The 227,701-nt window shown below is 40.9% G+C and carries 259 protein-coding genes, 1 tRNA gene, 4 pseudogenes and 3 riboswitches (1 of these 267 cut by a window edge); of the genes and pseudogenes, 62 read left to right on the top strand and 202 right to left on the bottom strand.

Annotation, left to right across the window (positions count from 1 at the left end; genetic code table 11):
• The first annotated feature begins 111 nt into the window (after positions 1 to 111).
• Positions 112 to 1,530, top strand: coding sequence for an NAD-dependent succinate-semialdehyde dehydrogenase (locus tag B5X77_RS14995; protein WP_079508777.1), 1,419 nt, complete (start codon positions 112 to 114; stop codon positions 1,528 to 1,530).
• Positions 1,531 to 1,651: 121 nt separating this feature from the next.
• Here the strand turns inward: B5X77_RS14995 and B5X77_RS14990 are convergent, their stop codons facing one another.
• The 13 genes from B5X77_RS14990 to B5X77_RS14930 all read right to left on the bottom strand — a co-directional run bounded on the left by B5X77_RS14990 (position 1,652) and on the right by B5X77_RS14930 (position 11,791).
• On the bottom strand, positions 1,652 to 2,386 hold the full coding sequence (locus B5X77_RS14990) for a phosphatase PAP2 family protein (RefSeq protein ID WP_079508776.1): 735 nt from the start codon (positions 2,384 to 2,386) through the stop codon (positions 1,652 to 1,654).
• A gap of 131 nt (positions 2,387 to 2,517) precedes the next feature.
• Positions 2,518 to 3,018 (bottom strand): hypothetical protein, encoded by a 501-nt coding sequence (locus tag B5X77_RS14985; RefSeq protein ID WP_079508775.1) that lies wholly within the window; start codon positions 3,016 to 3,018, stop codon positions 2,518 to 2,520.
• A 309-nt stretch (positions 3,019 to 3,327) separates the two neighbouring features.
• Positions 3,328 to 4,155 carry an STAS domain-containing protein gene (locus B5X77_RS14980; RefSeq protein ID WP_079508774.1) on the bottom strand — a complete coding sequence of 276 codons (828 nt, stop codon included), beginning with the start codon at positions 4,153 to 4,155 and terminating at the stop codon, positions 3,328 to 3,330.
• 176 nt (positions 4,156 to 4,331) lie between these two features.
• Positions 4,332 to 4,820, bottom strand: a complete 489-nt coding sequence (locus B5X77_RS14975) for a DMT family transporter (protein WP_079508773.1) — start codon at positions 4,818 to 4,820, stop codon at positions 4,332 to 4,334.
• 17 nt (positions 4,821 to 4,837) lie between these two features.
• Positions 4,838 to 5,527 (bottom strand): Crp/Fnr family transcriptional regulator, encoded by a 690-nt coding sequence (locus B5X77_RS14970; protein WP_079508772.1) that lies wholly within the window; start codon positions 5,525 to 5,527, stop codon positions 4,838 to 4,840.
• A gap of 27 nt (positions 5,528 to 5,554) precedes the next feature.
• A complete protein-coding gene (locus B5X77_RS14965; protein ID WP_079508771.1) occupies positions 5,555 to 5,980 on the bottom strand; it encodes a DMT family transporter in 426 nt (141 codons plus the stop codon).
• Between the two features lie 155 nt (positions 5,981 to 6,135).
• Positions 6,136 to 7,155 (bottom strand): STAS domain-containing protein, encoded by a 1,020-nt coding sequence (locus B5X77_RS14960; protein ID WP_079508770.1) that lies wholly within the window; start codon positions 7,153 to 7,155, stop codon positions 6,136 to 6,138.
• 153 nt (positions 7,156 to 7,308) lie between these two features.
• Complete coding sequence (locus B5X77_RS14955; protein ID WP_079508769.1) at positions 7,309 to 7,524, bottom strand: hypothetical protein; 216 nt, start codon at positions 7,522 to 7,524, stop codon at positions 7,309 to 7,311.
• Between the two features lie 92 nt (positions 7,525 to 7,616).
• Positions 7,617 to 7,823: a hypothetical protein gene (locus B5X77_RS14950; protein ID WP_079508768.1), complete on the bottom strand. Its 207-nt coding sequence runs from the start codon at positions 7,821 to 7,823 to the stop codon at positions 7,617 to 7,619.
• A 178-nt stretch (positions 7,824 to 8,001) separates the two neighbouring features.
• Complete coding sequence (locus tag B5X77_RS14945; RefSeq protein WP_079508767.1) at positions 8,002 to 9,009, bottom strand: FecCD family ABC transporter permease; 1,008 nt, start codon at positions 9,007 to 9,009, stop codon at positions 8,002 to 8,004.
• Positions 9,006 to 10,013 carry a FecCD family ABC transporter permease gene (locus tag B5X77_RS14940; RefSeq protein WP_079508766.1) on the bottom strand — a complete coding sequence of 336 codons (1,008 nt, stop codon included), beginning with the start codon at positions 10,011 to 10,013 and terminating at the stop codon, positions 9,006 to 9,008. Before B5X77_RS14940 ends, B5X77_RS14945 begins: the two co-directional genes overlap by 4 nt.
• A gap of 61 nt (positions 10,014 to 10,074) precedes the next feature.
• Complete coding sequence (locus tag B5X77_RS14935; RefSeq protein WP_079508765.1) at positions 10,075 to 10,995, bottom strand: iron-hydroxamate ABC transporter substrate-binding protein; 921 nt, start codon at positions 10,993 to 10,995, stop codon at positions 10,075 to 10,077.
• Positions 10,946 to 11,791, bottom strand: coding sequence for an ABC transporter ATP-binding protein (locus B5X77_RS14930; protein ID WP_079508764.1), 846 nt, complete (start codon positions 11,789 to 11,791; stop codon positions 10,946 to 10,948). Before B5X77_RS14930 ends, B5X77_RS14935 begins: the two co-directional genes overlap by 50 nt.
• 172 nt (positions 11,792 to 11,963) lie before the next feature.
• Here B5X77_RS14930 and B5X77_RS14925 point away from each other — a divergent pair, with 172 nt between their 5' ends.
• The 4 genes from B5X77_RS14925 to B5X77_RS14910 all read left to right on the top strand — a co-directional run bounded on the left by B5X77_RS14925 (position 11,964) and on the right by B5X77_RS14910 (position 17,120).
• Entirely contained in the window at positions 11,964 to 13,010 is a 1,047-nt protein-coding gene (locus tag B5X77_RS14925) for an NAD(P)/FAD-dependent oxidoreductase (protein ID WP_079508763.1), read from the top strand.
• Between the two features lie 115 nt (positions 13,011 to 13,125).
• Positions 13,126 to 14,061 (top strand): endonuclease I family protein, encoded by a 936-nt coding sequence (locus B5X77_RS14920; protein ID WP_079508762.1) that lies wholly within the window; start codon positions 13,126 to 13,128, stop codon positions 14,059 to 14,061.
• 1,375 nt (positions 14,062 to 15,436) lie between these two features.
• A complete protein-coding gene (locus B5X77_RS14915) occupies positions 15,437 to 16,015 on the top strand; it encodes an RNA polymerase sigma factor (protein WP_176167332.1) in 579 nt (192 codons plus the stop codon).
• Positions 16,005 to 17,120, top strand: coding sequence for a DUF4179 domain-containing protein (locus tag B5X77_RS14910; protein WP_079508760.1), 1,116 nt, complete (start codon positions 16,005 to 16,007; stop codon positions 17,118 to 17,120). The genes B5X77_RS14915 and B5X77_RS14910 overlap by 11 nt, the downstream gene beginning before the upstream one ends.
• 45 nt (positions 17,121 to 17,165) lie before the next feature.
• On the opposite strand, the gene B5X77_RS14905 is transcribed toward B5X77_RS14910, so the two are convergent.
• Both B5X77_RS14905 and B5X77_RS14895 read right to left on the bottom strand, forming a co-directional pair.
• A complete protein-coding gene (locus tag B5X77_RS14905; protein WP_079508759.1) occupies positions 17,166 to 17,612 on the bottom strand; it encodes a hypothetical protein in 447 nt (148 codons plus the stop codon).
• Between the two features lie 643 nt (positions 17,613 to 18,255).
• Positions 18,256 to 18,900: an HAD family hydrolase gene (locus B5X77_RS14895; protein ID WP_079508757.1), complete on the bottom strand. Its 645-nt coding sequence runs from the start codon at positions 18,898 to 18,900 to the stop codon at positions 18,256 to 18,258.
• A 220-nt stretch (positions 18,901 to 19,120) separates the two neighbouring features.
• Here B5X77_RS14895 and B5X77_RS14890 point away from each other — a divergent pair, with 220 nt between their 5' ends.
• Positions 19,121 to 19,591: a DinB family protein gene (locus tag B5X77_RS14890; protein WP_079508756.1), complete on the top strand. Its 471-nt coding sequence runs from the start codon at positions 19,121 to 19,123 to the stop codon at positions 19,589 to 19,591.
• A gap of 56 nt (positions 19,592 to 19,647) precedes the next feature.
• On the opposite strand, the gene B5X77_RS14885 is transcribed toward B5X77_RS14890, so the two are convergent.
• The gene (locus tag B5X77_RS14885; RefSeq protein WP_079508755.1) at positions 19,648 to 20,439 is read right to left on the bottom strand and encodes a phosphotransferase; all 792 of its coding nucleotides are present in this window, start codon (positions 20,437 to 20,439) and stop codon (positions 19,648 to 19,650) included.
• A 307-nt stretch (positions 20,440 to 20,746) separates the two neighbouring features.
• The gene (locus tag B5X77_RS14880) at positions 20,747 to 21,157 is read right to left on the bottom strand and encodes a hypothetical protein (RefSeq protein ID WP_079508754.1); all 411 of its coding nucleotides are present in this window, start codon (positions 21,155 to 21,157) and stop codon (positions 20,747 to 20,749) included.
• Positions 21,158 to 21,838: 681 nt separating this feature from the next.
• On the opposite strand from B5X77_RS14880, the gene B5X77_RS14870 reads away from it, so the two are divergent.
• Positions 21,839 to 22,657, top strand: a complete 819-nt coding sequence (locus B5X77_RS14870) for an MBL fold metallo-hydrolase (protein ID WP_176167417.1) — start codon at positions 21,839 to 21,841, stop codon at positions 22,655 to 22,657.
• Between the two features lie 42 nt (positions 22,658 to 22,699).
• On the opposite strand, the gene B5X77_RS14865 is transcribed toward B5X77_RS14870, so the two are convergent.
• Both B5X77_RS14865 and B5X77_RS14860 read right to left on the bottom strand, forming a co-directional pair.
• Positions 22,700 to 23,161 carry a GNAT family N-acetyltransferase gene (locus B5X77_RS14865; RefSeq protein WP_079508751.1) on the bottom strand — a complete coding sequence of 154 codons (462 nt, stop codon included), beginning with the start codon at positions 23,159 to 23,161 and terminating at the stop codon, positions 22,700 to 22,702.
• 113 nt (positions 23,162 to 23,274) lie between these two features.
• Complete coding sequence (locus tag B5X77_RS14860) at positions 23,275 to 24,477, bottom strand: TolB family protein (protein ID WP_139378367.1); 1,203 nt, start codon at positions 24,475 to 24,477, stop codon at positions 23,275 to 23,277.
• A 175-nt stretch (positions 24,478 to 24,652) separates the two neighbouring features.
• Between B5X77_RS14860 and B5X77_RS14855 the strand changes: the two genes are divergently transcribed.
• A complete protein-coding gene (locus tag B5X77_RS14855) occupies positions 24,653 to 24,847 on the top strand; it encodes a hypothetical protein (RefSeq protein ID WP_079508749.1) in 195 nt (64 codons plus the stop codon).
• 134 nt (positions 24,848 to 24,981) lie between these two features.
• Here B5X77_RS14855 and B5X77_RS14850 read toward each other — a convergent pair.
• Both B5X77_RS14850 and B5X77_RS24020 read right to left on the bottom strand, forming a co-directional pair.
• Positions 24,982 to 26,330 (bottom strand): IS1182 family transposase gene (locus B5X77_RS14850; RefSeq protein WP_139378312.1). Its coding sequence is split into 2 segments (ribosomal slippage): positions 24,982 to 25,766 and positions 25,766 to 26,330, totalling 1,350 coding nucleotides; the frame shifts between segments, so codons are not numbered across the junction.
• A gap of 243 nt (positions 26,331 to 26,573) precedes the next feature.
• Positions 26,574 to 26,731: pseudogene (locus tag B5X77_RS24020) on the bottom strand (glyoxalase); the annotation flags it as partial.
• 448 nt (positions 26,732 to 27,179) lie between these two features.
• Between B5X77_RS24020 and B5X77_RS14845 the strand changes: the two are divergent.
• Positions 27,180 to 27,488, top strand: a complete 309-nt coding sequence (locus tag B5X77_RS14845; RefSeq protein ID WP_079508748.1) for a winged helix-turn-helix transcriptional regulator — start codon at positions 27,180 to 27,182, stop codon at positions 27,486 to 27,488.
• Between the two features lie 445 nt (positions 27,489 to 27,933).
• Here B5X77_RS14845 and B5X77_RS14840 read toward each other — a convergent pair whose 3' ends face one another.
• The 3 genes from B5X77_RS14840 to B5X77_RS23050 form a co-directional block, all read right to left on the bottom strand.
• Positions 27,934 to 30,525, bottom strand: a complete 2,592-nt coding sequence (locus B5X77_RS14840) for a polynucleotide kinase-phosphatase (RefSeq protein ID WP_079508747.1) — start codon at positions 30,523 to 30,525, stop codon at positions 27,934 to 27,936.
• Positions 30,522 to 31,874 (bottom strand): methyltransferase domain-containing protein, encoded by a 1,353-nt coding sequence (locus B5X77_RS14835; protein WP_079508746.1) that lies wholly within the window; start codon positions 31,872 to 31,874, stop codon positions 30,522 to 30,524. Before B5X77_RS14835 ends, B5X77_RS14840 begins: the two co-directional genes overlap by 4 nt.
• Before the next feature lie 193 nt (positions 31,875 to 32,067).
• The gene (locus tag B5X77_RS23050) at positions 32,068 to 32,355 is read right to left on the bottom strand and encodes a hypothetical protein (protein ID WP_139378366.1); all 288 of its coding nucleotides are present in this window, start codon (positions 32,353 to 32,355) and stop codon (positions 32,068 to 32,070) included.
• Between the two features lie 395 nt (positions 32,356 to 32,750).
• On the opposite strand from B5X77_RS23050, the gene B5X77_RS14825 reads away from it, so the two are divergent.
• Complete coding sequence (locus B5X77_RS14825; protein ID WP_079508745.1) at positions 32,751 to 33,518, top strand: FixH family protein; 768 nt, start codon at positions 32,751 to 32,753, stop codon at positions 33,516 to 33,518.
• A 63-nt stretch (positions 33,519 to 33,581) separates the two neighbouring features.
• Here B5X77_RS14825 and B5X77_RS14820 read toward each other — a convergent pair whose 3' ends face one another.
• Complete coding sequence (locus tag B5X77_RS14820) at positions 33,582 to 33,908, bottom strand: GNAT family N-acetyltransferase (protein ID WP_079508744.1); 327 nt, start codon at positions 33,906 to 33,908, stop codon at positions 33,582 to 33,584.
• A 103-nt stretch (positions 33,909 to 34,011) separates the two neighbouring features.
• Here B5X77_RS14820 and B5X77_RS14815 point away from each other — a divergent pair, with 103 nt between their 5' ends.
• Complete coding sequence (locus B5X77_RS14815) at positions 34,012 to 34,527, top strand: hypothetical protein (protein ID WP_079508743.1); 516 nt, start codon at positions 34,012 to 34,014, stop codon at positions 34,525 to 34,527.
• A gap of 259 nt (positions 34,528 to 34,786) precedes the next feature.
• Positions 34,787 to 35,110 (top strand): hypothetical protein, encoded by a 324-nt coding sequence (locus tag B5X77_RS14810; protein ID WP_079508742.1) that lies wholly within the window; start codon positions 34,787 to 34,789, stop codon positions 35,108 to 35,110.
• 17 nt (positions 35,111 to 35,127) lie between these two features.
• Here the strand turns inward: B5X77_RS14810 and B5X77_RS14805 are convergent, their stop codons facing one another.
• The gene (locus B5X77_RS14805; protein ID WP_079508741.1) at positions 35,128 to 35,541 is read right to left on the bottom strand and encodes an Lrp/AsnC family transcriptional regulator; all 414 of its coding nucleotides are present in this window, start codon (positions 35,539 to 35,541) and stop codon (positions 35,128 to 35,130) included.
• 129 nt (positions 35,542 to 35,670) lie between these two features.
• Here B5X77_RS14805 and B5X77_RS14800 point away from each other — a divergent pair, with 129 nt between their 5' ends.
• Positions 35,671 to 36,432: an MBL fold metallo-hydrolase gene (locus tag B5X77_RS14800; protein WP_079508740.1), complete on the top strand. Its 762-nt coding sequence runs from the start codon at positions 35,671 to 35,673 to the stop codon at positions 36,430 to 36,432.
• 183 nt (positions 36,433 to 36,615) lie between these two features.
• Here the strand turns inward: B5X77_RS14800 and B5X77_RS14795 are convergent, their stop codons facing one another.
• Positions 36,616 to 36,822 carry a hypothetical protein gene (locus tag B5X77_RS14795; protein ID WP_079508739.1) on the bottom strand — a complete coding sequence of 69 codons (207 nt, stop codon included), beginning with the start codon at positions 36,820 to 36,822 and terminating at the stop codon, positions 36,616 to 36,618.
• 51 nt (positions 36,823 to 36,873) lie between these two features.
• Positions 36,874 to 37,566 (bottom strand): DUF421 domain-containing protein, encoded by a 693-nt coding sequence (locus tag B5X77_RS14790; protein WP_079508738.1) that lies wholly within the window; start codon positions 37,564 to 37,566, stop codon positions 36,874 to 36,876.
• A 232-nt stretch (positions 37,567 to 37,798) separates the two neighbouring features.
• Here B5X77_RS14790 and B5X77_RS14785 point away from each other — a divergent pair, with 232 nt between their 5' ends.
• Entirely contained in the window at positions 37,799 to 38,551 is a 753-nt protein-coding gene (locus tag B5X77_RS14785) for a L,D-transpeptidase family protein (protein ID WP_079508737.1), read from the top strand.
• A 775-nt stretch (positions 38,552 to 39,326) separates the two neighbouring features.
• Here B5X77_RS14785 and B5X77_RS14780 read toward each other — a convergent pair.
• The 6 genes from B5X77_RS14780 to B5X77_RS14750 form a co-directional block, all read right to left on the bottom strand.
• Complete coding sequence (locus tag B5X77_RS14780) at positions 39,327 to 39,869, bottom strand: DUF3267 domain-containing protein (RefSeq protein WP_257391888.1); 543 nt, start codon at positions 39,867 to 39,869, stop codon at positions 39,327 to 39,329.
• Between the two features lie 264 nt (positions 39,870 to 40,133).
• Entirely contained in the window at positions 40,134 to 40,481 is a 348-nt protein-coding gene (locus B5X77_RS14775; RefSeq protein ID WP_079508736.1) for a hypothetical protein, read from the bottom strand.
• 464 nt (positions 40,482 to 40,945) lie between these two features.
• Complete coding sequence (locus B5X77_RS14765) at positions 40,946 to 41,155, bottom strand: hypothetical protein (protein WP_079508734.1); 210 nt, start codon at positions 41,153 to 41,155, stop codon at positions 40,946 to 40,948.
• Between the two features lie 394 nt (positions 41,156 to 41,549).
• Positions 41,550 to 42,002: a CBO0543 family protein gene (locus tag B5X77_RS14760; RefSeq protein ID WP_079506941.1), complete on the bottom strand. Its 453-nt coding sequence runs from the start codon at positions 42,000 to 42,002 to the stop codon at positions 41,550 to 41,552.
• A 154-nt stretch (positions 42,003 to 42,156) separates the two neighbouring features.
• Positions 42,157 to 42,465 carry a hypothetical protein gene (locus B5X77_RS14755; protein ID WP_257391817.1) on the bottom strand — a complete coding sequence of 103 codons (309 nt, stop codon included), beginning with the start codon at positions 42,463 to 42,465 and terminating at the stop codon, positions 42,157 to 42,159.
• A gap of 195 nt (positions 42,466 to 42,660) precedes the next feature.
• Positions 42,661 to 43,080, bottom strand: coding sequence for a hypothetical protein (locus B5X77_RS14750; protein ID WP_176167331.1), 420 nt, complete (start codon positions 43,078 to 43,080; stop codon positions 42,661 to 42,663).
• A 554-nt stretch (positions 43,081 to 43,634) separates the two neighbouring features.
• Between B5X77_RS14750 and B5X77_RS14745 the strand changes: the two genes are divergently transcribed.
• On the top strand, positions 43,635 to 44,870 hold the full coding sequence (locus B5X77_RS14745; protein ID WP_079508733.1) for an IS110 family RNA-guided transposase: 1,236 nt from the start codon (positions 43,635 to 43,637) through the stop codon (positions 44,868 to 44,870).
• A gap of 601 nt (positions 44,871 to 45,471) precedes the next feature.
• Here the strand turns inward: B5X77_RS14745 and B5X77_RS14735 are convergent.
• The 8 genes from B5X77_RS14735 to B5X77_RS14695 form a co-directional block, all read right to left on the bottom strand.
• A complete protein-coding gene (locus tag B5X77_RS14735) occupies positions 45,472 to 45,759 on the bottom strand; it encodes a PspC domain-containing protein (protein WP_257391816.1) in 288 nt (95 codons plus the stop codon).
• Between the two features lie 219 nt (positions 45,760 to 45,978).
• On the bottom strand, positions 45,979 to 46,296 hold the full coding sequence (locus B5X77_RS14730; protein WP_079508730.1) for a hypothetical protein: 318 nt from the start codon (positions 46,294 to 46,296) through the stop codon (positions 45,979 to 45,981).
• A gap of 277 nt (positions 46,297 to 46,573) precedes the next feature.
• On the bottom strand, positions 46,574 to 47,902 hold the full coding sequence (gene ltrA, locus B5X77_RS14725; RefSeq protein ID WP_079508729.1) for a group II intron reverse transcriptase/maturase: 1,329 nt from the start codon (positions 47,900 to 47,902) through the stop codon (positions 46,574 to 46,576).
• 1,373 nt (positions 47,903 to 49,275) lie between these two features.
• Positions 49,276 to 49,602 (bottom strand): IDEAL domain-containing protein, encoded by a 327-nt coding sequence (locus tag B5X77_RS14715; RefSeq protein ID WP_079508727.1) that lies wholly within the window; start codon positions 49,600 to 49,602, stop codon positions 49,276 to 49,278.
• A gap of 60 nt (positions 49,603 to 49,662) precedes the next feature.
• Positions 49,663 to 50,088 carry an RrF2 family transcriptional regulator gene (locus B5X77_RS14710; protein ID WP_079508726.1) on the bottom strand — a complete coding sequence of 142 codons (426 nt, stop codon included), beginning with the start codon at positions 50,086 to 50,088 and terminating at the stop codon, positions 49,663 to 49,665.
• A gap of 87 nt (positions 50,089 to 50,175) precedes the next feature.
• On the bottom strand, positions 50,176 to 50,571 hold the full coding sequence (spxA, locus tag B5X77_RS14705; RefSeq protein ID WP_079508725.1) for a transcriptional regulator SpxA: 396 nt from the start codon (positions 50,569 to 50,571) through the stop codon (positions 50,176 to 50,178).
• Between the two features lie 263 nt (positions 50,572 to 50,834).
• Complete coding sequence (locus B5X77_RS14700; protein WP_079508724.1) at positions 50,835 to 51,083, bottom strand: hypothetical protein; 249 nt, start codon at positions 51,081 to 51,083, stop codon at positions 50,835 to 50,837.
• Positions 51,084 to 51,268: 185 nt separating this feature from the next.
• Positions 51,269 to 51,574: a hypothetical protein gene (locus B5X77_RS14695; RefSeq protein ID WP_079508723.1), complete on the bottom strand. Its 306-nt coding sequence runs from the start codon at positions 51,572 to 51,574 to the stop codon at positions 51,269 to 51,271.
• 211 nt (positions 51,575 to 51,785) lie between these two features.
• Between B5X77_RS14695 and B5X77_RS14690 the strand changes: the two genes are divergently transcribed.
• The 3 genes from B5X77_RS14690 to B5X77_RS14680 all read left to right on the top strand — a co-directional run bounded on the left by B5X77_RS14690 (position 51,786) and on the right by B5X77_RS14680 (position 54,590).
• Complete coding sequence (locus tag B5X77_RS14690) at positions 51,786 to 52,658, top strand: LysM peptidoglycan-binding domain-containing protein (RefSeq protein ID WP_079508722.1); 873 nt, start codon at positions 51,786 to 51,788, stop codon at positions 52,656 to 52,658.
• Positions 52,659 to 52,771: 113 nt separating this feature from the next.
• Positions 52,772 to 53,416 carry a glycosyltransferase gene (locus tag B5X77_RS14685; RefSeq protein ID WP_079508721.1) on the top strand — a complete coding sequence of 215 codons (645 nt, stop codon included), beginning with the start codon at positions 52,772 to 52,774 and terminating at the stop codon, positions 53,414 to 53,416.
• A 328-nt stretch (positions 53,417 to 53,744) separates the two neighbouring features.
• Positions 53,745 to 54,590, top strand: a complete 846-nt coding sequence (locus tag B5X77_RS14680) for an STAS domain-containing protein (protein ID WP_079508720.1) — start codon at positions 53,745 to 53,747, stop codon at positions 54,588 to 54,590.
• Between the two features lie 200 nt (positions 54,591 to 54,790).
• On the opposite strand, the gene B5X77_RS14675 is transcribed toward B5X77_RS14680, so the two are convergent.
• From B5X77_RS14675 to B5X77_RS14655, 5 genes are all read right to left on the bottom strand, one after another.
• Positions 54,791 to 55,168, bottom strand: a complete 378-nt coding sequence (locus tag B5X77_RS14675; RefSeq protein ID WP_079508719.1) for a YkvA family protein — start codon at positions 55,166 to 55,168, stop codon at positions 54,791 to 54,793.
• A 75-nt stretch (positions 55,169 to 55,243) separates the two neighbouring features.
• On the bottom strand, positions 55,244 to 55,879 hold the full coding sequence (locus B5X77_RS14670) for a LysE family translocator (protein ID WP_079508718.1): 636 nt from the start codon (positions 55,877 to 55,879) through the stop codon (positions 55,244 to 55,246).
• A gap of 23 nt (positions 55,880 to 55,902) precedes the next feature.
• Positions 55,903 to 57,150, bottom strand: a complete 1,248-nt coding sequence (locus tag B5X77_RS14665; protein WP_257391815.1) for a cysteine desulfurase-like protein — start codon at positions 57,148 to 57,150, stop codon at positions 55,903 to 55,905.
• 148 nt (positions 57,151 to 57,298) lie between these two features.
• Complete coding sequence (locus tag B5X77_RS14660; protein WP_079508716.1) at positions 57,299 to 57,553, bottom strand: hypothetical protein; 255 nt, start codon at positions 57,551 to 57,553, stop codon at positions 57,299 to 57,301.
• A gap of 503 nt (positions 57,554 to 58,056) precedes the next feature.
• Positions 58,057 to 58,617, bottom strand: coding sequence for an alpha/beta hydrolase (locus B5X77_RS14655; RefSeq protein WP_176167330.1), 561 nt, complete (start codon positions 58,615 to 58,617; stop codon positions 58,057 to 58,059).
• Positions 58,618 to 58,830: 213 nt separating this feature from the next.
• On the opposite strand from B5X77_RS14655, the gene B5X77_RS14650 reads away from it, so the two are divergent.
• On the top strand, positions 58,831 to 59,352 hold the full coding sequence (locus tag B5X77_RS14650; RefSeq protein ID WP_079508715.1) for a hypothetical protein: 522 nt from the start codon (positions 58,831 to 58,833) through the stop codon (positions 59,350 to 59,352).
• Positions 59,353 to 59,493: 141 nt separating this feature from the next.
• On the opposite strand, the gene B5X77_RS14645 is transcribed toward B5X77_RS14650, so the two are convergent.
• The 4 genes from B5X77_RS14645 to B5X77_RS14630 all read right to left on the bottom strand — a co-directional run bounded on the left by B5X77_RS14645 (position 59,494) and on the right by B5X77_RS14630 (position 65,366).
• Entirely contained in the window at positions 59,494 to 61,050 is a 1,557-nt protein-coding gene (locus tag B5X77_RS14645; protein ID WP_079508714.1) for a SagB family peptide dehydrogenase, read from the bottom strand.
• 11 nt (positions 61,051 to 61,061) lie between these two features.
• Positions 61,062 to 63,008: a TOMM precursor leader peptide-binding protein gene (locus B5X77_RS14640; protein WP_079508713.1), complete on the bottom strand. Its 1,947-nt coding sequence runs from the start codon at positions 63,006 to 63,008 to the stop codon at positions 61,062 to 61,064.
• Positions 63,005 to 64,915 (bottom strand): putative thiazole-containing bacteriocin maturation protein, encoded by a 1,911-nt coding sequence (locus B5X77_RS14635; RefSeq protein ID WP_139378364.1) that lies wholly within the window; start codon positions 64,913 to 64,915, stop codon positions 63,005 to 63,007. Before B5X77_RS14635 ends, B5X77_RS14640 begins: the two co-directional genes overlap by 4 nt.
• 178 nt (positions 64,916 to 65,093) lie before the next feature.
• Positions 65,094 to 65,366: a heterocycloanthracin/sonorensin family bacteriocin gene (locus tag B5X77_RS14630; protein ID WP_306807363.1), complete on the bottom strand. Its 273-nt coding sequence runs from the start codon at positions 65,364 to 65,366 to the stop codon at positions 65,094 to 65,096.
• A 325-nt stretch (positions 65,367 to 65,691) separates the two neighbouring features.
• Between B5X77_RS14630 and B5X77_RS14625 the strand changes: the two genes are divergently transcribed.
• Both B5X77_RS14625 and B5X77_RS14620 read left to right on the top strand, forming a co-directional pair.
• Positions 65,692 to 66,483, top strand: a complete 792-nt coding sequence (locus B5X77_RS14625) for a TIGR00266 family protein (protein ID WP_079508712.1) — start codon at positions 65,692 to 65,694, stop codon at positions 66,481 to 66,483.
• A 460-nt stretch (positions 66,484 to 66,943) separates the two neighbouring features.
• Positions 66,944 to 67,207 carry a hypothetical protein gene (locus tag B5X77_RS14620; protein WP_079508711.1) on the top strand — a complete coding sequence of 88 codons (264 nt, stop codon included), beginning with the start codon at positions 66,944 to 66,946 and terminating at the stop codon, positions 67,205 to 67,207.
• Between the two features lie 1,168 nt (positions 67,208 to 68,375).
• Here the strand turns inward: B5X77_RS14620 and B5X77_RS14610 are convergent.
• A complete protein-coding gene (locus B5X77_RS14610; protein ID WP_079508709.1) occupies positions 68,376 to 69,392 on the bottom strand; it encodes an STAS domain-containing protein in 1,017 nt (338 codons plus the stop codon).
• Positions 69,393 to 69,571: 179 nt separating this feature from the next.
• Between B5X77_RS14610 and B5X77_RS23365 the strand changes: the two genes are divergently transcribed.
• Positions 69,572 to 69,712 carry a hypothetical protein gene (locus tag B5X77_RS23365; protein WP_176167329.1) on the top strand — a complete coding sequence of 47 codons (141 nt, stop codon included), beginning with the start codon at positions 69,572 to 69,574 and terminating at the stop codon, positions 69,710 to 69,712.
• Between the two features lie 71 nt (positions 69,713 to 69,783).
• Here the strand turns inward: B5X77_RS23365 and B5X77_RS14605 are convergent, their stop codons facing one another.
• Both B5X77_RS14605 and B5X77_RS14600 read right to left on the bottom strand, forming a co-directional pair.
• Complete coding sequence (locus tag B5X77_RS14605; RefSeq protein ID WP_257391887.1) at positions 69,784 to 71,400, bottom strand: catalase; 1,617 nt, start codon at positions 71,398 to 71,400, stop codon at positions 69,784 to 69,786.
• Positions 71,401 to 71,686: 286 nt separating this feature from the next.
• Entirely contained in the window at positions 71,687 to 72,061 is a 375-nt protein-coding gene (locus B5X77_RS14600; protein WP_257391814.1) for a SpoIIAA family protein, read from the bottom strand.
• A gap of 181 nt (positions 72,062 to 72,242) precedes the next feature.
• On the opposite strand from B5X77_RS14600, the gene B5X77_RS14595 reads away from it, so the two are divergent.
• The gene (locus B5X77_RS14595; protein ID WP_079508706.1) at positions 72,243 to 72,479 is read left to right on the top strand and encodes a hypothetical protein; all 237 of its coding nucleotides are present in this window, start codon (positions 72,243 to 72,245) and stop codon (positions 72,477 to 72,479) included.
• A gap of 38 nt (positions 72,480 to 72,517) precedes the next feature.
• Here B5X77_RS14595 and lepB read toward each other — a convergent pair whose 3' ends face one another.
• From lepB to B5X77_RS14580, 3 genes are all read right to left on the bottom strand, one after another.
• On the bottom strand, positions 72,518 to 73,063 hold the full coding sequence (gene lepB, locus B5X77_RS14590) for a signal peptidase I (protein WP_079508705.1): 546 nt from the start codon (positions 73,061 to 73,063) through the stop codon (positions 72,518 to 72,520).
• Positions 73,064 to 73,185: 122 nt separating this feature from the next.
• A complete protein-coding gene (locus B5X77_RS14585) occupies positions 73,186 to 73,419 on the bottom strand; it encodes a glutaredoxin family protein (RefSeq protein ID WP_079508704.1) in 234 nt (77 codons plus the stop codon).
• Positions 73,420 to 73,613: 194 nt separating this feature from the next.
• Entirely contained in the window at positions 73,614 to 73,946 is a 333-nt protein-coding gene (locus tag B5X77_RS14580; RefSeq protein WP_079508703.1) for a YnfA family protein, read from the bottom strand.
• 240 nt (positions 73,947 to 74,186) lie between these two features.
• On the opposite strand from B5X77_RS14580, the gene B5X77_RS14575 reads away from it, so the two are divergent.
• The 4 genes from B5X77_RS14575 to B5X77_RS14560 all read left to right on the top strand — a co-directional run bounded on the left by B5X77_RS14575 (position 74,187) and on the right by B5X77_RS14560 (position 77,636).
• Positions 74,187 to 74,936, top strand: coding sequence for an AAA family ATPase (locus B5X77_RS14575; RefSeq protein WP_079508702.1), 750 nt, complete (start codon positions 74,187 to 74,189; stop codon positions 74,934 to 74,936).
• A 72-nt stretch (positions 74,937 to 75,008) separates the two neighbouring features.
• Positions 75,009 to 75,860, top strand: a complete 852-nt coding sequence (locus B5X77_RS14570; RefSeq protein WP_079508701.1) for a patatin-like phospholipase family protein — start codon at positions 75,009 to 75,011, stop codon at positions 75,858 to 75,860.
• A gap of 9 nt (positions 75,861 to 75,869) precedes the next feature.
• Positions 75,870 to 76,628, top strand: coding sequence for a nucleotidyltransferase domain-containing protein (locus B5X77_RS14565; protein ID WP_079508700.1), 759 nt, complete (start codon positions 75,870 to 75,872; stop codon positions 76,626 to 76,628).
• A gap of 726 nt (positions 76,629 to 77,354) precedes the next feature.
• Positions 77,355 to 77,636, top strand: coding sequence for a hypothetical protein (locus B5X77_RS14560; RefSeq protein ID WP_079508699.1), 282 nt, complete (start codon positions 77,355 to 77,357; stop codon positions 77,634 to 77,636).
• A gap of 363 nt (positions 77,637 to 77,999) precedes the next feature.
• On the opposite strand, the gene B5X77_RS14555 is transcribed toward B5X77_RS14560, so the two are convergent.
• The 3 genes from B5X77_RS14555 to tatA all read right to left on the bottom strand — a co-directional run bounded on the left by B5X77_RS14555 (position 78,000) and on the right by tatA (position 80,591).
• A complete protein-coding gene (locus tag B5X77_RS14555; protein WP_079508698.1) occupies positions 78,000 to 78,773 on the bottom strand; it encodes a TerC family protein in 774 nt (257 codons plus the stop codon).
• 1,050 nt (positions 78,774 to 79,823) lie between these two features.
• Positions 79,824 to 80,090 (bottom strand): hypothetical protein, encoded by a 267-nt coding sequence (locus B5X77_RS14550; RefSeq protein WP_079508697.1) that lies wholly within the window; start codon positions 80,088 to 80,090, stop codon positions 79,824 to 79,826.
• Between the two features lie 306 nt (positions 80,091 to 80,396).
• The gene (tatA, locus tag B5X77_RS14545; RefSeq protein WP_079508696.1) at positions 80,397 to 80,591 is read right to left on the bottom strand and encodes a twin-arginine translocase TatA/TatE family subunit; all 195 of its coding nucleotides are present in this window, start codon (positions 80,589 to 80,591) and stop codon (positions 80,397 to 80,399) included.
• Positions 80,592 to 80,729: 138 nt separating this feature from the next.
• Between tatA and B5X77_RS14540 the strand changes: the two genes are divergently transcribed.
• Complete coding sequence (locus tag B5X77_RS14540) at positions 80,730 to 81,251, top strand: ferritin-like domain-containing protein (RefSeq protein WP_079508695.1); 522 nt, start codon at positions 80,730 to 80,732, stop codon at positions 81,249 to 81,251.
• 83 nt (positions 81,252 to 81,334) lie between these two features.
• On the opposite strand, the gene nhaC is transcribed toward B5X77_RS14540, so the two are convergent.
• Complete coding sequence (nhaC, locus tag B5X77_RS14535) at positions 81,335 to 82,753, bottom strand: Na+/H+ antiporter NhaC (RefSeq protein WP_079508694.1); 1,419 nt, start codon at positions 82,751 to 82,753, stop codon at positions 81,335 to 81,337.
• Positions 82,754 to 82,896: 143 nt separating this feature from the next.
• Between nhaC and B5X77_RS14530 the strand changes: the two genes are divergently transcribed.
• On the top strand, positions 82,897 to 83,724 hold the full coding sequence (locus tag B5X77_RS14530; protein WP_079508693.1) for a DODA-type extradiol aromatic ring-opening family dioxygenase: 828 nt from the start codon (positions 82,897 to 82,899) through the stop codon (positions 83,722 to 83,724).
• Here B5X77_RS14530 and B5X77_RS14525 read toward each other — a convergent pair whose 3' ends face one another.
• The 7 genes from B5X77_RS14525 to B5X77_RS14495 all read right to left on the bottom strand — a co-directional run bounded on the left by B5X77_RS14525 (position 83,725) and on the right by B5X77_RS14495 (position 87,559).
• Positions 83,725 to 83,955 carry a hypothetical protein gene (locus B5X77_RS14525; RefSeq protein ID WP_079508692.1) on the bottom strand — a complete coding sequence of 77 codons (231 nt, stop codon included), beginning with the start codon at positions 83,953 to 83,955 and terminating at the stop codon, positions 83,725 to 83,727. It abuts the gene before it with no gap.
• A gap of 174 nt (positions 83,956 to 84,129) precedes the next feature.
• Complete coding sequence (locus B5X77_RS14520) at positions 84,130 to 84,426, bottom strand: hypothetical protein (RefSeq protein ID WP_139378363.1); 297 nt, start codon at positions 84,424 to 84,426, stop codon at positions 84,130 to 84,132.
• 120 nt (positions 84,427 to 84,546) lie between these two features.
• Positions 84,547 to 84,741, bottom strand: coding sequence for a hypothetical protein (locus B5X77_RS14515; protein WP_079508690.1), 195 nt, complete (start codon positions 84,739 to 84,741; stop codon positions 84,547 to 84,549).
• 73 nt (positions 84,742 to 84,814) lie between these two features.
• A complete protein-coding gene (locus B5X77_RS14510) occupies positions 84,815 to 85,615 on the bottom strand; it encodes a DUF817 domain-containing protein (protein ID WP_079508689.1) in 801 nt (266 codons plus the stop codon).
• Positions 85,616 to 85,632: 17 nt separating this feature from the next.
• Positions 85,633 to 85,854, bottom strand: a complete 222-nt coding sequence (locus B5X77_RS14505) for a helix-turn-helix domain-containing protein (protein WP_079508688.1) — start codon at positions 85,852 to 85,854, stop codon at positions 85,633 to 85,635.
• A 10-nt stretch (positions 85,855 to 85,864) separates the two neighbouring features.
• Positions 85,865 to 86,344: a DUF2975 domain-containing protein gene (locus B5X77_RS14500; RefSeq protein WP_079508687.1), complete on the bottom strand. Its 480-nt coding sequence runs from the start codon at positions 86,342 to 86,344 to the stop codon at positions 85,865 to 85,867.
• Positions 86,345 to 86,629: 285 nt separating this feature from the next.
• Positions 86,630 to 87,559, bottom strand: a complete 930-nt coding sequence (locus B5X77_RS14495; RefSeq protein ID WP_079508686.1) for a DMT family transporter — start codon at positions 87,557 to 87,559, stop codon at positions 86,630 to 86,632.
• 302 nt (positions 87,560 to 87,861) lie between these two features.
• Between B5X77_RS14495 and B5X77_RS14490 the strand changes: the two genes are divergently transcribed.
• Positions 87,862 to 89,181: a DUF3238 domain-containing protein gene (locus tag B5X77_RS14490; protein WP_176167328.1), complete on the top strand. Its 1,320-nt coding sequence runs from the start codon at positions 87,862 to 87,864 to the stop codon at positions 89,179 to 89,181.
• A 118-nt stretch (positions 89,182 to 89,299) separates the two neighbouring features.
• Here B5X77_RS14490 and B5X77_RS14485 read toward each other — a convergent pair whose 3' ends face one another.
• Positions 89,300 to 89,689: a thiol-disulfide oxidoreductase DCC family protein gene (locus B5X77_RS14485; protein ID WP_079508684.1), complete on the bottom strand. Its 390-nt coding sequence runs from the start codon at positions 89,687 to 89,689 to the stop codon at positions 89,300 to 89,302.
• Between the two features lie 188 nt (positions 89,690 to 89,877).
• Here B5X77_RS14485 and B5X77_RS14480 point away from each other — a divergent pair, with 188 nt between their 5' ends.
• Positions 89,878 to 90,627 carry a YqcI/YcgG family protein gene (locus tag B5X77_RS14480; RefSeq protein ID WP_079508683.1) on the top strand — a complete coding sequence of 250 codons (750 nt, stop codon included), beginning with the start codon at positions 89,878 to 89,880 and terminating at the stop codon, positions 90,625 to 90,627.
• Positions 90,628 to 90,650: 23 nt separating this feature from the next.
• Here B5X77_RS14480 and B5X77_RS14475 read toward each other — a convergent pair whose 3' ends face one another.
• Positions 90,651 to 91,220 carry an isochorismatase family protein gene (locus tag B5X77_RS14475; RefSeq protein ID WP_079510245.1) on the bottom strand — a complete coding sequence of 190 codons (570 nt, stop codon included), beginning with the start codon at positions 91,218 to 91,220 and terminating at the stop codon, positions 90,651 to 90,653.
• Positions 91,221 to 91,859: 639 nt separating this feature from the next.
• Between B5X77_RS14475 and B5X77_RS14470 the strand changes: the two genes are divergently transcribed.
• Positions 91,860 to 92,699 carry a DUF2785 domain-containing protein gene (locus B5X77_RS14470; RefSeq protein WP_079508682.1) on the top strand — a complete coding sequence of 280 codons (840 nt, stop codon included), beginning with the start codon at positions 91,860 to 91,862 and terminating at the stop codon, positions 92,697 to 92,699.
• A gap of 169 nt (positions 92,700 to 92,868) precedes the next feature.
• Here the strand turns inward: B5X77_RS14470 and B5X77_RS14465 are convergent, their stop codons facing one another.
• The 11 genes and pseudogenes from B5X77_RS14465 to B5X77_RS14415 form a co-directional block, all read right to left on the bottom strand.
• The gene (locus tag B5X77_RS14465; RefSeq protein WP_079508681.1) at positions 92,869 to 93,681 is read right to left on the bottom strand and encodes a pentapeptide repeat-containing protein; all 813 of its coding nucleotides are present in this window, start codon (positions 93,679 to 93,681) and stop codon (positions 92,869 to 92,871) included.
• Between the two features lie 98 nt (positions 93,682 to 93,779).
• Positions 93,780 to 94,739 carry an ATP-grasp domain-containing protein gene (locus B5X77_RS14460; protein ID WP_079508680.1) on the bottom strand — a complete coding sequence of 320 codons (960 nt, stop codon included), beginning with the start codon at positions 94,737 to 94,739 and terminating at the stop codon, positions 93,780 to 93,782.
• Positions 94,740 to 94,768: 29 nt separating this feature from the next.
• Positions 94,769 to 95,818 (bottom strand): LLM class flavin-dependent oxidoreductase, encoded by a 1,050-nt coding sequence (locus tag B5X77_RS14455; protein WP_079508679.1) that lies wholly within the window; start codon positions 95,816 to 95,818, stop codon positions 94,769 to 94,771.
• A 136-nt stretch (positions 95,819 to 95,954) separates the two neighbouring features.
• A riboswitch (SAM riboswitch) is annotated at positions 95,955 to 96,059 on the bottom strand.
• Positions 96,060 to 96,141: 82 nt separating this feature from the next.
• Positions 96,142 to 97,323, bottom strand: a complete 1,182-nt coding sequence (locus tag B5X77_RS14450) for an LL-diaminopimelate aminotransferase (protein ID WP_079508678.1) — start codon at positions 97,321 to 97,323, stop codon at positions 96,142 to 96,144.
• A gap of 120 nt (positions 97,324 to 97,443) precedes the next feature.
• Entirely contained in the window at positions 97,444 to 98,028 is a 585-nt protein-coding gene (clpP, locus tag B5X77_RS14445; protein ID WP_079508677.1) for an ATP-dependent Clp endopeptidase proteolytic subunit ClpP, read from the bottom strand.
• A 21-nt stretch (positions 98,029 to 98,049) separates the two neighbouring features.
• Positions 98,050 to 98,712, bottom strand: a complete 663-nt coding sequence (locus B5X77_RS14440) for a sigma-70 family RNA polymerase sigma factor (protein ID WP_079508676.1) — start codon at positions 98,710 to 98,712, stop codon at positions 98,050 to 98,052.
• A gap of 281 nt (positions 98,713 to 98,993) precedes the next feature.
• Positions 98,994 to 99,500 (bottom strand): annotated as a pseudogene (locus B5X77_RS23750) (DUF5381 family protein).
• A 75-nt stretch (positions 99,501 to 99,575) separates the two neighbouring features.
• On the bottom strand, positions 99,576 to 100,094 hold the full coding sequence (locus tag B5X77_RS14430; protein WP_079508674.1) for a DUF5381 family protein: 519 nt from the start codon (positions 100,092 to 100,094) through the stop codon (positions 99,576 to 99,578).
• A complete protein-coding gene (locus B5X77_RS14425) occupies positions 100,084 to 100,866 on the bottom strand; it encodes a hypothetical protein (RefSeq protein WP_079508673.1) in 783 nt (260 codons plus the stop codon). Before B5X77_RS14425 ends, B5X77_RS14430 begins: the two co-directional genes overlap by 11 nt.
• Positions 100,867 to 100,875: 9 nt before the next feature.
• Positions 100,876 to 102,114, bottom strand: a complete 1,239-nt coding sequence (locus B5X77_RS14420) for a glycine zipper domain-containing protein (RefSeq protein WP_079508672.1) — start codon at positions 102,112 to 102,114, stop codon at positions 100,876 to 100,878.
• A 156-nt stretch (positions 102,115 to 102,270) separates the two neighbouring features.
• Positions 102,271 to 103,152 (bottom strand): DMT family transporter, encoded by an 882-nt coding sequence (locus B5X77_RS14415; protein ID WP_079510244.1) that lies wholly within the window; start codon positions 103,150 to 103,152, stop codon positions 102,271 to 102,273.
• A 154-nt stretch (positions 103,153 to 103,306) separates the two neighbouring features.
• On the opposite strand from B5X77_RS14415, the gene B5X77_RS14410 reads away from it, so the two are divergent.
• From B5X77_RS14410 to B5X77_RS14400, 3 genes are read left to right on the top strand one after another with little or no spacing between them, the layout of a single operon-like run.
• Positions 103,307 to 103,543 (top strand): hypothetical protein, encoded by a 237-nt coding sequence (locus B5X77_RS14410; RefSeq protein ID WP_079508671.1) that lies wholly within the window; start codon positions 103,307 to 103,309, stop codon positions 103,541 to 103,543.
• The gene (locus B5X77_RS14405; protein WP_079508670.1) at positions 103,544 to 105,793 is read left to right on the top strand and encodes a molybdopterin oxidoreductase family protein; all 2,250 of its coding nucleotides are present in this window, start codon (positions 103,544 to 103,546) and stop codon (positions 105,791 to 105,793) included.
• A complete protein-coding gene (locus tag B5X77_RS14400) occupies positions 105,790 to 106,185 on the top strand; it encodes a hypothetical protein (RefSeq protein WP_079508669.1) in 396 nt (131 codons plus the stop codon). Before B5X77_RS14405 ends, B5X77_RS14400 begins: the two co-directional genes overlap by 4 nt.
• A 12-nt stretch (positions 106,186 to 106,197) precedes the next feature.
• Here B5X77_RS14400 and B5X77_RS14395 read toward each other — a convergent pair whose 3' ends face one another.
• From B5X77_RS14395 to B5X77_RS14375, 5 genes are all read right to left on the bottom strand, one after another.
• Complete coding sequence (locus B5X77_RS14395; protein ID WP_079508668.1) at positions 106,198 to 106,485, bottom strand: hypothetical protein; 288 nt, start codon at positions 106,483 to 106,485, stop codon at positions 106,198 to 106,200.
• A gap of 38 nt (positions 106,486 to 106,523) precedes the next feature.
• Positions 106,524 to 107,204 (bottom strand): DUF421 domain-containing protein, encoded by a 681-nt coding sequence (locus tag B5X77_RS14390; protein ID WP_079508667.1) that lies wholly within the window; start codon positions 107,202 to 107,204, stop codon positions 106,524 to 106,526.
• Positions 107,205 to 107,318: 114 nt separating this feature from the next.
• Complete coding sequence (gene rpiA / locus B5X77_RS14385; protein ID WP_079508666.1) at positions 107,319 to 107,984, bottom strand: ribose-5-phosphate isomerase RpiA; 666 nt, start codon at positions 107,982 to 107,984, stop codon at positions 107,319 to 107,321.
• A gap of 145 nt (positions 107,985 to 108,129) precedes the next feature.
• Positions 108,130 to 108,468, bottom strand: coding sequence for a YolD-like family protein (locus tag B5X77_RS14380; protein ID WP_176167327.1), 339 nt, complete (start codon positions 108,466 to 108,468; stop codon positions 108,130 to 108,132).
• Positions 108,469 to 108,571: 103 nt separating this feature from the next.
• A complete protein-coding gene (locus B5X77_RS14375; RefSeq protein WP_079508664.1) occupies positions 108,572 to 108,940 on the bottom strand; it encodes a hypothetical protein in 369 nt (122 codons plus the stop codon).
• Between the two features lie 170 nt (positions 108,941 to 109,110).
• Here B5X77_RS14375 and B5X77_RS14370 point away from each other — a divergent pair, with 170 nt between their 5' ends.
• Positions 109,111 to 110,523: a LysM peptidoglycan-binding domain-containing protein gene (locus B5X77_RS14370; RefSeq protein ID WP_079508663.1), complete on the top strand. Its 1,413-nt coding sequence runs from the start codon at positions 109,111 to 109,113 to the stop codon at positions 110,521 to 110,523.
• Between the two features lie 39 nt (positions 110,524 to 110,562).
• Here B5X77_RS14370 and B5X77_RS23355 read toward each other — a convergent pair whose 3' ends face one another.
• The 7 genes from B5X77_RS23355 to B5X77_RS14340 form a co-directional block, all read right to left on the bottom strand.
• A complete protein-coding gene (locus B5X77_RS23355; RefSeq protein ID WP_176167326.1) occupies positions 110,563 to 110,739 on the bottom strand; it encodes a hypothetical protein in 177 nt (58 codons plus the stop codon).
• Between the two features lie 19 nt (positions 110,740 to 110,758).
• Entirely contained in the window at positions 110,759 to 110,923 is a 165-nt protein-coding gene (locus B5X77_RS14365) for a Fe3+ hydroxamate ABC transporter substrate-binding protein (protein ID WP_079508662.1), read from the bottom strand.
• A gap of 209 nt (positions 110,924 to 111,132) precedes the next feature.
• Positions 111,133 to 112,113 (bottom strand): ABC transporter permease, encoded by a 981-nt coding sequence (locus B5X77_RS14360; RefSeq protein ID WP_079508661.1) that lies wholly within the window; start codon positions 112,111 to 112,113, stop codon positions 111,133 to 111,135.
• Positions 112,106 to 113,017, bottom strand: coding sequence for an ABC transporter ATP-binding protein (locus B5X77_RS14355; protein ID WP_079508660.1), 912 nt, complete (start codon positions 113,015 to 113,017; stop codon positions 112,106 to 112,108). The genes B5X77_RS14360 and B5X77_RS14355 overlap by 8 nt, the downstream gene beginning before the upstream one ends.
• Positions 113,018 to 113,029: 12 nt before the next feature.
• The gene (locus tag B5X77_RS14350) at positions 113,030 to 113,809 is read right to left on the bottom strand and encodes an SGNH/GDSL hydrolase family protein (protein ID WP_257391813.1); all 780 of its coding nucleotides are present in this window, start codon (positions 113,807 to 113,809) and stop codon (positions 113,030 to 113,032) included.
• A gap of 141 nt (positions 113,810 to 113,950) precedes the next feature.
• Positions 113,951 to 114,460: a cell wall hydrolase gene (locus B5X77_RS14345; protein ID WP_079508659.1), complete on the bottom strand. Its 510-nt coding sequence runs from the start codon at positions 114,458 to 114,460 to the stop codon at positions 113,951 to 113,953.
• Between the two features lie 213 nt (positions 114,461 to 114,673).
• A complete protein-coding gene (locus B5X77_RS14340) occupies positions 114,674 to 115,018 on the bottom strand; it encodes a hypothetical protein (RefSeq protein ID WP_139378361.1) in 345 nt (114 codons plus the stop codon).
• Positions 115,019 to 115,164: 146 nt separating this feature from the next.
• Here B5X77_RS14340 and B5X77_RS14335 point away from each other — a divergent pair, with 146 nt between their 5' ends.
• Positions 115,165 to 116,130: a M20/M25/M40 family metallo-hydrolase gene (locus B5X77_RS14335; RefSeq protein ID WP_079508658.1), complete on the top strand. Its 966-nt coding sequence runs from the start codon at positions 115,165 to 115,167 to the stop codon at positions 116,128 to 116,130.
• A gap of 34 nt (positions 116,131 to 116,164) precedes the next feature.
• On the opposite strand, the gene B5X77_RS14330 is transcribed toward B5X77_RS14335, so the two are convergent.
• Entirely contained in the window at positions 116,165 to 116,431 is a 267-nt protein-coding gene (locus B5X77_RS14330; RefSeq protein WP_079508657.1) for a DUF1450 domain-containing protein, read from the bottom strand.
• Between the two features lie 14 nt (positions 116,432 to 116,445).
• Positions 116,446 to 116,739: a DUF3817 domain-containing protein gene (locus tag B5X77_RS14325; protein ID WP_079508656.1), complete on the bottom strand. Its 294-nt coding sequence runs from the start codon at positions 116,737 to 116,739 to the stop codon at positions 116,446 to 116,448.
• A 161-nt stretch (positions 116,740 to 116,900) separates the two neighbouring features.
• On the opposite strand from B5X77_RS14325, the gene B5X77_RS14320 reads away from it, so the two are divergent.
• The 3 genes from B5X77_RS14320 to B5X77_RS14310 all read left to right on the top strand — a co-directional run bounded on the left by B5X77_RS14320 (position 116,901) and on the right by B5X77_RS14310 (position 120,992).
• Complete coding sequence (locus B5X77_RS14320; protein WP_079508655.1) at positions 116,901 to 117,656, top strand: DUF3891 family protein; 756 nt, start codon at positions 116,901 to 116,903, stop codon at positions 117,654 to 117,656.
• 206 nt (positions 117,657 to 117,862) lie between these two features.
• The gene (locus tag B5X77_RS14315) at positions 117,863 to 118,786 is read left to right on the top strand and encodes an LCP family protein (RefSeq protein WP_079508654.1); all 924 of its coding nucleotides are present in this window, start codon (positions 117,863 to 117,865) and stop codon (positions 118,784 to 118,786) included.
• Positions 118,787 to 119,108: 322 nt separating this feature from the next.
• Complete coding sequence (locus B5X77_RS14310; RefSeq protein WP_079508653.1) at positions 119,109 to 120,992, top strand: Xaa-Pro dipeptidyl-peptidase; 1,884 nt, start codon at positions 119,109 to 119,111, stop codon at positions 120,990 to 120,992.
• Between the two features lie 441 nt (positions 120,993 to 121,433).
• On the opposite strand, the gene B5X77_RS23350 is transcribed toward B5X77_RS14310, so the two are convergent.
• Positions 121,434 to 121,530, bottom strand: a tRNA-Sec gene (locus tag B5X77_RS23350).
• A 139-nt stretch (positions 121,531 to 121,669) separates the two neighbouring features.
• On the opposite strand from B5X77_RS23350, the gene B5X77_RS14300 reads away from it, so the two are divergent.
• A complete protein-coding gene (locus B5X77_RS14300) occupies positions 121,670 to 122,101 on the top strand; it encodes a DUF2621 domain-containing protein (RefSeq protein ID WP_079508651.1) in 432 nt (143 codons plus the stop codon).
• Positions 122,102 to 122,139: 38 nt separating this feature from the next.
• On the opposite strand, the gene B5X77_RS14295 is transcribed toward B5X77_RS14300, so the two are convergent.
• Together B5X77_RS14295 and B5X77_RS23345 are read right to left on the bottom strand one after the other, a co-directional pair.
• Positions 122,140 to 122,673, bottom strand: a complete 534-nt coding sequence (locus B5X77_RS14295) for a P-loop NTPase family protein (protein ID WP_079508650.1) — start codon at positions 122,671 to 122,673, stop codon at positions 122,140 to 122,142.
• A 19-nt stretch (positions 122,674 to 122,692) separates the two neighbouring features.
• Entirely contained in the window at positions 122,693 to 122,869 is a 177-nt protein-coding gene (locus tag B5X77_RS23345) for a hypothetical protein (protein ID WP_176167325.1), read from the bottom strand.
• An 85-nt stretch (positions 122,870 to 122,954) separates the two neighbouring features.
• On the opposite strand from B5X77_RS23345, the gene B5X77_RS14290 reads away from it, so the two are divergent.
• Positions 122,955 to 123,245, top strand: a complete 291-nt coding sequence (locus B5X77_RS14290; RefSeq protein WP_079508649.1) for a helix-turn-helix domain-containing protein — start codon at positions 122,955 to 122,957, stop codon at positions 123,243 to 123,245.
• 27 nt (positions 123,246 to 123,272) lie between these two features.
• Here the strand turns inward: B5X77_RS14290 and B5X77_RS14285 are convergent, their stop codons facing one another.
• Positions 123,273 to 123,494, bottom strand: a complete 222-nt coding sequence (locus B5X77_RS14285; RefSeq protein WP_079508648.1) for a hypothetical protein — start codon at positions 123,492 to 123,494, stop codon at positions 123,273 to 123,275.
• A 129-nt stretch (positions 123,495 to 123,623) separates the two neighbouring features.
• On the opposite strand from B5X77_RS14285, the gene B5X77_RS14280 reads away from it, so the two are divergent.
• A complete protein-coding gene (locus tag B5X77_RS14280; RefSeq protein WP_079510241.1) occupies positions 123,624 to 124,529 on the top strand; it encodes a nuclease-related domain-containing protein in 906 nt (301 codons plus the stop codon).
• Between the two features lie 1,469 nt (positions 124,530 to 125,998).
• Here the strand turns inward: B5X77_RS14280 and B5X77_RS14275 are convergent.
• From B5X77_RS14275 to B5X77_RS14240, 8 genes are all read right to left on the bottom strand, one after another.
• Positions 125,999 to 126,340, bottom strand: coding sequence for a GNAT family N-acetyltransferase (locus B5X77_RS14275; RefSeq protein WP_176167324.1), 342 nt, complete (start codon positions 126,338 to 126,340; stop codon positions 125,999 to 126,001).
• Positions 126,341 to 126,489: 149 nt separating this feature from the next.
• A complete protein-coding gene (locus B5X77_RS14270; protein WP_079508646.1) occupies positions 126,490 to 127,227 on the bottom strand; it encodes a class I SAM-dependent DNA methyltransferase in 738 nt (245 codons plus the stop codon).
• A gap of 50 nt (positions 127,228 to 127,277) precedes the next feature.
• Entirely contained in the window at positions 127,278 to 127,706 is a 429-nt protein-coding gene (locus B5X77_RS14265) for a GyrI-like domain-containing protein (protein WP_079508645.1), read from the bottom strand.
• Between the two features lie 11 nt (positions 127,707 to 127,717).
• Complete coding sequence (locus B5X77_RS14260; protein ID WP_139378359.1) at positions 127,718 to 128,485, bottom strand: phosphotransferase family protein; 768 nt, start codon at positions 128,483 to 128,485, stop codon at positions 127,718 to 127,720.
• Positions 128,469 to 129,047, bottom strand: coding sequence for a DUF899 family protein (locus tag B5X77_RS14255; RefSeq protein WP_079508644.1), 579 nt, complete (start codon positions 129,045 to 129,047; stop codon positions 128,469 to 128,471). The genes B5X77_RS14260 and B5X77_RS14255 overlap by 17 nt, the downstream gene beginning before the upstream one ends.
• Before the next feature lie 21 nt (positions 129,048 to 129,068).
• Positions 129,069 to 129,629: an AAA family ATPase gene (locus B5X77_RS14250; protein ID WP_079508643.1), complete on the bottom strand. Its 561-nt coding sequence runs from the start codon at positions 129,627 to 129,629 to the stop codon at positions 129,069 to 129,071.
• Positions 129,626 to 130,045, bottom strand: coding sequence for a VOC family protein (locus B5X77_RS14245; RefSeq protein ID WP_079510239.1), 420 nt, complete (start codon positions 130,043 to 130,045; stop codon positions 129,626 to 129,628). Before B5X77_RS14245 ends, B5X77_RS14250 begins: the two co-directional genes overlap by 4 nt.
• A 345-nt stretch (positions 130,046 to 130,390) precedes the next feature.
• The gene (locus tag B5X77_RS14240; protein WP_079508642.1) at positions 130,391 to 130,717 is read right to left on the bottom strand and encodes a hypothetical protein; all 327 of its coding nucleotides are present in this window, start codon (positions 130,715 to 130,717) and stop codon (positions 130,391 to 130,393) included.
• A gap of 119 nt (positions 130,718 to 130,836) precedes the next feature.
• Here B5X77_RS14240 and B5X77_RS14235 point away from each other — a divergent pair, with 119 nt between their 5' ends.
• The gene (locus tag B5X77_RS14235; protein WP_079508641.1) at positions 130,837 to 131,334 is read left to right on the top strand and encodes a CBO0543 family protein; all 498 of its coding nucleotides are present in this window, start codon (positions 130,837 to 130,839) and stop codon (positions 131,332 to 131,334) included.
• A 51-nt stretch (positions 131,335 to 131,385) separates the two neighbouring features.
• Here the strand turns inward: B5X77_RS14235 and B5X77_RS14230 are convergent, their stop codons facing one another.
• Both B5X77_RS14230 and B5X77_RS14225 read right to left on the bottom strand, forming a co-directional pair.
• A complete protein-coding gene (locus B5X77_RS14230) occupies positions 131,386 to 131,748 on the bottom strand; it encodes a DUF2500 domain-containing protein (protein ID WP_079508640.1) in 363 nt (120 codons plus the stop codon).
• Between the two features lie 173 nt (positions 131,749 to 131,921).
• Complete coding sequence (locus B5X77_RS14225) at positions 131,922 to 132,416, bottom strand: GNAT family N-acetyltransferase (protein ID WP_079508639.1); 495 nt, start codon at positions 132,414 to 132,416, stop codon at positions 131,922 to 131,924.
• A 172-nt stretch (positions 132,417 to 132,588) separates the two neighbouring features.
• On the opposite strand from B5X77_RS14225, the gene B5X77_RS14220 reads away from it, so the two are divergent.
• Positions 132,589 to 133,038, top strand: a complete 450-nt coding sequence (locus B5X77_RS14220; RefSeq protein ID WP_257391812.1) for a hypothetical protein — start codon at positions 132,589 to 132,591, stop codon at positions 133,036 to 133,038.
• A 65-nt stretch (positions 133,039 to 133,103) separates the two neighbouring features.
• Here the strand turns inward: B5X77_RS14220 and B5X77_RS14215 are convergent, their stop codons facing one another.
• The 5 genes from B5X77_RS14215 to B5X77_RS14195 all read right to left on the bottom strand — a co-directional run bounded on the left by B5X77_RS14215 (position 133,104) and on the right by B5X77_RS14195 (position 136,063).
• Complete coding sequence (locus B5X77_RS14215; protein ID WP_079508638.1) at positions 133,104 to 133,340, bottom strand: DUF3977 family protein; 237 nt, start codon at positions 133,338 to 133,340, stop codon at positions 133,104 to 133,106.
• A gap of 17 nt (positions 133,341 to 133,357) precedes the next feature.
• A complete protein-coding gene (locus tag B5X77_RS14210) occupies positions 133,358 to 133,753 on the bottom strand; it encodes a VOC family protein (protein ID WP_079508637.1) in 396 nt (131 codons plus the stop codon).
• A 17-nt stretch (positions 133,754 to 133,770) separates the two neighbouring features.
• On the bottom strand, positions 133,771 to 134,376 hold the full coding sequence (locus B5X77_RS14205) for an NUDIX hydrolase (protein WP_079508636.1): 606 nt from the start codon (positions 134,374 to 134,376) through the stop codon (positions 133,771 to 133,773).
• Positions 134,377 to 134,481: 105 nt separating this feature from the next.
• Entirely contained in the window at positions 134,482 to 135,342 is an 861-nt protein-coding gene (locus B5X77_RS14200; protein WP_079508635.1) for a cation diffusion facilitator family transporter, read from the bottom strand.
• Positions 135,343 to 135,688: 346 nt separating this feature from the next.
• Complete coding sequence (locus B5X77_RS14195) at positions 135,689 to 136,063, bottom strand: hypothetical protein (protein ID WP_079508634.1); 375 nt, start codon at positions 136,061 to 136,063, stop codon at positions 135,689 to 135,691.
• A 200-nt stretch (positions 136,064 to 136,263) separates the two neighbouring features.
• Here B5X77_RS14195 and B5X77_RS14190 point away from each other — a divergent pair, with 200 nt between their 5' ends.
• Entirely contained in the window at positions 136,264 to 136,653 is a 390-nt protein-coding gene (locus B5X77_RS14190) for an NUDIX domain-containing protein (RefSeq protein WP_079508633.1), read from the top strand.
• A gap of 78 nt (positions 136,654 to 136,731) precedes the next feature.
• On the opposite strand, the gene B5X77_RS14185 is transcribed toward B5X77_RS14190, so the two are convergent.
• From B5X77_RS14185 to B5X77_RS14125, 12 genes are all read right to left on the bottom strand, one after another.
• Positions 136,732 to 137,538 (bottom strand): DUF2268 domain-containing putative Zn-dependent protease, encoded by an 807-nt coding sequence (locus B5X77_RS14185; protein WP_079508632.1) that lies wholly within the window; start codon positions 137,536 to 137,538, stop codon positions 136,732 to 136,734.
• 269 nt (positions 137,539 to 137,807) lie between these two features.
• On the bottom strand, positions 137,808 to 138,182 hold the full coding sequence (locus B5X77_RS14180) for a cupin domain-containing protein (RefSeq protein WP_079508631.1): 375 nt from the start codon (positions 138,180 to 138,182) through the stop codon (positions 137,808 to 137,810).
• Between the two features lie 9 nt (positions 138,183 to 138,191).
• Positions 138,192 to 138,761 (bottom strand): nucleotidyltransferase domain-containing protein, encoded by a 570-nt coding sequence (locus B5X77_RS14175; RefSeq protein ID WP_079510237.1) that lies wholly within the window; start codon positions 138,759 to 138,761, stop codon positions 138,192 to 138,194.
• Between the two features lie 4 nt (positions 138,762 to 138,765).
• The gene (locus tag B5X77_RS14170; RefSeq protein WP_079508630.1) at positions 138,766 to 139,254 is read right to left on the bottom strand and encodes an NUDIX hydrolase; all 489 of its coding nucleotides are present in this window, start codon (positions 139,252 to 139,254) and stop codon (positions 138,766 to 138,768) included.
• Between the two features lie 521 nt (positions 139,255 to 139,775).
• The gene (locus tag B5X77_RS14160; RefSeq protein WP_079508629.1) at positions 139,776 to 140,222 is read right to left on the bottom strand and encodes an NUDIX hydrolase; all 447 of its coding nucleotides are present in this window, start codon (positions 140,220 to 140,222) and stop codon (positions 139,776 to 139,778) included.
• 448 nt (positions 140,223 to 140,670) lie between these two features.
• A complete protein-coding gene (locus B5X77_RS14150) occupies positions 140,671 to 141,300 on the bottom strand; it encodes a class I SAM-dependent methyltransferase (RefSeq protein WP_079508627.1) in 630 nt (209 codons plus the stop codon).
• A gap of 23 nt (positions 141,301 to 141,323) precedes the next feature.
• Positions 141,324 to 142,235, bottom strand: a complete 912-nt coding sequence (locus tag B5X77_RS14145) for a gluzincin family metallopeptidase (RefSeq protein WP_079508626.1) — start codon at positions 142,233 to 142,235, stop codon at positions 141,324 to 141,326.
• Entirely contained in the window at positions 142,232 to 142,372 is a 141-nt protein-coding gene (locus B5X77_RS23340) for a hypothetical protein (protein WP_176167323.1), read from the bottom strand. The genes B5X77_RS14145 and B5X77_RS23340 overlap by 4 nt, the downstream gene beginning before the upstream one ends.
• Before the next feature lie 4 nt (positions 142,373 to 142,376).
• A complete protein-coding gene (locus B5X77_RS14140) occupies positions 142,377 to 142,922 on the bottom strand; it encodes an HAD-IIIA family hydrolase (RefSeq protein WP_079508625.1) in 546 nt (181 codons plus the stop codon).
• Positions 142,923 to 143,041: 119 nt separating this feature from the next.
• Positions 143,042 to 143,533 carry a CcdC family protein gene (locus B5X77_RS14135; protein WP_079508624.1) on the bottom strand — a complete coding sequence of 164 codons (492 nt, stop codon included), beginning with the start codon at positions 143,531 to 143,533 and terminating at the stop codon, positions 143,042 to 143,044.
• Between the two features lie 80 nt (positions 143,534 to 143,613).
• On the bottom strand, positions 143,614 to 143,973 hold the full coding sequence (locus B5X77_RS14130; RefSeq protein WP_079508623.1) for a response regulator: 360 nt from the start codon (positions 143,971 to 143,973) through the stop codon (positions 143,614 to 143,616).
• Positions 143,974 to 144,129: 156 nt separating this feature from the next.
• Positions 144,130 to 144,837, bottom strand: a complete 708-nt coding sequence (locus B5X77_RS14125) for a cytochrome c biogenesis CcdA family protein (protein WP_079508622.1) — start codon at positions 144,835 to 144,837, stop codon at positions 144,130 to 144,132.
• Positions 144,838 to 145,128: 291 nt separating this feature from the next.
• Here B5X77_RS14125 and B5X77_RS14120 point away from each other — a divergent pair, with 291 nt between their 5' ends.
• A complete protein-coding gene (locus B5X77_RS14120) occupies positions 145,129 to 145,299 on the top strand; it encodes an aspartyl-phosphate phosphatase Spo0E family protein (protein ID WP_079508621.1) in 171 nt (56 codons plus the stop codon).
• Positions 145,300 to 145,339: 40 nt separating this feature from the next.
• On the opposite strand, the gene B5X77_RS14115 is transcribed toward B5X77_RS14120, so the two are convergent.
• Together B5X77_RS14115 and B5X77_RS14110 are read right to left on the bottom strand one after the other, a co-directional pair.
• Positions 145,340 to 147,133 carry an ABC transporter ATP-binding protein gene (locus B5X77_RS14115; RefSeq protein ID WP_079508620.1) on the bottom strand — a complete coding sequence of 598 codons (1,794 nt, stop codon included), beginning with the start codon at positions 147,131 to 147,133 and terminating at the stop codon, positions 145,340 to 145,342.
• 2 nt (positions 147,134 to 147,135) lie between these two features.
• Positions 147,136 to 148,884: an ABC transporter transmembrane domain-containing protein gene (locus B5X77_RS14110; RefSeq protein ID WP_079508619.1), complete on the bottom strand. Its 1,749-nt coding sequence runs from the start codon at positions 148,882 to 148,884 to the stop codon at positions 147,136 to 147,138.
• A 199-nt stretch (positions 148,885 to 149,083) separates the two neighbouring features.
• A riboswitch (purine riboswitch) is annotated at positions 149,084 to 149,185 on the top strand.
• 125 nt (positions 149,186 to 149,310) lie between these two features.
• Between B5X77_RS14110 and B5X77_RS14105 the strand changes: the two genes are divergently transcribed.
• Both B5X77_RS14105 and B5X77_RS14100 read left to right on the top strand, forming a co-directional pair.
• The gene (locus B5X77_RS14105; protein ID WP_079508618.1) at positions 149,311 to 149,913 is read left to right on the top strand and encodes a xanthine phosphoribosyltransferase; all 603 of its coding nucleotides are present in this window, start codon (positions 149,311 to 149,313) and stop codon (positions 149,911 to 149,913) included.
• Positions 149,910 to 151,220 (top strand): nucleobase:cation symporter-2 family protein, encoded by a 1,311-nt coding sequence (locus B5X77_RS14100; protein ID WP_079508617.1) that lies wholly within the window; start codon positions 149,910 to 149,912, stop codon positions 151,218 to 151,220. Before B5X77_RS14105 ends, B5X77_RS14100 begins: the two co-directional genes overlap by 4 nt.
• Positions 151,221 to 151,392: 172 nt before the next feature.
• On the opposite strand, the gene B5X77_RS14095 is transcribed toward B5X77_RS14100, so the two are convergent.
• Genes B5X77_RS14095 through B5X77_RS14075 form a run of 5 tightly spaced genes read right to left on the bottom strand, consistent with a single transcriptional unit; the run spans position 151,393 to position 155,300 of the window.
• Positions 151,393 to 152,523: a bifunctional cystathionine gamma-lyase/homocysteine desulfhydrase gene (locus tag B5X77_RS14095; RefSeq protein ID WP_079508616.1), complete on the bottom strand. Its 1,131-nt coding sequence runs from the start codon at positions 152,521 to 152,523 to the stop codon at positions 151,393 to 151,395.
• Positions 152,524 to 153,447, bottom strand: coding sequence for a PLP-dependent cysteine synthase family protein (locus B5X77_RS14090; RefSeq protein ID WP_079508615.1), 924 nt, complete (start codon positions 153,445 to 153,447; stop codon positions 152,524 to 152,526).
• 15 nt (positions 153,448 to 153,462) lie between these two features.
• Positions 153,463 to 153,930, bottom strand: a complete 468-nt coding sequence (locus B5X77_RS14085; protein ID WP_079508614.1) for an S-ribosylhomocysteine lyase — start codon at positions 153,928 to 153,930, stop codon at positions 153,463 to 153,465.
• Positions 153,930 to 154,628: a 5'-methylthioadenosine/S-adenosylhomocysteine nucleosidase gene (gene mtnN, locus B5X77_RS14080; RefSeq protein WP_079508613.1), complete on the bottom strand. Its 699-nt coding sequence runs from the start codon at positions 154,626 to 154,628 to the stop codon at positions 153,930 to 153,932. The genes B5X77_RS14085 and mtnN overlap by 1 nt, the downstream gene beginning before the upstream one ends.
• 24 nt (positions 154,629 to 154,652) lie before the next feature.
• Entirely contained in the window at positions 154,653 to 155,300 is a 648-nt protein-coding gene (locus B5X77_RS14075) for a class I SAM-dependent DNA methyltransferase (protein WP_079508612.1), read from the bottom strand.
• 190 nt (positions 155,301 to 155,490) lie between these two features.
• Between B5X77_RS14075 and B5X77_RS14070 the strand changes: the two genes are divergently transcribed.
• On the top strand, positions 155,491 to 155,844 hold the full coding sequence (locus B5X77_RS14070) for a response regulator transcription factor (RefSeq protein WP_176167322.1): 354 nt from the start codon (positions 155,491 to 155,493) through the stop codon (positions 155,842 to 155,844).
• A 33-nt stretch (positions 155,845 to 155,877) separates the two neighbouring features.
• Here the strand turns inward: B5X77_RS14070 and B5X77_RS14065 are convergent, their stop codons facing one another.
• The 5 genes from B5X77_RS14065 to B5X77_RS14045 form a co-directional block, all read right to left on the bottom strand.
• Positions 155,878 to 156,519, bottom strand: coding sequence for a Type 1 glutamine amidotransferase-like domain-containing protein (locus B5X77_RS14065; protein WP_176167321.1), 642 nt, complete (start codon positions 156,517 to 156,519; stop codon positions 155,878 to 155,880).
• A 295-nt stretch (positions 156,520 to 156,814) separates the two neighbouring features.
• On the bottom strand, positions 156,815 to 158,107 hold the full coding sequence (locus B5X77_RS14060; RefSeq protein WP_079508609.1) for an MFS transporter: 1,293 nt from the start codon (positions 158,105 to 158,107) through the stop codon (positions 156,815 to 156,817).
• Between the two features lie 180 nt (positions 158,108 to 158,287).
• Positions 158,288 to 158,392: a DUF2750 domain-containing protein gene (locus B5X77_RS24015; RefSeq protein ID WP_176167320.1), complete on the bottom strand. Its 105-nt coding sequence runs from the start codon at positions 158,390 to 158,392 to the stop codon at positions 158,288 to 158,290.
• Positions 158,364 to 158,558, bottom strand: a complete 195-nt coding sequence (locus tag B5X77_RS14050) for a DUF2750 domain-containing protein (RefSeq protein ID WP_079508607.1) — start codon at positions 158,556 to 158,558, stop codon at positions 158,364 to 158,366. Before B5X77_RS14050 ends, B5X77_RS24015 begins: the two co-directional genes overlap by 29 nt.
• Positions 158,559 to 158,572: 14 nt before the next feature.
• Positions 158,573 to 159,028, bottom strand: coding sequence for a GNAT family N-acetyltransferase (locus B5X77_RS14045; protein ID WP_079508606.1), 456 nt, complete (start codon positions 159,026 to 159,028; stop codon positions 158,573 to 158,575).
• A 136-nt stretch (positions 159,029 to 159,164) separates the two neighbouring features.
• Between B5X77_RS14045 and B5X77_RS23330 the strand changes: the two genes are divergently transcribed.
• Positions 159,165 to 159,314 (top strand): hypothetical protein, encoded by a 150-nt coding sequence (locus B5X77_RS23330; protein ID WP_176167319.1) that lies wholly within the window; start codon positions 159,165 to 159,167, stop codon positions 159,312 to 159,314.
• 291 nt (positions 159,315 to 159,605) lie between these two features.
• Here B5X77_RS23330 and B5X77_RS14040 read toward each other — a convergent pair whose 3' ends face one another.
• Positions 159,606 to 159,821: a YneF family protein gene (locus tag B5X77_RS14040; protein WP_079508605.1), complete on the bottom strand. Its 216-nt coding sequence runs from the start codon at positions 159,819 to 159,821 to the stop codon at positions 159,606 to 159,608.
• A 166-nt stretch (positions 159,822 to 159,987) separates the two neighbouring features.
• Positions 159,988 to 160,428 (bottom strand): sporulation inhibitor of replication protein SirA, encoded by a 441-nt coding sequence (gene sirA / locus B5X77_RS14035; RefSeq protein ID WP_079508604.1) that lies wholly within the window; start codon positions 160,426 to 160,428, stop codon positions 159,988 to 159,990.
• 252 nt (positions 160,429 to 160,680) lie between these two features.
• Here sirA and B5X77_RS14030 point away from each other — a divergent pair, with 252 nt between their 5' ends.
• Positions 160,681 to 161,316: an FMN-dependent NADH-azoreductase gene (locus B5X77_RS14030; protein WP_079508603.1), complete on the top strand. Its 636-nt coding sequence runs from the start codon at positions 160,681 to 160,683 to the stop codon at positions 161,314 to 161,316.
• Between the two features lie 37 nt (positions 161,317 to 161,353).
• Here B5X77_RS14030 and B5X77_RS23325 read toward each other — a convergent pair whose 3' ends face one another.
• The 8 genes from B5X77_RS23325 to yneA all read right to left on the bottom strand — a co-directional run bounded on the left by B5X77_RS23325 (position 161,354) and on the right by yneA (position 167,609).
• Positions 161,354 to 161,503 carry a hypothetical protein gene (locus B5X77_RS23325; protein ID WP_176167318.1) on the bottom strand — a complete coding sequence of 50 codons (150 nt, stop codon included), beginning with the start codon at positions 161,501 to 161,503 and terminating at the stop codon, positions 161,354 to 161,356.
• 181 nt (positions 161,504 to 161,684) lie between these two features.
• Positions 161,685 to 162,377: a lysozyme family protein gene (locus B5X77_RS14025; protein WP_079508602.1), complete on the bottom strand. Its 693-nt coding sequence runs from the start codon at positions 162,375 to 162,377 to the stop codon at positions 161,685 to 161,687.
• Between the two features lie 96 nt (positions 162,378 to 162,473).
• A complete protein-coding gene (locus B5X77_RS14020) occupies positions 162,474 to 163,220 on the bottom strand; it encodes an SDR family NAD(P)-dependent oxidoreductase (protein WP_079508601.1) in 747 nt (248 codons plus the stop codon).
• A 112-nt stretch (positions 163,221 to 163,332) separates the two neighbouring features.
• Positions 163,333 to 163,758: a VOC family protein gene (locus B5X77_RS14015; protein ID WP_079508600.1), complete on the bottom strand. Its 426-nt coding sequence runs from the start codon at positions 163,756 to 163,758 to the stop codon at positions 163,333 to 163,335.
• 191 nt (positions 163,759 to 163,949) lie between these two features.
• The gene (gene tkt, locus B5X77_RS14010; RefSeq protein ID WP_079508599.1) at positions 163,950 to 165,959 is read right to left on the bottom strand and encodes a transketolase; all 2,010 of its coding nucleotides are present in this window, start codon (positions 165,957 to 165,959) and stop codon (positions 163,950 to 163,952) included.
• Positions 165,960 to 166,309: 350 nt separating this feature from the next.
• Positions 166,310 to 166,543, bottom strand: a complete 234-nt coding sequence (locus tag B5X77_RS14005; protein WP_079508598.1) for a DUF896 domain-containing protein — start codon at positions 166,541 to 166,543, stop codon at positions 166,310 to 166,312.
• A 75-nt stretch (positions 166,544 to 166,618) separates the two neighbouring features.
• Positions 166,619 to 167,266 carry a YneB family resolvase-like protein gene (locus B5X77_RS14000; RefSeq protein WP_079508597.1) on the bottom strand — a complete coding sequence of 216 codons (648 nt, stop codon included), beginning with the start codon at positions 167,264 to 167,266 and terminating at the stop codon, positions 166,619 to 166,621.
• A gap of 28 nt (positions 167,267 to 167,294) precedes the next feature.
• Positions 167,295 to 167,609: a cell division suppressor protein YneA gene (gene yneA / locus B5X77_RS13995; RefSeq protein WP_079508596.1), complete on the bottom strand. Its 315-nt coding sequence runs from the start codon at positions 167,607 to 167,609 to the stop codon at positions 167,295 to 167,297.
• Between the two features lie 153 nt (positions 167,610 to 167,762).
• Here yneA and lexA point away from each other — a divergent pair, with 153 nt between their 5' ends.
• Positions 167,763 to 168,386: a transcriptional repressor LexA gene (lexA, locus tag B5X77_RS13990; protein ID WP_079508595.1), complete on the top strand. Its 624-nt coding sequence runs from the start codon at positions 167,763 to 167,765 to the stop codon at positions 168,384 to 168,386.
• A 173-nt stretch (positions 168,387 to 168,559) separates the two neighbouring features.
• Positions 168,560 to 168,760, top strand: coding sequence for a hypothetical protein (locus B5X77_RS13985; RefSeq protein ID WP_079508594.1), 201 nt, complete (start codon positions 168,560 to 168,562; stop codon positions 168,758 to 168,760).
• 49 nt (positions 168,761 to 168,809) lie between these two features.
• Here B5X77_RS13985 and B5X77_RS13980 read toward each other — a convergent pair whose 3' ends face one another.
• Positions 168,810 to 170,732 carry an ATP-dependent DNA helicase gene (locus tag B5X77_RS13980; RefSeq protein ID WP_079508593.1) on the bottom strand — a complete coding sequence of 641 codons (1,923 nt, stop codon included), beginning with the start codon at positions 170,730 to 170,732 and terminating at the stop codon, positions 168,810 to 168,812.
• A 480-nt stretch (positions 170,733 to 171,212) separates the two neighbouring features.
• On the opposite strand from B5X77_RS13980, the gene B5X77_RS13975 reads away from it, so the two are divergent.
• Entirely contained in the window at positions 171,213 to 171,497 is a 285-nt protein-coding gene (locus tag B5X77_RS13975; RefSeq protein WP_079508592.1) for a YfjL-like protein, read from the top strand.
• A 14-nt stretch (positions 171,498 to 171,511) separates the two neighbouring features.
• Here the strand turns inward: B5X77_RS13975 and B5X77_RS13970 are convergent, their stop codons facing one another.
• From B5X77_RS13970 to B5X77_RS13915, 12 genes and pseudogenes are all read right to left on the bottom strand, one after another.
• Positions 171,512 to 171,901 carry a hypothetical protein gene (locus tag B5X77_RS13970; RefSeq protein WP_079508591.1) on the bottom strand — a complete coding sequence of 130 codons (390 nt, stop codon included), beginning with the start codon at positions 171,899 to 171,901 and terminating at the stop codon, positions 171,512 to 171,514.
• 3 nt (positions 171,902 to 171,904) lie between these two features.
• Positions 171,905 to 172,321: a hypothetical protein gene (locus B5X77_RS13965; RefSeq protein WP_079508590.1), complete on the bottom strand. Its 417-nt coding sequence runs from the start codon at positions 172,319 to 172,321 to the stop codon at positions 171,905 to 171,907.
• A 60-nt stretch (positions 172,322 to 172,381) separates the two neighbouring features.
• Entirely contained in the window at positions 172,382 to 172,690 is a 309-nt protein-coding gene (locus B5X77_RS13960) for a hypothetical protein (protein WP_079508589.1), read from the bottom strand.
• A 65-nt stretch (positions 172,691 to 172,755) separates the two neighbouring features.
• On the bottom strand, positions 172,756 to 173,331 hold the full coding sequence (locus B5X77_RS13955; RefSeq protein ID WP_079508588.1) for a ribonuclease FAU-1 family protein: 576 nt from the start codon (positions 173,329 to 173,331) through the stop codon (positions 172,756 to 172,758).
• Complete coding sequence (locus B5X77_RS13950) at positions 173,324 to 173,923, bottom strand: hypothetical protein (protein WP_079508587.1); 600 nt, start codon at positions 173,921 to 173,923, stop codon at positions 173,324 to 173,326. Before B5X77_RS13950 ends, B5X77_RS13955 begins: the two co-directional genes overlap by 8 nt.
• Before the next feature lie 89 nt (positions 173,924 to 174,012).
• Positions 174,013 to 174,474, bottom strand: coding sequence for a GNAT family N-acetyltransferase (locus B5X77_RS13945; RefSeq protein ID WP_079508586.1), 462 nt, complete (start codon positions 174,472 to 174,474; stop codon positions 174,013 to 174,015).
• A 158-nt stretch (positions 174,475 to 174,632) separates the two neighbouring features.
• Positions 174,633 to 175,229, bottom strand: coding sequence for a hypothetical protein (locus B5X77_RS13940; protein ID WP_079508585.1), 597 nt, complete (start codon positions 175,227 to 175,229; stop codon positions 174,633 to 174,635).
• Positions 175,230 to 175,250: 21 nt separating this feature from the next.
• Positions 175,251 to 176,282, bottom strand: a pseudogene (locus B5X77_RS13935) (DUF2332 domain-containing protein).
• 38 nt (positions 176,283 to 176,320) lie between these two features.
• On the bottom strand, positions 176,321 to 176,485 hold the full coding sequence (locus tag B5X77_RS23320) for a DUF4253 domain-containing protein (RefSeq protein WP_176167317.1): 165 nt from the start codon (positions 176,483 to 176,485) through the stop codon (positions 176,321 to 176,323).
• A gap of 4 nt (positions 176,486 to 176,489) precedes the next feature.
• Positions 176,490 to 176,924 carry a hypothetical protein gene (locus B5X77_RS23315; protein ID WP_079508583.1) on the bottom strand — a complete coding sequence of 145 codons (435 nt, stop codon included), beginning with the start codon at positions 176,922 to 176,924 and terminating at the stop codon, positions 176,490 to 176,492.
• Entirely contained in the window at positions 176,921 to 177,553 is a 633-nt protein-coding gene (locus B5X77_RS13920) for a kinase (protein WP_306807382.1), read from the bottom strand. The genes B5X77_RS23315 and B5X77_RS13920 overlap by 4 nt, the downstream gene beginning before the upstream one ends.
• A gap of 97 nt (positions 177,554 to 177,650) precedes the next feature.
• The gene (locus B5X77_RS13915; protein ID WP_079508582.1) at positions 177,651 to 178,097 is read right to left on the bottom strand and encodes an NUDIX hydrolase; all 447 of its coding nucleotides are present in this window, start codon (positions 178,095 to 178,097) and stop codon (positions 177,651 to 177,653) included.
• Between the two features lie 271 nt (positions 178,098 to 178,368).
• On the opposite strand from B5X77_RS13915, the gene B5X77_RS13910 reads away from it, so the two are divergent.
• Positions 178,369 to 178,698: a DUF4257 domain-containing protein gene (locus B5X77_RS13910; RefSeq protein WP_139378357.1), complete on the top strand. Its 330-nt coding sequence runs from the start codon at positions 178,369 to 178,371 to the stop codon at positions 178,696 to 178,698.
• A gap of 262 nt (positions 178,699 to 178,960) precedes the next feature.
• Positions 178,961 to 179,485 carry a phosphatase PAP2 family protein gene (locus B5X77_RS13905; RefSeq protein WP_257391810.1) on the top strand — a complete coding sequence of 175 codons (525 nt, stop codon included), beginning with the start codon at positions 178,961 to 178,963 and terminating at the stop codon, positions 179,483 to 179,485.
• 170 nt (positions 179,486 to 179,655) lie between these two features.
• On the opposite strand, the gene B5X77_RS13900 is transcribed toward B5X77_RS13905, so the two are convergent.
• Entirely contained in the window at positions 179,656 to 180,186 is a 531-nt protein-coding gene (locus B5X77_RS13900) for a GNAT family N-acetyltransferase (protein ID WP_079508580.1), read from the bottom strand.
• Positions 180,186 to 180,506: a hypothetical protein gene (locus B5X77_RS13895; RefSeq protein ID WP_176167316.1), complete on the bottom strand. Its 321-nt coding sequence runs from the start codon at positions 180,504 to 180,506 to the stop codon at positions 180,186 to 180,188. Before B5X77_RS13895 ends, B5X77_RS13900 begins: the two co-directional genes overlap by 1 nt.
• An 80-nt stretch (positions 180,507 to 180,586) precedes the next feature.
• Positions 180,587 to 180,727, top strand: a riboswitch (cyclic di-AMP (ydaO/yuaA leader).
• 118 nt (positions 180,728 to 180,845) lie between these two features.
• Between B5X77_RS13895 and B5X77_RS13890 the strand changes: the two genes are divergently transcribed.
• Positions 180,846 to 182,102: a cation:dicarboxylate symporter family transporter gene (locus tag B5X77_RS13890; protein ID WP_079508578.1), complete on the top strand. Its 1,257-nt coding sequence runs from the start codon at positions 180,846 to 180,848 to the stop codon at positions 182,100 to 182,102.
• 92 nt (positions 182,103 to 182,194) lie between these two features.
• Here the strand turns inward: B5X77_RS13890 and B5X77_RS13885 are convergent, their stop codons facing one another.
• Positions 182,195 to 182,641 carry a GNAT family N-acetyltransferase gene (locus B5X77_RS13885; RefSeq protein WP_079508577.1) on the bottom strand — a complete coding sequence of 149 codons (447 nt, stop codon included), beginning with the start codon at positions 182,639 to 182,641 and terminating at the stop codon, positions 182,195 to 182,197.
• Between the two features lie 183 nt (positions 182,642 to 182,824).
• Between B5X77_RS13885 and B5X77_RS13880 the strand changes: the two genes are divergently transcribed.
• From B5X77_RS13880 to B5X77_RS13870, 3 genes are all read left to right on the top strand, one after another.
• Positions 182,825 to 183,322, top strand: coding sequence for an RNA polymerase sigma factor (locus B5X77_RS13880; protein WP_079508576.1), 498 nt, complete (start codon positions 182,825 to 182,827; stop codon positions 183,320 to 183,322).
• Positions 183,319 to 184,764, top strand: a complete 1,446-nt coding sequence (locus B5X77_RS13875; protein ID WP_079508575.1) for a zf-HC2 domain-containing protein — start codon at positions 183,319 to 183,321, stop codon at positions 184,762 to 184,764. Before B5X77_RS13880 ends, B5X77_RS13875 begins: the two co-directional genes overlap by 4 nt.
• A 682-nt stretch (positions 184,765 to 185,446) precedes the next feature.
• Positions 185,447 to 186,283, top strand: coding sequence for an STAS domain-containing protein (locus tag B5X77_RS13870; protein WP_079508574.1), 837 nt, complete (start codon positions 185,447 to 185,449; stop codon positions 186,281 to 186,283).
• A 44-nt stretch (positions 186,284 to 186,327) separates the two neighbouring features.
• On the opposite strand, the gene B5X77_RS23565 is transcribed toward B5X77_RS13870, so the two are convergent.
• The 20 genes and pseudogenes from B5X77_RS23565 to B5X77_RS13775 form a co-directional block, all read right to left on the bottom strand.
• Positions 186,328 to 187,287 carry a methyl-accepting chemotaxis protein gene (locus B5X77_RS23565; RefSeq protein WP_139378356.1) on the bottom strand — a complete coding sequence of 320 codons (960 nt, stop codon included), beginning with the start codon at positions 187,285 to 187,287 and terminating at the stop codon, positions 186,328 to 186,330.
• Between the two features lie 12 nt (positions 187,288 to 187,299).
• Positions 187,300 to 187,647 (bottom strand): annotated as a pseudogene (locus B5X77_RS23745) (peroxiredoxin family protein); the annotation flags it as partial.
• A 104-nt stretch (positions 187,648 to 187,751) separates the two neighbouring features.
• The gene (locus tag B5X77_RS13860; protein WP_079508572.1) at positions 187,752 to 190,928 is read right to left on the bottom strand and encodes a DEAD/DEAH box helicase; all 3,177 of its coding nucleotides are present in this window, start codon (positions 190,926 to 190,928) and stop codon (positions 187,752 to 187,754) included.
• Positions 190,929 to 191,149: 221 nt separating this feature from the next.
• The gene (locus B5X77_RS13855) at positions 191,150 to 191,476 is read right to left on the bottom strand and encodes an ArsR/SmtB family transcription factor (RefSeq protein WP_079508571.1); all 327 of its coding nucleotides are present in this window, start codon (positions 191,474 to 191,476) and stop codon (positions 191,150 to 191,152) included.
• Between the two features lies 1 nt (position 191,477).
• Positions 191,478 to 191,891, bottom strand: a complete 414-nt coding sequence (locus tag B5X77_RS13850; protein ID WP_373887813.1) for an SRPBCC family protein — start codon at positions 191,889 to 191,891, stop codon at positions 191,478 to 191,480.
• Positions 191,892 to 191,998: 107 nt separating this feature from the next.
• Positions 191,999 to 193,606, bottom strand: a complete 1,608-nt coding sequence (locus tag B5X77_RS13845; RefSeq protein ID WP_373887826.1) for a ribonuclease J — start codon at positions 193,604 to 193,606, stop codon at positions 191,999 to 192,001.
• Between the two features lie 369 nt (positions 193,607 to 193,975).
• Positions 193,976 to 195,133, bottom strand: a complete 1,158-nt coding sequence (locus B5X77_RS13840) for a homogentisate 1,2-dioxygenase (protein ID WP_079508569.1) — start codon at positions 195,131 to 195,133, stop codon at positions 193,976 to 193,978.
• A 15-nt stretch (positions 195,134 to 195,148) separates the two neighbouring features.
• Positions 195,149 to 196,072 carry a fumarylacetoacetate hydrolase family protein gene (locus B5X77_RS13835; protein ID WP_079508568.1) on the bottom strand — a complete coding sequence of 308 codons (924 nt, stop codon included), beginning with the start codon at positions 196,070 to 196,072 and terminating at the stop codon, positions 195,149 to 195,151.
• Positions 196,073 to 196,080: 8 nt separating this feature from the next.
• Positions 196,081 to 196,692 carry a flavin reductase family protein gene (locus tag B5X77_RS13830; protein ID WP_079508567.1) on the bottom strand — a complete coding sequence of 204 codons (612 nt, stop codon included), beginning with the start codon at positions 196,690 to 196,692 and terminating at the stop codon, positions 196,081 to 196,083.
• A 3-nt stretch (positions 196,693 to 196,695) separates the two neighbouring features.
• A complete protein-coding gene (hisC, locus tag B5X77_RS13825) occupies positions 196,696 to 197,787 on the bottom strand; it encodes a histidinol-phosphate transaminase (RefSeq protein ID WP_257391809.1) in 1,092 nt (363 codons plus the stop codon).
• A 72-nt stretch (positions 197,788 to 197,859) separates the two neighbouring features.
• A complete protein-coding gene (gene hppD, locus B5X77_RS13820) occupies positions 197,860 to 198,975 on the bottom strand; it encodes a 4-hydroxyphenylpyruvate dioxygenase (protein WP_079508565.1) in 1,116 nt (371 codons plus the stop codon).
• Positions 198,976 to 199,293: 318 nt separating this feature from the next.
• Positions 199,294 to 200,739: a dihydrolipoamide acetyltransferase family protein gene (locus B5X77_RS13815; RefSeq protein WP_079508564.1), complete on the bottom strand. Its 1,446-nt coding sequence runs from the start codon at positions 200,737 to 200,739 to the stop codon at positions 199,294 to 199,296.
• An 11-nt stretch (positions 200,740 to 200,750) separates the two neighbouring features.
• Complete coding sequence (locus B5X77_RS13810) at positions 200,751 to 201,746, bottom strand: alpha-ketoacid dehydrogenase subunit beta (RefSeq protein ID WP_079508563.1); 996 nt, start codon at positions 201,744 to 201,746, stop codon at positions 200,751 to 200,753.
• A complete protein-coding gene (pdhA, locus tag B5X77_RS13805) occupies positions 201,746 to 202,813 on the bottom strand; it encodes a pyruvate dehydrogenase (acetyl-transferring) E1 component subunit alpha (protein ID WP_079508562.1) in 1,068 nt (355 codons plus the stop codon). The genes B5X77_RS13810 and pdhA overlap by 1 nt, the downstream gene beginning before the upstream one ends.
• A gap of 90 nt (positions 202,814 to 202,903) precedes the next feature.
• A complete protein-coding gene (locus tag B5X77_RS13800) occupies positions 202,904 to 204,010 on the bottom strand; it encodes a Leu/Phe/Val dehydrogenase (RefSeq protein ID WP_079508561.1) in 1,107 nt (368 codons plus the stop codon).
• A 62-nt stretch (positions 204,011 to 204,072) separates the two neighbouring features.
• Positions 204,073 to 204,459, bottom strand: a complete 387-nt coding sequence (locus tag B5X77_RS13795) for a thioesterase family protein (protein WP_079508560.1) — start codon at positions 204,457 to 204,459, stop codon at positions 204,073 to 204,075.
• Between the two features lie 184 nt (positions 204,460 to 204,643).
• Positions 204,644 to 205,438, bottom strand: a complete 795-nt coding sequence (locus B5X77_RS13790) for an ABC transporter ATP-binding protein (RefSeq protein WP_079508559.1) — start codon at positions 205,436 to 205,438, stop codon at positions 204,644 to 204,646.
• Positions 205,413 to 206,444 (bottom strand): ABC transporter permease, encoded by a 1,032-nt coding sequence (locus tag B5X77_RS13785; RefSeq protein WP_079508558.1) that lies wholly within the window; start codon positions 206,442 to 206,444, stop codon positions 205,413 to 205,415. Before B5X77_RS13785 ends, B5X77_RS13790 begins: the two co-directional genes overlap by 26 nt.
• An 18-nt stretch (positions 206,445 to 206,462) precedes the next feature.
• Positions 206,463 to 207,461: an ABC transporter substrate-binding protein gene (locus tag B5X77_RS13780; RefSeq protein ID WP_079508557.1), complete on the bottom strand. Its 999-nt coding sequence runs from the start codon at positions 207,459 to 207,461 to the stop codon at positions 206,463 to 206,465.
• A gap of 406 nt (positions 207,462 to 207,867) precedes the next feature.
• Positions 207,868 to 208,815, bottom strand: coding sequence for an NAD(P)H-dependent flavin oxidoreductase (locus B5X77_RS13775; protein WP_079508556.1), 948 nt, complete (start codon positions 208,813 to 208,815; stop codon positions 207,868 to 207,870).
• 74 nt (positions 208,816 to 208,889) lie between these two features.
• Here B5X77_RS13775 and B5X77_RS13770 point away from each other — a divergent pair, with 74 nt between their 5' ends.
• On the top strand, positions 208,890 to 209,411 hold the full coding sequence (locus tag B5X77_RS13770) for a gamma carbonic anhydrase family protein (RefSeq protein ID WP_079508555.1): 522 nt from the start codon (positions 208,890 to 208,892) through the stop codon (positions 209,409 to 209,411).
• A gap of 41 nt (positions 209,412 to 209,452) precedes the next feature.
• On the opposite strand, the gene B5X77_RS13765 is transcribed toward B5X77_RS13770, so the two are convergent.
• The 18 genes from B5X77_RS13765 to hflX form a co-directional block, all read right to left on the bottom strand.
• Entirely contained in the window at positions 209,453 to 210,127 is a 675-nt protein-coding gene (locus tag B5X77_RS13765) for an NAD(P)H-dependent oxidoreductase (RefSeq protein ID WP_079508554.1), read from the bottom strand.
• A 1,628-nt stretch (positions 210,128 to 211,755) separates the two neighbouring features.
• On the bottom strand, positions 211,756 to 212,631 hold the full coding sequence (gene paaX, locus B5X77_RS13755; protein ID WP_079508552.1) for a phenylacetic acid degradation operon negative regulatory protein PaaX: 876 nt from the start codon (positions 212,629 to 212,631) through the stop codon (positions 211,756 to 211,758).
• Positions 212,632 to 212,760: 129 nt separating this feature from the next.
• Positions 212,761 to 213,537, bottom strand: a complete 777-nt coding sequence (locus tag B5X77_RS13750; RefSeq protein WP_079508551.1) for an enoyl-CoA hydratase-related protein — start codon at positions 213,535 to 213,537, stop codon at positions 212,761 to 212,763.
• A complete protein-coding gene (gene pcaF / locus B5X77_RS13745; RefSeq protein ID WP_079508550.1) occupies positions 213,538 to 214,746 on the bottom strand; it encodes a 3-oxoadipyl-CoA thiolase in 1,209 nt (402 codons plus the stop codon).
• 12 nt (positions 214,747 to 214,758) lie between these two features.
• Positions 214,759 to 215,622: a 3-hydroxyacyl-CoA dehydrogenase gene (locus tag B5X77_RS13740; protein ID WP_079508549.1), complete on the bottom strand. Its 864-nt coding sequence runs from the start codon at positions 215,620 to 215,622 to the stop codon at positions 214,759 to 214,761.
• Positions 215,623 to 215,775: 153 nt separating this feature from the next.
• Positions 215,776 to 217,293, bottom strand: a complete 1,518-nt coding sequence (locus B5X77_RS13735) for an aldehyde dehydrogenase family protein (RefSeq protein WP_079508548.1) — start codon at positions 217,291 to 217,293, stop codon at positions 215,776 to 215,778.
• Between the two features lie 29 nt (positions 217,294 to 217,322).
• Positions 217,323 to 218,096, bottom strand: coding sequence for an enoyl-CoA hydratase-related protein (locus B5X77_RS13730; RefSeq protein WP_079508547.1), 774 nt, complete (start codon positions 218,094 to 218,096; stop codon positions 217,323 to 217,325).
• A 14-nt stretch (positions 218,097 to 218,110) separates the two neighbouring features.
• Positions 218,111 to 218,887 (bottom strand): enoyl-CoA hydratase-related protein, encoded by a 777-nt coding sequence (locus B5X77_RS13725; protein ID WP_079508546.1) that lies wholly within the window; start codon positions 218,885 to 218,887, stop codon positions 218,111 to 218,113.
• On the bottom strand, positions 218,880 to 219,188 hold the full coding sequence (locus tag B5X77_RS13720) for an EthD family reductase (RefSeq protein ID WP_041966625.1): 309 nt from the start codon (positions 219,186 to 219,188) through the stop codon (positions 218,880 to 218,882). The genes B5X77_RS13725 and B5X77_RS13720 overlap by 8 nt, the downstream gene beginning before the upstream one ends.
• 98 nt (positions 219,189 to 219,286) lie before the next feature.
• Positions 219,287 to 219,769, bottom strand: a complete 483-nt coding sequence (gene paaD / locus B5X77_RS13715; protein ID WP_079508545.1) for a 1,2-phenylacetyl-CoA epoxidase subunit PaaD — start codon at positions 219,767 to 219,769, stop codon at positions 219,287 to 219,289.
• Between the two features lie 6 nt (positions 219,770 to 219,775).
• Positions 219,776 to 220,594, bottom strand: a complete 819-nt coding sequence (paaC, locus tag B5X77_RS13710) for a 1,2-phenylacetyl-CoA epoxidase subunit PaaC (protein ID WP_079508544.1) — start codon at positions 220,592 to 220,594, stop codon at positions 219,776 to 219,778.
• Positions 220,591 to 220,938, bottom strand: coding sequence for a 1,2-phenylacetyl-CoA epoxidase subunit PaaB (gene paaB / locus B5X77_RS13705; protein WP_079508543.1), 348 nt, complete (start codon positions 220,936 to 220,938; stop codon positions 220,591 to 220,593). The genes paaC and paaB overlap by 4 nt, the downstream gene beginning before the upstream one ends.
• 53 nt (positions 220,939 to 220,991) lie before the next feature.
• The gene (gene paaA / locus B5X77_RS13700; protein WP_079508542.1) at positions 220,992 to 221,951 is read right to left on the bottom strand and encodes a 1,2-phenylacetyl-CoA epoxidase subunit PaaA; all 960 of its coding nucleotides are present in this window, start codon (positions 221,949 to 221,951) and stop codon (positions 220,992 to 220,994) included.
• 19 nt (positions 221,952 to 221,970) lie between these two features.
• The gene (locus B5X77_RS13695; protein ID WP_079508541.1) at positions 221,971 to 223,296 is read right to left on the bottom strand and encodes a phenylacetate--CoA ligase family protein; all 1,326 of its coding nucleotides are present in this window, start codon (positions 223,294 to 223,296) and stop codon (positions 221,971 to 221,973) included.
• Between the two features lie 450 nt (positions 223,297 to 223,746).
• Positions 223,747 to 225,087, bottom strand: a complete 1,341-nt coding sequence (glnA, locus tag B5X77_RS13690) for a type I glutamate--ammonia ligase (protein ID WP_079508540.1) — start codon at positions 225,085 to 225,087, stop codon at positions 223,747 to 223,749.
• 82 nt (positions 225,088 to 225,169) lie between these two features.
• On the bottom strand, positions 225,170 to 225,574 hold the full coding sequence (locus B5X77_RS13685; RefSeq protein WP_079508539.1) for a MerR family transcriptional regulator: 405 nt from the start codon (positions 225,572 to 225,574) through the stop codon (positions 225,170 to 225,172).
• A 144-nt stretch (positions 225,575 to 225,718) separates the two neighbouring features.
• On the bottom strand, positions 225,719 to 226,990 hold the full coding sequence (locus B5X77_RS13680; RefSeq protein WP_079508538.1) for a methionine gamma-lyase family protein: 1,272 nt from the start codon (positions 226,988 to 226,990) through the stop codon (positions 225,719 to 225,721).
• A 150-nt stretch (positions 226,991 to 227,140) separates the two neighbouring features.
• Positions 227,141 to 227,701, bottom strand: partial view of a GTPase HflX gene (hflX, locus tag B5X77_RS13675; protein WP_079508537.1) — the end only. It continues 699 nt past the right edge of the window; the window shows 561 of its 1,260 coding nt (coding positions 700-1,260); the start codon falls outside the window, past its right edge; the stop codon is at positions 227,141 to 227,143.

Raw genomic sequence — 227,701 nt, 5'->3', positions numbered from 1 at the left:
CAGGTTGCCGATGGTTTTAAGGAAGGCAAGAAACATAGAACTTTATATTCCGAGATCAGGTTCTATCCGCTGGGGAAAAACGGCCTGATAAAGTTTTAGGGAGGGATTACATTGGAAAACTATTCATTATTCATCAATGGAGAATGGACAGGAAAAGAGCTCGAGACCTTTGACGTCATCAATCCTGCAACATTAGAAAAAATCGCAACCGTGCCTAATGGCGGGGCTGAAGAAGCGAAACTCGCCGCAGATGCAGCGTATGAAGCCTTCAAAATTTGGTCCCAGTACTCAGCTTATGAACGAGCGGAACTCATTTGGAAATGGCATCATTTGATTAATGAGAATAAGGAAGATCTGGCGACAACACTCACCATGGAACAAGGTAAGCCTTTAAAGGAAGCCCTGGGTGAGATTACTTATGCTAACGGATTCTTTTCGTGGTATGCAGAAGAAGGAAAGAGAATATACGGGGAAACCATACCCGCTACAGGAAGAGACAAACGGTTATTCGTCCAAAAACAGCCAGTCGGTGTTGTTGCGGCCATAACCCCTTGGAACTTCCCTGCTGCCATGATTACAAGAAAAGTCGGACCAGCCTTAGCGGCAGGCTGCACGGTTGTAGTAAAGCCTGCAGAACAAAGTCCCCTCACTGCCTTCAAGCTTGCAGAGCTTGCAGAAAAAGCAGGATTCCCAAAGGGAGTTATCAATATTGTTACCGGGAATGCACAGGATATCGGCAAGGTATGGCTTGAGGATACACGCGTCAGAAAACTGACATTTACCGGATCAACCGAAGTGGGCAAATTGCTGATGCGTGGTTCTGCAGACACGGTAAAGAAGGTTTCCCTTGAACTCGGCGGGCATGCTCCCGTGATTGTAATGGACGACGCTAACCTTGAGAAGGCGGTCGACGGTGTCATCTCCGCAAAGTTCCGGAATGCCGGGCAGACTTGTGTCTGCTCCAACAGAATCTATGTACATGAGAGTATAGCAGATGCATTCACAAGTAAGTTTATAGAAAAGGTCGAGCAGCTTCGTGTAGGAAATGGACTTGAAGGAAGTGTCGATATCGGTCCACTAATCGATGACGCAGCGGTTGAAAAGGTGCAAAGACATATTCAGGATGCTATTGAAAAAGGTGCCAGAGTCGCAACTGGCGGCGAGCTGGTCAAGGATCAATTTTTTGCTCCGACTGTCATTACGAATGTTAATGATGATATGCTTTGCATGTCAGAGGAAACCTTTGGCCCTGTAGCACCTATTACAACCTTCAAGACTGAAGAAGAAGCAATCGAACGCGCTAATGATTCGATCTTCGGTCTTGCAGCCTATGTGTTTACCGAAAATATTTCAAGGGGCATCCGTATTACAGAGGCACTTGAATATGGAATCATCGGACTTAATGATGGTCTCCCTTCCACTCCGCAAGTTCCATTCGGAGGTTTTAAACAAAGCGGACTTGGACGTGAAGGCGGCCATTATGGCATCGAAGAATTTTTAGAAGTCAAATACATTTCATTAGGGTTATAGAAGAAAGGCCAGTCTAACATAAATAGACTGGCCTTTTGTATGATAATCATTCATCCTGAATGCACAGCTGTTTTTCTCTACGATAGATCCAGCTTCCTGGAGTGCACTCAATTTGGTTAACCTAAATCTTACTACTCAATTGTTTCCCAATAAACTCCCTGAATGCTTTAATCGGTTTTCTTTGTGAAGCACTTCTCCACTTCACATATTCCAAGGCAAGGATACAGAGGATCAGCCAGATGCTTCCTGCCAGATAGCCGGCAATGACGTCGCTTGGATAATGTGCTCCAAGATAGATGCGGCTTGTACCGATGAAAACAATCAATACACCACATAAAAAAAGGGTGATCCATTTGATTCTTTTTCTTAGGTTGGAACGGAACAGGAAATAGCTCATGAATCCGTAAAATATAAGAGAACCCATGGAATGGCCGCTGGGAAAGCTGTAGCCTATCGCATCAATGGTTTCGTTGATGGACGGGCGTTCCCTGCTATAATAGTATTTTAAAAGTTTTGTCAGGAGTCCTCCGCCGCCGATTCCGATAATGAAAAACAGGATACTCCATTTGTCCTTCTTTTTTAACCATAGAAAGGAAATGACCGTGAACGAAAATATGGTCAAAAACCAAACGGACCCTGCTTCGGTGAATAAAAACATAATTACATCTAATACATCCGTTTGAATACGATGGAAGAATTGAATGATGCTGTCATCAAACCTTTTAACCTCGGATTCCAGCATTTCTTCCGCCAGCTCTGTGAATAAATAGAGAAAGGCAATAGAGGTTCCCAAGCCCGCTGCAACCAAAAGGATCGGAAGGATCACGTTTTTTGCCTTTGTTTTGTTTTCGATCATCTAGTTTTCTTCCTCCCTTAACCGATCTTCATAATAGAAGTTCCCTTTTTAAAATTATCGCAAACAACAAACTGCACCCTGGATGTTAGGCAGACTGTCTAGCATCCAGGGTGCAGTTCCAAATGAATCGTTTAATTTTCCAAATTACTGGTTAATCCACCATCATTTAAGTATTGAACATTAGTGATTTTGCCATCATCGTTGATTTTCGCTTTTCCTGTAACCTCAGCAGAATTTTGTCCGTTTCCGGCCTCACCGTACGATACGGTCACATTAAAATGATACCAGCCTTCTTCTGTTCGTACATCCACTTTTTCAGCCTTTATCTCCTTGTCATTATTGTATGCCAAAAGGACATATGTGTAGGCACTGGCTGCGATAAAGCTGTTATACCTTTCTTCGGTAAAATAAGATTTATACCGTTTTTCATAATATTCTTCAAGTTTTTCGGTATTCTCCGTTCCTTCTATAAATTCTGAATCTGGTCCCGTGAATTGGTGTTCTAAAACGGTCTTAATAGCGGTCATGTTTGGATCCTTAGATGTTGACTTAACAGTTGAAGAGCAGCCAGCGACGAACAAAAGTACTACCAATAAAAGCAATGATAACATTAATCGAGTAAGCTTCATCATTTGACACCTCCATACTCCTATTACGTTTTAAGCGGAAAAAGGTTTCCTGTCCCTTCAAAAAAACCCAAGGATTTCCATTATGCGAATAAATTATGGTTTTTTGCGAACAAATACCTGCATTTACCAAATAAACCCAGTTTTTTACGAAGAAATACCGGTTTATTGAGAACAAATCTTTATATTTGCAGATTAAACAAGTCACCCTGCGAATGATCTTGATTGGTACACGGAATTCTAGTGAAAAAATTAAAAAACTGGATAGCCATTGACCATCCAGTTCCAACCAAGATTTTGTGTTTCCTGCCCTTACTATGCCTTGTTCGCTATAATTGCCTGCTGCACAGTTCCATAGGTAGTCAATTTTGAAAAGTCAATTCCTGTATTAATAACATCTATCGCAAGATCTGCCCGTATACCCGTCAACATGGTTTCGATTCCAATCAATCTCAGGACTTTATTAATATTGAAGATTCGGGCTGCGATTTCGCCATCAATCGTTGCAATTCCGGAAAAGTCGATGATCAGAGTTTTAATTCTCAGTTCACTGATTTTTGGGATAACATGAGTTAAGATATAGTCACTGCGTTCAAAATCGAATTCGCCAATAAGCGGCAGTATCGCCGTGTCTTTTTCAATCGGGACAATTGGCGAAGACAGCTCGGTGATAATTTTTTGGTTCTTATTGTTTAATTCTCTCGATAGTTTTTCACGCTCGATAATCGTTTCAGTAATGCTTAAATCAAGCAAATAGCTCACTCGATTATTCACGAATACGACTTTCTCAGTGGAAAGCTCCTCGCTGACTGAAACCTTCGTCAGCATTTCATTCAACTGCAATCGAGTCTCTGCATACGGCTTCATGATACTCTCAAGTTCATCTGCTGCATACTTAAAATTCTTTTGTTTCAGCTGTTTTTGTTCATACCACTGAATGAACTTTTCTGATACCGACTCTTTTGACAGATTAAGTGTCTCACCAAGGAACTGTAAAAACTCTGTATTTGTCTGTATGGATTCTGAGATAAGCTCAACAGGCAGCTCTATTTCAATTTTTTTTAAATTATATTCAGTTATTTCTCTGCTGATTGCTTCTGCATTTTCAATAAGGTATTTCGAAAATCTATCGATTGAATTCACTATTTCAGCTCCTAGAATAGTTCGGTTTTTTCTGTTTTAGATTATATCATGTTTTTATTTATAAATAATAATTTAAGTACACCATCAGTAAATAGAATTGCCGCCTGTCTCATGAAGACAAAAAAACACGGCAGTATCAGAACTGCCGTGCAAAATTTTCCTTATTGATTTCACGCTTACAGTACTTCTGCTTTTTTATTCCTGGAAACAGGTGCTTTTTCAGCTCCTGCTCCCTCACTCCATTTGAAAACAATGACTCCTGCTATAATGATTAGTACTCCTAATAACTGTTTTTCGGTTAAAGGGACCTTCTCCAGCCCCAACCAGCCAAGTGAATCCCATAAAACAGCGAACCCTAGCTGAGAAGTCAATACTATGGAAATTGCAAAGGTAGGACCGAGAAACTTGATCGCCTGTACTATACCAGTAACCACACCAATTCCCAGCAATCCGCTAAACCAGTGCCACCACTGGATATTCGTCAGATTAAAAAGTTCTTTACCCTCAAACAGAAAGCCAAGGAAGAAGGAAGCCAAAAAGCCTATTCCCAGTACAATTGCTGTAGTCACCCACGAACCCGCCTTTTCATTGACCTTGCTGTTGAAAATATTTTGCAGGCCGACAAGACACCCCGCGATTAATGCAAACAGTAATCCTAAAAACATATCATATCCCCCTTGTTTTACTCATAAAGATTTTCCTTGGCAGCCAATTTTAGGCCTTCCAAATCTTTAATCATGATCGTCCCTTTTTTTCGTTCGACCAATCCAGCTATACAAAACTCCTTGATGACTCGATTAAGATGCCTATAGCTCGTTCCAATCAGATTAGCAATGTCAGTAAGATTAGACGTGCTCACCATGCCATTGACCAATGCATCATTTTCATCATATGCAACCGAAACGAGATAGCTTGCTAACCGCGTTTCTACGGGATACATGATGTTATGTCTCATAAATTGTGACTTGATATAGAATTTCCTTGTAATGATATCAAGCAAAAATTGTAAGAATGGAGGATGTTCATTTAAGAATTCTCTCACTGTATTTTGCCTAACTCCAATCATGATGACTGGTGAAACCGCCTCAACGGTATTGATTGTGTTGATTTTTTGGATATACTCAATGTCACCTATTACTTCAAGGGGAGTTTTGAATGACAGAATCAAGGTCTTTCCATCTTCAGAAGTTGTAAATATCTTCACCTTTCCCTTTACCAGGATATATAAGAATTCAGCAGCTTCACCCTGAGAGCAGATCGTTTCCCCTTTCTCAAAATGATATAGTGATAGATATGGGATGATGTCTTCATTAAATATAGGGGCGATCTCTCTGGAGCGCAAAAAGTCTTCAAGCTGATGCACAGAATTCATGTTGTTCGCACACCTCTTTCCACGATTTTACAAACCAAGGATCATCACGCCGACAACCATCATTGATATACCAATTAGCTGTGGTATCTTCATTTTTTGCTTTTTGACCTCAAACCATCCATTTTGGTCAATCAAGACCGTCATAGCAAGCTGAGCGATCAACATGACTGAAACTGTTAGCGTAACGCCAATAAAATGGATGGCTGTAACGCTTCCGTAGACGACAATTGCCCCAAACGATCCACCAATTAAAAACAGGGGCCGTACATTCTTTAAATCATGCCTTTTCCCGCGTACGGCCACCAATAAAATCAAAAGCGCCATTAAAAACCCGGTAAATTGAGTGACTGTCGCCGTCTGCCACGTGCCAATATCCTGACTGATTCTTGAATTAGCTACCCCCTGGAGAGTAATGAATGCTCCCCCTAAAACCGCAAAAACTAGACCTCTCATTATTTCTCTCCTTAAATCCTAATTTATATATACATTAAAAGACACAACATAAGATTCAGGAAGGACATATGTCCCAAATTGAAAAATCTTTCTAATGACACAGATGAGAACATAAAAAAAGCTGAACATGAAAGTCTCCTGTTCAGCCTCTTGATTTATTTCCTTTTAACCAATTCATATCCATTCTGAAGGATAGCATGTTCTACTCCCTGCTGCAGGCTGGAGAAAGAGTGGATTCCTTCAAGATTAACATTCGAGCTTAAGATTTGAATGCTTAATTCTGCTGATACACCTACAACAAAGCATTGGCCGCCAATTAGACGAATCGACTGGATTAATTTTTGTATTCCATGGACAGTGTAGGGATCTACATGTTTTATTCCAGTTAAATCGATTAATAAATATTTTGCCTTTAGCCTGGTGAGTTCAACTAGTGCTTTTTCAATAAGGTTGCTCAGCCGCTCTTCGTTGTATTTGCCAATCATCGGGATGACGAGTATATCTTTCAAAACTGGGATAATCGGGGAGGATATCTCCTGAACTAAAGAGTTAAGCTCATCAGTACGCTCCTCTACCTTCTTCTCCAGTTCCATGATGCTTTCCTGTTCTTTCTTCCTCGCTAATTCATGGATGTTTTGTGAAATGGTCACGTTGGAAGGAAAAATCTCCACTTCATCGTATTCATGACCTTCCAGTTGGCTCTTTACAATTTTATACCACATGTCCTGCTTGAAGAGGCCGCTTAATATGCCTGCCCAATGGCTTGGCAGCAAAACACCCGCTCTATTTTTATCAGCCAGCTTAAAAATCCTGTGTTCCCAGCTGTTGTGGATTCTTAAGACCGCTCTTTTTTCTTCAAACGAGTACTCCTGAATTTCAAAATTTCCCCAGCCTGCACTCTTATAAATTTCACTATATTCATTCAAAAGCTCTACCACGTCGGTCCTTCCTTCGTAATAAGAGCTAACAAGATGTCCCATTCGAAACCCTGTTACTTCATAAACGGTCTTTGACACATCATTTCCGGAAATTTCTTCGATTGTTTTCAAGAAAAGCTCAATTGCTGAATCCCAGAATAACAACGCAGGAGCTCCATCAAATGTAAGTTCCCCTTCCTTGCTGTTCCATACGAACTCATTTCTGTTCACTCTTATCTGATAATTTGGATTGCTCATTGTTCGACTCCCTTAATTTCTTGGATGCCTTTCATTCTATATGATAAGGATGAAAAATTCCAATAAGAACCTAACCGTCACCCCTTTTACCGGTAAAACGCCTTTATAAGGGTAGAGGAAAAACCATGGTTCGAAAACCATGGTTTTTCATCTTCAGTAATCCTTCTTGCCTTCTTCTAGAAGTGAAGCTCTTGGTGCAAGGTCATCCTCTTCAATCTTTTGAAAACCCTTGTCCAATCTTCCCGCATTTTCTATATCACCTGATGCCTTGTAACCACCAACTCCGACATTGGAGGTGGTTCCGTAAATCCCCATTCCGCCTAATTCCACATTAATTTCGTCTTTGTTACTTTCTCTGTCCTTATCCATTTTTTTTCACCTCAGTTGTAATATATCCATTGGAGAAAAAAATATGGATGGCACTAAAAAACAACCGTCTTTTTCGCTTTGTGTATTTTTCATTATTTCCATCCATACGACGGAATTCTATTTAAAGCTTCGTCCACCTTTTCCTTTGGAAGAGCATCACTGCAAAGTAAATCATTAATGGTTAAATTTCCGTTCCTGAGATTTCTAGAGAGTATATTAATCCATACCTCTTCTATACCTGGCAGCAAACCTTCTAAAAACATGCATTGTAATTCATCTGCAACCATTTTCTCTTTCATCCCAATGGCCCCTCCTTCATATTTTTCATAAGCAAAATTTGGAGTCTTATATATATATGTAGTTCTTTTTTTTTGGTTCTCCACTCGCTATGTCAATCAGTAATATTCTCTTGCCATTCGCCAGGTTTAAGCCCTTAACAAAAAAACTGCCGGGCAATGGGCCCAACAGCATGAATAACTATTTTTTCAAAAGCAAATACACGAAGTACGGTGCACCAATCAAGGCTGTCATGATGCCCGCTGGGATTCCTTCTGGCTCCAGGAGGTTTCGGCCAATAGTGTCAGCAAACAGTAACAGCCAGCCGCCAATCAAAACCGCGATTGGCAAAAACAATTGGTTCCGTGGTCCAATGAGCGCCTTCGCAAGATGCGGGGCCATTAATCCGATAAAAGCGATTCCCCCTGTGACCGAAACAGCAGAAGCTGCCAGGGCAACAGCCGTCAATAAAAGGATAATTCTTTCCTTTTCAATGGATACTCCTACTCCGATGGCGACAGGATCGCTTAAAGTTAGCAGGTTCAAGCGATTAGCCTTATACAGTGTGAAAGGGATCAAAATCAGAAGCCATGGCAAAAGAGCCGCGATGAATGGCCAGTCCGTTCCCCAGATATTTCCGGCGAGCCAGCGGGCAATGAAATCAACTTTTTGTCTTTCTGCTGCCGAAATAATGACAATCATTGCCCCTGATAATGCCATCGAAAACCCAATTCCGACTAGAATCAATCTTACAGGCTGAAGCCCGATTCCCTTTTTATACGAGAATAAATAAATCAGTACCGCAGTCATTAAGGCACCACAGAAGGCGACAATTGGCAGCATATAGGCAAACGAAGCGGCGTCAATTGGGAAGAAGAGAAAGAACACAGCAATTCCCAGTCCTGCTCCGGAGTTGATTCCGATAATTCCTGGATCAGCTAAATCATTCCGTGTCAAACCCTGTAAAATCGACCCCGAAATTGCGAGTGCCATCCCGCCAAGGAGCGTAACGATAATTCTTGGAAGTCTAATCTCAAACAAAACAAACTCTTCTTTAAAAGTGCCATTCTCGAATATTGTCGGCAAAATCCTGCCATAGGAGACGGAAGAATAGCCAAGTCCAAGACTCGCAATTATGGTTAATACGATTAAAACAAATAAAGTCGCAACTATGATTCTTTGTTTTTTAACAATAGACGGATGAATCATGTGAAGCTCTTCCCTCCTTTACGGACAATGAACAGGAAGAACGGCAGTCCGAGCAATGAAATAATCGCATAGATCGGTGTCTCATAAGGAGCGTTGATTGTTCGCCCCAGCGTATCTGCAATCAGCAAGAACGAGGCACCGAGTAAGGCTGACATCGGCAGGACAAACCGATAATCATTACCGACAATCATCCTGACGATATGCGGTACCATCAGTCCGATAAAGGCCATGTTCCCTACTAGCGCGACAGAGGATCCTGCCAGTAAAACAATCACGATGAATAAAACGAGTTTAATCAAATTTGTCTTCTGGCCAAGTCCTACTGCCACTTCTTCACTCAAGCTTAAAATGGTCAATTGCCTCGATAAATAAAAAGAAACAAGCATCCCTATCAAAATGAACGGAATAATAATCTTCAGCTGAGTCCATGACGTGCCCATGAGGCCGCCGGCAGTCCACATAGACACATCTTTTGAAATTTTAAAATAGAGTCCGATTCCCTCGGCGACCGCAAATAAAAAGGCCGAAACCGCGGCACCAGCCAGGACGATGCGCAAAGGAGAAAATCCGCCTTTCTTCAGTGCGCCAATACCAAAAACAAGCACTACACCTACAGCTGCTCCGATAAAACAAGCAATCGTGATTGCCAGATAGCCAGCCTCCGGACGAAGCGCCATTACCAGTGCCAAAGCTGCGTTTGCGCCGGCTGTCAGACCCAGCAATCCTGGATCAGCCAGCGGGTTTCTCGTCAATCCCTGCATGATCGCACCAGCTACAGATAAGGCAGATCCAACGAAAATAGCCGCAACCTCCCTCGGCAGCCGGATTTCTCTGATCATGGTAATTGTATCTGTTTTAACAGTTGAAGTAAGCGCCAGCCAGATTTCCTTGATGCTCGTATCAGCTGCACCAAAAACCATAGCCGTCATGAAACTGACGGCCAGGATAAGGATACCGGCAACGAACTTTATGAACATGGGGAGCGAGCTGTGTTGGTTGATCATTTACATCTCATCTTTCTGATAGCAAGAAGAGGAATCCTCGAAGAATTCCTCCTGCTAGTTATTATTGTTCCAAGAATGATTTTTTAAAGAATTCCAGTTGATATTCAAGTGTTAAAGGATCGTTGAAATAAAACTCCTTCGCATTTACTTCGAATACACGGTTATTTTTTACAGCAGGGATATTTTTATAAGTCTCGGTTTGCTGGAAGGACGTATCTCCCTCTGCATTCTTGCTGAAAACAACATAATCACCAGCGTATTCGGACAACACTTCCGGGGAAATTGCGTAATATCCAGGCTTTAGTGCTGCTTCTTTTACTTTTTCAGGCATATTCAATCCCATTTCCTGATAAAGGATTTCTGTTCCCCTTGCCCAGTTATCACCAAACACATAAAGTTCCTTGTCGAAGTTTTCAATTACAGAAACAGTTGCATCGTCACCGATTTTTGCCTTGATTTCTTTGCCGGCAGCTTTTGATTCTGCTTTGAAATTATCAATCCACTTTTTTGCTTCATTTTCTTTATTTAAGACCTTGCCGATTTCCAGATGCTGTTCAAGGTAACCAAGCTTTCCGTATGTATAAGATACAGTAGGCGCAATTTCCTTCAGCTTATCGACGTTTTTGATATTGGAAAGACCAATAATCAGGTCTGGGTTTAATTCAATGATTTTCTCCAGGTTTTCATCTGTCACTTCTTCGACGCCCTTTAATTTTTCAAATCGCGGATTCTTCTTTGACCAGGAGTCAACCCCCACAATTGGCACATCAAGAGCCATGACATTTCCGGCAAATGAAGAAAGGACGATAACTCTTTCCGGATTTGCAGGTACTTCTACAGGACCATTTTCAGATTCATAAGTAATGGTCTGCGGCTTATCTTCTTCTTTTTTCCCACTTGAACTTTCTTTCTTTTCTTCTGCTCCGCATGCACTAATAACGAGCACCAGCATAAGCAGGAATGGCATAAGTAGTTTCTTCATTTTCTTCTTCTCCTTTTAGTAAGTTGTACGTGATGCAAATCGGCTTATTTGTACGGGGATCTCTCCCGATTTCGGCATCAATGCTAAAGACTTGCCTCAGCACTTCCTTATTGATGACTTCTTCACTTGTTCCTGTTTTCACAATACTGCCCTCTTTCAGGGCAACAAGGTGATCCGCGAATCGTGCTGCATGGTTCAAGTCATGAAGCACCATCACAATTGTCCTGTCCTGCTCTTTGTTCAGCTTTTGGAGGAGCTCCAGGATTTCTAACTGATGAGCCATGTCCAGATAAGTCGTCGGTTCATCAAGGAAGATCATTTCTGTCTCCTGTGCTAGTGCGAGTGCTATCCAGACACGCTGCCGCTGGCCTCCTGATAATGAATCGACCGGCTCGTATTTATAACTAGCCGTTCCGGTCACCTCTAGAGCCCAATCAATGACTTCGATATCCTTTTTCGTCAGCCTTCCGAATCCTTTTTGATAAGGATAGCGGCCATATGACACCAATTCCCCTACCGTAAGACCGGCCGCACTTTCCGGTGTTTGAGGAAGAATCGCCATCTTTCTTGCGAGGCTTTTTGTATCTTCTTTAGAGATACTTGAACCATCAAAGTAAATCGAGCCAGACTGATGGGGAATGATACGAGACATTGATTTCAGCAAAGTGGATTTACCGCAGCCATTGGGGCCTATGATGATCGTGATTTGCTGATCCGGGATGTCTAAAGTCAGGTTATTTACGATTGTTCGTTCCCCATAACCAACGGACAATTGGTCTGTGTATAAGCGGACCATTCATCATTCCTCCAAAGTTTTTCATTTTATCGTTGATAATGATTATCAATGTCGTTTACAATGAATACTATAAAGCTATTATTTTTATCAGTCAATGACAGATTTGTGAAAAATTCATTTTTCACCATTTTATTACCGAATACAATCGAATTAATTTCGAGGAGTGTTTACAGTGGAAAATAATGAAATCTACGAGATTACGATAATCGGCGGCGGGCCTGCCGGATTATATTCTGCCTTTTATGCCGGACTGCGTGAGATGAAGACAAAGGTTATTGAAGCCCAGCCAGACCTTGGCGGGAAAATTCAAGTCTATCCTGAAAAAGTGATCTGGGATGTAGGTGGAGTTGGCCCAATTACCGGTGCAAAATTGATACAGCAACTAAAGGATCAGGCGATGACTTTCAGCCCTGAGATTGTTTTGAATGAAAAAATTGAATCTATCAGCAAGGAACAGGGTTTATTTTTATTAAAAGCAGCATCAGGTAGAATCCACTATTCAAAATCGGTTGTCGTTGCGATTGGAAGCGGAATCTTGAAGCCGCAAAAGCTCAAGGTTGACGGCGCGGAAAAATTTGAGGTATCAAATCTCCACTATATGGTCAATTCGCTCAAATATTTCAAACATCGGACCATCGTCATATCAGGTGGAGGCAATTCTGCAATCGATTGGGCGAACGCCCTCGAACCAGTGGCAAAGAAAGTTTACCTGATTCATAGGAGAGATTGTTTTTCCGGACATGAATCACAGGTTACCCAGCTGATGAACAGTTCTGTGGAATTTATCTTCCAATCATGCATTACTAATTTAATCGCTGACCAAAGCCGTACTTCCATTGAATTTGTTGAAATAACCAATCAGGATACTGGTGAAATCCAGCGTCTGCCTGTCGATGATGTTCTGGTTAATCACGGATTTGATCAGGATGCCTCATTGCTTCAGAATAGCGAGCTTGAACCAAGCATGGTCGATGATTTTTATATTGCTGGAACACCCACAAGTGAAACATCTGTACCAGGCTTATTTGCAGCCGGAGATATTTTAAAGCATGAAGGGAAACTGAATTTGATAGCTGGGACATTCCAGGATGCAGCAAATGCCGTGAATCAGGCAAAGCAATTCATCGAGCCTAATGCTACCGAATCAGCTATGGTATCATCCCACAACAAAGTTTTTTCAGAGAGAAACAAAGAATTGATTCTGCAGTTCATCAACTAATTTGCTTCTTAAATTTCATTCATTGTTTGAGCATTTTATCCCCTATTGTCTTTGAAGGACAATCCGGAAAAGGGTAAAATAAGGATACGATGACGACAAGAATGAGGAGTCCGCTATGTCAAAATATAAAAAACAGCGACAGGAGCATTGGGAACAGAAGTACGAATCACTTGATCTTAAAAAGCTGCTGACGATCCTTAAGGACAACCGGCGGGATATCCAGAACAATCAGCAGCTTTATTATGATCCTGTTCAGGATAAGCTTGACACAGAAGAGTATTATCGTGGTGCACAGGACCTCGATTTATCCGGGCTTGCCCTTTTCTACAAATTCGATACAATCGTATTCCAATCCCATAAGAACCAGCTCCCTTACTTCCTTGCCAAGGATTTGTACCTGTATACATGGGTGGACCTGTATCCGGATGGGACCGCGAAAAGCATTTATTCCAGCCAAAGAAAGGATCCAGAATCTTTGCTTATCGAGGATAACGAAACACTGCGGCAGAAGTACGACGAATTTAGAAGACGATCGCGGGCCATCCAGGTGAATGGGTTTGATTCCATCAAAGAATTGAAGGTATTTGAGGATCATTTCAAGATGAACACCGAGCATATTGTTCCCCAATCCTGGTTTGAGGGCGCTGAACCGATGAAGGGTGATTTACACCACTTATTTGTCTGCGACCCGGCCTGCAATATAACGAGGTCTAACTTCCCTTTTACCGACTTTGATTTTTACAATCCCGAATCAGACAATGAACCTGTCAAAAACAACTGCGGAGTCAGTACAGGATTGGAATTCGAACCCGAGCATGGAAAAGGCGCAACCGCAAGAGCGATGCTTTATTTTTTTCTCAGGTACCCCAAAAGAGTGAAAAACGAATTCAGGAAAAAAGTCAACATCCCTTTACTTGTCCGCTGGAATGAAGAATTCCCCCCCACCATTCATGAAAAGCACCGGAACCAGGCAATCTACTATATCCAGGGAAATCGCAATCCATTTATTGACTTTCCCGATTTGGCAAAGAAGATCCATTTTACATGGTGACACAAGCAAAGCTGAACCGACACGTTTATCGGTTCAGCTTTGCTTATGGGCACAATTTCTTCCCACTTGTTATCGTGATTCTCTAATCTATACCGTTTCGGGCAGATGTCCCTCAACCTTGTTCCCGTGATTCTCTCATCCACACCGTTTCGGGCACATGTTCCTTCAACTTGTTACCGTGATTCTCTCATCCACACCGTTTCGGGCACATGTTCCTCCAACTTGTTACCGGGATTCTCTCATCCACACCGTTTCGGGCACATGTTCCTTCAACTTGTTACCGTGATTCTCTAATCCTCACTGTTTCGGGCACATGTTTCTCCAACTTGTTACCGTGATTCTCTATACCGTTTCGGGCAGATGTCCCTCAACCTTGTTCCCGTGATTCTCTCATCCACACCGTTTCGGGCACATGTTCCTTCAACTTGTTACCGTGATTCTCTCATCCACACCGTTTCGGGCACATGTTTCTCCAACTTGTTACCGGGATTCTCTCATCCACACCGTTTCGGGCACATGTTCCTTCAACTTGTTACCGTGATTCTCTAATCCTCACTGTTTCGGGCACATGTTCCTCCAACTTGTTACCGTGATTCTCTCATCCACACTGTTTCGGGCACATGTTCCTCCAACTTGTTACCGGGATTCTCTAATACACACCGTTTCGGGCTCATGTTCCTCCAACTTGTTACCGGGATTCTCTCATCTACACCGTTTCGGGCACATGTTCCTTCAACTTGTTACCGTGTTTCTCTAATCCACACCGTTTCGGGCTCATGTTCCTTCAACTTGTTACCGTGATTCTCTCATCCACACTGTTTCGGGCACATGTTCCTTCAACTTGTTACCGTGATTCTCTAATCCTCACTGTTTCGGGCACATGTTCCTCCAACTTGTTCCCGTGATTCTCTCATCCACACCGTTTCGGGCACATGTTCCTCCAACTTGTTACCGGGATTCTCTCATCCACACCGTTTCGGGCACATGTTCCTTCAACTTGTTACCGTGATTCTCTCATCCACACTGTTTCGGGCACATGTTCCTTCAACTTGTTACCGGGATTCTCTAATACACACTGTTTCGGGCACATGTTCCTCCAACTTGTTACCGTGATACTTTAATCCACACCGTTTCGGGCACATGTTCCTTCAACTTGTTACCGTGATTCTCTCATCTACCCTATGATGAGGACATGCTCCCCGTACTTCACAACACCCCTCCCCGACTAATAATTATCAACCCTTTTTGAGTTAATTTTTGGTAAAGTTATTACATACTAATCACTTAATCCTGAATAAATTTTTTTCGAAAAATGAAACCAAAACACCCCCTATGAACGACATACTTGTGAAAATTACAAATGGAGGTTGCCCAGTTGAGTGAGGAACAGAAATTACTAAATAAAATCAGGGCAGGAGATGGAGATGCATTCAGCTCTCTCGTTGGAAGTCTTCTTTCATCTGCCTATAGAACCGCTTATCTAATCCTTAATTCTCGGGAATTGGCTGAGGATGCTGTCCAGATTGCCCTCGAGGATTGCTATCTCAGCATTATGCGGGGGGTGGAAATCCGTAACTTTAAAGCCTGGTTTTACCGGCTAGTTTATACCCGTTCTATAGATGTTTATCGGAAGCAAAAACGGACCCAGTTCACTGATATAGACAACAACTCCGAGGCCGTTTCCAAAATGAAATCAGGTTCTGCACAGGAAAAGGCAGTTGAAAAGGAAACAAGACAAGAACTGCTCCAGCTGATCACCACCCTAAAAGATGAACAACGCGTCCCATTGATGCTGTTTTATTTTGAAAATTTTTCAGTAAATGAAATCAGCCTGATTCTCAATGAAAATAGCAATACTGTAAAAACCAGATTGGCCCGTGGCCGGAAAAGGCTTAAAGAGCTTATGAAAAAAGATCATCACTTTCTAATGGAGGAGAAGTCTTATGGGATATGATAAGGATGAATTTCAGACCCCCGTTTCACTAGAAAATTTCACAAAAGAATTGCCTGGTCGATTTAAAGCTGGTGAATTTTCTGAGGCACGAAAAGACCAGGTTCACCGAGAAATCGAAGCATTCAATAAAAAGTTGAAAAACCAATGGACATTGTGGAAAAAAGCTGGTGTGGCTACAGCCTCCGCGGCTGCAAGCTTCTTGCTCATCATTGGAGCTGGCTTTGTTTCTCCTACGATGGCAAAAATGGTAGCAAAAATTCCGCCGTTAAGCTCAATTTATGATAACCACCATCAAGACCTTACAGAAGAGTTGACTCAGGCATTGAAAAAAGAAGGTTATCCTGTTAAGCAAGTGAACCAATATGTCGGCGGCAAAAACGAAGGAATAACGGTTTCACTGGATGCTTCTGAAAAGCAGGTTAACGAAATGGAACCTGGTGTAAGAAAAATCGGGCTCTCTATTGTAAAGAGCAACGAATTTAAAGGAACGAGAATCGAGGACTATTATATAAAAGTAAGACAGTATCGAGAGCCTTCAGAAAAATGGAAGAGGGAGCAAGCACAAATCGAAAAGGAAAGTGAAGAAGTATTTGAAATTGTCCAGTCTGCCCTAAAGCCATATGAGTTTAAAAATAGTATTATGTTTGGAACTAATACGGTGGAACTCGAGTTCCCAAGTAATGAAAAGCAGGAGAAAGTGGATGAAATAAAAACGGCTGTAGAAGAGGCCCTGGCTGCGAACAACAAGCACAATATAGAGGTCAAAATCAGGAAGTTTAATTTAGCGAAGCGTGAGCAGTATGCACGCTGGGGTAATGCAGTTTCAGGAATCGCTCATGAATTTATGACTTATAAAAAATATAAAGTCTCCGGTGTCGGCCATAAAAGTGAAGATGGCTTAATGACAATTTTCATTACAATGAAAATGAAGAGTACCGATGAAGGAGCAGCCGACCAGGCAAGTGACCTTTACACAATGGCCGAGGACTTTATCAAGTCGGAAGAAATATGGCCACAGGTAAAGCAAGATCCATATAAAATAGTTGTAAGAACTAAAGATAAAAAAGAGTTTATTATCGAAGATGGGAAAAGAAGTTTTAGATAAAAATTTGAGCAAAGGAACTTTCCTTTGCTCTTTTTTATTTGAAGACTATGAATCATACTTAACGAATGTAGTAATCCCATGCTCTGAAATATAATTCCGATGACTTAATTCCTCTATCCACCTTTTTGGATTTAATAGATAAGTCCCATAACTGTCTGTGTAAGTATAACTCCCCGCGTTTACTTCAATCGGTTCTGGAGCTTCTTCCATCCTTCTTCGGAATTCATCAAACTGATTTTGACTTCTAACATGATATATTTCAAATACATCCCCTATTTGCATTTGCACTTCAAGGTATCTCAAGAATCGCTTATTGCCTACCCCAAATGCTTCATAAATGTAAGGCATAGAAAATAACCCATCCAATTTGTTCTTCCAATAATCCTCAATCTTATGGACTGCAAAACCTTCTTCCCTTTCAAAATTGTATTCTTCAATTTCCCTGGGTATTTCTAATTTCCTGGAAGAAGCAAGGAAGGTTATTTCCGTCATTCTGTTTCTCACCCTTTTTACTGAAGAAATTAACTAAAAATGCAACCCAACCCAATTAAACTTCGACTATTCCATTATTTCTCCTAACAAAAAGTTTAAAAATCAATGCGACTCGCAGTAAAAACATTATTGCAAAATATAGACTGAATAAGCTGGGAATAACAGTTGCCATACTGTTAGGATCTTGGACAAACACGAATATTGAGGAAAAACTGAATGCCAGAAAATGACCAGCCAGTATTAGAATAAATGCTCTTCGGCTGTTACTATAATTGGATTTTTGAAGAGCTCTTAATTGCTTATATAGTTGCACTGTAAACGTTAGAATTACAAGTGAGTAAATAGTCAAAAGAATATATATAGGTACTAATGACGAAGTAAGATAAATATTTAAAACTCTCTCAGCTATTCCAATATCATCTAACCAAAAAGCCAGGTGTGCAACAAATAGCAAGATACAAAGGCCCAAAAATATCAATTCACTCATAAATAATCTATAGAACATCCTTTTTGTTGACATAAACTGCCCCTTTCATAGGAAAGCTCTCGAATAAAACTAAGTTCCACAAGGAGAAATGAAGTTTATATTGTCTGGAGAAATATATTTCAATGCAGGAAAACGCTTTGTTCGCAGCCTAAAATTTTATGTGCTTTTCATCTTGTTTTCCGAAAGTGATTCAATGAAATCCTTTATATTTGTATAAATTTTATTTGGTTGAATACTAAATTCAACTGTCTGGTAATTAGGCAGCCAATGCACTCCTATTGTCTTTACATTCGCTTGCAGGCCAGCCATAATATCTGCGTCACTATCTCCCAGGAAAACCGCCTCATTGGCAGATAAATTCAAATAATCCAATGCTCTATTAATCCCCTCAGGATGGGGTTTAGGATTCTCCACGTCATCACCCGTAATAATTACATCAAAGAAGTTAGTTAACCCCAGACACTCCAAAGAGATATCCAGGCTTTTTCTTGCTTTTCCAGTCACTATTCCAAGCTTATATCCCTCTGTTTTTAACAGTTTAAGTAAGTTATTTATTTCTTCATTATCTTGGACGATTTTTTCATGTCGCTCCCTATAGACTTCATAATATAAATCAATAGCTTTTTCATGATCAGTGCTCGTTAGGTTTTCTCGAATAATACCAGTTTCAGAGGGTCCAAACATGGCTTTGATTTCCTCTGGGGTGACTTCACGGTCATCAAATTCCTTAAAAACTGATTGAAATGCCAGGAAGCACACAGGCAAAGTATCAGCTAGCGTGCCATCAAAATCAAAGATCATTGCTTTAATAACAATCACATCCTATATTTTTTTCTTGCATACAAGACCATTTGCTTCTGTTTGACATCGCTGTGAAAACAGTTATTCCTAAGCTTAATGCCTTTTTCCTTCACAATGCATGTTCCACTAGAAACAAGGTCAAGCTACATTAACAAATTATACCAAATAAAGTGTTTTTATTGGTAAAATAATTCATATATGTATTAAGGAGGGACCATTTTTGCTGGACTTATTTTTATATAATTGGCAGGTAAGAGAAGATTGGTTTAGATGGGGTCAGAGTTTAACCGCAGAAGACTTAAATGCAGCCAGAATTGGAGGAATGGGAAGCATCCTGGAAAACCTGATCCATATAATCGATTGTGAATTGTTATGGATAAATTACATGCATGAAGAATCTTATAATTATCCTGAACGTAACTCCATAACTCAGTTGGATGATGTGATAAACTACTCGGAATTCACAACAAAAGTTACAAAAGATTTCATAATGAATTTGCCTAGTGACTATGAGGATATTGTAGTAGAAATAAAAAATAACAGAGGAACGATTCATTCATTTACTTACGGAAAAATACTCATGCATATTGTCACGCACGAAATCCATCATATTGGCCAACTATCAATTTGGTCACGTGAGATAGATATAAAACCTGTTTCGTCGGATTTAATTATAAGGAATTACTCATAAACTAAGTTATACCTACTATTGGAAGATATTATGAGGCATTGCAGTTGGCAATGCCTTTAAATCCAATCCCGTCCATGTTCACGAATAAATTCAATATCGCTTCTATAATGTTCGACGTGACCTTGTTCGATCATTTTTTGAAACGCAATATTGCCTTCCTGGGCTTTTCTGATTATTGTTTTACATAATCCTTCTAATCTAAGCAATACCATCTCTAAATATGTTGCTTCCATCTTCATACCGTATGAATCAAAAAATAATTTGACCCTTTCTTTTATACACCGGGCATGAAGGGATGCGTTATAATGAACCATCCCATCTTTTTCCGAACGATAAAACCTGCTTAAAGGGACACAGGTGAATAGAGTATAGGCGATATCCCAAAGCCGTGGACCAGGTCCGGCAACATCAAAATCAATAATGCCTACTGGTTTCATTTGATAAAAAATAATGTTGTATATGGCAAAATCATTATGGCATATTACCTCAAATGGCTGAGGTGTGTTATCTATCGGTTGCCAACTTTCTTCAATAAAAAAATCACTCACAGCATCATGATAAAGACGGAGCATCTTAGCTATTTCTCTTAAAACATCGTTGGACAGCATATATTTTTTCAAAGGATAATTTCCGGCTTCTCCTTCAATATAAGATAAGACCTCTCTGCCTTTTTCATCAATACCGAAATATTTAGGCGCATAACTATAGCCTTTCCCTTCCAGATGCTTTAACAGCTTGTGAATCTTCGTACCGTTTGGTTTTAATTCTCTTCTAACAGTAAATCCCGAACGGTATACGTTTGTGACATTGCCACCTGTTAGTATTTCTTCATTTTCGTAGTTTGGCATTTTAATATTACCTTTCATTTTTTATAAAATGCAGACACTAACCCAGTATATTTCCATTGTTTTACTTATCTGCTTCATGATGTTTTGTTGGCTCACCAAAACAAGGAGTATCACGTTTTACGCCCCGCTTTATAAACTATGTATATAATGACAAAAATCAGAAACGAATAAGCGATTACCAATGTTTGTTCAACATCATTAATCTCCTTACCATAGGAAATAACTAGAAGCAGAACTCATGAGATCACCATTATTATACCAATTAAATATCGAGACATTTTTATCTTCCTTTTCTTTCTTTCCCTTACTAAACCTCTTCCAGATAAAGATTCATCTCAGAAGGCATATAATTTAAAGGGATTTTAAATTCATTCAGATTTTCGATTTCTGCAAAGTAATCTTCCAAATCTCCATCACTTTCAAAGTACCAAATGGAGGTCTCTATTTTCTTTAACTGGTTATCGGGTTCAAAGACATACTCACAATGTAATTGTAGTGTTCCACCGTCTTCACTCGTAAACTGTCTTACAAAATCAAAATAAAATCGGTTTTCTCCAGTAAAGTTAAATACACCACATTGAAATAAAATTACTTTTTCTTCCTCGCCTTCTAATTCCTCTTTAGCAAACTCCTTAAAGACACTCCAGACATATGGTATGTCCATTTTACTTTTGCCTACTTTTGAAGCAAGCTGTTTTTCCATATTATCAATAGTCAACACTATTTCCACCTCAATGAAAAATAGCCTTTTCCATAGTATGCCTGTTCCTATGTTATTTAAAGTGTCCCTTTTTTGAATTACTCTTTTGCAGCCATGACCACTTTACTTTATAAACTTAATCGATCACTGAAAGAAGCCTTATCCTTCAAGTAACTGCATAATACAATACTTCCCCATTCTCTGTATCTACATAAATTATCCCTGTATCTCCATCATCCGTGTCGTATATTAATGTGCCTTTTGGTAACTTTGTAGCTGATAAGTCCGTAAAAAAACAACTGAATTTTCGTAACTTTTTTGATCTCCCCGATTTTCTTTCCTTTTTTCTTTTTTTCCATTATTTCTTTAAACCAATGTAGCTCAGTAACATTACTATATATCAATCCATTATATTTCAGGATATCTGCATTACCTTCTTGAATAAGAACATTTCTAACAGTCACTCTGCCTCCGTCTGCATTGCAGCCAGTCAGAAACCCTAACTAATGGATATAACAAGCAAAAGCAGTAATTTATATATAATTTATCGCTCCTTACTGAGTTTTATAAAAAAAATATAAAGAACCAGACCAATAAAGAACCAAAAGCATACTAAGACTTTACACAGGGTATACTCAAAAAGATGCTCACATATGGGAGGTTATTTTAGTGAAAGAGAGCTCTTCAACTGAACGTTATATGCCTATGACTTCTACAATGAGCGGGATGATTCAGAATGGCGCAGAGGGTGTATACAGCCTTACTGTCCAAATCGTAAACCTGTGTTTTGTCCAGATTTCCGAGGAACCAGGGGACTGGGTGCTTGTTGATGCAGGGATGCCTAAGTCAGCTGATAAAATCATCCAAGCGGCAGAGGATATCTTTGGAGAAGGAGCTAGGCCAAAGGCAATCATTCTTACACATGGACACTTTGACCATGTTGGCGCGATTATCGACCTGATTGAGCACTGGCAGGTTCCTGTTTTTGCACATCCACTCGAGCTTCCTTATTTAACAGGCCAAAAAGATTATCCAAAGCCTGATGCAAGTGTAGAAGGCGGTCTTGTTGCTAAGATCTCACCTGCTTTTCCGCATGAAGGGATTGACCTTGGAACAAATGTTCAGGCTCTTAATGAAGATGGCACGGTGCAGCATATGTCTGGCTGGAAGTGGCTTCATACTCCAGGGCATACACCTGGCCATGTTTCATTATTCAGGGAATCCGACCGTGTTCTGATTGCAGGGGATGCTTTTGTGACGGTCAAACAGGAATCCCTATACAGTGTTATGACTCAGGAACAGGAAATTAGCGGCCCGCCACGTTACTTGACACCTGACTGGGAATCAGGGAGGACATCAGTTCAAAAACTGGAAGCCCTGCAGCCATCTTATGCCATTACCGGCCACGGAATCCCTATGGCAGCAGGAACATTAAGAGAAAATCTCAGAAAACTGGTTGACGAATTCGATGACATTGCGATCCCAGACTACGGAAAGTTTGTTGATGGTGAAAAATAGTAACTAAGGCTTGCCTTTCAGGCAGGCCTATTTCTTTTTTTATCACTCATTGCTTCTTTCACTGGCCAATTGCTTTTCAAGGAGAATTTTATGTATACCCTTCTCATCAATCTGGGTATCAATCACATCAAATCCATTTTTAATATTCAGTACCAGCATATTACGCCATTTATTCATCGTTTTTGTTTGGACAATCCTGTATCCTTTTTCCAGCAAAAGCTTATGCTGCCTCTTCATTAATTCAGCTGCAATGCCATGTCTCCTAAAATCGGGATCCACCCCGCCTAACCAGCTATAATATTTCTCGCTGGACAGTTCATAACCAATTTTATATCCAATTACATTATCACCGGCCTGTGCGATTATCACCATTAATTCAGGTTTCGCTGCCATTTTTTCGATCAAATCCTCTGAGGCGCCGAAAATTTTCCCGTGCAATTTAATTAGCCCAGCTGAAATCTCATCATTTGGTGCTGAATTGAAAATGGAGTAATGAATATTCAAACTGTTGCCTCCTTTATCCTAAGGCTCATTCCTCTTCATTGTTTTAATAAAAATAATTCCACAAAAATGGCGTTAATCCTCCATGGACTAACGCAGTTGGTTGTTTTTCTTTTTCAGCGCTTTAAAAAGACAGGAGCTGAATCGATATTTTTAATCCATTTATACTCTTGACCGTTCACTCCCTCCTTCATCCACAAATCTTTCCTTTTCCTATTGCTTCGTATCCAAGTGATAAATCTTCCGACTGATTGTGGCTGCCGGTCGTATTCGTTTTTCTCTGGACGGGAAATTTGTCTCTGATCTTCCGTTTTTAAATCAATGGTATATAGGGCAGTTAACATCGTGGGAACAGGGCCCTCATTCCATTCTTTATTTTCTTTCGCCCGAGCTACAATTACCTTGTTCGGAGAGTACCATTCCAAATCAAGATCGACATGTCCTTCTGGTGTATACTGTTTTTGCTGGATTGCTGTCGGCATGTCTGCGATTGTGGCCTTCTTGTTTTCCACTAAGAACCTTCCTTCTCCAGAAATGTACGCAAGTTGATTTGCCGATGGTGCCCATTTGAGCCAGTGTTCATTTCTAAGCATATTTCCAACAGCTTGAAATTGTTCCCCTTCATTGGAGATGACACATAGTTTGTTGCTATCCATCGACCATGAGGCAGTTGGTAAAACAATGAACGCGACCCATTTGCCATCATGGCTCCACTTAAAAAAGTCAGCATCTATGCCAAACAATTCGTTTTCATTTGTCACAATCGTATAAAATGGTTCTACTTTATTTTTATCCAGGTTTGCGTTGACCGGTATTTTATAGAGTGGTATCGGGCCCCAACCGGTCGGACGCAAACTTGATTGTGAGGAAACAATGAATTCTCTCCCATTCGGAAACCATTCGAACCCGCTCACCCCCAGGGATACGTTCTCGAAGCCCATTGGCCTGCCATTGTTCATTTTGGTCACATTTAATACACCATGAGAATTATAAGCTATTTGATTTTGAATCGGTGACCATTTAAAATCAGAGGTTTCTATCTGGTAAGGCTGATAGTTCTCTTTTTCCTTGGTATCATAAATGTACAAGTCTGATTTCTCACCCTTTTCATCCCCATCTATATATGCAATGAACCGTCCATCATACGACCATTTGGGTGAAAGCACATATCGGCCCCTGGTCACCTGTATTTCCTGGTCTCCCGTTTTGATCCATAACTGATGATCACGGACAAAAGCAGCAGTGAGCGGTGCTTCAGCACTAACTTCCATCGATAAAAGAAAACTAATGAACACAACAAGTAATACTTTCAACCTCAAGATCATCCCTCCTCTTTATAGAGTGTCCTGTTAAATGACAAGGATTCTTTTAGAGTGGTTATTTCTCTTAAAAAAGGGTAATAAATGTGTATGCTAACAATCTTGCTTGCTAAGTACCTTTTGCTGAACTTTCTTTTTTCTTAGGTTAAAGGAGGGTTTTGCGGGAGGTGGTTACATGAGCAAAATCTATGGAATACCCAAACTGGCCGCATATTTGAACTCGGCAGGCTATCCGCTTACCGAGGATCAAATCCAGCAATTAATAGCTGAGAAAGACATCCCGCACCTGAGACCCACTAAAAATCTTTTTGTCTTTAATTCAGACCATATTAATTGGTGGATTCAGACAAAGCGGCCGGACCATAGATAAAAACCCTGCATTTGCAGGGTCAGCTTGTGGAGAAAGGTACTATTTTTTTCTTCCACAAGCTTTTTTTATTGGGTAACTTTCTTTTTTCATGGACATATTCACTTACTGAATTAGGAAACGACTGATCGCCACCATTATCCTAGCTTAGCTAGGTGTGTGGCGATCTTTTTTATATTCTGACACGCTGCAGTGAGTAACACTTGCTCACTCGCATTGTGTAAGCCCCGCAACCGGCAATAGCGAAGCCCATGCAGTTCTTTCGAATCTGCGAAGCTTCGCTCGACTTTTTCTTTTCTATATTTATAAAGCATTTTTCCGGAGAGGGAGAGTCTGTTTAGGCGGACCTTTTCCTTGAAGTCCTCCCACACATGACGAGTTATGACCTTTTGTTTATTTTTTGATCTTGTGCACTCCTTCAGGAGTGGGCATTCTGAACATTTTTTAGAGTCGGACTTATATTCACGGTATCCATCTCTTGTTGTGGTGCGGTAAACCAACTCTTGGTCATTAGGACAAGTATAGATGTCTTGTTCTTTGTCATATGTAAACTTCCATTTTGGGAAAAGACCTTTTGTTGGCTGATATCTCCGATGGGCAATTACACCAAAAATACTTCGGTCGTGTAGACCTTTACAAATTGGATTTGTTAAATATCCTGAGTCGAGCGCCACAGCTTCTACTTTAAATCCAAAACGATCAATTTGACGATCCAATCTAGAAAGGTAAGGGACAGAGTCATGGACATTTCCAGGTGTTACATAGGCATCTGTTATGATATTAAACTTCATATCTGTTGTTCGGTGGTCCAGATAACAGAACATTTCCTGCTTATTATCTCTGGACATGAAGCCACAATCAGGATCGGTTGTACTTTTTCGAATTTCCTTGGTCTCTGTCACCTCCTCTCTTTCTTTTAGTGCTTTTTTCCGTGGTTTGTTCTATCTTCATCAACAGCTTTATTGAGTTCTTCTATGTATTCCCTAGTCTCGATTTCGATTTCTTCACGAGTAAATTTGTGTTTATTTGCATTGGCTTTAAGGTGAGTGGAGTCAGTAAATAACACCCTTCCACCCACCATTTTATGATTAATGGCCAGAAGGACAATTTCATCAAAGATCTCTTGAAAGATGTTCGTATCCTTAAAACGTTTTCGTCGATTCCAACTGATTGTCGAATGATCTAGTACTGGATCATTCAGCTTTAAACCCAGGAACCACCTGTAGGCAACATTCATCTGAACTTCCCGTTCTAATTGTCGTTCAGAACGAATGCCATAAAAATAACCAATGAACATCATCTTAAAAAGCATAATAGGGTCCGAAGGGCGACCGTTATTCTCAGAATAAAATGGACGGACTTTTTTCTCGATAAAAGAAAAATCTATGTACTTATCAACCTTTCGTAGAAAGTGGTCCTCAGGGACCAAGTCTTCAATGAAAACAAATTCAGCTTCATTTTGTGAATCTCTTCTAGGTCTGAACATCCAATCCACCATCCTCAGTAGTATTACTAATATTATAACAAATTAACGCGGTGAATTGATGAAGTTATTAATAAAAAATATAGGCTGTCGAGAGTTTCTCGACAGCCTGACCCTGCATTTGCAGGGTTTTATAATGTCAAGATTATTAGATTACCTGAGGGATCCATTGTAATAAAAGTATCATTTTCTTAAAAGATAAAGCGCTTCAATCACAAGGTGATCGGAATAACTAAAATGCAATCAAATTCCTGAGAAATGCTGGACGATTTTGGCTAAATCAGAAGGTTCCGGCAAAAGCATGGCGAAGTGATATTAGCCGGTAGTCCTCCCCTGCTTGGGAACACATCATCCGGTTGTTCAACCGTCAACAAAACCGTTTTCCCATCTGCAGTGAAGCTTGCGTAACGATCCTCTTTTTTTATGGCTCTTTTCTCAAACTTGTTGCTATTGATGACAAAATAGGATGGAATTGCCTAAGTTTCTGCACAAAATGAACGCTTATGAAGAGAAAAGAGCTTGCAAACTTAGTACCGACCTACAAAATGGACATAATCACGTTAAAATCGGCTTTAGGATTTTAACAACAATCTTTACGAAAACAGCCTTTTTCATTAATTCAAAATCCAATAACCTTTTCAAAAAAGCGATTGAACGCTGTAAATCTTGCACCTTCAATTTTCTTGCCCTACATAGGTAAAAGGCTTTAGATGAAAATCCATGCACAGAGCCTCCAATAAATATAGTTACTTTAAGTAAGTTGGTGTATAATTAAAAATTACTAAATGCAAGTAACTTTTTTAACTCTTTTAATCAAAAATTGTTTATAATAGGTTGTAAGGAGTTGGTTTCATGGATAAGTCAATATGTCCTAGATTTGAAAAAGCCATGGGAATTTTAGGCCAAAGATGGACAGGGTTGATTCTATATCAGCTCTTATCAGGCCCTCAGCGCTTTTGCACAATAGAATCATCAGTTGGAGTAAGCGGCAGAGTCCTTTCTGAAAGGTTAAAAGATCTGGAAAGCGAAGGAATCGTCAAACGAGAAGTATTCCCAGAAACACCTGTAAGAATAGAATATTCCTTAACCGATAAAGGCCAGGCATTAGAACCGTTAATGAAAGAAATTGAAAACTGGTCGCAAAGTTGGCTGGAAAAATAGAGGAGCAAAGGGGCCGCCCTTTGCTCCTTTTATGTTGTGGATCGAATACGAGTTTAATTCCATTTTAGGTGAATTCATGTCAGTCGAAGTTTGATTTGATATGATTTGAGGAATTTTTATTAAAAGTTAACCCAGCCATAATATCAGTTGAAGTCGATTTGTTGCCAGATGGATTCCTTCCATTCTCGTTATCTAGATATAATCCCTGTTTATATGAATTTAATCTCTGTTGTAGCAATTTAAATCCCTGTTTTGGCAAATATAATCCCTTTTTCGGTTAACAATACAGTTCCGAAAATATATCAACGGTTTCAACGATTTTATTAACGGTTGAACGAGTTTTATTAACGGTTGCCCCACTCTTATTAACGGTCGACCCAGGCTCAATTCCAATCGCATAAAAAAAACTGAACCAAAATAAATCTGGTTCAGCTTCTAGTAAATTCTACAACCGCGGATCGACTCTATCTTGCTCCATTGCCAGAGTGGCCAGAACGCATTCATGAACTCTTTCGATGGATTCTTTGTTCACGAAGCGGTGGATTCCTTCGATACCCAGTGCGAATTCCTTCAATGCAAGTTTTTGCTTTTTGCCTGTATTGCGTTTCTTAAGTCTTATTAGGTTTTCAGGCTGTAAATAGTCCATGCCATAAATGATTTTCAGATATTTGCTGCCTCTGACCTTGATGGCTGGCTGGAGCAGTTGTCCTTTGCTTCGCGCAATATAACGCTCCGGTTTAATTACAATCCCTTCGTGCCCGTCCTTTGTAATTTTTTCCCACCATTCAATCACTTCTGCCTCACTCGCCGGGCTGTCGATAATCTTGTACTCCGTGGTGACAAACAAGCTTGAGCAGTGAGCAAACTGGTGGTTCATTTTCATATGCCATTCATGCGTTTCATTAAAAAACGTCATATCGCTGTGGGCAAGTACATGAAATGGTGCGATCTGGATATCGTCCAGCGTGACTACATCCCAGCAATACCCTTGAAAAACCTCCGCGAATTCTTTTGCATTGGTCAATTTTTCATCGTATTCCTTTAGCCACCTCATGAAATCCTCTTTATCTTTTGCCGCCTCAGCTAACTTTTCGTACATCACCGAACGATCCATAATCGCATTTTCGGCAACATGCGCGTACTGCTTACTGATCAGTTCCTTTGCCTTCAGGTTCCACGGCATGATTTCAGCGTCAAGCAGGACATAATCCGTCTGATGCCTGGCAAAATACTCATGACTATGCAAATCGTCATTTAATTTGTGGATAATCTCTTCTTCTAGTTCCTTCTCGAAAAACCTTCTGCCAGTCCTGGTATAAATGACACCCAGTGTCTCAGCACCAACATGTTTTTTCGCAGCTTCATGATCCTTGAACAGTAACAGAATCCCACGGCTGCCCATATGCTTTTTCTCCGCAACCATTTTTTCGATGCCATTGCTTCGATAGTAGCGGATTGCCTCCGCTGGATGCTCAAGGTATTGTTCCAAAGGAGATGGTGCCGGCGTCGGGCTCATTGTTGGCGGTATATAAAGCAGCTGTTCAATTGGAATCGTGTAATGCGAAACTGTATCAATTGCAGGTTTTACAGTTTCTGCCGGAACGGCAATCTCGCCAAACTCGTCGGTCAGTACGGAATAGCCCTGCAGAAATTTACCGATATTCGGTTGATTCAGGCGCTTTCTTTCCCATTCATGCAACGGATTATCATCTGCTCCAGAATAATCTTCTCTCGCCTTTACTGAGACAATCTGTTTTTCAGGATAACGGAAGGCAGTAAGATTTCCCCCGAATACGGCCCCCTGATCAATATTGAGACTGTTATTGATTTTGAGCGGCTGTGGCTTCGGATCATGCCCCCAGACAATAAGCTGGCTGGTTTGATGCCCAATAAACCAGTCTTTTCTAACCGGTTTCCCTTTTTCATTAAAGCCATCAGTATCTCCATAGCGGCAAAAATCACTGACTTCAGGCGACTGCTTGCCAATATACTCATCTTTAATACCTGCATGAGCACAAACAACTGTAGGAATCCCGTTCTTTTTTAAAATATAATGGGACGGCGACTTGAGAAGGAAATCCTTCAGCATAAATCTCCACTCGGATGCCGCTTCTGCCCCGTACTCTTCTTCATACTGCCAAAATTCCTGCTCAACCTTTTCATCGCCATGCGAGAGGGTTACCTTCTTCCCATCAAGCCATCTAGCAATCTTCCAGCCATGATTACTATCAATCATGTACGCCAGCCCTTTTTCGACATGTCGGTAAAAGAATATCATGCTCCTGAGGGACTGAGGACCACGGCTCATCACATCCCCAATTGAAAGGAACCTCCTGCCCTCAGGATGCAGATAAAGATCCTCATTATCCTTTTTGTAGCCTAGTTTTTCTAGAAGTTCGATCATTTCATCATAACAGCCGTGGATATCACCGATGATATCAATCCCAGCTCCGACTTCGAGTTCAAGCGGATGACTGCGCCTAGTCAGTTCAATCTCGTCAACTTCCTTCACAAAGTATATTGACCTGATTCCTTCTTTTTTCATAAAACGCTTTTCCCGCGTGAATACCTGGTATTGCTGCTTGATACGCCGTTTGCTTCGTGGATTTGCCCGCTGCTCATCTCTTTCAAGAAGTACTTTTTCAGGTACATCAAGAACGATCGATACAATCGGGACATGACTTTCCCTTGCCATCGCAATATATCTTTTCCGATCATCAGGCTGAAGGTGGGTCGCATCCACAAGTGTTAACTTGTTCAGCCTGCATCTGGTTCGTATCAAACTATCCATCATCTCGAAAGCTTCCTTTGAAATGATGCTGTATTCATCAAACAGGATATCTGCTTCTTCCTTTGGTATGTTTCTCCAGTCCACGAATTCCTTGTCACTGACCAGTTCACGGAACTGGTCGGAACTGACTACTTCAGAAGGAGCTATTTTTCCTTGCTCCTGCCATCGCTTCAGCAGGGTCGTCTTGCCGCTGTTTGAAGGTCCGACAAGAAGCACGATTCCTGTATGAGGTAAGGCAATTCTCATTTTGAAACCTCCTTTCTTTTAAAAATGCACATTTGAGTTGGAGAACCGAATTGTTCGTTCTCCTCGCCAATACTGTTGAAGACCAACTCGTACTCCCCTTTGCTATTTCTCTCTTTACACCAGGCCTCGAACTCTTTCCTTGTCCACTCAAAACGATGGTCCCCATGCCTGAACTCCGTATCCATTGCATAAAGCTGGTTGTATTCCCTGTTCGGAGTAGTGACCAGAAGGTTCTTTGGACGATAATCATGGAGAATTGTTTCAAACACTTTCGGCAGCCGATCCACGTCGATATGCTCAATCACTTCGCATAAAATGATCACGTCTTTCCCCTTCAGGCGGTCATCATAGTAAAAAAGCGATCCCCATAGCTGGGTCGGTTTAACGAAATCCGCCTTACCTTCATACTTAGTGAATCGCTCCATTGCTCGCAGCGATGCTTCTTCAGAAGGTTCGACGGCAAGTATTTCCTTGACACCGGGTATAAAACCAAGCCTGGCACTCAGCTTTCCTTCACCTGAACCAAAGTCCACAATGCTTTCCTTATTCTCCAAATCCCTGATAAAGTCCACAATTTTTTCATAACGCAAATCATTTAGACGGGTTTTTTTAGCTCCTGGTTCAGCCACAGCATTTTCCTGGACTTCTACCAGCTCATATACAGTTTTAAAGCGCAGCGCCTGCTTTAAAATAAAGGACTTTTTTGGGTGGTCATCAAGCCATCCCTCGCCATAACGTTCGATTTTTTCAATTTCTTTCTCATCTATATAATAATGCTTGTAATTGTCCAGTACAGGTACGAGCACAAAAATCTGCCGCAAAGCCATCTGTAATGTAGACATCCCATTTAAAGTAATGAACCTGACAGAGCTTTTGGATTTCAGGTTAATATTGTACTCGATTTCTGGCCGGTTAATGACCACATCAAATCCGAGCGGAGCGAACAGCTCAACGATTTGTTGATCCGACAGGCCAGAGGCCACCGGGCCAAAACTCAGTTCAAGGTCAAAAGGATGCTTCACCCACTCGCCATACTCCTCCTTTGGCTGTCCGTTAAGAGCCGTCCCAAGGGCATTTCTAATCAAAGAAATGAAAATACTGCTGACCGCAAACTCCCGGTCATTTATGTAGTGAGTAATGTCATATTGATTAGCTTGATTTTTTACCAGTTCAAGAGAATCAGGCGCAACGAACACGGTTGCTTCAACCTCGTGATTGGTAAAACGACTGAAAAACATCCTTACAGCATGGCCTTTTTGGTGTCTTTCATAGATGTTATGGGGGTTTTTCGCCAGCAGATGGGAAATCACCTGAACATTTTCACCAACAGCCCGTATCGTTAATTGCATAAAGCACCTCTTCTTCCATTTGCTGAATTTACTATATCATTTAGCCTATTATTATGGAATATGAGGTTTTTGACATTTTTCCCGGCCAAAAAAAAGCGTTTATCCTTTAAGAAAAACGCTTTTTGGCAGAGTCTCTTCGCCTAACACAATTGTTGGAAAGTGGCAGCCGTGTCGCGTTTACTAACAAGGCTTTTCATATAATAGAGTTGGCTATCTCAACTAATTTCTCAGTAGTCACCTTATTAGCTGCCCTCTTGTCAATACTCAAAATGTATTGCCAGCCATCTCTTTCAAAAACCAGCAAGTTGAAGGTTGTCACACATGTATAGATTGCTTTTGTTCCATTCTTGAGTTTAAGCGTGTCTTTGGCTTTCATTTGTATCCTACATCCAACAGGGCGGATATCAATCTTGTAATGGTGTTCAGCAAACTCTTCATTTATTAAAACGACTTCTAAAGAGTCATTTCTGTCTCCTTCCATATCATTGAATCTTCCAAAATAATGAGTGAATGTTACTTGTGGTACTCTCATAGGAAAGTTTTATGTCTTTTTTAAAATGTTGTTCAAATTCTGAAACTGCCTCTTCGTTTGTTTTACAACCTATTTCCCGGTAGATTTTTTCTTATGACTGAACATTAGCTGCATAAATTGACCCACTATTCATCCCGTATATAGTAAAACTTAAAATGAGTAAGACGAATAACTTCCTATACACAAATATCACCCTAATATGATTTTAGGTTAAGTTTCCCTGGTTTTTCAGAGTCTATTCTTATTAAAATATGACACTTCCCTTCTTTAGATTTTCATACATTTATCACATTTACAGCTTATTATGATTTAGAAACTAATTTGAAGAATGGAGTCTAATTGTTATGAAGAAATTTTTGACTGTTTTTATCGCGATTATGTTTCTGTTGACGGCTTGTAATACTGATCAAGATAGAAAGGAAAGTTCACTTGAAGACCCACCAGAACTTCTGGAAGTTTCAATCGTTGTTCCTGAAAAAATTGAAATTAATCAGGAGGTTACAATAAAAGCTCATGTGAGTCAGGGTGAGGAGAAAGTTACCAATGCAGATGAAGTGAAATTTGAAATTTGGAGATCCGGACAGAATGACCATGAAATGACACCTGCGAAAAACGAGCAGGATGGGAACTATTCGATCAAAAAAACATTCACAGAAGGCGGGAATTATTTTATCGTGGCTCATACTACAGCCAACCGGATGCATAGTATGCCAAAAATAGAAATCATTGTAGGTGGAAACGAATTAGGAAGCAGCCATGAGGAAGGCTCGGAAAATGAAAAAAACACCGAACACGAACATAACGAACATCATAATAGCGAAGTTTCCTTTGATTTTACTGCACCCGCGGTGATTAAAAGCAAACAGCAAGCGGAGCTAGCCGTGAAGATTGCTCAACAGGAAGAGATTGTTTCGGGAGCTCGTGTCCGTTTTGAAATCTGGAAAGAGAAAGAGACAAATCATCAGTTCATCGAGGCCGAGGAAATTTCAGCTGGCACATATTCCACTAAATACACCTTCCCAGAAGACGGCCGCTTTCATATAAAAATTCATGTCGAAAAAGGGAATATCCATGATCATACAGAAAAATCGCTAGATGTAGATTCAAATTAAAATTCAATAGATTATAAAATGCTCACAAATAAGTGAGCTTTTTTATAATTATTTAGCCGCAATTTATAATTCTTTGCTTAATATCTCCCCAGGCAGCCCCTCAATTTCACACAACTTCAATGAAATAAAGCCATTATTAATTAATATTTTTCTGGATGGTATATTTTTAGGATCAATAATCGCAGTTAACCGTTTTACCGCTGTTCTATTTGCTTTCCGAATGAGAATTTCCGCAATCTCACTCCCATACCCCTTGCCCCAATGTTCAGGAAACAGCATATAGCCTAACTCCGCTTCGTCTATTTTCTCTTCATTTAAGACCAAACTTCCGAGACCTATAAATTCATTAGTTTTACAGTAGCCCAAATATGTATCTGTTTTATTCTGTATTCCTTTTTAATCAAACCAGTCGTTTTTTGCACAATATAGTTGTACCATAATTTTCCTTATGCTATTCTTTTAAAATAAAGCCATACGTTAAAGGGGAACGATCGTGAATAAGATAACACTCGCAGAAGCTGTTAAGCTGAAAAGTGTATTGGCAAAAAGAATCCGTGAACTTGAAGAAGAAATGGACAGGGTCGCCTTTGTGACAATTGAAAAGGGCAGCGATATTCCCAAGCAAACTAGAACCCTTACAGATGTAGAGCTGGAAATGGAAGAAGTACGCAATGATTTTCGTTTGCTGGATAAACTCGTGTACAGGGCCAATATAGACAATGAGATTCACTTCAACAATGAAACTATAACCATTGTGGAAGCAATTGAGCTCGCCACGCAGCTGCGTGCCCAAGCCAGGAAAATGAAAGAATTGGCAGCCGCTTCAAAAGAAGAATCGGCGTACTCCTACAGTGAAACAATCATAATGGTCCGGGCTGCAACCTATGATCCGGAAGTTTACCGTCTAAAGGCTTTGGAAGCGGAACGGCATGCTAACAAGTTGTCCAATTTGATCAATGCAAAAAATTATTCGATAGAATTGGATTTTGATAGCGAAAAGTATTTTTAATCCTTGGAGGAGTGAGACTCCCCTTCAAGGGATAGAAGGAGAACCTTTTACCATCTAATAGTAGATAAGGAATGGCCAATGGCAAACCAATGAACATTGACCACTTACTATGTCACCCTTAACCTATTACCTACTTTGGCAAATTGACGGTCGCTGACCAAAATAGTCCCTTGAATCTCCTTCTATCAGGAGGATGGATTCCCTGTTTCCACTGAAACAGGGATCATCCTTTACAATTATGTAAATGCATGGAGGCATTATGTATACATATAAAACTTTTGTAACAGATGGAGCTTTCACCTTAATGAGACCCGTGTTCTTCACTCTGTTGCTTTTATCCGTCTTGTTATGCTTACTGATCGTGATCCCGGGATTTCGGAAAAAATTCTTGAACGGTTTTAGCGTAATCGGTTTATCCTTGCTATTCGCTATAATTACTGTTGAAGTGGTGTATTACGATGCGATAATTATAGATGAAATCGGACTTGGAGGGGATCCGGTCATCTTCTTCATCTCTTTAGGAACACTGGCTTTAAGCTTATTCAATCCGGGTTTATATATATATTTTAAAAATAAAAGTTGATCCAATTTGTTGGCGGTTCAGCTTTTTTTAATGACAATCGATAATTTGTAGTTCGCATACTGATTCAATTCCTCTAAAAAAAGATTCATGATTTCATTTGAAGGAAACTTACATTCTAGCAGATAACACCCTCCTCCGCTGATTTTATAATGATTGATCTGGTATTTTTCCTGTCCTTTTAAAAAATCCAGGTATGGTTGATGGTGGATGCTTTGTGTCAGAACCGTGATAAATGCATGTATGAAGAAGCCCATCTTGGTATGATTGAGTTTGATGGTATATCCCTCAATGACCCCGCTATCCTCTAGCTTCGCGATTCTTGCTGAGGCAGCAGGAGCCGTTAAGTGGACTTTCTCCCCTAATTCCTTCATCTTTATTCGGCTGTTTCTGGAGAGCTCATCAAGGATTTGATTATCCGTCTGGTCCAACATATAAGAAACTCCTTTCGAAAATAAAGTCAAAGTGCAGAAACACTTAATTTATGCTATGTATCTGGTATTTGTTTATAGATTAGAATATACATTGTTCAAAGAAAATTTAAAAGAAGAGGAGCTCAGATAATGAAGATTCAGCATATACGTAATGCAACGATCATTGTGAACTATGCAGGAAAAAGGTTTCTAATCGATCCGATGCTGGCCGACAAAGGCACCTATCCTCCATTCCCTAATTCAGCAAGACAGGACCAAAATAATCCCCTTGTCGCCTTGCCAGCTTCATTAGAAAATGTCATTCAAGGTATTGATGCAGTCATCGTTACTCACCTACATCTTGATCACTGGGATGAAGCAGCAAAAGAAGCTCTGCCAAAAGAAATGAGATTATTTGTCCAGAACGAGCAAGATGCAGCATCACTTCGTAAAGATGGTTTTACCAATATTGAAGTCTTAACAGAGGACACCACTTTTGAAGGAATCAAACTCATCAAAACAAGGGGCGAACATGGAAGAGGTGAAATCCTTACACTGGCTGGCCCCGTATGTGGTGTGGTATTCAAGCATCCTGTGGAGAAAACTTTGTATGTGGCCGGAGACACCGTGGGGTACGAGGGTGTAAATGAAACTATAGCTGCACACACTCCAGACATCATTGTCGTAAACGCTGGGGACAATCAATTTCACCAAGGCGGATCCCTCGTTATGGGAAAAGAAGATGTCTATGAAGTTTACCAAGCAGCCCCTGAAGCAAAAATAATCGCTGTCCATTTGGAAGCGGTGAACCACTGGACACTATCAAGAGAAGAACTGAGGGGTTTTGCCGAAGCAAAAGGAATCATTTCTAGTGTGTTAGTGCCAGAAGATGGAGATTCTTATACGTTTTAAGTTATTTGATTAAAAGTTCCCTTTGATTGCTAATATCAAAGGGGACTTTTTGTTAAAACGTGACGCTTCTTCATAAAATAAGGAGGCGCATTTAAACCTTTTTTAGCCTGCTTCCACCTTTCTCTGCCGTTTTGGGAAAAGATCAATGGCATATTCATTATCTGCTTAATTTCACTGGCAATCTCACACATTCCAAAAACTAATTACAGTTCCATTCCATTTATTCAACCGTTGTCCCCTTTTTTTAGCCGGTCCCTCTGCTTTAGTAGTGGTGGTCTCTCTATTTTCAATAGTTGGAGAAAATTTAATCCCCGTTTGAGGAGTGATAATCCCGGTTAACTCCCTTTTATTCTCCGTTAAACAAGATTTAATCCCCGTTGACTTATTCATGAGGATTATTCCAATTAAAAGGCTGAGACAAAAAGCATTTGCCTCAGCCTTTCATTTCGCCTTCCGTTCATACTCCAGTACAAATAAAGGTTGATTTTCCATCCACTCCGCAAAAAGCACGTCTTCAAAGTGTTGGATTTTATGCTTCTCAAGTTCTGTCTTCAGCCACTGTTCGTCAAGACCCGCTTCTTTTAAATTTTCGTGGACCACTTCTCCATCAAGGATCATATTGACTGGCAGGGTTGGGTCCTGTACCTTGATTTTCATATCACTATTCTTTGGCGTGTCATAATCCGCTTTTGGAAGGACACTTACCATTCCATTCGTTTCGATGATTGCATACTCAACTTCTCGCAATGAAAAATAGCCTTGCTGCCTGACCAGACTTTGAAGCTGATTGATATCCAGCTTAGCTTTTTTCAACGCATCAAACTTGATCTTTCCCTCGCGTACTACGATATTAGGCTCCCCTTCAAGCAATTTCCGCGAATGGAGGAATTTTTGGGTAACTGTCTCTACAACATAGACAAGTACTCCCCACAAGGCAACGGCAAAGGCGATTTCGCCCACCCTTACTTCGTGGTCATATATTGCGTTCCCAACCAATTCTCCGAGGATAATGGCTGAAATAAAATCAAATGGTGTAATTTGCGAGAATTGCGTCTTCCCTTGCATTTTTGTCATAAAAAACAGGAAAACAAATCCACTAATTAACTCTACTGCTATGGATAAATAATGATTCAACACTCCCACTCCTTCCTTCCCATTATGGGAAAAAATTCAGGAATTGAACCGTCATTTTATAAAAATACAAAAAACGACACAGCTGTCAGAAAAAAGGGAAAGAAATATTCATCATAACCAGGAAAAATATGTAACTTTTATGCAAAAAAATCGTTTATTAGATTGGAATAACTTACTAAAATGCACGCTTTCCTGAAGGGCTGCTGCATTGATTTTTCAAGGGGGATGGGAAATGAAAAAGGTGTTTGTTTGTATGATGCTGCTGCTCTCAATGGTGTTTTTTGAAGCACCAGCAGAGGCAGCTGGCGGAGAAATTATAATTATCAACAAGTCTAATAATCAACTGGCTTATTACAAAAATAATAAACTGGTAAAAACCTTTAAAGTGGGGACTGGGCGGAAGTCAACTTATACTCCTGAGGGAACGTTCAAAATCGTCAACAAAATCAAGAATCGACCCTATTACAGCGGCAACATCCCAGGAGGTGACCCAAAGAACCCGCTTGGCAATAGGTGGCTGGGAATCAATGCGAGAGGAACCTGGGGCACCACTTATGCAATCCATGGCAACAACAACCCAAATTCAATCGGCGGTTATGTGAGTGCAGGCTGCATCCGTATGTATGATAATGAAGTGGAATGGCTTTATGACCAAGTAAAAGTTAATACTCCTGTTGTCATTACTACCTCTAAGAAATCCTTTAATGCGATTGCAGCTGCAAATGGTTATAAAGTTACTGTCCAGGCATCAGTTCCGGTGGCTGCAGCACCTTCATCTAGCACTGTACTGAAAAAAGGCATGAGAGGTCCTGAGGTAAAGACTCTGCAGCAGACCCTTACAAATAAAGGCTACAACACTAAAGGAATCGATGGAGTCTTCGGTCCTGCTACGGAAGCAGCCGTAAAGAAATTTCAAAAAGCAAAGAAACTAAAAGCGGACGGAATCGTCGGGCCAGCTACCAAAAAGGCGCTGGGAATGAAGTAAATGCAAGCACAAAAAGAGCTCAAATAATAACGGGTTCAGTTACCTGTCATAGAAATTAAATATATTAAGCAATAGACCATCAAATTGTAAATAATAATGATGGTCTTTTTTTTGATTAGAGGCATTTATACTAATAAATTTTATTTTTTTGTTATAGAATTTGTATATCAATTTGCAGACTAATAGACGCTTCTGAAAGGGTGCAAAGCACCTACATTTTAACCAGCAATTTTCCTAAAAGAAACGATTGGGGGAATAAAAAAATAGCATAACGGTAGCGATAAGCTATTTTTATTTATGAACGAATCCCTCTTAAACTAAAAGCAGCCGATAGTTTAAGTACAAACCTTCACAATCTATTCTATTTCTTGCTTTTTTGAATCATATATAATTGAATTGAAATAATAAAAGATGTTTGTATAGTTAACACTAACATTAATACTTCTGTTGCTGTTGGACTATCTGGAAGTATGTAAGCAATTAGATTAAATAATAGGTAAGAAACAATAATAATTACAATAAAATTTAAAGGTATTCTCCACCACATTCATTCCCCATCCCTTCTATTAGATTACCTAATTTATCAGTTCTCTTTTAGATGATTAATTTCCTTTATTGAACTATCCTGTACCTATAGTTCAATAAGAAATTCAACAAAAAGGTGCCTTAACCCTTCTTGGATCATTTTTGGATCAAACACCCTTTAGTTAAATATCAGCAGGTTAAGGCTTTTTTACTTGCTCTAACCTTAGTTCAAACGCATTTGAGTTACCTTTTAATACTGTTTTATTCGGTAATAGCCTCTGCAAAAAACTGTGTTCTTGGGTTTAATTGCAATTAGAACTGAATTAATGATATCTGAGGAAGAAATCAAAGTGTTGATCCAACCTACAAATAATAGGATTAATTTGATATTTCCTAATACATAGAACGATATAATTACTGGCACAACCGATAATACAATAAATGGTAAGCTCATAAAGACCCAGAATCTAACTTTGGAGAGGGTCGCGTTTGTATTTAGCCAAAAAAATATACCGCTAAACGTTAGGCTAATATCACCTTTTTTGTTTATGACCAAAATGTGTAAACATTCGTGAATGATGAGGACAAGAATACCTATTCCTATGAGTAAAAAAATATTAATATTTGTGAATCCTGTAGAAATGAAATGCGGTATTAGGAAAATTATTATTTGAAGTAGGTATACAAATTTCATATAATGCTTTCGATACCAATTATTTTGTATAAAAGGAGTCCACTCTGGTAAATTCATACTTACCTTTGGTAAGTGTCGAAACCAAATTATCAAAAGCAGTCACATCCCTCATTAAACTAATCCATTCTTAAAGTGTTGTTCCACTAAACTGCCAGGTTAGTACAATTACAGATACAAACCAATACATAATATTTTTTTGTTGCTCTTATAAATCCTCTAACCAAGATTCCCAAAAGCTCATCTCAATTTGGTCATTTTCCTGGGCTATGTTTTTTAAAACTTGTTTTCGCTCCTCAGAAGTTATTGGATTCTTTTCTAATTCCACAGGATTTTCACGACTCACTGCTAATTTACTTATAAAACTCAAAGCACTCTCAAACTTTTTAAGCGATGCAGCAATTTTGTATGCCACCCAATTCCCTTGTCCATGAAAAGCGCTGTAAACAGGGAACTGCTCTTCTTCAGTATCGATAAAAATAGGATCCCTGTTTCATCCTCGTTTCCAATAACTAACCATGAAGAACGCCAGTCTCCTTCTCCCATATCTGATAGAGTGTCCGTATAGTCAATGCTGTATCCAAGTTGTGTCTCATTTAAATCCTGGGAAGGGAATATTGTTACCGTTCGATAGCCAAGAGAAACCTCTTTAAATCGGATAGAATTTATTGTTTCTAGTAGATTTTCATCGATATAACCAACTCTTTCTGTCATTCGTTATTCAACTAACCTCCCCCCTATGTTTAAAAAGGATATCTACAAAAAGATTGTTAATTCTTCCTGATGTTTTTTAGTTTTTTAGTAGCTTTATCCAGTAATAGACCTAATAGAAACCAAAATAATACAGTTAAAACATAAATTACACTCATTGGAATCTCAGAAGGATGTGTAAAGTTTACGACAAACCAATGTGTTTCAATTAACCAAAACGGTGGACTTGTGAAGAATATTAGCAAGTTTTTATCATCGAAGCCTAATAGGTTAAAAAAATAAATTGAAATAGGCAATATCAAAATCCAGAAACTAAAAGATATATATATTTTCATTCTTTACTCCACCTAAAATTTATTAGTGTAAATTTACACTAATTATAACACGGTGGAATAATATAGGAATAAGATTGTTATAAATATCTATTTTGTTATTAAACAAACCTGCTCCTTATGTTTAATAAGGAATTAGTAAATGTAATCCATTATTTTTTGAAATCCAAAGGGTAAAGTGATAACAACCAGTAATCCTATAACAATAGAAGAAGCAGCAAAAACAACAAATTTACGAAAGGAAATTTCTCTCCTTTTATAGGCGGTAAGAAATACTTTATTTAGTCTAAAGACAGTAATAAATATTATTATTGCTGAAAATATACTTGCTAAGATTACCTCCATTGTGCAGCTCCTTTTACAAACTCTTTTATTGATATTATAACAAAATTATCCAAATGCTTCTTCAACATTACTGCACTGTTTGTTTAATAAGGAATTCAACAAAAAGGCCGTTAATCCTTCTTAACCTTAATTATGCTATAATAAAAAAATGCCTAAACCCATATGTACCAAGGGTTTAAGCATTTTTTTACTTGATGTATAAAAGCGTTAATTTATATTATACGAAAAGTAATATCACTTGGATTTTTTCTCATCCTTTAAACTAGGTCCCCTCTTTTTCTGGAAAACAGAACTAAAAAAACTAAATACTGACTGCAAATAAGCGCCAGGATATGATACAAATCATCTTATTCAACATAAGCACCCGTTCGTTCAAGAATAAATCGGGACTTTATTACTGAGTTTCTCTTTTATCCGCTGTGTAGTCCAATACGAAATAAAGGATGTACAATGAAATAAAGTAAACCCCCGCCGAATAGATTGTTTTCCATTCGCCATAATGTAAAACTCTAATATAAACTGCATACAATTCGAGAAATACAAGAATGAATGTCCATCCCAAGATATATATAAATTTCTTAAGGGCATTAGAATTCAGAGGAAAATAATTAAAAATAATAAGCAGAACAGCAACCTCACCAAGAGCTACAGATAGGTACAACCATTCTATTTGTTCTTTATCAAAATACCAGTAAAGTTTGTACTTTAAATCAAGATACAAATCAGTTACAAAATTCATCAACAATGCAAACTGTATTGTAGCTAGTAACTCGTGCCTAGTTCTTTTTCTGGGCATTTTGAGGGCAACTAAAAGAACTAATATAACTGTCACTATAAATAGCTTCACCAAGAGGAACACCTCGTTTTTTAAAAACAACAATACCAACCATATTGTCAGTATTTATTCCATGAATTATTCTTCTTTAACTCCCTGCATCTTTAGTTGAACAACAAAAAAACCTCTAAATTTGCAGATGGATCAAAGGGAAGCAAATCGTAGCTTAATAAAATTCCGAAACACTTCTACAATGTTCTTTTAATTCTCTTAATGTAAACAAATTTGTACGAGGAAATTCTCCAGAGGTTTCTTTTGAATAGGTTAGATGAACAACAGCATGTCTTTGTATATCACTCACCCAAAATACAACATCATCATTATCTTCTCTCCTAGCCACTGCAACAGCTTTTTTGGCGAATAGAATGTGATTTGGTGAAATTTCTCTCTTTAATTCCTCATTAAGAGATTCTGACATTTTATTATTAATCAACCACCAAGGTTCATTCATAAATTCTATTAGTAAATCATTCAATGTTGAAGTCACCTCTTTTTATTAAATCCTTTTTTATCTAATTCATATATTTATGATAACAATCCTTCTACAACTCCTGCTTCTTTAGTTCCATAATGAATTCAACAAAAAAGACGTTAATCCTTCCTGGATCAACGCACGAGTAAGGTGAAGACGGTCATTTCAATTAGGTTCTACCGGAAATACCTTTTACCGTTATTTATGTTCGTATTCTAATACTTCTACCTTAAAGCCGTGACTACATCCAATTTTAGGACTATCACAAGATGGCGATACTCTTACTTTAACCAAGTCATCTGCATACTCAAATGGTTTATTGTTACTTTCCAGAACTTGAATTCTTAAGGAAATATCATAAGAATGATTATTGTTATAAACAATATTAAGAATCCTCTGTTGCTGCCACCCAAAACCAGAAGCCTCTTTTCCTCCATACTCTTTTATTATCCTTTTATCAATGGCTGGAAATATAATATCTCTAATAATATCTTCCGGTGTAACATACCAATCTTCTGCATACGGTTTAATTTCCTTTGGCTCTGGAGGTTTAGCATTAACCAAGTTATTTGTGAGTAACATTAATAAAATTGTAAAGAGAACAATTATTTTCTTCACGATGCTCACTCCCGTAAATTTTTACAGTTAGATTTCGCATCTTGAATTAATATTATCCATCACAACCAACCCGCATCTTCAAGCCTAACTGTTTAACTAATCTCTTCTTTAAGGTCACTGATTGAAAGCCCATTTTCTAACCTTGATTTAATTTTAATAAAATCGCCTTGGACAAAATCTTTTACAGTCTCCCTCAGTAATGATTTTATTTTATTTTTTATGTCCATAAATTCACCACGTTCTAATATTTTTTATTTAAAGTCTACGAGTTTTCAATAACTTCCTTCTTAAACTCCCCGTTCGTATTATAAGGTCATCCAGATATGCAAATATTTCTGGTTGACCTTTTTTTATATGGTCTTATTATAACGGTAGGCGGGGTTAAACGTAACTGCCCGTGGGACTTGGATACCGTCAGCTAAACAGTTTGCCCCCTACTTGTAGAAACATGATTGAGGCTGGTTGGGACATAGATCTCGTATAACAAGCGAAACTGTGACACTGCAAGAAGGACAAGGGGTACCGGCAAATAAGAGATTAGGAGATGATACAGGATGAATCCAGTCGTTGGTCTGGATATTTCAAAGGGGGAAAGTCAGGTTCAAGCTTTTGTAGATAAAGGCAAACCATTCGGTAAGAGCTTTAAAGTAGCTCATACACTACAGGGTCTTGATTTACTTGTAGAGTTTTTAGAGGTAGTACAAAAAGAATCCGGTCTAAAACCTCCAGTTATTCTTGAAGCTACTGGACACTATCAAAAATCAGTAGTCCAATATTTAGAGGAACGTGGGTATTTATTAATCATTATTAACCCTTTGATTTCCTATAAGGCGAAAAGTTCAAGTTTAAGGAAAGTAAAGACAGATGCCATCGATGCTTACCACCTCTGCGAGTTGTTTTACAAGGAGGAGTTAGAGCCATATAAAAAGCGTGGGGTTCAGCTTTTAAACCTTCGTAATCTTACAAGACAACACGAAAATATTACAGGAGTCATGATTCAGACAAAGCTTCAGTTCCAGGCTATTCTAGTTCAAGTATTTCCTGAATATAGAAGAGTCTTCGGTGATTTATATTCTGTGGTATCCCTCTTAACATTAAAGGCGTTTCCGTCATCTGAGGACATATTAGAGGCAAGTGATGACACACTCTCAAATAGGATCAAGGAATTATGTAAAAGCCGCTCAATCAGATGGGCCAATGAAAAAGCCTTACAACTAAAAGTGGTGGCAGCTCGTAATCCCTTTGAAAAGACAGTCTATCAGAGTCATATTTTAAGCTTAGGTTTGTACATTGACATTATTCTTCAATACAAAGAGCACCTATCCACGTTGGAGTTTGAGATAGATGCCCTCGCTAAAGAAGTTGAAGAATATAATATCATCAAATCTATCCCTGGTATCGGTGAAAAGATCGCGGCAACGATTATTTCCGAAATTGGTGAGATAGATCGATTTACTGACCCTAAAAAGCTCGTGGCTTTCGCTGGAGTAGACCCTAGTGTTTTCGAATCTGGCAAGTTTACTGCCACCAAAAACCGAATCACCAAAAGAGGTTCCAGCGGGCTGCGCCACGCTTTATATATGGCTGTTCGTTGTGCTATACGCGACTGTCGCAAGAGTAAAACAAGCGATGAAATCATTCCTCGAAATAAGAAATTACGACAGTTCTATGATAAGAAACGCGAGGAAGGAAAACCATTTAAAGTAGCAGTCATTGCTTGTGTAAATAAGCTCTTACACTGGATATTTGCCCTATTAAAAAACAGAACAACTTTCCAAGATATAGCATAGAAACAACATCTAACTAAATAACGAAAAACCTTCCAGTTCAAAGAATACGAAGGTTATTTGGTATACACTTTTTTAGTATATCACGATGAATTTCGATATTTTAATGAAAAATATTGACAAACTATTAGCTGGTTTAGTGGAACAATTGAACAAGGTTCCATTAGTAAGCAGAATGGAACGAGTGAACACATCATTTTAAACACAAATTAGTTATGCTCATTTTTATCTCTTACACAATTTCTCTCAAGCAACTCTACACGTTCCTTTAAAGTATATAGCTCCTGCATTATATATTGATCACTGGTCCGTATTGAATTTTGCGATTTTAAGATTCGTTTAATTCCCCAATACATCAAAAAAAAACTAAATCCCAGTATAAACAAAATAATTAAAATACCAATTAAAATTTCAAAAATAAGGCCCACTCCTTGTCGCATTTTCAAGTAAAGCTTTGATAAATTTAGTCCTGCTAACTGTTCTACGAATGAAAATCATTATTGTTTCAGAAAAGGCTAGAATTTTAAAACAAGTAGAATGAATACTCTTCTTAAACATAAATGCCCTTTAGTAGAAGAGAATATTCAAATTAAAAAACACTTCCCTAAAGAAGACCCAAGTTAAAAAAGATTACAAATACTAATGCAGTAAAAATGAATGCTAACAATGCAGTTTTAAAAGTACTCTTCTTTCTTACACTATCTCCGTAAAATGAATCCTCTTTCTCCATAAGTGCTCCTAAAATCAGATAGAGTATTGGCGATACTGGCACGAATATAAATACCAATCTCACAATTATGGATGAAGTTAAAAGAGCCTCTGCGATTCCTCCACATACACCTAAAAATACATAATCCGAATTTGACCTCATCAGCCTATTTCTTTTCATCATTTTCACCTCATTTAAACGTATTTTGGAGTTTGATTCGAGTGCCATTTGATTTTCTTTATTAAGTTCTACAATAAATAACTCATATTTTTAATTTAAAGTCGGGTTATTTTATTCTTGATTTAATAATATTTATACGATTTCTTCTCCAATTAACCTGGATCGTTAGGGATGAATAAGAATTTTTTAATAAAATCACTACTTGAAAATACCCGCCTAAATTTAGTTCATTATTTTATTGAAAACATTTTCTGTACCGTTTTCAACGGTAGACTCTAACACAATCTTACCTTCATTGTTCACATAGTAGTAATACTTTTTATTATCTTCTTTAATCATTACAGATACCATCCAATTTTTATCCCCTGGTAAATTTGCTATAAACGGCTTTGTCTTAATGGATTCTTCTTGAAGTTTTTCATTAACCGTTAAATATTCCATTACTTCATTTTCGGTAGTGATGAATTTATATTGCACAAAGCCTATAGCAGCAATGATTAATATTACTAAACACAGTATAAATGTATATATAACTTTCATCTAATCACCCCAATTTACAATTAGTGTAATTTTACACTTTTATCACTCTCTTGTCACCATATTTTTCCTGAAACCTTTAACTATAAAAGGCAGTCCACCATTATTTTGGACTGCCCATTGTATTAATTCCGTTAATACTTTAATATAAAAATCAATTTTTGCTTATTCCACTAGTCGAGTTGAAGGGAGCCTTTCTACCTTGCGGTAAATTGTACTCCTCCCCCCTCACAGAACCGTGCTTGCGCTATTAACGCACACGGCTCCTCCTAGTTATCATTTACAGAATGTAGTTAATCTCTTTTCTAAGTTCATAGATATTCACTTTGATTCTTGGTGAATGTAGTGGATATTTATTAAGAAAGAGCCTGAATTTATCCCAAGTAAAGGATTTCCTTTGGCTTCTTCTGTTTAGCCATTTAAACAGTAAGTACTCAATTTTCGCTTTAAAGTTGTTAACAGTTTGGGTGTTATCTGTGATGCAATAATAGTTGTAATAACCTGTTAGTGAGCGTTTAAATCTATCCATAATCATATGGATATCTTTATTCCTATTATTCTTCAGCCATTCTTTGGTTTCTTTTAATTTACCTTGGACTTTCCTCCTGCTGGTTTTCCGTTTCACTCGGAAATTACCCTGTTTACTTACCCCACAATAATGGGTAAACCCGAGGAAATCAAAGGTATCTGGTTTGCCAGTCCCGTCACGTTTTGCATTCTTTTCCGCAAACCGTCCGAAGGGAATTATTTTCGTTTTATCCTCGGCTATTTCCAGGTTAAATTTCTTTAATCTCGCCTTTAATGAATGGAAGAATTGCTGAGCTTCACTTTTATTTTGAAAACAACAAACAAAATCATCTGCGTATCTTACTATATAAGCCTGGCCTTTACATTGTTTCCTAACCACTTTTTCAAACCATAGATCAAGAACGTAATGGAGATAGACATTCGCTAATATCGGAGATATCACTCCACCTTGCGGTGTGCCATTGTCTGTCTTGTATTTCTTACCTTCCTCCATATATCCACCTTTAAGAAACCTGCTGACTATTCTCAGTAGGTTAAGGTCAGTGATTCGGAGTTTCAAGAACTCCATCATCCATTTGTGGTCAACGTTATCAAAGAAGCCTTTGATATCTACATTGACTACATAGCTTACTGCTCTCTTCTCGATATATTGATTCAGTATTTTCAGCGCATCATGGCAGTTTCTATTTGGTCGGAACCCAAATGAGCAGTCTAGAAAATCATTTTCATAGATGGCATTTAGTATTTTCGTAATGCCCTTTTGAACAATTTTATCTTCATGTTCCGGTATTCCCAGTGGTCTCATCTTGTTTGAGTTGAGCTTTGGAATATACATTCGTGTTACTGGAACAGGACGGTAACTTTTGCTTTTAAGCCTACTTACTAAATCCTCTATATTTTCTTCCAAGTTGTCATTGTATTGTTCTTTTGTCGTTCCGTTGATACCAACTGCCTTTTTATTAGGCAATTCATAATGACATTGAGTTAAAGATTGCTCATTCAATAAATGTGCAAGAGATGTAAACTTCATTTTAGGCTCAGATTTTGCTAATTCTGCTATCCTAAGTAGTTTTGTTTCCATTTATTATTCCTACCTCTGTGTGTAGTAAATGTGTCCCTAGTAAGGGTGATAACTGGTAGCTAGCCTTCCCTCCATCGGCATTACCCAACTTCATTGGTACTACGCTGCTATCCGACTCCCTACCATCGGCATTTGGTTTCCTCGCTTGTTATCGCTTGTAGACCATACTCTTCACAAAAAAGAAAAGACCGGTAGGGTCTCCCGAGTTGCCGTATCATATCAATGTGTAACGTGCCAAGGTCTCTGACTCCAGAGAGGTTTTACCCTTCTTGCCTTTAACGAAAGATAAAATGTAGCTTTCTGCTGTGCGTAAGGCATTAGCCCTCTCGATTTACTAACATTATGGAGCTCAATCCCTTCAACCATTTGGCTTTCGGCCCGCTACCTAACTGTCTACGCTTAAAGACTAAAGTTACCTTTAGCCCTCCAAGACTCGCTACGAGCGAATGGCTAGTTCTTACTCGGCGGGAATCCCACCCACTATATGATACGACCTAGGCTCGGCCGCACACCTGCGCCGTTACTTGAATAAGAAAAGGAGCAATCTTCATCTTGAATGATCGACCTATAAGTGCAATATGCTAAAATATAATTGAATATAGAGTCATAAAAATGATTAGTATTCCCAATCCAATTAGAGCGATTTTCCAAAACCAATAATCACTTATAAAAGCAGGGAAATCAATTAAACCCCTATCTGATTCCTTCACGTTTTTTACAAACCACTCAGTTCGAAACAAATCTATCGATAAGAAAATGACACCAAATATGAAAGTAAATAAGCCACCTAATATATCAAGCACCTTAAAGATACCTCAATTCATTTTCTTATTTGTTTGTTTGTTTTATACTTTTACCGAATCAATGATGTATTAATTCACCTGTTACCCAATTAACCCACTTATGAAGCGGAGATTTTATTGAGCTATACTGCACCTTTAGTTAACAAGAAAAAATGCCGATTTGTTCCGCAACACAATTTTGACCTCTTACATCCATTAGTTTTTTAGATCATCGCTACTATAACGATGATCTATATAAGCTGAAAAATCATCAATAATTTCTCCCACTTCGATCTTTCTATTAATCAAGAGCTCAGGAAGTTCGTTTTTTACATTGCCCTTCCAATATTCTCTTGCTTGTTCTATTTTGGTTAATAAGAAATTCAATAAAAAAGGCGCGTAAATCCTTCTACGTAAAAATGGTTAATAAATGTCCTGCAAGACAAAAAGACCAAACCGCCGTTATAGCAATTTGGTCACAAAATTAATAATATTTTTATATGCAACAAAGATTACTTTTTACAATCCAAATTAACGGTTTGTGATAGTTATCCGAACCCATTACACAAATATGAGCTTTTTTGTTTTCTTTTATTTTATCCCCTTAACAAGTTCTCTCATGGCTCTAAGTTGCTGGGAAAGCTCCATGAACCATTCTTCGTCTCCTGTGACAAGGGCCAAATCAATGAGAAACTGAATTTGCTCTTTATTTTTAACCTGAGGCTCAGGAAGCTTTTTAACTCCGTTTGAAGACATTGGAATTGTCTTGCCAACCAGAGTCTCATCATCGCTGGATGTTATTGTTGCATTCACCTTTTCGTCCAGAATATCAAGTGACTCTACATACCCGATAATTAATTCACCATCCCGGGATTTCCCCTTAATCCAGTCCCCTACTTTCAGAATCGAATTATTCATTTATGTCACCTCATTTAATCTGTAACTATTTTAATTACAATTTACCCAGGAAAAAGCTAATTACTCACAGCAATCTTTTTCCTGCTTGATTAAATCAACAATCTCTTTCAGAGTATAACGTTTCAAAAATTCCCCTAAGTGTTCTTCGGCACCGAGGAAAATCGCAAAAAGAACCTTGTGCATATTTGCGCCGACCATACATTTCTCATTTGAATCAGGACACTTAGGCTGCAATGCCCCTTCAGAGGTCAATTTATAGATGTCCCAGAGGTTCACTTCATTTAAGTCAAGCGCAAAAATGAATCCGCCGCCGGTTCCTTCTTTTGATTTAATAAAACCATTTTTTTTTAGCAGCCCCAGCACTTTACGAATTCTTACCGGGTGAACGCCTGCACTCTCAGCAATTGCATCGCTCGTCGACATCCTGTCCGGCTGCAGTGCAAGTAAAGTTAAACTGTGAATGGCAAGGGAAAAATCACTATTCATAACCTGCCTCCTAACAAGAGCTTACTCCTACATTCTGTAATAATATATATTACAGTTGAAATAGACAAAATACAAATGATAAGCTTTTTAATTGGCCAGGCTTTCCCAGTCATATCCGGCAAATGTACGAAGTTTGCGCGGCAAGAAGCTGCGGATTTCTTCTTCATTGTAGCCTACCTGCAACCTTTTATGATCCTGGATAATCGGGCGTCGAAGCATTTGCGGGTTTTTCCTGATTAAGTCGTAAAGGTGATTCAGCGGCAGTGAATCGATATCCACATCCAGGTTCTGGTATGCTTTTGAGTTGGTTGAGATTATGTCTTCCGTTCCATCCTCTGTCATTCGAAGAATCGATTTAATCTCCTCAACAGTCAGCGGATCTGAAACAATATTTCTTTCGATAAAATCAATCTCATGTTCCTGCAGCCAGGCTTTTGCTTTTCGGCAGGATGCACAGCTTGATGTGATATATAGAGTTACCAATTCCCTACAACTCCTTCTTTTTACTGTAAAAATAAAAATTACAGTTGAGTCATTGAAAGCTTTGATTTAAAGATATTTTATATCTGTAATATTAATCTTTACAGTTTATAAAGTCAATAGTATTTTTTATTTCTGTACCAAGGTGCAAATATTTTTGAAAACTGCTGTCCAGGAATGTATTTAACAATGTTAGGAAGGGATGGCTGACACAGCTCTTACTCCCTTCTGATTGAGATACTGGCTAAGCAATCAATCACTATCAATTAATCGGTTGGACAAGTAAATACACAATTTCCAAACTCGTCGCAACCAATATAACAGCCCGCAAATGGTTGGTCGTCTTCTCCTAATGATACCAATGTGCAGATCTTCCCGATACATACCAAAAAGGCATCATCAGGCAGCTGGCTTACTGGTATGACCTTTAACTTCGATAATGGAAAGTTTCTATGGTCCGGATTGCATAATGGGTTATCTTCATCATGCAGGTGATCATTTCTGTCAAATGACATTTTCCTCTCACCCCCTTCATAACCAAGTTATTCAAGAGTGTAGAGTGGTGTATAGTTATTAATCCTAAGAAAAAAAGACACGTTAAGATGAAATTTAGAACCAGTATTTACAATGGATGGAAGCACAGTTAATGGTCCCACTGCTGATTTAATCTGCTGATTCCCTTGCCTTTAGCCAATTACTTTCACATTGGATTTTTATATATTTCAACCCCTCTGCTTAGTTCGTAGACTTTATATTTCACAACGGATTCCTGACTATGTATTTCAACAATAATATAATCCTTGCTGTCGGTTATAACCTGGTAGGTACCGCGCCCTTTATAATCTATATCCACAATTTTTCCTTCCAACTCCTGCTGAAGCTCAGGATATTCAGCAAGATTATTGGCTGTTAAAGCCGTCAAAACATTATATGGACCGAAAGTATTTAAAGCAAAAAGAAGAAGAATTAATGCTGTGATAACAAATGGCCTCTTATTAAACTTCATAATTTCATCCTCACTATAAATATCAACTTTGTTTTCTTTAATTTCTATAAAGGAAACATTAATTCCTGTAAAAGTTTTCGGCAGGAGTAAGTTTTAATGTTAACATAATATTTTTATGACATACTTGTATTCTTAAACCCATTTTAAAAACAGGCTTATCCCGTCGAAACTCGGTTTGAATCCTCTCGTCAAAATATATGAGGTGAGGAAAATGAGGATGATAAAGCATTTCATACAGTTTGGGTTGATTTTCTTATTGATTGGATCATTGCTCTTTTTTGGTAATGAATCTGGATATGCTGAAGATGCCGCTGTCACAGTAAAAAAGGGAGATACTTTGTACAGCATTTCAAAGAAACATAATCTGACAATTGAAGACTTAAGGAATTACAATGGTCTTCAAAATAATACCATTTATATTGGCCAGAAGTTGCTGCTGCCTCCTTTAACGGAAACGGAACTGATGTATTCAGTAATCGTTGGTTCTTTTTCAAATAAAGACAATGCAAATAAACAACTGGCCAGTATGAAAAAGGAAGGAATCAAAGCAACAGTTATTTCGAAAGTCATCAATGGCAAAACATATTATCGCATCCAGGCTGGTGTTTTTTCAAAAAAAGAAAATGCCGAAAAGCAGAAGAAGATATTGCGTAAAAGCGGGTTTATGGATGCCTACGTTGTTACGAATAAATATCTTCATGTTAACGGAATTCAGCTAGGAGACTCATATAAAAATGTCCTGCAAAGGTTTGGAAAACCGCTAAAAACTGAGGACCATTTAAATATCAGATCTCTTTATTACATTGATGAAGGTGCAGGAGTCCGTGTCAACTTCAATATGAAAAATGGTTCCGTTTTCGGCCTGCAGGTCTATCCGGAGTTCTTAAGACTCAATACACTTCCAACTCAAAAAGCCAAGGTACTTAATGAGTACCGCTATCCAAACAAAGTTAAGAAAACCTCCTGCTATGAAACAGCTAATTGCGAACAATTCATCTATCAATTTAATAACACTGAACTAATCATCCAGTTTGATCGGGATGGAAAGACCGTCCAATACTTTGACCTAAAAGAATTGCGTTAAAACCGCCATTTGGCGGTCTTATTACATAACCAAGCATTCTTATTGTGCGAATAATATAGTGTCTTTTATCAATAATAAACAAGATCCTAACAACACCAGAAGGAGAATATAGCATGAAGAAATTATTATCTATTGGTTTACTTTTAGTAATGGCGCTTGGTTTGCCGATTGGCGCGTCACCGGCATCCGCTAAACCACAGAACCATTGCATTACTAAGTCACAGGTGAAGTTTGAAAATGAGTTCCGAAGACTTTGGGTGGATCATGTTTTGTGGACAAGCAATTATATTACAAGCGCAACAACTGCAGGTTCCGAGGATCAAAAAGATGTCCTTGCAAGGCTTCTTAAAAATCAGGAGGATATAGGAAATGCGATCAAACCTGTTTATGGAGAGGAAGCAGGAAACAAACTTACAGCTTTGCTTAAAGAGCATATTGTGATTGCCGGCGATATTGTCGAAGCGGCTAAAGCAGGAAAAAAAACAATGCTGGATCAACTAAACAAAAAATGGTATCGGAATGCCGATGATATCGCAGTTTTTCTGAGCAGCGCCAATCCAAATTTAAAAAATGAAAAGTTAAAAGATTTACTGTATAAGCATCTTGGATTAGTAGCTGATGACCTTGATGCGAGCTTGCAAAAAGATTGGGCAGCGAGAATTGTCTCCATCGATGATGGAATGAGTCATATCATCATGATGGCGGATGCCATTTCAGCAGCCGTTCTGAAACAGTTCCCTGAGAAGTTTAAGAATTAGTGATCAACGTATAGTTGTTCAACAAGAAAGTTCCTTCAGTCCACTGGGCTCCAGGAACTTTTTCATTTGATTTTTTTTGCTCAATTGATTCTTCAGCAAGCGAAATCGTTTTTGTTTTTACAGCAGCTTCTTTCTTAAATACTATAAGCGGACGCTCTTAATCTTTTCCTCGCTTATACTAGTCCCATGTGTTAGTCTTAGAGCACATATTGATTCTTCCCTTTCCACATGAGTACCATAAACCCTCTTCATTTGCTTTAATTTTTTACATTCCTTAAAAGCTAATGTCCAATTCCAAAAAAAATTGTTATTAAAAAGGAGATGTAAAGTGTCTATAGAAGAGTCTGAAGTGGTGGGCAGAAAAATCTTTGGTAACCGGTATCAGCTCGCTAAGTTATTTAGCGAAAATATCCTTAAAAATTCAACAGAGAATTTTGAGAAGTTCAAAATGCCTGAACCTGAATATTTGGAATTAAGAGCTGAAATCATCGGGTACTTTGGCGAAATATTATATCAAAATCCTGAGATTGTATACGAATCTGTTTGTAACTGGTCGAGAAAGGCAGCGAATCAAACAGTTGCATTTGGAATATCGTTAACACAGTCGTTAAGAATTGTCTCCTTGTTCCGCTTGATTATTTGGGAAATATTCACTGAGGAATTGGAACAGAATCGTATTTCTTGCAAAACCATGGTTCAAATTAGTCAACAGTATGATAGATTGATTGATGCAATCTTTAAAATCACTGGTGAAATTCATGAAAAACATAACCTTAGCCTTGTGGAATCAACTTTTACTGAATTAAAGGAACTGTCTGTCCCGGTCGTTCCTATTTCCAAAGGGATTGCCGTCTTGCCTGTAATTGGTTCTATTGATAATGATCGTGCCAAAATGATTATGCAGGTATCGCTAAATGAGTCCATCAGGCTTGATATTCAGTATTTCATTTTGGACCTTTCAGGAGTTTCCATGATTGACAGTCTGGTTGCAAATTCCCTTTTTCAAATCGTGAATACACTAAAATTAATTGGTGTAGAAGTCGTTATTACCGGAATTAGTCCCACAATTGCTCAAACCATGACACGAGTGGGGTTGAATTTCAATTTAATAAAAGTTAGCAGTTCACTAGAAAATGCTCTTTTAGATCTTGGATTTAAACATGTGACAGTGTAAGAAAGGGCTATTTTTATAGAATTAAAAACACCTTTTTGGTGTTTTTTTTAAGGTAGAATTCTTTCAGGTTAAATGATATTTACTGGCCTCCCCCCCATTAACTAAATAGATCGCCTTCCACCTTCTTTTTTTGATTGCAATATTAGTTCCTGCTCTTCCGAATCTACTGCTTTCGATTATCTCGATAGTGGCGTCCTGGATCAGTTTATTAACCCAACCAACCAGTATAACAATAAAGCCCATATCAAGATGATAACCAATCCCGCCAGCCAATTTTTCTTCTTCACTTTTTCAGTTGCTGCAACCTTTACCCGCGATTCATGAATGACATGATCAGGTATTAATTTCAAAAGCATGGCAATTCCCAATGGGATCAGGATAAGATCATCGAGATATCCGAGAATGGGAATAAAGTCAGGTATTAAATCAATGGGACTGAATGCATAACCCACGACAATCAGCGCCAAAATTTTGATAAAAAAAGGGGTATCTGGATGCTTGTATGCTTCGGCAATAATAAAGATATCTTCTTTGATTTTTTTCATCCGTTTTTTAAATTTGACCAACGCTTCTCCCATCGATGATTCCACCAGTCTATTTAGTCTTTTTTCTATATTAAAGAGAGCCTGGCACATTTGTCCAGGCTCTTCCGTTCATGATGAAGCTTTTGCCTTCAATAAACTTATACCCATTCCAATAAAAACAATTCCTGTAAGGCGGTTCAATACTGTTCCTGCTTTTGCATTTTTCCTGAGTTTTGATGTTGCCATTGAGGAAAAATAAGCCGTCAACAAAGACCATGTTCCACCGGTCAAAGTGAACGTCAATCCCAGTATGATGAATGGGATTGGGCTCGCTGTCCCCGGATCCGCATGGATGAATTGGGGAAGGAAAGCCAGAAAAAACAAAGCGACTTTTGGGTTTGTTACATTGGTGACCATCCCTTGAAAAAAGATTTTTTTATTGCTTTGTATTGGCATGGACTTTTTTTCATGGGTACTGCTTTTTTCCAGTAACATTCTTGCCCCTAAATAAGCCAGATAAATCGCTCCAGCTATTTTGACCGCAGTGAACAAAAAAGCCGATTGAGTCAATATAACGGATAAACCGAACGCGGCTAGCAAGGTATGAACAACTACTCCTGCTGAGATGCCAAGAGCAGAATAAATACCTGCCGTCCTGCCCTGCGAAATGCTCCTGCTGATGATGTACATCGTATCTGTCCCTGGAGTCAAATTAAGCAGGATGGCGGTCATCAAAAATACTTCAAAATGACTGATTCCAAACATGTTTCATCTACCTTTCGTAAATATCAAACCATATTCTCTTGATGTTGTGCAATATACGCTGTTAATCCCTCTTTAAATTGCTGGATTTCCTCTTTTGTATTATATGGTGCAAGCCCAATACGCACCCAGCCGCCTGTTGGATAAACTTTGAGAACCTCAGCCATAGTAGAAGCATAAAAGTCTCCATCGGCAACACACATATTGTAATTCTCAGCAAGCCATGCTGTGACATCGCGGGAATGATGTCCATCGACCGTAAAAGCAAAAGTTGGTGTCTTTCTTCCCGATTTGTTTCGATACAACGTCACTTCCGGGATACTGCGCAGAAAGGCCTCCACTTCTGCTGCAAGCTCTAGCTCATATTCATCAATAGCATGCATTCCAGATAACATTCGTTCCCTTCTCGATTCTCCAAAACCCAATTCTTCAATAAACCGGATGGCACCGATCACCCCCGCAATGCCTTCGTGATTTTGAGTACCTGTCTCAAGCTTGTAAGGAATCTCACCAGGTGCAGGATTTAGCTTATAAACTGGAAGTTTCTCGAAAAGGTTCTCCCTTATTACAGCGATTCCAACATGAGGTCCAAAAAACTTATATGCTGAGCATAGAAGAATATCACAGCCCAACTCTTGAAAATCAATTGCTAAATGTGGTACTCCATGGACGGCGTCAACAACCGCCCAAGCCCCAACCTCTTTTGCCCTATTTATAACCCGCATCAAGTCCGTGACCGTCCCGGTAACATTAGATGACATCCCCACGGCTACCAATTTTGTTTTTTGAGTAATGATTTCTTCCAGCTCTTCCAGCCTTAAGCTAAAGTTATCACAATCAAGTTTTATGAATTTAATGACTGCTCCACGATCCCTTGCCATCGAAATCCAAGGGTCAACATTGGCACGATGGTCCAGCTCCGTGACAATAATCTCATCACCTTCATTGATAAAACCAGCAAGACTCCGTGCGATTGCAAAAGCATGCGTAGTCATATTTGCTCCAAACGCTACCTCATTCGCCTGGCACCCAAGTAAATCAGCTACTGTCTCTCTAGCTTGGTCCAACAACGCGTCCGTATCAGCACTGGTATTGAAGGTTCCATGGAGGTTCGCCATTCCATTCTTTATGTATCGATACATCGATTCTAGTGCATAATCGACCATCTGAGTCCCACCTGGTCCATCAAAATAAACTACCTGTTTCCCATTGTCTTCCCGTTTTAACGCCGGAAATCTTTCCCTCACCTGCTCAATCGGAAATTCATTAGCCAACCTGCACCACTCCTTCAGTTAAAATATAATTACATTATGTCATAATATTCTAACTTTTACATCCTTAACCCTTCGACAACCGAAGAAAGTTACAAAAAAAGGAACCATCTTCATTGGCTCCTTTTAAGCTATCATTTGCAAATCATCATTAATCCCCATCAGGAATGACCGGACAAACAATAAAACATTGACCACTTTCGTTACAAACAATCTCACAATCCTCCCATGGGTCTTCTCCTGCTCCATTGCATGCTAAAAAACAAAATGGCCAGACGCATACCAATACACAATCGTCCGGAACATCCCTTACAGGAATGACCTTTATCCTGGGAAAAGGCACTTTATTGATATTCTCGTCACAAAACAAATCAGATAAATCACCGGTTTTATCATTTCTCTTCATTGTCTCACCTCCATGCTTCAAGATATTCATAGAGTGAGACCATAGTATGGATGATTGTCCATATTATAGGGAAAAAACCTGGTTCAATATCAATGCATTTTAGTTTTCATCACTACAGCCCTTATTAACAAAGCGAAGGTAGCCACCAAAAAGAAAAAAGCTGACAGAAAACTATAAATTGCAAAAGAAGTAACAGTATCCATTTCTTCCGTTTTTTCAGCCAGTTCCCCTGTTATTTGCCAGATAATATAACTGATTAAAAACAAGATAAAAGAGCTAAATAACTATCGACGGTTTTTATACAAACCTTTTTCCTCCCTAAGACACTAAATAGGAAATAACATTATGTATCCGCATTTTAAAGGCAGTGTAGATATGTTCTGCTCCTTCGATTACTAACAGTTTTGCCTCGATTCCTTTCTGCTCAATTAATGAATAAATTGCTTTATTGGTTTCCAAAAAAGGTGCAGCGAGCTTTTCTCCGCCTTCCATCGTGCCACAGTCTAATATAGCTTTTCAATCTGGGATAAATCAGCAGATTCTACTAATTTCTCAATCTCCTCCTGATTCCGATAAAAACCAGAAGATAGACCAGCTATCCTTTTAAAAATTTGAGGGTATGTACAGGCCGCATAAACCGTGATTAAGCTGCCTAAGGAGATACCTGCCATATAAGTTTCTTCATGATTCGTGCAATATTTCGAATCAATCACAGGTTTTAATTCATGGACAATGAAGTCAACATAACCCTTGCCTTTACCGCCTTCGGTACTTGGTTTGCCAAGAAGCTTTGTTGTAAATTCACCATTTTTCCAGGGACAATACTCATTGATCCGCTCAGGCGGATTTTGATCAATCGCTACTACAATAAGCCCTATATTGCTTTCTTCCAGTAAATTATCCAGCTCCAATCCTACAGAACCGATTGCCTCTTCATTCCCAAATACATTTTGGCCATCATGCATGTACAAAACAGGATAACTTTTATTGTCACATTCAGAAGGGATATAAACCCTGATATTTCTTGGATGGCCAAACAAGGAAATTACAAAACTATCAACCATTGACATATGCACTCATTTCTTATGAATTTTTTAAAGAAAATTTTACCATAGGCTCAAATTGCTCTCTAGCAAAATTTCCAAAAATCATAAAAAGAAAGCAAGAGAGTCTGGTTAATTGGGAGAACAGCTTTCTTTAAGTTAACTTGTTTTTATCATATTTCAAGACTGTAACAATATATTAGATTAACATTGGGGATTTTCAAGGGGGGCATTATGAAGAGACTTATTCTGCTGGTGTTATTTATCGTTACCTTCGCGACCTTTTGGACGATAGACTATTGTTTATATGATGGGGAATTTACTAAATGGAGCCACACTACCGTTGGGTTGGAGCATTATAAAGATGGAAGGATATTTTATTTAGCCTACCATCTTAAATGGGATGGATTCGGAGATCCTGCCCTTGAAAAGGTTGAATTCATAAAGAGAGATGGAACAATTATTGCTAAAGATGATGATGAATTTGTCATTAAACCCTTCATTTCAAAAGCCGGACACATTACAGGATCTGATGAAGCAGAGGTCCTGGCAGAAGGATTGAATAAGGAACTGTTTGAGGTAAAAGGTTACCCGGCGGATAAGGATTTATATCTCGTTTTATCAGTGGGTTACAGAGGCAATAATCCTGAAAATGATATTAATGTAACAAGGATTACCTATAAGAAATTCGGCGTCACTCAACATCAGGATATTCCCTTTGATGAAGGAGTCATTACTGATCCTGTTGAGGACTAAAAACGAAACTGCATCAGAAGATAAACTGATGCAGTTCTCTTTTTATATTTGGTTACAGTCTTTCAATAACCCGCATTTCAACTTGTGGCAAAATGAAATTCTTACAATTGCCAGTTATGCGCCCCAACTGAAAACCAGCTCTTAGCTATGCATACTCCCTTTTAACCACGGCTTGGGACGAAACGGACCGATTGGGATTTGGATCAGACACGTTTGCTCGTTCATTCCGTAAAGCTCATCTGCCATGCCAGCATCGAATCCAAGCAGAGGGTGCCCTCCCAGGCCTAAAGCTGAGGCTTTTAGAAGCAATCTTTGCACAAGCATGCCAGCTTCCATTTGTAAAATCCGATAACCTCTGTATCCCAGTGCTTGCTGGTAAAGATCCATATTGCCAGTAACGTGCAGGCAAAGCGGCACTTGCTGAAGGTTTACGTTATCAAAGGATAATCCAGATTGCAAAAGGAGACGATGGTCCCCCTCCTGTATTCCTTCTAATCTATGTTCAGCATGGTTGTAGTAATAAGCACCATTTGGGATACCATCCACATTATATAAGCAGCCATAGATTGATATCCTGTTTTCCTGCCCATAAGAAATATCGTCTAGATCATTCCTGTAAGTAAAAGCAGATACCGATCCGTCCAACAGGGCAGCCAGCTGCTGCTGATTTATCCTGGCCATAACAAAGTCCATTTCGGGTGAATAACGCTTTTTGCTTACCTCTGCCAAATCATACTCTATTGATTCCGCATGTGGGAGATGGATCTCGCTAAGCCCCTGAACATTTCTGGGATTGTTAGAGAACCTATTAAACGATTCGGCAGACTCCAGCATGGCAGATTCATTAATAACATTCAATTTTGGAAACTCTAAAACTGTTTTTGATCTCTCAATACGATCAAATTCTACCGGTTGCAGTTCCCTTTTCAACACTTCCGCTGTCTTATAATTTGGTGATCCTTCACCACTTAAAGCCCAATTGGTCGTTCCCACTGACAACGGGATAATCGAATAGACACTCTCCTCCTGTTCAGATAAGCCCAGAAGGTGATTGATTGCGGAATCCAGGTATTGAAAGTAAACCCCTGCAGCGAAACCAAAACGTTTGGCTGTCTCTAACAGCTGGCCCATAAGCACTCCAGCATCCAAGCCTTGCAGCCGGTAGGAAAAGTTATTGTATTTAAAGAAATTTTTCCAAAACATCGTGGATACGAAGACGGTACCAAAGCAGGATGGAAGATCACATCGATTGCCAAGAGCTTCAGAAATATATGAATCAAAATTTCCGGTCCGGAGCAAAACAAGCCGGTGATGGGATGGGTCATAATGATAGACTCCCTCTGTCAGGTCATCTAGTTTTAAATATACATACAGTTCATTAGGATAGAGTGCCCCGCCGGAGGGTGCAAACCTCCTGTATGAATGGACGGGATTATCATCTCCAGGATAAACAGATTCGCTCAATTGTGTTATTCCATAGACATACCAGAGAAAATGTCCGATTCCCTCAAGGTCCGGCTTTGATGGCAGCCGGTTTTCGGATAGGGTTAACGGAACCTCTGCAGAAAGTGGTACGACAGGCAATCCTTTATAAAGCTTATACGATAGAGGAGCATCCTCCCAGTTTGGTTCCCAGTTTTCCTGGTTGGCACGATCGATATTAAAATGCAAATCCTTCAAAAATTCATCAAGACTCATTCTGCTGCCTCCTAAGGGAACGGATGCGGAAAATGGTTTAGTTTTTCAAAAGTTAATGGCCCTTTTTCATAACCAAGCTTCATCGGGACATGCAACACCCTGTCAAGCCCTTTAAGGCGGGTAAGGTGGTGTCCAAAAGTCATTGGCAGCATTCCTGGAATCAATACTTTTACACAATAAAGCCCATTTTTCCTTATTTCCGGCGGAGTCTGATCGATGACGATGACATTGAGGTCTAATTGGCGGAATACCCCAAGAATATCCTTCAAATCATCCGTTAGATCATCATGGCGAGACTCCCACTGAAAAGCTTCTTTGAAACTCTGTAATGGCCGATCATCATCAAGCAGGAAGTTTAACCGGTCCTCTGCCTGTGGCAATCCGTAAAGCATTCCATGATCATCCATCTGGCGAACGAGTGAATCATCTTCAAGCATTTGTAAATAGCCTTCCTTGTTTGATTCCAATTTTCCATCAAGATTGAGCATCATGCCAGCAAGCTCCTGGATTGCACTTTTTGCCGCCTTTACCGGATCAAGATGGGCTCCGGCAGCACATATCAGATTCAATCCGCTGTCCTTCCTGTTCTTTGCCATTGCCCAGATGCTTGGAATTCCATGCTCCATGGTGGCGTTATACAAAAATAAATCATATCCAGCTACTGCTCGCATCCGTTCTGCCATCAACTGTAATTCTTCATCCTCTGCAGAAGAAAGATCCAGCCGCGGCAGCCTGAGCTTAGCATACCATGACAAAAGGAAGGAATCGCGCTCGACCACTTCCATGATTCCGTAAAAGATCGCTTCTTCCATGCTTCCGCCAAGTGCACACCCATTGGAAGTCTCATAAACAAATCCTGCCGAGCCGCAGCCCAAACTATAGTAGGAAAGAAGCTCGGGCACGAGGATTGGCCGCTCTTCGATTAAGGAATATCCCCAGACCCAATCCATCGGCCGGTCAGGATCGAACTTCGCGAATGGAAAACCAGGCTTTTCATATTCCTCATCTGCATGGACGCCCACTTCTAATGGATTCATTGCTTGCTTCTCGAGGTTCCGGTAACTGTCATGGATGACTGTTCTCTTCCCGCGCGGCTCTAACCCGCAATGGCGCTCGAGGCCTTCAAGAATGGCAGTCAGTTCGCTATCCGCATAGCATTGAGTCCTTCCGGCTGTGCCCTCATTGCCTCCAGAAATCATTGGCAGATTAACACTCGCATCGGCGAATGGTGTGATCAAATCATACATTTTACTATTTAACAGCCCTGTCCGATTGTCATAATAATCTGTCAGGAGCAGATTCTTCAATTGATCGAGCGCAGTAGTCCGATAGCTGCCTGCACTGACCTTAGGACTCGGTTCCAAGTGAATTTGTGCGAGTGAGGCTGAATCATCTGGTATTGGACTGCACACCGGGCAAAGGGAATCAGCAAGGAAAGTATGCCATGAGCCATTTAAAGTTTTTAGGTCGGTAAAATACAGCCTGCCCTCTGAAAGAGTCTCCTTCCCCTCAAGTATTCTGTCTGTTTCCGCGACAATTACATTCGTGAGCTGCAAAAGGCTGGTTCTAGAAGCCCACGGGTCTGGGCTAGCACCTCCTGCAGCAAGTTTCTGTTTCACTGCATACATTTCGCTTCGTTCCTGTCCCCCCAGCAGTCTCCTCAGGTCAGCACATTCGGAACACCCCGGAGTTTCAGGCCGGACGAGTGGTCCAATGATTCCCTCTCCAAAAGAAACAAAGCCGCGTAACCAGGGGCTGCCTGTCTGTCTTGCCACCTCTTCAGCCTTTTGATGTGCATCAGGGTTCCATAAATCGTGCAAGACCAGAATTAATTCCGAATTTGCAGGGAGGCCATTTTTAAAATCAGGCCGCCTAAACACCTGGTAGCGGGAAGATAACTCTCCCCCCACACGGTCAGCCAGCTGGCCGTCTCCAATGATGACTACGAAGGAACTCAAGTTAATCCCTCCTCACGCAGCGATACACCAAATATTCCCGCTAATTGCTGGTTAAAGATTGATTCGATTCTTAATTCGCAGACAGAAAAATCGATTCTGTTCTCTTTCAGGACTTCAATTGCGGACTGTAAGGTTTCAGGCTGTATTTTTCCTGGATAAACAGGAATCTTAATGCTTTGATTTCCCCTTTCTTCAAGGAGGACCTGTGACTCACAAAGGAATCTTTTACCTTCTGGGATCGAACTATTTTGATAATCGTATAACGCCTCCTGTAAAGCGCTCCTTAATGCCATCGTGGTATTTAACCCTGTACTTCCATACCAGCCATTTCTCGTTCCAACCCAGATAACAGGAAAACCAATGACGTCCTCACCTATCCCAACTCTCAGTGCTCCCAGCACCGTCCCTAGGGCATTCATATAAAAAAGGCACCGATCATCCTCAATTAGGTCCGCATCAACCGGATATATCAATTCTTTTCGCCTGTTCTTTCGATCATTTAATTTCTCAGCCAGACATTTTTGCAGACCTCTCCCCAGTCCTTCTACAAACGTTTCACCAGCTCCTATACCCTGAAACTCCTCTTTTCCAAATAAACCGGCCAGGCGGCCTGCATAATCTTCTATACCGGCTAACGCTGCCTCAATCCTTGCTTCTTCATGCGTGAGTCCATTACACACTATCGCTTCCAAGAGTTCAGCCGGGCCGTCTGAAATGGGATCAGCCGCCTGAACCCTGCATTGTGCCAATGGAAGCTGTGTTAGGTCTCCCTCTTCCCAGACGTGTAAAATGCCAGTTTCCTTTGATGTCAGCAAGCTGAAATAATGCAGTAGTTTTTCTGGTTCTGTTCTTTGAATATCGTGTTCAATCCTTGTTTCAGGATCTTCTACCTTTATTGCAGTTGGCTCTCCTTTTTCTAACGGATGTGGCAAAAATGAATGCCAGCTTCCCTCAAGTGTTTCTATGTCTAGCAAATAAATCCGATGTTTTTGTTCAGCCGTTGTGACTCCTGTAATATCTTTAAACAACTCAAATGTAATGACGTTAGCCAATAATGCTCCAGTTGTTGAAGAGACAGCAGGGATCTCCTGTTCTTTTATCCGGACTGAGGTATGCAATCGCCTCCAGGCTGACTCCCAGCTCGCATCCGAATCTGGATTAAAAATCGGCCCAGCTATTCCTGACTGCTTGAAAAGGACAGCGGGAATGAAGGTTTTCTTTTCTTCCCTGCATATTGATTGCAGTTTCCTTAGTTCTTCAAGGTTACCATTTTGAGATACATACAGGACCGAATCGTACGGTCTCAGCAGTTCTCTCCAATCTCCCTGCTTTACAGCCCATTCGTGGAGTTCCAGCACGGAATCTGTTTTTCTTGCATGGTGAGCTAGCTCGGTCAGTCTTTTTCTATTCGTAGGAACGTCACTTGTTATTGAGACATTCAACTGCTTCAAGCCAGAATCCAATAATGATGACACCAGCGAATTTAACATTGGCCCAGAGCCAATCGCCAGCACCTTGGCATTTCGAAAAGACTGAAACCTCCAAGGCCCAGAACCAGCCAAATTATCGACAAATTCAATTTGTGAGGCGAATTTTTTCAAGACTTGCTCCGATAGTTGATGTGGTTCATCCTTGCTTACATCCCTGACAAAACCATTCTGCAAAAGAACCTCTGCAATTTGATAAACACGTTGTCTGTATGGCTCTTGCAGTCCATTTGTTAAATTCCCTAATGAATACTCTCCGTTAAACATCGGCAATAGCTTTTCAACCCACTGATCGATTCCGCTTCCCTCAAGACGGAAGGAACATGAATTATTCCTGAAGTACACACTAACATTTGGTTCAGCAAGATAAAACGTATCCCTTTTCACCTTCAAAACCATGGAAGGATCCAATGTCACCAACACACACCTCCTCAGGCGCAACTGCCTTCTTCCTTCATTTACTGTCACTATTATCCTATGTATCTCAATTTGTCCCTTATGTCTTTTGTAAATATAAGTTCCCTGGTCTGTTCTCAAATCTGAAACATTAGAAAAACCCCTGCAGAGACTTCTGCAAGGGGTCTTATTTAACCTGTTCTTAACTTCCGCGATGGCAGCGGCCACAGCCTCCACAACGACCGCATCCTCCGCAACGGAAGCAGCCACCACAGCGGAAACAGCCGCCGCAGCCAAAGCAGCTAAAAAAGCAAGAGAAACCGAATCCGAAACAAGAGCCAAATCCACCTAAACCCAAACCTAGAAAACGCTCATCACCTGATTGGTACAGGTTCTGGTCCCAGCTTACCGGCTGAGTAGCCTGGAAATCACCAACATTGAGCATTTGCAGCTGATTTTGAAAGTCATTCATCATTTTTCTTTACCTCCTCTAAATTTTCAGGGCCCATGATACAAGTAACGTATTGGAAATATTCCTATATAGAAGGTGTGAACAATATTTAATTCGAATACTCTTCATCAATTTATGTAGACAACAGGGCCTTTGCCACATATGCAAAAGCCTATTTTGGGTGATGGGGGTATTTTTTCAGCAGAGGAGTGGTTATTCTGTGGAGCAAAACGGCCTAAGTATTGTGCAAATTCAGTTCACGTAGTTAATGACGCTTAAAATATTCGGCAACCAGAAACGTAAAGATGTACAATGGACATGTAAATATGATTTGGTTGGAGGGAAAGCAATGAGGAACCATGAAATTGATTATAAAATTTATGGGGACGACATGCAGTTCGTCGAGGTTGAACTTGACCCGAACGAAACGGTTGTTGCCGAAGCTGGAAGTCTGATGATGATGGACCAGCAAATTGAAATGGAAACTATTTTTGGAGATGGTTCTGGCAGCGGAGGCGGTTTGGTTGGCAAGCTGTTCGGTGCCGGAAAGCGACTATTGACTGGCGAAAGTCTCTTTATGACCACATTTACCAACACTGGAGTAGACAAAAAGCACGTATCATTCGCTTCACCATACCCGGGAAAAATCATTCCAATGGATTTAAGCAAGCATGGCGGAAAGATCATCTGCCAGAAGGACGCGTTCCTGGCTGCTGCAAAAGGAGTCTCTGTTGGAGTTGAGTTCCAGAGGAAGCTTGGAGCAGGATTCTTTGGCGGAGAAGGCTTCATAATGCAAAAGCTCGAAGGTGATGGTATGGCATTTGTCCATGCAGGCGGAACCATACATAAAAAAGAACTTCAGCCTGGAGAAGTTATCAAAGTCGACACTGGCTGCCTTGTCGCGATGACAAGTAATGTGGACTATAACATTGAAATGGTTAAAGGAATTAAAACCGCACTTTTTGGCGGAGAAGGACTTTTCTTCGCTACACTAAGAGGACCAGGCACTGTTTGGATACAATCACTGCCATTCAGCCGACTTGCAAGCAGAGTCTTTGCCGCAGCTCCTCAAGGCGGAGGGCAAAACAAAGGCGAAGGCAGTGTTCTCGGCGGAGTTTTCCGCATGCTTGATGGCGATTAATTGATAGAGAATAGGATAGAGAACTTTGGTTCGGACAAAATTATGGGAATCTGATGATGTTTTGTCCGAACTTGCTTGTACTTCGGACAATATTATAGGTCCATGCCCGTGTTTGGTCCGAGCTTGCCTCTGCTTTAGACATAACCATCACCCACTACCCATGTTTTTTCCGAACTTGCCTCTGCTTCAGACAAAACGATCGCCAACAGCCAGTGTTTTGTCCGAACTTCCCTCTGCTTCAGACAAAACAATCGCCAACAGCCGGCCTTTTGTCCGAAACTGCCTCTGCTTTAGACAAAACGATCAACTCCAGCCAGGGTTTTGTCTGACTCATCCTCTGCTAATCTGTCTCAGAAATAACAAATAAAGAATTATTTAAATTGTCAGTTTACATTTAGAACAGCCGTTCTATATAATAGTACTAGATTCACAAATATCAATAGAGCAGGGGTGGGAACAAATGAGTAAGATCGCTGAATCACAAAGATCTTTTATTTACCTGGAACTGGACGAGCTCTACGTTAAATCAAACCTCTTAGAACCTCAAAAACAAGCAATTTACCAGGAATTCAAAACTTTCCTTGATGATGTGACGGACACTTCCTTGTTAACTGAAATCACTGATTCTATCTTTGAACTTGGGGGTACTGAAAATGATCCATTCCCCCATATATTAATCCTGAAAAATCAATTAATGGAAAAGAAACTGCTAATTAAATCCTGATTTTAGCTGAACAGCGAAAAGCTTATAGAGACAGACTAAACCGTTCCGTTTTGAGGTGCTTTTTTTATAATATTACCGAAATGACAGTTGTATTGGCATCATTATTGGTAAATTTAAAAGTAAAACTCGCCGTAGTAAAATTGGCGAGTACCTATATTAGGCATACCAAAACCTTATTTAAGTAAAACCTAACTTACTTGTGATACGGTTCATGGTAATCTTTTAAATAAGATGTCTTGTCCTTTATCGAAGAACCAGCAAAAGTAAAATAAGCGGAGATTTTCCGGTAAAATTCAGAATGGAGCTTGTTTCGGGGTAAATAAGGGAAGGTTTTCCGCTTATGCGCAGCAAAATCACCCATTTTCGAATTTTTTTAGTCAATAGGCGGAATTTCTCCGTCTATTTTAGCTTTTTTAATATTAATTACTAATTAAGCGGAATTATTCCGTCTATCTTATCGGCTCTGGCGGTTAACCTGATCTCCCAACCGATAAGTGCGACCCTCTTGATCCTAGATGCGGAAATCAGCAGCTTATTAAGGATCAATAAAACTGGTGCTTAAAACGGCTTTGCAAATGACAGAAGTTTCGCCCCTCTTTTTAAAGTGTGAAACCTTGATAAATAAAGAAAAAGACGTATGCCAATTCATACGTCAATTCCAGTGTCTATTAATAAGAAAACACCCGAAAACGGAACCCTTTAGAGACAGACTCTGGGCTTTTTGCTTTGTTTTTTAACAAACACCTACATTTGAGTAATTCCCCAAATCAAAACCCACAACCCAAAAATTATAAACGCTAAATATATCGTACTGATAGACCAATATATGGATTGCCTTTTCCTGAGGCAATTAACTGACGCTAACACCCCGATCGTGGGTATTCCCAGCCACACAATATCCTGGAGTAATTCGCTCCTGGAACCGATCAAACCAAGAATATTAGTAAAGAACAAAACAAACCATACTAATTGCAGTACGAAAACTGGTTTTATAATACTACTAGAGTGCGCTTGCATAATTACTCCTTTTTCCCTTTATATTCAACACTTCTTGTCAAAATGAGCTCTCCTATAATTCACTTCTCATCTCCCATGTATTCGCTCTAGACCATCGTCACTTTCACCATTACTCCCGAAAAAAGGCACTTGATTGCTCAAGTGCTTACTTCTACATGATTCTTTTTCCGCTTTTACCTAGTGCATAGTAAATCCCATGCTGAAGGGTCTGCAGGCATTCAAATTTCTTAAGTCCAGGCAATGACTGTGTGATCACCATTGCGAGTTCGGCGGATATTCCAACGAGAATGACCTCTACTCCAAGCAATCTGGCTGAGGAGCCAAGTTTATCAATCAACTCTGCAGTGTAGGGGGAAATTTCCTTATTCAAACCCGTGAGATCCAGTAAGACATACCTTGCTTGATACTTTGGAAGATTGTTAAGGGTGTTGTTAATCAAATCTTCCGCACGGTCCTCATCGTATCTCCCAATCAGCGGCACGACGACGATTCCTTCCAGCACCGGAATGAGAGGTGAGGAGAGCTCTTTAACAAGGTCCTGGAGGATTTTCGTTTTTTCTGCAACCAGACTCTCCAGCTCCTTAATATGCAGAGCTTCCTGTTTCCGCGCCATGTCCCGGATATTTTGCTGGACATTCACATTTGACGGGAAGTATTCCACAATCGTGTATGGATTGTCTCCGTTTTGGTATTCGATGATTTTATACCAGAAATTCCTGCCGAACAATCCAGTAAAAACGCCTGCGTAATGCGCGGGAACAAAAATTCCCTGTTTTTCATCATCACCTAATTTATTCATTTTATATTCCCAGTCATCTTTGATATATAAGGTGAAATGCTTTGAATCCACATCCATTTTTTCAACTCTTACATATCCCCATCCAGCTGGTACATATGTATTGGAAAGCCATTCCACAACGTTGGAGGTATTAATTTCCTTCATTTCCTTGAATCCTTCGCCAACAATTATTCCCTGTCGAAAACCAGTGGCCTCAAGCACGAGATTGGTTGCCTCTTTACCGGTAATTTCATTTATTGTGTCGAAGAAGGTTTTCATGGCCGACACCCAGAAAAAAACTACGTCTCCTCCCTCAAACAAAACCTTTCCATTTGTTAAATCCCATTTCAGTTCCACGCCGCCAACAACAAGATCCTTTTGCATCTCCATTTAATTCACCCACTAGCAATAGATTATGTAAAAAAAGAAATTGAGATTTATTTTCATTAATTCTACTTTCCATTTCCTATTTCCTGCAATCTTGTCAATTTTACTGTAAAGGAATTTGGATAACTAAGCTTATCTATAAGCCTTTAGGGTAAGTTAGCTATAGCGAAAGTGAGGTGAGGATGGTGAGAAACACACAAAAAGAACGATTACTCGTTGGAAGCTCGATCGTCTCAAGTGTGATGAGTACGGTGATATTAGGTTTAACCATATACCATAACGCAAAGGTGCAGAAAAAGCTTGATACCCTCAGGAAGGATTAGTGCTTCAGCCAACATTTTACTCTATTTACATTAAAAAGGCTGCATGTATCCAATGCAGCCTTCTTTACTAATTAATAAGGATCTGATTCGCGGCTTTTCTTCAAGGCATCTTGTGTTGCTTCGTTGGCAGATAGTGAACCCTGCCCACCTTGCCCATATTTGGAGTTGCCTGATTCACGGCCAGGTACTCTATCTTCCTTCTCCATCTCTTTCAGTTGTTTGACTCTTATTTCGATGCCTTCTTTCACACGTCGGCCGTAGTCTTCATCGGCTTGTGTGAAGTGACCGATCATGGCATCCTGGATCTTTTTATTACATGCGGCAAGCGCTTCTGAGAGGTTTTTGATCAACTCGTCCCGTTCCCAGTCTTCCAAGCTTCGATATGTGTCACCTGCTTGACCATAATTATTAGGGCGGTCAATTGGAGCACTCATCACCGCAGCGTTATAGGATGGCTGATGTGGCGGATGGTTCTCTGGACTTGCTTCTTCAAACCCTCCCAGCATTGAGGGCTCGTAATTGATGTGAGGATTATCCCCTGATTCCTTAGGATCACGCACATCCATTTGCCCTCGCTGCTGATTCGTGCGAACAGGTGCTTTTGGTGCATTAACAGGCAACTTCAGATAATTAGCCCCTACACGATAGCGCTGTGTATCAGAGTAGGAGAATGTCCGCCCCTGAAGCATTTTATCATCCGAGAAATCCATTCCATCTACAAGAACCCCTGTACCAAAAGCTGCTTGTTCGATTTCTGCATGGAAGTCAACAGGATTACGGTCGAGGACCATACGGCCAACCGGCAGCCATGGAAATTTATCTTCTGGCCAAAGCTTCGTGTCATCAAGCGGGTCAAAATCCAATTCAGGGTGGTAGTCATCCTCCATAATTTGGACAAACAGCTCCCATTCTGGATAGTCTCCTCGCTCAATTGCTTCATATAAATCCTGTGTGGCATGTCCAACATTCTTTGCCTGGATTTCGTTGGCCTCTTCCTGAGTCAAATTTCGGATACCCTGCTTCGGCTCCCAGTGATACTTTACCAGAACAGCCTCACCCTTGTCGTTGACCCACTTATAAGTATTGACACCAGATCCCTGCATGTGGCGATACGTAGCTGGAATGCCCCAAGGAGAGAACAAGAATGTGATCATATGGGTTGCTTCTGGTGTTCGGGAAACAAAGTCAAACATCCGTTCAGGATTGGGCACGTTAGAAGCAGGGTCTGCTTTAAATGCATGTATCATGTCAGGGAACTTCATCGCATCACGGATGAAGAAAATTTTCAAGTTATTGCCGACCAGGTCCCAGTTTCCATCCTCGGTATACATTTTTACCGCAAATCCACGAGGGTCCCTTGCAGTTTCTGGTGAATCCTTCGCTCCTGCTACTGTTGAAAAACGAACCATCAACGGAGTTTTTTTGCCTGCTCCTGAAAAAACTTTTGCACGGGTATATTTTTCAACCGGTTCATCGCCTGCTTTTCCGTAGGTTTCAAAATAACCGAAGGCACCGCTCCCACGAGCATGAACGACACGCTCAGGCACTTCTTCGCGATCGAAATGAGAAATTTTTTCGATAAAATGATAGTTCTCCAGTGTTGCGGGACCACGATTGCCAACTGTACGTATATTTTGGTTGTCTCTAACTGGATGTCCCTGGCGTGTTGTGAGCTTTTCACGCTTCATTTCTTCTCCATTTGAAGTTTTTCGATTCTTATCTTCAGCCAATATGTAATACCTCCTTAAATTCATCCTCTATATCCTATCTCTAGTTGGGAAATTTATGCAGGATAAAGGGTTGGTCCTCAATTTATATAAAAATAAATTGATGCAAATTGGAAGAATCCTTGATTAGAAAATTTCTTTAAGACTATGTACCCAACCACCCTTTACCCCAGACCCTTCCAATTAAACCGAAAATGTCCATAATAAAAGGAAACCTCCAATATGTCGGTTTCCTCAATTTGAACATTCATTCTGGCTCACCCTCGGCCAAAATCCAGCTCCAGGCGTCTTCTTCCTCAAATGGTTTAAAATATTTTACTCGGATCCCTGGCAAATAGTTTGCAAGGGATGCCAGATTGCCTGCTAATTCCATTTCAGTGATTACTGCAAATTTATTGAATTGGTTCCATCTCTTTATATCTACTTTAAAACCATTAATAATACCTGAAAAATTCGTACCATCAATATCGTTTATAAAAGCAAGAACGTTGAACTTTTCATCCTCTTTGAACTGAACTTGCACATGCTTGTCCAGCCTTTCAGCATCCTCTTTCGTTGCTTTTCCGGCAAATGATACTACTACTGTAGAAGGATCCCTGCTATTAAGAATCTCCAGCATCATTATCCCCCCTCACTATAATTACTGAATAGATTCCCTGAAAATGTAAATTTGAAACCTGAACAGAGGAAGATACCGGTCCACTTAATTGGGGCAAGTTTTTATTTCGTCGAAGGCTGAGGTTGAGCTTGTATTTGAAACTTATTAATCTTTCAAAACGTATACCATGCAGGAGGTGGCGAAATTGACTTTTAAAAGCCTGATTGTAAGTTTGGGAACGCTTATTTTATCCACGGGTTTGTTTTACCTGATCGGTCATATTTTTTCAATTGAATCATTAATGTTTTATTACGAATTTCATTTTGATGGCGAAGGATTCTTTGTTTCAAGCGGATCCATGATTCCTCTGGTGATTGGTTTGTTGGCTAGCTTCATTGCTGAAAGACAGTATGTAAAAAAACGCAGCACAAAGCATGAGTAAAAAAAGCGTTCATCCCTCTGGATAAACGCTTCTCATTTTCAGTCACCAATTATTTTCATATCTTTAAATGGATAGAATATCACCTTTGTTTTCCCGACAATGCTATCGATTGGTACAGCTCCAATATGGCGGCTGTCTTTGCTGTTCCTACGGTTGTCTCCCAGGACAAATACATGTCCCTCGGGTACCACCTCACTGCCTACTGCGGTCTCTTCCAATGTAAAGGGTCCTGTGAGCGGCGAGTCGACTAATTGTTTTTTGATGTCATCCAAATATGGTTCTTCATACGGCTTCCCGTTGATATAGAGAACATCGTTTTTATATTCCACTCGATCCCCGGGCAGTCCTATGACCCTTTTAATATAATCCTTCTCCTCGGTAGCATGGAATACCACAATATCAAATCGTTTTGGCTCCCCGATTTTGGTAACAAACATTCTTTCCTCACTATGCAGCGTTGGCTCCATAGAAGCACCTTTTACTTCTATCGGTGTAAACAGAAAGGCACGAATAACAAATGCCAACAATATTGCGACAAGGAAAGCCTTTACCCATTCCCAAAGTTCATTTCGCTCTTTTACCATATACCTGCCCTCCTTTTATGTATTCATTTATAGTTATTTTTCCACATCCAATAAACGAAATCCTTCTTCTCTATTCCAATCTTTGCAAAAAAAAGAGGCCTGCGCCTCTTTTGGTCTAGAATCTATTTTTTCACGTACTGCATAAGTGTATCCGGGTCAAAACCAAGAACCCAGATTCCATTCACTTTTGTTTGCGGTACACCCATCTGGCCAGTTTCTTCTACCAGCTTTTGCGCGGCAGCTTGATCATATTGAACATTCACTTCTTTGTAGTTTAATCCTTGACCCTCAAGGAATTGTTTCATCATTGTGCAGTAAGGTCAAGTATTTGTAGTGTAAACTGTAATATCGTTCATTCAGAATGCCTCCTTATTTTTTATACCCTACAATGTATTATCCCAGGTGTGCTAAATTTTTGCAAAAAATTAGCACCGGGATATCATTGTTTTTCCCTATTTTGTTCAAAAAAAACGAAGTAGAAGGGATCCTGCAAAATGATGATTAGCAATATAACTCCAATCAAGGATACTGCTTTTTTCATTGCTATCGCCTACTGTCTTGGTGCCAGCAGCATCACAGATACGCCTACTAGGCAAATCGCCGCTCCAATCCAATCGTACAAATCAGGGGTTTTCCTATCGATTCCCCAACCCCATAATACCGACAGGACGATGAACACACCTCCATACGCTGCGTAGACTCGGCCAAACGATGGGAAAGCCTGGAATGTGGCGATAACCCCATATAAAGCTAGCGCGATTCCCCCGCCAACTCCCCAGTAAAATGGTTTTCCTTCCTTTAACCATAACCAAATCAAATATCCTCCGCCTATCTCCGCAATTCCAGCTAAAATGAATAAAATAATGGCACTTAAGATGATCATCACTTCCTAAAAACGTTTTGTAACTGCATTATAGCCTAGAATAAAGGGATTGAAGAACCTATCCTAATGTTATATAACGACTTTTCAATTTTTATAGCGACTTTTTCTCTTTTATAGCGAAAAAATAATTTTTATAGCGATTTTCTTGTTTTTATAGCGAATTGGAAATTTTGCTCGTTTTTTTCCAGTTCTTAATTTTTTCATGATAAAATAAGGAAAACTGTTTAGGACTGGTTCTTTATGCTGAATTGGCAATATGTACGAAGCATTAGCTTAAAGAAGGATGAAGTTACATCGTTTAGGTCTTATCCTTTTAACCTTCCCAGCTTTAAAAATCTGGATGATTTGGTTTTGCATCCTAAGGTGACATTTTTGATAGGCGAGAACGGAATGGGGAAATCGACCCTGCTTGAGGCGATTGCTGTAGGGCTTGGCTTTAATCCCGAGGGTGGTTCATTTAATTTTAATTTTTCCACGTATGATTCCCATTCGGAGCTGGGGAATTACCTAAAAATCATTAAAGGAGTGGAACGGCCAAAGGACGGGTTTTTCCTTCGTGCCGAAAGCTTTTATAATGTGGCTTCCAATATAGAAGAAATGGATCGTGAGGAAGGTGCTAGTCCCAAGGTGATTGATTCTTTCGGCGGTCAGTCACTCCATGAGCAATCACATGGCGAGGCATTTTTCTCCACCTTCCTTCACCGGTTTCGCGGAAACGGCATTTACATATTGGACGAGCCGGAGGCAGCTCTTTCACCATTGAGGCAAATGTCGATGCTGACCCGAATCCACGACCTGGTTCGTGATAACTCACAGTTGATTATCGCCACTCATTCTCCGATCATAATGGCCTATCCAGATGCCACGATTTATGAATTCAGTGATGAAGGTATTTTTGAAAGGAAGCTGGAAGAAACAAGCCATTACCGGATTATGAAGCAATTTTTCGAAGACCGGTCAAGGATGATTCATCACCTATTAAGTGAGTAATCATCACGGCTTAAATCTTGGCTAACATGTGATAGAATGGCATGTATAAATTATTTTAAAGGGGGAATTTGAGTGTATAGGAGCGGACTGATCCTTGAAGGTGGAGGCATGAGGGGTGTCTATACCGCAGGGGTGCTGGAGTATTTTTTAGAGAATGATTTATATTTTCCGTATGTCATTGGCGTTTCAGCCGGGGCGTGCCAGGGATCTTCCTATATTGCCAGGCAGCCCGGACGAAACAGGCAGGTAACCATTGATTATGTTACCCATCAAGATTATATTTCCTATCGGAACCTGTTTTTAAAGCGAGAGTTGTTCGGAATGGATTTCATTTTTGATAAGCTCCCTAATGAACTTGTACCCTTTGATTTCGAGACGTTTAACACTGCCGCGGAGACATTTCTTATCGGCACAACTGATTGTATCACAGGCGAACCGGTCTATTTTGAAAAGAATGATGTACCAGTGGATATTCTGAAAATCATCAGAGCTTCAAGTACGCTTCCTTTCATGGCGCCGGCGATTGAATTCCAGGGAAAGACCCTTATGGATGGCGGCATTTCCGATCCAATTCCTATCCGGAAAGCTATGGCAGACGGAGTTCAAAAGAGCGTGGTTATTTTAACGAAGCCAAAAGGTTACCGCAAGAAAAAATCGTCCTTTTCCTGGCTGCCCCGATATGTGTACAAAGATTATAAAGGGCTGCACACAGCTCTAGAAACCCGCTATAAAATGTACAATGAAACGCTCGATTACATAGAAGCGCTTGAAGCGAAGAATGAAGTGATTGTCATTCGGCCATCGATGGACTTAAAAGTGGGCCGTGTTGAACGAAATCCAGATAAACTGAATCGATTGTATGAAGTTGGCTATGAAGACGCAAAGGAAAAATTCACCCAGCTAAACGACTGGATAGGTGCGTGAAATCATTTTATGAAGGTGAATGAAGCCTTAGATATTATTACAAATAGCCTTGTTCAGGATAAGCTAGTTCAAGCCATTTACGTAAAAGGTTCTGTTGGACGCGGAGAGCAGGATGAATATTCTGATTTGGATCTGTATTGCCTTGTTGATGATCAGGACCTCTCAGCCTTCCTCCAGAGGCGGATTAGCCATTTGGAATCTTACGGCAAAATGATATTTCATGATGATATTTTCATCATCGCTCCGCAAATCATCGCAGTCTATGAGAATATGCTGCATGTTGATTTGTTTACCGTTACCGAGGAAACTTTTGTTGAAAAGGACTTTTTTAAAGTAATCTATGATCCCCATAATCGACTGGAGAAATTTAAAGCTTCCCAATCACTTCGTTTATCCGCTGCAGAATTTCAGGACGCAGTAGATGATATAGCCTGGTTCCTTTTCCAGTATAAGAAATCCTCCGATCGGGGCAATGATTTATGGTCAGTGACTATGCTCAATCATATGATGGCACACCTGGCAAAAGTTTTACTTCATAAATATCAGCCGGAACGGGCACAGTTGGGGATTAAAACAGTGGAAACATCACTGCCTGAAGATGTTGTTAAGGCGATTAGTCATATTCAGGAAAATATAACACCCAAGCAACATCAGAATGCTATTGTTTTTATTCGAAGACTATTAGACAGCGAATTAGAGTGGATTTTAGATGAGGTATTAAATCCAGAAAAAATAAAAACACTATTGCATCTTATATTGGAGGATTAGGAGTAGTCGTATAAAAGCCTATTAGACAAAGAGGGAGTCTAATAGGCTCCATTTTTTTATCTCCTTCTATGTAAGTTTAGATGTTATCCAAGAAAGCTTTCCTCTAAGCCCTGTAACTTTTCTCTAGAAGTCGCACCTTTTTCTCTAATTTCCAGAAAAAATAATAGTAATTTTAATTTATAAAACAATGAAATCAGTTGATAATTAATCCATTGGTACTAAAAATACTAATAGAATTTCTTATTAAAATCTGTATTTCCTGCTATCAATCCTATTTATCTGATTTTATAAGTATATTGAACGATAATTAACATTAAACCGTTTACAAGGTCCTTTCATGGGTAAAATTCAAACGGCTGACAGGTAATGCAAGCAGAATAAAAACATACTTTTTAGGAGGAAAAAGATGAAAGCTCGTTACTCTATGTTTAGTTTAACATTACTTTTATCGCATCACTCCTTATTGCCCCACTAGGAGCATTTGCAGCATCACCTACAACAACCGGCTCGAAAATATTAAAAAACATCAACGTAACTGGTGCTCTGGAAGATGGGAGCACCTTCGATGGAAAAGTAACTCTTACGAATTTAGCTTATGATTTAGAAAAAGGCCTTATCGCTGACGGTGAGGTAAAGGGTACTGTAAAAAAAGCTGATGGTACGGTCCAAAATGTAAAGGAAACTTTTAATAATGTTGCGGCCAACCTTAATGAAACAGATTCAGGCATGAGCTCCCTCGTTGCCAACCAACAACAGGCCGAGGAAGGATGCCAAGTTCTATTCCTTGATCTTGGGCCATTGTTTCTGGATCTTTTAGGGTTGCAGCTAGACCTTTCCCAAATAGTCCTTGACCTAACAGCAGTTCCTGGACCAGGTAACCTGCTAGGAAACCTTTTATGCGCGGTGACTGGATTGCTAGATGGCAATGGGCTTCTAAGTGACGTTTCTGGATTACTCGGAAAGCTTACTGGATTGCTCGATCAAATCAATGGTTTGCTTGGCCGTTAAATAACTCACCTGTCAGCTACTAGATTCATTACGGAAAACAACCAAAAGGATCATTCTCCAATATTTATTTGGAGGATGATCCTTTTAAATTATTAATATGTTAGTATTTCAATATTTTTACTTACACGAACTGCTTTCCAATTGTAATTGTCTTCCTGGTTCCTTATTACTGGGAAAAGCAGAATAAATTTGCGCCCACCATCACAGCCCCTTATTTCTTCCGCAGCATACTTGGTATTTTCTCTGCGCATATTATACGCTGCGAAAGCGGTGTAATCACTTATTCAACTAGGCTTGCTTTTAAGCTGATCAAAAAAACGCGTAAATCCATTACGTGGATTTACGCGTTTTTTGATTTTTAGTTTAAGCTTGTCCTTCACCCTTGGATTTCTGCCCTGGAGCAAACCAACCGATTAAAGCGATGGCTACCAATACACCGTAGAAAATCGTTGTCCATAATGTACTGTGTGGGAAATCATGATCCAAGATGGCAATTTTTTCGTGTGCAAGGGTAATGACTGCCAATTTTACACCGACCCAGGCAACAATTGCATATGCAGTTGTTTCAAGTGCAGGACGCTCATCCAGCAGTTTAACAAACCAGGTAGCTGCATATTTGATCAAGATCAAACCTGCAATACCTCCAAGAAGAACGATGATGAACTTTCCTGCATCCATTCCGCCAAAGTTACCTAACGGAGAGTCTGGAAGTCCAAGAGCAAGAGCGACAGCAGCAAGAATCGAGTCAATTGCAAACGCCAGGTCAGCTAAGCCGATTTTCCCGACAGTGGGCCAGAAGCCCAACCCCTTTGCTTCTTTCTCATCCTCTTTATGTATATCTTCATTTTTTGCACCAAACTTAGCCTGGATGACATGCTTTAATCCAAGATAAAGAAGATACGCTGCTCCGATAGCTTGTACCTGCCAGACGTTTGCAATAAAAGATATCGCAAAAAGTGCACCAAACCGAAAGACAAACGCCATGAGTATTCCATAGCTTATTGCTTTTTTCTTTTGATCATCAGGTAAATGTTTCGCGATGATTGCCAGGACAAGAGCATTGTCAGCCGATAACAAACCTTCAAGACCGATCAATATCAATAATGCCCAGGCATATTCAAGCCAAATTGATTCCATCAACCTATCTCCTTCCTCTTTAACACAGGCTTCTCGCGTAAATCGCCAGCTATTGGCGATATTTGAGCGATAAGCAGCAAATGTGGCAAATAAAACATGAGAACTCTTAAGTAAGTGTCACATTAACATTAGAATTACCCATAAAACCATGTGCAATCCGCATTTTTATACTGTGTTCAATATGTATTCTTGAATTATCTATTTCCATTTACCTTTTAAAAGGAATAGATAAACTTACCAATGGCGACTATAATACTCTATATTTTTTTTTGTAAATATTCAAGAATTTTGTCCTTTTTTAAGTATAAAAAACAATTTATCCGATTTTTTAAAGAGCATCTGAGATCTAAAAACCTTTTTTAATTGAGTTAATATTAACGTTCATGGCCATAATAATTGCCATAACAGCAGGACTATTTTCAGAATATAAAATGTTAGTGAGTATTTTGACTCTAAAGGCATGAAGAGGAAAAACTAACTCCATAACAAACCCTGACGGATGCTCAATCACACTTTTCAATTATACCACTTTTCACTTAAAAATTATCATGTAATGAATTTTAGCATTAAAAGAACCCCATAACTCGCAGCATTAAAATCTTAATATTTAACCCAACATGATGGGGAAATACTTTTTCTTTAACGCTTTTTTTCAAAAGCTAATGTTCTAATATTATGACCATCAATATAAAAACGAAAGCAAAGCTAAAAAATGATCCAAGGACGACCTGGTTGTGGATGTCTCTTTTGTCGTTCAAATTCCTCAACAATACAACCAAATTGTAATACCAGATAGCTCCTAAGGCCGGCAATACTAAAAACATAATATACAGCATTCTATCACCCTATAATAAATTAATTACTGTTGCAACTCCGTTTTAGTTTAGCAAACAAATGGAACTACATTTGGCATAATCACAGGATTTTAAACTATCTTTTTAAATCCATCAGGGTATACGCCGTATTACAACAAATCTCGACGGCATTAGATTCCGTTCGCTAACATAAAGTTATCGATTGCTAGCATATTGATACACATCTCATATCGAATTACTTCCCAAGCTCAAAATCCTCATGATGCGACTTACAAGCCTGCCTTCTTTTTTGTTTCAAATTATTCGTTTTATTGTTTGGGAATTGTGACAAGGATGAGTGTGAGCGATAAACTTTAAGCTTTCTTTCTTTTTGCCAATCGTGGTCATCTTGATCGTATTCGTGTATAAAGTGGGAAGATCGCATTTCATTTTTTACCGTCGTCACCCGTTTAGATGGTCCTCGTTTACCTGAATGGCCACTTCGGTTCAACTTTGAAGACATCTCTGCACCCCCTGGTAAAATTCCCCTCTCTTATATTTTACATTGTCTCCCCTGTCCAATAAAAGTTATGGCTTACCGTAATATTCAATATATCTCATCACCGGTTGGTCTAAAGACCTTTGTGCCGTTTGAGGTGATATTTAACTGAACTACGAAAAGATTCTTGGATATAAATGCTCTAGGCCCTCACCTGTCTGTCCGATGTAGCCTTCCTAATGGACACTTCATAACGTTTCCTCAATATGGTCATCAGTTAAATTTTTTAATAACACGCCCAAACAAAAAAGCTGCCAAGGGCAGCTTTGATTATTTCTTTTCGTCTTTATCGTTTTCTCTGATGTCCTTCTTGATTTCATCTGTAATACCACTCGTTGCATTCTTGAACTCTCTCATCGACTTGCCGACTGCTCTTCCGATTTCGGGCAGTTTATTTGGCCCAAAGATAATAAGGGCAATCACGAGGATAAGGATTAAACCTGGAAATCCTATATTTGAAAGCATTATATCTCTCCTATTAAAAAAGTTATATCTATTATAACGAAAATCGTTAGTGATTTGAACTCATAGCCATTTTTATGCATGAAACTCATTATGTCGAAAAAGAATAGAATGAACATATTTTAAAAAGGAGCGATAATAATGCATTTAAAATCGTTACTATCGTTACTATTATGCATAGTCTTATTAGGTAGTTTTTCAGGTGCTGCACACTCACAGACACAGGTACCTGCCGATTTCGGGGCCAAGGGAGCACTCCAGGACACTTCGATCACGCTGGATGAAGCCCTGACATATGCCATTCAGGATGAATTTCTTGCACAAGCTCGTTATGATGCAGTAATCGGTAAATTCGGCAGCATCAGGCCATTCATCAATATCAAAGCATCTGAGCAGCAGCATATTAATGCCCTGTTGGCCTTGTTCCAAAAGTATAATAAACAAATACCGGAAAATAATGCGAAACAATATGTTGCGGCCCCTGGAACCTTAAAGGAAGCTTTCAATCAGGGTGTCCAAGGGGAAATGGATAATATTGCGATGTATGACAAGCTTAAAAGTTTACAGTCCCTTCCGGAAGATGTAAGAACCGTTTTTACCCAGTTAGGAAACGCTTCAAGGAACCATCTTAGGGCTTTCGAGATAGGTGCGGGAAGAAATTGATTTGAAAAGAGATTGGATCAGGCTCCAATCTCTTTTTCCTTTTCAATATAAGAGCAGTGCCTGGTTGGCACTGCCTTAGTATGTTATGATACTTTTCTTGCTGCTTCCGTTGATTCTTTTTCTTTTACAAACTCAAGTTTGAAACCGAGCATTGCAAAGATAATGGCTAAAATCGGAACCATGAAATTTAGCACGGCATATGGAGCATATTCAAAGGGATGAACGGATAGAGTTGATATTATGAACACTGCACAAGTATTCCATGGCACCAGCGGAGAGGTTACTGTACCGCCGTCCTCGAGTGCACGTGATAGATTTTTCGAGTGCAGACCCTTGTCTTCGTATGCTTTGTTGTACATTCGTCCGGGTAAAAGAATCGATACGTATTGTTCTGCAGCGGCAACATTCGTAAAAAATGAGGTAGCCACTGTAGATGCCACTAAACTCCTGGCAGAACGGGCGAGCTTTAGAATTTTTGCAACAATGGACTCCAGCATTCCGGTTTGCTCCATAATGCCAGCAAAGCCCATCGCTATCAGCGCCAGGGATACAGTGTACATCATATCCTGGATTCCTCCCCTGCTAAAAAGCTCATCCACGGATGAATTTCCTGTTTCCAATGCAAAACCGTTCTGAAGTGTATTAACCGCATCAGCAACCGAACCATCCTGTACGGTGAATTGTGCGATCCATCCCAGCAGGACACCCACCATTAAGGCAGGGAGTGCGGGTACTTTAAACGCAACCAATAGGATCACGGCTGCCGGAACAAGCAACAACCATGGAGATACAACGAAATTGGATTGAATAAGATTCATGATTTCGAGGATTTCCATATTATCGACATCTGCATTACTAAAGTCTCTTCCCAGGAACCAGTAGACACCAAGGGCAATAAATAATGCAGGTATTGTAGTATAGACCATGTGGCGTATATGTTCAAATAAATCTGTCCCCGTGATTCCAGCCGCTAAATTTGTAGTATCGGATAAAGGTGACATTTTATCGCCGAAATAGGAGCCGGAAATGATAGCACCTGCAACCATTGGCGCAGGAATGCCCATGCTCATACCGATTCCCATTCCTGCAACGCCAATTGTGCCCATTGTTGACCAAGAGCTTCCGATTGCCAGGGTCACCAGTGATGTAATAACACAAATGGATACAAGAAACATTGAGGGACTCAATATTTTCAACCCATAAAACACCATTGTGGCAACAATCCCCCCGCCAATCCATGAACCTATGATCATCCCCACCGTAATAATTATTAGAATTGCCGGCAAAGCCATTTTAATGCCTTTGTATATGCCCTCTTCAATAAAACTCCATTTAAAGCCCGCAAACCATGCAACCAGACCTGCGGCGATTGTCCCGATGATTAACGGTATGTGCGGATCTCCTTCAAACTTCACAATTGTTACTGCCATGGAAGCAACCATTACTAACAAAGGAATAATAGCAAGCCCAAATGGCACTTTCTTTTCTAGGGTTTTCCCCATTTGTTTTCCTCCTTGCTGTCTAGATAGCTTTCTTTACCCTGATTCTAGAAAGAATAGACAAGCAAATAATTGGAAAATTTCACAAAAAAGAAGGATTGTTCTTATTTTATATCTAATTATCTTTTAAAGAGGAGGAATAGGTTATGAATCCATTTGTATTTGCTTGTATTGCTCCCCACGGAGGAGAACTTATTCCAGAGTTGAAGGGATCCAATCCAGACCGGATGGCCCTCACTAGAGATAGCATGGAATTACTGGGTAAACATATGGCACAGGCCAACCCTGATTGTATTGTCCTTCTAACTCCGCATGGGACAAGAATTAAGGGCCGTTTCTCGATTGCTGATTCGGAGAAGATGAGGGGCAGTTGGGAAGAGAATGAAGGATTTTTCGAGATGGAGAAAACGGTAGAACGAGAGTTGGCAAGAATAATTGAAGATGTGGCAAATAAGAATGGATCCCCTTCTTCTACTATCAATTATGGAACATCAAGTGGTCCCGTATCCTGTCTGCCTTTAGATTGGGGAGCGATTGTGCCGCTTCGTTTCATGCCTGATGTTCCCGTTGTAGTCATCACATCTCCTAGAGACCTAAGTTTCCTGCATCATATTAAGTTTGGTGAGTCGCTTCGAAAAGCAGCCGCTCAATATAACAAACGAATCGGGTTGATTGCAAGCTGTGATTGGTCACATACACATGATGTAATGGGGCCATATGGATTTGACCCGGCGGCAAAGGAATTGGATGAACAGGCTGTCAACTACATTAAATCTAATCAATTAGAAGAAATGGCGGGTTTCCAATCTGACTTTATTGAGGCAGCAAAACCTGATGGCATATGGCAGACACTTGTGCTTGCAGGAGCCATCCCGCCTGATGAAAGATATGTAGAGTTCTTGACATATGAAGCACCTACTTACTTTGGATTGATTTGTGCAGGTTATTTTACAAATAAAAAAATCCAGTTATAATCACTGGATTTTTTTACTTATATCTTCCTTTATTTCTTGTATTACGCTTTCAGATAAGTTTGCAGGAATCGACGACCCATCTTTCAAAAGCCAGGCGTTCATTAATTCAAGATCAGATTTTTGAAAGGTTAACATATACATTTTCTCTTCAAAAGTTATTTCAGCGGTTACATGTTCCTGGTCATATGCTTCGTCATCAACAATAAGATTTTCTATGGAATAATCCTTCATGTTTGTGCTCCTTTTTAGGTTGCTTAATTACAGAATACCCTAAAAATGGGTCCATTAACATTTATCTTACCCTTTTACAATGTGGATTCCATTTCCTTTGAATCTTAATTCAAAGTTTTAAAAAGCTTCTTATGATAGTCCTTTGAAAGGGACACCCCTTTAATGGTCCTTGTATCAATAATAATGACCCTTTGAAGTCTGTTCAAAAACCTTCCAATGACCGTTCATGACTGAAGAATGATAGTTCATAACAATGAAATTTCTTATTTCTTCTTCATCTTTTGCCTGAATAAAATAAGTTTCTGAACCGCGATAGTCCATTTCAATGATCTTAAGTCCATGAAAAGTGCTTTCTTCTGAAATAAATTGGTGGAGAGCCTGTTTTTCATTGAACTCATAATAAAGGTTATAAGGCCCGAAAGCAGTTATAACAAGAAATAAAAACAGTAGAATAGTAAGAAGTTTTTTCATTTCCTCCCCCATAGATCGATTGCTCTTTAAGATCCAGATTTCGTCTAATCATTTAATTCTTACGCATATTTAATTGTTTACATAATAATATTACTGAAAACACCTATACTTTACTCGAAATTAAGCAAACCATTTTATATAAACCCCCACCGCAATAAAGGACAGTAAAATGACTACAATGTAAATGATGGAAAGGTTAGTTGTATTCTTCTTTGCCGCATTCCTATAATCATCATCTCCTTTTCCGAACAGCATTATTGTGGAAAGCAATGCAGCTAAAATGATGATCACAATCAAAATAAGTCCTAGAGTCATGCTTACACCTCTGATTCCATTTATATTTACCTATAATTATAACCCTTTTTGAGCACAGGAAGGTCAGAATTGATTACTCATTCTTTATCGATTGAGCAGCATCGATGTTTACGTAAGGGTTCTTTTTTACTTGCTTCAAAGTTGCGACAATCAGAAAGCTGACGATGACCAGCAATAGCCAGGAGCTGACTTTCCCAAGATGAACGAGACTCCATGCTTCTGCTTGATTTGGGTACTGCCAGGCACCAAAGAAAGTGGCGATGTTTTCGGCTATCCAAATAAAGAATCCAATCAGCACAAATGATAAAGCGATTGGCATACGATACTTGTTTCCGCCAACCTCGTATAGTACCCATGATTTCCAAAAAACAAGGATTACAAGTGCTGATAGCAACCAGCGTATATCAACCCAAAAATGGTGGATGAAAAAATTCAAATAGATTGCGGCTCCAAGAGGTACGACAAGCAAAAACGGAGGCCAATCAACGAGGTCAACCTTCAGCCTCCTCCATGCCTGGCAAAGATAACTTGCAACGCTTGCATACATGAACCCGCTATACAGCGGTACACCAAACACCTTTGAATACCCTTCCTCTGGATAAGACCAAGAGCCCATATTCACCTTGAAAACTTCAAGTGCCAACCCGATGAGATGGAATAATGTTATCACTTTTAGCTCGTCTCTGGTTTCAAGTCCCGAGCGTACCATCAACCATTGCATCACGAGAAAAATGATCAGCAGCCAATCATAACGAGGCAAAATCGGTAGTTCTACGACCTGGGTAATCGCTAAGGAGGCAAAGATTACGGCGGGAAATATGCACGATAATGCCTGCTCCCTGCCAAAACGAAATAATTGCATGATTGCTGTCATGATCATCGCCTCCACTCTTAATCTTTCATTTTCTCATCACTTTGATATTCCAAGATGTCCCCAGGCTGACATTCCAAAGCCTTGCAGATTGCTTCCAACGTCGAAAGTCTAATTGCTTTAGCCTTGCCATTTTTCAGAATAGATAGGTTAGCCATGGTGATTCCTACCTTTTCTGAAAGCTCCGTCACACTCATTTTCCTCTTTGCCAGCATCACATCAATATTTATGACGATTGCCATTTTTCTCACCTCAGACCGTTAAATCATTTTCTGATTTTATTTCAATGGCATGTTTTAAAAGCTTTTCGAGCACTGCAGCAAAGGCGGCGATTATAATTGGCGCAAAAGTAAGCACCATCCCGATTAAGATCATTCCAGGGGCGTCGTCCTTCTCACCAATCAGAAAGAAAAACGGCATGCTGACGAGATATAAAATACTGATGGTCACAGCACAGAATTTAATATTTCTCAAAGCTTTTACTGACCATTCCGAGAATGCTTTGTTCTTGTCAATATATCCAAGCAGCAGGTACGCTTGATACAAAGCGATAAAATAAGGAACAGCTGATGCATACATAACCCCAATGATCGGAAATAAAAAATTGGCAAATTCCCAGTTACTTTGTAAAGTGTCCCTTATTAGCCAGGGTAGCAAAATAAAGCACGCCCCCAGAACAGGCACAGCCAGGAGGAAAACTACGATCTTCAAAAAGAGAGTTTCTCGTTTCATAAAAGCACCTCATTTAATTGTCTTCATATTGAAATTAACAAAATATTTATCGATAATCAATAAATTTTTATCAAATTTTATAATATTTTATCCACATGTTTACAAAGAAAAAGGAAGGTGTTTCTAATGTTCGGAATTGATTTTGTAATTGGTGTAACCGATTTGGAGGCTTACAAAAGCAGAAAAATATTTAGGTTTGAAGAAAGATTACACTTTTATCTAAGAACAGAAACAGGCGGCTTTGGACCACAATATAAAAAAAAAGCCGCCTGGATGGCAGCTTTATCAAGTATTATTTTGTTTAACAACTTTAGCTTCAACAGACTCTTTTTTATCACCAATTGAAAGCCAAGTCACAAAAACAAGCATGATCATGGCCCCCATTAACTGGACATTTTGGAGCATCGTATCGAACCAAATAATAGAAATAACCATGACAGTTAAAGGTTCCACGCTAGATAGAATGCTCGTTTCGACCGCGCTGATATAATTCATACTGCTTAAGAACAAAAGGAATGCAAGTGTTCCAAAGATAATAAGAATAGCCATGATGAATATCATCTTGGGCTCGCCGAGAATGGTCCATTCATTTGAAAGCCATACTCTGTTGGCCAATCCAAGCATTGTTCCCCCAAATAACATACTCCAGCCAACGATTGCAAGTACACTCCATTCCTTCATCAGGCGGGATGGATAAAGAGTATAGAATGCAAATGTCAGCCCTACCGCCACGCCCCATACCAATGCCTCTGTGCTAACAAGCAAGCTTCTCATTGAACCATTCGTCAATAGCAGGAACAGGCCGCCCAATGTACCAATGATGCCTAATACCTGGTAACGCGGGGGCCATTTTTTATGATGAAAAGAAACATAAAGGACCACAAAAATGGGCGCGGAAAATTGCAGTAAAGTTGCCACAACAGCATTGCTCGTCTCAATCGCCATCGTAAATGTGAATTGTAATCCAACCATTCCCAGTATACTGAACAAAATAAGCTGGTTGCGCCAGTACGGTGTTCTCACAACAGTGAAAATATCCTCTTTCTTCAATGCAAGATACGCAAGGATGCTGCTTCCTGCAATTATCATCCGGATTGTCAGGATAAAAGGAACAGACATTTCGGTGTGTGCCAGCACCCACTCGGTGATCGAGCCTGTCATCCCCCAAAGCATTGCACCGGTAACAATCATTAGTATTCCTTTTAATCGCACCATTTTTGAACGCCCCTATTTAATATGATTTATGTATCGACTAGAAACTAGTAAAATTTCCGTTTCATTTCAAACTAACTATTATTCTAACATAAAAATTACACACACCACACAAACAACCAGAACAGATGATATCCACTATTAAGAAAAGCAGCCGATATTCCCAGACAAATATCACTAGATACCATTTACATTGCAGCAACCCTTATTTTACCAACCGTTTTTCACTCGAGTATCTATTAAATCTCCCTCTCACGGGGTAAATAATTGACATGTCTGGAAATAAACCGAAAAGTGGTGATTATATGAATGAAAGTACACAAACAACTTTATTTAAACAAAAAAGGATTGGAAAGGTTTTACCCCTTGCAGCACTCGGTCTTGCCGGGACTCTTTATGCAATGAGTATAAATCGCCGGAGAAAAACCGCTGATTCTTCACATTCTAGCTTGCTTAAGAATATAGAACACGGATCAAACAGTATTTCATTTGAATGGGAATCATCTGGAGAATCCTATCGGGTGTTCAGGGACCAGGAGGTTATTTATGAAGGAGTGGAACCGAGGTTGGTGGACAGTGACCTAATTTCCGGTACTTTGTATTCTTACTGCATTGAATCTCTTGCACAGGGTGAAGTTAGGAACAGAATGAGGATACAGACAACTACATCCGTGAACTACAAGGAGAGAGACAATGTTCTGGAGGACCTTCTCATTACTACAATTGTTTTGAATGATCAAATCAGCTTTGAGTGGGAACCAATCGAGGGTGTGTCGGAATATACCATCTTTAAAAATGGTATAAAACTGGACAAAGTCTCTTCTTGTACTTTTACCGACAGAGGCATAAGTGAAGATAAGTCTTATACTTATACTATTAAAGCCAGACGTCCTTTGCAGCGTTCCGATCAGGTGAAATGGGAACTTAAATCTGTTATCGCAAATGCAGTAGGAGCAGTCAAGCCAGATTCTTCAACCAGAACGGCTGCTGACGAAGAGTTTTCTATCACCAAACGAATTGCGCCTATTAATGAACTTTTGAAACCTGTAAGTGAACAGAATCACAAAAATGGTAACTGGCAGCTAAGATATACGACTTTTTTAAAAGAAGAGTGGTTAAAAAACCCCAATGCGGCTTCTGAAGATCAGTACTTTAAAGGAGATCACCGTTCATTTAATCCTGAGTCTTCCCAGTATCGAACTCGGGCAGAGGTTTTCATTGACGCTGAAAACGAATCTGCTTTATTAAGCAAGGACACAGGTGTCACCGAAGCGTTCAGCAGTGAGCATGAGCGTATCGAATCTGCAAGCGCCTCTGATGAGGGTATTCAATTGGAAAAGATCCTGACAGATGACGATAGGATTAAGTTTATTCTGAAGCACGCTGTCAGCAATCCGCTGGTCGTCTCCCCTGCCATTGATTATGTGGTTTGCGGAGTTTTTTACAAGGATAATGAATTTGACCTGATCGGAACTCATGATCAAGCCCCAGAACATGAAATTTACCTAAAAGAACCAGGAACAGAAAAATGGGAGGTCATCCACCAGACTCATAGCAAAGGCCTTGAGATGATGGCTGACCCTATGGCTAATCACCACTGGCGTTATTCCACTTTTACAAACTAGACTTTTTATCAGTTCCGCCTTGTATAGAATTACCCCCTCGGAGTTCGTTCAGTGTGTAACAGAATTTGATTATAAAAAAAGACGGAAAAGCCTACACTGGCTTTTCCGTTCTTTTTGTCTATAAGAATCTCTTCCTGACGTTCGGCGGAGGAAGCATACAGCTATCTTTCTGTCCGAACCATTTCAATCTATTTCTGGCAATGAGATCATATACAAGATTCCTGATCGGAGCCGGCACGATGATCATAGCATAAAGCAGTTTCCAGGCACCTTTCAGATGGCGGCTTATTCTTAGTGCAGCCGCCGATTTATAATAGACTTTTCCATCTTCAATTAAAATCATGCTGTCCACATCATCAGGTACATTATATTTTTTTAAGAGTTCCTGCCCGGCATCACTTTGCAGCGATGCAAAGCGGAACATTTCTTTGTCATCCCGGTCCAGAATAAACTGGACACTGGCATCACAGAAGTTGCAGACTCCATCGAATAATATGACTGGCTGCATGGAATGTCCCTCCTAATTTCAGACGTCATATAGTCTTTATTTTACCATATATCCTTATACAACCTGATGAAACATCCTTAACTTAATTTTCGATTTGCATGTTCTGGATTCTTGCCCATTTGTCCCGGGACATCTACCCTATTCTTTATATTTTGAATATAGTGTAGAAGCTATCGGAGGTGACTATGATGATTGGCTTGTATACACATGGTTCTTCCTCCCGGAATGAGTTGCTGGATTGGGAAAAGCAGGCACTGGAAAGATTCTTCGCTAAAATGAGTGATAAAGAAAAGCCTTTTCCCTGTATACCGGCCACGATTGGATTTTCAATGAATCAACTTAAATATGGATTTGTTGGAAATCCAAGGAGGGACACAACATTAAATGAATTGGCTGGCTTATTGAATAGCTATACAAAACACTCGAGGGAGTTTGGAAATTTTACTTCTTTGATTATATTCTATGAAACCCCCGAATGGATGCTTGAACTGCCCATCGATGAGTTCGAACAACTTTTCTGGGAGCAACTTTCTGGGCTTAGTGCATTGGATGAATTTGATTGGCCAGCAGATATCCCTCAGGATCCACATGATTCAATCTGGGAGTTTTGCTTCAATGGTGAAAAATATTTTATGTATTGTGCTACGCCTGCCCATAAAAACCGGAAAAGCAGACATTTTGATGTCATGATGCTCGCGATTACTCCGCGCTGGGTCCTGCAGGAATTCAATAAATCAAATAGTTATGCGCAGAGAATTAAAGATCAGGTGAGAAAAAGACTCTCAAAATATGATAGCATTCCTATTCATCCTGACTTGAACACATACGGTGCCGAAGATAATTTTGAATGGCGTCAATACTTCCTAAGAGATGATGATACTTCTTTATCCAAATGCCCTTATCACAGGGTTTTAAAATTCCTGGGTAAAAATATATGAAAGCGCAGGACTGCTCCTGCGCTTTATTGCTGAACCAATTGTTTTATCAAGTTATCGGTGGTAACAATTGTTGCAAATTCTTTTTGAAGCATGGCCAGTTCATGTTCCTGGATTGACTCAGCTGTATGCTTTACTCCCTTATGATCCGTAATTTCAAAAGCCGCTATTGCGTCAGATACAAGGTAAGTATCAAAACCCAGATTCCCGCTCATTCTGGTCGTTGTAGAAACGCAGTGCTGAGTCGATAATCCGGTGATCACGACTGACTTAACCTGTTTTCGTTTTAGATAGGATTCAAGTTCGGTCCCAATAAAACCACTATTCACATTTTTTGTGAAAATCACTTCACCCTCAACCGGCTTAATGACTTCTTTCAATTCCGTACCCAATGGATTTCGGTGATGCAACGGAGATCCTGGGTCGAGTGATAGGTGCTTCGTATATATTACTTCGCCATGTCTGTTCCGCCATTCTGTCAATAGCCTTGCGATATTGTCTTCTGCTTCTAGGTTGTTTCTCTTTCCCCAATATGGATCGTCAAACCCTTTCTGAACATCCAGAACAAGCAGTGCAGGCAGTTCAAGCAAATTCATACTCATTCCTCCTTCCTCCACATTTTTTGCCATTAAAAGAATTTCTACTCCTCAAAGAAATTTTACATAGTAATTACTTCAAAACTCTTGATTAATGCTGTCAAATCTATGGAGATATTTAAACTTTCTTAGACTGATACTCAACTAGCTCTCATCATGAGGGCAAGTTGATTTGTTCACATATTGTCCTTCTTTTGTTCATTTATTTCTCAATTTCAAGCCAACTGTTCAACTCCTATCAAACGTATAATTAACATGTAATCTTCTTCTAGGAGTTGATAGAATGCGACAAAAAATGTTGGATATCATTATGGGCATCACCCTTTTTTTCATTGAATGGACTATCCTATTCATTCTCACATCAAAGGAAAAAGCTAAATACTGAAATATAAACTCTTGCCCAGCAAGAGTTTTTTAGTTTGGTTTCAATCAACTGTTTTAGTGACGATGACAATCCACTACTATTTTATTTATCTCTCATGTGCACACTAAAAATCAGAAAAGGTGTTAATCCAAATTCTCATTTAATATATATCCTCTTACTTTATCCTCAACTTTGTCACCCATAAAAAGAATCTGGATATTTCTAGTCTAATATGAAAAACATGGTAAAATAAACAAAGAGGTGGAGGATGAACGATGGTAACGGCAGGCTTTTTAAAAATAGAATTAAAGGAATTGGATTTTAATAATCCAGAAACAATTACTAACAAAAATCTCGACAGACTCATCAAAGACATGGTTGAACATATAGGCTCCACTGACCCGGAATTAAGGGACAAATTGATTTACACGTCGTTTTATTACCTTATTAAGCAGGATTATTTAAATGATCAGCAAATGGACTATTTACTGATGACATGCATTGACAAGGACCATTTATTTTATAATATCGGTTCAAAAAATAATGATTCAGTATTTACCAGGGCATTTTCCTCTTTAGTGGTTGCCCTTATTTTAGGACAGGATCGAGATGCAAGATTTTTGTCGGAGCACTCGGTCATTAAAGCTATCAAAAGCAGCATTAAATATCTTCAACAGGAAGAAGATACGCGAGGATACGTCGAGGAAAAAGGGTGGGCACACAGCATTGCTCATGGTGCTGATTTGATGGATGAAGCCGTTAAGCACCCTTTGTTTGATATTACTTTGACATGTGAATGTCTGCAGACCATCAGGAGATGCATTTTAATAGAAACTGCCTATACAGACGAAGAAGATGAGCGGCTGATTTCAGCAATAACTGCTCTTTTAGAAAAAGGCATGAAAGAAGACCATTTAAAAGAGTGGGTTGTGAATCTATCGAATGAAATAACAGAAATTAAAAGAAAAAATGGGTTTACACCGACCTTTTTTCGGAAGAATACGAATTTAAAACAATTCTTAAAATCACTTTATTTCCGTTTAATATTTCTTAATAAAGGCGGTCAAATACGAAAAGAAATCGAACGTATATTAAAGGAGAATCTAATAGTTTAAAAGAATGCTCAGTTTTTGCTGAGCATTTCCTTACAAAATTTATTTAAATAGGAATCCATAAGGTCTTAAAAAACAAACTTACTTCTTTTTATTCCAAACTTTAGTCCCATATCCAACAGCGAGCACGCTAAAAATGCTGCCAATTAATATGATTATAGCTGACATTCGCTCACCCCCAATGTTTTGGTTTTGATAAAGTTAAAGGCAGTCTTGTCCGGTCATTTCCTTTTGCCGAGTTAATCTGTGCCTGGGTAAGAAAAAAACTGCCTTCAAGATTGGCATCGCTTAAATCAGCATCCCTCATGTCTGCACCAATAAAATCACACAGCCTCAGGTCAGCTTCCCTAAGGTCAGCCGCAATCAGCAAAGCACCACGGAAATCGGAACCTTTTAGGTCTGCGTGTCGCATTTTTGCCCCAAGCAGATTCTTACCTTTAGGTTTTTTCTTATTCTTAATTTTAGAGCGGACCAGTAAACTTGTCTTTAAAAGCAGTTCGTTTACAAGCGCGCGATGTGCAGGAATATCCTGAGAGAGGATTTCCGCCGCAGAAAGGTTTGTAAGCTGCTCCATTTTAAAATAAATATCATGAAGATCTGGATAAATCGATTTTGTTTCCTTCAATGCCATTGCTTCCTCAAGATAACAGAGCATTTCATGAAGCTGCTGCATGATAGGAAAAAGGTCAAACATTTCCTTGGCTTTCTCTGGCTGCTTTCGCCAATCATGTCCCTGGTAGGTAATCCTGGACACCTTTTGTCCTGCCCCAAAACATTCGTATACTGTACAGCCCTTGAAGCCTTCCTCTCTAAGTTTTCCATGAATTCCACAGCGGAAATCCTTCTGCAAATTCCTGCATGGCGACCCGCTTTCTTTATCAAAAGCAAAGTCCGCGGATTTTGCATATGGCAATGCCACACAGCATAGGCCAAAGCAATTTTCACAATCAGCAGTAAGGTTGTTTTTAATCGATTGACTAATCATTTCTTTCTCTCTCCATTTACCAATAGTTGTTAAAACTAAATTATCACAACTTCCTCTTTTCTTAAACAAAAAAAAGCAGGGATATTCCCTGCTAAGAGTTAACGCTCAAAGGTAACGGCTCCATATTCAGCATGAAGTTCATCTTTTAAAAACTTAGCCAGCTGAAGCATGCCAAATTTTCCTGCTCTTGTTTCCGCATCTGAATTGTAGTTCGTATTTGTGTTTATATCATAAGTGAATATGACACCTTGCTCGTCACGGATGAATTCAATACCTGCCACATGGATGTTGTTTGCTTCAAGGACTTTCTTATATTTTTCAATAATTGGGTCATTGAAGCCTTCAATGATCTGAAATTTCGGCTTTTCTTCTGCTTCTTCCCCTACAGGGCAGAACAAATCACCGATCTGGCAGGCATCAGCCGGGCATAATTCAAATCCTTCCGATGTATCTACTTTTACCGCGTAAACAAATTCTCCACCTACAAATTCGCATCGAGTGATGTAACTTTCAGGAGATTGAATATAATCCTGTAAAAGCGTAACTCCATCGATAGGTACCTCAAATGCTGGACCTTCCACATATGCCTTTAATGCTTCTACAGATTGAAACAGCTGGACGCCTAGACCTTTTCCAGCACGATTGTGTTTTGTAATGAAAGGTCTTCCTTCAAATTCCTTCGCCGCTTCCAAAAGCTGTTTAATTCCTACAGATGCAATGGTTCTTGGAGTCCTTACCCCATGTTTGGTCAGTTCCAGATACTGTTTTACTTTGCTGACTTCCAGTTCCAAAGCCCGAGTCCCGTTATACACGATCCGGCCATGGTTCTCCAGCCAGGCTAAGACCTGTGCCGTATATTCCGGCGCGAAGCGATGTCCTCTGGTGTGAGAAGAAGCACTCATCCTGCTATAAAATATCCCCTCTGGCGGCTCCTTTGACAAATCCAGCACCCCTTCGTCCAGATGCCATTCTTCAAATGGAACTCCCAGTTCCTGCAGCCTATTTGTTAAATGGATTGTCCATTCAGTATTTTCATGAATTATATAAACTTTGCTCATTTTCTTCATCTCCTAGTTCTGCTAAATGATCAAACTGTCAGTTGATTTCTTTTTTCCTCAACAAGCGGCATTACCTGCTTAGCGAATCGTTCCATTTCTTCCAGTTGGGGTGAGAACTGCAGAAGAAGCAATCCCAAGCCAGCTTCTTCATACTTTAAGATCCGCTCTGCAATTTGCTCAGGAGTTCCAACCAGGTTCGGGCGTAAACCCCTGTTTGAAACTGAATAATCCTGCAGCTGGATTTGCTGTTCAAGCTGGGACTTGCTCGTGAAATCCTTAAAGCCTGCATACGCGCTGGATTCTTTCACTGTTGTGATTCGCTCCAGTTCTGCTAAGGCTTCTTCTTCCGTGTCACGGCAAATTACATAAGCAGCCATTCCGAACTCCGATAGTTCAGGATTTGTTGTGGCAGCCCTGCGGTTTTTCATATCCGATATTTTGGTGTCAATCTCTTCTACCGTGCCTCCATGCATAACATAGGCATCACATTTCTCCACAATGGTTTGTTTTCCTTTAGGACTTTCACCGCCAGCATATAAAATCGGATTAGGACGCTGAACTGGTTTAGGGAACAGTTTTGTATCCTTCAGCTGATAGAACTTCCCCTCATATGAGAAGCTTTCTCTACTCCATAGCCCCTTTAGTACATCGATAAACTCCGTAGTCCGGTCATATCGCTCATCATGTTCGGTAAAAATACCGCCATACTGGCGAGCTTCTTCCTCCCACCATGCTGAGACAACATTCAGGGTAAAACGCCCATTGCTGATTTGGTCGATGTTTGCTGCCATTTTTGCCGTTATCGCAGGATTATGGAATCCAGGTCTTACTGCAGCCATAATTTCAATTCTTTCCGTTACTGAAGCCAGAGCAGCAGCCGTTGTCCATGCTTCAAGGGAATCTTGTTCAGGCCCTTTTATATCATTCAAATATAGTTCTGCAATTAAAGTAGTCGAGTATCCCCACTTTTCTGCTGATTGAATCACTTTTTTTGCATAATCAAAAGTTGGTGGCATTTCTTCATTTTCAACATTTCTTAACCATCCGCCGAAAATCGGCAGCCAAAATCCGTATTTCATCCTGATCTCTCCTCTGCTCCATTAAACTTACTTTTCCAACCTGTTAAGTTGGTTTTTTTAAAAAAACATAGAGACTTATGAAAAAGCCTCTTAAAAAAAGCTCCCTTCATAAAGAAGAGAGCCACTGAATACTCTCTCCTCATCTTTCAGACCATCAGTCCGCAGGAATTAGCACAGTATTCATTCAGAACCTGTTGCCGAGGTTTCGCAGGGCCTTTCCCTCCACCTCTCTTGATAAGAAGACATTTAGTATTAAATTTTAGTTTGATAAAGTGATAATATTCTAAATTCAGCCAAAAGTCAATTCGTTCTACGAAATAATTTTATATTCCTACCGGAAACCCCATCAAAAACTTATTTACCCGCTGTGCTGCCTCTTCCAATCTTTCCGGTGGCTGCACCATAGCTATCCTGACATAGCCTTCTCCTTGCTGTCCAAAGGCATCTCCTGGAACAACCACAATCCCTTCCTCTTCAATCAACTTGAAGGCAAAATCACGAGACTTCCAGCCAGCCGGGATTTTAGCCCAGACAAACATTGTTGCCGGAGAATTGGCCACTTCCCAGCCGCTATTCCGGAAGCCTGCCACCAGCGCATCCCGCCTTGCTTGATACTCCCTCAGCTGATCCTCAAGGAAAGAAAAATCAGAAGTAAGTGCAGCAATCGCTGCTTTTTGAATCGGATAAAAAACTCCATAATCAATATGTGATTTAAAGGAAGCCAGTAAGTTTATAACCTCCGCATTTCCAGCCACATAGCCAATTCTGCAGCCAGCCATATTGAAAGTTTTTGACAGTGAATTAAACTCGATGCCTACCTCTTTAGCCCCCGGTACAGACAGGAAACTGATTTGTGGATTTCCGTCAAAGATCAACTCAGAATACGCGAAATCATGCACGACAAGAATATTATGTACCCTGGCAAATTCAACAACTTCTCCAAAAAAGGTGCTGTCAGCCAATGCCGTAACAGGATTTCCTGGATAGCTTAATATCATCATTTTTGTTTTTTGCAGTACCTCTTCAGGGATCTCATTTAGCCTTGGCAGAAATTTATTTTCCTCCAAAAGAGGCATTGGATATATCTCCCCGCCTGCTATGGTAACGCTGGCTTCATAGATTGGATACCCCGGGTCTGGAACCAGCACATAGTCACCTGGATCCACTATAGCGGTTGCGAGATGCGCAAGTCCATCCTGTGACCCCATTAATTGCAGCACTTCCGTTTTGTCATCCAGTTCGACCGAATAACGCTGTTTGTAAAAATAAGCAACAGCTTCATTGAACTCATCAATTCCCTTTAATGTGTATCCGTACTTACTTGGGTCCAATGAATATTTCGCTAGTGTTTCCATCACAAATGCCGGGGGCTTGAAATCTGGACTCCCAATGCTAAGGTCAATAACATCTTTGCCATTCCTCAGTGCCGCCTGCTTCCGGTCTACCACTTCCTGAAAAATGCTGGAAGTCATTTTTCTGATCTTTTCTGATCCGTAAATATTCATGGACACTCCCCTTTACATTTATATTGTTCAAATTTTTAAAATATAAATTCGATTATAACAGTGTAGCTTTTTCAGTTCTAGTAAAAAAATAAAAAAGTGAGCTGCTAAAGCAGCCCACCTTTATCTCGTGCGTGTAATGATTTTATCTATGACCCCATACTCCAACGCCTCCTGGGCACTCATAAAGTAATCACGGTCTGTGTCTTTTTCAATTTTTTCAACTGGCTGACCAGTGCGTTCTGAGATCAGGTGATTTATATGTTCACGAAGCTTCAGGATTCTTTTAGCGGAAATTTCTATCTCCGTCGCCTGGCCTCTGGCACCGCCAAGCGGCTGATGAATCATGATTTCACTGTTTGGCAATGCAAACCTTTTCCCCTTTGTGCCGGCAAGCAGCAGCATGGCTCCAAAAGATGCGGCCATTCCAATACAGATTGTGCTGATATCGGGTTTGATGTACTCCATCGTATCAAATATCGCGAAACCCGCTGTGGTTGAACCTCCAGGACTATTAATATAGATGGAGATATCCTTTTCAGGATTATCCGCTTCAAGAAAAAGAAGCTGAGCAATAACACTGTTTGCCACCTGATCATTGATTTCATCTCCAAGCATAATGATGCGGTCTTTTAACAGACGGGAATAGATATCGTAGGAACGCTCGCCCCGGTTGGATTGTTCAATGACATAAGGAATTGTACTCATATCGGTCCTCCCTTTCCTGCCTTAAGCAGCCATATTCAAAGTAGAGAGCGGCGAACAGGAGTGCAGGGACATTTCCGGTGAACATGGAGCAAGTACCGGGATATCCTGGATATGTTCAAGCAGTACAGTCGGATCCTCAGATTGAAGCGATTCGGCAAGCAACTCTGACAGCAGCTGTTCTTCTTCCTCGTTGAGTTCCTGATTCACTTCACGAAGGCTTCCTTCCCTTTCGAGTCTTTTCCTGGCACGATGGAGTGCTGCTTTAATAGCCACTTCCGTAGAGTCCAGCAAATCGGCAATCTCCTTTGATTGAAATCGGAACGCTTCCTTCAGGATAAAAATCACTGCTTGCTTCGGCGTCAATTTGGACATAACCAACTCGACAGTATCCCTTACGCTCTCCTGATTGAATGAGGCAAGATTCTCTGGTATCCCCTTTATCTCCCGGCTTTGCTTCCTGATTGTATCTACCCATTGATGATAAGCCATTTTTTTCAATAAAGCAGAGCTTATTTGCGACGGCGCATAATGGCGAATTGCCTTCACCGTTACTTCCTGGACCAGGTCGTCGGCATCCCAGCTGCTCTTGGTAAGAAAACGGCAATACTGCTGCAGACTTTTATAGTGGATCATGATCCCCGTATCCTCTGCTCTATTCAAACTCCTGAGTTTATCGATCGACATCCTGTTCACTCCTTTGAACCTCTCTGCACCTTAAACGGGTAAGGGAGAGGAAAAGATACGGCCTCGGTAAAAACCTTTTATTTATTTTAGTTCAGGTAAATCATAATTTATTCAACTAATTAAAAGTTGTGCATTTGGAAGAGATGGATATTCCTGTCTGACTTATTATTGACAGCTTTCTTGCGTTTTCCTCCAGACCTGTCAAAAAACAGGGCTGAGACTAATAGCATTTAGCCTTAAGAGTATTTCTGGTCAACCACACTGAACTACTCACATATGGTTCAATCACCTTTATTGCTCATTTGCTTTTCCCAGTTCATCTTGAATTCAGGATTCGCATCTGGACTAACGTATTGGTTGATCAACTGATTCACTTTTTCCTCCGATACAAGGTTGTAGGTCGATAGCTTTACTTTTTCATTGGATATTGTTTTTATAGCGAGATATTTCAAGGAACTACCTCCCCATCTAATATCTCTAATCTCAATGATTGGTATACTATTCTTTCTTCCTTATAACATTCCGGATTCAATAGTTAATAAAGTTTTTCCAGACCGGATTACAATAATGAGCTTTAATAAAATGGTACCACAAAAGATTAATCCGGCGATTCCGATGATGCCGATTAAAAAGCCTCTTACGATACCTGAATCAGGAGCGACTACTAAAAGGACAAACCCAGATAATAATGTACCAAATAGAGCAGAAGTGAGCATACATCCTGCACCAGGGGTTGTATAAACAACTTCCACCTTATTTCCTGTTACTTTTATATTATGTTCATCCATACTAAGGTTCCTTTCACATCAATATATTAGAAAAGCTTACAGAGCTAAACACTTTAGCCTGTAAGCTTTTATGATTTATGCACCTTTATTGCTCATACGCTTTTTCCAGTTTTCCTGGAATTCCAGGGATGCATAAGGAACTACGTATTCGGTTATCACTCTATTCACTTTCTCTTCATTCACAAGGTTATAAGATGACATCTTGACTGTTTTATTGTTTGTTGTCTTTATCATAAGATATTTCAACGAACTTCCAGCCCATCTCATGTCTTTAATTTCACTTATCCGCACAGCTTTTTTCTTTCCTTTAAAATACCCATCCTGAACTATAAATACTGCCTTCCCGCTCAGCAATGCTCCGACAACCTTTAACATTACTGTACCGAAAAACAGTAATCCAATACCACCAATAATAATCCCGATAAAAGCCCTGACGAACCCTGAAGTAGGAACTATGTAAAATAAAATAAAGAGGGATGCTAAGAACATGATTCCACCTGCAGTCAATAGACAGCCCGCTCCCCCGCTTGTATAAACCACTTCGACTCGATCATCGTAAACTTTTATATTATTTTCTTGAATCTCATTCTCCATATGGCACCTTTTCTAATGACTCTATGACATTTTCTTTGATTAATTGAATAACTTTTGAACTAGTACACTGATTGATAGTAAAGACATCCTCATATTTTTCAATGACCCAGTTATTCTTGCTCTCATTTGTAAATAACACGACATTCTTTGCAACTGGCTCCTTTTGTTCCGTGAACTCCATGAATAACAGAGTATTTAACAATCCATTAGTTGATTTAAGAGTTTCATAAAATCCCTGTTTTTCCCCTTGCAGCGCAGGAAGTTCAAAAAGCTTTTGGTTATCCTCCAGTGAGTCAAGCATCTGTTCAAATTCCGCCTGGCTTAGTTCAAATCCACTGTTTCTACTGTGGTCACTTATTCGGTAAAATGATGAAATAACCTCTGCCGCTGCTTCTGCAGAAACTTTTTCAAAAACATGGACCTGCTCATCGAAATGCAGAGAATGCTGAAGAACCGTCTTTCCGTTGAAATGGAAGGAGACAGACTCTTCTCCGCCATTCTGACCATGACGGGAAGCTTTAATTGACTGCTCTGAGTAATTGAGCATAGAGATGACCTCTGATAGCTCTTCCACTAACATGAATTTATGATTTTCGTATACTAAAAGACTTTTAGAAAGAAGTGAACGTGTTGTAATTTGAAGCAAAAGATCCATTTTCTCATCGTTAAGATCCCCAAAATAAACCTGCTTCAATGCGTTTCCATGTTCAAAATAACCTTCATTGTAAAAACAATAAATTAGTTCCTCGATAGAAAGTGAAATTTTATTCATATTCCCCTCCTAACCTCCGAATCCAAGGATTGATTTTGCTCCGCCTAATAAATTCGAAGCGTGTTCTTTTACATCATTAAAGCCATCCTTCACCTTGCTCACACCAGAAACTATAGCCTCTGTTCCTTTATGAATTCCATCTTTAAAATGCAAAGCTGCTGTATCAACAAATGCCGGGGTTTTCTCTGTAAGCTTGTCGCCGACCCAGCTTCCCACAAAACCGCCGATCGAAGCGCCAACAACAGTTCCTACAGGACCGAACACACTGCCGACAACTCCGCCTGCTACAGCCCCTGCTACAGACGTCGCGGATACAACCGTTGTTTTATATACTGCCCTGCCTACCACTTTCGCGTTTTCTTCCTTCAGCTTCTCGCCGCTATAGAGATTATAGTTTTCAGTAATTTTTATCCCCGCACCAATTGTCTCTGCTCCCGCTGTAATTAATACGGCCAGGGCTGCATTTGATTTCCCGAGCCTCAACCCGTTTTTCAAAACACTTCCCGCATTATTTTTCACTGCATTGAACATTGTCCCGCCTTTAGCATCAGCTAGCAATCTTTGAACACTATTGCTCAGGCCAGCGATGTCCTTAGGAAAATAGTTGGCTGTCCGCTTATATATTAATTCGGACAATGTCTTTTGGCTAAAGGCCCTTGTAGGGCTAACCATCAACCTGGCAAGCATATTTAATTTCGAACTTTCGATTTTATGAATAATGCTGGCGACAGGCAATCTCATCTTTCCCAGTAAAACATCATCCACTACCTGGAACTTGCGCAATACGCCATCAATATCCGCGAACCTAAAGCCAAGCAAGTGCATGAGTCCTGCGCCTGCAGCATATTGTGCACCATGCAGGAAATCCACCCATCTGCCATAGGTGTTATTGTACGTTTCATATAAATCACTCGCAAAACGACCATCAATCTGTTTCCTTGCTGCTTCGATCGCCTTATTAAGTGCATCTGCCTGGCGATTCACCCGGTTTTCGGAATTTCCGTAACGATCGGCTGATTGAATGGTAAAGGATTTTAGCTGCTTCATATGCATTTCGATTCTGTCAGAGGAAGCAGAGGCACGCCGAAATTGGCCGCTTATTCCATTGCGTCCAAGTATTCGTGGGTCAACGCTGCTTCCTACTCCTGCAACCTTATGCTGAATGCTTTCAAGTCGACCGATAGTATGACTCAAGCTTGAAACGGAGTTATTAACTGTATTGATGTTAAATACAATTTTTGAAGACAAGGAGCTTCACTTCCTGTTTAAAATTTACAAACTGCACCAAGGGATTGGTGAAGTTTTCCATACTTTTCATTATAGTTGAGAATGTTTATTAATTAAATACATTTACCTGAATATAGGTTTAAAGGATTATTTACCCAATTTACAAACAAGGTCTTTTTACCCAATCTTACCGTGAGATAAACTTGGTTTTTTTACAAAAGTCCAGTTCACAAGGAAAATGCCTGTAAAAATTAATGCTCCGCCTGCGTACACATACCATTCGACAACTTCATCAAGCAGCATCCAGCCTGTAAGCACCCCAAAAAACGGAGCAAGGAATAGAAAGGCACTTGTTTTGCCAGGGTCTCCTTCATTGAGAAGATAAAACCAGATTGCAAACTGTACAATCGACGCCATGATCGCAAGCCATAAAATAATCGATATTGATACCATATTAATCGTCAGACGCGGAGTTTCCATCGTCAAGCCCATCACTAAAAGGATGGTCCCGCCAAAAAGCATTTGATAAGCGGTCAACACCCAGACATTAAATCGGCTTCCCCATTGTTTGATAAGAATCGTCCCTATCGACCAGGATATAGCTGCCCCCAGTCCTAAAAGTGTCCCAGTTGTCAGCTGCATATGAAAACCAAGAGTAATGAAAACACCGAGAAATCCGACGACTGCACCAATCCATTGCTGAAGCCTGTACCGAATCCCAAGGAATACTGTCCCCATCACCACAACCAGCAAGGGATTTGTAAAAGTTAAAATCGAGGATTCGCCAGCGGTGATCGTTCGTAAGCTAAGGAAAATACACCCCATAACGCCTGCCGTCTGCATCAATCCAATGGTAAAGATTCTTGCCCAATCAGAAAATTTTGCAGGTAAAGGCTTTCGCTTTACTATGATGGCCATAAGGACCCCCGCAATGGTGAACCTTAAACCAACCAAGAGTAATGGAGAGACATATAGCAAACCAATTTTACCTACCGTAAAAGAAGAACCCATAAGAAAAGTAGTCACCATAACAAGCACAACAAATAAAACTGGATGAATCCTGCTTTCAGGCAAATAAATCCCTCCTAACAATTCCTACTATATTCTTGCTCCTTTAAGCGGATTCCTGCAAGATTCTTAACTTATCAGCCTTCTAATGTATTCAAAGGAAGCATATAAATAATCAATTTGCTCTTAAAGGAGAAGATGATTAATGAAAAAGTTCATTTTACCTGCTTTGCCTTTTTATCAACAGGTTCTCCCTCCATTCAGAGCGGAAACGGGAATGGATCCTGCCCTTTTACCTGTCTATGCTGCAGAAACCCCTCAAGCGCCGCCTTATATGCTTTATCGGAATATCAGCCGATATCCTCGTTATCCATCATATAACCAGATGAGACATGTACTTCTTCCCCAAAACATTATATTGAATAAGAGGAGTGATACCTAAATGGGATGGGATGGGTCACGTGAGGACATCAATATCTATTCACAGGGTGAGGTCGATAAATGGGTCTATTCCACCTGCAATCTTTGCTCCAATGGCTGCGGATGCTATATTGCTGTCAAAAACAATAAAATTGTCGGGATAAAGGGAAATAAGGATTATCCTGTGAATCGCGGCAGACTGGGACCTAAAGGTGAAAATCAGTGGTGGGCAAATAATAGTATTGATCGATTAACAACCCCGCTAATCCGGAACAAGCAAGGTTTATTAGTGCAGGCATCCTGGGAAGATGCCTATTCCCTGCTTGCCGAGAAAGTCCAGGAACAGCTAAAAGAGAATGGCCCGAAAAGCATCGGATTTTATCACACAGGGCAAGCCTTCCTTGAAGAGTATTATACAATCGCAAAAATCATGCGGGCAGGAATCCGGACGCACAATGTCGATGCCAACACCCGACTTTGCACTGCCACAGCAGAATGGTCCTTAATCCAGAGTTTTGGTTCAGATGGACCGCCAGCCTGTATGGAAGATATAGACCAGGCAGAAGTGATTGTTTTCATTGGCCGCAATTCAAATGAAACCAACACAGTATTATGGGAGAGGACCTTGCAGGCAAGGCGTCGAAATGGCACAAAAATAATTGAAATCGATCCGCGACTGGACCTAAGCTCCAGGATGGGAGATATGAGTATAAGACCTAAGCCGGGGACTAATGTGGCTTTTCTGAATGGTCTCATCCATTTACTCATCAGGAACGGTTGGGTTGATGAAAATTATATTACCCGCCATACAGTTGGCTATGAAGAACTCAAGAATACCGTTCATCATTATACTCCCGAAAACGTTGCGAGGATTACTGAAGTTCCAGCTGAAACATTAATCAAATGCGCTGAATTAATTGGTACTTCCAAAAAGGTTTTGACAATTTTGCTTCAAGGTGTCTATCAAAGTATGGATGCGACCCCAGCTTCTTCCCTGGTCAATTCCATGCACCTTATCATGGGAAAAATCGGCAAACCCGGTTGCGGTCCCTTTCAGCACGCTGGCCAGCCAAGTGCCATGTCAAACCGTGAGACGGGAGGCTCGGGATTTTATCCAGGTTATCGGAACAGCGATAATCCTCGCCACCTCGAGGAAATTGCTGATTTATGGAATGTTCCGGCTGAAACCCTCCCTGTCGGTTCTGAAACCCATGTCATGCAAATGCTCGATTTAATTGAAGAAGGAACGATCAAGTTATTCTGGGTGATGTTCACAAACCCTGTCGTTTCTCTTCCAAATAGAAGCAGGTTTATCCAGCTTTTGAAAAAAGTCTTTTTAGTTGTACAGGATCCTTTTTTAAGTGAAACAGCTGAATTCGCTGATCTTGTACTGCCTACTGCCATGTGGGGTGAAAAAGAAGGGACGATGACCAACCTTGAACGGCGGGTGAATGTATTGAGAAAAGCGGTTGAACCTCCGTTCGCGCTTCCTTCGGATTTTGATATTCTGCTTGAATTTTCAAGGAGAATGGGCTTCAAAGATCAAGATGGCAAACCGTTGATCCAATACAGGACACAAGAAGAAGCATTTAATGAATGGCGGCTTGTTTCAAAAGGCCGGCCTTGCGATATGTCAGGAATGACCTACGAAAAAATGGAACAGCTGGGGGGAATCCAATGGCCGTGCAATGAAAAGTTTCCTTATGGAAAAGAAAGACTCTATACAGATGGGGTTTTTAATACTCAACTGGATTATGCTGAATCGTACGGCCGGAATATGCTGACAGGCAGAGGCAGGACCAGGGAGGAATTCAGAGGAATTGGCGCGGAGGGGAAAGCCATTCTTTATGGTGTCGACTGGGCTCCTATGCCTGAACTGCCAGATGAAGAATTTCCTTTTTACTTGAACACTGGCCGGCTTGTTTTTCACTGGCACACAAGGACGAAAACCGGCCGTGCTCCCCTTTTACAGATGAATGCTCCAGAAGGATATGTAGAAATCCACCCTGATGATGCCGCAAAATTTGAAATACTTCCTGGTGATATAGTGAAAATCTCCACTAGGAGAAATGAGATTTTCGTGCCAGCCCGGGTAACGGATACAATCCTCCCGGGATCTGTTTTTATCCCCTTTCATTTTGGCGGTATTAATGAGCAACAGGCTGCCAACGAACTAACACTCGATACGTGGGACCAGGTTTCTAAGCAGCCACATTTTAAAAACGGTGCCTGTAAAATTGAAAGGATCTTACAGGGAGGGACTTCCCTATGAACCAGTTAATCGAGTTTGCCTATAAAGTTGCCGATAAAATGTTAAAAGAGATTGATAAATATGAGAAAACGCACTCTTACCACGCGTATATCGTCAGATTAAAAATCCTTGTTATCGAACTGTTGCAACAATTATATTTGGCATCAAGATCGTATGACGATGTGGAAAGACTTAGGGAACACCTTTCTATCATTTATAGAAATGCGGATATGGTCGCGGAGATGAACACAATGCTTAAACGCACCTCAGAACAAAACTATGATCTGGATGTTAAAAGTCTGCAGGAAACCCTAACTCTGCTTGTCCCTTATGTCGTCCAGAAGTATGGGAAATTTACTGCACTATATATTGTGACACCGGGCTTCCAGCAGAAATCTCAAGTATGGAGCTAAGAGAGAAATGTTTTAATTTCTCTCTTTTCCGCCCCTATAGGCCAAAATTTGTGTCTTTAGAGAAGCATACGCCCCCACTGCCGCATTACCATAGAAAAAACCCATGAAGATACCCGCCCACAAATTATGAGGATGGGCTATGAATACAGAAATAATCAATCCTATAAGATTGGCAATGCCAGGTACAAAAACCCTGGGAATCGGCAGTAATACTTTCAGAATTTGAGTTGCCAGTATGACAACTGGAATGGCAATGATAGCATCCCAAAAATTTGTATGTATGATTGGAAAAGCCTCCATTGATTTGCACCTCTTTCTTAGTCTAGTTCTGCAGGAGATTATATGTCTTTGTATTTGTCTATAAAAAGTTTGCCTTCACTATTAATCACAGCATAATATACATCTTCAATTTGAAGATTTCGTTTCTTGCATTCACCCTTTATCCAGTCCATATTAAAGGGCTCTTCGGCATTTTTCTCAATAATCGTGCCATCTATTATTAGTTCTATAGGCAGTGACTGTCTTACCAATGGAAAATTCAAATCCTTCCGTGTTGGATTCTGGTAAGGACTTTTTTTAATTATAGATAAATTCCCGCTTACTTCCAGCATGGCATAATCTACTTCTGACAAGTTGAAAACATGAATTTCCCGCAGCCGCTGTGTTAAATCATCAATAGAAAACTTGACTTTTTTCATGTTCTCTTCCATGATTCTCCCTTTCTCTATCAATATTGTCGGCTGTCCTGCTATCACACCCCGTATTTTCCTGCTTCTGTATGCCAGTATCAGAAAGATATAATACATGACAACCAAAGTGATAAAGGAAAGGAGCATTTCACTGAATTTCAAACGCATATTAAAACCCATATTGGCAATTAAGGACCCCATTGTAATCGTTAGGGCAAAATTATAATGATTTTTATGGGAATTTACATGCTTACCAAATTCGTACGTAAAGCCTATCAGCAGCAAAAAGCTAATAGCCGTTCGGATAACCGATCCAAGCATTCCATCCATCTATAACCATTCCTTTTATCGGGGTAATAGAATTACTCTTCCTATCTTTTCCTGTACATGAAAACTTATTAGAGAGCTATCATACATAGGAAGAATGGGGTAGATCGCTAACATCTACCTTATTCTTTCGCTTACCATTCCATCATTTATCGATATCACTCTGGCAGCCAAATTGACAAACAACCCGTTTTCCACAACACCCGGAATCATATTCAGCTTTTGCTCTAACACAGCAGGTGACTCAATTGATTTGAACTCACAATCCAGAATATAATTTCCATTATCCGTTATAACTGGTGTCCCGTCTTTTAAACGTAATTTAGGTTTGCATCCTAGTCCTATTATTTTTCTAGTTGTCATTTGAAATCCAAACTGGACAATCTCGACGGGTAGCGGAAATGTCCCCAGCTTGACCGAATTCTTCGAAGAGTCGGCAACAACAATAAAAGTTGATGCAGCATTGGCAATGATTTTCTCTCTTAACAATGCTCCGCCGCCTCCTTTGATCAAATTCAAGTCCGCATCCACTTCATCTGCTCCATCAATCGCAATGTCTATTGATTCCACTTCATTGAAATCAGTAAGAGTGATCCCCTCTTCTCGTGCCAGCGCAGCTGTTTGTTCGGAAGTCGGAATGCCTTTGATATTCATCCCGGCCCTGACTAATTCACCAAGTTTTTTTATGGTATAATAAACAGTTGAACCCGTTCCGAGCCCTACCACCATCCCATTTTTTACATACTCGACTGCTTTCTCGCCAACCAATCGTTTTTCATTCATCCTCTACACCTCTAAAAAGTAAGATATTCCTTAAGTTTCCCCTTATAAAAGAAAAAACTCGCAGTTATGCGAGTTGGTACAGATCAGAGATTCAATTCCACCTAAAAATTCACCGGTCATTTATGTAAATTTTAATCCGGATGTTTTACTCCTTCACCACTACAGCAACAATATCAGCAAAAGGAATAACAACAGCACATCCATCGGCAGTCACCATCCGGACCTCCTTCCTGATTGGGTCCAGATAATGGACTTGGCCTGTTTCTTCATATGTAAATCCATCTTCCCACTTTGAAATCTTCACTGTATATGTATATTCCATGGCGTAGCAAATCCTGTTTTCAAGCTCTTGGATTTCGTATTCATCCAACAGCGGTCTGGGCTTCCGTAATTCTTCTCGATCCAGCTCAAGCAGTAATGCTCGATGTTCTGGCATAAAGTGTGCCGGCATAAACTTCAGTTTTCCTCTGTCTCTTATTCTCATGCTGACCATCCTTTCGGGATTCTTAAAGTTATTATATCCCGAACAAACGTTCGTAAACTACATTAATTTCTTTTTTTCATAAAAAAAACTGGCTAAAGCCAGTCTATGCAATCACTTCATGATATTTAAAATAGGTTGAGAGCTTCGAATCGACATGATTCTTCCACCCTTCCAATGGCACGTTCAAATTCTTCAATATTTTATAGGCGTTAACCCAGGCGCTCATTTCTGCAGTAATCCTGTAAGACCAGTCATTCAGCCACTTTTCATAATCGAGTTCACCATTAACGAAATCAATTAAATGGCCTATTTCGTGTGCAAATGCATATACATTATCCAATGTTGTCGATAAAGGAATCGTTATGGACATGTTGGGATTAAAATTGATTTTTTTCGTCGAGTCATAGATCACCTTGCAATTCAACTTCTCCGCCTCTTCTACTAAACGTAAAAAAGTTCCATACGTAACCATACTTTTTCCCCTTTTATCTTATAGTTTTTCTCTCTATTATATCGGTATTTTTTAAAAAATATACACATATTCTTAATATTCTGTCATCAAGGAAATGAATCTTCTCATATAGGACAGCTTTTGCCAGCATACCATGATAAAAGGCAACCTTTATTGGAGGATGATTAAGTGTGAAAATACATGTCGTTAATTCGGGGGATACTCTGTGGAGAATTGCACAGGATTATCAAACAACGATCAGCCAAATTATTTTGGCTAATGAAGTCGATGACCCAAATGTATTAGTGGTTGGCCAATCTCTTGTGATACCGGAAAATAACCGGGAATATGTGGTCCAGCAGGGTGACAGCTTATGGGCGATTGCCTCCCGTTACGGAGTTTCTCTGCAGGACCTTGCAAGCCGCAATAATATCACAGACCCATCGTTGATTTTTGTTGGGCAGATGCTTCAGATACCCTATTTTTCTTATACCATCCAGCCTGGTGAAACACTATGGGAAATCGCAAGGAAATATGGCGTAACAGTTTCCCGGATATCAGAGATAAACAATATTTCTAATCCATCACTTGTATATCCAGGAAATGTGATAAGAATCCCAGCATCGGCAAAACCAGTAATTGAAGTCAATGCTTATATAACCCGCATGAATGAACAAGGACGTCAATCCATTTTAAAGCATGGCCCACTTTTTACCTATCTAGCTCCTTTTTCATATAAGGTAAGCGAAGAGGGTGAACTGCTAGAATTGCAGGATACGATTGTCCTTCAGGGCGCCAAAAGGACTAACACTTCCCCGCTGCTGACCATTACAAACGAAGCGGATGGCTCCTTCAACTCCGACAGAGCAGCAGCGATTCTGCGGAATTCAGCTGTCCAGGACACCCTTTTAACCAATGTCCTCGCTAAAATGAGGAATAAGGGTTACACCGGACTTAATATCGATTTTGAATATGTGTATCCTGAAGACCGGGAAAACTACAATAACTTCCTTCGTAAAGCGGCATCCAGAATGCATTCTCAAGGCTATACTCTTTCGACTGCCCTAGCTCCAAAACAAAGAGGCGACCAGGAAGGCCTGCTGTATGAAGCCCATGATTATAAAGCGCATGGGCAAATTACAGATTTCGTGATCATCATGACGTATGAATGGGGCTGGTCAGGCGGAAGACCATGGGCGATCGCCCCGATCAGTGAAGTAAGGAAAGTGTTAGATTATGCTGTAACAGCCATTCCCCGTGAAAAAATACTGATGGGAGTCCCTCTTTATGGCAGGGACTGGCGCATCCCATGGGTCCAGGGAACATACGCCCGGACAGTCACACCCAAAGGAGCAGTAGAGCTCGCCGCACAACAACGCGTCAATATCAAGTACAATGAAACTTATCAGTCCCCATTCTTCCGCTATACAGATGAAACCGGACAAGAGCATGAAGTCTGGTATGAAGATGCAAGAAGTGTTCAAGCCAAATACGATACAGTGAAAAAGTATGGTCTGAGAGGAGTAAGCTTCTGGGTGCTGGGGCCATCCTTCCCGCAGAATTGGCCAGTATTGCAGAATAACTTTAGGGTACGGAAGCTTTAAAATACAAAAGATCCTGTGATTACTGTAGTCGCAGGATCTTTATATGCCATCAAATATTGATCTAGCGAGGAGCCTGAGCAAATAGAAAACCAGCCGGAATGGAAGAAAAATCAATTCTGGAATATACAAAAGAACATCAAAAACAAAGTCCCAAAAGGTATAACTTCCCTCCCGCTCCTTTTTCCTTCTCCTATCGGCCCGCTTTTCAATGAACATTCAGGTTCCTCCTGTAAAACTATTTTTCATTGCATTTTTCGCAAATTATTTTACCTTGATACTGTATAAAGGCCTTGATTTCTGTCATGCCTTTCGTTTCAGGATACCTCATTTTAACGAAAATCTCTTCATTCGGTTGAATTTCTTTCTTGCAAACCGAGCAGTATGGCGTGATTTTGAACATGGCATTCACCTCCGTAATAAATACGGTTTATCAGCAAAAAAGTTTCACCGTTCCATCCAAGCCAGATCATTTTGTTCAACCGTTAAAAATATGCCACAGCCGTTAATAAAACATTACAAACGTTAATATATTTGTTTAACAGCCTATAAAATCCTGATATACAGAAGAATTATTAAAACCCTGACCAAATTGGACAGGGTTTCATCGTTTTAATATATATCCTGTCTAATAAAGACAGCAAACGAAACAAATAAAGCTGCCAAACCCCAAACCGCCAGCACGACGAGTGAAAAACCAAGGGTCATTCCTTCTATAGGGGGTGCCTGGCCGGACAGGTATCCTGTCAGATTCAAGTTAATCATGAACAAGTATTTTGCTGATTCCCAGGAAGAAACCATACTGCTGAGAATGGCTCCGGAAATCAATGCGGCGAGCATGACGCCCATTCCTGCTGGCGTGTTCCGGATCAGTACGGAAAGCATGAAAGTGATCGTCCCGACAATCAGCGCAACAAACCATACTAGACTGAATTCCATCAACAGATATTGCCACTGTGGTATCATTTGGACTGCATTCGTGTTCAGTTCATTCCCTTCGACACTGAACCCGGTAATCACAGGAGCCGACCACCCTTTGAATCCAAAAATCAGCCCCGATATTAAATAGGAGAGCAGTCCAAACAGAACGACGATGATCGAAACCGACAAAATCAGAGCGATGTATTTGCTCATCAGGATCTTCCAGCGCTTTACCGGCCTTGTCAGCAAGAGCTTTACGGTCCCTGCAGTTCGTTCAGCAGACACAATATCAGCTGCCACGACCATGATCATCAATGGCAGGAGAAGGTTGATCGAATGCTCGGCAAACACCCGTGCAAAGCTAGGCGCACCAGGCTCCATCGGATTGACATTGTTATCGAGGTAATATTGTTGCTGCTGGATTCTCAGCTGCAGCTCGCTTTTCCACTCATCAGATATCCCGCTGCTTGTAATCCTGTTTTGCGTGTCGATGATTTGCTGCTGCAGGGTCGTCCGCCAATCCACATCCCCAAACCGCTCAAGCCTTCTTTCAATTTCCCTGTATTGGGAATACGTAAAAAGCGCGACAAGCACGGCGATGATTCCTGCCACAATAAGGATTCTTTTTTTGCGGATGATTTTCAGCATTTCATTCCTGACAAGGTTAATCAATCGATTCACCTCCAGTCAACTCAAGGAAAAGGTCCTCAAGAGCTGGCAGTTTCCTATTCATAGCGTTCACCTGAACTCCTTTTCCCACCAGCATTTGGTTCCATTCAGCTGTTTCGTTTTCAATATAAGGTGTTATGAGCGTATTCTCAGGTCCATCCATGACCGTGGTTACTCCACTCAATACCTCTTTCGCCGTATTACGCGGTTGAACCTGCCAGATGACTTTTTCCTGCAAAGCCAAAAGGTTTTCTACATAATCGACTTTAATAACAGAACCTTTTGAGATAATCGCAACACGGTCACACATCAGCTGGATTTCGCTTAATAAATGGCTTGATACAAGAACAGTAAGTCCTTCTTCTTCCGCGAGATAACGGATAAAATTCCGCATCTCCCGGATCCCCATTGGATCGAGCCCGTTCGTTGGCTCATCCAGAATGAGCACCTTTGGCTTTCCGAGCAAGGCCTGTGCTATTCCCAAACGCTGCCTCATCCCGAGTGAATATGTTTTGACAGGATCATGAATCCGCCCCTCAAGACGTACAAGTTCAACGACGTAATCCATATGGGAACGGTCCACCTCAGGGATCATCCTCGCAAAATGCTCAAGATTCTCCCATCCTGTCAAATAGGAGTACAGTTCTGGATTTTCCACGATACAGCCCATCTGTGCCATCGCTTTCGTAAAATCCTTCCTCACATTATAGCCGCCAATTTCAATTGATCCCGAACTTGGCTTTATCAATCCAACGAGCATACGGATTGTCGTCGTTTTGCCAGCACCATTGGGCCCTAGAAATCCGAACACTTCTCCTTTTTTCAAATCAAAGTCGATTCCTTTGATGATTTCTTTTTTTCCAATTGTCTTCCTCAACCCTTTTACAGAGAGCGTGACTTCACTCATTCTTCTCCCCCCTTACCATGTAATCAAAGAAGCAACCCGTTCTGCAATAAGCCTGTAACCCTCTGCATTCGGATGGAATTTATCTGTGTATAGATAGTCGTTCACACTCAACTGGAACAAATCAAACGTCGGCACATAAACCGCTCTTTCCTTCTGGTCGAGCAGGGCATTCGTATCGTAATTCCAATCGCGGACGATTTTGGTTGTAAGCGCGGAGTCATTTAAATCAATGAATGGATTATATAGGCCAATATGAAAAATCGCCGCCGAGTCATTCAATGTCCTCAATTCTTTTATGAGAGATTCAAGATTCTTTAAATACCCTTCCTTTGCCTGGGAGATCTTCTTCTCATCCAAATCCAATGTTTGGCCGCTCTGGAACAGATCATTGCCGCCAATCGTAATCAGGATATAATCTGCATTTTGAATTTTCCTCCTGACTTCGCCCTGTTTCAGCTGTTCCAATAGTTGATTTGAACGGTAACCTTTGACTCCATAATTATGTACATAGATTTTTTCATCTGATTTATCCTCAAGCTCATCAATTAAATAGCCAATATACCCTTTCCCCGTATCATCCCCCGTACCACGGGTCAAAGAATCACCAAGCGCAACTACTACCTTGCCGTCCTTTTTCGAGGATTTATCCTCAACGGGCTTTGCCTTTTCAATAGCCCCCGTTGCTCCTTCGCTGAAAAATTGATTTTGGATGGTCCATCCGAGACCAAATAGCATCAATATTAAGGATACCACTGAAAAAATCAGTGTTAATCCAACCGATTTCTTTTTCAATTCTGATTACACCTCGTTCCACTAATTGGTAAGCTTTATTGTATAATAATTCTTTTGTTAATAAAAATGATAATACTGTGTCTGATGTGCTGGTTTTGTAAAAAGCAAAAAAGCGCGCAGCTTTTTATGCTGTACGCGCTTTTAGATGGCAAAGGCATGTTTTCCAATAGTTTTAACGACATCACGAGTGAAGATCCACTGACTTGTCGCTGTCTCCGGATTATAGAAGTAGAGATAATCCATATTATTGTCATTTTCAAGTGCATCTTCGACTGCTTTGACCGCTTCCTCATTTGCCGGTTTATTGATCGCGCCATTTTGGACCGGCTGGAAGGCGTTTCTTTGGTAAATCACTTCTTTAACCGTATCTGGAAACTGTTCATTCTCCACTCGGTTTAGTACAACTTCTGCTACAGCAACCTTGCCTTCATAAGGTTCACCTTTGGCTTCTGCATGGACGAGACGAGCAAGAAGCTTTACTTCTTCTTCCTTAATAAATCGTTTATCGGTAACTGAAGACTCTTTTGTATCAACATCCACTTTTTTCGTTTTGACAGTATCAGCCTGATTGGTTTTCGTGGATTCCGCATAAACTGTATATGATCCAATTACTAATGTTAGAAGCGAAACTAAAATAAGGATTTTTTTCATTGTAAACCTCCTGTTTGGTTTCTAAGACTGAACAGGCCCTATATTAGGCTAACAGGTTAACAATGATAATACACTAGTGAATCATTGGGCGAATCTTAAAGTTATCCCAAGAAGGGGAAAAAATGTAATGATTATTACGTGATAAGGATTTTTCGTAAATTTTGTTACATAAGCGATAAAAAAACAACTGTGAATCAAAACGTCACATTTACGTTAGAGAAATAATCCACTCAAATTCCTTAGTGTATGAAGTCTTGCGGTCAGAATAAACAAGTCCGAGTGATGATGTTCAACATAATCGTCAATAATTTGGAAACCCTTCCAAAACCGGTTTACCAGCAATAAGGTATATTTTCCATCCCACTCAAACATATTGATCCTCTGCAGTTCTTCAGCCAGCGATTGAAATTTGTATTCCTCCACCCATAGCTTAACCTGGTAGAGCTTATCAAAATCTAAAATCAATCCAGGTTTATCGTCATAACACTTCTGTACAAAATTCGTAAAACCCTTGATATTCTCTGCCAGCAAGTTTGCTTTTTGCATATCGATGTTCAAAAGCCCGCCTCCCTCCCACTTAGAATAAAATATGTCTTTGCGTAATTATTTAATACAATTCTAGGACTATAGTCTGTTTTAAAACTCTAGAAATATTATTATAATTATACAAGTTGTTGTATTTTTATATAATAGGAGGGAATTTCATGAAAAAACCTTTTTGGATGTCAATCCTGCTTGTATTTATTTTACTGATCTCGACAGCGGGGAGCGCATCTGCCTATTCTCCATCATTGGTACATAAGGATGGTGCTTTGGCTTATGAGCATACAAAATTTTTATCTGAAAAGATTGGCAGCCGTGTTTATGGTACAGAGGGAGAAATAAAAGCTAAAGAATATATCGCGGATCAATTTGAACGCATGGGCTACTCTTCTGATGAACAAGAATTTTCATTTACAAGAAGAGGAAAAACATACAATTCTGCTAACGTGATTGCATACAAAAAAGGTAAATCAGATAAACAAATCATTGTCGGTGCCCATTATGACTCCGTAGCTGCCGGAAACGGCACGGATGATAACGCTTCAGGTGTTGGTGTGATGCTGGAGGTCGCTGAGGTTCTGAAAAATGTTTCGACTCCTTACTCCATTGTTTTCATCGCATTTGGTGCTGAAGAAGGCGGTTTGAACGGATCCAATTTTTATGCAAAGCAAATGACTGCTGAAGAAATCAGCAATACAGTTGGAATGATCAACCTGGACAGCCTGGCTGTTGGCGACAAAATGTATGTCCATGGAAGTGCCGATGACGCAGGCTTCATCCGTGAACAGGCTCTGAATATCGCTGAAAAAAAGAAGCTAGATATCGGCATTAATCCTGGATTGAACGCAGATTATCCTGCTGGAACAACAGGAGATTGGAGCGACCATGCACCATTTAATGCTCTGGGTATCCCATTCGCTTACTTCGAATCAACCAACTGGGAAATTGGCGAATTGGACGGATATGAACAAACAGAAGAATATGGCGGTGTATGGCATACTAAAAACGACACACTGAATTTCATTGAGACCGCTTATCCTGGCCGTATTCAGGAGCGATTGAGCACTTATAGTCAAGTACTGACAGAAGTACTTAAGTTCTTCGAAAAAACAAGCACATCCAAGTAAAAAGAAAACCGCTCCGGCATTCACTGGAGCGGTTTTACTCTATATACTCAGCCATTTTCTTCAACAACTCAGCAGAATCCTCCGCCTGGACAAATTCGCCGTTCATGACAGCATACGGAGACAGCCTGCATTCCTTGCACCTGCTCTGGCATTCAAATTCCTTATATATTATATTTTTACGGCTTAAAAATTCATTGTATGCCGCATGATTCTCTTCCTTCAAAAACTGCTCCAAATTCCGCTGGCAGAATTCTATTTTCACTTTCTTTTGCTTGGGAAAAAGCTTCTTGAGTACATTCATTTATGATACTCCCTTTACTTGAAAGTCTTTTGTAAAAAGCGATCCAAAATGATATTGCCGAAAGGAATAAATGCGGCAGCAAAAGCACTCACTATCCAAAGAAACGACCATCTCACCTTAAAAGTAGTGTAAACGATCATAAATACATATAAAATAAAAAGCAATCCATGCAGCGAACCGACAAAGCGCACAGCCTCAGGAAAACCAGCCCAATATTTTAGCGGCATCGCGATAAAGACGAGCACCAATAAAGATCCGCCCTCAATCAAACCCATCAAACGAAACCGGTTAATAACTGTTTCATTCATATTCACACCTGCTTTCTAACCTTAAAAATTATAACATTATTCATTCACAAGCTAAACTTTTAAAATTGTTTTCTAATGTACTGGCGAAGGGAATCCATATTTACCGAGTTTGATACAGCCTCAAACGAAAATAATCTTTTATTCATACGGGAGGTCGAACCATGATCATTCATGAACGGGAAAAAGATTTTGTTATGATTGCGCAACATGACCATGCTAGAGTATCAGAGGAAGCTGCAGAAAACTGGCAAGAAGATTATTTTCTTGGAATGGATAAGAAAGAGTCCGTGTTACTCGCAGTCCGTGAACATGATAGATGCTGGATTGAGCCGGACAAAGAACCTTTATGGAATGAACTAACTCAGCAGCCCTACTCATTTATGGATTATCCAGGCGGCTCAAAACTTGCTTTTTATAAACAAGGAATCGATGACGTTGTACAGATGGATCCCTACGCCGGCCTTTTGTGCAGCCTCCATTATGCCTCATTCCTTGAGAATGCAACCAGTACAATTGGAAAGAACTTTTTCAACGAGGAGAAACAAAGACAGCAGGAATTGATCAAGCAATTAAGGATTGGTTATGATAGGTCTCTTTCTTTCCATTTAACTCTGCTAAAATTTTGCGATAACCTTTCATTGTATATTTGCCTAAATGAACCTGGAACCCCAAAAGGACAAGAACACTATTTTTACCGGAAAGGCTCACAGCAGAAATTCTTTTTTGCCGATGAAACATTAATCGATGCCAAATGGCTAAACCAGCAAACCGTCTCCCTTTCGATCTCTCCTTTTAAAAAGGAACTAAAAGTCCAATTGCCGTATAAGGCAGTTAAAAAGGAACAGATAAAAAGAACAGGATTGTCTGCCGCCTACAATGAAAGTCCCCTTTTACTCAGGGAGGTTACTTTTGTTTAAAACATTATGAACATCATTTTTAGGACGCTTATTAATTTTTGGATTTCCAATACATCTTACTGCAAGAAGTTGATAACCCAATCCCGTTCAGACATTTGTTAAGAGAATTTTAACGAACTGTAACCTAATCTTCCAAAAGCTGAAATGAAAGTATGGGATAATGACTACTTGGTAAAAAGTGAAAGTTTAACCTGGGTGGTGTAGAAATGACAAAAAAGAGAGGCAGAAAAGTAAGATGGGGAAGATTGGTTGGCGCCTTGCTTATAGTCGGGATATTTATTGTTGGTCTTTTTACCATATTTCAGTACATAGAAGGAACATATAAAGCAATTAATCAACCATTTAAAAAAGCTGAAGCAGATTCGTTTCAGGGAGTGGAGAATAACAAAGAAGAAGTAAATGTGCTTTTACTGGGCAGTGACTCACGCGGAGAAGAAGGAGCACGGACTGATTCCATCATGGTTGCCCACTACAACCCAAAAACGCAAAAGGTAAAACTGATTTCTCTTATGCGTGATATGTATGTAACCATCCCTGAACACGGACAGCAAAAATTAAATGCTGCCTATTCCTTCGGAGGCCCCGAATTACTCAGGGAAACAATTAAATTGAATTTCGGTCTCGACATTTCCCATTATGCTATTGTCGATTTTAAAGGCTTCGTAAAAGCAGTCGACCTTTTAGTGCCAAACGGCATTGAAGTAGACATACCATATGAAATGTCCGATGGAATCGGAATGACATTGGAAGAAGGAACCCAAAAGCTGCATGGTGAAGAACTATTAGGCTATGTCCGCTTCCGCCAGGACAGATTGAGTGACTTCGGGCGAGTACAAAGGCAGCAAGAAGTCGTCACAAAACTAAAAGATGAAGCCATATCCCTGAACAGCGTGGCCAAGCTCCCCGAACTGATAGACCTTCTAGGGTCATATGTCGACACAGATATCGACACGTCCACACTCCTGACCATCGGAAAAGACATCCTGACGAATGAAACCGGTGAAATACAAACCCTCCGCGTTCCTGAGGATGGAAGCTTTGAGAATGAGGATTATGAAGGAATCGGTGAAGTATTGGAAGTGGATTTAGAACAGAATAAAGAGGCGTTGAAGGAGTTTTTGGAAAACTAGTTAATTAAGATCATTCTTTGCGTGTTAAAAAAAACCGAAAGTTACCTTCCTCCTGCATAATTATAGACAACGCATTTAAGAGAGGCATTCCTGTTTATGGGAATGCCTTTGTTATGTTAATTAAAGCTATATAACAATGTAGCTATTTAATGATACTCCCTTTCTACATCCCTTATTAGTAAAATGATCGAATTAAAGAAGACTTTTCTCCTAAATTTACTCATTTTTTAAACTAGAAAAATATAGAAAATTAGGAATTTTTAATCTATTAATATTTCCCTTCTCGAAATATAATGTATTTAAATTACAGAGGAGGGATTTTATGAAAAAGAAAAGGCTGCTTAAGGCGGCTTCAATGATCACGATTGTCTCTATCACTCTATCATCATTTAACTACTCAAAAGCGTCGGCCGAAACAAAGCCAATTCAAGAAGCATCGATAGTAAATTTAAAATCTCAGCCTGTTTATTCCTACGCAGATGCAATCAGAGAAACTGTATTTGTAGAATCAAAACTGGATTCGGACGAAAACGGAGCACCTGATCGCATTGCTGTAGACATTATTCGCCCGAAGGAAACCGAGGATGGAATGAAAGTTCCTGTTATTATGGATGCCAGCCCTTATTATGAAAGCCTTGGGAGAGGAAATGAGAGCGAAGTAAAGGACAGGGATAAAGATGGACTCAATGAGAAATTCCCACTTTATTATGATAATTATTTTGTTCCAAGAGGATATGCAGTTGCCCTTCCGGAAATGGTTGGGACGAATCAGTCAGATGGATGCCCGACAACAGGAGGATATGAAGAAATTGAAAGCATCAAAGTGGTTATCGACTGGATGAATGGCAGAGCAAAAGCCTGGAATAAAAATAATCAAGAAGTCAAGGCTGATTGGACAACCGGCAATGTCGGCATGATTGGGAAATCCTATGACGGCACTCTTGCTAACGGAGTAGCCGCTACTGGAGTCGAAGGATTAAAAACGATCGTTCCTATTGGTGCTATCAGCAGCTGGTATAATTACTACCGCTACGAAGGACTTACATATTATAATAACGGTCCTGGTGGCTTGGCAAGCCGAGTCGCCAGCAGCTCACGCAAAGAAGCATGCCAGCCCGTTTTTAACCGCCTTAACACCGAAGCTGATGACGGTTCAGGCGACTATAATGAGTTTTGGGACGAACGAAACTATGTAAAAGATGTTAAAAATGTGAAAGCCAGTGTCTTTGCTGTACATGGCTTAAACGACTATAATGTGAAAATGAATCACCTGGCAGACTGGTGGACAGCTCTTGCCAAGGAAGATGTTCCGCGAAAGCTGTGGCTCACCCAGACCGGCCATGTGGACCCGTTCGATTTCCGCAGAGCAGAGTGGGTCGATACGCTGCACCGCTGGTTTGACTACTGGCTGCTAAATAAAGAGAATGGCATAATGGACGAGCCTGCCGTTGACATTGAAAGAGGAGCAGACAATTGGGAAACCCAATCTTCCTGGCCAGACAAAGAAGCACATGATGTAAAAATCCGTTTCGCTCCAGGCGTAAATGAACAGACAAATGGCAAATTGACAACAGGACCTGTGACAGGCAATTTTAAACAAACCTTTACGGATAATCCACAGCAGACAGAAAAAGAAATGGTTACGAATGAGACAATGGTTAAAGGCGACCGACTGGCTTTCTTAACCGAGCCTTTGACAGAGGACGTCCGGTTTAGCGGTGTTCCGTTAATCTCTCTTCGTGCGAAAGTTGACAAAGAAGACTCTAATTTATCTGTATATATTGTTGATTATGGAACAGACACTCGAATTAATCACGAAAGCAGAGGCGAAGGAATACAAACACTCGCAACAGAAAGCTGCTGGGGTGAAAGCACAGAAACAGACGATGCCTGTTACAAAGAAACTGTAAAAACTACCCATACCGCACCTTATGAAGTAGTTACAAGAGGCTGGTTTGATGCGCAAAACTGGAAAACTATTGAACTGGACGACCCATTAAAAGCAGGAAAAAGCTACAAATTTGAATGGAATGCTCTCCCTGAGGACTATGTGTTTAAAGCTGGCCACCGGATCGGCGTAATCATTGCCGGAAGTGACAGACGGCGCTCCATCCCATCAAGCACAAAAGCAACCTTTGAAGTCGAGCTTGGACAAAGCTATATCAGCCTCCCGATAGTAAGCGGGAAAAAAGCTGCAGGTTTCTAAGATAGATAAGACTCGAAAACCTAGTAATTCACAGGAAAAAGGACGCAAAAACCGCGTCCTTTTTCTATTTTGAATGCTTTTCTATTTCATCCTTCGACTCTTGCAGGAAATTTCCTAAACGATTCCGTGTCTTCGTAATAAGACATATCGGTATGATTCCCCTTTCCCTCAGTATTCGCTCCTAGCCCGATTAGGGCAGCTAAAAAGATATACGATTTCGGACCAATCAGTTCATAGTTGGATTGCTTCCACTCTTTTTGCAACATGTATAACATGTAATGAAAATGAATATCAGAAAGAATATATCCTATGAACAGAAATGAATTTTTTAATTACAGTTTCAATAGTTTTGCAAATCAGCGTCCCGCTTTCTACAAAAAAACCAAAAAACCGCACGAGTGAAATTCACCGTACGGTACAGACATCTGATAATATGTATATTGGCGGGACCGCCTGGGAATCGAACCCAGCTAACCTGGCACGCAGGTCACAAGCGGTTTTGAAGACCGTGGAGGACACCAGTACCCCATTCAGCCCCGTTTTGAAGAACAAGGTCTATTATACTGAGAAGCTGTCGTTTTTACAAGAGAGTTACTCAAATTGTCACAAGACTTGTCTTCCCTTGACCGCAAATACTATAATAGGAAGAGATATTAGAATTGCGTGGGTGAAGGGTTATGTATCAGCTTGAAGGTTGGTTTTTGTGGTTTATTTTATTTTGGGTCGTTGTATTGGTTGGTTTATTTGCGATCGGCGGCTATTTCATGTTTCGTAAGTTTTTGAAAAAGCTTCCGAAGGACGATGGAAGATCGGATATGGATTGGGAAGAATATTATGTGAATCAGACGCGTCACCTGTGGCCTGATGAACAGAAAGCATTGCTGGAGGACCTGGTCAGTCCTGTGCCTGAGTTGTTCAGGGACGTGGCGAGGCATAAGATTGCCGGTAAAATTGGTGAACTTGCCGTAAAAGAAAAAGCGGACAAGATCACTCAGGAGCTTGTCATTCGCGGCTATATCCTGGCGACACCAAAACGTGACCATAAATTTTTACGAAAGCGGCTTGCTGAAAAGCAAATCAGCACAGCGCCATATGAAAGCTTATTCTAAAACTGCCTTTTTTTAAGGCAGTTTTTTTTCTGCTTAAATCACGCGGCTCCTCCGGATGACTTCTTTTTCCGCTTAACAAAAAGCTTGAACACATCGTCTTTCTTAGTCAGTATAATGACTTTGTCTTTGTATGGCTTCATCAGTTTGATCGCTTCTACCAGGTTGTTGCTGTCGTACTGGTGGTTCCACTTTATCAAATCGCTCAGCGTTTTTAGGTTCTCTTTTCGCGGAGAAGATGCCAGCTTTACTTTCCTGAGTACAAATCTTTTTATAATACGCCAGTCGCGTACAAACACACTTGTCTTAAGTATAAAAATATAGTCTGCCTCGCGGAAACTTTCTTCAAGCCAGCTATAATAAACTCCTTCAATAATCCACTTCTCCTCCATGATAACTTCATTCAGCATTTCGGTCCTTTTTACAGGTGGAGTCTGTGAACCAAAATATTCGGAATCCTGATCCCAAAATAAGCTGTCCAAATCGTGACTCGGCACCCCAAGCATCTTAGAAAGCTTTGATGCTATATATGATTTCCCGCTCCCAGGCCCGCCGATGATATGTATTTTCGTCACTGTCATTCACCCTGCCAATTTATTCTTTGTCTAAATCATTATCAAAAACTGACGGTCTTCTTTCCGCTTTTATTCCAATATGTGCTTTTATTTCAGCCAACTCTTTCAAAATGATTCTTGTATTCAGCCAGGCTCCAATGGCTGCAAGAAACGCAACTGCTATAATAACAATGAGCCAAAAATTAATAACAGCCAAAATGCTCACCTCAAGCTAATTTTACCACAATCTAACAGGTAATCGTCTTAAAAAAATGGTAGAATCCTTAAGGGGGGTATTTTTCATGTCAGAAATTTCGTTCTGGATCATTTATTATTTGTTGTTAATGACAATATTCGTCCGTGCCATTTATCGTGTAATCAAGAAGAGGCAAGTTGCGATGGCGATGATCGCAATTTTATTGATTATATCAGTTCCGATGGTCAGCCTGATGAATAGTATCGGCCGGCCGTTGGAAATGAATGAATTCCAGTTTTTAGCCCTGGAGTTCAAACAAGGTGCACTATGGGCTATTTTCACCATTGCAGGATATGCCTACCTGCTGGTTTGGTTCTTTCTCTCGCTAAAAAAATAACGAGTTTCAGAAACTGAAACTCGTTTTCTATTTCCTTCCTCTTCTCCTCCATCTATAGGCTCCGGCCCCCATCGCCTTCGCTTCACACACGTTCCCGACAATCAGCAAAACGACTCCAATTGCGATTAAAACAAACATAACCAAAGGAGAAATGGTTGCAATATAGCCCATCCCCTTCATAAACAAAGGCACAAGGAAAATGGCAAGACCCAGGGCTTTCAGCAAAATGGCATAAACCTTTAACGACATTCCGACTCCTCCTGACTGAATCAAGTGGTTTTCCATTGTATTCAATCAGGCTTGGCATGGTTCGCAAAAAATTCAATATTAACGATTAAAAAAAATAGTATGATTAGAAGAAAAAGGAGGAAGATGATTGTGGCATTTAAAGAACGCAAGGAACCAATTATTCTATCAAAGTTGAGAGTCTTGAACAGAAGGCTTGAGCTTTCAGAAGAAGATAAAAGGTATTTATTATTTCTGGAAAACGGGTATCAAGGAGAATTACGATTCGATGTGATGACCGAAACACTGACAAGCAGCTGTTTAATCTTGAACGAATTGCTTCTTGAAGTAGAAAGAACAACCTTTCAAATTGATACTTTAATTATTTTTGACGGCACAATTTACCTTTTTGAAATTAAAAATAACAAGGGAGATTACTTATATAAACCAGACAGCCTAACTTCAACCACCGGAGTATCAATTAAAAACCCCCTCGATCAAATCAACCGATCCAAGCTCCTGTTTAAGAAGCTACTTCATCAGCTAGGATACAACTTCACCATAAAAGCCTCAGTTGTTTTTGTAAATCCCGAGTTCACTTTGTATCACGCACATCCAGACCTCCCGTTCATTTTCCCTACGCAGATCAAACGCCTCCTTGACAATCTCAACAACCAGCCAGGAAAAGTATCCACCAACCATCACAAACTAGCAACCAAACTAGTCTCTCTCCATCAGATTGACTCAAAATACAATAAACTGCCTCCCTTCCAATATGATGAACTCAAGAAAGGCATTACTTGTTGTGAATGCGATTCTTTTTCGGTGACAGCGACTCATAAATTTCTTGAGTGTGAAGACTGTAGGGGGAAAGAGTTGATAGAGTCAGCAGTGTTAAGGACAGTAGAGGAGTATAAACTACTGTTTCCAGATCGAGCAATTACTACATCTTCCATTCAGCAATGGTGTATGGTGATTCAGAATAGTAAAAGAATCAGAAGAATACTTTCAAAAAACCTCATAATTGATGGCTCAAGAAAATGGACTAGTTATAAATAAATATTATAATTTCATCTCAATTTACACTTTAATTACGGGTCCCATACAAATAGACCCTTTTTCTAGTTTCCAAGTTACGTTTGTCCTCTGTAACTTTCTATTGGACACTTTTCTTCTTGCAACAGCTTCTGTTTTGTCCGATAAAGCCTATCTATCGGACATTTTTCTCCTGCTCCAGCTTCTGTTTTGTCCGATAGAGCCTTTCTATCGGACATCTTCTTCCTGCTCCAGCGTCTGTTTGTCCGATAGAGCCCTTCTATCGGACATCTTCTTTCTGCTCCAGCGTCTGTTTGTCCGATACAGCCCTTCTATCGGACACTTTTCTTCTTGCTACAGCTTCTGTTCGTCCAATAGAGCCCTTCTATCGGACACTTTTCTCCAACTCCCTCGACTGATTGTCCGATAGGGCCCTTCTATCGGACATTTTTCTCCTGCTCCAGCGTCTGTTTTGTCCGATAGAGCCTTTCTATCGGACATCTTCTTTCTGCTCCAGCGTCTGTTTGTCCGATAGAGCCCTTCTATCGGACACTTTTCTCCCGCTCCCTCGACTGATTGTCCGATAGGGCCCTTCTATCGGACACTTTTCTCCAACTCCCTCGACTGTTTGTCCGATAGAGCATTTCTATCGGACACTTTTCTCCAACTCCCTCGACTGTTTGTCCGATAGAGCATTTCTATCGGACACTTTTCTCCTGATCCCACGCCTGTTTGTCCGATAGAGCATTTCTATCGGACACTTTTCTTCTTGCTACAGCTTCTGTTTGTCCAATACAGCCCTTCTATCAGACACTTTTCCTCCTGCTCCCACGTCTGTTTGTCCGATAGAGCCCTTCTATCGGACACTTTTCTCCCGCTCCCTCGACTGTTCGTCCGATACAGCCCTTCTATCGGACACTTTTCTCCCGCTCCCTCGACTGTTTGTCCGATAGAGCATTTCTATCGGACACTTTTCTTCTTGCTACAGCTTCTGTTTGTCCGATACAGCCCTTCTATCGGACACTTTTCTCCAACTCCCACGTCTGTTTGTCCGTTAGAGCCTTCTATCGGACACTTTTAATAGGTTTCTATTTTTGTTTGTCCTAAACGAGATTCTTAGAGGAAATCCTTACACATTAATATCAATCGGAAATCAACAAAAAAAAGCAACCAGCCCCACCTTCGCTGATTGCCTTGATAGCCACACTTGCTATCCTGCCTAGTATTTATTTTAAAAGAGAAAAATAAAGTTCAATGCGGTGATTTGTTAAGACTTTCTTAACTTTTGTTAAAGCAGATAGAAGTGGGCACATACTAATAAGAAATTGATCATGACTTTGTAAACCATCGCCAACACTCCTTATTCATCATGAGTTCCCTTACATCTATACTTTAACACAGTATTGTAAAGATGAAATCAAGCAAAATCGGCTATTTTGTAAACTTTTTACCGTATTTTCTATAATAATGCAGCTTAGTTAGAGTGTACCAAATTATACGTCCCGGCCAGAATAAACACCTGACGCGGAACATTTAAAAATGCTTATGTAATAGTCCTCTTCGGGAAAGTCGCCAACATATTCAAAGCCATTTTCGCTGTAAAAGTTCTTTAATTTTTCATTTCCTGCCCAGCAATTTAGATACAAATCCTCTCCCATTCCCCGGGAGTATTTACATGCCCAGGATGTAAGCAGCGCACCGTAACCTCTGCCCTGATACTCAGGTTGTATGGCTATTTGATAGAGATAGTTCCCAGACTCCGCAACATGTAATTCTGCCACCTTTTTGATTCCAAAACTCCCAATTATCTTCCCATCAATTAATGAGGCATACAATAATCCCACCTGGTCCACAAGCTGTTCTTCATCCCAAGGATACTGCCATTAATTAATCCCTTTTTCTAGTAAAGCAAGTGAAGCTGCATTAAGAACGGACAGTATATTCTTGATCTCCTCTTTCTTTGCTAAACGAATTTCCAGGTCCATCACCCCAGCTTCCTGCAAGAGAACATCAAAACCAGCGGGATTCTTGTCCTCCGCTCATACTCTTCCTCGCTGGAAAATTTCTCGGCTCTAGGTTTCCCCTCTCTCAGGTCCTCAACCACGAAACCTGCTTCTAACAGGAGTTTGAAGTACTCTTCGACAGTCCGGTGATATTTAATCACTTTTTTCCCGATCCACGGTTCGACTCGTTCTCCCTGATTAAAATAATCATCCACGATCCAATCGGTTCTCCTGCCGCTTTGTTCTGCACTTTTCGCGGAAGAGGTGAGCACTGGATGCTGCACGCTGAAAACAAACCTCCCGCCTGGCAGCAGCGAGTTCATAACCTTTGCAAAAACACTTCCCAAATCTGCTAGATAATGCAGGGCAAAACGAGAAAGAACTAAACTATATTGATTTGGATGCGGTTCCCACTCCTCCATTGAAGAGTGCAAAACCTGCCCAGCAGTACCTTTCAGATTTTCTGCTGCAACTCTGGCCATTTTTTCCGACCCTTCCAAACCGAGATATCCAGCTGCCCCTTGCCGTAGAAGCTCAGCGCCAATTTCTGCACCTCCACATCCAAGATCGAGTATCTGTTTGCCATTCACATCCCCGATTAACTCCAGTAATATCGGCTTTTCGATGACATTGTTTGGACTTTCAGGCCGTGCTCTGCGCTTCATATAATTCTCAAAAAACTCCCGTTCCTCATAAGCCGAGGCACCTCTAAACTCCATAAAAACCCTCCATTACCTAGATAAGGTTAAATCTTCAATATTCTATCATATTAACTACTGATAGGTATATATATTTCTACCTCTTCAATATCATTTTCAACAGGATGATAGGTTTCAATTATGTAATTTTCCCTGGAGTAACCTTTTTCATCAATCCATTTATCAAGTTTCGAATATAATGCACCCATCTCGTGCACTTTCCCTCTGATTACTCCATAGGAATGCTGAATGTCTAGAAATTCCATTTCTTCCGGCAAGGACTCTGGGTTATCCTTCACTAGTATTCCGACATAGAATGTTCCTTCCGTATGGCTCATATTCTCTTTAGGTTCGTAAACTGTCACTTCAGTCCCGGAAAAGTCAGGCATCCGCTTTGCAAATTGCTGCGCTCTCTGTGGTACCAGCTGCGGATAATCTTCAAATCTTCCTTTATGTTTCATTACAATCACTTTAAATTCCCTGCTTACAACCTCGCACATTTTCTTCACTCCTAAAAAAATTCATATAAACCTTCTTCAAAGTAACAGTATTCTTGATCAGATACTCGATAACGAGTATAGCCATCGTAAAAAGAAGCAAGCAATTCAGGGGTATCCCTGAACTTCCGAATGGCCAGTGCTTCATCATAACGAGGGTCACCCACAGTCATTCCTGCTACATCAATAAACAATCTTACCTGTCCATTGACTGCCAGCACGTTGTCGGTTGTACAATCTCCATGAATCATTGTTTGTTTCACCTTCTGAGGTTTATCTTCTTCCAACTGTTCCAATAATGCTAAACTGCCATCCGCCTGACCTGTCTCAGCATATAGCCGTGCCCGAATCAACTGAGTTTCGAGCCAGTCGGCTTCTGTTTTGAAGACAGGTTCTTGTGCGTGAAGAGTGCTAAGGAACTGTCCAAAACTCTGGACTAGCGTTTGTTTTTCCTCCATTGTTTCCGCGGCTTTTAACGCAGCAGTCAATGTAATTCCATCCTCATAGGACATCAACAAATGGCTTGCATCCTCATTTTCTAAGAAACCATAAAATTTGGGGACAGGAATGGTATGGTGAAGAGATAAAGCCTTTAACACCTCGGCCTCAGTCCGCAGCCATTCTCGATATTTTTCCTTAGTGGCACTTTTCAGGATGAATTGTCCATTTTCTGAGACTATCTTGCACACTTCAGATGTACAGCCTTGTTCCGGAAGTTTAACAATCTCACTTTTCTGACCAAGAATATCGCAAAATAACACCTTTTTACTGTTCATAATCATGTTTAAGCCCCCAGTTTCCGTTTCCATCCGGCAATAATTCAAAAAGAGACCAAATACTGCAGTATTGATCACCAGGTCCAAAAGATGCTTTCGTGTAATGCTTAATGGTTCCATCCTCTTCTTTCAAGAGTATTGAAACCCCAGGCCTGAAACTCGTATTGTTTTTAAAACCGAGATCTTCTTTAAACGTTGTTCCCATTGACGAAGCGCTTTTAAAAGCCCATCCTCGTTCCCTGGAAAAATCCGATAATGTTTTGTAATCATCAGGACTTGTCAAAACAAATGCCGCCCTGTTCTCAAGGTGGGCTTTAAATCCACTAAACCCGTCAGCCCATAGTGCACAGTAGAAACAGGATTTCCCCATATTATGTATAACAATCAGTTCATTTTTATCGCCAAATAGCTCCCTTAAAAGAACCTGGCTTCCTTCTGTGTCGGTCAGTTCGTAATTGGTCACTATAAAAGAGGGGTGCCGCTTACGCAATTGTGCAAGCTCCTGTTTTACTCGGAAAAGTTTTCTTTCTCCTTTTCTTGTATCTCCTGTTCTAGTAGTTTCATAGATCCCATCATTATTGCCCCCCTTTCACAAATCAAAATGGTCTCTTACATGGTTAGCAACCTCTGCTGCAGTTAAATCAGTGTTATTAATCCTGATATAGTTGGCTCTTTGAATTTCACCTTCATAAGAATTTAGTCGATACTTGTCCATGGTCTCCACCAAATCCTTATCTGACCACTCCAAGTTTCGCTTAGAAGGCTTGTGCTTAAGCCGATTTGCACTTCTATTTCTTACCAGCCGCTCATCTAAGTTAGCTTCGAGTTCAACAAAGTACACCGTGCCACCTTCTGATTCGAACAAGTCGCAAACTTTTTCAACGTAATCCCAGTCTTCCTGCAGATCGAATGCCCAGACATAAGTAAAAATCATTCCGTATTGATCACTTTTAGCCATTGCCTTAAATAATTCTTCTCTAAATAGGCCAACCAGACTCTTCCCTTCCTTCGTACCGTAATCAAAGAAAGGGTTCACAAGGTCTATTGTCATATGGTTATGAAAAAGTTTTAGACCAGTTATTTTTTCAAGTTCATGCCCTACCGTCATTTTCCCTACAGCCTGCGGACCAAATATTAAAACAAATTTCATTGTTCCTCCATCCCCATCCTCTGTTTGTACTTGCTGCTCAGTTCACTCCATACGTCGAATTTATTCCCATCAGGATCATAAAATACAAAATTACGTCCGGCGTGGCCCCGGTTTTCAATCTCACCGACTTTCATGCCCTGTTCTATAAAATCAGCATGCATCAATTGGAGAGCCTCTAAACCATCAACTTCATATGTGACCGTGAACCTTTCCGCCCCGTTTATGTCCTTAAAATTTGCACTCTGACCTGAGGATTTCACCAAAAACAGGCTGATGTCAGCCAAATCAAGAATGGCCTTGTCTTGATCCAAATAATTCAATCTGGCTCCAAGTGACTCTATATACCATTCTGAAGAACTCAGTGGGTCCTTTACTGGCAGATAAATTGTTCCTACCCTGATCAAACGATTTGTCACTACCCTCACCTCTGTATTAACATTCTCTATATAATGAATATCACCTTCTAATTTGTTTAAATATTCCAGAACAATTTTAAAAAGCACTCTCTGTTATCAAGAGCGCTCCCATGCGTTTTTATCTAACCCTGAATTTCATAAAAACAAAGAGGGTTTAATCAGATGTCGCAGAATACCAGATCTCACACCAGTTATAGTGAAAATACCACCTATATTTAAGAGCATAAATCTAAAAGTTGTTACCTTCCATGCAATCAGACAAAAAGCATTCAAGACCCTTTTACACTACAAGTTGAACTTGACACTTCCAATAAGTCCAGAACAAATGGAAAGCAATTAATCCCTTCACTCTCTGTCTTTCCCCTTGATTTTCTCCCGAAGATCCTCTAACTCTTCAATGGAAAGACCGCCAAGTGCCTTTGATATTTCTTCTTCAATCTTTTTCCTGTTTCTTTCACGGTATTGGTCCCACCAGTCCCGTAGACCCTCTGTGTTGTTAAGCAAGTATTCGATGTCAATTACTTCTACTTCATCATCAGATATATAGTTAAGCACCGCCGCCAACATATGATTTAACGCCTCAATTTCTTCTTTTCCATTGTCTGGCTGTGTTAAATTTTCCTGTTCCTCATTTCCTTTGACATCCGGGTTATCTGCAGCTTTTCGAGGCAAGGTCTCACCTTCTTTTTACCTTTTTATAAACATTATTCCCTTCCGCGGCTTTTTTAATGAAAAGTATTGGAATACATAAATTTGGCCAGTTGTTATATTTTAATGATGAGGTGGTTTTTTTGCGTAAAAAACATAAATACTCAACAGGAGTTCTCTATATTTTTACAATCATAGGTATAATATTATTGCCCTTCGCCATTGTTAAACGTCCATTCAAGGATTGGATCATCGTGTATCTTGTCAGTATTATCGGGAACTCATGGGCAGATCGATATCTTGTTTCAAGAGGGTATTTGAAATATGAAATCAGACCTTTCAAGAAAAGTCTCAAGATCCACCTGCCCTTTGACTATGTACACTACCCTTTAATGCTCCTTTATTACAATCAGTGGACACTTAACAGTAAACCGTCCGGGATCATCCTCAAACTATTTCCCTTCATCATCCCTCAGGTATTGATGGAGACATTTGCTGCCAAGAAGACGGACTTAATCAGCTGGAAAAAGGGATGGAGCTGGCAACACTCATTTATAAGCTTGGCCATTAAATTATTGCTATGCCGAGGAATCATATCTACCATCCGTATGATTAATAATAAAGGTCTTTCAATTGATTAAAACAAATGGAAAAGACCAAATCCAACAAGTGATTTGGTCTTTTCATTAAATTTATTTACGTTGTCTCGTGAAACCTAAATAACGCGTCCCCTGAAAGGTAAGTTCTCCATAATCTCCTTCCACCAGTTGACCAAATTCCTGCCCGTTTACGTGCAGCTCCAATCTATCACCACTATCAAACTCAAATGTTACATAATAAAGATTTCGAGCGTTCGTTTCACCGCCGCCACGAACGCTTGTTCTTTTTGTGACTACTTTGGCGTTTGAATTTACACGTGGGGACTGGTTGTTCTTGCTCCAGGTGCCGATGCTTTTAATGATTGTAAAAATAATCATGCCAAATACCAAAATAAAGATTGCCCCAATAAAAACAGGGACAAAATTAAACATAAAATCTGCTGGTACTTCTACCATAAGTCATCCTCCTCCAACAGTTGCCAAAATCCTTTATAACATTACGCTTTAGCAAGAGAAAAGGATTCATTTTTTTCCAATTAAGCTACTGTATGATAAGTAAGAGTTTTTGGGTTATGATCGGGCATGAAATGATTGCATTACGACTAAATTAGAATTTGTTATTAAAATTTCTATAAATTCAAATGGTAAATGAACATTTCTCCTTCTCTTCCCATCACCCTTTCACCCCGGTCCACAAAGCCGCCTCTTTTGTAAACAGTTTGCGCAGTGATATTTGATTGATTTACAGTCAATATTATTTCATTTACAGAAGGGAAATTTCCCTTTACAAATGGCTTCAATAATTTGATTGACGCTGTAGCAATTCCTTTCCCTTGATAGGGAAGATTAATCGAATAGGCTCTTAACAGCAATGCGGTCTGGTTTTCTGTGTAGTCCTTCACACCCTCCCAGCCATGAAGTACAAAAAAACCCGCAGGGACATTTTCATAAAAAATGACAACAGGATGCCTGTCCGGATCTTCATCACATTTTTCCAGAGCGTCTCCCGGTAGGGCAGTGAATCTCCTTTGTTGATCTAGCAAGACGTAGTCTGATAAAAGCGAACTTCTAAATTCAGATTTATAAAACTGCAGGGAAACTGTTCCTTTTTTGGCTATTATCATTTGGATCTCTCCTAATTAATTTCTAGATTTTATTTGTTTTTAAACAAGACACTGCCTCTTATATAGAATTTCCTCCTCTGTAAGTGGTGCACCCAGTTCGCATTCCCAACTTTGTCAATTGCTGCATATACTTTTTATAGGCTATGAACCTAAATCTAAAGGAGAGATGAGGTTGTACACAAGACAGAACGAGATGACCAGTTTACCCGTTCCTTCTCGGTGGGGGATTGATGCGCAAATTGCCGGGAAGCCGATCGTCCGAGGAACTATCACAATTAACTCCTTGTCGGGAAACACATTTACCGGTACTGCTAATTTCCGGGGGCAACCCATTATGATCCAGGGTACTTGGGAGGAAACGGATAAAGTAATTCGTTTTGATTCACCCTATGCTTCGTTTACAGGACAATTAGCTATCTTTGATGACCCAGGGATTAAAATTCGACATTCAGTTTTAAGCGGACAATTCCTCATGAAGCCTCCATCCTTGCAAGCTGGAGAATTCGGCGATTGGATTGCGACAGCTGACACCGCCTTGAAAGGTGCGCCGATCAGCAACGGAGCATTACCACCTGTAGGTGTTTTTCTAACTTCCAACATTCTATATAGTGCGGGAAGGTGATCGAGGTTAAAGTCTTCACCACCACGGGCAGAAGACTTTAACCTCTCTCTTATAAAACAAGCGTATTACCTGCTGACAATTCCTATTAGAAATTTTAAATTTTTATCATTCTTATGTACTTTTTTAAAACCTTCTCTGGAATCCAATATGATCACTGTTTTCCAGAGCCATAATCTTAAATATGCTGAATGAAAATGAATCGGACCTTGTACTCCTCGCACTTCATATTCATTTCCGTCCTCTATTTCAATTTCCGTTCGGAGCACCCATCTGTTTCCGAAACCTGCTTCAATAAATTTCAACAGCTATTGCAGCTCCTTTACTTCTTTTTTCCTAAAATAGAAGCTACTCGATCATGCATTTCCGCCTCTTTAACATATTCAAAAAAACCAAATTGGTTTCCCCATGGGTCGGAAAATGTTGCCCACTTAACAGGTACTTCCTCTCTGGCAAAAATCTCAAAGAATTCAACATCCAGTTCACTCATCAACCGGACCCGCTCGTCCTCTATTGACCTGACACCTAAACGCATTGGACCGCTCCCTTCCGAAGGGCTTCCCTCTGATACCTGAAGCCAGGCCCCCGGTATGATCTCCCATTCCGCAAATCCTTCATGAGGTGTAAAATCCGGTTCTTTGTTTAATAAGGTTTTATACCAGTGCAACCCTTTTTCAAAATCTGTTACACGGATTTGATACGTCATTTCATAAATCACTTTCTTCACTTCCTTGTTTACTTTTTGTGATGACCATTTGATCCATTTAATTCTCCCAGGAGGAACTTGCCCATTAATCTTTTTTCTTTTTCTAACAGTTCGTGCAAAAATAACAACTGCGGGAAAGGCTGAAGGGGCAAATCTGTATTTATGTCTGTTTTCAACACTGCCGAACCGCCTTGCGCTAAATAATTCCTCAGTGTGAATCCACCTTTACAAATTCGTTGGATGTCATCAGAAGTAAGCAGGAGGAGACCGTTTGTTTCTGAAGAAGGCCGAGGTTCGCTATCGGAATAACCAAGATACATCGCTGTTGAACCCGCTGGATCTGTACCTTTAATCAAAATTGGAGCAATTGTCTCTTCTGTCTTTACTTTTTTTGTTTCATCGTCCCAGCCCTTCTTGAAAAAAGTAATGGGAGAATTGATGGTGCGGATTTTCATTGATGATTCTTCAAAAACTTCTCGGATTGCTGTCTCAAGTGCGGTTTCATTTCCTTCACGATGGCCACCAAGCCTAACCACGCCCAGTTTATCACCTTTTCGGGTTGGACCGACCTGGAAGGGGAATAATCCATTGTATAAAATGTAAGCACCGGATGTCCTGACATGATTTGTATCCATATTAATCCTCCGATTTTTTATAAATGGATTCTTTATCAACCCTGGATTTTCCTTCTTTTTAAAAAAGAATCGTACTTCTTTGGCGAAGTACGACTCAATTTCATGTTAATACAAATCAACAAATATATTTTCAGTTGGGATTTTCGTTGACTTGGTGACAAGGTCTTTGATTGATTTTTGCAGGTTTTTGACAATACCTTCGGACGATTTCACACGAATCATGGTGTAAACCTCGGCTTCATTGACACACCATACTTTCACGTCCTGCACTTCCATTTCTTCGCTAATACTTTGGAGAGATTGTTTAATTTTGTCCACCGAATAGCCTTCAGGTGTTCCCTCCATAAGGATATTGAACGACTCTTTTGTAATTGAAATTCCACCACGAATGATAATGATAGAAGTTATAATACTTCCCACGGGATCCAGCCAGGTAAAGTCAAATAAAATAATAGCCAATGCAACAATAACGGCACTTAGACTGGTGATCATATCCGCAAAAACGTGGAGAATTGCGCTTCTCATATTCAGATTTGAATCGCCCTTGGATAAGATGTATCCAACAAGTGCATTAATCAGCAGTCCTATGACACCCACAGCAATCATTTGTTCAGGGACAATGTCCACCGGCTTGATCATACGATTGATTGCTTCATAGATAATGTACAAAGGAATCAAGATCAGTGTAAGGCCATTTATAAAAGCAGCAATTGGCTCAAAACGCTTGTAACCAAATGTTCGTTTCTTGGTAGCTGCTTTAGTGGCCATGATGGCTGCAACCAGGGAAAGAATAAGCGATATAGCATCCGAGCTCATATGGACACCGTCGCCTATTATCATCAATGAACCAGACAGAAAGCCATAGATGATTTCAATGAGTGCGAACGTAAGAGTTAACCCAGCGGCCCATATGAATAATTTCTTATTTTTATTATTATGATGGTTCTGCACATTTGCAGCGCTCATAAACTTCACCCTCTAGATTAGAATTATTATAATCTAATTTTATAGCACTCTTTTTACAAAATCAAGTTAATTGAGAAAAAATATTTTAATTGATAAACAAAATCATTTATATTAGCGATAAATAAAAGTTTACAGCTTATTTTAATTAAAATAATTATTATTTAATGCAAAAAAAACTGCTAACCAGCAGCTTTCCCATTTTATTTATGCTTCATATCCAAGTACCCAGTCGAGCCTTTTGATTAAAAGTTCTTAGGCGCCATTCTTAAAAGTTGGTTTTGGATTCGGAATCCGTTTCTGCCTTATGGAAGGGTGGCCCACTTTTTATCAGACGGTTTTCCGTGTTCTATCCTTCTGTATGTCCAACCTTCTGTTTGTCCAATAGAGCCTTTCTTTCGGACACTTTTCGACTGTTCTCTCCTTCTGATTGTCCGATAGAGCCTTTCTTTCGGACACTTATCGACTGTTCTCTCCTTCTGATTGTCCGATAGAGCCTTTCTATCGGACACTTTTCGGCTGTTCTCTCCTTCTGATTGTCCGATAGAGCCTTTCTTTCGGTCACTTTTATACTGTTCTCTCCTTCTGATTGTCCGATAGAGCCTTTCTTTCGGTCACTTTTATACTGTTCTCTCCTTCTGATTGTCCGATAGAGCCTTTCTTTCGGACACTTTTCGACTGTTCTCTCCTTCTGATTGTCCGATAGAGCCTTTCTTTCGGTCACTTTTATACTGTTCCATCCTTCGGTTTGTCCGAAATGGCCATTATATCGGACTCTTTTCTGGCTACAGACTTATGCATGACTGTTATAGCCTTTCTATCCGAACCTGATTTCAAAAACTATCAAAGCATTGTAATAATCCACATTCTTATTCCATATATGTTAAAATTATGAAAATAATCTTTTAACGAGGTGTTTGCTTTTTGACTAGACCACGAGCGTTTGCGGCAATCATTAAAAACAATTATATACTTATGACAAAACACGTTTACCCTGACGGAACCTTTTGGACACTTCCAGGCGGCGGGTTAGAGGGATTCGAATCATTCGAGGATGGGGTCGTACGGGAAGTAAAAGAAGAAGTAAACTTGGATGTCGAAGTGGTGGAATATCTTTTCACTGGAGAATACAGCGGTGGTGAAGAAAGATGTTTTTTAGTCCGTCAACTGGATGATAAGGAACCCCTCCTTGGATGTGACCCAGAATATGGTGATGAACAAACCTTAAAAGAGGTAAGATGGCATTCTTTAGACTCCATGAAGGACGACCTGCATGTTTCCAGAGTAATTGAAGCTTTAAAGATAGTAGTTTGATAGATAGATTAAGGCAGGATTTAGCTAGGCTTGAAATTTTCATAATTAGTTGAGCTACGATTTCCTGCCTTTAACTTCTTATTTTTGATATATACCAAGGAATTCAGCAGGTTTTACAGTCAATAAATCCATATAGTACTTCTCCGGGTAATACTTCGTGTATGCGAGAAAAAGGTTGTATGCAAAAGCATATCCAGCCATAAAAGGTATCCCTTTTTTCGGGTCACCAAAAGCAAAAAGATTCTTGATTTTTCCATCAGCAGAATCGCAATTATTTTTAACCATATTCCAGTACAACAGCTCTGTCTCGGGGGAAAAGTCATTTTTCCACCACCTTTTATCCGGGTAAAGACTCAAACTGAAGTATTCAGCACCACCTTCCATCTTAAACCACTCTGCAAGGGTAAATGTGTCTGGTGTTAGTTTATAGATAGGATTTTTGGCAGTTGCATGATGAAGTTCATGGGCAATCATATAACAAAGGAAGTCTTCGTCCGGATGCGGCGGTATCGCAATCTGGATATTATTTGGCCCGTTCGTGAATCCATTTGTCCAAATCGGTCGGGGAAGGTTTTTATGCCAAGGGAACGGTACAGCAGGAAAGACGGTTATTGTAATTTCATCAAATGGAAGGAACTCCCGTGCCCTGTTACATGTATGCTCTATTAATTCACCCACCCTTACAGTATCCCATGTATACTCATTTGCTTCCTCAAATGAAAAATCCTTAAATTTAAATATCTGGAACCGTTCAGCAAGCTGTCTCCATTCTGTCATCCATGTCTTGTCAGTTACCAGGGGACTCAATTTTTCAGTAAGGAAAGAGTTTAAATTGCTTCTATGAAGGTAAAGATCCTGAGGTGTAAAGTGCTTTACGGTATTCATTCTTTTACCCTCCCATCTGCTGCTATTAATACTTGGCTAGAAATCTATCAAAGAAATGCTGTTAACGTCAGTTTCAAATTCTTATACTTATTGATCATTTCTTTTTGTACATATCATAAGAAATCAGCCAAACCATCTGGCACAAGGCTTAACTCTCCTTTTTTAAAATCATTTAACGGGATCTCATGTATTTTTCACCGCTTATAGCCAATACTGTGTGGTCAGTTACATCCTGTTCGCTGTGAGACTTTCGTGGTTTACCTAACCTATTAAACAAGCTTTTCATAGTTTTCCAGGTTTGACATATAAGATGAAGGATTCAAATCTTCACATTCTATGACTATCGCAGTTAACCCGCTGTCAGTTTTTGTTTCATGCCATTCCCCTTTTGTCCAGAACACTGCAGTGCCCGGCTCGACTTTTAAGTACTCAGTCGACTCCCCTCTGACAAAGCCGGTGCCGCTCACAATCAACAAAAGCTGCGGCATCGTTGCCTGATGAAAACCGATGAGTCCATCATGTTCGAGGTACATAAAACCAATATGCGTTGGATTAACCGTCCTAACAATCCGTGACATGACAAAGTTCGAATCAAACTTGGTTATCTCAGTTCCTGTATCCTTTTTAAAGTTATAGAATTCCACGTATCCACCTCAAATTAATTTTTCCAACCACGGATGATATGAATCCTGCAAAGATAAAGCAACTCTAAGCCATTTCTTTTGCTTTGGTGTTAACTTATCTAATACACCTAAGAAATCAAGCTGGTCTTTGGTTCGAATGTTCTTTGATTTATACAGGAGGACAATTTCTGGTTTTAAATAAGGAATGCCACTTTCATTAAAACTTCCCACGTTTTTTAGCGTCATTTCCACTCTATTATCCCTTCTGTACCTCCAATTACATCCGTCAGTTTCATTTAATAAAATTTCAAACTTGTCACCGGTTTTCCAATTAGAAGCATGCAATTCATGTATAGGTTGTGCTAAGAATTCAGTTTCCCATGATTTTAATTCCTGGTCTTCAACTTTTCGTATATCCCAGCTTTTTAAGTAGTCTTTTAAAGAAAACTGATCATCTCTGAACAGTGCAATTTCTATATCGCCATGTTGCCGGGTTATTTTTCCGAGATAAAGATCTATTGCCCAACCCCCTGCAATGTACCAAGGTTGCTTGAAATTCGACATTAATGAATTGATCTTTCTACATTCTTCAAAAGGCACCAAGTTACTCTCCAGCCTTTATACTATACTGCTTAACAATCAAATGTTGCGGTGCCTCAGGCAAGTCCTTCACAGAAGTCTTGATAAACTCTGGAAATAGCTTAATAGTTTCTAGCTCGCCAATAGGCACCCATTGATAGACCAACTTTTCACCTTCTTCTCCAAAGAACTCTTCTGTATGGAACTGAAGGTTTCCTTCTAATGGTGATACTTGAAAGTACAATCCTATTTCATGGAAGTCTCTACGCTTGTATTCAAAAAAGTTTTCGGTGAACCACAGCAGGCGGTCGACTTTTACGTCAATCCCCAATTCTTCTTTTATTTCCCTGATAATGCTGGTTTGTGAATCCTCCATCACTGTGACTCTGCCGCCAGGCAACGCCCAATGATCTTCCATGGACTGCCGGTGAATTAGTACGTGGTTGTTAACGACCATAACAGCCGCGACACGATAATTAAATACGGTATTTTCTAAGTAAAATGTTGCATCCATTATAGTTCATCCCCTATGTAAAAACTGTCCAGTTCTTTAGCCAGCCTGGATTTCCGAAATCCTTTTTGCCGCTTCAATTCTTTTAATTCCCCTATCGTTTGATAGGAAAGGCGGACATGATAGTAATTAATGTGTTCGATTACCGAAACAGATATAGAAATAGAAACCATTGCAGTTCAACTTCATTACTAATTATCAGATAGACCAAAATAAAAAATCCTATCAATATAAACAGTGCATTTATCTTTTTAAATATTGAAAAAAACCTAAGTTGTTTATCTGGAAGCTTTTTCAATTCTCCCTTTTTCAGCTGCTGTAATTTCAAATACCCAGTAATAACTTCCCTGAAGTAAAATAAACTCCAGCAGACCAAAAACGTATAAGGAAGAAGATGATAAATAGGGAGTTGACCATTCAAAAAGCTTAATATACAGGATCCACAGCAAAGCAAAGGTGATTACTGCGATCAGCTCACCAGTATATAAGCTGATAATTTTTGTTCCACTTTTTGCTGCATAACCCTATGAGACCGTAAATTGCGTGATCAGGTTTTTTATCATCGGATTAAGCTTTTCAGGCAAATCATTCACGTGGAAAAACCGGGCTTCTGCGGTTTCTATACCATCTGCTTTTAAAGTCCAACCAATAATGTCTTTTGATAAATACGCCACTGTAACGGAATAAAACTCATCGCCGTTTGGCAGTTTAACAAAATGCTCCTTGCCAGAAAAAACTCCTACCAGTTCCAGTTTTCCAATTTGAAGTCCAATCTCTTCTAACACTTCCCTTCTGCCTGCCTCCTCCGTCGATTCTCCTAATTCCATAAATCCTCCAGGTCCACCCCATTGGCCATCATGACGTTTCTGCAATAAAACCTCTCCTGCTTCATTTATTACCGCAACTGCTACTCCCACTAATATAACTGGCTGGTGACCGATATCCTTCCGTAAATCCTCTATATAACCCATTTTGACCTCCAAAAAGCATAAATTAACTAGGTAAACAAAATTCGCCAGAAGCAAGATTTTTCCTTCTTTTTCCCAAAAAACGTTTAACAATATGGATCTTTTTCGAGTTAAGAAGTACCTTGGTCTTTATGACCAGCTTCAACCTTAGATGGACACTTTTTCTCTTATTTTCGTCCTTCCTGTCCGTCATCAAGGCTATGACGGACACTTTTCCTCTTATTCTCGTCCTTCCTGTCCGTCATCAAGACTATGACGGACACTTTTTCTCTTATTCTCGTCCTTTCTGTCCGTCATCAAGTCTATGACGGACACTTTTTCTCTTATTCTCGTCCTTCCTGTCCGTCATCAAGGCTATGACGGGCACTTTTCCCTTATTCGCGCTCTTTTCTGTTCGTCATCTAAACCAAATAAAGCAGCACTACCCAACTGACCTGCTAATAAGGTTATGTTATTTTCTTGTAATCTCGATGATCCCGCCACAGTGTGATATAGCCTTAAATTTGAGTCTGCAATAGTCTTTTAGTGATGGACTTAACTCATCAAAAACAAAGTAAAATTCATCTTCATCCCAAGATTCTCTGCAATCTTCTTTACAGGCTTCCAACTCCTGACTTGTACAAAATGCAATGTCCCCAATCAGGATTTTCCCTTCCTCTTCTAACATGGGTAACAGCGCCTGGATAAACTTTACCTTTTCAACATCGGTTAAATGGTGCAATGCATATGTACTTACAATGAAATCATACTTTTTGGTATTGATTTCTGAGGGGAGCCCGCCGGTAATATCCCACTCGATCAAGTTAGCATTCGGCATCTTAGCCTGAGCCATGGCAATCATTTTTGATGAGAAGTCTATTCCGTCTATCTTATGTCCATGTTCATACAGCCTGGAAGTCATAAACCCCGTACCAAAACCGATATCTAAAACTCTCGCATTTTCTTTACCCATCACTTCATTAAAAATTGTACTTAAGATAGCTTTATACCCGGCGAATGGATAGACCCCATTTTCCTCACTTACCTGAACTGTTTTGTCATAGCCATCTGCCCACAAATCAAACCCTTGTTTGTCTAACATGGATCATCCTCCAATTATATGAATTATTGATAATAATCTATTACTTCCTGTTCGAATGCGGCGACTGGCCTTTCTGTCAGCTGCTCCAGTGCTTCATAGAAATCCCCTGTTTCTCTTGTTCTATTGATTAAATCATCTACAACTTTTAACCCATACTCTTGTATCAGGTAATTCATAGTAAAATAACTTTGTAAATAGGGTTCTGCGAAACCAACATGCCGGGCTTCCTGGAAATCATTGTCCCAGCTGATTTTTTTAAGAGGCAGTGCTTCATGGAAATTTGAGTCATAATCTACTACTGTCCCATCCTCCCCAACATACTCAGCAACGCCTTCAATAAACCAGGTTGGAAAGTCATCTCCCAGAACCTCCGCTTCCTCTGCTGCCATATAAGTTGCGTAATGAGCGTATTCATGCAAAATGGTTTTTTGAAAAAAATAGAGAGGTGTTTCAAGCTCCTGTATAATACCCTCGACCCTTTCAGAATCAACACTAACGCCGATAATTTTATGAAAGTGAGAATAATACCCAGCAACACTCTCTATATTAGATAACTGTTTAATGTCGCCACTGCTCATAAAAATCAAATCTATCGGAACATTTTTGTTACTGCCAAGTACTTCGGATGATTTATTCTCTGCCCATTTCAGCGTTTCAATCGTCAACGGAATGAGTTCTTTATTTTCTTCCTGATAGTAAATGGAAATGTTTTTATATTCTTTCTTCATGCTAGCTGCTTTAAGCTTTTTTTCCAATTCACTTTCAAAATTCTGTGTGATTAGTGTTTGAACGGTAACTAAAAAGTTTGCATTCTCACCTGTGCGCTCATTTAACTCTTCCTGAAGGGATTTGACCAAAGTTATAATCCTTCCTGTAAAAATACCAATTATTAATCCAATGATAATCAGCCAGTATTTTAATTTTGGATACCTCATTCGCCGTCTCTTCTCACCTGCTCTTCAAGCAAAGAGATCATCCTGTCATTCTGTTCAATCATTTTCTCATTTTGCTGCCGAAGTTTTGTAAAATCAAACATGAAAGCCAGTAAGATAATGGTTATAATAATCGACATTTCCTCACTCCTCAGTAAGCCATCTAACGGCCTCATTCAGGTCCTCGGCAATATAATCTGGGTGAACTTCTGCCCAGCGGCCATAATACTCCTTATTCAGATATTTCTCATAAGCTTGCTGGCCGCTCCCTGTCTTTACCAGAATTTTTATGCAGCCCGCTTCATCCGCTGCCAGAAGATCCGTCCATCGATCTCCGATAACCACACAATTCCTTAAATCCAGGTTATTTTCTTCTGCTGCTCCTTTAATCATGACAATAGAGGGTTTCCTGCACACGCAGCCCTCCTCATGGCGATGGGGGCAAAGATATACTTTATCAAATCCAAAGGACTTCAATTCACTTTCAAAGCTTTGAACTGTTGCTACCCCGCAGCTCACTCCTGGCTGGTTCGTGAACGAACAGACTAAAACATCACGATTTTTTAATAGTTTGATTGATTCTTCGACTCCCGGGAACAATGTGAACTCTCCTGGGTATATAACCTGGTCGCTTCCTCCAAGAGTACCATCCCGATCAATGAAAACTGCTTGCAAGATTTTCTTTCCCATGTAAAACCTCACCTTTTTAAATAGAAAAAACACCTTACTTAATGATAACATTCCAAATTTTAGATGAATATCCATTTTTTACAGAAAAATCCTCTCACCATTAGGTGAGAGGATTTAGATTAGTTCATATTTGGTTTTGCCGGGCCAGCGTGAAGTTCATTATGCAGCTTCCTGAACTGCAGATACATTGCCACTCGCCAAGGTACAATCATTCCAAATGCTAGGATCCAGAACATGCCGCTCAACTCACCGACATCAATTGTACTGCTGAGTACGAGCTTGGCTATAACCCTGACTGCCAGAAGACCGATTAAAATAAAAACGAAAGCCTTTGATCTTTTAAGGTAAATTTCAGCACCGCGCACCTCGAATTTTGAGGTCTTGATCAGTAAGATGGAGAAAAGCATTCCGACTGTCAGCGCCTCGACGATTTGTAAAAAATGCACCCGAAATATCGGGAAGATAAACATGAGCGCCCCTGTACTCATGAAAATTGGCGGTAAAATGATTTTCTTGACTGATGCTGGCTTTTTAGCTGCCTTCATCCTCATGATTGTCACGAAGATTGCCATGCCAATTGCCCCAACTGTTGACGCCAATACGTAGTTCATCTATTTCATCCCTTATATATAGATTACACTATTATTATAATGAAAATAAGCCATTTAAGATACACTTAAATGGCTGTTATTTATCTCAAAACTCTTGATACAGAATCCACTACCTGTGAATCATCAAATGGCTTAACGATAAAATCCTTCGCTCCCGCCTCAATGGCATCCACTACCATCTTCTGCTGTCCCATTGCTGAACACATTATGATTTTTGCATCCTTGAAATCCTTTTTTATTTCCTTTACGGCATCCAGGCCGCTCATTTCAGGCATTGTAATATCCATTGTTACAAGATCGGGTTTGAGCTCGCGATACAGCATGACTGCTTCACGTCCGTTTTCTGCTTCCCCTATAATTTCGTGATTCGCTTTCTTCAGAATATTGGTTAAGGTGATCCTCATAAATTTTGCGTCGTCAACTATCAAAATTCTGGCCATTGCTGTATCCTCCCCGACAATCACAACAAGTATATTTATCTGTTAAAATTCCCCTTAATTACTATATAACTATAAACAGTGAATATTTTCAATGTAAAGACACCGACAAAATTCTCATATGAGAAAATACCTATTTTTTATAGAAAAAGTTTCTGTTTAAAACCCTGTAAAATCGCCAAACAGCATGGAAAGGATTGAAATCAATTTTGTCATCCAGTCGAAGAATAACATAATTCCAACCAGTATCATGATATAACCGCCGATTTTCACTATTCTGACGTTATGCTTACGAATCCACTGCATTTTTCCAATAAAGAATGAAAGAATGAAGAATGGAATCGCAAATCCAAGGGTATAGGCAATCATGTAAAGCATGCCAGATCCCGGATTTGAGCTTGCAAGCAATATGACGGAAGCAAGAATCGGTCCTGTACAGGGGGTCCAGCCCGCAGCAAATGCCATGCCAATCAACGAGGATCCAAAATAACCGGATGGACGATTCTTGAACTCAATCTTCCTGTCTTTCATCAGGAACTCTGGTTTAAAGAAGCCAATTACCATTAATCCAAAGGCAACAATAAAAATGGCGCCAAGCTGGCGGATCAGGTCCTGATATTGAATGAAGAATTGGCCAACGAATGACGTTCCAAAACCAATCGCAATGAAAATCACCGAGAAGCCTAGCAGGAAAAATAATGTATGAAGCAAACTTCGTTTTTGCAGCATAGCATTTTCGCTTTTCAGTTCACCGACCGACATTCCTGTTATATACGATAAAAACGCAGGATAAAGAGGCAAGCAGCATGGTGAAATGAAGCTGAGGAATCCCGCTCCCATGGCGATAAATATATTTATATCTGACATTTTTTCAACTCCAGTCCATATTCGATAGTCCCATTCTAACAAATAATATTCACTATTATTATAGTTTAACTGTGAACAATTTATTAATTCTATAAAAATGATGTTTAACTTTGAAAAGATAGGGTACAAATGGATGGTGTATATTTTTTACAGGAAAATATTTTACAAATGTTTCTTTTGAAATTTGGGAGTTTATGCTATATACTAATATAGCACTTGTAATAATTTCTATATTTATAACGATTTTACATAATAGGCTGTTGAAACACATAAACAGAGAGGATTTTCACATTGTCTAAAGAGCAACTGATCACCCTTATAGAGAAGAAACGTGAAGAGCTGATTGAAATCGCATCGAAGAACGGCTTGAACTCTACTATTGCCATCCACTATAGCCAGGAACTTGATGAACTATTAAATGAATATAACCGCGTTTATATTAAAAAGATTGCAGCACACTAAAAAACAGCTAAACGCCATCAGCGTTGTAGCTGTTTTATTTTTATCCCACAACATCCTCCAAACGTTCCACTGAGCCATTCTGCAGAAGATACATCTTGTGGTAAAGCCCCTGTTGTGATAACAGTTCCTGATGTGTTCCACGCTCAACAATTTCCCCATGATGGAGAACGATAATCTGGTCTGCATCCTGAATGGTAGACAGCCTGTGGGCAATGGCAATCGTTGTCCTGCCTTTGCGCATTTTGGACAATGCCGTCTGTATAGCCTCTTCTGTTTCTGTATCGATATTTGCCGTTGCTTCATCCAGAACAAGAATCTTCGGATTGGAGGCAATCGTCCTCGCGAAGGCGATCAGCTGCCTTTGCCCGCTCGAAAAAGTCGATCCCCTCTCCGTCACCTTATGTTCATACCCATCTTCAAGTTTACCGATGAAAGAATCTGCCTGGACAAATTCAGCCGCCCTCTTGATGTCCTCTTGCGTCAGCTCACTGTTGTGAAGCCGGATATTATCACCGATTGTTCCGAAGAACAAGAAAGGATCCTGAAGAACCAGCCCCATTTTATCACGCAGCTCTTTCACCGGATAATTCTTTATGGGATGATCATCGATTAAAATATCGCCTCTCTCAAATTCATAAAAGCGCATCAGCAGGTTGATGATTGAGCTTTTTCCGCTGCCGGTGTGACCGACAAAAGCCAGTGTTTCACCTGGATTTACGGTAAAACTGATGTTTTTCAGTACGTCCCGTTTGCCGTCATAGGAAAAACTAACATCCCTGAATTCAATTTTGCCATCATTGATTTTATCTGCCTCTGTCCCAGTCTGTGCCGGAGCAAGCTGATCTTCATCCAGCAGCTTGAATACTCTTGAAGCCGCAACAATAGCCTGCTGGTACATGGAAAGGCGCATCATCATATTGTTAACCGGTTCAAAAAATCGATCCAAATAATTGATGAAGGCATAAAGCACTCCAATTTCAATAGGGCTGTCAAAGGAAGTGATCCCGAAAAAGCTTAGCACGATGATTAACGCCAAAATATACACAAGGTCCACCGCAGGGCGCAATAGCAGTCCGTCAGCCTTGATGTTTCTCATACCCGCCTCGAAATGCTTGTCATTGATGTCGCCGAACTCCCTTTTCAGTCTTTCTTCCTGGCGAAACATCTGGATAATTGACATACCCTGAAGCGATTCACTTAGCTTTGCATTCAACTGGCTCAGCCTCTCACGCATATCCTGATAAAACCTTGAGCTTAATTTTCTGTACAAGCTCATGATAAACACAATGAACGGTAAAATCAGCATCGTGAATAATGCCAGTTTGACATTCAGAATGAACATCGCGACAAAGATTCCGAATAACAAAAAGCCACTCTGGATAAAGGTCGCAATAACACTGACAAACATATCCTTGATTGCCTCGGTATCATTCGTAACCCTGGATACAAGGGATCCTGCAGGTGTTTTATCGAAATATTTTAAACCGAGCTGCTGAACCTTGGTGAATACATCAATCCTCATTTGCTGGATGATTTTGAGAGCGATTTCCTGGAATTTCAACAACTGAAAATAAGAAACAAGCACATTGAGTACCTGGATGCCAATATATGCAGAACCGAGCATCAGCAGCGGCTGAAAAGGCAAATACCCTTCCCTCAAGTAATCATCGATGAAAATCTTCACTAAAATTGGCCCCAGCACATCCCCAATCGTAGCGAGAAGCAGGAATCCAAAAGCAACAAAAATCATCTTCAAGTGCGGCTTCGCATAAGCAAGAAGCCTGAACAGCACGGACCGCTGTTCTTTTGCGTTTAATACTGGCGTTTTTTCCATGGTTAACCTCCCTGCTCAACGAGTTCTTCGAGCTGCTGTCTCAAATACATGTCCCTGTACCAGCCATCCTGCTCCATTAGCTGATCATGCGTCCCTCGTTCAGCAATCCGGCCATTTTCAAGAACAATGATTAAATCGGCGTGATGAATGGCGCTTAGGCGGTGCGCAGTGATAATCGTTGTTTTATCTTTTCGATTTTCTTTCAATGCGGAGAGAATCTGCTCCTCGGTCTTTGCATCCACCGCTGAAAGCGAATCATCCAGCACCAGTATTTCAGGGTTCATCACAAGTGCTCGCGCGATAGAAATCCTTTGCTTTTGCCCTCCCGACAAAGATACCCCGCGCTCTCCGACAACGGTCTGGTAACCATGCGTGAATTCCAGTATATCTTCATGGATATTCGCCACTCTTGCTGAACCATAAATGACTTCCTTATCAACAGAAGGGTTGGCAAATGCTATGTTTTCCTTGACTGTGGCTGAAAAAAGGAAGTGGTCCTGAGGAACATATCCGATTGCCTGCCTTAGCCGATCTATCTTATAATCCTCGATGTTCCTGCCTCCAACAGAGATGCACCCATTGGAAAGGTCGAATTCACGTATAAGGAGTTTCAGCAGCGTTGTTTTTCCAGCTCCTGTTTTCCCAACGACCCCCAGAGTCTGCCCTTTGCCAAGCTCAAATCTGATATTTTTCAATATCGGTTCCTGGTCCCCTGGATAGGTAAATGATTCGATATTATAATGAATGTCACCTTCAGGAACGATATTAAGTGCGTCTGCCTTGTCCTGAATGTCAATTTTTTCATCCAGCAGGGCTGAAACACGGTCATAGGAAGCCCTTCCCCGCTCGACAATATTGAAAAACCAGCCAAACGCCAGCATCGGCCAAACCAGTAAGCCGAGATAGGATGTAAAGGATACTAGCTGACCAATCGTCAGCTCCCCATCCAAAACATATCTCGAGCCGAATGCAATGGAAAGGAAAAAAGATATACCGACGATTATGGAGATTGTCGGGTCAAATAGCGCGTCAATCTTTGCAACCGAGATGTTCTTTTTTACGACATCTTCGGACTGCTTGCGGAAATCCTCAATGTCTTCATTTTCCTGGCCAAAGGTTTTAATTACTTTTATGCCAGTAATGCTCTCCTGTGTCTTGTCATTCAAATCTGAAAATGCTTCCTGGGCCTTATGGAATCTTTTATGAAGCATGGTCCCGTACCAGCTTGTCAGCAAGGCCATAAACGGCATTGGAATCAAAGCAATCAAAGTAAGCTTCCAGCTGATCGTGGCAGCCATTGCAATAATTACAAACCCGCCGGTTGAAACGGAGTCTACAAATGTCAGGACCCCCGCACCTGCAGTCTGCTGAATTGCCGACAGGTCATTGGTGGCATGGGCCATCAAATCCCCTGTCCTTCTTTTTTGGTAAAAGGATTGAGACATGCTGGTAAAATGAGCATAAAGTCGATTCCTTAATAACCGGGACAGCTTCACAGCTGAACCAAAAATCATAATTCGCCAGTAGTAACGAAGCGAATACATCGCCAGTCCTGATACAACAAGTACGAATATCCAGATGCCAAGCTTCCCTGAAGTAAGGGTTCCATTGGTAATCTCATCTACAATAATCCCAATGACGCGAGGCGGTACAAGCTGGAGCAGTGCCACAAACAGCAGCAAAAAAACCCCAATTAAGTAAGCTTTTTTCTCAGCTTTGAAGTACCATAATAAATCTTTAAATACGCTCATAAATATATCCCCCATACACCTTAAATGCTTAAATAGTTTAACAAATATTTGTAAAATGGGGAAGATTTTTTCTATTGGCAATTTGGTTAAAATGGAACAAACAACAACATTTTCACCCAAAACACGAACTTTAATTATGCAAACAATGATAACTTTCGTGTTTTTTCTATTGAAGAATAATAAATTGGTGTTATAATGACTATTAAATAATATATTCACTCATATAATCGCAGGGATATGGCCTGCAAGTTTCTACCGGATTACCGTAAATGATCTGACTATGAGTGAGCAATGCAAGAGGCGGATTGCCCTCTTTTGTCTTAGTTGCGACTAAAAGCCCAAAGACCATTGCTTCACTCATTTATGACGTGAATGCATGGACTTTGGGCTTTTTTTATAGGCTCTGAGAGAAAAAGGAGGACTAACATGAAACAGCTAACCGAAAAAATTAAGGCCGAAGGGAGCGTCCTGTCTCCAACCATCCTAAAGGTGGATACTTTCCTGAATCACCAGGTTGATCCTCAGCTAATGCTTGAAATCGGAAAAGAATTCGCCAGCAGGTTTGCAGGATCTGGGATTACTAAGATTTTGACAATCGAATCATCCGGCATTGCACCAGCTGTAATGGCAGGTCTCCAATTACAGGTGCCAGTTGTTTTTGCAAGGAAAAGAAAATCTCTTACACTCGTAAAAGATCTGATAACGGCATCCGTTTACTCTTTTACAAAGGAGGAAAACAATGAAATCTCTGTATCTAGTAAATTCCTCTCAGAGGATGATACAGTGTTGATCATTGACGATTTCCTTGCAAACGGACAAGCTGCACTGGGGCTAGCAGAGATTGCGAACAAAGCTAAAGCATACATAGCAGGCTTCGGAATTGTGATTGAAAAAGGATTTCAGGATGGCGGCCGTCTTTTACGTGAAGAAGGCTACAGGGTTGAATCACTGGCCATTATAAAGTCTCTCGAAAATAGCATCGTAACGTTTGAACATTCGGATGAAGGAAAGGCGGAGATGATTCGATGAAACAGAATCCATTTAAAATTGCTTCCCTAGGAATTCAGCATGTTTTGGCTATGTACGCTGGCGCGGTAATCGTTCCGCTGATTGTTGGGGGAGCGCTTGGCTTAACGGGAGAACAGTTAACATATTTAGTTTCGATAGATATCTTTATGTGCGGAATCGCTACCCTGCTCCAGGTTTGGCGCAACAAATTCTTCGGAATCGGTCTTCCTGTTGTGTTAGGCTGCACATTCACTGCCGTTGGTCCGATGATTGCTATTGGCGGCCAGTACGGAATTTCGGCCATCTATGGCTCTATCCTCATTTCTGGTATTTTTGTCGTTGCCATATCAAAGTTCTTTGGAAAACTTGTCAGGTTCTTTCCGCCGGTTGTTACCGGATCGGTTGTGACGATCATCGGAATTACCTTAATTCCTGTTGCCATGAATAATATGGCTGGGGGCCAGGGCAGCCCGGATTTCGGCTCCCTCTCAAATATCGGGCTTGCCTTTGGCACCTTGCTTTTTATCATTGTGCTTTTCCGCTTCTTTAAAGGGTTTGTCCGAGCTATCGCCATTCTGCTCGGGCTTGGTGCGGGGACAATCGTTGCATATTTTATGGGAATGGTAGACTTTTCAGCTGTTAGGGAAGCATCCTGGCTGCACATGCCTGCTCCATTTTACTTTGGCCTCCCTACATTTGAATTATCAGCCATCCTGACAATGATTCTAGTCGCGATGGTAAGCCTGGTTGAATCTACAGGAGTATATTTTGCACTAGGAGATATTTGTGAAGAAAAGCTTGAAGAGAAAGACCTGGCAAATGGTTACCGTGCAGAAGGACTGGCGATTATTCTTGGAGCCTTTTTTAACGCATTCCCTTACACAACCTATTCACAAAATGTCGGCCTTCTACAGATGTCAGGAGTAAAGACTAAGAACGTCATATACACAGCCGGCGCATTCCTTGTCCTGCTGGGCTTAGTACCGAAAATCGGCGCTTTGACTACGATAATCCCTACTCCAGTACTTGGAGGAGCAATGGTTGCGATGTTTGGCATGGTCGTTGCTTATGGAATTAAAATGCTCAGCAAGGTGGAGTTTTCCTCACAGGAAAACCTTTTAATAATCGCATGTTCTGTGGGAATGGGTCTTGGTGTCACTACAGTCCCGGAACTATTCGCTCAGATGCCATCCAGCATCCGCATACTGACAGACAACGGAATCGTAGCGGGAAGCTTGACCGCTATTGCACTGAACCTGGTTTTTAATGTATTTAATGGAAAGAAAGTGGTTCAGCACCCTTCTGTTGTACAACAACAGGCTTCATAAGAATGATTTTATTGCAATCAATAGCAGGCACCGGTTACCCGGTGCCTGCTTCTGTTTTGTAACTTTATCCACCATACCCTTATGAAGGACACTATTTCATTGTTCCCGGACATTTTAGTCCGTCAATGTTTTAAGGAATTCTCCCCTATTCTTAGGACAAGCTTTACTTCAGTTATAAAGCCTGGCTCAAATCCTCTATCAAGTCCTCCACATCTTCAATCCCGACAGAAATTCGGATTAAGCCGTCCGTGATTCCAAGTTCCGCACGGCGCTCTGCTGGAATGGAGGCGTGAGTCATTTTAGCGGGAACCGAGATCAAGCTTTCAACCGCCCCAAGACTCTCTGCAAGCGTAAAATACTTCACTTTCTTTAGTACCTCAGCTGCTTTTTCTGCGCTGCCTACATCAAAGCTGACCATTCCTCCAAACCCGCCTGCCTGTTCTTTGGCAATTGTATGTTGTGGATGCGATTCGAGACCCGGGTAATACACTTTACCAACACTCTCGTGGCCAGAAAGAAACTCGACTATCTTCTTTGTGCTTGATTCATGGGCTTCCATCCGCAGGCCCAATGTCTTAATTCCCCTCACTAATAACCAGGAATCCTGAGGCCCTAAAATTCCGCCCGTAGAATTCTGGACAAAATGAAGATCATCAGCAAGCTGTTCATCATTCACGACGACCAGTCCAGCCACTACATCGCTATGTCCGCCGAGATATTTAGTAGCAGAATGAAGGACGATATCCGCTCCCATTGTCAACGGTGTTTGCCAGTATGGTGTGCTGAAGGTATTGTCGACGATGGTTAGCAAGCCATGTTCTTTTGCCAGCTGCGCACTTGCCTTTATGTCCGTCACTTTCAAAAGTGGATTTGTCGGAGTCTCGATATATAAGGCTTTCGTGTTTGGCTGAATAGCAGACCTTACAGCATCCAGGTCTGTTGTGTCAACAAAAGTAGACTCTATGCCAATCCTGTTAAGCACCTTATTCATGATCCGATAAGTCCCGCCATATACATCATCTGTGAGAACTATGTGATCCCCTGAGTTAAATAACATCATGACTGCAGTGATGGCTGCCATGCCCGAACCAAAAGCAAACCCGCGTTTTCCTTCTTCCAGGTCCTTTATCAGCTCTTCGAGAGCAAACCTTGTCGGATTCCCAGTCCGGGAATATTCATACCCACTATGCACTCCCACTTCTTCTTGTTTATAAGTACTTACCTGGTAAATCGGAAATGAAACGGCACCCGTCGTTTTATCACCTGGAATACCGCCGTGGATTAATTTTGTTTTGCGTTTCATTTAAATTCCCCCCTCGTATATTTTTTTGCTTAAATAACGCTCGCTTCCATCAGGGAAGATCGTTACGATTTTTGTGCCTGGAGGGGCTTTTTGTGCTTCCTGCAAAGCTGAATGAAGAGCTGCGCCAGAAGAACTCGCAGCAAGTATTCCCTCTTTAGCCGCGAGCTCTTTCACGCGGTCAAATGCATTTTGGTCTGAAACGGTATGGATTCCATCAAAGTAAGAAGTGTCCATGTAATGCGGAAGGAATTCCATTCCAATTCCTTCTGTTTTATGGGGGCCGGATTCGCCGCCATTAAGAATCGATCCTTCTGGTTCAACAATGACGGTCTTTACCATTGGATTTTTTTCTTTTAAAAACCTTGCAGTACCCATAAAAGTTCCGCCAGTACCAGCACCAGCTACAAAAATATCAATCTCTCCATCCAGGTCATCCCAAATCTCTGGCCCTAGTGTTTTATAGTAGGTATCAGGGTTGGCTGGATTTGAGAATTGTGACGGGGAATAGGAATTTGGGATATCCATAAGCAATTGTTCTGTCTTACGGATGGCTCCCTCCATTCCTTCCGAAGTCGGAGTATGGATGATTTTTGCTCCCAGCGCCTTCATGATTGACTGCTTTTCAAGGCTGAATTTTTCTGGTACAACAAAGATTACATCAATGCCTTTATTAATCGCGGCAAGTGCAACTCCTATGCCAGTATTTCCAGCAGTCGGTTCAATCAATGTGCCGTTTTCAGCTAATTTGCCTGAGCGGAATGCTTCATCCAGTAATTCTAAGCCAAGCCGGTCCTTTATACTGCCGCCTGGATTTAAGTATTCTAACTTTGCGAACAGCCGGACATCTTGTGGAAGATGGAATCTGGTTAGTTCAATCATCGGTGTATTTCCAATAAGTTCATGGATACTGCGGTAAACCGTCATTGCCTATTACTCTCCTTATTCAGCAAAAACCTGGCGCCACTCATCTTTCTTTTCCAGCATTTTTGCTGCAATTTCCTTTGCTCCCTCTAAACTGTGGCTGGCTGCCCAGCCGCACTGGATTTCATTGCAAGCTGGCACCTCATCGGCTTCAAGTACATCTTTCAATGTTTTTTCCAGCACATCCAGGATATTGTCATAATCATCATGATTGATGACTGAAAGATAAAATCCTGTTTGACATCCCATTGGGCTTATATCCACAACCGTGTCATGGTGGTTGCGGATATTTTCAGCCATTAAATGCTCAAGTGAGTGGAGACCGGGCATTTCCATATGCTCCTTGTTTGGCTGGCAGAAGCGTATATCATACTTATGGATAACATCTCCACTGGCTCCCTGGGTCGTACCAGCAAGCCTTACATATGGTGCTGCAACTTTTGTATGATCAAGATTGAAACTCTCGACATTCATTTTCTTTACCATTATTTTTTCAGCTCCTCTAACATTAGTAAAATTAGTTCTGCGGAATTTTTAGCAGCAGTTTCTAGGAATTGGTCAAATGAAATATTCGAATCCTTCCCGGCAATGTCTGATAATGACCTGATAATCACGAATGGCACTTCAAATTGATAAGCAACCTGGGCTATTGCAGCTGCTTCCATTTCAGCAGCATACAAATCAGGCAGTTTGCTTCTGATAAATTCTACTCTCTCTGGGTCGTTCATGAAGGAGTCCCCAGAAGCAATCAGACCCTTTACGACTTGAATGTCGTTAATTTTTCCAGCACTCTTTTCTGCTACATTTACAAGGTTGGCATCAGGTGAAAAATATGCAGGCATTCTAGGAACCTGCCCATATTCATAGCCAAAGATTGTAACATCAACATCATGATGCCTTACCTCTGTCGAAATAACTACATCACCCACATTCAGTTCTTCATGGAAACCGCCTGCAGAACCTGTATTGATGATGACATCAGGCTTGAACTTTTCAATCAACAGCGCTGTCCCCATAGCGGCATTCACTTTACCGATTCCAGACTTAAGCAATACTACTTCCAGGCCATCAACCTTGCCATTGTAAAATTCACTTCCTGCAAGAGTGATATCTTCCCTGTCTGCCATTTTACTGCGAAGCAAATCTACTTCTTCATCCATTGCACCGATAATTCCAACTCTCATTACTGCAACTCTCCAATACTTTGATTAATTTTTGGTTACTTTAACAGCCTCCATCAGCCAAACATAGGGGTTCATCTTTTCGAAACGAACCTCAAAACCGTTTTTCCGAAAAAGATGTTCCAGTACTTCAAGAGTGGTATAGTACTCTCTTTGAAGGTCTTCAAGGAGATTTAGGAAGCCTTGCTCTTTTACGATTCGGTGTCGCCCCTCACGATCCTTTTCATCCAAAAAGGCGGTATCAGCAAATACAATCTTTCCATCATTCCCTAATATCTCACTATATAACTTGATGGCGGAATCTTTTTCATCATCTGTTAAATGGTGAAAAGCATAGGTACTTACGATCGTATCCACTTTTTGGGGCAATTCAGGGAAATGAATAAAATCCCCATCATACAAGTGCATATCCAAAAATCTGGCTCTGGTTTTCTCCCTCATCACTTTGGAAGGTTCTACACCGTAGACCACTCTTCCTAAAGAAATCAGCTTTTCAGTCAGATTTCCTGTTCCGACTCCAAACTCCAGTACTGTCCCTGTTGACTTAGATGCTACTGCATGTAATATTTTATCATAATCCTCGAACACTTCTTTATACTCAACATCATGACCTGAAACTGTTTCATCATAAAATTCTGCCCAATCATCAAACAACGGGATAAATTCTCTTCCCATTTTCTCACCCGCTTTTAATTATTATAATTCCTATAAGTATACTATGAATTAAAATATTATAGGACACATATTAGCACACTCATTTTTTGAAATCAATTTTAATTAATCGAAATTTAATTCTTTTCTACTTTAGAAAACACCATCTCAATAGTGTATACTTATGTTAAGAAACATTTTTCAGGGGGAAAACATGGGAAAGCGTGTACTGGTTGCAGAAGATGAACAAAGAATAAGCCAGTTGTTAAAGATGTACTTAGAAAGAGAATCTTTTGAGGTTGAGGTAGCAAACAATGGCGTAGAAGCATTGGAGAAAGCAATACAGGAACCCTTCGATGTCATCATTCTTGATATTTTAATGCCTGGAAAAGACGGCTTTACAGTGTTGGAGGAAATCAGGAAAATCAAAACCACACCCGTAATTATGCTTTCGGCTAAAGGTGAGGCCCAGGACCTTAAACGTGGGGAAGAATTAGGAGCCAGCGAGTATATTTTAAAGCCTTTCAGCCCAAAGGATGTCATTGCAAAAATAAAAGAACTGATATAAGAAAAGGCATTGTTCCGAACACAATGCCTTTTTTTATAGAAATTTTCCTTTTCGTATCTCGTGAATATCACCATAAAATTCAATGTCATCATCAATCAAGACGATGCCATCCCCATCATTACAGGTATAAATGCTTTCGTTCTGGAGCGTAGAATATTGCAATAACTTATCCTGTTCCTTCTCCAAACTGTTCCAATGCGGCATGAATTCAAAATCCACCAGCTCCAGGCCATCTAGACTTTCCAGCCCTGCCTCATTTTCATCATGAAAGGCAGCGATTTTGATAGAGCTGGACATAATAATGCTTCCAGCACTTACACCAATTAATGGTTTCCCTTCCCGAACCATTTCCCTTATGAGACTAAATATATTACGTTCCTGCAGGTTCTTCAAAAACAGGTATGTATTTCCGCCAGAAAGAAAAATACCATCACATTTTTTAAAATCCCCCAACTTTAATTGATCAAATTCCTGATCTACATCAAAATATAAAAAATCCGTTACACCAAGCCTTTCTAACTCATCCTTACCTTTTTCAAAGTACTTTCTTTGCTTATCTGTTCTCGATGGAACATAAGCAAGCTTAAAAGGTTTGGGAGTTAATACTTTCCTGATTTTTTGAACCAAAGCGGGATTGTTATTGCTTACATCACTCAGCAGGATTAATTTCCTCAACTCAATCACTCTTTCAATTAATTTTTATTTACTATGCGAATATGTGCAGGATTTTCCCGTAAAGTTTTTCCGGATATATGGTAAACGTAGAGATTGTGCATCAATTTGTTGAGAATATAGTTCTTACGTAGAGAATAAGTAAAATTTTGTAGAGATTTCCAACTAGACCGAAGCTCATATCCGAGATTCCAAGCGCCTGGCTGTAAATAACTATATCCCACAATAATTCAACATAGATTTCATAAATTCCTTTTATACAAAAGCCATAAAAAAAGAGCCTGGAACCCCAGACTCCTCATTTCCTGTTCGCCCATATCACAAATGGGATTAATAACAGGGATAATGCTCCGCCCCCTAAAGACAAGAAGGCATAGCTTGAATTAGCGACAACCAAGCCTGATAACATCCCGCCTGCCGCACCGGACAACGCAACCAGTACATCGATGGTGCCTTGCATTTTCGCACGGTTTGATGGATTGGTTGCATCGACAAGCAGTGCTGTTCCACTGATCAGCCCAAAATTCCAGCCCAACCCCAGGAGTATGAGAGCTAATGTAATCCAAAACATTGATTCGCCCGGTGCAACAGCAGCCAATACGCCGGAAGCCAGCAGTGTTACTCCCGAAGCAACAGCCATTGCCGCTCTGCCGATTTTATCCACTAGCACCCCTGTTAATAAAGACGGAAGGTACATGGCACCGATATGGAAGCCGATGACCATCCCGACTGCACTCAAGCCATGTCCGTGACTGCCCATATGCACAGGCGTCATAGTCATGATCGCTACCATCACAATCTGGGTCAACACCATGATCAAAGCTGACACAGCTATTCCCCGTTTATTCGTTGCTTCTGGTGCTTCGATGTAATCAGCGCTGGTGACTTTGGCGTTCCGTTCCGCCACGGCAATTGCCCTTGCAACAACAAACGGATCTGGACGAAGGAAAAATAACAGAATCAAGCCGGCTACAATATAGGCTGCTGCGGCTAATATGAAAGGTCCCGATAAAGCAGGTACACCTACAGAAAGTGCAAATCTTCCCATTGCGTCTACAAGATTCGGTCCTGCGACAGCACCAAATGTAGTGGAAACCATGGCGATGCTGACTGCTGTGGCCCGTTGCTTTGAACTGGCAAGATCAGTACCTGCGTATCGAGCCTGCAAATTCGTTGCACTCCCAGCACCATATATTAATAGTGCTGTAAAGAGGAGGTAAATATTATTTGTAACTGCGGCAATTATGACCCCAATGGCGCCAACTCCACCCGTCAAAAATCCAGATGCCAGACCAGCTCTCCTGCCATAACGTTGGGAAAGCCTCCCGACGACAAGGGCCGCTCCTGCTGACCCTAGAGTAAAAAGGGCAGTTGGAAGTCCGGCCACACTTTCAGTGCCAAGCATTTCTTTGGCCAACAAAGCTCCTACTGTGATCCCCGCTGCAAGACCCGCACCCCCGAATATTTGCGATAAGACAACAATTATTAAGGTTCTCTTATATAATGCCTTTTGCTTTTCAGGTGACTGTACATAATCTTGCAGCCATTCTGATTGACTATCAAGCGCTGCTCCATCATTTTGTTGTGCCATTCTTTTTGCTCTCTCTTTCTATTTATAGGTAAACTCATTATACCATAAAGGGTATAATTTAACATATCAATTGAATCAATAATTTTCAAGTTAAGCCAGTAAATCCTTATGTAAATCATCGACTTCAACCAATGCAGAATCTATGTCCACAGGAAAAACCGAAGGCATGATTCCTTCAGACTACATTCCAGGTAACCATTTTTGAAGGAAATCCTCCAGCTCAATTCTTTTGGGAATGCAAGCTATCCATTCGTTCTTAGCGAAGGCTCCTGCGAATTTTTTCATTAGGGAACAATGGCAGTAAAATCCTCTCCATATCATCCTTCGCGGTTGCCCAGCCTTCCAGATATAAACCCCAAACTTCCTCATAATCTGCTGCTTTTTTTATGAAGTATTCATATCTAACCTCTGCAGGCTGCCTGATAACAGCTTCAAATTCTTTTGAATTCATAACCGTTAATTCTCCTATCTATGCCCGTCTTTTCTTGCCTGAATATATCCATAATATACACACGTCCCATTTTGTCTAAGGTCCTTTACCTCAAAACCGCATTTATCATAGAAGCTGAAGTTGTTGGCTGAAGTATGGGCAAACCAGTCTCCATGAGGAAGTTTCTGAACACATAATTGCACAAGCTTTTGGCCGATGCCTCTTCCCCTATATTCTGAGCGGACTGCCAAATCCATAATGTTCGCAGCCATAATTTGATCGGATATAACTCTGACCATGCCGACCATCTTAGTTTTATCCCATACTGTAAAGGCCCAGATTGAATTCTTAAATATTAGCGAATACTTTTCCTTTTGCCATTCAGGAGTATTCCTGGCCCAACCGGCATCTTGAAATAATTTCTCAACCTGGGCAGCAGGGACGCCTTCTGTGCCTTCTCGAATGACTAGGCCGTTAAAATATTGATACATGCATAATCCCCTTTATCTTTGTTATGGATATATATTCTTTATTAGACTCACGATGTCCTGCCAGTGTTTCACAAGGACCTCGGACGGTTAATTTTGTCTTATTTGAGAAAGTCTAATTTCAGGGGGTGTTTACTGCATGGTTAGGCATAAGCCCGTTGATGGAGATAAAAATAAGCGAGGCACTGATGGACAATTGCATGGCGGAACACTAGAAACCGCCGACGAATTTTTCGAGTCAATTTTCCAACAAGGAATTGAAAAGGAGAATGCGGACAAACAAAAATAACGCCTTTTCCTGGCGTTATTTTTGTAAGAGCAGTTGCTCAGGACCTCTTAAATACGACTTCTTTTAAGGTCCAATAAAAGGAGCATTTACATATTTTAGCTTCTTCTGCACATCGAGATGTCTTTTAAACAGGTTCTTTTAGATATTTCATCGGTCTGCTCCACTTTAAAATGTTCATTAAATCAAGGTTCTTAGACATTTCATCGTCTGACCCACTTCGAAATGTCCATTAAAACTGGTTTCAAATATTAAGAAAAGCACCCAACCTAAAGATTGAGTGCTTGTCCTTTATTATTTTCCTGTCTGCTTGTTCATTGCTGACATCATTTGATTGATTTTCTTCTGGGATGGTTTCATACCCATTTGCATCATCATCATTTTAAGCATTTGTTCGTTGATTGGCGGATTTTTCTTCAAGTAGCTCTCCATGTATTTACGAGCAATGAAAAATCCTAGCGCTACACCGACAACCAATGCCAGTATACCAACTAGAATTATTGTCCACATAAAACTTCCTCCTTCATGTTGTCTAACATACAGTGTACTAAACCAACAGTTATTATACAATATCTGTTGGTTTTTTTCTCTATTAAAAACACTCATTTAATAAACTTTTCGCTATTTCACAAATAAAATGCACCAAATAGTACATCAACCTGGTGCATCTTTTTTATTAAACATATTTCTGCTCTTTTATCGGTTTAAGCCAGCCGTATTTACTTGAAGCCAGATCAATGGCAAGGAATGATGATTCACATTTTCGCAGAATTTCAAAAAATATTGTTTCAGTATCGACCTTACCAAGGGAATCCAGTTCCAGCCATCTTTCGTGAACTCTAAGTGTTGCTGAACCTTTATTTGATTTGTTGTCGTATACATATGTTCCGTTATCAACATAAAACCCTTGTGCCTTTGAAAGCTGCTGATGCAGAAGCTGGTGGATGCGTAAGGCAGGAATAGGCCTGGTCACGAAATCTACCTGTTTGGATATGATGGATTTCAGATCACCTCTTGCTTGACTATATTCCAAAAATAGTTGGTAAAACATCCGTTCTCTTCCAAAATAATGAGAGGCAAATTCATCTTCTATTAGATATAGCTGGTAGGACCTCAATTGATCCCCTCCTCTGCAGACAAGCTTTTGTCTATATTATAGAAAAACGATAAGTCTGCGTTTGTCTAAAGATGCCGAAAAAATCCACTAATCCTGTCGAATTCAAAACTTTCTTACTTTTTATTATAAATACTAGCTTTTCAGTTGTCACGAATTTCGATGACAGAGCAAATTTTTCAAAAAAAAAGGCATACTCCTTGGTATTGAGGGGAATATATCAATGTTACTTTGAAAGAGAAAGGATGACTATACATGGCTACAGTACTTTATATTACAGCGAATCCAAAACCGGTTGAGGAATCATTCAGTCTATCGGTTGGGGAAGAATTTATCAAAGCTTACCGCGAAAACAATCCTAACGATGAGGTTGTAAGACTTGACCTTTATAAAATGGACATTCCGTTTATTGATACAGACGTTTTCAGCGGCTGGGGCAAGTTACAGCAGGGAACTGCCTTCGAACAACTTAGTGATGATGAAAAGCAAAAAGTGAGCTCAATCAATCAACTTACAGACCAATTTATTGCGGGAGATAAGTACATCTTTGCTACTCCTTTGTGGAATTTCAGTTTCCCGCCAAAAATGAAAGCCTACATTGATAACATTGCAATTGCCGGAAAAACCTTTAAGTATACTGCTGAAGGACCAGTTGGTTTGCTAGGTGATAAGAAAGCCCTTCATATACAGGCTCGCGGCGGGGTGTATTCAGAAGGACCTGCTAAAGATTTGGAGTTCGGTGACCGTTATCTTCGTGCAGTACTTGCCTTCATGGGAGTGACTGATGTTGAAACGCTGGCGGTAGAAGGTATGGCAGCTACTCCTGACAAAGCCCAAGAAATTAAGCAGCAGGCCATCCAGCGCGCTAACGAACTCGCAAAACAGTTTTAGTCCAACAAAAAAAGCCTGTTCAGGCTTTTTTTCTTTATTATTTTACTCCGTCCAAAGGAATTTCCTTGCGGTGGTCAAAGCTAAAACCTATTTCTTCATTGATTTGCTGTTCCTCTGCATTTCCCTGTTGGGCAGCCTGATTCGCCATAGCACCTTCCAAAGGAATATCCTTTCCATACTCAAACATTGTATCCACCTCCTGAATATTATTATGGGTATTTATAACTAATATATTTACCTTTCTGTTTCTTTTTTCCTGCAAACTTACGACAAATTTTTTTATAAAAAAAACACCCATTGATATGGGTGTTAACAATGAAGACAATTCTGAATAAATTTAGATTGGGTTAGTGAAAATTCTTATAAAACTAAAATGAACGTTTAGTCGACTCCTCGCTCAGATTACCCTGGTTACTAACTGATATAGTTTCCATATGCTTTGCAACCTTTGTGCTATAAGTAAAATCTCCATAACAATAAGGATAGCGGAAATTGTTCTTATTGCCTCCGCAATTATAAGTTTGCGGATTTTTTTCCACCTGAATTTTCGAAAACTTCTTTGCGAGCTCCTCACTATGTTTTTTACCGTTTTGGGCTACATAGTCGATATAGCCGATGCCCATATTATATGACTGAATAACGGTCGGAAAATCGACTTGCATCTTTTCTCCGTGGCTCACAACCCGGTTAAAATACTTAACACCCTGCTGTATGCTTTTTTGAGGATCCTGGATGGTATTGGGGGCCAATCCTAATGATTCAGAAGCCTGCATCGGATCACCGCCCTTCCCTTTGCTTTCCTGCATCATTAAAGCAGCAACTGTAACAGTATGCTCCTCAAGGCCTACCTTTTGCAATTCCTTTTCTATCATTGGAGTATACTTTGCTACCTCTCCAATTGAACTGTTTACACCTACATTGATTTTCATTAAGCTTTGATTATATATATCAAGGAATCTATCAAAAAGAAAGAAGCCTACAAAGGCAAAAAACAGCAACATTACCAGATTGAAATTTCTTTGGACTTGCTTCTTTTTAGGTTTCTTTTTCGTGTATTTCATTCATGACTTCTCTCCCAAATAATCTTCTTACTCTATTTTATTAGAAATCATCTAAAGTTAAAAGGGAGCTGCAATTATTTTGCAGCTCCCTTTGCCTTATTCTTCGTAAATCATTTTACGAGTCATGCCGCCATCAATGATTATGTCTTGACCATTAATAAAATCATTTTCAGGATCCGCCAAATAAAGGCATGCCCTTGCTATATCTTCCGGTTTCCCAACACGGTTTGACCAGTGCTGATGATGGTCCTTCTCACGCAATTCATCATAATCTGCTGTCTGGATCCAGCCCGGGCTAATGGAATTCACTGTGATTCCTTTTTCTTGAAGAGAAGCGGCCAATGCATGGGTCAGGGCAACAATTCCACCTTTAGAAGATGCATAAGCTTCTGAATTTGGTTCTGACATTATTGCCCTTGTCGATGCCATATTGATAATCCGTCCGCCTTCTGTCATTTTTTTCGCAGCTTCACGGGATCCAATGAATACACTCCTTAGGTTTGTGAAAATGACATCCTCCCATTCCTCTGTCGTTAATTCAAACAAAGGTTTGAACCGGGACACCCCGGCATTATTGATCAATACATCAATTTGCCCGTAATCATTCATTATATTTTCTATAAGGCTGACAAGATCTTTTTCTTTCCTCACATCTGTTCTATAAAACGCCGCTCGTCCTCCAAACTCTTTTAGCCTGCCAATCAATTTCAATCCCTTTGCTTCATCTATGTCAGCAATACATACATTCGCATGCTCTTTCGCAAATACTTCAGCAATTCCTTCTCCAATTCCATTAGATCCACCGGTTATGATGACGGTCTTGCCATCAAACTTACCTGGCATAGTTAAATCCTCCTTTTAAAACAATATTGATTTTATTATTGATTCCACTTTAACCATCATTTTAACCTTATGTATTAAATAAGCCAGACTGCAATGACAGTCCGGCTCCTAATTACTTTTTATCTTCTGTTGATACCTGCCACTCAATTCCAAATTTGTCTGTCACCTGTCCATAAGCCGAACTCCAGAAGGTTTCCTGAATAGGCATGGTAACCTTCCCGTCCACTTGCAGTTTCTCGAAAATCTCTGCTGCTTCTGCAGCATCATTTACCAAAAGTGCAATCGTTACCTGGGATCCAAGCTGATATGGGTGTCCAGGAAATGTATCAGATAACATCAAGCTAGCATTACCGATTTTCATCTGTGCGTTCAATACTCGATCCTTGGCGTCTTCCGGCAGTGGGTATTCAGGATTCGCAGGCATATCACCAAATGTTTGCAGGCTGATCACTTCTGCTCCCAATGCCTCCTGATAAAATTTCACAGCTTCCTGGCCATTTCCGTTGGTCACTAGATAAGGAACAATTCCTATAATCATGTCAGCACCTCTTTTTATTTTTATGGAACGTGTGTTCTTATCACCACTTTACCATATTTTTCATCATAACACAATCAAGCCTTTAAACGAATTAGATAAAAGCCAAATCAGTTTCTGAAAAACGTTCATTGCTATCCTAATGCTTAAATAAAAAAAGAGTGTGGAAACACCACACTCTTTAATCAATTTACTTAGTTTTGCTCAAGTAATGCTTTTACGCGTGCTACGACATTGTTTACTGAGAATCCATACTCTTCCAGAATTTTCTCTCCTGGAGCTGAGGCACCAAATGTATCGATGGCAAGTACTTCTCCTTCATCACCTACATAACGATGCCAGCCCAGTGAAGAGCCCATCTCGATTCCGAGGCGCTTCTTGACAGACTTCGGAATGACACTTTCTTTGTATTCTTTTGATTGCTGTTCAAAGCGGTCCCATGAAGGCATGCTGATAACAGAGACATTAATACCTTCGCCAGCTAAAGCTTCTTGTGCTTTGACGGCAAGTCCCACTTCTGAACCTGCAGCAAGCAGTAATGCATCTGCCGTTTCCTTGCCTGCTGGAGAAATAACATAGGCACCTTTCGATACTCCTTCGTAGGCATTCTTGTCTGTATCCTTAATTGTCGGCAGGTTTTGGCGAGTTAGAACTAGAGCAGTAGGTGTCTTAGTTGATTCCACGGCCAGCTTCCATGCTGCTGCAGTTTCGTTGCCATCAGCAGGACGGATTACGGACAGGTTCGGCATTGCGCGAAGGCCAGCGAGCTGTTCAACTGGTTCGTGTGTTGGACCATCTTCACCAACTGCGATGCTGTCATGCGTAAATACATAGGTTACAGGCAAGCCCATTAAAGCAGCAAGTCTGATAGCAGGCTTAAGATAATCAGAGAACACAAAGAATGTTCCGCCAAATACTCTTAGACCGCCATGAAGTGCCATACCGTTCATAGCTGCACCCATTGCGAATTCACGCACACCGAACCAGATGTTGCGTCCTTCGAATGAACCTGGGAAGAAGTCACCTGTTCCCTTGATCATCGTTTTGTTTGAACCAGCAAGGTCAGCTGAGCCACCGATTAAATAAGGAAGGTTTTTAGCGATTCCATTGAGTGCTTCACCTGAAGAAGCTCGGCTCGCAAGACTCTTTCCTTCCTCGTATACAGGGATATCCTTATCCCATCCTTCAATTAGCTCGCCCTTCATTGCTTTATCAAGCTGGGCACCTAGCTCTGGATATTCACTCTTATAGTTTGAGAACAATTCATTCCAAGCTTTTTCAGTCTGTTCACCTTTTTCAGCAATTTCCTGTTTGAAATGCTCATAAACTTCATTTGGCACATGGAAATCTTCTTCAAAGGTCCATTTGTAAGCTTCTTTCGTAAGCTTCAATTCATCAGCGCCAAGTGGAGCACCGTGAACATCGGATTTACCTGAGAGGTTAGGTGATCCAAAACCGATAATTGTCTTAACTTCAATCATTGTCGGACGCTCTGAATCTGTTTTTGCTTCTTCGATGGCTCTTGCGATTTCTTCCAGGTTATTGCCATCTTCAACTCGGATATATTGCCATCCATATGACTTGAAACGGCCTTCGACACTCTCCGAGAAAGACTTATTAAGATCTCCATCCAGTGAAATATCGTTTGAATCATAAAGAACAATCATTTTGCCCAATTTGAGGTGAGCTGCAAGTGAAGCCGCTTCAGCAGAAACGCCTTCCATTAGATCGCCATCACCGCAGATGCTATATGTATAGTGATCAACGATATTATAGTTATCCTTATTGTAGACTGCAGCTAAGTGACGCTCAGCCATTGCCATACCAACTGCCATGGCAATTCCCTGACCAAGCGGCCCAGTTGTTGCATCTACACCAGCAGTGTGCCCAAATTCTGGGTGTCCCGGTGTCTTACTTCCCCACTGGCGGAATTGCTTAATATCTTCCATTGATAAATCGTAACCTGCAAGGTGCAGCAAGCTGTATAACAACATTGATCCGTGTCCAGCAGACAGGACGAAACGGTCGCGGTTAAACCATTCAGGATTTTTAGGGTTGATGTTCATGTAACGAGTCCACAATGTGTAAGCCATTGGAGCTGCCCCCATCGGCATGCCTGGGTGACCGGAATTTGCCTTTTCAATTGCGTCAATTGATAAAGTACGAATGGAATCAATTGAAAGCATATCAATTTCTTTAAACATTAAATACATCCTTTCTATAGGTACTAGCTACATCCTTAATATTATAGCGAGAGAAATTATTATACAACAAATTATGCCTGAAGGTGACAGAAAAGGCCGTATTGTTATTTATTTTGACACAAACCCTCTGTACTTATGTAAAAGCTAACAGCTAAGGAGTAAACTGGAGAACGGTTAAGGCATTGCTATTACGAGTGAAAATCTAACAAATGTCTATCCCACTTCTAACTTTCCACTAATTAAAGCCTTGTAAAATGTTCTTTTATTTTTCAACCACTTTCAAGGATAGCTTCCTGATAGATTAAAAAATAAAAATGGAATACATGGGTCATGTATTCCAAGTGAATATATTAATGTAACTTATTCTTCATTTTTTCTTCTTTTAATTTTTCAGGTGTAACATCATTGCCCTCTGGATCAACAATGGTAACTCCCTTTAGTGTATTAAGCATAGAAGAACGGAATGACTGGAGGTATTCAGCACGTAGCTTTGTTTGCTCCTTTGCTTCTTCTTCAGTCAGATTGGATGATTTTGCTTTCCTTGCCAGTTCATTGATCCTGGCAATCTTATCACTTGATAGCATTGTAAAGCTCCTTTGTAAAAAATTACGTCAACTGTCATCTTACTAAAAAATTTATAGTTTTACAAGAAAGGAGCCTTATTCTTCCTCCGACTCTATATACTCAAGATACCTTCGGTTCACGGTTGCTTTGGATACGTTATAGCCAAACCCTTTTAAGGTAGCGGCAATTTCTGCAAATGTAAGGCCATTGTTCCGCAGCCTGACAATTTCCTCAACCGGCATTTCTTTGCGGTCCCTGCCGGAATGCTCACCCTGATTTTTAAGATTCCGCTGCGGCTTGTAACCGTGCTCCACCGCTCGTTTCATTCCGCGTTTGATTTTGATATTGTGGATTTTCCTCTGGTACTCTTCTACCATACTGACAATCTGGAGCACCATGGAATCTGATTCAGAGAGCTGAAGTTCTCCATTGTGTGAGATGCTGTATAACTTTACATTCTCCTTAATGATGCAATGAAGGATTGCGACTTTTGCATTCCCTCTGCCAATTCTGGTTTCATCCTGAATCAACAGTGCACCGATCGCCTTGTCTTTAATCAACTCTAACAGCTCCAGTATTCCATCCCTTTCAAGGTCATAACCGCTAGCCTGTTCCTTAATTATGTTCACTACTTCGAACCCATAATCATCCGCAAGGCGGAGCAATTCTTCTTCTTGCCTGGCAAGTGATGTTTCCTGTGTTTCCTTGGTTGTACTTACGCGGCAATAAATAATCGCTTTCATGATGTCATCACCTTATTCTATGTACAAATTATCTTTCCGCGCCCGCTATTTGAGTGGGTTCTGCATACTCAGCTGTCACAGGGATGACGAGCTCGTCTCCTGGAAAGACCTTCTCGCCGATGATTCCATTTTCTTTTTCCACCCAGCTCACGAATTCATTTTCCGATAAATTATGTTCAGTTGCATAATTTTCAGCAATCTCCCATAATGATTGCCCTTCTTCTATAGTAACAGTTATGTATTCATCTTCGTTATTTAAATGCGCTTTTGCAACAAGTGAAAAAATGATGCTGACAGCAAGCAGGATTAATGCGTAAGAATAGTTTTCCCATATTTTTTTCATATTTGACACTCCCTAACGAATATATGTTCGCTCATTTGAATTCATTATAATACGAACATTTGTTTTGTGTCAACTTAAAATTCGAACTTATGTTTGTATCCAATGAATAGACATGGTATAATTAGGACAAGAAAATATACGAGGTGCGTGAATATGACAAAGTTATCTAAGAGGCAACAAGATATATTTGAATTCATAAAAGGTGAAGTCAAGAAAAAAGGGTATCCACCATCCGTACGCGAAATTGGCGAAGCAGTTGGACTTGCCTCAAGTTCGACAGTACACGGCCACCTTGCAAGGCTTGAAAGCAAAGGGCTGATCAGACGCGACCCTACGAAACCGCGTGCCATAGAAATTCTCGAGATTGAAGAGGAAACGCGTATCCCTAAATATAATGTCGTTAATGTCCCTGTGGTTGGTAAAGTTACTGCCGGTATGCCTATAACAGCAATTGAAAATGTAGAAGAATACTTCCCTCTCCCAGACCGACTGGTCCCTCATGATGAACAGGTATTCATGCTGGAAATCATGGGTGACAGTATGATAGAAGCTGGAATCCTTGACGGAGACTATGTCATAGTCAAGCAGCAAAAGACTGCTAATAATGGAGACATTGTTGTAGCAATGACAGAGGATGACGAAGCAACGGTAAAACGCTTTTTTAAAGAGAAAGACTATTTCAGGCTCCAGCCGGAAAACTCATCAATGGATCCAATTATCCTTCGCAATGTGTCCATCCTTGGTAAAGTTATCGGCGTATATCGTCATATGCACTAAAAGCAAGCGGACACCGCTTGCTTTTTTTTCGTTCTATTAAACTTCCATTATGCGAACCGGCTCTATGAGAAACGCATAATTACGTCCGGACAGGAAGAAACACTGACAACTTGTCCCTTTCTGAATAAGATACCGTGTAAGTATTTTAAGAAAGGAAAGGAGTTGAGTCTCGTATGGGATACAATCGAAATGGCAATGATGTTGCAGGGGTTTTTTATCCTAACCGTAACAAGAATCAGGTAAGAGCAACTATTGATTTTGAAGACCTTTGCGATGCAGTCCGCCGTTGCCTTATCAATGATTTGGTTGCTGGTGCAGAAGATGCGAATGATGATCGTGATCGCCGTCATAGAAAGTGCGGATGCAGAGACTAATTTCATCAAAAAAATCCCGAAGGCTTTGGCCTTTCGGGATTTTTCCTCATCATTGAATATTGGTAACAGGAAGCACTCCTCTTATCTCTTCCATAAATTCTGCTTCTTGCGCACTGGTAAGCCACAAATGCACCGTGCCATAATCCTGGCTGCTCCTGATCAAACGGCCAAATCCCTGTCTTAATCGAAGCAGCATGTATGGAACATCTACTTCTGCTGCAGGATTAACCGCATGCTTTCGTTTTGCCTGGAAGACCGGGTCATGTGGAGGGAATGGCAATGACGCAATAATGACCTGGATAAGAGATTCTCCTGGAACATCAAGACCCTCCCATAAACTGTACGAGCAAAGTACCGTACTAGTGTCACTCTGAAAGTCTTTAACGGTTTCACTAATCTCACGGTCACCTTCGAACAGAATGGCAAAATCCCATTCCTGATTAGCCGACCATGTTCTGAAGCGCTCCATTGCCTGTATAGAAGAAAACAATACCAGAGTGCTTCCATTTGTTGTTCGCAGGTCTGCCCCTATCTTCTCCCATTTGTTGATTTCGAAATCCTGTATATGTGCTTTCACTTCCATTTGCTCTTCATAATCAAATGGTGATGCGACAGTGAAGGATGAATATTTTTCAATCCCAAGACTTTTTGCTATATAGTTAAAGTCACCTGCTTGGGATAAAGTAGCTGATGAAAATACAAACGGAATGTTTTGTGAGAAGACTTCTTTTTTCAGAATGTCCTCTACCAGACGAGGCATGATGACAAGAGAGGACTGGACGTCATTCTCCTCAAGCCAGAAAATACCTTCATCATTCTTCAGGAATATTGATAATCCATAAGCAAAAAACTCAAGATACTCCTCCATGATCTTCAAGTGATATTCATCAATCAGGAACATTTCCGCGTCAAAAACGAGCTGGTCCATTAATTCACTGACTTTCTTCTCCAGTGTCTCAGCCGTTTTCCTTATAGATGGGTGCATCGCTACTTCTTTTCGGTTTGAACCCTCAACAGCAGTTGAGTTTTCAACCAGAAGGTCAAACCATGAATCATGGAGTTCCACAATGTCCTCTATTAAATAAAGAGATTCCTCCCTGACATCCTGATGCATGTAACCTGTTAACACCGTTGTCAATGTCTTTGAATTAAATCTGTAAGTCAAGCCTTTTTGGGCAGCAAATTCAAGCAGATGTCCCTCATCGAAAATGACTGTGCTTGCTTCTGGGAGCAGCGGCAACTGCCCTTCTCGTTTTCGTGAATCTTTTGTCCAAACATGCTCCATATAAAAATCATGGGAACAAATAATCAAATCTCCGGCATGTCGATAGTAATCACGATTTAGGGTTTGTCCGCAGCGATGGCGCCAGCTGCATGTCGAGCATTGCTGCAATGGATCCCAGGCCAGCTGTGACCATTTTTCATTCGTCACCCAAGGATATTCCTTTCGATCGCCATAACGGGAAAACGAATTCATGGAAATGCCTTCATCAAAGATAAAATCAGGAAGCTGATCATGTACATCAAGGATCTCGATATCGTCTGACGTATTTGAAAGCTCATCAAGCTTCTTAACACAAACATATTGTTCTCTAGCCTTTGCGAGACGGACGTCTACCTTCAGCCCCAATGCCTGCTCAAGTTTTTCAATATCCCCGCCTTCTTTTACAAGCTGTTCAATCAGCGTTTCATCTGAGCAGGAAACGATGGCTGGTTTCCCCATATACCGTGCATACAGGATTGCATAGATTAAATAGACGAATGTCTTTCCTGTTCCAACACCTGCTTCCGCGAAAACAATCCCTTTATTCTTGAAAGCCTGCTCCACCTGAAATGCCATATAAATCTGTTCATCGCGCAACTCATAGCCTTTTTCAGGCAAAATATCATAAAAAACATCACCAATATAATCTCCTAATAAATCAAAGAACGTATCATTTTTAGTGATGGTAAATGGAAGATTTTTTGTCATTCAAGTTCTCCTCAATAGTTGATTCAGGCAAAAAGCCAGCTTTTATCATAACAGAAAATAGTGCAGTAAGTGAAAATTTAATTCAGTGAATTATTCATATTACCTAAAGGAATCAATGGGGAGTGGTTTTTATGAATATTAAAAATTGAAAGTACATAACAATTCTTGTTATGGCTACATTGATTTTACTCAATATTTATCAATATAACAAAAGCTCTGCACTTGGAAATAAAAGCAGGAGCAGACTTTCAGCGGACAGTTAGGATTCTATCTTTTTACTTGAAAATGATGGGGGCCATCGTTGGATAAAAATCTAAATGAAAAAGATATCCCAGACTTAAGCCTGGCAGCTGTTAATGAAGGCGAAGAAATCATTGGATATATACCAGGTTGCCTTTTATGACAACTTTCTTATCACAAAGTGTATTTTTACACTAAAGGAGAATATAATGATATCGACATATACTAAGAGGTGTTTTTATGATACGAAAAATCTTAATCGTTTCTGTTGATATCCTGTTCATATGCTCCATTTTGTTCTTTTTCAAAGGGAATCCCATTTCAAGGGCAGAAGCGAAAAAACAGGCGATTGAGTATCTGGAAAAGAAATATCATGGCGAAGAATTCGCACTAAGCAATGGCGGTTATTACCCTGTAGAAGGAACGTACATTATCCGGTATGAATCCAAAAACAAAAAGGTCCATGGCAATCTTGATATCAGGAAAGGAAAAGTACTACATGAAGAAAAGGGAGCTTCCTTGTAAGGGCAAGCTCCCCCTCATTGTTTGTTTCGAATAAACATAAGGTCAGAAAGGGTCAGGCTGAGTGCCAGTCCTAATGGAACGCCAAAATCCCAGCGATCAACAGAATGAGGTTTGAAAAAATAGTTCGCCAGCCATGAAAGGGCCATAAAAAAAGCAAATGAAGCCAAAAACTTCAATAGTCTTTTTCTGATGATAGACGATGGCAATTGCCTGAGGTTCATGATGACCAGAAAAATCTGGAAAAACCCGAACAGGATCAGGAAAATTACAAACCCGATGACAAACCTGAAGGCTATCAAAGTATCTATATCAGCATATATGATGTAAAACACTATAAGAAGAGCTAACAGGAATACTCCATATAAAAAGAAATGAAAAAACTTTGCTATGTTCATACCCTTCACGATTTATTCCCCTTGCAGCAGCTTAGATTCTAAGGCTTGAACCTCTGTTTTATCTGTTAATCTCCCGTAACCTTCATTTTCTTTTTCACTGGTGATCGTTGCTGTGTCTCCCTCGAACCAAATCCGATACTCATACAATCTTTCAGGCATATTTTTCTCTTCCTGAATAAAGAAAGTGACAATTACATCTTCTTTTCTTGCCATTTCCGCTTTCGTCTTCGGGGACCATTCGATTTTAGAAAATGCATGTTCTATTGATTGAAGCACCTTTTTATCTGCGATAAGTCTTTCCTCGCCGTCATTTGTTCCATCTTCATTAATTTTTTGCACATCGATCCTTGTCAGTTCCGGCTCAAAGTTAGAACTGCACCCGCTTATGAACATCATCAACAGCATTGTAATAATTGTAAGCTTCCTCATTTTATTATCCCTCGATTAAATTTTTTATTATATACTTTGAAAACAATCCTAAAAACGCCTTTATTTAAAAATAATTTGATTATAATCTTCTTCTGTCAATTCCTCGATCGAACTTATGACTTCGAGGAAAGATTTGTACAGAAGTTGGATCTCTTGCTGCGTGTCTATTTCCTGAATAGCATCGCTATAGCTGTTTTCGTTCTTGTAAATATGTATCTCTAGCCGCTGCAGACTGTCCGTCTTGCTTTCAAGATAAAGTGTCTGTTTATCACTGAAACTGGAATAGATTTTTTCTGCTCTTAATTGAATGTCCCGGTACTCTTCTTCCCTATTGGGCTTTAAACGGTAGCTATATATTTTTACATACATAATTAAATTCTTTCTCCTTATTTTATTTTTTGGAGAAATCGATAAATTGAACAAAATTAATCTAGTTAGTCCTCTTCATTACCATTACCTTGCATTTTCCAATCAAAATATTCTTTATGAATCCTGGCAATTTGCAGCAGCTTGAATTCATTTGCTTCTGCTAACCTCTTAATTTTTTTGGCTTCGATGATTGCTGTTTTATATAAATTTTCATTAATTATTCCAGATGAAAATGCAGCCAAAAGTTCATCATAGTCTTTGTATAATACTTCTCCGCCAGGAAGGATAATGACGTCAAGGAAGAGGTCATCCATATAAGGACGGCCATTTTCGATCCCATTTTGTAAGCAAATGTCGATATACCACTGAACAACTTCCCCGCCGGCATTAAACATGGTTGTGAGGGAATGTTGAGATCCGGCAGGGAAATGCTGCATCCAGGTGTACCCATCGTTGACTATACAAATCTCTTTATTTCCGTAATGGAAATATAATGGTTCTGTGACTTTATGGACTTTTATTAAAGTAACATATCCATGGAAGCCTTCTTCCTCAAAAAATTCCTGTGTAAACTCCTTATGGATTACCCGCTTCCAATCAGCACGGTCACCGTATTTTCGTTTCAGCTTCGGGTCATTCATACAATTCTCCCAAATTATTAGTAACCGGAATATTGAATTCCTTCAGTTTTTCCAGGATTCTATACTTGTTTTGGCTCACCTTACTGTTATTTGGCAGTACGAACACTTCACCATTTTTGGCGGTAAATTTGTAGTGATCAAAAACGGTTACTCCACTATCTTTAACATAAATCTCCCTGGCTTCCTTAATATCCTTCCAACCATAGGAACGGATTTCATTGAAACTTTTTGAGTCGTTAATATGCATTCCATTGTCGTCCAAGTAATAATAATTTGAAATACTGAACAAAAAAAATGGGATGCTCCCCAACATCAGAAGACTTGTAATCCACTTATAAGCCTTCCTGTCAAACTTCCATTGAACAAACAGATAAAGGAGCAGAGTGGCAGAAATCCACAGCATGCCTACCATAAAAAGAATATAAGCGGATGGCGGTGTCACATAAAACCATTTTTCTTTTGACAGGTAAAGATAATCCTGTATGAAATACACAAACACTAATGGCATGAACAGACTGCTAATGATTAATATGATGGCAGAAACCAATATTATGTTTGAGGTGTTCTCTGTATTGAATGATATTCTAGCCATAACAATTCCCTCCTTTTTCCAGTGTATCTAATTTACGTGTATAAGGGGGAATAGTTTCATAAAAATCTGAAAATTACATTGCCAATTTCTTAAAAATGCCGTTCCATAGGCTCCGTGCAAGGGGAGTATCCATTTCTCCCATAAAACTCGATACTCGTTTCACTTGGCCATACGATGATGAACTCGAATTGATTTTCTTCAGCCCATGAATTCACTGTCGATATCAATCTGCTGCCAACACTCTTCCCTCTATATTCCGGTTTTGTATACACATTTGTCATGTATGCGAATGGATCTGTCACCCTGCCTGGACGGGGAACCTTATGGATTAATTCTATATAGATATGTGAAATGATTTCTTCTCTCTCTTCAGCAACCCAAATGAACCACCGGCCGCTGTCCAGTGAAGACTCAAGAAATTCTTCACACTCTGTTTCAAACGAATGATAGGCAACGCCTTCCGCCATTTTCGGGTAATCCTCCAGTGTAAAATCCCATCTCATCTTTATTAATTGTTTTATATCCTGTTTATTTGCCAGACGAAAATCCATTGAATTTCTCCCCGTTGTTAGAAGCTTGCAATCCTTTAGGACCGAAATTTGCTGCTTTATTAGATGACTTATTTAAGTTTCAGGTCACAATGTTTAAGGGTTGACTATCTTTCATCTATTATTTTTTTATCATCACTGACCATTTTCACAACACCTAACTATTTATCCACTAGCCACAAGCCGCCAATATTGATACCTTGGATTACTTGAATGTCCCCATCGTCATCCTTTAGACTTAATCCTCCTTTGGCAAAAAGCGGATACCAATCAAAGGAGTAATCCTCGATCGTAAAAGCTTTAACTTTTGTCCTTAGTGTTCCTTCAGTGACCACCTCTGTTATTTTTATACACTCGATCCGTAAACACTTGTATTCAGTATTCTTACTAACATACTCCTTAAAAGAATCATGATGATTCGGAACGCCAGCCCCTATAAAAAATAAAATCATCAGTGTTAATAGAACACAATAAGAAAAATTAATTTTATGATCAATGAGCAGGATCCATAGAGCAAGCACTGAGAAAAAACTAATACATAACAGCCAGCTATTATCAAAAAACATACCGGCAAAAAAGGAATTGAAGGCCAGGAACATTAAATACCGGATGACATTCACAATCGGACGCGCCCTGATTTTTTCAGTAATTTCCACCTCTAGTCCCTTCAGCGATTTATTGATAAACAATTGATAAACTGAATACAGAATGACCAGGGCCATAAACAAATAATCCATAAAAATATAATCATCATCCATTAATATCACCTATCCGGGTCATTATGAAGGGTCCTCAAGATTCAGGCTGAACCAGCGGGCATGTCCATCCGTTTCCCCAATTGTGTTCTGGCTTTTTACTCCATCGAGATAGTAATCCATGTGGAGCTTTGCATCGAACATATTATTGTAAATGTGAAAAATACCCCTTTGTTCACCAATCGTTTTTACTGTCTCTAGCAGCTTCTCCTTGCTTGCATCAGGCATTTGATTGGCCACATGTGTATGAAATACACAGATCATCTGCTCTTTAGGAATTTCTGTTGCGAGAGAGCTGAGCATTCCGACTCCGTCTCATTCTATTAATCTCAATGACTGGCTACTCACAAAACTAGCTGCCTTTTCAAAAAGTTCGCGCCTTTCATGGTGTTCCGGCCAGATTAGAGCCTTAAGCCATATATAGTCCTCTGCATCATTTACATCATTAATATGAAGGGCGATACCAATCCTGGCCCCAACTTCCAGGATAGTGCTTTGAGTTAACAGCAGTTTTTTCCCTCTTATTTCTGATGTTAGGTGAACAGCCGAATCCAGATTTCCAAATTTAATACCAGTACCATATGAGTAACTGTACTGATCCACAAAAAGCTGCAAGCCTGCACTGGTCCCGATTTCAACAAGGGCGAGCGGTTTTTTGGCCAATTGAAAAATATGGCTGAAAATCAAATAAAGATAAGAGCAGCGTCTCACTTCATTTGTCTGGACGATTTTGCTTTTCAGCAGCCCAATAATCACATCAGAATATTTCACGCAAAAATCAACGAAGACAGGATAGACGTTTTCTGCTGGGGCTGGTTTTTCTGTCAAGCTTGGAAAGAATTCAGCGAGCGGGTGTTTATATCCGTTCATTAACAAATAATGTACAGCGCCAAAGAATAGATTTGGCACGGGCTGGCCTTCCTTCGATTTACTTGCCAGTTCAAGCATTTTTGGATCTTCCGCAATTTTTAAAGAAAGGGATTCATATAACGGACTTGACCCCTTGCATTCGTAAATAGCAAATTGATTGAATTTCTCAGAAAGCCCTTTAGCCATAAAAACTTCCCCTCCACTTTTTTATATAAAAAATGCGGTTAATCCCACCATAAGAATAATTTCCTGGTCTCTTTCATTTCTTGAATTAAATCTTTGAGCGAGCCTGTTCCCTGTTCCACGATATCTGGACAAAATCCAAAGATTTCTTTTGCAAACGCCTTAAATTCCTGGCCTTCCGGGATTGCCTGATAATTCGCTTCCACCCAGTCAACATCCGCCCCTATGAGTGAATGGATACCTGTGATGCGATTCCTTGAGTTTAGCAACAACCATTTCATTGCTGATATCATAGTTCTCTCCATTGGTTTGCTGAATTCCAAGGATATCGAACTGGTCAGAAACCTTGGCTATACAAATTACTTTACGCTCAAAATCACTTATAAAAGGAAGATACCCAAGTACCTCCAATTTCTCTCTCATTCTTAGTACAAGGTCTTCTGCTTCTTCCTGTTTAACATCCAGACTGACTCCCGCAATCTCAGTCTTTTTGTCATCATATACATCTGTTTTATAAAATGGCCGCAAGCTGCTGTTGGTGTATTTTTTTATGTGGAGTATTGCCTCTTCTGAAATTAAGCTTTTATTGAGTGTTATTTCTTTTTCTGTACCTTTGCCTAAATTGAATAACCTTCTCCAATTCATTTCCTATCCCCTTCTGCGAAAAATGCTACATCCATCAGTTCATGGCAAGTTATGACTTTATCGGCTTTTCCAGTCGGATTGACCATTTTCAGATAATAATCCTCCGCTTTCCAATACCTATTCAGGAATTTTTCAATATTCCTCCGGGTTTTGGCACTTTCCCTTTCAAACCTTACATTTCGAGGACAGTCGATAAAAATTGTATAATCCAAATAACCTTCCCACTCTTCCCGCTGCAGGAAAATGCCTTCGACTATAACAACCTTTTTCCCCGTTAAGTTGAGCTCTCTATATACTTGTTGATCCCATTTATCATCATAATAAGGCAGTGTCAGTTCATCAGATTGACTAAGCTTCTTGAACATAGCTTCCTTCAGCAGCTCCACTTCCCATTGCAGAAAATAATACTCCTGCCATTCCGCTGAACCGGTGCCATACCTTTTCGTACGCTCAACAATATGGTCATCTAAATGGATCACCTGACATGAAAGATGGCTGTCTTCTAGAAAACCAGCGATTTTCTTCACAATAGTTGTTTTCCCTGACCTGCTTAACCCATCTATGCCAATAATCAACCGATTCCGATCAGATAAAACAGAAGTAAACTCTCTTTCTAAATCCACTAACACATTCAAATTTCCAACCTCTCAATTCACTCATTAAATGTCCTTAACATATTCGATAAACCACTTAATATTTCCTTTTTCAGGCAAAAAAAACACCACTTCAAATAGTGGCATTCATTATTGAAGAGCTAAGATAACTCCTGGCTTCCACGATGCTTTCCTTTAACCATATCGGGGAATTTGGATGATCAAAGATTTCTTCTGCAGCCATCCAATACACTGCCGCCACTTCGTCCGGACTTTTTGCAAAAGGTTCCCCAGAATCAATTTCACAATAAAAGACAAGATCAAGGACTTCCCTTCCGTCGGGAAGCACAAATGAAGTGTTCCTTAAAAAAATCATGTGTTCTTTTATGTGGATACCTACTTCCTCCATGAATTCCCTCTGTAAGGTCCTTTCGAGTAAGGCCTTAGAGATACCTTCATTTTCAACCTGGCCGCCGACAAGCGATAGCTGGCCTCCTGCATGTTCCTCTTTGCTGCTTCTCTCAATAATGAGCCATTTTCCGTCTTTACAAACGGCACCTTCAACATTTACAATAAACACGTTTGCTCCCCCTAGTTCACCAATGGTTATTTATGTTTCTATATCTCCTGTTCAAACTCCTTCTTTATGACTTTAGGCCTGTAACTTTTCTCAAAGTGGCATGAGATCTTTATTTTCCAAAAAGTTACACCAATTATTTACCATTTAAATTTACTGAAAATTCGATAAATTTACACATACTTTTCCACCATTACTACTTGTATAATAGTAGTACACCTAGAGTTACCTAAGGTCGACCAACAAAAATCTGGACTTTAGGAGAGTGATCAATTTGTTAGAAAACATGATTTTCGCAATGGTCATCGGTGGATTTGTTGGACTGACAGCCCATGTTAGAAAACGAGGCAAGATCATCATGCCTAGAAGAACAAAAAAATTCATTTACCTTGGTTTCCTGGAAGAAATTCTAACAGGTTCACTGGCGGCGGCTTTACTCGTTGTCTCATCTGAGGCAGACTCGCTTCTCCGTGTATTTTTAATGTCGATTATGGCAGGTTTCGGAGGTGATGCCTTACTCAGAGGACTGGAATTATTCAAAATAAGTAGCGGTAACAACGGCGGAGAGGATGTTGGCAATGAAAAAACCAATACCTCTGCCTGAGAGAAGAAGTTTGCTAACGCCATTGGTCAAGCAGCTTCCAAAGTGCTTGTTTTTTTTTGATAAAAAAGAACTTGGGAAATTTTAATAGCTTCCTTTTAATCCTCTAACAAAAATCTTCATTTAAAAATCATTATTGCAATCCTCTTTATAGCTCAAAACCACTTCTTTATTAACAACCTTTCCACTACTTTAAGCGAATCCTTTTCCATACATTTTTTTATGCGGCGGGGGAAAAGTAAGGATAAAAACGCATAGGAGAAACATGATGGATCTTAAACTTTTCAAGATGATCAACAGACTTTCCGGCCATTGGTCACCAATAGATCGAATTATGATCTTTATCTCAAATCGAATCCGCTTTGCATACCTTCTAATCATCCTATATTTACTAATCAAAAATCGCTTTAACAAAATCATAGCAGGTAATATCATCGGTCCTATCTTGACCAGCCTTGTCGCTCATTTTTTTATAAAATTGTTTTTTAAGCGGCCTCGTCCATTTATTAAAAGACGTGTCGGAATATTGATTCCATCTAAAATGGATTCGTCTTTCCCCAGCAAGCATACGATCCTGGCATTTGCTGCTTCTTCCTCAATTATGATGTTCAGGCGTAAATTAGGTACCGTTATGATGGGTATGTCTGCACTAACTGGCTTCTCGAGAGTCTGGGTCGGCCACCATTATCCTTCAGATATTTTAGGAAGTGCTGTTCTTGGTTCACTGGCTGGTGTAATGACAAGAAATATCTCACTCAGTAATGATGAGGATAAGCAGAGTGCTGACTAGATGTGCAGCTTATGAATAACTTAAAGTATGTATAGATGTCTGCTTTTTAACTGATAACGCAATGTACAAAGATTGCTGGCAGGAATCAGTGTTCATTTGAAAGCGAAGAGCAATCGGAATTTACTTTTTCCAGCTCCTGACTAATTCTGCACAAAGTGACTCCTTCACAGTTAATCTTTTAGTTCAATCCAAAACCGTTTTACTACATTGCCATCTTTCTCAATAAAGCTGACATCTTCTACTCCACCATTTTTGGTAATTGTTCTGGCTGATCCGATATTGTCAGCATCACAAACGACGAGAACCTTATCTATTCCTATTTCCCTCGTTTTTTCCAGCGAATAAGCCAGAATTTTCGTTGCATAGCCTTTCCGCCTTTCACTGGGCCTGATACCATAACCGATATGGCCGCCGCAATAAAACAGCCTTTCTGTCAATCCGTGCCTGATATTGACGACTCCCAATACTTTATTGTTTTCGTTTACGAGCCAATAGGTAGAGTCCCTAACCCATCCTTCCGGAAGGTCGATACCTTTTTCATTTTTAAGCAAAAATTGGACCATGCCGGCAAAATCAGCTGGGTCCTTTTCAATCACCCAGGGAATCATGTCCTCCCCGCTGGCTTTCCACTCATGGTAAAATTCAAGATATTCATTTTGCAGAACTACAGTTGGCTTAATCAGATGAACTTTATCTTCCATTACGAATTCCCCCTACTACCATTCCTTAACTCTTTAAAGATTTTTCTTTCGAATAGTACTACCATCAGCACAAAAGATATTCCAGCTGCTATAAAAAAACCTCTTGCATAAGAAGGAATACTAGCTTCCGGTACACGATCATTGATTTCGAAACCCAGGAAATGAATACCGATTCCTTCTCCATCAACATCTGTCCCAAGCGCCAATAAGTCCATGCCTTGTTTTAAAAGCAATCCAGAAATAACTATTAGAAAGATAGAGACAAGCCACTTTTTCAAATTTAATTCCCCCTGTTCTTTTTCATTAAATATCTCATTCATAAATAGTGACTCAAATCCATACAAAACCAATTGGAAAGCTATATCCATTTACATTTTTAAAATATTAATATAATATTTATTAGTATTTTCCGCTTAATCTTTCCGAAGAACGGGGGAACCAATTGGCGATTTACGCCAGGGGTGAATTCAGCCTGAAGGGGCTTTGCGTTTCCAAGTCCTAACCCGACAGCTAACCTCGTAAGCGACCAAAGGGAACAGAAGATCACAATCTCTGTGGCAAATGACACCTGAAGTGTCTTTTTTTACGGAGAAAAACAATCTCGCTTCCCTTGCCAATTGCTATTGCAGCAAAGAAATCACAGAAGGTGAGGAATCCAGATGAAAAGAATTAGTTTGGCAGGACAAATTTTTATTGGCTTAGTCGTCGGTATTATCGTAGGGGCAGTGTTTTTTGGAAACCCAGCAGTTGCCACCTACCTTCAACCGATTGGAGACATTTTTCTCCGTTTAATTAAAATGATCGTCGTACCGATTGTAGTTGCAAGCATCGTTGTTGCGGTTGCCGGGGTTGGCGATATTAAACAACTCGGTAAAATTGGCGGTAAAACGCTTTTGTATTTCGAAATTATTACGACACTTGCCATCATAGTTGGAATCATTGCAGCTAATCTGTTCCAGCCAGGTGCTGGAGTCAATATGAGTGAGCTCGATAAAACTGATATTGCTAGTTATGTAGATACAGCCGAAACACAAGAAACAAAGTCTATGATTACGACATTGGTGGAAATCGTTCCAACCAATCCAATAGCCGCTTTTGCAGAAGGCGATATGCTTGCCATCATCTTTTTTTCCCTTGTATTTGGCTTAGGAATTTCGGCTATCGGTGAAAAAGGAAAACCGGTTATTGCCTTTTTCCAGGGAACAGCGGATGCGATGTTCTATGCAACCAACCAAATCATGAAATTTGCTCCATTCGGGGTATTTGCACTGATTGGAGTAACAGTGTCCAAATTTGGTCTTGCATCACTGATCCCGCTTGGCAAATTAGTTTTGACCGTTTATGGAACAATGGCCTTCTTTGTAATCGTCATATTAGGCTTAGTAGCTAAAATGGCCGGTTACAACATCTTTAAATTGATTGGTACACTGAAAGATGAATTAATTTTGGCTTTCTCGACAGCTAGCTCAGAAACAGTTTTGCCAAGAATCATGGATAAAATGGAGAAAGAAGGAGCACCAAAACATATCACTTCTTTCGTAATACCTACAGGTTACTCATTTAACCTCGATGGTTCAACGCTGTATCAAGCGTTAGCCGCCATATTTATCGCCCAGATGTACGGGATCGATATGACCATTTCAGAACAGGTCTCGCTCATGCTGGTGTTGATGGTTACTTCCAAAGGAATAGCCGGAGTTCCTGGTGTCTCATTCGTCGTTCTCCTTGCTACATTGGGTACAGTAGGATTGCCTGTTGAAGGATTAGCTTTCATTGCTGGTATTGACAGAATTCTTGATATGGGACGAACTGCCGTCAATGTAGTCGGAAATTCTCTTGCAGCCATTGTCATCGCTAAATGGGAAGGCGTCTTCAAACCAAGAAAGCAATCCGATGCATTAAATAAAGCTTCTTAAATACATCCCAATAGTCAACAGGATTCCTGTTGACTATTTTTTTAATACATACCCGCCATTTATACATTGTTCCTATTGTTCGACTGCTTCATTTAAACCTTAAGCTTATATATTGCAATTTGTTCTCCCCATGGTGCAATTTCTGTCTCGACAAATCCTGCCCTCTTATATACTTCTCTTGCTCCTTCATTTTCCCGGTTATACCCTATCATGATCACAGGGATTTCATTTGTGTTGGTTCTCCTAATCTCCTCAATTACCAGTTTTACCGCTGAGGCACCAAAGCCTTTCCCCTGTTGCGCAGCATCAATCATCAGCCTGTAAATCCAATAATTATTGTCATCCGGATCGATGCCATACATCGCAAAAGCTACCATTTGATTATCTGCGTATATTCCAATGACCCGAAACTGTTCTAGGAATTGGACTTCCGCAATGGAATAGAGATTGGAAGAAATAAAGTTTTTCTGATTTTCCTTAACCTTTAACCTTATTGCTTCCTCCCAGTTGTCCTTTGTAATGGGTTGTAAAGTTAACATTAGGAAATTACTCCTTTGCATCTATAAAAATGAAAAAATTATCCGATGATTGTTGTGTTGATATTTTAGCTAATTTTACCATCTATTAAAAAATTCTCAACCTACCTGTGAAAATTTTTTATAAAATAGGTGTAACTTTTAACATTGTTAAATGTCTATGTTTACCAGAGAGAGGGGGATGGAATGTCAGACCCGCGGATTGAATTATATGAAACCTACAAAAATGCAATTTTCTTGTATCTATACCGTTCCACGCAAAATAAACATATTGCCGAAGACCTGACTCAGGACACTTTCTTGAAGGCTTTCCAGTCACTAGCCACTTTCCGTGGCGAATCCTCCCTAAAAACATGGATTTTTAGGATAGCAAGAAACACCTATATCAATTACAGCATGAAAAAACAAACCAGCATGGAGGTGCAGTCAGATATCATAATTCAGCAATTAATCCAGCAGCATGATCCATACAAACGCTCAGATAATCAATCTGCAATTGAATCTACCTTGCTGAGACTGCCCGAAAATTACCGGACATATATTATTTTGCGTGATGTGAACGACCTTACTTATGAGGAAGTTGCCGTCATTACAAACGAAACAATCGGCCAGGTAAAGGTTGGCCTGTACCGTGCACGCAAAAAATTCAAGGAAATCTACAGGAATTTGGAGGATCGGGAATGAAATTGGAACATGAAGTTGTTCAGGATTTATATCCTTTGTATGCAGAAAACGACTTAAGCCCTTCTGTGAAAACAGCTATCGATGAGCATCTTATGGAGTGCGGAACATGCAAGACATTTTATGATTCAGGTGAGAAAACCATCCAGTTCACTGATATGGATGAGCCTTTGGTTTCCAAGTCCCTTGATGACAAAATTATTTTAAAAATGAAGCTGTATCGTCTTCGGCTCATTTCTGTTGTACTTGCCGGAATTCTTTTTTCAATAATATTCACAGATTACATCAATGAACGAGAACAATTATTCATGGCGACAGATGGTTATTATGATACCCTGGGGCAAATGGACATGGTAATTGAAGCAGTGAAAAATAAAGAACCGACAGGCTTTGAATCATATGAAATGGATCGTTTCTTTGAATACAATAACGCGCTTAGAGAGAATATGAATTTCGTTGAGGATTATAGCATGAATTCTACAGAGTTCTCCCTAATCCTCAATGCTCCAAGGCTGAACGAGACACTTGCTGGAATGAAAACCCGGTTCAATCAGGGCAGGTGGTCTGAAACAGATGAAGAAGCATTCCAGGCGCTTAAGAAATATATTCATAGTCACAGACAAGATTTTAGAGAGGACTTTGAAAAAACCCACCATGGATATAGCTCTTACTTCCATATACTAGATGTAAAAGAGCTGGACCAGTTTTATGAAAAAGTAAACTTATTAACCTACAGTTTTACTCGTTTTCATAAAATGCCGGATGAAATAAAGGCATATAATGAGACGGAATTAAAAAAACGGATAGCGAATACATTGGAAATTGAAAAAGATAAAATAGAATTACAAAAAGAAAGTCCTGTTAATGACTTGTATGTATATCGTTTTGAGATTGGAAATGGGAATGGCGGTGACATTGATGCAATCACAGGCCAAATCACTCATTATAACGGGGATACTGGCCCGTTAACTGATGGGACTGTTATGAAAAAAGAGAAAGCTGAAGCGAAAGCCAGGTCGTATCTAGAAGGAATTTATGGAAAAGAAATAAAGCTGGAACTCGTTCCTCTAGGTTTAAATTATAATTCTTTTTCAGATGATCCCAGATATAAGGTTTATAGTTTCAAAGCTATCCCTAAGGTTGACGGTTATACAGTATATACACCATTAGAAACTGAAACTTTTCTGAATATTAATGCCAGGAACGGGAAACTTGAAAGCTTTGACCACAATCGCCATATTCCTTCATTTGGCAAACTGGATCAAGTTGACCTATCAGCTGCCCCCGACAATATTGGTGACAAACAAGCAGTTGTCATTTATTCAGCTTTAACCGGAAACTTTGAATTGGTCTTCATGCTACCCGAAATGGATTATTTTGAAGAAGGGAAATTTATTTCAGCCAAAACTGGCCTGGAGGAGAAAGTTTACTTGGACGACTTCTAAACACATACAAACAGACTGCCTGTAATGAGGCAGTCTCTTATTCAATATAAAGCTTTTCGCTTCATAAGCAACTCCTTTACCTTTAACAAATACCCCCTGATTTTCTGCTCAACTCCTAAGGATACTGATATAGCAAACTCTTCCCTGCCTTTGCCAGGCGGCTGAAAGGAGGCACTGTCAGGAAGAGAGCTTCCAAGTATCGATTCCCCGCTCCCAAAATAGTTATGAAATACCGCTCACGTTACATTGTCAGGTAACGTTTAACCACCGTCCAAATTTATTAGGATTGATAGTTGAATCATATATTACGCCAAGATACCCTCCCAGAACAAAGCAGGAGAAAACAACTTAACATACTATTTTTATTTTTTATTAATAATTGTTCGCCTGACTACTTAAGCGTTCAACTTCTTTTCCAGAAAATCAAGCCGCTGATGGATTCTGTAAATTATTGGCAAATAAGCAAGGATAACGATGACCAACCAGAGCCCACTAAGTCTCCCCTTTAGAAAATATTTTGCTATACTTCTTTTTTTATTTTTTATATCCTTTAATCATAGGATCCCTGCCTCAATTATTTGAATTTACCCCCAAGCTTTGTTACAGTTTATAAAAGGGGTAGTTTTACCTATGAGCGTGTTGTTAAATACGTTAAAGTATAAATCCGAGGAGTGTACATATAATGGAATCCACTTTTAATCAAAAAGATGTGACCGATTTCATTCAAACAAACAGAGAGCTTTTTGAAGAAAAGTTATTATCAGAGGCTGTAAATGTAGCATCTAAAATTCATGAGATTCTCCAAAAGGGAAACATCGACCTTTTGAAGAACGCAGAAAAGTTAATTGTTTACATAGTGGAGGAGCAGGAAGACAAACTGGTTGCCTTTGCAGAACAAGAAGGAATTGCATGGGCTGAACATTCGTTGACAGTCGCATTCAAACTGGAATGGATCCAGGCCATTCGCCGGACTTTATGGCACTTCCTAAACAAATATGATCAATTGCATAACAAATTTTCTACTCGTGAAGATTTTTTCCAGCTAGAGAAAAAGATCAATGATCAGGTTGACCAATTCCTGAATACTTTCTTCTTAACCTATACAAAGTATAAGGATGAACTGCTCTCCTCTCAGAGAAAATTGGTAGAACACTTGTCTGTCCCAATAATCCCCGTCAGCACTTCCGTAGCAGTACTTCCATTAATAGGAATGATTGATGAATACCGAATGCAGATTATTGAAGAAAAGGTCTTGATGGATATTTCCAGACTGAAAGTGCAAACCTTGATCATGGACCTTTCAGGTATTGCCGATATGGAAATGAATGTACTTGACCATTTCCAGAAAGTGCTGAATGGTATTGCAATGATGGGTTCAAAAGCTGTAATAACCGGAATGCGTCCGGAGCTTGTAAGGAAAATGATTCATACTGGAATCAACTTTGAACAGAAGGCAGAAACTAAGGGAACCTTGCAGCAAACACTTAGGTCCTATCTGGATAATGAAATTCAAAAATAATTGTAAAAAGGCCCCTTTGTTCAGACAAAGGGGCTTTCCACTATTTATTTCACTCTATAATCCAGTTCTTGCAGCAGCTTATTATTTTCCTCGATATCCCGATGTATCCCATTGATTTCTGATGAAATACTCAATTCTTGTTGTTTTACTGAGCCTATTTTTCGCTGCTGTGCCTCTTCCTGTTCAGTAATTTTCCTCAGGCGGTCCGCAAGGGTTGTACTCTCATCCCTCACTGAAAGGATGCCTGAAGAAATATTATTCAATTCCTGATTTTGTGACTTTACCTTTTCATCAATTTGCTGCATTAGACCATCAAAATCGATAAAGGAGGAAAAACTCGTACTGATTTTTGTTTCTATTTCTTCCAATTGTGCAGAAATATTTTTTGATGCATCTGCAGAGGCTTCTGCCAGCTTGCCAACTTCTTTTGCGACTACTGAGAATCCTTTGCCATGCTCGCCTGCACGTGCTGCTTCAATGGAAGCATTTAATGCAAGGATTTTAGTTTGCCCAGAAATAGATGAGATCGTCGAACTAATGCTTCCAATGGTCTTTGTCAAACCTACCAGTTCCTTTAACAGTTCGGAAGTTTGTTTCATATGTTCTGAAGCCTGTCTATTATCCTCGATTACAGCAACTGAGCCTTCTGATACCTTATAGATTGCCTCACTGTACATACTGATTTTAGATTCCATCTGTTCAAATACTGTAAAGAATAGTGATAATGCCTCTTTATTTTCGATTAGCTCGTTTTCCAATTCATTAATCGAAGATAGGTTGTGATTAACGCTATGTTGTATTGTCTGTGTCGATAGCACAATATCTTGGAAAGTATCCTTCATTGCGCCGACGAAAACAGCGGCCTGTCCAGAGTCATCCTTTTTCTCTCCGTCTTCACTTAAATTGTGGACTTTCTGGATCGTCTTGAAAATTTCATCAAGTGCAGGACGGTCAAATTGCGAATCACCTATATAACTGTAGCGGATGACATGGTTTTCATCCAAAACAAAGGTACTTGGAATCGCAATACGGAAACTATCCCATTTAATGGGAACAAACACTTCATATTTTTTAATGACTTCCCTGTTCCCATCAGACAGGATTGGAATTTTGATTCCCTCACTGTCAACATACGACTGTATTCCCTTTAAATTTTGGCCTGCAATTCCGAGTACTTGAATCCCGCTTGCTTTTAGGTGTTCATAATGTTCATTCAGCTGGACCAGCTGATTACGGCAGTTCGGTCACCAGGTGCCCCTAAGGAAAACGAGTATGACAGGCTGGCCGGAAAAGTCTGATAAACTGTATTTTGTATTGTTCGTCCCAGTTAAAGTAAAATCTGGTGCTTGCTTGCCTACATGCAAACCTTTATTAGCCAAAATAATCTCTCCTCTATCTACATTTATCTAAAAGCTTGGCTCACAGATTATTATCGGCCAGGGACGATGTTTGTTAACTCTTTGAAAAACTACAACAGCAGAATATCGCGGATATCTTCCTCTGTCAGGGCGGATGAGGGCTTCTCTTCAATAATTTCTTCTATCATATTACGCTTTTTATCCTGAAGCTCATTCATCTTTTCTTCAATCGTCCCGCGGGATATCAGCTTTATAACCTGGACTTTATTTTTTTGGCCCATTCGGTGTGCCCGGTCAGCAGCCTGCTCTTCTACAGCTGGATTCCACCATAAATCGTAAAGAATCACGGTATCAGCTCCAGTTAAATTCAAGCCTGTTCCACCAGCTTTTAATGAAATAAGGAAAAAGTCGCGTTCTCCAGAATTGAATTTTTCGCAAGTTTGCACCCGATCTTCGGATGGCGTTTGTCCGTCCAGATAAAAATATGGTATGCCTTTGCAGGCTAACTCCCTGCCGATCAGGCTGAGCATTTTTGTGAACTGCGAAAAAATAAGCACTCTCCTCCCGGCATATCTTGATTCATCAACGATCTTCTTCAATTCTTCAAACTTAGCCGATGTACCATCATATCCGTCAACAAACAGGGCCGGGTGGCAGCATATTTGCCTGAGTCTTGTCAATCCGGCAAGAATTTTAATCCGATTTTTCCTGATTGTATCTTTATCAAGCTGCTTCAATGTTTGATGCCGGAGCTTAGCCAAATAAGCGGCATATAGTTTTTTCTGTTCAGGCAGCAGCTCTACCGTATCAATCGATTCGATTTTTTCCGGCAGCTCTCCAAGGACTTCCTCTTTCATCCGTCTCAGCAAAAAAGGCTGGATCCTGCGCGCTATTGCTTTGCTTGTCAGCTGGCTATACTCCTTCAACCCCTGAAATAGTTCCGGGAAAACAACCCTGAAGATCGACCATAATTCTTCTGCTGAGTTTTCTATTGGAGTTCCGGTTAACGCAAAATGGTGCTCGGCTCTGATATTCATGACAGCCTTTGCAGTTTGTGTCAGCGGATTTTTGAAAGCCTGTGCTTCATCAAAAAAGACAGTGTGAAAATTGTTTTTTTCGTATAAATGGATATCTCTTCTCAGAAGCATGTACGATGTAATCACCACATCTATACCCGTCATATCGGTTAACAGCCTTGTTCGTTCGGACCTGTTGCCGTCAATGATCACCGCTTCTATTTCCGGGGTGAATTTCAGGAATTCTCCCAGCCAGTTGTAAACGAGGGATGATGGACATACAATCAGGAATGGAAGGTTCCTCTCCCTTCCATCTTCGAGTTCAGAAGCAATATAGGTGATGCTTTGCAGCGTTTTTCCCAGCCCCATATCATCAGCCAGAATGCCGCCAAATCCATAGTTCGCTAATGTTTTCAGCCATTGATAGCCCTGTTTCTGATAATCTCGCAAAATTGGCTTCAGTTTTTCAGGAATACCGAATTTGGTTTTATCTGGACTGGTCATTTCCTCCAAAAATTCCCTAAAGGATTCTTCTTCTATAAAGACAGATTGACCCTCGAATGAGTCGACCATCTGCATTCCCCGGACAACTGGCATATTCAAGCCTTTTTCCAGGTCCTCAGCTTGAATTGGCCCAGCATTCAGGAACCGCTGGATTTCTTCCCATTCCCGTGTTTCGAGTGACATAAGTGCCCCATTTCGCAGACGGAAATACTTCCTTTTCTCCTCCAGAGCTTCAAGGACATCCCGGATTTGCTTTTCCGGTATTCCATCCATTTCAAACTTGAATTCAAGCCAGTTTGTCCGTTCTTTTTTTACTTTCACACGGATTTGCGGCCTGGCAGGCTCCCTGAAAATCCTATTCCTGACAGCTGTAGTAGCATAAATCTGGCTGATTTTTTGTAACTTTGGCAGGACATGATAAAGAAATTCATACTCAAGCTCTTCATTATGTAAAAGATAGCCGCCATCTGTTTTTGCGAATGAACTGTCATCCAGCATTTCAATGATTTGCACTTCTTTTTCCATATCCCGGATCAATAAAGTATTTACTTGTGGTTCCCTATGTTCCAGTGGATTAAATATAATGTTGCCATACTGGAATTCCAGCCCTGCCAGCAAACGATTATTGACACGGTCAAGATAAAGCCTTGCCACGAGAGGGTCTGTCAAAAATTGCTTGGCGATATCTCCATTAATTTGCACCTTACCAATACGGCGAAGACCGGGAACGACTTTTTCCACAAAGAATCCCATTTGCTCCTGTAAAATCGGGATGCTGTCTGTCTTCGACCTTGCAAGCATGTTTTTCAACTCAAATAACCTGCTCGAATCCTCAGGACTTAGCTCGACCAATTCTGCATTTGAAATGACCAGATTATATTTGTTCAGGACAGTCAACCTATTAATCCCATTAATCTTTAAGGAATAATCTTTACCAGTGCCTTTTTCAAAATTGAAATTTAGAGGAAGCATTTCTTTTGATAAAGAAAAATCGGCCAGGTTTCCGCCTACTTCCAGCTTTACATCGGGCACCTTTTTTAACAGTGGCAAGATTTTCTGCCAAAAAGATGGAGGAATGATCAATATAGAATCGCATTTATCTTTATCGATGACTAATCCTGTATCCTGAATGATTAGAGTCAGGAGCTTGATTACTTCATCGGTCTCAGTTTTAAAACAATGAAGTTTTGGATCAAACACGAATAAATTAGAAAGTGTTGCTGAATTGCGATCGGCTACACTTTGCAAAAAGACAGAAATATTATGTACCCTGACAGGACCAATACTTATTGAAAGACCAAGGAGCATTTCCTGATTATTTGTGACCGGCTTGAGGCTGAACTGAGCATTCAATATCTTTCTCGTTTCAAAGTGCCTCTGATGCCCACTAGTTCTGCGGGGGTCTTCATTAAAAATAGCCAGCACTCCTTCTGCAAGCTCTTTCTTCGGTTGGTCAATATTCCTTGATAAACCTGACTCTCCCCGCTTTTGCTCATCGAGAATGGCCAGCAGCACAGCGGCCACATGCTGGCACTCATGTTTGACAGATGCAAGCTTTGGACAGTTGCATTCAGTCTGGAAACGCCCGTCCCCGGTTTTTAGGACAGTGACATGGAAATCATCTGCCCCTGTCACAATTGCTTTTACACGATCAGGATTGTACTCAGTGAATTTCACTTTATCCGCTCGATAAAATGCATCCCCGCGCTTGAAGGAAACAGTTCCGCATAAATCCTTGATCGTTTTGTGACTTAATTTGTTGTCCATGGTCTGCTCCCCCTCCTGCTGGATGCTTTAATTAATAATTTCTAGTGTAGACTTTATCACTTCATTTGTTAAGCAGGAATGTAAAAAAGCATGGAGAAAACCATGCTTTTAGGTATCAATTTTATCAAATCATGGACTGTCGGTGCTGAAAGAGTAGTGGCATTATATTGGCCTTGAATTGCCTCATCCATTAAAAATGTATTTCTCTATTTTTCAAGCTCCTATTCTTCATCCGATTCTACAAAACTTTTAAGTGCCGATAATTTGTTATCCCAGTAGATTTCAAAAAAGGAGAGCCATTCCTGCAATTCACGAAGCGGTTCAGGCTGTAATGCATAACGTGATTCACGTCCAATTTTTCTGCTCGTAACCAGTCCTGCTTCTGATAACACGAATAAGTGCTTATTGACTGCTGTCCTGGTTATAGGAAATTCTTCTGTTATGGAAGCAATCGGCATTTCTTTATCCGCAAGCATCTTAAGGATTTTACGGCGAGTCGGATCCGAAACTGCATGGAACACATCATGGTTTGCCTGTGAAGCCGGCATGTCAGCCCTCGATATAGGAAGGGAGTGCTTCGTTGACGATTTTATCCCATCCTTGATCCATGATACCCTGGACAATGGTATGAGGCTGCCCAAATTCAGTAACTTTATCCGGATCCCAGCCGGAATGGATCAAGGTGAACTCTGTCTTGCTGTCAATCTCCCTCAATTCAAATACCAAATGCCAGTCTTTCCCCCAATCAAATCCAAGACGATTCGGCGGGTCTAATTCTGTCACCTTGCAGGGGGAATCTCCAAAAGGTCCTGCGTGAAGAATGAACTCTCTGCCAAGTTCAGCTTCGAAGGTGTTAGGCATCCACCAGGCAGCAATCCCTTCTGACGTCGCGACTGCTTTCCATACTTTTTCAATCGGTGCATTTAAAATAATTGTTTTGCGAATTTCAGTCTGCATATTCATATTTGACCTCCAGTGAATTTACAACACCCTATTGTGTCACTTTTAAAATTATAACACCTTTTAGTGTTATGTCAATGTAGAAAAACCAGATACTTTTAAGTATCTGGTTAGATTTCAATGATGATGGGCAGGATCATCGGCTTTCGTCTTGTCTGCTGGAAGATATGCTGGCCAACTGCTTTCTTTATGGCCTGCTTGATGACATTCCATCTGTGTACATTGTCTTCCTGCAATTCTGTTACGGTTTTTGTTACCAGATTATTAACATCACGCATCAGATCCTCTGAATTTTTCACAAATACGAATCCGCGGGAAATCGTATCTGGGCCTGAGATAATTTTTCGTTCAGACTTGCTCAAAGTCAGGACAATTACAAGCATTCCATCCTCGGAAAGCTGCTTTCGGTCTCTTAATACGATTTCACCGACATCCCCGACACTGATCCCGTCTACATATGTGTCTCCTGCTGGTATATTCCGGGTCTGCCTGGCTTCTCCATGGTCTATATCAACGATATCACCATTTTTAATAATGAACGTATGGCCTTTTTCCACACCAACCGATTCTGCAAGCAATCGATGATGGTGGAGCATCCGGTATTCACCGTGAATCGGGATAAAGTATTTTGGCTTCATTAGTGTAAGCATCAGCTTGAGATCTTCCTGGTAGCCATGGCCGGAAACATGCATACCGGTTGTGCTGCCTGAGCCGTAAATAACATTGGCTCCAAGCTTGAAAAGGTTATCTATGATTTTTGATACATCTTTTTCATTCCCTGGTATTGGTGAAGCTGCCATAATGACTGTATCACCTGGATAAATGCTGACATCCCGATAATTGCCAGTAGCAAGACGGGCTAATGCTGCCATCGGTTCTCCCTGGCTGCCAGTACATAATATGGCAACCTTGTCAGGATCCAACTGATCGACTACATGAGGTTCGATCAGCATACCCTCTGGAACATTCAGGTATCCTCTTTCAATCGCAACATCCACAACATTGACCATGCTCCTGCCAAGTAAAGCCAGCTTCCTTTCTGTCTTGATTGCCGCTTCTACTACCTGCTGGACACGGTTTACGTTCGAGGCAAAAGTAGATACAAAAATCTTTCCTTCTGCCTTCATAAATGCCTCTTCCAAATGACCTGCGACCATTCGCTCCGATGGCGTAAGCCCAGTCCGTTCAGCATTCGTACTTTCAGAAAGCAAGGCCAGAACACCTTCTGTCCCGATTCTCGCCATTTTGTGGATTTCTGATTGTTCATCATTAGCGGGAGTCAGGTCGAATTTAAAATCCCCTGTATGAACAATATTCCCCTCTGGAGTGTGGAAAACTATTCCCAGACAATCCGGGATGCTGTGGCTCACTTTGAAAAATGAAACCTTGACCTTGCCAAAATCCAATTCTGAATCTGAGTTGATTTTTTTCAATTCAGTTCCTCTTAAAAGCTTATGCTCACCGAGTTTTAATTCTATCAACCCAAGTGTGAAGTCAGTGGCATATACTGGAGCCTTCAGTTTTTTGAAAAAATAAGGGACACCGCCAATATGATCCTCATGGCCATGGGTCACAATCAATCCGCGTATTTTTTCTCTGTTTTCCTCAAGATAAGTCATTTCCGGGATAATCAAATCAATTCCGAGCAAACTCTCATCAGGGAACTTCCCGCCGCAATCAATCACAAAAATATCGTCCTCATATTGAACAACATACATATTTTTGCCTATTTCATTGATGCCTCCCAGGGCAAATATTGATAAAGTCAATTTATAACCTCCTAAACCGTAATCGATTTTGTTAGTATTGCCCATTGTATTTCCGATTATTTCGTCCTGGAGTGGAATATCTCATACTTTGTATACCCATTAAGGAGATGGAAATCCGTTATTGGCGAAAATTTCATTTTAATGGCGGAGTTCACAATTTTATTGGCGAAAAAAAATTTTTATTGGCGATAATTAATTTTTATTAGCGAAAATCTGTTTTTATTGGCGACATGGAAATAAACGAGGCTTTTTTCCAGAAGCTTTTGCCCAAAAAAAGAAAAAAGCCAATCCACCATTTAGTGAATAGGCCAACTCTTCCTATTTCTCGATCCAGGTATACATATACTGGTCGTCTTCAATATCCTTTGCCTTCTTGACCGTTTTCAGCGGTCTGAATGTATCAATCATGACAGCAAGCTCAAGTGTTTCTTTCTTGCCGATGCTTGCTTCAGTCTTGCCAGGATGCGGCCCGTGCGGGATACCGCTTGGGTGGAGGGTGATGGAACCTTCCTTGATTCCCTTGCGGCTCATGAAGTTGCCTTCTACATAATAGAGCAGCTCATCACTATTGACGTTGCTGTGGTAGTATGGCGCTGGAATCGCCTCTGGATGATAATCGTAAAGCCTTGGCACAAATGAACAGACAACATAATTGTGCCCCTCGAATGTCTGGTGAACTGGCGGCGGCTGGTGGATCCGGCCAGTGATTGGTTCAAAATCCTCGATGTTGAATGCCCATGGATACAGATAGCCATCCCAGCCAACTACATCAAGCGGGTGGTGGTTCAACACGTGGCGGTGCAGATAGCCGCGTGTCTTGGTGATCACTTCATGCTCCCCTTTTTCTGCGAAGGATTCCAGTGTCTCCGGCCCGCGAATATCACGTTCACAGAATGGGCTATGCTCCAAAAGCTGGCCGTATTCGTTGCGATAACGGCGAGGTGTAGTAATCTGGCTGAACGATTCAACAATCAGTGCTTTGGTCATCTCTGAATCATCAGGTACAACACGGTACATCGTCCCGATTGGAATGACGACATAATCACCTGGACGGTATGTCAATGTGCCGAACATGGTCTGCACTTTGCCGGAACCATGATGAAAAAAGAACATCTCATCTCCGTCACCATTGCGGTAAAAGTGCTTCATTGGTTGAGAAATATTTGCAAATCCGATCAGCAAGTCGTCATTACCTAAGATATATTCCCTTCCACTTAAAGCATCGCCGGTCTTCGTAATCTGGTCGGTAAGAAAATGCCGGTGGTTCAATGACCCCTGCTCTTCATATTCAGGCAAATAGCTTCCGATCAATTCACTTTTAACCACTTCTGTCGGCATATGGTGGTGATAAAGGATGGACTGGGTTCCAGAAAACCCCTTCGTTCCCATTACCTGCTCACGGAAGAGCGAACCATCTTCCTTTTTAAACATCGTATGGCGTTTTTTCGGGATTTCTCCCATTTGACGGTAGTACATGAATACACCTTCTTTCTATTCTTCGATAATCTTATTTTTCAGGACTCCAAGCCCTTCAATCTCAAGTTCAACTTCGTCACCCGGTCCAAGCCAGCGGTGGACCTCCGTGCCCAGTTCAAGAATACAGCCTGTTCCCACTGTGCCTGAACCGATCACCTCACCTGGATAAAGTGTTGTTCCAGCGGAAGCACGCTCAATCATTTGACCGAAGGAATAATACAGATCCTTCATATTTCCCCGGGACAATTCTCTGCCGTTCACTCTTGCAGTCATGTGCAGATCGTACCCATTTCCTGCTTTACGGGAATCCAATTCATCCTTCGTGACTAAGTATGGACCGAATGATGTAGCAAAGTCCTTCCCTTTTGCCGGTCCAAGTCCCACCTTCATTTCCTTCCTCTGGAGGTCGCGTGCGCTCCAGTCATTCATGATAAAAAAGCCAAAAATATACTGTTCGGCATTCTCTGCTTCAATATTGCTGCCTTCCTTACCGATTACACAGGCAATTTCGAGCTCATAATCAAGCCACTCGCATGCTTGCGGCCGTTTGATTTCATCTTCAGGCCCTTTGATGGCAAGGTGATTAGTGAAATAGAACACCGGTATTTCGTACCATTCAGGAATCATCTCAAGTCCCCGGTTCTCCCTGGCCGTTTTTACATGCTGCTCGAATGCGTAAAAATCGCGGACGCTCTTCGGATTCGGCACCGGTGCCCTTAAGCTGATCTCAGCAAGTGAATAGGCTCCATTATCAGAATCTAAAGAAGCTTGATTCAGTTTAATATATTCCATATATTTTTCATGGTCCTCAAGGAATGCCAGCATATTATCCGGCAACATTCCCTTCGACGCTTCATACATATCAACGGCTTCATTTCTTGAATTAATCCAGCCTGCACGGATTGAACCATCTTTTTTCAAAAACGTTATGAATTTCATGTCATCACCTAATTCCTTTGCAGCTCAAAGGTTTTGGAAAGCGGCAGTGTATAGGTTGCACCCGCCAGTCTGCCAACTGGATTCAATTTTTCCGAATTGATCCGGCCATTTTCATACAAATCATCATCGACATGCACATGGACGACTTTCCCGATCACAAGGCTTCCAGCACCCGCTTCGTCCTGCCCGAAATGGAGGACCTGATCCAGTTCACACTCAAGATGAACCTTGGATTCCATAACCCTTGGCGGTTTGACAGCCGCACTGACAGCCTTGGTCAGCCCTGATGCTTCAAACTCATCTATATCAGAAGAGAATTCTGTTGCACAATCATTCATTTGCCGGACGAATTCCTCACTTACAATATTGATGACAAACTGCTTTGTCGCCTCTATATTGTTCAATGTATCCTTCTTCGCGCCATCAGTCCCTCGCCTCATTGGGGAAAAACAAACCATCATAGGATTTGCACTGATTACTGTAAAAAAACTGAAGGGTGCCAGGTTTGTGTTTCCGCTCTCATCCTGACTGGAAACGAATGCAATCGGGCGAGGCAGCACAGAGCCCTGTAAAAGCTTATATGCGTCTCTCCATTCAAGACTGTCTGTTTTAATTTCCAAGGCTTACACCGCCCTTTCATGGAAAAGCTGGCCTACAATTTGGAGGATGAATTCATGATCCTCCCTGGTACCGAGGGTAATCCGGAATGCTTCTTTATAGTCAGGAACCTGCATTTGCCGGACAAGCACACCATTTTCCTTCAGTATCTGGATGACAGGCATTTTCGTATATGCGAACAGGAAATTGGATTGTGAAGGGAAACTTTCAATCTCTAACTCTTTTAACTTTTCACGGAGGAATTCTCTTTCTGCACTATTTTTCTCAGCACAGTTTTTAACGAATTCCTGATCTTCTATCGCTGCCATAGCTGCAGCCTGGGCAAGCTGGTTAACATTGAACACATCCCTGACTTTGTGAAGTTCCTTTGCTACGTCTTGATGCATAATGCCGTAGCCTACCCGCAAGCTCGCAAGACCATATATTTTCGAGAAGGTCCTGAGGATAACGAGGTTTTCATATTGTGTGAGCAATGGCATTGTATCCAGATAGTCCTCAGAATCTGTGTATTCAAAATAGGCTTCATCGATGATAATCAGGACATTTGAAGGTACATCTTCAATAAAGGAAAGCAATTCTTGTTTGCCTACAATCGTTCCCGTAGGATTGTTTGGATTGCAGACAAATACGAGTTTGGTTTTTTCTGTAATGACATCCTGCATCCCCTTAAGGTCATGCCGTCCCTCGATCATCGGTACACTGACAGCTTTTCCGCCTTCTATGAGCACATTGGTTTTGTAGCGAGGGAATGTCACTTCCGCCATAACGGCTTCATCATTTTTATTGATATACGCTCTCGTAAGCAGACGGATGATTTCCTCTGATCCATTCGAGACAAGAAAGTGTTGAGGAGACAACCCATAATGTGCGGAAAGTTTTTCAACGAGTCCTGAAGTCATTCCATCTGGATAAAAAGCCAAGTTTGCAGATGCTTGCATGATGGCTTCATGTACTTTCGGAGAAGTACCATAAACGTTTTCGTTATCAGATAACTTCCTTACAGTCTTGATCCGATACTGTTCCTTGATTTCCTCAATGGCCTGGCCGAGGGCATATGGAGTGATCCCTTCAAGTTCTGCTCTTGCTTTTACGTTCATATTCATCCCCCATTTTTTCCAAATCGCCTTTTATGACAAAAGGGAGCGATTCGCCCCCTTCCTTCCTGGCTTTTATAGGTTGCCGCGTCGTTCCTGCTCACGTTCGATTGATTCGAAAAGTGCCTTGAAGTTCCCTTCACCGAAGCCTCTTGCGCCTTTTCTTTGGATGACCTCAATGAAGAGAGTCGGGCGGTCAACTATTGGCTTTGTGAAAATTTGCAGCAAATAACCTTCATCATCACGGTCTACTAAAATACTAAGCTCTTTAAGCTTTTCAATTTCTTCGTCAATTTCTCCTACACGCTCAGATAGCATTTCATAATAGGAGTCTGGAGTGCTCAGGAACTCCACGCCATTTGCACGCAATTGTGCTACTGTACTGACAATGTCCTCTGTCAAAATTGCGAGATGCTGGACACCAGGTCCGTTATAGAATTCAAGGTATTCCTGAATCTGTGATTTACGCTTTCCTTCGGCCGGCTCATTGATCGGGAATTTAATGCGGCCGCCATTATGCATAACCTTGGACATTAGCGCTGAATACTCAGTCACAATATCCTTATCAGTGAAATGCTTCATTTCTTTGAAGCCCATGACATTTGCGTAATAGTTGACCCACTCTTCCATTCTCTCCACATTGCCGACTACGTGGTCGATGCCGATGAAGCCTGCGTCATTGACTGGAACAGTAGTTTCACTCTCAACAAAACCTGGCATAAAAAGACCTTTATAATCTTTTCGCTCAACTAGTGTATGGATTGTATCGCCGTATGTACCAATTACGGCCTTCTTCAAGACACCATTTTCGTCTGAAACCTCATGTGGCGGCTGAATCTCGATCGCACCACGGCTTACCGCTCCCTCGTATGCCTTCTGGACATCATCAACAGCAAGCGCAATATCCTTCACGCCATCGCCGTGGGTCTTGACAAATTGGGCCACACGAGATGAATCATTGTAAGATCCAGTAACAACGAGCCTGATTTTCCGCTGCTGCAGCACATAGGAAGCCGTTTCGCGGTTGCCAGTTTCAAGACCTGAATAAGCGACTACCTTAAAGCCAAAAGCTGTCTGAAAAAAATGCGCAGCCTGTTTTGCATTACCTACATATAGCTCCAAATAGTCAACATCCTGAACCGGAAAAAAATCCTCGGTTGTCTGGCCAGATACCATTACTTTTTCTTCCATTGTAAAACCTCCTGTTTAAATATTTATAATATTTAAAATTATTTTATAGTAACTCGATCTACTCTCTCAAGAGCGCGGTGTAAAGCTATAATGCTTTTATGTGGTGAAGGAAATGGTCTTTAAAAAGTTTCATATTATAAAAGAGTATCCACTAACAGTTAACGAACCCTTTAACAATTAGCTACTTAACACAGCCATTTCACCCTGGATAACTTATTACCCTTGCCTCCGATAAGTTGCATTTTAGTACCAGATGAATCCTGTTCAATCCCAGTTGGGCTAGTTGAAAGATTTTTATGTGGCGCCATGAACATCTTTTTACATCAACTCCAGCAGCATCATTTTTGGGTTTTCAATCAGCTGTGCGAAGCGGTTTGTAAAAGCTACTGCAGTTGCGCCGTCTGCTACCCTATGGTCAAACGCCATGGATAAATTCATGATGGAACGGATCGCAATTTCATCCTGGTCTGTCACTACTGGCCGTTTTTTTGTTTTATGGAAGGAAACGAGTGCTGTCTGCGGGTGCTGGATGATTGGAGTTGCACCAATGCTGCCGCCCAGCGGACCTACATTGCTGACTGTAAAAGTTCCCCCTGAAATATCCTTGACTGTAAGCTTGTCATTAAGTGCAAGTTTTGTAAGCCGCTTCATTTCCTCATGGATCTGCTTCAGATTCTTCCGCTCCACATTCCTGATCACCGGAACGATTAGTCCATCTGGAGTGTCAACGGCTATTCCAATATGGTGCTCACTCAGCAGCTGGATACGTTCATTTTCTTCATCAAGCCTTGCATTGAAGACTGGGAATTCTTTTAGCCCAATCGAAAGGGCTTTAATAAAGAAAGCAGTCGCAGAAATAGAACTTCCTGATGCCTTGATTTCTTCCCGCAAAGTGATTAACTGACTGACATCCACTTCCTCAAAATGTGTGCAATGAGGAATGGTATACAATGATTGAACCATCTTTTTGGCAATCTGCTTGCGGCGTCCGCGGAATGGCAAAGAACCGTGGGATATTGTGGCATCATTTATCTGCTTGGCTTCGGAACCACCTTTTGAACCGCTCGGAACCAGATCCTCGGAATCATGCACCGGAATATCTGCTGCCTTACCTTCAGAACCTGCTTCCGAAATCTTCGCAACCCTCTTTTCAGAACCCACTTCCGAAAGACTCGGAGCCCACTGTTTATAACCTGGTTGTGAAACCCGTGCAACCTGCTGTTCGGAACCGGCTTCCGAACCATTCGCAGCTTCACTATCTCTTAATCTTGCAAAAGCCAATACATCTTGATCGGTTATTCTCCCTGCAGGTCCCGTACCGGTAACCTCCATTATGTTTACACCATTTTCCCGTGCAATTTTCCTCGTGTAAGGAGAAGCGAGAATTCGGCCGAGCCTTACGCTCACACCAATGGGAACGATCGGCTCTGCATGTCTTTCCAGAATATTAACAGCCGCTTTAGCAGGCTCTGCTTCTGTATACGCACTGTCTCTTTCTTGTTGAAGCCCACCCGTTGTTCCTTGTGCAGCTTGCCCTTCCATAATCAATAGCGTCGTCCCCACTTTTACCGTTTGTCCCTGGTTCAACAACAATTCTTTAACCACACCGGAACAGGGCGCTGGAATTTCAGCGGTCATCTTGTCAGTCTGGACTTCTACCAACGGATCATCAGCCTTTACGACATCACCTGGCTTCACTAAATAACAATTTATATCCGCTTCAGTCATCCCTTCCCCAATGTCATGGAGTTTTACTTCAACCATCGGCACGCCTCCTAAAACTTCATCACTTTTTCGATTGCAGCTGCGACTCTTTTTGGGGTCGGCAGATAGTGATTTTCAAAACCAAAGTATGGAACTGGCGTATCATAGCCAGTGACTCTTTCTGCTGGGGCTTTCTGATATAGAAAGGCTTCATCATTAATCAATGAAATCAAATCGCTTCCTGTGCCCCCAGTTGCATGTGCTTCATGGACAATGACCGTTCGACCCGTTTTCTGAACTGATTCAATGACAAGATCCTTATCAATAGGGTACAGTGTCCGCAGATCGAGGAGCTCGCATTGAACTCCCTTATTTTTCATATCCTCAACAGCCTTCATTGCCACCGGCACCATTGCCCCCCAGGCAATTACCGTCACATCATCGCCTTCGGTCAGCTTTTTGCCTTTGCCAATTTCAACGGTATACTTTCCTTCTGGAACTTCATCCCGTGAAGAACGGTAACTCCTCATTGGTTCCAGAAACAGGACAGGGTCAGGGTCTTCAATAGCGGCAATCATCAAACCTTTTGCGTCATAGGCATTGGAAGGGCAAACAACCTTTATTCCCGGCATATGGGTGAAAAGTGATTCAGTACTGTCACAATGAATTTCCGGTGCTCGCACGCCTGCACCATAAGGAGCACGGATCACCATAGGGACGGTAAAATGGCCCATGGTTCTCATCCGCAGCCTTGAAGCGTGTGTCATGATTTGTTCATAGGCTGGGTAGATGAAGCCAAGGAACTGGATTTCTACCACTGGTCGGAAACCATTCACTGCCATTCCAATAGCTGCACCTACAAAACCCGCTTCACTTAATGGAGTATCTATGACCCGGTTTTCTCCATGCTTCTCCTGAAGACCATCCGTTGCACGGAATACTCCTCCGTTTTTACCAATATCCTCACCAAGGAGAATGACCTCCTTGCTTTCTCCAAGCATCGTATCAAGACCATCTGTTATCGCCTGGACCAGTGTCAAGGTCTTAGTCTGCAGCGCTGTTTCCATCAAGCCTCACCCCCGAGCAGTTCAAAATACTCCCGCTTTTGCTTCTCGATTGTCCAAGTAGGCTTCTCGAAGACATAATCAAAGATTACTGCCGGGTCTGCTGCAGGGAAACTTTCCATTTCCTTGACTGCTGCATCAACCTCTTTTGCAGCTTGTTCTTCCATTTCTTTCGCCCATGTCTCATCAAACAATCCTTCATTTTTCAGCCACCGCTCCAGCCTGAGCAGCGGGTCTGTCTCCATCCTTTTTAACGCGCTTTCATTCTGGTCACGGTATTTTGAAGCATCATCTGCTGTTGTATGTGAACCATATCTCCAGGTCATTGCTTCAATCAATGTTGGCCCCTCACCAGTCCGGGCACGTTCAAGTGCCTTTTCGGTTTCAACAAACACAGCAAAAACATCGTTGCCATCAACCCTTACACCCGGAATATCGTAGGCAATTGCTTTTTGGGCAATCGTGGCAGAATTCATCTGCTTGCTGATTGGCACTGATATCGCATACTGGTTATTCTGGCAGACATACACAACAGGAGATTTAAAAACGCTGGCAAAATTCAACCCTTCATGAAAATCCCCTTCCGAAGTTGCTCCATCACCGAAATAACAAATGGCCGCATTTTTTGTTCCTTTTTGCTTTTCAGCGAATGCTGCTCCTGCTGCATGGGGGATTTGGGTTGCGATCGGTATGGCCGGCGGGAATATCTTTTTCCCGTTAGGCGGGACACAGCCTTCGTTCCGCCCGTTCCAAAACAACAGGATGTTTCTCAGCGAATGACCGAACACCATCGCCGCACCATGATCTCGATAGGTAGGGAACATCCAGTCATCACTATTTAGTGCTAAAGCTGTTCCAACCTGGGATGCTTCCTGTCCTTCGAATGGAGCGTATGTCCCGATCCGCCCCTGCCGCTGAAGACTGACTGATTTCCTGTCCAGCGTACGGATCCTAACTATTTCCGCATAAAACTTCTTCACTCGATCTTCGGTAACCAAATTCTTATGTTCCTCGGACACAATGTTTCCGTTTTGGTCCATCACTTGAAAAATCGGAAAATCCTTATCCATCGGCTCACCCTTTTTTTAGAATAGCTGTATTATTAAATCAAAATTCATGATCATTAAAGGTTGGATATTCCCTAAAAATCTGTGATTCTATTACATCCTGACAGCCCACTTCGGCCGCTTCATATGCGAAAAGAAGCTGTTTCTCCGTGTTCTCGCTTCAATCCGGTTTTCGCAAAATTTATTCGCTGCTTCAACTGTCGTGATTCCATCCCTTTCAGCCTGGTTATATACATTCAAAAGAGAATTATAGATTGCTTTTGTCTTTTTCAGGACTCGCTCTTTATTAGGAGAGTAGAGCTCATCCGCAACCTGGATTAAACCGCCGGCATTGACAATATAATCCGGCGCATACAGAATCCCTTTTTCCTGAAGTGCATATCCATGGCGTACTTCCTTCAGCTGATTGTTAGCAGAACCAACAACTGCTTTAACCTGCAGTTGAGGAATTGTGTCATCGTTGATGATTCCTCCCATTGCACATGGAATAAAAATATCTGCTGGCTGGGAATAAATTTCATCACTGCTTACAATCTTGATTCCAGCACCCATTACCTTCGCTTTCTGAACAATTTGGTCAATCGCTTTTTGATTGATATCTGTTACATACAAATCTCCACCATTTTCAAGGAGATACTCTGCTACCTTATAGCCTACCTTGCCCAGACCCTGGATAGCATAGGATTTTCCTGATAAATCATCTGTGTCCCAGACAGCTTTGCTTGTTGCCTGCAGCCCAAAGATGACGCCCTGGGCAGTCGGCACGGAAGAATCACCGCTTCCGCCATATACTTCATCCACGCCAACGATGCAATTCGTTTCCTTTAGGGCATGGACAAAATCCTCGGGATCGGTTCCCATGTCAGTACCTGTATAAAAACGGCCCTGGATCGACTCGACAAACTGGCCGAAAGCCCTGAATAATTCCGGACTCTTATCTTTTGTTGAATCACCGATAATGACTGCTTTTCCTCCACCGAAATCTACATCGGCAGCTGCACATTTATAGGTCATGCCTTTTGATAGCCGTAATACATCTTCAAGTGCATCATCCACTGTTTTATAGGGATACATGCGGCAGCCGCCAAGGGCCGGCCCCAATCGTGTACTATGAATCGCGATAATTGCCTTTAATCCTGTCGCTTCATCATTACAGAACACCACCTGCTCGTGTTCACGAATTTGTTCAAACATATCCATTTTTCTTTCCCCCTTTATTCCGTTAAACCATGTTAGCGCTTACATTTTTGCGCAAAAAAATTTTAGCTGCCTAATATTTCAGTTATCTTTGCCTTTGGAAGGACTACTTGCTTAACTTCCCCTACACCAACTAACCTTCCCTTGCTTTCTGCCCTCACATTGGTCAGGATCGTATTCCCCTGGAGGTCAGTGACAGTTGCGGTAATGACCACTTCTGCTCCTTCAATACATGGAGCAACATGTTTAACAGTTACTGCACCACCCATTCCTTCCTCATCTTCTTCTAAAAATGGAAGTATAATTTGTCTCGACACCCATTCCATGTGATAAACCATAGAAACCGTGGAGTATACTGGATGGACGAGTTTTCCTTCAAAGCGGGCAAACATATCTGGTGTAACAATGACTTCGATGGAGGCCGTTTGCCCAGCTTTTAAGCCATCTCGCATTATATCCCACCTTTCCAAGTTGCAAATATGTATAACGTTTATTTAACGTTATCATAACATTTCGTTAAATAAATGGTCAATAAATTGTAAGAAATTTTGATATTTTCTCAAAAATAATTTTGGTATAATATTTAATTCTTTTTTCGAGAAAAAAAATAAACCAGCTATTAAGCTGGTTTATTTTTTAGCTGAGCAATGCCCTGTCACTAGCCATCTTCGTTCCGCGGATACGCTGGAACTCATTCAGCAAGTCTTCGATTGTCAGCTTCGCTTTTTGATCCTCATTGACCTCTAGGATGATCTGCCCTTTGTCCATCATGATCAGCCTGTTGCCAAGATCCAGTGCCTGTTGCATATTGTGAGTTACCATCAGAGTTGTAAGATGGTATTTATCAACAATTTCCTTTGTCAAATTGGTGATAAGCTCTGCCCGTGCCGGATCAAGTGCTGCAGTATGCTCATCCAAAAGGAGGATCGATGGCTCGGTGAAAGTGGCCATTAGCAAGGATAAGGCCTGGCGCTCCCCGCCTGACAGCATTCCGACTTTGGCATTCAAACGGTTCTCAAGGCCCAGGTGCAGGGATTCTAACACTTCCTTAAAAAGCTCGCGGCGTTTCTTAGTGACTCCACGTGCAAGCGTCCGCCGCTTGTTCCTCGAAAAGGCGATAGCTAGATTTTCCTCGATAGTCATGCTCGGAGCGGTGCCGGCCATCGGATCCTGAAATACACGGCCAATCATTTTAGAGCGGTTGTACTCGGACATATAGGTAACATCCTTTCCATCCAGTTCCACCCTTCCGTGGTCAGGAAGCATAACACCGGAAATGATATTCATCAAAGTAGACTTCCCGGCGCCGTTACTTCCGATCACAGTAACAAAGTCTCCCTTTTTTAAGGTGAGATTGATATTATCCAGAGCTATTTTTTCATCTGGAGTGCCTTCGTTAAAAACCCTATGAATCTGATTTAAGTGCAGCACCAGCCTCACCCTTTCCTTCAGAAGCAACAGCTACCATTTGCAGGTTATCAAGCTGTCTTTTGACCTTCCGCTTTTTCTCTTTGTAGCTCTCTAGCATCTTAGGAGCCGTGAGAGCCAGAATGACAATCACCGCAGTTATCAGCTTCATGTCACCTGGTTCAAGGAACTCAACTCTTAGCGCCAGAGTGACGACGATACGGTAAATGATCGAACCGCCAATTACAGCAAGAGTTGTCCTGGCAATTGATTTTGTTCCAAATAGCGCTTCACCGATAATCACTGAAGCAAGCCCAATGATGATCATACCGATTCCCATGCCGACATCAGCGAAACCACCCTGCTGGGCAATCAATGCTCCTGAAAATGCTACCATCGCATTAGAAAGACCGAGACCAAGTATAATCATCAGATTTGTATTGGAAGAAAAGCTGCGTATCATCCTTTTGTTATCTCCAGTAGCCCTGATTGCAAGTCCGACTTCTGTTTTCAAAAATGCGTCTGTAAGGAATTTTATCGCAAGAGCCACAATAATCATGAACAGCAGAATACCCCATGTCCGCGGAAGGCTGTCTCCCAACCCTACAGCTGTCAGCAAACCATTCATAAATCCATCGATGCCAGTTTTTTCAAAAAAGTCCCGTACAGAAGTCATTGCGGTATCAGTGTTCAGAAGCGGAACATTCGATTTGCCCATTATTCTAAGATTGATAGAATACAAGGCAATCATCATCAGGATACCTGATAATAGAGCATTGACTTTACCGACAGTGTGGATCAAGCCTGTCATGCAGCCTGCAATAAATCCTGCAGCAAGTGCCACCAATGTAGCGGCAAATGGATTAGAGCCATTTACAATCATAATCGCGGCAACCGCAGCTCCCGTTACGAAACTGCCGTCCACCGTTAAATCTGGAAAATCAAGTACCCGAAAGGATAAGTAAACGCCCAGAGCCATAATTGCATAAATTATGCCCGACTCAAATGCTCCAAATATTGATGTAAACAAGTTGAATCATCCTTTCCTTTATTCTTCGTAAAACTCTGCGCTGTCGCCCCATTCTTCCTTAACTTCAACACCTTGTGCTTCGGCAGCTTTTTTATTGATCGTCAATGTCAAAGATTTTGGAAGTTCTACAGGAATATCAGAAGCTTTTTTGTCGCCTGATAAAATTTGTGCAGCCATAATGCCAGACTGATAACCAATGTCATAGTAGTTAAATCCGCTGGCAGCAACAGCCCCGCGCTTCATTGAATCAAGCTCGCCAACAAACAATGGGATCTTCTTGCCGTTTGCTACAGAGATAACAGATTCAAGAGCAGATACTACTGTGTTGTCAGTTGGTACGTAGATGGCGTCAACACGGCCTACAAGTGATTCAGCTGCCTGCTTAACTTCAGCAGATGTTGAAATCGAAGCTTGAACCACTTTTGCTCCATTTGCTTCTGCAAGCTTCTTCACTTCCTTAAGCTGGACCTCAGAGTTCTGTTCTCCAGCGTTGTAGATGACGCCAATTTTCTTGGCTCCAATTTCATTGGTCATGAAATCGATAGTCTTTTTCGTAGCATCAGGATGATTATCTGTAGTGCCGGTGATGTTGTCTCCCGGTTTATCAAATGCTTCGACTAGGCCAGCTCCAACAGGGTCTGTTACAGATGTGAAAATAATTGGAATATCCTTTGTGGCATTAAGAGCCGCAACAGCGCTTGGTGTCGCATTGGCAAAGATCAGGTCAACCTTGTCACCAACGAAGTTGTTCGCAATCGTTGCTGTATTGTTCATATCAGCTTGTGCGTTCTGGAAGTCATATGTAACATTTTCTCCCTCTTTGAAGCCTTTTTCCTCAAGAGCTTTTTTGAATCCTTCTGTGGCAGCATCAAGAGATGGATGCTCCGCAAATTGGGTCAAACCGATTTTGTACTTTTCTTTTTCTGTTGATCCATTCGATGTTTCCTTTCCCCCACAGCCAGCCATCAACAATGCGCTAGCAAGAACAAGAGAAATAGCTTTCATTGATTTTTTCATGTTAATCCCCCTTGATTTTTTTATAAACCGGCATCAATCTATGTAGTTTTATACTTGTAGACAGCCGGAACGCCCCTGTACTACTTTTAACCTGGCACTTTATGAAAGCGATTCCAAAAAGTATGATATTTACTATAGACACCGTAAATATAACGTTATATTAACACCAGCCTAAAACAGTGTCAATAATATTCCGAAAATTTAGTATGTTGAGATTTCAATTGATTTCCCCCTTGTTCTTTTGCTGTGCTTGAAATTATTCTCGGAGAATAATAAAGTTCTTTTGGATACTTTACCGCTTTTATGCATAAAAGTAAATAACTTTTTGATTATTTTTTTCTGATTTGTCTAAATTTTTTTATTTAAAATAAAAACATGCTCCATAATTGAAGCATGCGTTGTAAATTTATAATATCGTTTCTGCTATCCTAAGCCGTTCCTTCGCTTGAATAACCATCCGATCCAGCAACTCTTTTACAGTTGGTATGTCAGATATTAGCCCTGATACCTGGCCGCCATTCATGAAACCACTTTCTTCGTTCCCTTCAAGCGCTCCTTTTTTATGTAAATCCTCCGTTGTCAGCTTTGCAAACTCTTCGGATGTAATTCCTTTCTTTTCCGCTTCCAGCAGCTTTCCAGCATAAGGAGTATTCAGCAGTCTTCTAATTTTTCCAACGGACCTGCCAACAATAACTGTCTCGTGATCGTTTGCCTGCAATAGCTTTTGTTTATAAACCTCATGAAATGGAGCTTCCTTTGTTGCGATAAATCTGGTTCCCATTTGAACACCGCATGCACCAAGTGCTAACATGGCAGCTAGTCCTTTTCCGTCTCCAATTCCGCCTGCCGCCACTACAGGGATGTTAACCTGGCCCACAATCTGCGGAATAAGGGCCAAAGTCGTGGTTTCCAGGTTAGAATTGATTCCGGCTGCTTCATATCCTTCTGCCACTAAAATATCTGCTCCTGCTGCTTCTGCCTTTTTGGCTTGTTTAACAGATGCTACAACGGTAATGATTTTAATGCCTGCCTCTTTTAGCTTTGGAATGAAAGGAGCAGGATTTCCAGCTGACAAAGTTACTATCTTCACACCGTGTTTGACAGTCAATCTAAGAATTTCTACCACATTCGGTGAAACACTTAAGGCAATATTCACCGAAAAAGGCATCTTCGTCCGAGATTTTGTTTCAAGAATAATTTGTTCAACTTCTTCAGCAGGCATTGTACCGGCACCAATTGTCCCTAATCCGCCAGCCTCAGAAACCGCAGCTGTCAAAACAGCATTACTAATATTCCCCATCCCCCCCTGGATGATTGGATATTTTATGCCCAGAACAGATGTGATTCCATTCACAAAAATTCCCCCTTCGTAATATTAATGTTATACTAATTTTAAAATTAAGACAATTGAGAAAAGGAGAGGGAAAAGTGATTTTATCATATTCAGGGAAAAAGCCAGCACTCCATGAAACTGTTTTCAAGGCACCGGGAAGTTATATCATTGGTGACGTTAGAATTGGAAAAGATTCAAGCGTCTGGTTCAATGCAGTGCTTCGCGGTGATGAAGATTCGATTACAATTGGAGAAGGATGCAGTATCCAGGATAATGTAACTTGCCACCTTTTTGAAGGTTCGCCTTTGGTCATTGAAGATGAGGTGACTGTAGGCCACAACGCGATCCTTCATGGCTGTACGATCAGGAAAAGATGCATTATTGGAATGGGCTCAACAATCCTGGACGGCGCCGAAATCGGGGAAGAGTGCATTATTGGCGCAAACACCTTGATTCCTGCAGGCAAAAAGATTCCGCCCCGCTCTCTTGTGGTAGGTGCGCCAGGCAAAATGATTCGGGAAATCGGTGAAAAAGATTTAGAGCTAATCCAGCTTTCAATCGATACATACGTCCAAAAGGGAAGGGAATACCGGGAAGCCCTTAAGGATATGGAATAATCAAAAGCCTGGCATATGCCAGGCTTCTCTTTAAATTCTTATTAAACCCATTTAACGATATCATCAAGCGGCCTTCTTGTTTTGGGTTTTGGTTCATTCACACGGTAGCCGAAGGCACACATGACCGAAATGCCAAAATGTCCATCTTCAAGCAATCCCTCTTCTTGAAGCAGTTTGTTCATACTTTCAATATTAAAGCCTTCAATCGGGCATGAATCAATCCCGATTTGAGCTGCAGCCGTCATCATATTCGCAAGTGCTATGTATGTTTGTCTGCAAGCCCAATCAAAAAGCGGCCGCTCCCCTTCGAGCAATTTAAAATCGGACTTCTGGAATTCCTCTATACGTTTAAGGTAATTAGCCATAAAATCCTCAGGCATCTTCTTCTTGTTTTTGAAATGATCCTGCAGATACTCAGAGTCATATTTTGTGTCCAACTTAGTCCTTGCAAGGATCACAACAAAATGGCTTGCTTCAGGGAGCTTACCGTAAGCACCCCATGCAGTGTTCTTTATTTTTTCACGAAGACCTTCACTCTGGACTACAAGGAAACGCCAGGGTTCAAAGCCAAAGGAGCTAGGCGACAACTGCCCTGTCTCCAGGATAAAACGAAAGTCCTCCTCCGGGATTTGCTTGTTCGGGTCAAATTCCTTTGTCGCATGCCTAAACTGGAACGCATCAAGGATTTCCTGTTTCAATGTCTCTTTATCACGCATCAATATCTTCCCCTTCCTAACCTCATTTTTTATTAACTTACCATATTTCTACCTGAAAATTCTATTAAAACGGAATACCTCGACAACTCTTTTGATTTAGCCGGCGGAAATTTACTGGTTACAGGTGAACGCGGCTAGTGACTTTTGACTTCTTTTCCCCTTCTCCTGCTCAACCGGTCCAAGCTTACACCATCTTTGGACAGCTTTTCTGCATTCTCTTTCAACCTGGCCAAACTTCGACATAATTTGGACAGCTTTTCTGCTTCTCCCGCGGCAACCTGTCTAAACTTCTTCCTGTTTTGGATAGGGTTTGTGTATTCCTCTCTCTACCTGTCCAAACTTGTACAGTGTAAATGGAACCTTATGGAGTCAGGCCCAGCTACATAAGGGTGCCGTTCGTGGTTAAATGGGGTCTTATGACGTCAAACCCTGACACATAAGGGTGCCGTTCGTGGTTAAATGGGGTCTTATGTGGTCAAATCCAGCTACATAAGGGTGCCGTTCATGGTTAAATGGGGTCTTATGTAGTCAAACCCTGACACATAAGGGTGCCGTTCGTGGTTTAATGGAGTCTTATGTAGTCAAATCCAGCTACATAAGGGTGCCGTTCGTGGTTAAATGGAGTCTTATGTAGTCAAATCCAGACACATAAGGGTGCCGTTCGTGGTTAAATGGAGTCTTATGACGTCAAACCCAGCTACATAAGGGTGCCGTTCGTGGTTAAATGGAGTCTTATGACATCAACCCTGACACATAAGGGTGCCGTTCATGGTTAAATGGGGTCTTATGACGTCAAACCCTGACACATAAGGGTGCCGTTCGTGGTTTAATGGAGTCTTATGTGGTCAAATCCAGACACATAAGGGTGCCGTTCATGGTTAAATGGGGTCTTATGTAGTCAAATCCAGACACATAAGGGTGCCGTTCGTGGTTTAATGGAGTCTTATGACGTCAAGCCCAGCTACATAAGGGGGCCGTTCATGGTTAAACGGAGTCTTATGTAGTCAAACCCTGACACATAAGGGTGCCGTTCGTGGTTTAATGGAGTCTTATGACGTCAAACCCAGCTACATAAGGGTGCCGTTCGTGGTTAAATGGGGTCTTATGTAGTCAAATCCAGCTACATAAGGGTGCCGTTCGTGGTTAAATGGGGTCTTATGATGTCAAACCGATACACATAAGGGTGCCGTTCGTAGTTAAAGGGGGTCTTATGTAGTCAAATCCAGACACATAAGGGTGCCGTTCGTGGTTAAATGGGGTCTCATGTAGTCAAACCCAGCTACATAAGGGTTCCGTTCGTGGTTAAATGGAGTCTTATGACGTCAAATCCTGACACATAAGGGTGCCGTTCGTGGTTAAATGATACCCTTATGAATCCAATCCCGCCCATATGAGGGTGCCATACAGGGTTAAATGGACCCTTATGAAGAAACTTTGGACAGCTTTTCTGCTTCTCCAGCTTAACCTGTCTAAGCTTCTTCCTGCTTTGGACAGCTTTCCCGATTTTCCTTCCAGAACTGTCCAAACTACCCGTGATTCAGAAATCCTTAACCCTACTCTTCACCATATATTTTCCATTCCCCCTAAAAATATTAAAACCATCCTCAGCGGCTGAGGATGGTTTATAGCTAATCCAATATATACGGATGATCCATTACATTATAGTCGACATCTTTATGCTTGATTTCATTGCCTTCTTTAAAAACCGATTCAAAGAAACGGGAGGCTGGTTCTGCGAGTTCTTTATAGTACTCGCTGAAAAGTGATGCTGCATGGCTGCCGAGCCACTTTTCAGGCAGCAGCTCTTCAGGGAGTCCAGGATCAAAGAAGAGAAATTTGCGGTATTCATGTACCAGCTTCGTCCGTTCAACGAAGCATTCCGCGTCAGACATGCTCCCCTTTTGGATTTTGTTTTTATCGATGATATATTTCTGGCTGTATTCACTGATAAAATCCTGGTATTTTGTGTTTATTTCAACAAGGTCCCAGCTTTTTTCGACCAAGCGCTTGTTTTCGTGCGGCCCTTTGTACTCTGCAACAAAAAAATCAACATATTGTTCAATTTCGTATTTGTCAATCAGATCCTTGACCTGTCTTTCCAGGTTGTTAGCTGAGATCCAAAAGCTGTTTGACATTGAACCGAAGCCGCTCCAAATCAATTCCTTGCGCAGCTCGTCACGCACATTGCGAATTTCCTCCGGGATGGTATACATAAGGATTCTCCATTTGCCGTCCCATTCTTCGGGTTTCAATTTGAAGATACGCTTACCAGCCTCGTCAATCCTTTTCTGGCCACGCGGTGTGAGAGAATAATAGCTTTTGTTTCCTATCTTTTCAGCCTGTACCCAACCTTGCTTGTTCATCCTTGAAATTGCAGCTCTTACAGACTGATCATTGTGTCCAAATTCATTCAGGAGCCTGATCAGGCTGCCAATCCAAATCTTGCTTCCATAATGGGAAATATAGTCGCCGTATAAGGTAAAAATCATTGATCGTGTATTCAAGCCTCTGTCATCCTCATTTGTTTTTGATTGTCGTTATAAAACCGTTATAAAACATTTTACAGTATTATCATTATTTTGCAAAAATAATTTGCTTAAAAGGAAAAAACCATAGGGATTTTTCCCTATGGATTACTGCGATGTAAAAACAGGTTTGCGCTTTTCACTGAATGCGTTCAATGCTTCGACACGGTCTTTTGTTGGGATTGTTACCTCATACGCTTTCGATTCAATAGCCAGACCAGTCTGCAGGTCTGTACTGCTGCCATGCTGGATCGCATACTTCGCCTGTCTAACCGCGATTGGTGCATTCTGGAGAATTTCCTCCGCAAGCTCCTTGCACGCAGCCATGACATTCTCTATTGATTCCACTCTTGTCAGGATTCCAAGTTCAAATGCTTTTTCTGCAGAAATTTTACGAGCGGTTAAAATCAATTCCTTTGCTTTCATTTCACCAATCAGCCTTGAAAGACGCTGTGTTCCCCCCGCTCCAGGAATAATGCCCCAGCTCACCTCGGTCATGCCCATCAATGCACTGTCGGCCGCTATTTTAAAATCGCAGGCCAGCATCAATTCGAATCCCCCTCCAAAAGCGAATCCGTTTACGGCTGCAATTGTTGGCTGTGGAAGTTCCGCAACCGCACTGAACACATCACGGATTTTTTTCACATTTCGGCGTACTTCTGCGTCGGTAAGGTGCTTCCTTTCCTTCAAATCCGCCCCGGCACTGAATGCTTTATCTCCAGCGCCGGTAAAAATGACCACTCTTACATCCGTATCCGTATGAAGTGTATCTACAAGTTCACCAAGTTCCGTCAGTGTTTCATAATTGAAGCAATTTAAGGATTCTGGACGGTCGATTGTAATATATGCGATATGCCGTTCTTTCTGGAATTTGATATTGTTCATTTATTTCTCTCCTATATTCTCGATAATCGTCGCGATTCCCTGCCCCACGCCGACACACATCGTCGCAAGTCCATATTTAGAATCACGCTTTTTCATTTCATATAAAAGGGTCGTCAAAATCCTGGCTCCGCTTGCTCCGAGCGGATGTCCAAACGCAATTGCCCCGCCATTGACATTCACTTTAGACTGATCCAGCCCCAACTCCCGTATGCAGCCTAGAGACTGAGCAGCGAATGCTTCGTTCAACTCAATAAGGTCCATATCTGCAATAGATAAACCCGCACGTTTCAATGCTTTCTGCACTGCATAAACCGGTCCCATACCCATGATGGATGGCTCAAGACCAGCAGTGGCGGATACGATATATTTGGCCAATGGCTTCAGTCCCAGCTCTTCAGCTTTTTCACGGCTCATCAACAGAAGTGCAGACGCCCCGTCATTCACTCCAGAAGCATTGCCTGCTGTTACCGTACCATCTTTGAATAAAGGTTTTAGTTTTGATAATTTCTCAATTGTCGTACCTGGACGAGGATGTTCGTCCGTGTCAATGATTGTTTTGTTGCCCTTTTTATCCTCATAAACAACAGGGACAATTTCATTTTCAAACTTTCCTGCCTCTATCGCCTGTTGGGCTCGCAGCTGGCTTTCTGCAGCGAACTCGTCCTGTACTTCTCTTGAGATGCCATACTTTTTCGCTACATTCTCGGCTGTTTCCGGCATACTGTCGGTGCCATACATTTCCTTCAGCTTTCCGTTCACAAAACGCCAGCCAATTGTTGTATCGAACATCTCCATATTTCCGCGCGGAAAATCCTTTTCAGGCTTTGCCATCACCAGTGGTGCCCTGGTCATGCTTTCTGTCCCGCCTGCAATGAAGATATCACCTTCACCGGCTATGATTGCTCTTGCAGCATAGTTGACCGCATCCAGGCCAGAACCGCACAGCCGATTGATCGTTGTCCCGGCAACCTCTACTGGCAGACCAGCCAACAAACCAGACATCCTGGCAACATTCCGATTATCTTCTCCAGCCTGGTTGGCATTTCCAAGGACCACTTCTTCAATATTGGATACCGGCACGTCCTGGTTTCGCTCAACCAACGCCTTGATGACAATTGCACCTAAATCATCCGGACGGATATGACGGAGACTGCCATTGTATCTTCCTATCGGGGTCCTTACTGCATCAACGATTACAACTTCTCTCATCACCATTCCCCTTTACTTTGTAGTCACCGATTCCCTATAGTCATATACACCGCGCCCAGTCTTCCTGCCAAGGCGCCCAGCTTTTACATATTGCTCTAGTAATGGGGCCGGACGGTATTTTTCTCCCAGCTTCTCATAAAGGTACCTCAGATTGTTAAGGCGAGTATCCAGACCCACGAGATCTCCTAGCTCGAACGGGCCCATAGGGTAATTGAGTCCAAGCTTAATAGCCTTGTCGATTTCCTCAGGTGAACCCAACCCTTCCTGCAGCATGTAAAATGCTTCGTTCCCTACAAGTGCGCTGATCCGGCTTGTCACGAAGCCAGGGAACTCATTGACTACAACAGTTTCCTTGCCCATTTGGATGGCAGCCTGCTGAATCGCTTCGGCCGTTTCATTGCTCGTTTCAAGTCCTCGGATGATCTCAACGAGCGGCATTTTGTGCACCGGGTTAAAGAAGTGCATCGCGATGACCCTTTCAGGTCGCTTTGTAAAAGAAGCAATTTCTGTCGGACTCATTGTTGATGTATTGGTCGCAAACAGGCAGGCTGCCGGCGCATGCTGGTCGATCACTTCAAAAATGGTCTTCTTGATGTCTATTTTTTCAGGCACCGCTTCAATGATCAGATCAGCATCCTTTACGTTCTCAGCGAGAAAGTTTGAATATGTTAATCTAGCTTTTGCCGATTCTGCTTCGTCGGCGGTAATTTTACTTCGGGAAATCCCTTTTTCAAAAATGCTGTTAATTTCCTGTTCCGCCTTATATAGTTGTTTTTCATCAACATCGATCAGTACTGTATTAAATCCGCCCAGACAGCTAACATAGGCAATGCCTCTGCCCATGACGCCTGAACCGATGACAACGAGTTTCTTCATTATATATCCTCCTGTACCTAAAGAAGAGTGCAAGCGCCTTGATCAGCCACAAGGGGGCTGAGGCTGTGTACATTTCCTTTAGGAAATTAAAATTCACTTACTATTTTAAAACTGAAAGGCGAGCACCCGAATAGAGGAGTGCTCGCCTCATTTTTACACGTTAAACGGGTTTAGCGGGCGGCTGCCGTAGTAAGAGACGATACTCTTTGTTTCTGTATATAAATCAAGTGTTTCGATGCTGAGTTCTCGTCCGAACCCGGATTGCTTATAACCGCCAAACGGAGTGCCAGGGAAGGCCGAGAATGGGCAGTTAATCATGACGATGCCTGCCTGGATTAGCTTGGAAACCCTTGTTGCGCGTCCGTAATCTTTTGTCCAGATGGCTGACCCCAGGCCATATTCGCTGTCATTTGCCAGTTTGACTGCTTCCTTTTCATCTTTGAACTTCATGACGACAACAACCGGTCCAAAGATTTCTTCTTTTACAGCCTTCATGCTGTGACTCGTTTCTGCAATGATTGTTGGCTCATACCAATAGCCATTTTCATAGCCTTCGAGATTAGCAGTTTTTCCGCCTGTTAAAACTTTCGCTCCGTCTTCAACAGCTGATTTCACATAGCCATCAATTACATTCAATTGATCTTCGCTGATGACAGCGCCTACATGCGTTTCTTTATCAAAAGGATTTCCGAGCTTCAGCTGTTTGGTTTTCGCAACGAATTTCTCAATAAACTCATCATATACATCCTCATGGACATAAAGTCGTGAACGTGCTTCACACGATTGGCCAGTATTATAGAAGATCCCAAATAGAGAACCATCAACTGCGGCATCAAGATCTGCATCGTTGAACACGATGCTCGGAGATTTTCCGCCAAGTTCAAGTGTTACACGCTTTAAAGTCTGCGATGCTCTTGCCATGATATCTTTTCCAATTGGAGTGGATCCTGTGAAAGCGACCTTGTCGACTTTCTCATGCTCAACGAGGTAGTTTCCGACAACAGAACCTGACCCTGGAATGACGTTGACTACGCCTTCCGGAACTCCAGCTTCGATACAGATTTCACCAAGGACAATGGCTGTAAGTGGTGTCAAAGATGCTGGTTTTACTACAACTGAACATCCGACTGCAATTGCCGGAGCAACCTTCCATGCTGCCATCATCAAAGGATAATTCCAAGGGATAATTTGGGCGCAAACACCTACTGGCTCTTTTTCGGTGATATTCTGGAATGCGCCAGGCATGCTGTTAACAGCACCTCGGTGGCTGACAATAGCACCTGCGTAAAACTCGAAATCTTCAATCGCCTGCATCACCTGACCCTGAGCCGCAGCAAGAGATTTCCCAGTATCAAGAATCTCCAATTCCACTAATTCATTAAAACGAGAGCGCATAATGGATGCGATTTTATTAAGAGTCCGTGAACGCTTGTTCACAGGGAAGTGGCGCCATTTACCGAAGTCGAAGGCATTTCTCGCAGCTTGTACGGCAAGTTCTGCATCTTCCTTTGAAGCCTTGGCTACTGTTGCGATTTCTTCCCCTGTAGCAGGATTATAGACTTTGTACGTCTCGCCATTCGCGCTGTCCTGTCGACCTCCATTAATGATTAGCTGATATGTCTCGCGTTTTACCGCCATTGATTCGAATTTTTGTTCTTTTACTGTTGTCACGCGTAACATCTCCTTTGAGTGGTTTTTCGTTATTCTCCCTTGAAAACTGGCTTTCTTTTTTCCATGAATGCCTGGACGCCTTCCTTATGGTCGGCTGTCTGTCCGGCAATTCGCTGGCTCTGGGCATCTTTTTCAAGATAATCCTCAAGATTAGAATGCCAGCTTGCTTTCAGATTCCTTTTTATTAGCCCGATTGCCTTTGTTGGCATACTGGCGAGCCTTTGTGCAAAAGCAGCAACTTTTTCTTCCCAGTTATCCAATGAGTAAACCTCGGTAACAAGGCCAAGCTCCTTCGCTTTTTCTGCGGGTATTTTTTCCCCAAAAACAGCCAGCTCCATTGCTTTTGCATGACCGATCAGGCGCGGAAGGTAATAAAGGTTTCCAGCATCAGGCACCAGGCCGACATGGATAAAAGCTTCGACAAAGCTTGCTTTCTCCGAGGCAACCCGGAAATCGCAGGCCAGGGCAAGGCTCATTCCTGCTCCTGCCGCCACTCCATTGACTGCCGCAATTACAGGCTTTTCACAACGTTCCAGCTCAAGGAGCATTGGATTATAACGTTTTCGGAGCACTTCTCCGTGATCCATAGCTTCGGAAACACCAGCCAAATCCTCTCCAGAGGAAAAGGCCCTTCCCGCACCAGTTATCAGCAGTGCCCTGACTGCCTTATCCCTTGAAGCGGTTTTGATGGCGGACTGGATCTCACTGTTCAATTGCTCTGTGAAGGCATTCAATTTATCAGGGCGGTTCAGGGTGATGTAGGCTACCTGATTCCGCACTTCATACAAAACGGTTTCAAACACAGCTATGTACCCCCTTATTTCCCTTTGAAGTGAGGCTTCCGTTTTTCCTTGAAAGCCCTCATGCCTTCCTTCTGATCTTCTGTGGCAAAGAGCATGTAAAAGTTCTTTCGTTCGTATTGCATGCCTTCGTATAAAGGATAATCGACCGCTTTCAAGACAGATTCCTTGATCAGCCTTACTGCTATTGGGGCCTGCTTTGCGATTGAATTTGCGAATTTAAAGGTTTCTTCCATCAGGACTTCCTCTGCAAACGTCGAGTTGATAATTCCATATTGCAAAGCCTCTTTTGCTGAAATGCGCTTACCGCTAAGGATCCATTCCATCGCTTTCGTCTTGCCGACAAGCTTGGTCAGGCGCTGTGTCCCTCCCGCCCCCGGCATGACACCAAGATTGACTTCCGGGAAGCCGAACTCAGCATTTTCAGAAGCAAACAGCATATCGCAGCATAGTGCCAGTTCAAATGCACCGCCAAGGGCGAATCCATGGACTGCTCCAATTACCGGCTTTTTAATCCAGGCTAATCGATCCCAGTCCGTAAATTGATTCATTGTTTCCATGCTGATTGCATCTGCTTCCATCATTTCATCGATGTCTGCACCCGCTGCAAATGCTCTGCCTTTTCCAGCAAGGACAATGACCTTGATTTCTGGATCATTGTCGTATGCCTCCATTGCCGAAAGTACTTCTGAAACCATCTGTCTGTTCAGGGCGTTAAGAACCTTCGGACGGTTGAGCTCGATCAGTCCGACTTCCCCTTTCACAGTTGTTTCAATGACTTCGTAGTTACTCATTAACTTCTTCACCGATCATCATCGTGACCAGATCACCCGCAAAGCTCATGACATCTTTACCGGAAGCCTTGCCTTCTGCAGATTTCATGCCAGCCTTCAGTGCTTCATGATCGTCATAATACATTTCGCACATCAAATAATATTTGCCTTCCCCACCCATTGGGCTGCCGACGATACGTGTAACTTCCATTTTACGAAGGCCCGGGATCTTGGCAGTCAGCGGAGCGTGAGTTTCAAAATAATGCTTGTCAAATGCCTCTTTGTCCTGTGGATGCTTGTAAATCGCGATTAGTTTTACCATTAAAACTCTCTCCTTTTATCATTGAAATTTTTTAATACCAAAGTGAATATATGCTTGGACTCTTGAAGCTATTAATCAATTGAAATGACATTTCCATGTCACATCAATGTTGATACTGGTTTCATGGCCTCAAAAGGATTTTTGCAAGCCTTGCAATATAAAATACTGCGGCATGCGGTTGGGCCAAAGAGATTTTCCATTGTTGTATATGTTGAACCACAGTACGGACAGTCTGCCTGCCACTCGCCTGTTTCCGCAATGTGTCTCGGAGGCGGGGCGATGCCGAATTCTTTAAGTTTTTCCCTGCCAGTCTCACTAACACGGTCGGAAGTCCATGGCGGGTGGAAAATGAATTCAACCTCAACCTTTTCGACTCCGTGAATAGCGGATACCGCATTAACAACATTTTTTTTGATGATATCCAGCGCCGGGCATCCCATGAATGTCGGCAAAAGCTTGATAAAGACTGCCCCCGGCAAAACTTCAAGCTCTTCTACCATCCCAAGTTCGATAATTGAGACACTATCGATTTCTGGATCCTTTACAGTTTGCAGTGCCTCGTAAACTTTATCTCTCAGCACTAAGAATCACCAGCTCGCTGCTGGGTTGGTGTTATACACTTCACCCAGAGTATCAAGGGCTGCCTGAAGATCGGCTGTATGCTCACCATTTCGGCCATTTCCGCTCTTCAATCCGAAATTCTCCGGTATTTCTAGACTTAATGTTTCAAAAACTGTGGACATGTTTTGTACCCAATTGGATCTCAAGGTTGCCTCTGAGTCTATTAAATTATGTTTTGTAAACTCTTCTCCTTTATCTCCAAAAGAAAACAAGCCATCAAGCTCCTGGAAAGCTGTTTCCATTGCAGCCTCCATCCTTGACCTCGCTTCTCCCCCAGCACTGACAAGCTGTGAAAACCAGGTTTTCCAGTGCAGCAGATGGTAGTAAAGCTCCATATTGATTTTGACTGCCGCCTGAGCCAAAGGCTGGTAAGAGGAATTCTTCAACGATTCAATTCTCACTTTCTTGGCCTGAGCGTAAAAATAGTTCCTGACTACAGCGAATGCCCAATCATAATGAGGTTCTGTCAGATATGTCCCCGGACCGTTCACCTTCTCCAGTAAAATCGCATTCTTTCGCTCTGCTGCTGGCCTTGCATGAGCCAGTCGGTCTGGATCACCAGCTCCGAGATCACTCAGGAGCTGGTAGAAAATTGCAGCGTGTCCCATTGTATCCTGGCAAATTGACGAGAACGCAACATCTTCCTCTATATGGGGGGCCAGGCCCAGCCACTCAGAGCCACGGTAGGCAAGAATGAAATCGTCATCGGCAAGCTGGAACAGGAGCTCTGAGGCAGCGTCTCGGAAAGCTTCGTTTTTCAGTGCATCTTCAAGTGCATATCTCATTTCTCCTGTTTCCCTCCCCATGACAGAATTTCTTTTTCATCCAGCATTTCCTGCTCATAATGGCGCCATTTCTTTTTCAAATATCCATAACCTTTTGTATTCCGATAATCCTTGTTATCCAGCCTTTGCAAAGTTTGCCGTTCTTCTAAGGACATCTTCCTTACATCATCCCGTTTGACGACCCAAATATCGGCTACCGGTTCCCGGCGCATAAAGTTTTCCTGTGCCATCACTAGTGCAAGCTCATGATTCGGTGCAAGCAGTGAAAACTGGTGCTGCATGGGAGATGTATCCGTCCGCTTGCTGAATACTTCAAACTCCTGGTAGAATCCTTTTCCAGACATGATTCCCTCTCCTTCCCTAGAAGACTGAAGGCAGATCGTCCCTGCCTCTCGTTCTATGCTTTTGCGCTTAACGCGTCGATTACCCATTTATTGTTGCTGTATGAAATCTCCCTCAACCTCAGACGCTCTTTTGACTTAGGTCCATTATTCTTGATGATTTGCTTGAACTTGCTCCAATCAGGCTGCTTGTATTTCCACATTCCAGACTCCTGATCAAAATGCATCGTTTCATCTGGCAGTTTAAGGCCGAGTGAAAGGACCCTTGGAATATACTTTGTGAAAAAGTCCTGGCGAAGTTCTTCATTTGTTTTCGTCCGGATTCCGTACTTGATGGTTGTATCCTGTTTTGATGTCCCCGTTGTCGATGCATCCCCTGGCCCAAAAAACATCAAGAGGGATTCCCACCAGCGGTCAATCGAATCCTGGATCATCGCTTTTTGCTCTTCTGTTCCTTCAGCTAATGCCATGATGATCGCCTCTCCATGCTGGGCGTGGAAAACCTCCTCTGCACATATGCGTTTCAAGGCCCTCGCATATGGTCCATAAGAAGCATCAAGCATGTTCGTCTGTGTGATAATCGCCGCACCATCTACAAGCCATCCAATCAATCCGGCATCTCCCCAGGTCTTCGCTTCCATATGAAAGACGTTGTGAAATTTAAGGTCACCGGAGAGCAAATCTTCGATGATATTCTCCCTTGATTTTCCAAGGGGCTTCATCAAATCTTCCGCCACCCTCAAAAGCAGCTGTCCGTGTCCCATCTCATCCTGCACCTTCGCCATGATTCCAAGTTTTCTTTTCAAAGAAGGGGCCTTTGGCACCCATTCCTTTTCAGGCAGCGCTCCCATTATTTCACTGATTCCATGCATCGAAATCAGTTTAATTAGCGTCATTCGATAGTCCTGCGGCATCCAGTCATCCGCTTCGATTTTTTCGCCAGCATCAATTCGGTTCATAAAATGATGATATTTTTCCTCATCCGTCAGCTGACCGAAAGAAATGGTGTTTTCCATGCTGTTTACCTCCTTATGATTACGTTCCAATTGGTTCCTTTGTTTTATCGATAATCCTGACTGCCTTTCCCTCAGAACGCGGGATTGTTTTCGGACGATGCACACGTACTTCCATTGAGATCAAACACTGGCTCTTAAGCAGGGATTGAATACTTTGTTCCAGCTGATAGACCATGTCAGAAATCGGATCCTCACCAATCAAGGTGAAGAATTCCTCCTTCATCTCAACGTGAAGCTCCAAGACCTTTAACGTCCGCTTTTGTAAAATCTGAATTTGATAATGAGGCGCAAGCTCAGGAACCGTCAGCAAACAGTGTTCAATCTGTGAAGGAAAAACATTAACCCCATTTATGATCAGCATGTCATCGATTCTGCCTTTGACACGCGACATTCTTACCGTCGTTCTTCCACAGCTGCATTTTTCCCTTGTCAAGGATGCAATGTCACCGGTCCGATAGCGGATGACCGGAAACGCTTCCTTGGTAAGACTGGTGAAGACAAGCTCTCCTTCTTCCCCATCTGGTACTGGCTTTAGTGTATCTGGATTGATCACTTCAACATAGAAATGATCTTCTGCAACATGCAGGCCTGCCTGTGCATCGTGGCATTCATTCGCTACACCAGGCCCAATCACTTCACTCAAACCATAGATATCACAGGCTTTGATCCCCATTTTATCTTCCAGTGTCTTCCTCATTTCCTCAGACCAAGGTTCAGCTCCAAAAATTCCATATTTCAGTGATGTATTGCGAGGGTCCTTGCCCATTTCCTCCATTGTTTCAGCAATATTGAGAATGTATGAAGGCGTCCCGCAAATAACTTCGGGTTTAAAATCCTCAATCAACATGATTTGTCTCTGAGTATTCCCGCCCGATACCGGTACCGTCACCATACCGAGCTTTTCACTGCCATAGTGCAGCCCAAGCCCCCCGGTAAATAGACCGTATCCATAGGCGTTATGGAGGAACTTCCCTGGTTCCCCGCCAGCAAGCGCAATACATCTTGCTACAATTTCTCCCCACATATCGATATCATGCTGGGTATAGCCTACAACCGTCGGCTTTCCGCTAGTTCCGGAAGAAGCATGTACCCTGACGAGTTCATTCTGTGGGACAGCGAATAATCCGAATGGATAGTGATTCCGCAAATCTTGCTTTTCAGTGAAAGGAAGCGCTTCCAAATCCCCTAAAGTTTGCAGCATTTCAGGAGAAAAATTGGACTCCTCGAACCTTTCACGGTAAAACGGTACTCTTTGAGCGACCTTTTCTACGACCCTCTTAAGTCTTTGCAGCTGGAGTTCCTCAATAAACTCACGGCTCTTGGTTTCGATTTCATGTAAAATCAAGTTTCCGCCCCCTGCATTACATAAAATTTTATTCATATAACGTTATATTACCGTAACACAATAAAAGTGTTATATATTTTAAAACAAAGATAACGTGTTAATAGGAAAAAGTCAATTATTTTTCTGAAAATTTTAATATTTAGTGAGAGATTTTTGTTTTGATGATATAAGTAGTGATTAGCATGACTTTCGGATTGATTGTGGGGAGTATCGGATTGATTATGGAGTAAACTGGGTTGATTATGGAGTTAAACGGATTAATTATAGAATATCGTCGCTTGAATAAAAAAGTATAACTACTTGAATTAAAAAAGCCTTGAATGGTTGCTGCCATTTCGTACTGGTTTTTACTTAAGGAATATTGATGTTCTGCAACATGTCCGAATTTAAGAATAAGTCCCAGGTAAAAAAACGGCCTCTTGAGAGAATCAAGAGGCCGTTTGCTTTCTATTAATACATGCTCATATACTGTTCGCGTTCCCAAGGATGAACTTGAGTGCGGAACATATCCCATTCAATCTCTTTTGCTTCAATGAAGTGTTCAAGGATATGATCACCAAGTGCCGCGCTGATTACTTCATCCTTTTTCAGCTGGTCAAGTGCAGCTGCAAGTGTTGGAGGCAGATCATCGATTCCTTCTTCTACACGTTCTTCCTTGTTCATCACGTAGATGTTGCGGTCTACTGATGCTGGAGGAGTCATTTTCTTCTTGATTCCATCCAGACCTGCTGCAAGCAAGACTGCCATAGCAAGATAAGGGTTTGCTGCCGGGTCAACGCTTCGGACCTCAACACGTGTGCTCAAGCCGCGTGATGCAGGGATACGGATCAATGGTGAACGATTCTTTGCAGACCATGCCACATAGCAAGGTGCTTCATAGCCAGGAACGAGACGCTTATATGAGTTTACAGTAGGGTTAGTTACTGCAGTGAAACCAGAAGCGTGCTTTAGTGTTCCAGCGATAAACTGGTAAGCTGTTTCGCTAAGCTCCAGTTTGTCATCAGATGGGTCATAGAATGAGTTTTCGCCATTGCGGAACAATGACATGTTGCAGTGCATACCTGAGCCGTTCACACCGAACAATGGCTTTGGCATGAATGTCGCATGCAGGCCATGTTTGCGCGCGATTGTTTTTACAACAAGCTTGAATGTTTGGATCTGGTCGCAGGCAGTCAGAGCATCTGCGTATTTAAAGTCGATTTCGTGCTGTCCAGGAGCAACTTCATGGTGAGAAGCTTCAATTTCAAAGCCCATCTCTTCAAGTTCAAGGACGATATCACGGCGGCAGTTTTCACCAAGGTCTGTTGGCGCAAGGTCAAAGTATCCGCCATTGTCGTTCAATTCAAGTGTTGGCTCTCCATTTGCATCAAGCTTGAATAGGAAAAATTCAGGTTCTGGCCCAAGATTGAAGTTCGTAAAACCGAGTTCTTCCATTTCCTTCAGGATGCGCTTCAGGTTACCGCGAGGGTCACCAGCAAATGGTGTGCCATCAGCATTTTTGATATCACAAATCAATCGGGCAACTTTGCCTTTCTCAGCTGTCCAAGGGAAAATAACCCATGTATCCAAATCTGGGATCAGGTACATGTCAGATTCTTCGATACGAACGAAGCCTTCAATTGAAGAGCCGTCAAACATCATTTTATTATCAAGAGCTTTTTCAAGCTGGCTGATTGGAATCTCAACGTTCTTGATTGTTCCTAAAATGTCAGTGAACTGCAAACGAATGAATTTTACGTTTTCTTCTTTTGATAATCGAATAATATCTTCTCTAGTGTACGTTTTAGCCATCCTAAATTTCCTCCTAAAAATTTAAACTGTTTTTTTACTGTTAATTTTTTTTGTGACAGCAACGAAACTTACTAAGCAATCTTTAATGAAAAAACCTCGACATGTCTCCGCGGTCCGTAGATCGGTTGAAGCGGCCTGCCTGGAGCAGTTCTTTGCGAAGCAATTTTCTTAATTCCGCATCGGAAAGATTACGCCTCGTTTTTTCAGCCTGATTTTTCTCGGCAGCACTTAATTCTGCCTGTTGCTGAACATTGAAGATTTTCTTGATGCCTGCCATGTTTACACCCTGGTCAATCAAGTCTTTGATCTCAAGGAGTTTGTCTATATCGTTCAAGGAAAAGAGTCGTTTGTTTCCTTCCGTTCTAGCCGGAGAAATCAATTCATGCTCTTCATAATAACGAATTTGTCTTGCGGTTAAATCCGTAAGCTGCATGACAATACCGATGCTGAAGAGTGGCATATTACGGCGAATTTCACTTCCGCCCATATGATTTCTCCTCCTTCCCTCTTAAGATAATCTCATTATATTTTAATGTTAGGTGTGTTGTCAAATGCATGTTAGAAAATCTCACATAGAAAATCATAAAAAAACAACAGGACCGATTTAGCAAGCATCCTGTTGTATAATTACCTATTTTAGATGGATTAAACCTTTTTCAACTAAAGAATCAATTGCGAGGAGCACTGCCATCTTCACATGCGAATAGGTCAGCCCTCCCTGTACATAGGCAACATATGGCGGCCTGATCGGTCCGTCAGCAGTCAGCTCAATGCTTGCACCCTGAATGAATGTACCAGCTGCCATTATGACATCGTCTTCATAACCGGGCATGTAGGCAGGATGCGCTGTCACATGAGAATTGACTGGAGAAGCATATTGAATAGCCTGGCAAAAGGCAACCATTTTTTCACGGTCATCGAATTGAACAGACTGGATCAGGTCGGTACGCACAGCATTCCATTTAGGAGAAGAATTCATTCCGATGCGGTCAAGGATCGCAGCCGTAAACACAGCACCTTTTAACGCCTGTGCAACAGTATGGGGCGCCATGAAAAAGCCCTGATACATTTCCTGTAAAGAATAAAGAGAAGCGCCCGCCTCTGCACCAATTCCAGGGGATGTCATCCGGTATGAACAGGACTCGACATAAGGTTCTTTGCCGACAATGTATCCGCCAGTTTTTGCAATTCCTCCGCCTGGATTTTTAATCAACGAACCAGCCATCAGATCTGCTCCGACATGGCAGGGCTCCAAATCCTCAACAAATTCACCATAGCAATTGTCAACGAACACAACGACGTCTGATTTGATTTCTTTAACAAACTTGACCATTTCGCCAATCTGTTCCACAGTGAAAGAAGGCCGTGTTGCATAGCCTTTAGAGCGCTGGATGCCGATCATTTTCGTTTCCGGCTTAATTGCCGCTTTTACAGCATTCCAGTCAACCTCCCTATTTTCAGCCAGGTTGACAGTATTATAAGAAATTCCAAACTCTTTCAAGGAACCATTCCCGGTTCCTCGGATACCTACTATTTCTTCAAGCGTGTCATAAGGTTTTCCTGTGATATATAAAAGCTCGTCTCCCGGGCGAAGTATCCCGAACAATGCAATTGAAATCGCATGTGTACCTGAGATGATTTGCGGACGCACAAGTCCTGCTTCTGCGCCGAATACCTCTGCATATATTTTTTCAAGTGTCTCGCGACCGGCATCATCATACCCGTATCCCGTCGTCGGGATAAAGTGGGAGTCACTCACACGATGTTTTTGGAAGCTTTGAAGCACCCTGAACTGATTACTATCGATTCTTTCTTCTATTTTCTTGTGCACCTCGGCGATTTGCTGCTCCACTTCACTGACAATCGTTTGCAGCAAATGTCCATTTTTCAAATGTGTAAACATGTTGCTCTCCTATCTAATCCAAAAGCCAATTTTATAACAGGGCTTTTTTGAAATATGTAATCCCTACCATAAAATATTTACTTTTTTTCTTAATTCTCTGTTCTTAAATCTCGGCCTATTTTAAAAGTAGCGATTAGGAATCAGGGCAGCTTAAAGAGAAAACTTTTTCAGTTGTCCGGTAATTGAATGGTCCTCCAAAGAAAAACCTTTGCATACATAGCCCTGTTTTTCTTCGTCAAAAGCAAGCTCACGAAGAATGGTTTCATTTTTCAGTTGCGCCAGAAGTTTTCCTTCATCTGACGGTACCAGCACATGGAATGGTTCCATCATTCCAATGAGTGCCTTTTCTATTTTCAATAGCAGGTTCTTTCGATCTTCCTCACTGAATGCACTTACGAATGCCGTTTCGTTCTGGGCGTTAGGCACAAAATCCTGGTGTGCTATATCTCGTTTATTGTAAACCGTGATTTGGGGAATTTGGTGGACTTCCAAATCCTCCAGCAGCTTATTGACTGTCTGTTCATGGGAAAAATAGTCCTCATTCGACATGTCCACAACATGAAGCAGCAAATCAGCTTCACGCACCTCTTCAAGTGTGGACCTGAATGCAGCAATCAAGGTTGTCGGCAAGTCCTGAATGAATCCTACAGTATCTGTCAGCAGCGCAGTAAACCCACTCGGTAAAATTGCTTTCCTGGTCATAGGGTCGAG

Origin of the sequence: Mesobacillus jeotgali, assembly GCF_900166585.1 — a bacterium.
GTDB classification, from domain to species: Bacteria; Bacillota; Bacilli; order Bacillales; family Cytobacillaceae; genus Mesobacillus; species Mesobacillus jeotgali_A.
Note: the sequence above shows the minus strand (reverse complement) of the source record. Positions and strands in the feature narration are given on the sequence as shown.

Bases quoted from the DNA above. Each gene is read 5' to 3' on its own strand.
- B5X77_RS14990 (WP_079508776.1), bottom strand. From the start codon at position 2,386: ATGATCGAAAACAAAACAAAGGCAAAAAACGTGATCCTTCCGATCCTT.
- B5X77_RS14985 (WP_079508775.1), bottom strand. From the start codon at position 3,018: ATGATGAAGCTTACTCGATTAATGTTATCATTGCTTTTATTGGTAGTA.
- B5X77_RS14975 (WP_079508773.1), bottom strand. From the start codon at position 4,820: ATGTTTTTAGGATTACTGTTTGCATTAATCGCGGGGTGTCTTGTCGGC.
- B5X77_RS14970 (WP_079508772.1), bottom strand. From the start codon at position 5,527: ATGAATTCTGTGCATCAGCTTGAAGACTTTTTGCGCTCCAGAGAGATC.
- B5X77_RS14965 (WP_079508771.1), bottom strand. From the start codon at position 5,980: ATGAGAGGTCTAGTTTTTGCGGTTTTAGGGGGAGCATTCATTACTCTC.
- B5X77_RS14960 (WP_079508770.1), bottom strand. From the start codon at position 7,155: ATGAGCAATCCAAATTATCAGATAAGAGTGAACAGAAATGAGTTCGTA.
- B5X77_RS14955 (WP_079508769.1), bottom strand. From the start codon at position 7,524: ATGGATAAGGACAGAGAAAGTAACAAAGACGAAATTAATGTGGAATTA.
- B5X77_RS14950 (WP_079508768.1), bottom strand. From the start codon at position 7,823: ATGAAAGAGAAAATGGTTGCAGATGAATTACAATGCATGTTTTTAGAA.
- B5X77_RS14945 (WP_079508767.1), bottom strand. From the start codon at position 9,009: ATGATTCATCCGTCTATTGTTAAAAAACAAAGAATCATAGTTGCGACT.
- B5X77_RS14940 (WP_079508766.1), bottom strand. From the start codon at position 10,013: ATGATCAACCAACACAGCTCGCTCCCCATGTTCATAAAGTTCGTTGCC.
- B5X77_RS14935 (WP_079508765.1), bottom strand. From the start codon at position 10,995: ATGAAGAAACTACTTATGCCATTCCTGCTTATGCTGGTGCTCGTTATT.
- B5X77_RS14930 (WP_079508764.1), bottom strand. From the start codon at position 11,791: ATGGTCCGCTTATACACAGACCAATTGTCCGTTGGTTATGGGGAACGA.
- B5X77_RS14920 (WP_079508762.1), top strand. From the start codon at position 13,126: ATGTCAAAATATAAAAAACAGCGACAGGAGCATTGGGAACAGAAGTAC.
- B5X77_RS14910 (WP_079508760.1), top strand. From the start codon at position 16,005: ATGGGATATGATAAGGATGAATTTCAGACCCCCGTTTCACTAGAAAAT.
- B5X77_RS14905 (WP_079508759.1), bottom strand. From the start codon at position 17,612: ATGACGGAAATAACCTTCCTTGCTTCTTCCAGGAAATTAGAAATACCC.
- B5X77_RS14895 (WP_079508757.1), bottom strand. From the start codon at position 18,900: ATGATCTTTGATTTTGATGGCACGCTAGCTGATACTTTGCCTGTGTGC.
- B5X77_RS14885 (WP_079508755.1), bottom strand. From the start codon at position 20,439: ATGCCAAACTACGAAAATGAAGAAATACTAACAGGTGGCAATGTCACA.
- B5X77_RS14870 (WP_176167417.1), top strand. From the start codon at position 21,839: ATGCCTATGACTTCTACAATGAGCGGGATGATTCAGAATGGCGCAGAG.
- B5X77_RS14855 (WP_079508749.1), top strand. From the start codon at position 24,653: ATGAGCAAAATCTATGGAATACCCAAACTGGCCGCATATTTGAACTCG.
- B5X77_RS14845 (WP_079508748.1), top strand. From the start codon at position 27,180: ATGGATAAGTCAATATGTCCTAGATTTGAAAAAGCCATGGGAATTTTA.
- B5X77_RS14840 (WP_079508747.1), bottom strand. From the start codon at position 30,525: ATGAGAATTGCCTTACCTCATACAGGAATCGTGCTTCTTGTCGGACCT.
- B5X77_RS14835 (WP_079508746.1), bottom strand. From the start codon at position 31,874: ATGCAATTAACGATACGGGCTGTTGGTGAAAATGTTCAGGTGATTTCC.
- B5X77_RS23050 (WP_139378366.1), bottom strand. From the start codon at position 32,355: ATGGAAGGAGACAGAAATGACTCTTTAGAAGTCGTTTTAATAAATGAA.
- B5X77_RS14825 (WP_079508745.1), top strand. From the start codon at position 32,751: ATGAAGAAATTTTTGACTGTTTTTATCGCGATTATGTTTCTGTTGACG.
- B5X77_RS14810 (WP_079508742.1), top strand. From the start codon at position 34,787: ATGTATACATATAAAACTTTTGTAACAGATGGAGCTTTCACCTTAATG.
- B5X77_RS14805 (WP_079508741.1), bottom strand. From the start codon at position 35,541: ATGTTGGACCAGACGGATAATCAAATCCTTGATGAGCTCTCCAGAAAC.
- B5X77_RS14800 (WP_079508740.1), top strand. From the start codon at position 35,671: ATGAAGATTCAGCATATACGTAATGCAACGATCATTGTGAACTATGCA.
- B5X77_RS14795 (WP_079508739.1), bottom strand. From the start codon at position 36,822: ATGAATAAGTCAACGGGGATTAAATCTTGTTTAACGGAGAATAAAAGG.
- B5X77_RS14785 (WP_079508737.1), top strand. From the start codon at position 37,799: ATGAAAAAGGTGTTTGTTTGTATGATGCTGCTGCTCTCAATGGTGTTT.
- B5X77_RS14775 (WP_079508736.1), bottom strand. From the start codon at position 40,481: ATGACAGAAAGAGTTGGTTATATCGATGAAAATCTACTAGAAACAATA.
- B5X77_RS14765 (WP_079508734.1), bottom strand. From the start codon at position 41,155: ATGGAGGTAATCTTAGCAAGTATATTTTCAGCAATAATAATATTTATT.
- B5X77_RS14745 (WP_079508733.1), top strand. From the start codon at position 43,635: ATGAATCCAGTCGTTGGTCTGGATATTTCAAAGGGGGAAAGTCAGGTT.
- B5X77_RS14735 (WP_257391816.1), bottom strand. From the start codon at position 45,759: ATGATGAAAAGAAATAGGCTGATGAGGTCAAATTCGGATTATGTATTT.
- B5X77_RS14730 (WP_079508730.1), bottom strand. From the start codon at position 46,296: ATGAAAGTTATATATACATTTATACTGTGTTTAGTAATATTAATCATT.
- ltrA (WP_079508729.1), bottom strand. From the start codon at position 47,902: ATGGAAACAAAACTACTTAGGATAGCAGAATTAGCAAAATCTGAGCCT.
- B5X77_RS14715 (WP_079508727.1), bottom strand. From the start codon at position 49,602: ATGAATAATTCGATTCTGAAAGTAGGGGACTGGATTAAGGGGAAATCC.
- B5X77_RS14710 (WP_079508726.1), bottom strand. From the start codon at position 50,088: ATGAATAGTGATTTTTCCCTTGCCATTCACAGTTTAACTTTACTTGCA.
- B5X77_RS14700 (WP_079508724.1), bottom strand. From the start codon at position 51,083: ATGTCATTTGACAGAAATGATCACCTGCATGATGAAGATAACCCATTA.
- B5X77_RS14695 (WP_079508723.1), bottom strand. From the start codon at position 51,574: ATGAAGTTTAATAAGAGGCCATTTGTTATCACAGCATTAATTCTTCTT.
- B5X77_RS14690 (WP_079508722.1), top strand. From the start codon at position 51,786: ATGAGGATGATAAAGCATTTCATACAGTTTGGGTTGATTTTCTTATTG.
- B5X77_RS14685 (WP_079508721.1), top strand. From the start codon at position 52,772: ATGAAGAAATTATTATCTATTGGTTTACTTTTAGTAATGGCGCTTGGT.
- B5X77_RS14675 (WP_079508719.1), bottom strand. From the start codon at position 55,168: ATGGGAGAAGCGTTGGTCAAATTTAAAAAACGGATGAAAAAAATCAAA.
- B5X77_RS14670 (WP_079508718.1), bottom strand. From the start codon at position 55,879: ATGTTTGGAATCAGTCATTTTGAAGTATTTTTGATGACCGCCATCCTG.
- B5X77_RS14660 (WP_079508716.1), bottom strand. From the start codon at position 57,553: ATGAAGAGAAATGATAAAACCGGTGATTTATCTGATTTGTTTTGTGAC.
- B5X77_RS14655 (WP_176167330.1), bottom strand. From the start codon at position 58,617: ATGGTTGATAGTTTTGTAATTTCCTTGTTTGGCCATCCAAGAAATATC.
- B5X77_RS14650 (WP_079508715.1), top strand. From the start codon at position 58,831: ATGAAGAGACTTATTCTGCTGGTGTTATTTATCGTTACCTTCGCGACC.
- B5X77_RS14645 (WP_079508714.1), bottom strand. From the start codon at position 61,050: ATGAGTCTTGATGAATTTTTGAAGGATTTGCATTTTAATATCGATCGT.
- B5X77_RS14630 (WP_306807363.1), bottom strand. From the start codon at position 65,366: ATGATGAATGACTTTCAAAATCAGCTGCAAATGCTCAATGTTGGTGAT.
- B5X77_RS14625 (WP_079508712.1), top strand. From the start codon at position 65,692: ATGAGGAACCATGAAATTGATTATAAAATTTATGGGGACGACATGCAG.
- B5X77_RS14620 (WP_079508711.1), top strand. From the start codon at position 66,944: ATGAGTAAGATCGCTGAATCACAAAGATCTTTTATTTACCTGGAACTG.
- B5X77_RS14610 (WP_079508709.1), bottom strand. From the start codon at position 69,392: ATGGAGATGCAAAAGGATCTTGTTGTTGGCGGCGTGGAACTGAAATGG.
- B5X77_RS23365 (WP_176167329.1), top strand. From the start codon at position 69,572: ATGGTGAGAAACACACAAAAAGAACGATTACTCGTTGGAAGCTCGATC.
- B5X77_RS14605 (WP_257391887.1), bottom strand. From the start codon at position 71,400: ATGAAGCGTGAAAAGCTCACAACACGCCAGGGACATCCAGTTAGAGAC.
- B5X77_RS14600 (WP_257391814.1), bottom strand. From the start codon at position 72,061: ATGATGCTGGAGATTCTTAATAGCAGGGATCCTTCTACAGTAGTAGTA.
- lepB (WP_079508705.1), bottom strand. From the start codon at position 73,063: ATGGTAAAAGAGCGAAATGAACTTTGGGAATGGGTAAAGGCTTTCCTT.
- B5X77_RS14580 (WP_079508703.1), bottom strand. From the start codon at position 73,946: ATGATCATCTTAAGTGCCATTATTTTATTCATTTTAGCTGGAATTGCG.
- B5X77_RS14575 (WP_079508702.1), top strand. From the start codon at position 74,187: ATGCTGAATTGGCAATATGTACGAAGCATTAGCTTAAAGAAGGATGAA.
- B5X77_RS14565 (WP_079508700.1), top strand. From the start codon at position 75,870: ATGAAGGTGAATGAAGCCTTAGATATTATTACAAATAGCCTTGTTCAG.
- B5X77_RS14560 (WP_079508699.1), top strand. From the start codon at position 77,355: ATGAGCTCCCTCGTTGCCAACCAACAACAGGCCGAGGAAGGATGCCAA.
- B5X77_RS14555 (WP_079508698.1), bottom strand. From the start codon at position 78,773: ATGGAATCAATTTGGCTTGAATATGCCTGGGCATTATTGATATTGATC.
- B5X77_RS14550 (WP_079508697.1), bottom strand. From the start codon at position 80,090: ATGTCTTCAAAGTTGAACCGAAGTGGCCATTCAGGTAAACGAGGACCA.
- tatA (WP_079508696.1), bottom strand. From the start codon at position 80,591: ATGCTTTCAAATATAGGATTTCCAGGTTTAATCCTTATCCTCGTGATT.
- B5X77_RS14540 (WP_079508695.1), top strand. From the start codon at position 80,730: ATGCATTTAAAATCGTTACTATCGTTACTATTATGCATAGTCTTATTA.
- nhaC (WP_079508694.1), bottom strand. From the start codon at position 82,753: ATGGGGAAAACCCTAGAAAAGAAAGTGCCATTTGGGCTTGCTATTATT.
- B5X77_RS14530 (WP_079508693.1), top strand. From the start codon at position 82,897: ATGAATCCATTTGTATTTGCTTGTATTGCTCCCCACGGAGGAGAACTT.
- B5X77_RS14525 (WP_079508692.1), bottom strand. From the start codon at position 83,955: ATGAAGGATTATTCCATAGAAAATCTTATTGTTGATGACGAAGCATAT.
- B5X77_RS14520 (WP_139378363.1), bottom strand. From the start codon at position 84,426: ATGAAAAAACTTCTTACTATTCTACTGTTTTTATTTCTTGTTATAACT.
- B5X77_RS14515 (WP_079508690.1), bottom strand. From the start codon at position 84,741: ATGACTCTAGGACTTATTTTGATTGTGATCATCATTTTAGCTGCATTG.
- B5X77_RS14510 (WP_079508689.1), bottom strand. From the start codon at position 85,615: ATGACAGCAATCATGCAATTATTTCGTTTTGGCAGGGAGCAGGCATTA.
- B5X77_RS14505 (WP_079508688.1), bottom strand. From the start codon at position 85,854: ATGGCAATCGTCATAAATATTGATGTGATGCTGGCAAAGAGGAAAATG.
- B5X77_RS14500 (WP_079508687.1), bottom strand. From the start codon at position 86,344: ATGAAACGAGAAACTCTCTTTTTGAAGATCGTAGTTTTCCTCCTGGCT.
- B5X77_RS14495 (WP_079508686.1), bottom strand. From the start codon at position 87,559: ATGGTGCGATTAAAAGGAATACTAATGATTGTTACCGGTGCAATGCTT.
- B5X77_RS14490 (WP_176167328.1), top strand. From the start codon at position 87,862: ATGAATGAAAGTACACAAACAACTTTATTTAAACAAAAAAGGATTGGA.
- B5X77_RS14485 (WP_079508684.1), bottom strand. From the start codon at position 89,689: ATGCAGCCAGTCATATTATTCGATGGAGTCTGCAACTTCTGTGATGCC.
- B5X77_RS14480 (WP_079508683.1), top strand. From the start codon at position 89,878: ATGATTGGCTTGTATACACATGGTTCTTCCTCCCGGAATGAGTTGCTG.
- B5X77_RS14475 (WP_079510245.1), bottom strand. From the start codon at position 91,220: ATGAATTTGCTTGAACTGCCTGCACTGCTTGTTCTGGATGTTCAGAAA.
- B5X77_RS14470 (WP_079508682.1), top strand. From the start codon at position 91,860: ATGGTAACGGCAGGCTTTTTAAAAATAGAATTAAAGGAATTGGATTTT.
- B5X77_RS14465 (WP_079508681.1), bottom strand. From the start codon at position 93,681: ATGATTAGTCAATCGATTAAAAACAACCTTACTGCTGATTGTGAAAAT.
- B5X77_RS14460 (WP_079508680.1), bottom strand. From the start codon at position 94,739: ATGAGCAAAGTTTATATAATTCATGAAAATACTGAATGGACAATCCAT.
- B5X77_RS14455 (WP_079508679.1), bottom strand. From the start codon at position 95,818: ATGAAATACGGATTTTGGCTGCCGATTTTCGGCGGATGGTTAAGAAAT.
- B5X77_RS14450 (WP_079508678.1), bottom strand. From the start codon at position 97,323: ATGAATATTTACGGATCAGAAAAGATCAGAAAAATGACTTCCAGCATT.
- clpP (WP_079508677.1), bottom strand. From the start codon at position 98,028: ATGAGTACAATTCCTTATGTCATTGAACAATCCAACCGGGGCGAGCGT.
- B5X77_RS14440 (WP_079508676.1), bottom strand. From the start codon at position 98,712: ATGTCGATCGATAAACTCAGGAGTTTGAATAGAGCAGAGGATACGGGG.
- B5X77_RS14430 (WP_079508674.1), bottom strand. From the start codon at position 100,094: ATGGAGAATGAGATTCAAGAAAATAATATAAAAGTTTACGATGATCGA.
- B5X77_RS14425 (WP_079508673.1), bottom strand. From the start codon at position 100,866: ATGAATAAAATTTCACTTTCTATCGAGGAACTAATTTATTGTTTTTAC.
- B5X77_RS14410 (WP_079508671.1), top strand. From the start codon at position 103,307: ATGAAAAAGTTCATTTTACCTGCTTTGCCTTTTTATCAACAGGTTCTC.
- B5X77_RS14405 (WP_079508670.1), top strand. From the start codon at position 103,544: ATGGGATGGGATGGGTCACGTGAGGACATCAATATCTATTCACAGGGT.
- B5X77_RS14400 (WP_079508669.1), top strand. From the start codon at position 105,790: ATGAACCAGTTAATCGAGTTTGCCTATAAAGTTGCCGATAAAATGTTA.
- B5X77_RS14395 (WP_079508668.1), bottom strand. From the start codon at position 106,485: ATGGAGGCTTTTCCAATCATACATACAAATTTTTGGGATGCTATCATT.
- B5X77_RS14390 (WP_079508667.1), bottom strand. From the start codon at position 107,204: ATGGATGGAATGCTTGGATCGGTTATCCGAACGGCTATTAGCTTTTTG.
- rpiA (WP_079508666.1), bottom strand. From the start codon at position 107,984: ATGAATGAAAAACGATTGGTTGGCGAGAAAGCAGTCGAGTATGTAAAA.
- B5X77_RS14380 (WP_176167327.1), bottom strand. From the start codon at position 108,468: ATGAGAATAAGAGACAGAGGAAAACTGAAGTTTATGCCGGCACACTTT.
- B5X77_RS14375 (WP_079508664.1), bottom strand. From the start codon at position 108,940: ATGGTTACGTATGGAACTTTTTTACGTTTAGTAGAAGAGGCGGAGAAG.
- B5X77_RS23355 (WP_176167326.1), bottom strand. From the start codon at position 110,739: ATGTTCATTGAAAAGCGGGCCGATAGGAGAAGGAAAAAGGAGCGGGAG.
- B5X77_RS14365 (WP_079508662.1), bottom strand. From the start codon at position 110,923: ATGTTCAAAATCACGCCATACTGCTCGGTTTGCAAGAAAGAAATTCAA.
- B5X77_RS14355 (WP_079508660.1), bottom strand. From the start codon at position 113,017: ATGAGTGAAGTCACGCTCTCTGTAAAAGGGTTGAGGAAGACAATTGGA.
- B5X77_RS14345 (WP_079508659.1), bottom strand. From the start codon at position 114,460: ATGAAAAAAATCCTTATTTTAGTTTCGCTTCTAACATTAGTAATTGGA.
- B5X77_RS14335 (WP_079508658.1), top strand. From the start codon at position 115,165: ATGAAAAAACCTTTTTGGATGTCAATCCTGCTTGTATTTATTTTACTG.
- B5X77_RS14330 (WP_079508657.1), bottom strand. From the start codon at position 116,431: ATGAATGTACTCAAGAAGCTTTTTCCCAAGCAAAAGAAAGTGAAAATA.
- B5X77_RS14325 (WP_079508656.1), bottom strand. From the start codon at position 116,739: ATGAATGAAACAGTTATTAACCGGTTTCGTTTGATGGGTTTGATTGAG.
- B5X77_RS14320 (WP_079508655.1), top strand. From the start codon at position 116,901: ATGATCATTCATGAACGGGAAAAAGATTTTGTTATGATTGCGCAACAT.
- B5X77_RS14315 (WP_079508654.1), top strand. From the start codon at position 117,863: ATGACAAAAAAGAGAGGCAGAAAAGTAAGATGGGGAAGATTGGTTGGC.
- B5X77_RS14310 (WP_079508653.1), top strand. From the start codon at position 119,109: ATGAAAAAGAAAAGGCTGCTTAAGGCGGCTTCAATGATCACGATTGTC.
- B5X77_RS14300 (WP_079508651.1), top strand. From the start codon at position 121,670: ATGTATCAGCTTGAAGGTTGGTTTTTGTGGTTTATTTTATTTTGGGTC.
- B5X77_RS14290 (WP_079508649.1), top strand. From the start codon at position 122,955: ATGTCAGAAATTTCGTTCTGGATCATTTATTATTTGTTGTTAATGACA.
- B5X77_RS14285 (WP_079508648.1), bottom strand. From the start codon at position 123,494: ATGTCGTTAAAGGTTTATGCCATTTTGCTGAAAGCCCTGGGTCTTGCC.
- B5X77_RS14270 (WP_079508646.1), bottom strand. From the start codon at position 127,227: ATGGAGTTTAGAGGTGCCTCGGCTTATGAGGAACGGGAGTTTTTTGAG.
- B5X77_RS14265 (WP_079508645.1), bottom strand. From the start codon at position 127,706: ATGTGCGAGGTTGTAAGCAGGGAATTTAAAGTGATTGTAATGAAACAT.
- B5X77_RS14260 (WP_139378359.1), bottom strand. From the start codon at position 128,485: ATGATTATGAACAGTAAAAAGGTGTTATTTTGCGATATTCTTGGTCAG.
- B5X77_RS14250 (WP_079508643.1), bottom strand. From the start codon at position 129,629: ATGAAATTTGTTTTAATATTTGGTCCGCAGGCTGTAGGGAAAATGACG.
- B5X77_RS14230 (WP_079508640.1), bottom strand. From the start codon at position 131,748: ATGGTAGAAGTACCAGCAGATTTTATGTTTAATTTTGTCCCTGTTTTT.
- B5X77_RS14225 (WP_079508639.1), bottom strand. From the start codon at position 132,416: ATGATAATAGCCAAAAAAGGAACAGTTTCCCTGCAGTTTTATAAATCT.
- B5X77_RS14205 (WP_079508636.1), bottom strand. From the start codon at position 134,376: ATGGATACAAATCATGTCAGGACATCCGGTGCTTACATTTTATACAAT.
- B5X77_RS14200 (WP_079508635.1), bottom strand. From the start codon at position 135,342: ATGAGCGCTGCAAATGTGCAGAACCATCATAATAATAAAAATAAGAAA.
- B5X77_RS14185 (WP_079508632.1), bottom strand. From the start codon at position 137,538: ATGAATACCGTAAAGCACTTTACACCTCAGGATCTTTACCTTCATAGA.
- B5X77_RS14170 (WP_079508630.1), bottom strand. From the start codon at position 139,254: ATGGATGCAACATTTTACTTAGAAAATACCGTATTTAATTATCGTGTC.
- B5X77_RS14160 (WP_079508629.1), bottom strand. From the start codon at position 140,222: ATGGGTTATATAGAGGATTTACGGAAGGATATCGGTCACCAGCCAGTT.
- B5X77_RS14150 (WP_079508627.1), bottom strand. From the start codon at position 141,300: ATGTTAGACAAACAAGGGTTTGATTTGTGGGCAGATGGCTATGACAAA.
- B5X77_RS14145 (WP_079508626.1), bottom strand. From the start codon at position 142,235: ATGAGGTATCCAAAATTAAAATACTGGCTGATTATCATTGGATTAATA.
- B5X77_RS23340 (WP_176167323.1), bottom strand. From the start codon at position 142,372: ATGTCGATTATTATAACCATTATCTTACTGGCTTTCATGTTTGATTTT.
- B5X77_RS14140 (WP_079508625.1), bottom strand. From the start codon at position 142,922: ATGGGAAAGAAAATCTTGCAAGCAGTTTTCATTGATCGGGATGGTACT.
- B5X77_RS14135 (WP_079508624.1), bottom strand. From the start codon at position 143,533: ATGAACTACGTATTGGCGTCAACAGTTGGGGCAATTGGCATGGCAATC.
- B5X77_RS14130 (WP_079508623.1), bottom strand. From the start codon at position 143,973: ATGGCCAGAATTTTGATAGTTGACGACGCAAAATTTATGAGGATCACC.
- B5X77_RS14125 (WP_079508622.1), bottom strand. From the start codon at position 144,837: ATGTCAGATATAAATATATTTATCGCCATGGGAGCGGGATTCCTCAGC.
- B5X77_RS14115 (WP_079508620.1), bottom strand. From the start codon at position 147,133: ATGGAAAAAACGCCAGTATTAAACGCAAAAGAACAGCGGTCCGTGCTG.
- B5X77_RS14110 (WP_079508619.1), bottom strand. From the start codon at position 148,884: ATGAGCGTATTTAAAGATTTATTATGGTACTTCAAAGCTGAGAAAAAA.
- B5X77_RS14105 (WP_079508618.1), top strand. From the start codon at position 149,311: ATGAAACAGCTAACCGAAAAAATTAAGGCCGAAGGGAGCGTCCTGTCT.
- B5X77_RS14100 (WP_079508617.1), top strand. From the start codon at position 149,910: ATGAAACAGAATCCATTTAAAATTGCTTCCCTAGGAATTCAGCATGTT.
- B5X77_RS14095 (WP_079508616.1), bottom strand. From the start codon at position 152,523: ATGAAACGCAAAACAAAATTAATCCACGGCGGTATTCCAGGTGATAAA.
- B5X77_RS14090 (WP_079508615.1), bottom strand. From the start codon at position 153,447: ATGACGGTTTACCGCAGTATCCATGAACTTATTGGAAATACACCGATG.
- B5X77_RS14085 (WP_079508614.1), bottom strand. From the start codon at position 153,930: ATGGTAAAGAAAATGAATGTCGAGAGTTTCAATCTTGATCATACAAAA.
- mtnN (WP_079508613.1), bottom strand. From the start codon at position 154,628: ATGAGAGTTGGAATTATCGGTGCAATGGATGAAGAAGTAGATTTGCTT.
- B5X77_RS14075 (WP_079508612.1), bottom strand. From the start codon at position 155,300: ATGGGAAGAGAATTTATCCCGTTGTTTGATGATTGGGCAGAATTTTAT.
- B5X77_RS14070 (WP_176167322.1), top strand. From the start codon at position 155,491: ATGGGAAAGCGTGTACTGGTTGCAGAAGATGAACAAAGAATAAGCCAG.
- B5X77_RS14060 (WP_079508609.1), bottom strand. From the start codon at position 158,107: ATGGCACAACAAAATGATGGAGCAGCGCTTGATAGTCAATCAGAATGG.
- B5X77_RS24015 (WP_176167320.1), bottom strand. From the start codon at position 158,392: ATGAAAAAATTCGCAGGAGCCTTCGCTAAGAACGAATGGATAGCTTGC.
- B5X77_RS14050 (WP_079508607.1), bottom strand. From the start codon at position 158,558: ATGAATTCAAAAGAATTTGAAGCTGTTATCAGGCAGCCTGCAGAGGTT.
- B5X77_RS14045 (WP_079508606.1), bottom strand. From the start codon at position 159,028: ATGTATCAATATTTTAACGGCCTAGTCATTCGAGAAGGCACAGAAGGC.
- B5X77_RS23330 (WP_176167319.1), top strand. From the start codon at position 159,165: ATGGTTAGGCATAAGCCCGTTGATGGAGATAAAAATAAGCGAGGCACT.
- B5X77_RS14040 (WP_079508605.1), bottom strand. From the start codon at position 159,821: ATGTGGACAATAATTCTAGTTGGTATACTGGCATTGGTTGTCGGTGTA.
- B5X77_RS14030 (WP_079508603.1), top strand. From the start codon at position 160,681: ATGGCTACAGTACTTTATATTACAGCGAATCCAAAACCGGTTGAGGAA.
- B5X77_RS23325 (WP_176167318.1), bottom strand. From the start codon at position 161,503: ATGTTTGAGTATGGAAAGGATATTCCTTTGGAAGGTGCTATGGCGAAT.
- B5X77_RS14025 (WP_079508602.1), bottom strand. From the start codon at position 162,377: ATGAAATACACGAAAAAGAAACCTAAAAAGAAGCAAGTCCAAAGAAAT.
- B5X77_RS14020 (WP_079508601.1), bottom strand. From the start codon at position 163,220: ATGCCAGGTAAGTTTGATGGCAAGACCGTCATCATAACCGGTGGATCT.
- B5X77_RS14015 (WP_079508600.1), bottom strand. From the start codon at position 163,758: ATGATTATAGGAATTGTTCCTTATCTAGTGACCAACGGAAATGGCCAG.
- tkt (WP_079508599.1), bottom strand. From the start codon at position 165,959: ATGTTTAAAGAAATTGATATGCTTTCAATTGATTCCATTCGTACTTTA.
- B5X77_RS14005 (WP_079508598.1), bottom strand. From the start codon at position 166,543: ATGCTATCAAGTGATAAGATTGCCAGGATCAATGAACTGGCAAGGAAA.
- B5X77_RS14000 (WP_079508597.1), bottom strand. From the start codon at position 167,266: ATGAAAGCGATTATTTATTGCCGCGTAAGTACAACCAAGGAAACACAG.
- yneA (WP_079508596.1), bottom strand. From the start codon at position 167,609: ATGAAAAAAATATGGGAAAACTATTCTTACGCATTAATCCTGCTTGCT.
- lexA (WP_079508595.1), top strand. From the start codon at position 167,763: ATGACAAAGTTATCTAAGAGGCAACAAGATATATTTGAATTCATAAAA.
- B5X77_RS13985 (WP_079508594.1), top strand. From the start codon at position 168,560: ATGGGATACAATCGAAATGGCAATGATGTTGCAGGGGTTTTTTATCCT.
- B5X77_RS13980 (WP_079508593.1), bottom strand. From the start codon at position 170,732: ATGACAAAAAATCTTCCATTTACCATCACTAAAAATGATACGTTCTTT.
- B5X77_RS13975 (WP_079508592.1), top strand. From the start codon at position 171,213: ATGATACGAAAAATCTTAATCGTTTCTGTTGATATCCTGTTCATATGC.
- B5X77_RS13965 (WP_079508590.1), bottom strand. From the start codon at position 172,321: ATGAGGAAGCTTACAATTATTACAATGCTGTTGATGATGTTCATAAGC.
- B5X77_RS13960 (WP_079508589.1), bottom strand. From the start codon at position 172,690: ATGTATGTAAAAATATATAGCTACCGTTTAAAGCCCAATAGGGAAGAA.
- B5X77_RS13955 (WP_079508588.1), bottom strand. From the start codon at position 173,331: ATGAATGACCCGAAGCTGAAACGAAAATACGGTGACCGTGCTGATTGG.
- B5X77_RS13950 (WP_079508587.1), bottom strand. From the start codon at position 173,923: ATGGCTAGAATATCATTCAATACAGAGAACACCTCAAACATAATATTG.
- B5X77_RS13945 (WP_079508586.1), bottom strand. From the start codon at position 174,474: ATGGATTTTCGTCTGGCAAATAAACAGGATATAAAACAATTAATAAAG.
- B5X77_RS13940 (WP_079508585.1), bottom strand. From the start codon at position 175,229: ATGGATGATGATTATATTTTTATGGATTATTTGTTTATGGCCCTGGTC.
- B5X77_RS23315 (WP_079508583.1), bottom strand. From the start codon at position 176,924: ATGAATTGGAGAAGGTTATTCAATTTAGGCAAAGGTACAGAAAAAGAA.
- B5X77_RS13905 (WP_257391810.1), top strand. From the start codon at position 178,961: ATGATGGATCTTAAACTTTTCAAGATGATCAACAGACTTTCCGGCCAT.
- B5X77_RS13900 (WP_079508580.1), bottom strand. From the start codon at position 180,186: ATGGAAGATAAAGTTCATCTGATTAAGCCAACTGTAGTTCTGCAAAAT.
- B5X77_RS13895 (WP_176167316.1), bottom strand. From the start codon at position 180,506: ATGAATGAGATATTTAATGAAAAAGAACAGGGGGAATTAAATTTGAAA.
- B5X77_RS13890 (WP_079508578.1), top strand. From the start codon at position 180,846: ATGAAAAGAATTAGTTTGGCAGGACAAATTTTTATTGGCTTAGTCGTC.
- B5X77_RS13885 (WP_079508577.1), bottom strand. From the start codon at position 182,641: ATGTTAACTTTACAACCCATTACAAAGGACAACTGGGAGGAAGCAATA.
- B5X77_RS13880 (WP_079508576.1), top strand. From the start codon at position 182,825: ATGTCAGACCCGCGGATTGAATTATATGAAACCTACAAAAATGCAATT.
- B5X77_RS13875 (WP_079508575.1), top strand. From the start codon at position 183,319: ATGAAATTGGAACATGAAGTTGTTCAGGATTTATATCCTTTGTATGCA.
- B5X77_RS13870 (WP_079508574.1), top strand. From the start codon at position 185,447: ATGGAATCCACTTTTAATCAAAAAGATGTGACCGATTTCATTCAAACA.
- B5X77_RS13860 (WP_079508572.1), bottom strand. From the start codon at position 190,928: ATGGACAACAAATTAAGTCACAAAACGATCAAGGATTTATGCGGAACT.
- B5X77_RS13855 (WP_079508571.1), bottom strand. From the start codon at position 191,476: ATGCCGGCTTCACAGGCAAACCATGATGTGTTCCATGCAGTTTCGGAT.
- B5X77_RS13850 (WP_373887813.1), bottom strand. From the start codon at position 191,891: ATGAATATGCAGACTGAAATTCGCAAAACAATTATTTTAAATGCACCG.
- B5X77_RS13845 (WP_373887826.1), bottom strand. From the start codon at position 193,606: ATGTATGTTGTTCAATATGAGGACGATATTTTTGTGATTGATTGCGGC.
- B5X77_RS13840 (WP_079508569.1), bottom strand. From the start codon at position 195,133: ATGTACTACCGTCAAATGGGAGAAATCCCGAAAAAACGCCATACGATG.
- B5X77_RS13835 (WP_079508568.1), bottom strand. From the start codon at position 196,072: ATGAAATTCATAACGTTTTTGAAAAAAGATGGTTCAATCCGTGCAGGC.
- hisC (WP_257391809.1), bottom strand. From the start codon at position 197,787: ATGAACGTAAAAGCAAGAGCAGAACTTGAAGGGATCACTCCATATGCC.
- hppD (WP_079508565.1), bottom strand. From the start codon at position 198,975: ATGGAAGAAAAAGTAATGGTATCTGGCCAGACAACCGAGGATTTTTTT.
- B5X77_RS13815 (WP_079508564.1), bottom strand. From the start codon at position 200,739: ATGGTTGAAGTAAAACTCCATGACATTGGGGAAGGGATGACTGAAGCG.
- B5X77_RS13810 (WP_079508563.1), bottom strand. From the start codon at position 201,746: ATGGAAACAGCGCTGCAGACTAAGACCTTGACACTGGTCCAGGCGATA.
- pdhA (WP_079508562.1), bottom strand. From the start codon at position 202,813: ATGGATAAGGATTTTCCGATTTTTCAAGTGATGGACCAAAACGGAAAC.
- B5X77_RS13800 (WP_079508561.1), bottom strand. From the start codon at position 204,010: ATGGATATGTTTGAACAAATTCGTGAACACGAGCAGGTGGTGTTCTGT.
- B5X77_RS13795 (WP_079508560.1), bottom strand. From the start codon at position 204,459: ATGCGAGATGGCTTAAAAGCTGGGCAAACGGCCTCCATCGAAGTCATT.
- B5X77_RS13780 (WP_079508557.1), bottom strand. From the start codon at position 207,461: ATGAAAAAATCAATGAAAGCTATTTCTCTTGTTCTTGCTAGCGCATTG.
- B5X77_RS13765 (WP_079508554.1), bottom strand. From the start codon at position 210,127: ATGCGTGATAAAGAGACATTGAAACAGGAAATCCTTGATGCGTTCCAG.
- B5X77_RS13750 (WP_079508551.1), bottom strand. From the start codon at position 213,537: ATGAACAATATCAAATTCCAGAAAGAACGGCATATCGCATATATTACA.
- pcaF (WP_079508550.1), bottom strand. From the start codon at position 214,746: ATGAGAGAAGTTGTAATCGTTGATGCAGTAAGGACCCCGATAGGAAGA.
- B5X77_RS13740 (WP_079508549.1), bottom strand. From the start codon at position 215,622: ATGAAGAAACTCGTTGTCATCGGTTCAGGCGTCATGGGCAGAGGCATT.
- B5X77_RS13725 (WP_079508546.1), bottom strand. From the start codon at position 218,887: ATGAGTAACTACGAAGTCATTGAAACAACTGTGAAAGGGGAAGTCGGA.
- B5X77_RS13720 (WP_041966625.1), bottom strand. From the start codon at position 219,188: ATGGTAAAACTAATCGCGATTTACAAGCATCCACAGGACAAAGAGGCA.
- paaC (WP_079508544.1), bottom strand. From the start codon at position 220,594: ATGAGATATGCACTTGAAGATGCACTGAAAAACGAAGCTTTCCGAGAC.
- paaB (WP_079508543.1), bottom strand. From the start codon at position 220,938: ATGTCTGGAAAAGGATTCTACCAGGAGTTTGAAGTATTCAGCAAGCGG.
- paaA (WP_079508542.1), bottom strand. From the start codon at position 221,951: ATGGAAAACACCATTTCTTTCGGTCAGCTGACGGATGAGGAAAAATAT.
- glnA (WP_079508540.1), bottom strand. From the start codon at position 225,087: ATGGCTAAAACGTACACTAGAGAAGATATTATTCGATTATCAAAAGAA.
- B5X77_RS13685 (WP_079508539.1), bottom strand. From the start codon at position 225,574: ATGGGCGGAAGTGAAATTCGCCGTAATATGCCACTCTTCAGCATCGGT.
- B5X77_RS13680 (WP_079508538.1), bottom strand. From the start codon at position 226,990: ATGTTTACACATTTGAAAAATGGACATTTGCTGCAAACGATTGTCAGT.